The organism is Mucilaginibacter sp. (genome assembly GCF_028288225.1).
Classification (GTDB): domain Bacteria; phylum Bacteroidota; class Bacteroidia; order Sphingobacteriales; family Sphingobacteriaceae; genus Mucilaginibacter.
In genome coordinates this window covers 1-230686 of record NZ_JAQBOC010000003.1, presented here as the reverse complement: position 1 = coordinate 230686, position 230686 = coordinate 1, and the positions used below count along the sequence as shown (strand labels likewise).

The 230686-nt window shown below is 39.4% G+C and carries 190 protein-coding genes and 2 pseudogenes (1 of these 192 cut by a window edge); 87 read left to right on the top strand and 105 right to left on the bottom strand.

All coding sequences use genetic code 11. From position 1 onward, the window contains the following. Positions 1 to 660 carry the 3' portion of a glycosyltransferase family 2 protein gene (locus JWQ54_RS01140; RefSeq protein ID WP_299579009.1) on the top strand. Its footprint begins 138 nt before the window's first position, so only the last 660 of its 798 coding nucleotides appear in the window; its start codon lies beyond the left edge, outside the window; its stop codon occupies positions 658 to 660. A gap of 14 nt (positions 661 to 674) precedes the next feature. On the opposite strand, the gene JWQ54_RS01135 is transcribed toward JWQ54_RS01140, so the two are convergent. Further along, positions 675 to 1883, bottom strand: coding sequence for a glycosyltransferase family 4 protein (locus JWQ54_RS01135; RefSeq protein ID WP_299579007.1), 1209 nt, complete (start codon positions 1881 to 1883; stop codon positions 675 to 677). Further along, positions 1880 to 3325: an oligosaccharide flippase family protein gene (locus JWQ54_RS01130; RefSeq protein WP_299579049.1), complete on the bottom strand. Its 1446-nt coding sequence runs from the start codon at positions 3323 to 3325 to the stop codon at positions 1880 to 1882. The genes JWQ54_RS01135 and JWQ54_RS01130 overlap by 4 nt, the downstream gene beginning before the upstream one ends. 221 nt (positions 3326 to 3546) lie before the next feature. On the opposite strand from JWQ54_RS01130, the gene JWQ54_RS01125 reads away from it, so the two are divergent. From JWQ54_RS01125 to JWQ54_RS01100, 6 genes are all read left to right on the top strand, one after another. Beyond that, a complete protein-coding gene (locus tag JWQ54_RS01125; protein WP_299579005.1) occupies positions 3547 to 5187 on the top strand; it encodes a hypothetical protein in 1641 nt (546 codons plus the stop codon). Continuing rightward, positions 5177 to 6139, top strand: a complete 963-nt coding sequence (locus JWQ54_RS01120; protein ID WP_299579003.1) for a glycosyltransferase — start codon at positions 5177 to 5179, stop codon at positions 6137 to 6139. The genes JWQ54_RS01125 and JWQ54_RS01120 overlap by 11 nt, the downstream gene beginning before the upstream one ends. Before the next feature lie 13 nt (positions 6140 to 6152). Continuing rightward, positions 6153 to 7229: a glycosyltransferase family 4 protein gene (locus JWQ54_RS01115; protein WP_299579001.1), complete on the top strand. Its 1077-nt coding sequence runs from the start codon at positions 6153 to 6155 to the stop codon at positions 7227 to 7229. After that, positions 7226 to 8347, top strand: coding sequence for a DUF1972 domain-containing protein (locus JWQ54_RS01110; RefSeq protein ID WP_299578999.1), 1122 nt, complete (start codon positions 7226 to 7228; stop codon positions 8345 to 8347). The genes JWQ54_RS01115 and JWQ54_RS01110 overlap by 4 nt, the downstream gene beginning before the upstream one ends. Continuing rightward, on the top strand, positions 8331 to 9596 hold the full coding sequence (locus JWQ54_RS01105) for an O-antigen ligase family protein (protein ID WP_299578997.1): 1266 nt from the start codon (positions 8331 to 8333) through the stop codon (positions 9594 to 9596). Before JWQ54_RS01110 ends, JWQ54_RS01105 begins: the two co-directional genes overlap by 17 nt. A 112-nt stretch (positions 9597 to 9708) precedes the next feature. Continuing rightward, on the top strand, positions 9709 to 10629 hold the full coding sequence (locus JWQ54_RS01100; RefSeq protein WP_299578995.1) for a nucleotidyltransferase domain-containing protein: 921 nt from the start codon (positions 9709 to 9711) through the stop codon (positions 10627 to 10629). Positions 10630 to 10731: 102 nt separating this feature from the next. On the opposite strand, the gene JWQ54_RS01095 is transcribed toward JWQ54_RS01100, so the two are convergent. The 5 genes from JWQ54_RS01095 to JWQ54_RS01075 are packed head-to-tail and all read right to left on the bottom strand — an operon-like array spanning position 10732 to position 16333. Next, entirely contained in the window at positions 10732 to 11553 is an 822-nt protein-coding gene (locus JWQ54_RS01095) for a bifunctional 2-polyprenyl-6-hydroxyphenol methylase/3-demethylubiquinol 3-O-methyltransferase UbiG (RefSeq protein WP_299578993.1), read from the bottom strand. Beyond that, positions 11553 to 13013, bottom strand: a complete 1461-nt coding sequence (locus JWQ54_RS01090) for a radical SAM protein (protein WP_299578991.1) — start codon at positions 13011 to 13013, stop codon at positions 11553 to 11555. The genes JWQ54_RS01095 and JWQ54_RS01090 overlap by 1 nt, the downstream gene beginning before the upstream one ends. A 10-nt stretch (positions 13014 to 13023) precedes the next feature. Further along, on the bottom strand, positions 13024 to 14070 hold the full coding sequence (locus JWQ54_RS01085) for a radical SAM protein (protein WP_299578964.1): 1047 nt from the start codon (positions 14068 to 14070) through the stop codon (positions 13024 to 13026). A gap of 6 nt (positions 14071 to 14076) precedes the next feature. Next, the gene (locus JWQ54_RS01080; RefSeq protein WP_299578962.1) at positions 14077 to 14790 is read right to left on the bottom strand and encodes a bifunctional 2-polyprenyl-6-hydroxyphenol methylase/3-demethylubiquinol 3-O-methyltransferase UbiG; all 714 of its coding nucleotides are present in this window, start codon (positions 14788 to 14790) and stop codon (positions 14077 to 14079) included. A gap of 40 nt (positions 14791 to 14830) precedes the next feature. After that, a complete protein-coding gene (locus JWQ54_RS01075) occupies positions 14831 to 16333 on the bottom strand; it encodes a radical SAM protein (protein WP_299578961.1) in 1503 nt (500 codons plus the stop codon). 275 nt (positions 16334 to 16608) lie between these two features. Between JWQ54_RS01075 and JWQ54_RS01070 the strand changes: the two genes are divergently transcribed. The 6 genes from JWQ54_RS01070 to JWQ54_RS01045 are packed head-to-tail and all read left to right on the top strand — an operon-like array spanning position 16609 to position 22498. Further along, positions 16609 to 17349, top strand: a complete 741-nt coding sequence (locus JWQ54_RS01070; protein ID WP_299578959.1) for a class I SAM-dependent methyltransferase — start codon at positions 16609 to 16611, stop codon at positions 17347 to 17349. Then, on the top strand, positions 17349 to 18518 hold the full coding sequence (locus JWQ54_RS01065) for an amidohydrolase family protein (RefSeq protein ID WP_299578957.1): 1170 nt from the start codon (positions 17349 to 17351) through the stop codon (positions 18516 to 18518). The genes JWQ54_RS01070 and JWQ54_RS01065 overlap by 1 nt, the downstream gene beginning before the upstream one ends. Next, positions 18515 to 19522 (top strand): polysaccharide deacetylase family protein, encoded by a 1008-nt coding sequence (locus tag JWQ54_RS01060; protein WP_299578955.1) that lies wholly within the window; start codon positions 18515 to 18517, stop codon positions 19520 to 19522. Before JWQ54_RS01065 ends, JWQ54_RS01060 begins: the two co-directional genes overlap by 4 nt. Then, positions 19515 to 20465, top strand: coding sequence for a GNAT family N-acetyltransferase (locus JWQ54_RS01055; RefSeq protein ID WP_299578953.1), 951 nt, complete (start codon positions 19515 to 19517; stop codon positions 20463 to 20465). The genes JWQ54_RS01060 and JWQ54_RS01055 overlap by 8 nt, the downstream gene beginning before the upstream one ends. A 1-nt stretch (position 20466) precedes the next feature. Next, the gene (locus tag JWQ54_RS01050) at positions 20467 to 21384 is read left to right on the top strand and encodes a hypothetical protein (RefSeq protein WP_299578951.1); all 918 of its coding nucleotides are present in this window, start codon (positions 20467 to 20469) and stop codon (positions 21382 to 21384) included. Between the two features lie 16 nt (positions 21385 to 21400). Next, a complete protein-coding gene (locus JWQ54_RS01045) occupies positions 21401 to 22498 on the top strand; it encodes a glycosyltransferase family 4 protein (protein ID WP_299578949.1) in 1098 nt (365 codons plus the stop codon). Here the strand turns inward: JWQ54_RS01045 and JWQ54_RS01040 are convergent, their stop codons facing one another. The 30 genes from JWQ54_RS01040 to JWQ54_RS00895 form a co-directional block, all read right to left on the bottom strand. Further along, entirely contained in the window at positions 22499 to 23557 is a 1059-nt protein-coding gene (locus JWQ54_RS01040; RefSeq protein WP_299578947.1) for a glycosyltransferase family 4 protein, read from the bottom strand. Further along, positions 23547 to 25217, bottom strand: a complete 1671-nt coding sequence (locus JWQ54_RS01035) for an ABC transporter ATP-binding protein (RefSeq protein ID WP_299578945.1) — start codon at positions 25215 to 25217, stop codon at positions 23547 to 23549. The genes JWQ54_RS01040 and JWQ54_RS01035 overlap by 11 nt, the downstream gene beginning before the upstream one ends. A 182-nt stretch (positions 25218 to 25399) precedes the next feature. Beyond that, positions 25400 to 26173 carry an aquaporin Z gene (gene aqpZ, locus JWQ54_RS01030; RefSeq protein ID WP_299578943.1) on the bottom strand — a complete coding sequence of 258 codons (774 nt, stop codon included), beginning with the start codon at positions 26171 to 26173 and terminating at the stop codon, positions 25400 to 25402. Positions 26174 to 26257: 84 nt separating this feature from the next. Further along, positions 26258 to 27559 (bottom strand): ATP-binding protein, encoded by a 1302-nt coding sequence (locus tag JWQ54_RS01025; protein ID WP_299578941.1) that lies wholly within the window; start codon positions 27557 to 27559, stop codon positions 26258 to 26260. Next, positions 27543 to 28916, bottom strand: coding sequence for a sigma-54 dependent transcriptional regulator (locus JWQ54_RS01020; RefSeq protein ID WP_299578939.1), 1374 nt, complete (start codon positions 28914 to 28916; stop codon positions 27543 to 27545). The genes JWQ54_RS01025 and JWQ54_RS01020 overlap by 17 nt, the downstream gene beginning before the upstream one ends. A 250-nt stretch (positions 28917 to 29166) precedes the next feature. Beyond that, positions 29167 to 30363 (bottom strand): FtsX-like permease family protein, encoded by a 1197-nt coding sequence (locus tag JWQ54_RS01015; RefSeq protein ID WP_299578937.1) that lies wholly within the window; start codon positions 30361 to 30363, stop codon positions 29167 to 29169. 30 nt (positions 30364 to 30393) lie between these two features. After that, the gene (locus JWQ54_RS01010; protein ID WP_299578935.1) at positions 30394 to 31623 is read right to left on the bottom strand and encodes an ABC transporter permease; all 1230 of its coding nucleotides are present in this window, start codon (positions 31621 to 31623) and stop codon (positions 30394 to 30396) included. Between the two features lie 25 nt (positions 31624 to 31648). Further along, positions 31649 to 32314 carry an ABC transporter ATP-binding protein gene (locus tag JWQ54_RS01005; protein ID WP_299578933.1) on the bottom strand — a complete coding sequence of 222 codons (666 nt, stop codon included), beginning with the start codon at positions 32312 to 32314 and terminating at the stop codon, positions 31649 to 31651. Between the two features lie 165 nt (positions 32315 to 32479). Further along, positions 32480 to 33937 carry a TolC family protein gene (locus JWQ54_RS01000; protein ID WP_299578931.1) on the bottom strand — a complete coding sequence of 486 codons (1458 nt, stop codon included), beginning with the start codon at positions 33935 to 33937 and terminating at the stop codon, positions 32480 to 32482. A 74-nt stretch (positions 33938 to 34011) separates the two neighbouring features. Beyond that, positions 34012 to 35295 carry an HlyD family efflux transporter periplasmic adaptor subunit gene (locus JWQ54_RS00995; RefSeq protein ID WP_299578929.1) on the bottom strand — a complete coding sequence of 428 codons (1284 nt, stop codon included), beginning with the start codon at positions 35293 to 35295 and terminating at the stop codon, positions 34012 to 34014. 210 nt (positions 35296 to 35505) lie between these two features. Further along, positions 35506 to 36942, bottom strand: coding sequence for an NAD(P)/FAD-dependent oxidoreductase (locus JWQ54_RS00990; protein WP_299578927.1), 1437 nt, complete (start codon positions 36940 to 36942; stop codon positions 35506 to 35508). Continuing rightward, entirely contained in the window at positions 36943 to 37737 is a 795-nt protein-coding gene (locus tag JWQ54_RS00985) for an NIPSNAP family protein (RefSeq protein WP_299578925.1), read from the bottom strand. A gap of 100 nt (positions 37738 to 37837) precedes the next feature. Beyond that, on the bottom strand, positions 37838 to 41971 hold the full coding sequence (locus JWQ54_RS00980) for a hybrid sensor histidine kinase/response regulator (RefSeq protein ID WP_299578923.1): 4134 nt from the start codon (positions 41969 to 41971) through the stop codon (positions 37838 to 37840). Between the two features lie 251 nt (positions 41972 to 42222). Further along, a complete protein-coding gene (locus tag JWQ54_RS00975) occupies positions 42223 to 44679 on the bottom strand; it encodes a glutaminase family protein (RefSeq protein ID WP_299578921.1) in 2457 nt (818 codons plus the stop codon). Positions 44680 to 44773: 94 nt separating this feature from the next. Continuing rightward, complete coding sequence (locus tag JWQ54_RS00970) at positions 44774 to 45538, bottom strand: DUF1080 domain-containing protein (RefSeq protein ID WP_299578919.1); 765 nt, start codon at positions 45536 to 45538, stop codon at positions 44774 to 44776. A 152-nt stretch (positions 45539 to 45690) separates the two neighbouring features. Beyond that, positions 45691 to 46566, bottom strand: a complete 876-nt coding sequence (locus JWQ54_RS00965) for a sugar phosphate isomerase/epimerase (protein WP_299578917.1) — start codon at positions 46564 to 46566, stop codon at positions 45691 to 45693. A 53-nt stretch (positions 46567 to 46619) separates the two neighbouring features. After that, positions 46620 to 47510, bottom strand: coding sequence for a hydroxypyruvate isomerase family protein (locus JWQ54_RS00960; protein ID WP_299578915.1), 891 nt, complete (start codon positions 47508 to 47510; stop codon positions 46620 to 46622). A gap of 14 nt (positions 47511 to 47524) precedes the next feature. Continuing rightward, positions 47525 to 48784, bottom strand: a complete 1260-nt coding sequence (locus JWQ54_RS00955; RefSeq protein ID WP_299578913.1) for a nucleoside permease — start codon at positions 48782 to 48784, stop codon at positions 47525 to 47527. A 32-nt stretch (positions 48785 to 48816) separates the two neighbouring features. Beyond that, positions 48817 to 49257, bottom strand: a complete 441-nt coding sequence (locus JWQ54_RS00950) for a c-type cytochrome (RefSeq protein ID WP_299578911.1) — start codon at positions 49255 to 49257, stop codon at positions 48817 to 48819. Between the two features lie 65 nt (positions 49258 to 49322). Next, positions 49323 to 50534 carry a sugar MFS transporter gene (locus JWQ54_RS00945; protein ID WP_299578909.1) on the bottom strand — a complete coding sequence of 404 codons (1212 nt, stop codon included), beginning with the start codon at positions 50532 to 50534 and terminating at the stop codon, positions 49323 to 49325. A gap of 58 nt (positions 50535 to 50592) precedes the next feature. Further along, entirely contained in the window at positions 50593 to 51645 is a 1053-nt protein-coding gene (locus JWQ54_RS00940) for a sugar phosphate isomerase/epimerase (protein WP_299578907.1), read from the bottom strand. Positions 51646 to 51835: 190 nt separating this feature from the next. Further along, positions 51836 to 53005 carry a Gfo/Idh/MocA family oxidoreductase gene (locus tag JWQ54_RS00935; protein ID WP_299578905.1) on the bottom strand — a complete coding sequence of 390 codons (1170 nt, stop codon included), beginning with the start codon at positions 53003 to 53005 and terminating at the stop codon, positions 51836 to 51838. A 151-nt stretch (positions 53006 to 53156) separates the two neighbouring features. Then, positions 53157 to 53774 carry a gluconate 2-dehydrogenase subunit 3 family protein gene (locus tag JWQ54_RS00930; RefSeq protein ID WP_299578903.1) on the bottom strand — a complete coding sequence of 206 codons (618 nt, stop codon included), beginning with the start codon at positions 53772 to 53774 and terminating at the stop codon, positions 53157 to 53159. A 118-nt stretch (positions 53775 to 53892) separates the two neighbouring features. Beyond that, the gene (locus tag JWQ54_RS00925) at positions 53893 to 55320 is read right to left on the bottom strand and encodes a Gfo/Idh/MocA family oxidoreductase (RefSeq protein ID WP_299578901.1); all 1428 of its coding nucleotides are present in this window, start codon (positions 55318 to 55320) and stop codon (positions 53893 to 53895) included. 33 nt (positions 55321 to 55353) lie between these two features. Beyond that, positions 55354 to 57033: a GMC family oxidoreductase gene (locus tag JWQ54_RS00920; protein WP_299578899.1), complete on the bottom strand. Its 1680-nt coding sequence runs from the start codon at positions 57031 to 57033 to the stop codon at positions 55354 to 55356. 181 nt (positions 57034 to 57214) lie between these two features. Next, complete coding sequence (locus JWQ54_RS00915) at positions 57215 to 58927, bottom strand: GMC family oxidoreductase (protein ID WP_299578897.1); 1713 nt, start codon at positions 58925 to 58927, stop codon at positions 57215 to 57217. Positions 58928 to 58929: 2 nt separating this feature from the next. Further along, on the bottom strand, positions 58930 to 59529 hold the full coding sequence (locus tag JWQ54_RS00910) for a gluconate 2-dehydrogenase subunit 3 family protein (RefSeq protein ID WP_299578895.1): 600 nt from the start codon (positions 59527 to 59529) through the stop codon (positions 58930 to 58932). A 177-nt stretch (positions 59530 to 59706) separates the two neighbouring features. After that, positions 59707 to 60627, bottom strand: a complete 921-nt coding sequence (locus JWQ54_RS00905) for a TIM barrel protein (protein ID WP_299578893.1) — start codon at positions 60625 to 60627, stop codon at positions 59707 to 59709. Positions 60628 to 60640: 13 nt separating this feature from the next. Next, complete coding sequence (locus tag JWQ54_RS00900; RefSeq protein WP_299578891.1) at positions 60641 to 62176, bottom strand: hypothetical protein; 1536 nt, start codon at positions 62174 to 62176, stop codon at positions 60641 to 60643. Between the two features lie 199 nt (positions 62177 to 62375). Further along, positions 62376 to 63461, bottom strand: a complete 1086-nt coding sequence (locus JWQ54_RS00895; RefSeq protein ID WP_299578889.1) for a fatty acid desaturase — start codon at positions 63459 to 63461, stop codon at positions 62376 to 62378. A gap of 547 nt (positions 63462 to 64008) precedes the next feature. Here JWQ54_RS00895 and JWQ54_RS00890 point away from each other — a divergent pair. After that, positions 64009 to 66825, top strand: coding sequence for a TonB-dependent receptor (locus JWQ54_RS00890; RefSeq protein WP_299578887.1), 2817 nt, complete (start codon positions 64009 to 64011; stop codon positions 66823 to 66825). A 63-nt stretch (positions 66826 to 66888) separates the two neighbouring features. Next, on the top strand, positions 66889 to 67581 hold the full coding sequence (locus JWQ54_RS00885) for a hypothetical protein (protein WP_299578885.1): 693 nt from the start codon (positions 66889 to 66891) through the stop codon (positions 67579 to 67581). Between the two features lie 237 nt (positions 67582 to 67818). Here the strand turns inward: JWQ54_RS00885 and uxuA are convergent, their stop codons facing one another. From uxuA to JWQ54_RS00865, 4 genes are all read right to left on the bottom strand, one after another. Then, entirely contained in the window at positions 67819 to 69006 is a 1188-nt protein-coding gene (gene uxuA / locus JWQ54_RS00880; protein WP_299578883.1) for a mannonate dehydratase, read from the bottom strand. A gap of 188 nt (positions 69007 to 69194) precedes the next feature. Further along, on the bottom strand, positions 69195 to 70886 hold the full coding sequence (locus JWQ54_RS00875) for a sodium/solute symporter (RefSeq protein WP_299578881.1): 1692 nt from the start codon (positions 70884 to 70886) through the stop codon (positions 69195 to 69197). Between the two features lie 45 nt (positions 70887 to 70931). After that, the gene (xylA, locus tag JWQ54_RS00870; protein ID WP_299578879.1) at positions 70932 to 72260 is read right to left on the bottom strand and encodes a xylose isomerase; all 1329 of its coding nucleotides are present in this window, start codon (positions 72258 to 72260) and stop codon (positions 70932 to 70934) included. Positions 72261 to 72334: 74 nt separating this feature from the next. Beyond that, complete coding sequence (locus JWQ54_RS00865; protein ID WP_299578877.1) at positions 72335 to 73816, bottom strand: FGGY family carbohydrate kinase; 1482 nt, start codon at positions 73814 to 73816, stop codon at positions 72335 to 72337. An 81-nt stretch (positions 73817 to 73897) separates the two neighbouring features. Between JWQ54_RS00865 and JWQ54_RS00860 the strand changes: the two genes are divergently transcribed. Beyond that, positions 73898 to 74974 carry a LacI family DNA-binding transcriptional regulator gene (locus tag JWQ54_RS00860; protein ID WP_299578876.1) on the top strand — a complete coding sequence of 359 codons (1077 nt, stop codon included), beginning with the start codon at positions 73898 to 73900 and terminating at the stop codon, positions 74972 to 74974. Positions 74975 to 75163: 189 nt separating this feature from the next. Here JWQ54_RS00860 and JWQ54_RS00855 read toward each other — a convergent pair whose 3' ends face one another. The 4 genes from JWQ54_RS00855 to JWQ54_RS00840 all read right to left on the bottom strand — a co-directional run bounded on the left by JWQ54_RS00855 (position 75164) and on the right by JWQ54_RS00840 (position 78473). Further along, the gene (locus JWQ54_RS00855; protein ID WP_299578874.1) at positions 75164 to 75661 is read right to left on the bottom strand and encodes a peptidylprolyl isomerase; all 498 of its coding nucleotides are present in this window, start codon (positions 75659 to 75661) and stop codon (positions 75164 to 75166) included. A 202-nt stretch (positions 75662 to 75863) separates the two neighbouring features. Next, positions 75864 to 77876 carry a thioredoxin domain-containing protein gene (locus JWQ54_RS00850; protein ID WP_299578872.1) on the bottom strand — a complete coding sequence of 671 codons (2013 nt, stop codon included), beginning with the start codon at positions 77874 to 77876 and terminating at the stop codon, positions 75864 to 75866. Positions 77877 to 77976: 100 nt separating this feature from the next. Next, positions 77977 to 78267, bottom strand: a complete 291-nt coding sequence (locus JWQ54_RS00845; RefSeq protein ID WP_299578870.1) for a type II toxin-antitoxin system RelE/ParE family toxin — start codon at positions 78265 to 78267, stop codon at positions 77977 to 77979. Next, on the bottom strand, positions 78264 to 78473 hold the full coding sequence (locus JWQ54_RS00840; protein WP_299578868.1) for a DUF2683 family protein: 210 nt from the start codon (positions 78471 to 78473) through the stop codon (positions 78264 to 78266). Before JWQ54_RS00840 ends, JWQ54_RS00845 begins: the two co-directional genes overlap by 4 nt. Before the next feature lie 157 nt (positions 78474 to 78630). On the opposite strand from JWQ54_RS00840, the gene JWQ54_RS00835 reads away from it, so the two are divergent. The 3 genes from JWQ54_RS00835 (at position 78631) to JWQ54_RS00825 (ending at position 82380) form a co-directional block, all read left to right on the top strand. After that, on the top strand, positions 78631 to 80595 hold the full coding sequence (locus tag JWQ54_RS00835; protein ID WP_299578866.1) for a M1 family metallopeptidase: 1965 nt from the start codon (positions 78631 to 78633) through the stop codon (positions 80593 to 80595). Positions 80596 to 80956: 361 nt separating this feature from the next. Next, positions 80957 to 81619, top strand: coding sequence for a hypothetical protein (locus JWQ54_RS00830; protein ID WP_299578864.1), 663 nt, complete (start codon positions 80957 to 80959; stop codon positions 81617 to 81619). 224 nt (positions 81620 to 81843) lie between these two features. Continuing rightward, positions 81844 to 82380, top strand: a complete 537-nt coding sequence (locus JWQ54_RS00825; RefSeq protein WP_299578862.1) for a hypothetical protein — start codon at positions 81844 to 81846, stop codon at positions 82378 to 82380. A gap of 125 nt (positions 82381 to 82505) precedes the next feature. Here JWQ54_RS00825 and JWQ54_RS00820 read toward each other — a convergent pair whose 3' ends face one another. After that, positions 82506 to 82751: a hypothetical protein gene (locus JWQ54_RS00820; RefSeq protein ID WP_299578860.1), complete on the bottom strand. Its 246-nt coding sequence runs from the start codon at positions 82749 to 82751 to the stop codon at positions 82506 to 82508. A 156-nt stretch (positions 82752 to 82907) separates the two neighbouring features. Between JWQ54_RS00820 and JWQ54_RS00815 the strand changes: the two genes are divergently transcribed. From JWQ54_RS00815 to JWQ54_RS00805, 3 genes are all read left to right on the top strand, one after another. Further along, positions 82908 to 85187 (top strand): ATP-dependent helicase, encoded by a 2280-nt coding sequence (locus JWQ54_RS00815; protein WP_299578858.1) that lies wholly within the window; start codon positions 82908 to 82910, stop codon positions 85185 to 85187. Positions 85188 to 85348: 161 nt separating this feature from the next. Next, positions 85349 to 85717, top strand: coding sequence for a helix-turn-helix transcriptional regulator (locus JWQ54_RS00810; protein ID WP_299578856.1), 369 nt, complete (start codon positions 85349 to 85351; stop codon positions 85715 to 85717). A 174-nt stretch (positions 85718 to 85891) separates the two neighbouring features. Then, positions 85892 to 86203, top strand: a complete 312-nt coding sequence (locus JWQ54_RS00805; protein ID WP_299578854.1) for a hypothetical protein — start codon at positions 85892 to 85894, stop codon at positions 86201 to 86203. An 83-nt stretch (positions 86204 to 86286) separates the two neighbouring features. Here the strand turns inward: JWQ54_RS00805 and JWQ54_RS00800 are convergent, their stop codons facing one another. Next, positions 86287 to 87711 carry a tetratricopeptide repeat protein gene (locus JWQ54_RS00800; RefSeq protein WP_299578852.1) on the bottom strand — a complete coding sequence of 475 codons (1425 nt, stop codon included), beginning with the start codon at positions 87709 to 87711 and terminating at the stop codon, positions 86287 to 86289. A gap of 584 nt (positions 87712 to 88295) precedes the next feature. On the opposite strand from JWQ54_RS00800, the gene JWQ54_RS00795 reads away from it, so the two are divergent. From JWQ54_RS00795 to JWQ54_RS00770, 6 genes are all read left to right on the top strand, one after another. Next, positions 88296 to 88781, top strand: a complete 486-nt coding sequence (locus JWQ54_RS00795) for a hypothetical protein (protein ID WP_299578850.1) — start codon at positions 88296 to 88298, stop codon at positions 88779 to 88781. A 306-nt stretch (positions 88782 to 89087) separates the two neighbouring features. Next, the gene (locus JWQ54_RS00790) at positions 89088 to 90464 is read left to right on the top strand and encodes a dipeptidase (RefSeq protein ID WP_299578848.1); all 1377 of its coding nucleotides are present in this window, start codon (positions 89088 to 89090) and stop codon (positions 90462 to 90464) included. Positions 90465 to 90787: 323 nt separating this feature from the next. After that, positions 90788 to 91486 carry a DUF4290 domain-containing protein gene (locus JWQ54_RS00785; protein ID WP_299578846.1) on the top strand — a complete coding sequence of 233 codons (699 nt, stop codon included), beginning with the start codon at positions 90788 to 90790 and terminating at the stop codon, positions 91484 to 91486. A 109-nt stretch (positions 91487 to 91595) separates the two neighbouring features. Continuing rightward, a complete protein-coding gene (gene murA, locus JWQ54_RS00780; RefSeq protein ID WP_299578844.1) occupies positions 91596 to 92903 on the top strand; it encodes a UDP-N-acetylglucosamine 1-carboxyvinyltransferase in 1308 nt (435 codons plus the stop codon). 141 nt (positions 92904 to 93044) lie between these two features. Then, on the top strand, positions 93045 to 94604 hold the full coding sequence (locus JWQ54_RS00775; RefSeq protein ID WP_299578842.1) for a glycosyltransferase family 39 protein: 1560 nt from the start codon (positions 93045 to 93047) through the stop codon (positions 94602 to 94604). A gap of 108 nt (positions 94605 to 94712) precedes the next feature. Next, on the top strand, positions 94713 to 95084 hold the full coding sequence (locus JWQ54_RS00770; protein ID WP_299578840.1) for a DMT family protein: 372 nt from the start codon (positions 94713 to 94715) through the stop codon (positions 95082 to 95084). A gap of 38 nt (positions 95085 to 95122) precedes the next feature. Here JWQ54_RS00770 and JWQ54_RS00765 read toward each other — a convergent pair whose 3' ends face one another. Then, positions 95123 to 97054: an LTA synthase family protein gene (locus JWQ54_RS00765; RefSeq protein ID WP_299578838.1), complete on the bottom strand. Its 1932-nt coding sequence runs from the start codon at positions 97052 to 97054 to the stop codon at positions 95123 to 95125. A gap of 476 nt (positions 97055 to 97530) precedes the next feature. Next, complete coding sequence (locus JWQ54_RS00760; RefSeq protein ID WP_299578836.1) at positions 97531 to 98889, bottom strand: pyridoxal-phosphate dependent enzyme; 1359 nt, start codon at positions 98887 to 98889, stop codon at positions 97531 to 97533. A 418-nt stretch (positions 98890 to 99307) separates the two neighbouring features. Here JWQ54_RS00760 and JWQ54_RS00755 point away from each other — a divergent pair, with 418 nt between their 5' ends. The 3 genes and pseudogenes from JWQ54_RS00755 (at position 99308) to JWQ54_RS00745 (ending at position 105037) form a co-directional block, all read left to right on the top strand. Continuing rightward, positions 99308 to 102343 (top strand): TonB-dependent receptor, encoded by a 3036-nt coding sequence (locus JWQ54_RS00755; protein ID WP_299578834.1) that lies wholly within the window; start codon positions 99308 to 99310, stop codon positions 102341 to 102343. Between the two features lie 21 nt (positions 102344 to 102364). Further along, positions 102365 to 103957 (top strand): RagB/SusD family nutrient uptake outer membrane protein, encoded by a 1593-nt coding sequence (locus JWQ54_RS00750; RefSeq protein WP_299578832.1) that lies wholly within the window; start codon positions 102365 to 102367, stop codon positions 103955 to 103957. Positions 103958 to 103968: 11 nt separating this feature from the next. Further along, positions 103969 to 105037, top strand: a pseudogene (locus tag JWQ54_RS00745) (phosphatidylinositol-specific phospholipase C1-like protein). A 273-nt stretch (positions 105038 to 105310) separates the two neighbouring features. Here the strand turns inward: JWQ54_RS00745 and JWQ54_RS00740 are convergent. The 8 genes from JWQ54_RS00740 to JWQ54_RS00705 form a co-directional block, all read right to left on the bottom strand. Then, entirely contained in the window at positions 105311 to 106174 is an 864-nt protein-coding gene (locus JWQ54_RS00740) for an AMP nucleosidase (RefSeq protein ID WP_299578830.1), read from the bottom strand. A 108-nt stretch (positions 106175 to 106282) separates the two neighbouring features. Beyond that, on the bottom strand, positions 106283 to 107521 hold the full coding sequence (gene clpX / locus JWQ54_RS00735; protein ID WP_299578828.1) for an ATP-dependent Clp protease ATP-binding subunit ClpX: 1239 nt from the start codon (positions 107519 to 107521) through the stop codon (positions 106283 to 106285). 122 nt (positions 107522 to 107643) lie between these two features. Beyond that, a complete protein-coding gene (locus JWQ54_RS00730) occupies positions 107644 to 108360 on the bottom strand; it encodes an ATP-dependent Clp protease proteolytic subunit (RefSeq protein WP_299578826.1) in 717 nt (238 codons plus the stop codon). Positions 108361 to 108679: 319 nt separating this feature from the next. After that, a complete protein-coding gene (tig, locus tag JWQ54_RS00725) occupies positions 108680 to 110032 on the bottom strand; it encodes a trigger factor (protein WP_299578824.1) in 1353 nt (450 codons plus the stop codon). A gap of 255 nt (positions 110033 to 110287) precedes the next feature. Next, positions 110288 to 111004, bottom strand: coding sequence for a head GIN domain-containing protein (locus JWQ54_RS00720; RefSeq protein WP_299578822.1), 717 nt, complete (start codon positions 111002 to 111004; stop codon positions 110288 to 110290). A gap of 122 nt (positions 111005 to 111126) precedes the next feature. After that, positions 111127 to 112110, bottom strand: a complete 984-nt coding sequence (locus tag JWQ54_RS00715) for a c-type cytochrome (protein ID WP_299578820.1) — start codon at positions 112108 to 112110, stop codon at positions 111127 to 111129. Between the two features lie 142 nt (positions 112111 to 112252). Then, the gene (locus tag JWQ54_RS00710; RefSeq protein WP_299578818.1) at positions 112253 to 112972 is read right to left on the bottom strand and encodes a head GIN domain-containing protein; all 720 of its coding nucleotides are present in this window, start codon (positions 112970 to 112972) and stop codon (positions 112253 to 112255) included. 133 nt (positions 112973 to 113105) lie between these two features. Then, on the bottom strand, positions 113106 to 113714 hold the full coding sequence (locus JWQ54_RS00705) for a DUF2807 domain-containing protein (protein WP_299578816.1): 609 nt from the start codon (positions 113712 to 113714) through the stop codon (positions 113106 to 113108). Positions 113715 to 114096: 382 nt separating this feature from the next. Here JWQ54_RS00705 and JWQ54_RS00700 point away from each other — a divergent pair, with 382 nt between their 5' ends. After that, on the top strand, positions 114097 to 115596 hold the full coding sequence (locus JWQ54_RS00700; RefSeq protein ID WP_299578814.1) for a gluconokinase: 1500 nt from the start codon (positions 114097 to 114099) through the stop codon (positions 115594 to 115596). A gap of 64 nt (positions 115597 to 115660) precedes the next feature. Here JWQ54_RS00700 and JWQ54_RS00695 read toward each other — a convergent pair whose 3' ends face one another. Further along, the gene (locus JWQ54_RS00695; RefSeq protein WP_299578812.1) at positions 115661 to 116254 is read right to left on the bottom strand and encodes a DUF2807 domain-containing protein; all 594 of its coding nucleotides are present in this window, start codon (positions 116252 to 116254) and stop codon (positions 115661 to 115663) included. Between the two features lie 365 nt (positions 116255 to 116619). On the opposite strand from JWQ54_RS00695, the gene JWQ54_RS00690 reads away from it, so the two are divergent. Next, a complete protein-coding gene (locus JWQ54_RS00690; protein ID WP_299578810.1) occupies positions 116620 to 117138 on the top strand; it encodes a DUF892 family protein in 519 nt (172 codons plus the stop codon). 119 nt (positions 117139 to 117257) lie between these two features. Here the strand turns inward: JWQ54_RS00690 and JWQ54_RS00685 are convergent, their stop codons facing one another. After that, positions 117258 to 117857: a DUF2807 domain-containing protein gene (locus JWQ54_RS00685; RefSeq protein ID WP_299578807.1), complete on the bottom strand. Its 600-nt coding sequence runs from the start codon at positions 117855 to 117857 to the stop codon at positions 117258 to 117260. A 280-nt stretch (positions 117858 to 118137) separates the two neighbouring features. After that, positions 118138 to 120036, bottom strand: a complete 1899-nt coding sequence (locus JWQ54_RS00680; RefSeq protein ID WP_299578805.1) for an ATP-dependent DNA helicase RecQ — start codon at positions 120034 to 120036, stop codon at positions 118138 to 118140. Between the two features lie 201 nt (positions 120037 to 120237). Here JWQ54_RS00680 and JWQ54_RS00675 point away from each other — a divergent pair, with 201 nt between their 5' ends. Further along, complete coding sequence (locus JWQ54_RS00675) at positions 120238 to 123471, top strand: amidohydrolase family protein (RefSeq protein WP_299578803.1); 3234 nt, start codon at positions 120238 to 120240, stop codon at positions 123469 to 123471. A gap of 174 nt (positions 123472 to 123645) precedes the next feature. Here JWQ54_RS00675 and JWQ54_RS00670 read toward each other — a convergent pair whose 3' ends face one another. After that, positions 123646 to 124782, bottom strand: coding sequence for an alpha/beta hydrolase-fold protein (locus JWQ54_RS00670; RefSeq protein ID WP_299578801.1), 1137 nt, complete (start codon positions 124780 to 124782; stop codon positions 123646 to 123648). A gap of 345 nt (positions 124783 to 125127) precedes the next feature. Here JWQ54_RS00670 and JWQ54_RS00665 point away from each other — a divergent pair, with 345 nt between their 5' ends. From JWQ54_RS00665 to JWQ54_RS00655, 3 genes are all read left to right on the top strand, one after another. Further along, the gene (locus JWQ54_RS00665) at positions 125128 to 128109 is read left to right on the top strand and encodes a SusC/RagA family TonB-linked outer membrane protein (RefSeq protein WP_299578799.1); all 2982 of its coding nucleotides are present in this window, start codon (positions 125128 to 125130) and stop codon (positions 128107 to 128109) included. Positions 128110 to 128141: 32 nt separating this feature from the next. Next, a complete protein-coding gene (locus tag JWQ54_RS00660; protein WP_299578798.1) occupies positions 128142 to 129737 on the top strand; it encodes a RagB/SusD family nutrient uptake outer membrane protein in 1596 nt (531 codons plus the stop codon). Between the two features lie 71 nt (positions 129738 to 129808). Further along, on the top strand, positions 129809 to 130852 hold the full coding sequence (locus JWQ54_RS00655) for a SusE domain-containing protein (protein ID WP_299578795.1): 1044 nt from the start codon (positions 129809 to 129811) through the stop codon (positions 130850 to 130852). A gap of 169 nt (positions 130853 to 131021) precedes the next feature. On the opposite strand, the gene JWQ54_RS00650 is transcribed toward JWQ54_RS00655, so the two are convergent. Beyond that, positions 131022 to 132308, bottom strand: coding sequence for a citrate synthase (locus JWQ54_RS00650; RefSeq protein ID WP_299578793.1), 1287 nt, complete (start codon positions 132306 to 132308; stop codon positions 131022 to 131024). A 153-nt stretch (positions 132309 to 132461) separates the two neighbouring features. On the opposite strand from JWQ54_RS00650, the gene JWQ54_RS00645 reads away from it, so the two are divergent. Further along, entirely contained in the window at positions 132462 to 135722 is a 3261-nt protein-coding gene (locus tag JWQ54_RS00645) for a PAS domain S-box protein (protein ID WP_299578791.1), read from the top strand. 216 nt (positions 135723 to 135938) lie between these two features. Here JWQ54_RS00645 and JWQ54_RS00640 read toward each other — a convergent pair whose 3' ends face one another. Continuing rightward, complete coding sequence (locus tag JWQ54_RS00640) at positions 135939 to 137186, bottom strand: ABC transporter permease (protein WP_299578789.1); 1248 nt, start codon at positions 137184 to 137186, stop codon at positions 135939 to 135941. Between the two features lie 328 nt (positions 137187 to 137514). Between JWQ54_RS00640 and queA the strand changes: the two genes are divergently transcribed. After that, positions 137515 to 138564 (top strand): tRNA preQ1(34) S-adenosylmethionine ribosyltransferase-isomerase QueA, encoded by a 1050-nt coding sequence (gene queA, locus JWQ54_RS00635; protein WP_299578787.1) that lies wholly within the window; start codon positions 137515 to 137517, stop codon positions 138562 to 138564. A gap of 111 nt (positions 138565 to 138675) precedes the next feature. Continuing rightward, positions 138676 to 139386, top strand: coding sequence for a 2-C-methyl-D-erythritol 4-phosphate cytidylyltransferase (locus JWQ54_RS00630; RefSeq protein WP_299578785.1), 711 nt, complete (start codon positions 138676 to 138678; stop codon positions 139384 to 139386). 141 nt (positions 139387 to 139527) lie between these two features. Here JWQ54_RS00630 and JWQ54_RS00625 read toward each other — a convergent pair whose 3' ends face one another. From JWQ54_RS00625 to JWQ54_RS00615, 3 genes are all read right to left on the bottom strand, one after another. Continuing rightward, on the bottom strand, positions 139528 to 139677 hold the full coding sequence (locus tag JWQ54_RS00625; RefSeq protein WP_299578783.1) for a lmo0937 family membrane protein: 150 nt from the start codon (positions 139675 to 139677) through the stop codon (positions 139528 to 139530). Between the two features lie 113 nt (positions 139678 to 139790). Next, positions 139791 to 140012: a DUF2795 domain-containing protein gene (locus tag JWQ54_RS00620; RefSeq protein ID WP_002996718.1), complete on the bottom strand. Its 222-nt coding sequence runs from the start codon at positions 140010 to 140012 to the stop codon at positions 139791 to 139793. 192 nt (positions 140013 to 140204) lie between these two features. Next, a complete protein-coding gene (locus tag JWQ54_RS00615; protein ID WP_299578781.1) occupies positions 140205 to 140759 on the bottom strand; it encodes a cob(I)yrinic acid a,c-diamide adenosyltransferase in 555 nt (184 codons plus the stop codon). A 193-nt stretch (positions 140760 to 140952) separates the two neighbouring features. On the opposite strand from JWQ54_RS00615, the gene JWQ54_RS00610 reads away from it, so the two are divergent. Both JWQ54_RS00610 and JWQ54_RS00605 read left to right on the top strand, forming a co-directional pair. After that, on the top strand, positions 140953 to 141942 hold the full coding sequence (locus JWQ54_RS00610; protein WP_299578779.1) for a chitinase: 990 nt from the start codon (positions 140953 to 140955) through the stop codon (positions 141940 to 141942). Between the two features lie 57 nt (positions 141943 to 141999). Next, positions 142000 to 142743, top strand: a complete 744-nt coding sequence (locus JWQ54_RS00605) for a hypothetical protein (protein ID WP_299578777.1) — start codon at positions 142000 to 142002, stop codon at positions 142741 to 142743. Positions 142744 to 142828: 85 nt separating this feature from the next. Here the strand turns inward: JWQ54_RS00605 and JWQ54_RS00600 are convergent, their stop codons facing one another. Both JWQ54_RS00600 and JWQ54_RS00595 read right to left on the bottom strand, forming a co-directional pair. Then, positions 142829 to 144370 (bottom strand): DUF6770 family protein, encoded by a 1542-nt coding sequence (locus tag JWQ54_RS00600; RefSeq protein ID WP_299578775.1) that lies wholly within the window; start codon positions 144368 to 144370, stop codon positions 142829 to 142831. A 25-nt stretch (positions 144371 to 144395) separates the two neighbouring features. Next, positions 144396 to 145655: a M48 family metallopeptidase gene (locus JWQ54_RS00595; protein ID WP_299578774.1), complete on the bottom strand. Its 1260-nt coding sequence runs from the start codon at positions 145653 to 145655 to the stop codon at positions 144396 to 144398. 200 nt (positions 145656 to 145855) lie between these two features. On the opposite strand from JWQ54_RS00595, the gene JWQ54_RS00590 reads away from it, so the two are divergent. Then, positions 145856 to 146473 carry a hypothetical protein gene (locus JWQ54_RS00590; protein WP_299578772.1) on the top strand — a complete coding sequence of 206 codons (618 nt, stop codon included), beginning with the start codon at positions 145856 to 145858 and terminating at the stop codon, positions 146471 to 146473. A 158-nt stretch (positions 146474 to 146631) separates the two neighbouring features. Next, positions 146632 to 146826 carry a hypothetical protein gene (locus JWQ54_RS00585; RefSeq protein WP_299578770.1) on the top strand — a complete coding sequence of 65 codons (195 nt, stop codon included), beginning with the start codon at positions 146632 to 146634 and terminating at the stop codon, positions 146824 to 146826. Between the two features lie 119 nt (positions 146827 to 146945). Here the strand turns inward: JWQ54_RS00585 and JWQ54_RS00580 are convergent, their stop codons facing one another. The 4 genes from JWQ54_RS00580 to JWQ54_RS00565 all read right to left on the bottom strand — a co-directional run bounded on the left by JWQ54_RS00580 (position 146946) and on the right by JWQ54_RS00565 (position 149745). Further along, positions 146946 to 147710 (bottom strand): ABC transporter ATP-binding protein, encoded by a 765-nt coding sequence (locus JWQ54_RS00580; RefSeq protein ID WP_299578768.1) that lies wholly within the window; start codon positions 147708 to 147710, stop codon positions 146946 to 146948. A 171-nt stretch (positions 147711 to 147881) separates the two neighbouring features. Next, a complete protein-coding gene (gene gatC / locus JWQ54_RS00575; RefSeq protein ID WP_299578766.1) occupies positions 147882 to 148187 on the bottom strand; it encodes an Asp-tRNA(Asn)/Glu-tRNA(Gln) amidotransferase subunit GatC in 306 nt (101 codons plus the stop codon). Next, on the bottom strand, positions 148184 to 148915 hold the full coding sequence (locus JWQ54_RS00570) for a 1-acyl-sn-glycerol-3-phosphate acyltransferase (RefSeq protein ID WP_299578764.1): 732 nt from the start codon (positions 148913 to 148915) through the stop codon (positions 148184 to 148186). Before JWQ54_RS00570 ends, gatC begins: the two co-directional genes overlap by 4 nt. Before the next feature lie 104 nt (positions 148916 to 149019). Beyond that, a complete protein-coding gene (locus JWQ54_RS00565; RefSeq protein ID WP_299578762.1) occupies positions 149020 to 149745 on the bottom strand; it encodes a 1-acyl-sn-glycerol-3-phosphate acyltransferase in 726 nt (241 codons plus the stop codon). A gap of 37 nt (positions 149746 to 149782) precedes the next feature. On the opposite strand from JWQ54_RS00565, the gene trpS reads away from it, so the two are divergent. The 7 genes from trpS (at position 149783) to JWQ54_RS00530 (ending at position 158253) form a co-directional block, all read left to right on the top strand. Next, a complete protein-coding gene (gene trpS, locus JWQ54_RS00560; RefSeq protein WP_299578759.1) occupies positions 149783 to 150778 on the top strand; it encodes a tryptophan--tRNA ligase in 996 nt (331 codons plus the stop codon). A 209-nt stretch (positions 150779 to 150987) separates the two neighbouring features. After that, positions 150988 to 151602 (top strand): deoxynucleoside kinase, encoded by a 615-nt coding sequence (locus tag JWQ54_RS00555; RefSeq protein WP_299578757.1) that lies wholly within the window; start codon positions 150988 to 150990, stop codon positions 151600 to 151602. Between the two features lie 29 nt (positions 151603 to 151631). Then, on the top strand, positions 151632 to 152282 hold the full coding sequence (locus JWQ54_RS00550; RefSeq protein ID WP_299578755.1) for a hypothetical protein: 651 nt from the start codon (positions 151632 to 151634) through the stop codon (positions 152280 to 152282). Then, complete coding sequence (gene kdsB / locus JWQ54_RS00545) at positions 152279 to 153010, top strand: 3-deoxy-manno-octulosonate cytidylyltransferase (protein WP_299578753.1); 732 nt, start codon at positions 152279 to 152281, stop codon at positions 153008 to 153010. Before JWQ54_RS00550 ends, kdsB begins: the two co-directional genes overlap by 4 nt. Positions 153011 to 153191: 181 nt before the next feature. Then, entirely contained in the window at positions 153192 to 154802 is a 1611-nt protein-coding gene (locus JWQ54_RS00540; RefSeq protein WP_299578751.1) for a CTP synthase, read from the top strand. Between the two features lie 21 nt (positions 154803 to 154823). Then, positions 154824 to 156677 (top strand): membrane protein insertase YidC, encoded by a 1854-nt coding sequence (gene yidC / locus JWQ54_RS00535; protein ID WP_299578749.1) that lies wholly within the window; start codon positions 154824 to 154826, stop codon positions 156675 to 156677. Between the two features lie 208 nt (positions 156678 to 156885). Then, complete coding sequence (locus JWQ54_RS00530) at positions 156886 to 158253, top strand: exonuclease domain-containing protein (protein ID WP_299578747.1); 1368 nt, start codon at positions 156886 to 156888, stop codon at positions 158251 to 158253. On the opposite strand, the gene JWQ54_RS00525 is transcribed toward JWQ54_RS00530, so the two are convergent. Further along, the gene (locus tag JWQ54_RS00525; RefSeq protein WP_299578745.1) at positions 158254 to 159192 is read right to left on the bottom strand and encodes a hypothetical protein; all 939 of its coding nucleotides are present in this window, start codon (positions 159190 to 159192) and stop codon (positions 158254 to 158256) included. 306 nt (positions 159193 to 159498) lie between these two features. Between JWQ54_RS00525 and JWQ54_RS00520 the strand changes: the two genes are divergently transcribed. Then, positions 159499 to 160926, top strand: a complete 1428-nt coding sequence (locus tag JWQ54_RS00520) for a radical SAM protein (RefSeq protein ID WP_299578743.1) — start codon at positions 159499 to 159501, stop codon at positions 160924 to 160926. Between the two features lie 30 nt (positions 160927 to 160956). Here the strand turns inward: JWQ54_RS00520 and pyrF are convergent, their stop codons facing one another. After that, entirely contained in the window at positions 160957 to 161787 is an 831-nt protein-coding gene (pyrF, locus tag JWQ54_RS00515; protein ID WP_299579047.1) for an orotidine-5'-phosphate decarboxylase, read from the bottom strand. Between the two features lie 411 nt (positions 161788 to 162198). On the opposite strand from pyrF, the gene rho reads away from it, so the two are divergent. The 3 genes from rho to purS all read left to right on the top strand — a co-directional run bounded on the left by rho (position 162199) and on the right by purS (position 164949). Beyond that, entirely contained in the window at positions 162199 to 163827 is a 1629-nt protein-coding gene (rho, locus tag JWQ54_RS00510; protein WP_299578741.1) for a transcription termination factor Rho, read from the top strand. A gap of 89 nt (positions 163828 to 163916) precedes the next feature. Continuing rightward, the gene (pssA, locus tag JWQ54_RS00505) at positions 163917 to 164660 is read left to right on the top strand and encodes a CDP-diacylglycerol--serine O-phosphatidyltransferase (protein WP_299578739.1); all 744 of its coding nucleotides are present in this window, start codon (positions 163917 to 163919) and stop codon (positions 164658 to 164660) included. A 34-nt stretch (positions 164661 to 164694) separates the two neighbouring features. Then, complete coding sequence (gene purS, locus JWQ54_RS00500; protein ID WP_299578737.1) at positions 164695 to 164949, top strand: phosphoribosylformylglycinamidine synthase subunit PurS; 255 nt, start codon at positions 164695 to 164697, stop codon at positions 164947 to 164949. A gap of 105 nt (positions 164950 to 165054) precedes the next feature. On the opposite strand, the gene JWQ54_RS00495 is transcribed toward purS, so the two are convergent. Together JWQ54_RS00495 and folK are read right to left on the bottom strand one after the other, a co-directional pair. Further along, complete coding sequence (locus JWQ54_RS00495) at positions 165055 to 165432, bottom strand: Hpt domain-containing protein (RefSeq protein WP_299578735.1); 378 nt, start codon at positions 165430 to 165432, stop codon at positions 165055 to 165057. A gap of 21 nt (positions 165433 to 165453) precedes the next feature. Beyond that, positions 165454 to 165933, bottom strand: coding sequence for a 2-amino-4-hydroxy-6-hydroxymethyldihydropteridine diphosphokinase (gene folK / locus JWQ54_RS00490; RefSeq protein ID WP_299578733.1), 480 nt, complete (start codon positions 165931 to 165933; stop codon positions 165454 to 165456). 86 nt (positions 165934 to 166019) lie between these two features. Here folK and sppA point away from each other — a divergent pair, with 86 nt between their 5' ends. Further along, positions 166020 to 167798 carry a signal peptide peptidase SppA gene (sppA, locus tag JWQ54_RS00485; protein WP_299578731.1) on the top strand — a complete coding sequence of 593 codons (1779 nt, stop codon included), beginning with the start codon at positions 166020 to 166022 and terminating at the stop codon, positions 167796 to 167798. A gap of 54 nt (positions 167799 to 167852) precedes the next feature. On the opposite strand, the gene JWQ54_RS00480 is transcribed toward sppA, so the two are convergent. Then, the gene (locus JWQ54_RS00480) at positions 167853 to 168236 is read right to left on the bottom strand and encodes a helix-turn-helix transcriptional regulator (RefSeq protein WP_299578729.1); all 384 of its coding nucleotides are present in this window, start codon (positions 168234 to 168236) and stop codon (positions 167853 to 167855) included. 3 nt (positions 168237 to 168239) lie between these two features. After that, positions 168240 to 168467: pseudogene (locus JWQ54_RS00475) on the bottom strand (type II toxin-antitoxin system HigB family toxin); the annotation flags it as partial. Between the two features lie 207 nt (positions 168468 to 168674). On the opposite strand from JWQ54_RS00475, the gene JWQ54_RS00470 reads away from it, so the two are divergent. The 7 genes from JWQ54_RS00470 (at position 168675) to JWQ54_RS00440 (ending at position 174944) form a co-directional block, all read left to right on the top strand. Continuing rightward, entirely contained in the window at positions 168675 to 170351 is a 1677-nt protein-coding gene (locus tag JWQ54_RS00470) for a DNA polymerase/3'-5' exonuclease PolX (protein ID WP_299578727.1), read from the top strand. A 109-nt stretch (positions 170352 to 170460) separates the two neighbouring features. Further along, positions 170461 to 171438, top strand: a complete 978-nt coding sequence (rfaE1, locus tag JWQ54_RS00465) for a D-glycero-beta-D-manno-heptose-7-phosphate kinase (protein WP_299578725.1) — start codon at positions 170461 to 170463, stop codon at positions 171436 to 171438. Between the two features lie 129 nt (positions 171439 to 171567). Continuing rightward, entirely contained in the window at positions 171568 to 172122 is a 555-nt protein-coding gene (locus JWQ54_RS00460; RefSeq protein WP_299578723.1) for a D-sedoheptulose 7-phosphate isomerase, read from the top strand. Positions 172123 to 172128: 6 nt separating this feature from the next. After that, positions 172129 to 172632 (top strand): D-glycero-beta-D-manno-heptose 1-phosphate adenylyltransferase, encoded by a 504-nt coding sequence (gene rfaE2 / locus JWQ54_RS00455; RefSeq protein WP_299578721.1) that lies wholly within the window; start codon positions 172129 to 172131, stop codon positions 172630 to 172632. Position 172633: 1 nt separating this feature from the next. Further along, positions 172634 to 173239, top strand: a complete 606-nt coding sequence (locus tag JWQ54_RS00450) for a DUF4254 domain-containing protein (RefSeq protein ID WP_299578719.1) — start codon at positions 172634 to 172636, stop codon at positions 173237 to 173239. Then, complete coding sequence (locus tag JWQ54_RS00445) at positions 173240 to 174271, top strand: glycosyltransferase family 9 protein (RefSeq protein ID WP_299578718.1); 1032 nt, start codon at positions 173240 to 173242, stop codon at positions 174269 to 174271. Between the two features lie 196 nt (positions 174272 to 174467). After that, on the top strand, positions 174468 to 174944 hold the full coding sequence (locus tag JWQ54_RS00440) for a histidine phosphatase family protein (RefSeq protein ID WP_299578716.1): 477 nt from the start codon (positions 174468 to 174470) through the stop codon (positions 174942 to 174944). A 78-nt stretch (positions 174945 to 175022) separates the two neighbouring features. On the opposite strand, the gene dprA is transcribed toward JWQ54_RS00440, so the two are convergent. Continuing rightward, positions 175023 to 176123: a DNA-processing protein DprA gene (gene dprA, locus JWQ54_RS00435; protein WP_299578714.1), complete on the bottom strand. Its 1101-nt coding sequence runs from the start codon at positions 176121 to 176123 to the stop codon at positions 175023 to 175025. A 164-nt stretch (positions 176124 to 176287) separates the two neighbouring features. Between dprA and JWQ54_RS00430 the strand changes: the two genes are divergently transcribed. Beyond that, positions 176288 to 176665, top strand: a complete 378-nt coding sequence (locus JWQ54_RS00430) for a BlaI/MecI/CopY family transcriptional regulator (protein ID WP_299578712.1) — start codon at positions 176288 to 176290, stop codon at positions 176663 to 176665. After that, on the top strand, positions 176662 to 178329 hold the full coding sequence (locus JWQ54_RS00425) for a M56 family metallopeptidase (protein WP_299578711.1): 1668 nt from the start codon (positions 176662 to 176664) through the stop codon (positions 178327 to 178329). Before JWQ54_RS00430 ends, JWQ54_RS00425 begins: the two co-directional genes overlap by 4 nt. Positions 178330 to 178572: 243 nt before the next feature. Here JWQ54_RS00425 and rsmG read toward each other — a convergent pair whose 3' ends face one another. From rsmG to JWQ54_RS00410, 3 genes are read right to left on the bottom strand one after another with little or no spacing between them, the layout of a single operon-like run. After that, the gene (gene rsmG / locus JWQ54_RS00420; RefSeq protein ID WP_299578710.1) at positions 178573 to 179199 is read right to left on the bottom strand and encodes a 16S rRNA (guanine(527)-N(7))-methyltransferase RsmG; all 627 of its coding nucleotides are present in this window, start codon (positions 179197 to 179199) and stop codon (positions 178573 to 178575) included. Beyond that, positions 179189 to 179794 carry a sigma-70 family RNA polymerase sigma factor gene (locus tag JWQ54_RS00415; protein ID WP_299578709.1) on the bottom strand — a complete coding sequence of 202 codons (606 nt, stop codon included), beginning with the start codon at positions 179792 to 179794 and terminating at the stop codon, positions 179189 to 179191. The genes rsmG and JWQ54_RS00415 overlap by 11 nt, the downstream gene beginning before the upstream one ends. After that, positions 179785 to 180927 (bottom strand): glycosyltransferase, encoded by a 1143-nt coding sequence (locus JWQ54_RS00410; RefSeq protein ID WP_299578708.1) that lies wholly within the window; start codon positions 180925 to 180927, stop codon positions 179785 to 179787. Before JWQ54_RS00410 ends, JWQ54_RS00415 begins: the two co-directional genes overlap by 10 nt. Positions 180928 to 181074: 147 nt before the next feature. Here JWQ54_RS00410 and tgt point away from each other — a divergent pair, with 147 nt between their 5' ends. The 5 genes from tgt (at position 181075) to JWQ54_RS00385 (ending at position 186358) form a co-directional block, all read left to right on the top strand. Then, a complete protein-coding gene (gene tgt, locus JWQ54_RS00405) occupies positions 181075 to 182205 on the top strand; it encodes a tRNA guanosine(34) transglycosylase Tgt (protein WP_299578707.1) in 1131 nt (376 codons plus the stop codon). Further along, positions 182206 to 183312 (top strand): LptF/LptG family permease, encoded by a 1107-nt coding sequence (locus JWQ54_RS00400; RefSeq protein ID WP_299578706.1) that lies wholly within the window; start codon positions 182206 to 182208, stop codon positions 183310 to 183312. After that, positions 183312 to 184217 (top strand): EamA family transporter, encoded by a 906-nt coding sequence (locus tag JWQ54_RS00395; protein ID WP_299578705.1) that lies wholly within the window; start codon positions 183312 to 183314, stop codon positions 184215 to 184217. The genes JWQ54_RS00400 and JWQ54_RS00395 overlap by 1 nt, the downstream gene beginning before the upstream one ends. A gap of 969 nt (positions 184218 to 185186) precedes the next feature. Next, positions 185187 to 185465, top strand: coding sequence for a LapA family protein (locus JWQ54_RS00390; protein WP_299578704.1), 279 nt, complete (start codon positions 185187 to 185189; stop codon positions 185463 to 185465). Positions 185466 to 185470: 5 nt separating this feature from the next. Then, the gene (locus tag JWQ54_RS00385) at positions 185471 to 186358 is read left to right on the top strand and encodes an NAD(P)-dependent oxidoreductase (RefSeq protein ID WP_299578703.1); all 888 of its coding nucleotides are present in this window, start codon (positions 185471 to 185473) and stop codon (positions 186356 to 186358) included. 97 nt (positions 186359 to 186455) lie between these two features. Here JWQ54_RS00385 and JWQ54_RS00380 read toward each other — a convergent pair whose 3' ends face one another. Further along, positions 186456 to 186692 (bottom strand): hypothetical protein, encoded by a 237-nt coding sequence (locus JWQ54_RS00380; protein WP_299578702.1) that lies wholly within the window; start codon positions 186690 to 186692, stop codon positions 186456 to 186458. Positions 186693 to 186835: 143 nt separating this feature from the next. Further along, a complete protein-coding gene (gene ispE, locus JWQ54_RS00375) occupies positions 186836 to 187633 on the bottom strand; it encodes a 4-(cytidine 5'-diphospho)-2-C-methyl-D-erythritol kinase (RefSeq protein WP_299578701.1) in 798 nt (265 codons plus the stop codon). Between the two features lie 290 nt (positions 187634 to 187923). Between ispE and JWQ54_RS00370 the strand changes: the two genes are divergently transcribed. The 6 genes from JWQ54_RS00370 (at position 187924) to JWQ54_RS00345 (ending at position 195200) form a co-directional block, all read left to right on the top strand. Beyond that, on the top strand, positions 187924 to 188751 hold the full coding sequence (locus JWQ54_RS00370; protein ID WP_299578700.1) for a thymidylate synthase: 828 nt from the start codon (positions 187924 to 187926) through the stop codon (positions 188749 to 188751). 32 nt (positions 188752 to 188783) lie between these two features. Continuing rightward, positions 188784 to 189152: a four helix bundle protein gene (locus JWQ54_RS00365; RefSeq protein WP_299578699.1), complete on the top strand. Its 369-nt coding sequence runs from the start codon at positions 188784 to 188786 to the stop codon at positions 189150 to 189152. Between the two features lie 40 nt (positions 189153 to 189192). Continuing rightward, positions 189193 to 189675: a dihydrofolate reductase gene (locus tag JWQ54_RS00360; protein WP_299578698.1), complete on the top strand. Its 483-nt coding sequence runs from the start codon at positions 189193 to 189195 to the stop codon at positions 189673 to 189675. Between the two features lie 275 nt (positions 189676 to 189950). Then, positions 189951 to 192941 (top strand): protein translocase subunit SecDF, encoded by a 2991-nt coding sequence (secDF, locus tag JWQ54_RS00355; RefSeq protein ID WP_299578697.1) that lies wholly within the window; start codon positions 189951 to 189953, stop codon positions 192939 to 192941. A gap of 82 nt (positions 192942 to 193023) precedes the next feature. Next, complete coding sequence (locus tag JWQ54_RS00350; RefSeq protein ID WP_299578696.1) at positions 193024 to 194337, top strand: NAD(P)/FAD-dependent oxidoreductase; 1314 nt, start codon at positions 193024 to 193026, stop codon at positions 194335 to 194337. A 2-nt stretch (positions 194338 to 194339) separates the two neighbouring features. Beyond that, the gene (locus JWQ54_RS00345; RefSeq protein ID WP_299578695.1) at positions 194340 to 195200 is read left to right on the top strand and encodes a hydroxymethylglutaryl-CoA lyase; all 861 of its coding nucleotides are present in this window, start codon (positions 194340 to 194342) and stop codon (positions 195198 to 195200) included. A gap of 309 nt (positions 195201 to 195509) precedes the next feature. Here the strand turns inward: JWQ54_RS00345 and JWQ54_RS00340 are convergent, their stop codons facing one another. Beyond that, entirely contained in the window at positions 195510 to 195935 is a 426-nt protein-coding gene (locus tag JWQ54_RS00340; protein WP_299578694.1) for a GNAT family N-acetyltransferase, read from the bottom strand. Positions 195936 to 196223: 288 nt separating this feature from the next. Continuing rightward, complete coding sequence (fbaA, locus tag JWQ54_RS00335; RefSeq protein ID WP_299578693.1) at positions 196224 to 197303, bottom strand: class II fructose-bisphosphate aldolase; 1080 nt, start codon at positions 197301 to 197303, stop codon at positions 196224 to 196226. A 376-nt stretch (positions 197304 to 197679) separates the two neighbouring features. Here fbaA and accD point away from each other — a divergent pair, with 376 nt between their 5' ends. After that, a complete protein-coding gene (accD, locus tag JWQ54_RS00330) occupies positions 197680 to 198525 on the top strand; it encodes an acetyl-CoA carboxylase, carboxyltransferase subunit beta (protein WP_299578692.1) in 846 nt (281 codons plus the stop codon). Positions 198526 to 198604: 79 nt separating this feature from the next. On the opposite strand, the gene JWQ54_RS00325 is transcribed toward accD, so the two are convergent. The 4 genes from JWQ54_RS00325 to glmM all read right to left on the bottom strand — a co-directional run bounded on the left by JWQ54_RS00325 (position 198605) and on the right by glmM (position 201959). Next, positions 198605 to 198841, bottom strand: a complete 237-nt coding sequence (locus JWQ54_RS00325; RefSeq protein WP_299578691.1) for a hypothetical protein — start codon at positions 198839 to 198841, stop codon at positions 198605 to 198607. 93 nt (positions 198842 to 198934) lie between these two features. Beyond that, positions 198935 to 199234, bottom strand: coding sequence for a hypothetical protein (locus JWQ54_RS00320; RefSeq protein ID WP_299578690.1), 300 nt, complete (start codon positions 199232 to 199234; stop codon positions 198935 to 198937). A gap of 97 nt (positions 199235 to 199331) precedes the next feature. Further along, a complete protein-coding gene (locus JWQ54_RS00315) occupies positions 199332 to 200468 on the bottom strand; it encodes a cysteine desulfurase family protein (protein WP_299578689.1) in 1137 nt (378 codons plus the stop codon). 102 nt (positions 200469 to 200570) lie between these two features. Further along, positions 200571 to 201959 carry a phosphoglucosamine mutase gene (gene glmM, locus JWQ54_RS00310; RefSeq protein ID WP_299578688.1) on the bottom strand — a complete coding sequence of 463 codons (1389 nt, stop codon included), beginning with the start codon at positions 201957 to 201959 and terminating at the stop codon, positions 200571 to 200573. 126 nt (positions 201960 to 202085) lie between these two features. Here glmM and JWQ54_RS00305 point away from each other — a divergent pair, with 126 nt between their 5' ends. Then, on the top strand, positions 202086 to 202649 hold the full coding sequence (locus JWQ54_RS00305; RefSeq protein WP_299578687.1) for a phosphatase PAP2 family protein: 564 nt from the start codon (positions 202086 to 202088) through the stop codon (positions 202647 to 202649). A gap of 149 nt (positions 202650 to 202798) precedes the next feature. On the opposite strand, the gene JWQ54_RS00300 is transcribed toward JWQ54_RS00305, so the two are convergent. The 9 genes from JWQ54_RS00300 to JWQ54_RS00260 form a co-directional block, all read right to left on the bottom strand. Next, the gene (locus JWQ54_RS00300) at positions 202799 to 203248 is read right to left on the bottom strand and encodes a MarR family transcriptional regulator (RefSeq protein ID WP_299578685.1); all 450 of its coding nucleotides are present in this window, start codon (positions 203246 to 203248) and stop codon (positions 202799 to 202801) included. Positions 203249 to 203281: 33 nt separating this feature from the next. Next, positions 203282 to 203440 (bottom strand): DUF5522 domain-containing protein, encoded by a 159-nt coding sequence (locus JWQ54_RS00295; RefSeq protein WP_299578683.1) that lies wholly within the window; start codon positions 203438 to 203440, stop codon positions 203282 to 203284. Further along, positions 203441 to 204388, bottom strand: coding sequence for an exonuclease (locus JWQ54_RS00290; RefSeq protein WP_299578681.1), 948 nt, complete (start codon positions 204386 to 204388; stop codon positions 203441 to 203443). It lies immediately after the preceding gene. 75 nt (positions 204389 to 204463) lie between these two features. Beyond that, positions 204464 to 205066 (bottom strand): dephospho-CoA kinase, encoded by a 603-nt coding sequence (coaE, locus tag JWQ54_RS00285; RefSeq protein ID WP_367187072.1) that lies wholly within the window; start codon positions 205064 to 205066, stop codon positions 204464 to 204466. Further along, entirely contained in the window at positions 205063 to 206010 is a 948-nt protein-coding gene (locus JWQ54_RS00280; RefSeq protein WP_299578679.1) for a YbbR-like domain-containing protein, read from the bottom strand. Before JWQ54_RS00280 ends, coaE begins: the two co-directional genes overlap by 4 nt. 136 nt (positions 206011 to 206146) lie before the next feature. Next, positions 206147 to 206467 carry a preprotein translocase subunit YajC gene (yajC, locus tag JWQ54_RS00275; RefSeq protein ID WP_299578677.1) on the bottom strand — a complete coding sequence of 107 codons (321 nt, stop codon included), beginning with the start codon at positions 206465 to 206467 and terminating at the stop codon, positions 206147 to 206149. An 18-nt stretch (positions 206468 to 206485) separates the two neighbouring features. Beyond that, positions 206486 to 206914: a DUF1573 domain-containing protein gene (locus tag JWQ54_RS00270; RefSeq protein WP_299578675.1), complete on the bottom strand. Its 429-nt coding sequence runs from the start codon at positions 206912 to 206914 to the stop codon at positions 206486 to 206488. 82 nt (positions 206915 to 206996) lie between these two features. Continuing rightward, positions 206997 to 207944, bottom strand: coding sequence for a transcription antitermination factor NusB (nusB, locus tag JWQ54_RS00265; protein ID WP_299578673.1), 948 nt, complete (start codon positions 207942 to 207944; stop codon positions 206997 to 206999). Between the two features lie 48 nt (positions 207945 to 207992). Continuing rightward, complete coding sequence (locus JWQ54_RS00260) at positions 207993 to 209078, bottom strand: Glu/Leu/Phe/Val dehydrogenase (RefSeq protein ID WP_299578671.1); 1086 nt, start codon at positions 209076 to 209078, stop codon at positions 207993 to 207995. A gap of 220 nt (positions 209079 to 209298) precedes the next feature. Between JWQ54_RS00260 and JWQ54_RS00255 the strand changes: the two genes are divergently transcribed. Next, on the top strand, positions 209299 to 211089 hold the full coding sequence (locus JWQ54_RS00255) for an ABC transporter ATP-binding protein (protein WP_299578669.1): 1791 nt from the start codon (positions 209299 to 209301) through the stop codon (positions 211087 to 211089). A gap of 117 nt (positions 211090 to 211206) precedes the next feature. Next, entirely contained in the window at positions 211207 to 211536 is a 330-nt protein-coding gene (locus tag JWQ54_RS00250; protein WP_299578667.1) for a DUF3276 family protein, read from the top strand. 80 nt (positions 211537 to 211616) lie between these two features. On the opposite strand, the gene JWQ54_RS00245 is transcribed toward JWQ54_RS00250, so the two are convergent. Further along, positions 211617 to 212117 (bottom strand): DUF5362 family protein, encoded by a 501-nt coding sequence (locus JWQ54_RS00245; RefSeq protein ID WP_299578665.1) that lies wholly within the window; start codon positions 212115 to 212117, stop codon positions 211617 to 211619. Positions 212118 to 212205: 88 nt separating this feature from the next. Beyond that, positions 212206 to 213576, bottom strand: a complete 1371-nt coding sequence (mgtE, locus tag JWQ54_RS00240; RefSeq protein WP_299578664.1) for a magnesium transporter — start codon at positions 213574 to 213576, stop codon at positions 212206 to 212208. A 209-nt stretch (positions 213577 to 213785) separates the two neighbouring features. On the opposite strand from mgtE, the gene ychF reads away from it, so the two are divergent. Both ychF and JWQ54_RS00230 read left to right on the top strand, forming a co-directional pair. Beyond that, a complete protein-coding gene (gene ychF / locus JWQ54_RS00235) occupies positions 213786 to 214889 on the top strand; it encodes a redox-regulated ATPase YchF (protein WP_299578663.1) in 1104 nt (367 codons plus the stop codon). Positions 214890 to 215133: 244 nt separating this feature from the next. Continuing rightward, positions 215134 to 217791: a glycoside hydrolase family 2 TIM barrel-domain containing protein gene (locus JWQ54_RS00230; protein ID WP_299578662.1), complete on the top strand. Its 2658-nt coding sequence runs from the start codon at positions 215134 to 215136 to the stop codon at positions 217789 to 217791. Between the two features lie 18 nt (positions 217792 to 217809). Here the strand turns inward: JWQ54_RS00230 and JWQ54_RS00225 are convergent, their stop codons facing one another. Continuing rightward, the gene (locus JWQ54_RS00225; RefSeq protein WP_299578661.1) at positions 217810 to 218097 is read right to left on the bottom strand and encodes a HigA family addiction module antitoxin; all 288 of its coding nucleotides are present in this window, start codon (positions 218095 to 218097) and stop codon (positions 217810 to 217812) included. A gap of 321 nt (positions 218098 to 218418) precedes the next feature. Between JWQ54_RS00225 and JWQ54_RS00220 the strand changes: the two genes are divergently transcribed. Together JWQ54_RS00220 and JWQ54_RS00215 are read left to right on the top strand one after the other, a co-directional pair. After that, on the top strand, positions 218419 to 221079 hold the full coding sequence (locus JWQ54_RS00220; RefSeq protein ID WP_299578659.1) for a ThuA domain-containing protein: 2661 nt from the start codon (positions 218419 to 218421) through the stop codon (positions 221077 to 221079). Between the two features lie 116 nt (positions 221080 to 221195). Beyond that, positions 221196 to 223556, top strand: a complete 2361-nt coding sequence (locus JWQ54_RS00215; RefSeq protein WP_299578657.1) for a TonB-dependent receptor — start codon at positions 221196 to 221198, stop codon at positions 223554 to 223556. Positions 223557 to 223618: 62 nt separating this feature from the next. Here the strand turns inward: JWQ54_RS00215 and JWQ54_RS00210 are convergent, their stop codons facing one another. Further along, complete coding sequence (locus JWQ54_RS00210; RefSeq protein WP_299578655.1) at positions 223619 to 225796, bottom strand: catalase; 2178 nt, start codon at positions 225794 to 225796, stop codon at positions 223619 to 223621. A gap of 238 nt (positions 225797 to 226034) precedes the next feature. Between JWQ54_RS00210 and JWQ54_RS00205 the strand changes: the two genes are divergently transcribed. Genes JWQ54_RS00205 through JWQ54_RS00195 form a run of 3 tightly spaced genes read left to right on the top strand, consistent with a single transcriptional unit; the run spans position 226035 to position 228434 of the window. After that, positions 226035 to 226352, top strand: a complete 318-nt coding sequence (locus JWQ54_RS00205) for a hypothetical protein (protein WP_299578653.1) — start codon at positions 226035 to 226037, stop codon at positions 226350 to 226352. Between the two features lie 20 nt (positions 226353 to 226372). Beyond that, positions 226373 to 227947, top strand: coding sequence for an FAD-dependent oxidoreductase (locus JWQ54_RS00200; protein WP_299578651.1), 1575 nt, complete (start codon positions 226373 to 226375; stop codon positions 227945 to 227947). Then, positions 227940 to 228434 (top strand): hypothetical protein, encoded by a 495-nt coding sequence (locus JWQ54_RS00195; protein WP_299578649.1) that lies wholly within the window; start codon positions 227940 to 227942, stop codon positions 228432 to 228434. Before JWQ54_RS00200 ends, JWQ54_RS00195 begins: the two co-directional genes overlap by 8 nt. Positions 228435 to 228636: 202 nt before the next feature. Here the strand turns inward: JWQ54_RS00195 and JWQ54_RS00190 are convergent, their stop codons facing one another. Further along, positions 228637 to 228873, bottom strand: coding sequence for a type IX secretion system membrane protein PorP/SprF (locus JWQ54_RS00190; RefSeq protein WP_299578647.1), 237 nt, complete (start codon positions 228871 to 228873; stop codon positions 228637 to 228639). 118 nt (positions 228874 to 228991) lie between these two features. Beyond that, positions 228992 to 230686 (bottom strand): MBG domain-containing protein (locus JWQ54_RS00185; protein WP_299578645.1); only part of this gene is annotated, 1695 nt, incomplete at its 5' end.

Here is a 230686-nt window from a genome sequence, read left to right as displayed (position 1 = left end):
GTAAAAGATGGTTGCCGTGTTTATAAAAAAACATGGGATGGTTATGGCGCAAATAAAAACAAAGGTGTTGAACTGGCCTGCTATAATTGGATCTTAAGTATTGACGCTGATGAAATACTTGATGATGCGCTGATAGCCGCTATTCATAAGCTGAATTTTAAGGATACCAAGGCTGCATACGATGTTAAATTCAGATCGTATTTTGGGAAAAAGGCTATCCGGCATGGCAGTTGGGGAAGAGATCACCACATCCGCCTGTTTAACCGCGAATTTGTTAAATGGTCGGAAACATTGATCCATGAAAAATTAGTACTGCCCGCCTTTGTACAGAAGAAAGAAATTGACGGGCATATTCATCATTATTCGGCAAATGATATTTATGAATTTAACAGCAAATGCAGCTACTACGCAAAGTTGAGCGCTAAGAAGTATCTTCGCGATGGAAAAAAGGCAACTGCTATCAGGCTGTATCTGGCTCCTGCTTTTAGCTTTATTAAAAACTATGTTGCTTATTTAGGTTTTTTGGATGGACGCGAAGGCTGGCAAATAGCAAAAACTATTGCTAAAAACACAAGGCGTAAATATCATTTTTTAAGCCAGATGGAAACTTATGGCGAAAAACCGCACCCTGCTAAGGATAATTTGGTAGTAGAATATTGAAGAGCCCGATTATTTCAGCCTACACTTTTTAATACCTTATTGTAAAACTGAATCGTTTTGGCAGCGATATTACCAATTTCAAACTGCTCCTTAACTTTTTCATTACCTGCTTTTGCCAACCTTGCACAAACATCCGGGTTATTTAGCAGGTATATGATAGCTGTTGCTATTTGATCGATATTATCAGGGTCAATAAGCAACCCATTTATTTTATCGTCAATTAATTCAGAGCCCGATGTACGGTTTGAATTGATAACTGCAGTACCACAGGCCATTGCTTCTAAGGGCGCTAAAGCAAACGCTTCGGCATAAGATGGAAAGACGCTGATTGCCGAAGCTGATAAATGATCATATAACTCATCTGTTGATACATGTCCCTTAAAGTTTACCGAAGCTTTTGCTTTATCCGTTAGGTGACTAATAGCTTTTTGTTGTGAGCCTTTTCCTAAAACCAGCAGCCTTGCAGCAGGCATGCTTTTATTTACAATATTCCAGGCTTTGGCTAACTGGTAAATTCCTTTTTTTGCTACTAGTGTACCTGTAAAAATGACTTGTTTAGAGCTTTTGGAAATATTCCGGGCCGGCAGATCTGTTTTAATGCCGTTGTATAAAACTTCAATTTCCTTGTTATATGAAAGGTATTCTGAACTTTTATTGGCTGTGTATTTGCTTGCACTTAATACTGCCGATGCCTGCTTTAAAATAGCCTGTTCCATTTTAAGAAGATGTGCCGGTACTTGCTTGTTTGCTTCTTTGGTAAAATAGGTTATTGAGCCGTTCATTTTTACAACCACCGGGATGGATAACTGCGGGAATGGAATATAGGAACTGCAAAATCTGATATAATCGTTATAATCAGGCATTTCAATAATATCAATTTTATGCGCAATTATCAGTTGTTCAAGTTTGTTTTTATAGGCAGCGAGGCTTTTTTTAATATCCCTTTCCATCAATCCTGAATCTTTCAATAGCCGAATGCCAATGCGGGATATTAAAGATTGCTCGTCACTAAATATTTTATAATCAAAACCTCTTCTAAAACGATAAACCTTAACACCTTCATCACTAAACTCATCCGCTTCTCCGTACCCCGGGCCATATAAACCGGCAACTACAACATTATGCCCAAGTGTTACCATTTGCCGGGCTATCAGCCTTACATAGGTGCCTATGCCGCCATGTTTGCCGGGAGGATATTCATCGCAGAGATATAATATATTCATTTTGTAAGTAAATGTTTAAAATTATAAATATGCTGTTTGTTTATTTGCTTTGATAGCATGGTTATTACCAGGTATATAACAACAGCAATTACTAACTGAATAAGGAAATGAACATTAAGGCGGGTACTAATAAAATAAATAATTATTGCTTCGGAAGTAAACACAATGATAGGGCGTAAAGATATCACCATAATTTCCTTACAAACAAGCCTGTAATATAAACCTGCCTGCAGCAGGGTTGTACTAAAAAATGCAATAGACGCCCCTAATCCGCCGAACTTTGTAATTAGAATTAAATTTAGGATGACATTAGTTATTGCACACACTACTGTTATGTATGAAACCGATTTATACTTTTTAGCTCCAAAGCTTAGTGACCACAGCAGGTTTACAAAAAACTGCAATGGGATGCATAACGATAATATTAAAAACTGCCAGGAGTTTGATTCGCCGTATTTACCGTGCGTGATTAAAGTAAGCAATGGCACCCATAAAATATTAAGCATTAAGGGAATAGCTGCAGCAAAAAATATTTCAACAACATTAAAAGAATTGATATACTTTTGATATCCTATATCCACATTGCTACCTAATGATAAAAGGCGTGCGAACCTGGGTAAAATTAAAGGCGCAATAATTAACATTGGCAGCCTGGCCAGTTCATAGGCGCGGTAAGCAAAACTATAATCGGCCAAAACACTGCTGGTTGTCATCATCCCAAGCAAGATCCAATCCATCCGCGACAGGCTTATATCAAAAATAACGGAAATATATTGTGCCGATGATTCTTTAAGCAGCTTAGCGTATGCCTTAAAATGGAATTTAAAACTAAAATCAGTTTTAGCAACCAGGTATATAACTAAACCGAACAACTCAAATACAGCGGTACAGATCAATATAATTAATACTGTGTTTATATATAGCTTTCCTTCTGCCATTAAAAACCAGGCTGCAGCTATTTTGCATACATTACTTATAATTGCGATAATACCGTAAGGCGTAAATTGTTCTTTGGCATTTAAAAACTGCTTTAAGGGGACACCTATAAAAATTAATCCCTGCGCTAAAAAGAACCAGGGCAGCTGCTTATAAATTCCCGCCTGGCTTTTAACCATGCTATTCAGCAGCAACAAAAATAAAAAGGTAATTAAAAACCCAACTATTGAGTGTACAAAAAAAACCGCTGCTGCCCAGTCTGATCCTTTTGATGCTGCTATCCGGCGTACAACTACCTGCTCTAACCCAAAACCAAGTATTGTGGTTAGGAATATTGATACAGCATTTGTCCAGCTGATTGTGCCGAAATCATCCTTGGAGACATAGATCGAAATAAAATAAAAAAATACTCCACCGAGGATTTGAACAGAAATTGCCTGCAAACCCGAAGAGAAGATCTTTACCAATAACTTATTTTTAACCAATGCTGTTGATTTGAGGTACACCAAAATTAGTATTATCTTTTACTTTGACACACTAATGTCCATACGTGAAAAATCGCCATTTGGCTGCCTTTAACTTAAAATACTTTTCTGACTAAAATTAAATGATAAATAGCGCTCAACAGGAGCGCCACAGGCAACCATTTCAATTTTCAAGCCGTAATCTCTTATATAAATTAAACAACCAACTACATGGTTTTTAAGGCTTGATTAATTGATTACGGATGTTCAACAGTATTACTGATTTTAACTTTAGAAAGATCATAAACCGGGTCGACTGGAAACTATTGTTGTTTCTTATGCTTTTTTTAAACGTAAAATTAGGTGTAAAAATCCCTGCCATTATCCTGATTTATTTGCTCCGCTTCGATTTCAAATTTGGGTTCAGTTTCAAAAACTCAAGGCTTCCACTTTTCTATCTGTTAATACTTATAATACCTTTTATCGATCTGATAATTAACAGGGGATATAGTAATCCCGATTACCTGATTGTTTTTTTTACGGGAATAGGCTTTTGGCTGTTGTGCATTCTTGCCATTCACCAGGTTAAGCTGGCTGTTGAAAATAATGATACAGAAATTATTCACAGAACCATTCTGGTCTTTTTCATAATTAACGCCGTGTTTTCCTTCTCTAACTTTGCTGCTATTGCATGGGAAACAGGTGCAATAAACCCCTATCGGTACCAGGGGGAGCATCAAAAATATTTTATCGGCACAGGCGATTACATCAAAGGGTTAACCTTTGATACATCTACAACCAATGCTGCCTTAAATGCGTTTGCTGTTATTTACTTTTTAATAAGGAAAAACAACCTGATGCTATTTGTATGCATGGTGGTGCTGCTGCTTACCGGCAGCAACTTCCTGAACATGGCATTAATTTTCGCCCTTGCCCTGTTATTTATTTTCAAAAGCACTAAAGCTCAAAAAAGCCTCATTGTTGTTTGCCTGATGCTGCTGGTTGTTTTTATGGTGAAGATCTCGCCGCAAAATGATCGTTACATAGACGAAACCTTTAAAGATGCTATCCATCCGCCGGGTCCATTAGTAGCTAAAACCACCACGGCTGCTTCATTTACCAATATCCCTACCCTTGAAGAGGTACGGCAAAAATTTGCCAAACATTATTTGGATAGCATTCAAAAATTACCAGGAAAAAACCGGGCTGCATTAAAGCCTTCTTTAGCCGTTTTACCAAGAACAGGGCAGGGAAGGATAGTTGTTGACACGGTTAATATCAATTTGCTTCCCTACCAGAAATCGACAGATACTACTGCTGAACAATGGAAATTATTAAAGTTTATTGATGCCCACAAGGCAAGGCTTCCATTATCTGCACAGGTTTACAAACCGGGCAAGCCTGGAAAAATAGTTACTTTTTTTCAGACACTCTTATTTCTCAGGCAACATCCGGTTAAAATAATTACAGGGAGCGGGCCCGGCAATTTTTCATCCAAACTTGCCTTCCGGGCTACAAGCCTGGGGTTTGCAGGAGGGTATCCGGCAAAACACACCTATATCAGTAATGATTTTCTTACAAATCACCTGGATGTTTACCTGTATTTTTTTAGTAAAACTGCTGGGTTACGTTCATTAACCAATAGCCCTTATTCTGTTTATGACCAGTTACTGGCCGAATATGGGTTGCTGGGCTTGCTGATCTTCACTATTTACTATGCAGGCTTTTTTGCCAAACACTATAAAACGCTTACTTACGGCTTACCCCTGCTGCTACTATTAATGATGATATTTTTAACCGATTACTGGTTTGAGCAACTATCGGTAATTGTGTTTTTTGAATTGCTTTTGCTGCTCAACATCAAAGAAACTACTAACAACGCACAATTGAATTATGGATCTTAATAATCCAAAGGTTACTGTTTTAATGCCTGCATATAATGCGGACAAGTATATAGGTGAGGCAATAGCATCTGTACTGGAACAGTCATTTACTGATTTTGAACTTTTGATAATTAATGACGGATCAACAGACAAAACCGAAAAAATTATCCGGTCGTTCAAAGACCCAAGAATTGTACTGATCAGCCAGGAAAATAAGGGTGTTTCTGCTGCGCTAAACCTGGGCTTATCACATGCACGTGCCAATTATATAGCCAGGTTTGATGCTGATGATATTTGCCTGCCAAACAGGTTAAAGGTTCAGTACGATTTTATCACTACCTATCCTGAATATACCATAATAGGCTCGGCAGTTGAATACATGGATGCCGATGGGCACTATATTTTCACTCATCACCCGGAAGGGCACCTTAATGAAGAGATCCAGCAGCTAAAATATACCATATGCCCATTCATTCACTCCAGTGTATTTTATAAAAAAGATGCAGTTGTAAATAATGGTGGGTATAACGAGCATGCTTACACCTACGAAGATCATTTTTTGTGGGTAAATATTTTAAAAAATGAAAAGGCCTGCAATCTTTCGCAGGCGCTTATTAAGGTAAGGCTTAACCCGGAATCTATAACCATAGATGAAAGGTGGCGCACACGCAAGTTCCGTTCTATAAAATACGCAACATTAAAAAACAAAAACATTACTGAAGCCGAGGGGAACGAGCTGTACCAGATAGGCGGCAAACAGTATTCGCCTAAAATAAAACAGGGCGCCTATTATGCGCTGTGCGGTAAAAAATTCCTGCTTAATAATTATCAGCCCGAAAAAGCCCGGCTGAACATGATGAGGGCCATCAGCCTGCACCCTTTGCGTTTGGACAATTACCTAATCTATACGGTTAGTTATTTACCAGAAAGGTTTATTACCTGGCTGCACAACATCAGCATGGGTAAATTTTAAAATGGAAATAAAGATGAAAGTAGCATTTATAGCAAGATCAACATTATACACGGTACCGGGTGGCGATACTGTACAGGTTGTGCAAACAGCCCGGCAGCTAACCAATATGGGTATTGGGGTTGATATATTGTTATCAAAAGAAGTAATACCTTACGAGGAGTACGACGTGCTGCATTTTTTTAACCTGATCCGCCCGGCTGATATTCTTTACCACAGCAAAATGGCTAAAAAGCCTTTTGTTATTTCAACCATTTTATGCACTTACGGCGAATACTATAAATATAACCGTAAAGGTTTGGGCGCCATATTTACCCACCTGCCTGCCGATGGTGTAGAATACCTTAAAACCGTCGCCCGGTGGTTACTTGGGAAAGATCACCTGTCGAGCATTGATTATCTGTGGAAAGGCCAGCGGAAAAGCATTATTGAGATCCTGAAAAGGGCCGATATGGTACTGCCAAACTCCGAATCGGAGTACAGGCGGGTACAGGAAAGCTATCCCTGCAAGGATACGCACATGATCATCCCGAATGGTATCAATCCCGACAGGTTTCCATTTGATGCAACCATAAAAAAAGACGAAAGCCTGGTGATCTGTGTGGCAAGGATAGAAGGGCGTAAAAACCACCTCAACCTTATAAAAGCCTTAAATAACACCCGGTTTAAACTGGTAATTATTGGAGCACCAGCTCCCAACCAGGATGATTATTACCAGCAATGCCGCAGCATTGCAGCAGCCAATATTACCTTCCTCAATCGCATTCCGCAGCAGGAGTTACTGGAATATTATCAGCGGGCCAAAGTGCACATTTTACCCAGCTGGTTTGAAACTACAGGTTTAAGTTCTATCGAGGCAACCGTAATGCGGTGTAACATAGTAATAACTGATAAAGGTGATACAAGGGATTATTTTGGCGATGATGCTATCTACTGCGATCCGTCAAAGCCTGAAAGTTTACTGGCAGCCGTTGAGGAAGCAAGCACAGCGCCGTTCAACGAAAAATTACTGGATAGAATATTAAAGAATTACACCTGGAAACAGGCCGCGATACAAACATTAAAAGCATATCAATTAGCAGCCATAGCATGAAACTAAGAATAGCAATATTAGGCACCAGGGGCGTTCCGAATTATTACGGAGGGTTTGAGCATATCTCGGAATATGTTTCAGAAGGGTTGGTGAAAAGGGGCCATTCAGTTACGGTTTATAACTCTCATAATCATCCTTACAAAGAGGATAAATGGAACGGTGTAGAGATCAGGCATTGTTATGACCCTGAATACCTGATAGGTACAGCCGGACAATTTGTTTACGATTTAAACTGCCTGCTTGATGCACGAAAAAGAAAGTTCGATGCCATTTTAATAATGGGTTATACCAGCAGCTCGGTTTGGGGTAAATTGTATCCGCCAAAAAGCACTATTATTACCAATATGGACGGACTGGAATGGAAACGTTCAAAGTACTCACCAAAGGTGCAACAGTTCTTAAAATATGCCGAAAAGCTTGCTGTAAAATATAGCCAGTTCTATATCTCTGATTCACTGGTTATTAAATCATACCTGGGTGAAAAATACAATATTGACAGCAAATATATTCCTTACGGGGCTGATCTGTTTTCGGAAGCGGAGCGTGAACAAGTGGACAACGGGGAAGCCCTGAAAGAAGATTATTTCTTATTAATGGCCCGCATGGAGCCGGAGAACAATATTGAACCCATATTGGAAGGCTTTAATAATAGCAGCTCACACCGTAAATTCAAGGTTTTGGGCGATACCAGCAACCGGTTTGGCAAGTTCATCACCCATAAATTTAAAAACGATGAACGCATTGAATTTAAAGGGTCGATTTTTGATACCGGCAAAGTACGCGCACTGCAAAATAACTCATACCTGTACTTTCATGGGCATAGCGTTGGTGGCACCAATCCGTCCTTGCTTGAGGCCATGGCCAGCGAAGCGCTCATTGCAGCTCATAATAATCCCTTCAATAAATCAGTGCTGCATACAGATGCTTTCTATTTTTCAGATGCAAAAGAAGTGCGCAACATTGTGGAAACCGTGCAAAGAAAAGAGACCGAAAAGACCATGGTGAGCAATAACCTGTATAAAATTAAATACCAGTTTAACTGGGAAAAGATCATAGACCAGTATGAGCAGTTTATTATAGAATGCCACAATAATTCAAACTATGAGCGGATTATTTAGGATTGAAGATAGTTTGGTCAATAAAATAAGCTATTACCATATAATGCTGTTAATGGCATCACTGCCGTTTGACATGTTTTATAGTCACCTCATTTTAATAAGCTTCGCTTTACATACCTTAATCCATCTCGATAAAAAAAATATTAAGCCGGTATTTACTTTACGAACGCTGGCCTTACAATCCGTATTTTTTGTAACACTGCTTTGTATTATTTATACAACCAACACCAACCAGGCTTTTACAGAAATAGGCCGGCGGAGTATCATACTTATTATTCCTGCACTATTTTGCCTTAACCCGCTTGATATAAAGAAATACAGGTCACAACTATTACTGTTATTTGCCCTGGTTTGTACGCTCACAATCGTTTATCTGTACATTGATGCATTGATCACTATCAGGCATTTCCATTTGCCATTTTCAATGCTGTTTTCTAAGTTTTTTGCCAATCATAATTTTTCAGAGCCGATAAATATACATGCTACATTTTTCTCCATGCAGGTAGCAATATCCCTGGTTTACCTTTTATCAGTTTTAATAAAGGAGAAGATGTTTTATAATAAATTCTTTTATTTAGGATGCTGCCTTGTACTTACTGCCGGACTTATTCAGCTTAGTTCGAAATCAGTTTGTTTTTCCTTGTTTATTATCATAAATGTTGCCATTCCCTATTTTTTATTGCAGGGGGTAATGCGCCGTAAATTCATTTTGGTTACTGCATCTCTATCTGTTTTATTAATTACAGGTATTTTATTATCAGGTACTTTCAGGGAGCGTTATATAACTGAGTTAACTACCGATCTGTCTCCGGCAAAAGCTAACGAAATATTGGATTCGCGCCTCTCCAGATGGAAAGTTGTTTTGGGATTGATAGAAAAGAAACCGCTAACAGGTTATGGCACAGGTTCGGAAATGGCCCTTTTGCACGATGGGTTTTTTAACAATAAATTATACAATTCATTCTTAAATAACCTGAACGCGCACAATCAATATTTAAGCTTCCTGCTAAAATCGGGAATTATAGGACTACTCATTTATATAGCCACTTTAGCTTTTGGGTTTCGGATCGCCTTTCAACAAAAAGACCTGTTGTTCATCGCGTTTATGGCAATTATTACAACTGTTTCATTTTCAGAGAATTTCCTGGATGTTGACAAAGGGATCTTTTTCTATGCGTTTTTCTTCCCGTTTTTTATTTTTTCTAATAAACAGGCGAACGTAAAATTCAATCCATTAAAATCGCCATAAATATTTAACGCCAGTGGCAACCAAACAGTTAATTGCTCCGTCATTATTATAAAGTTACTTTCAAAACAACAGATAAATGCAACATAATCCATATCCATTAATCAGTAAAAGCTTGTCAGTAATTAAAGAAAATATATTAGAAACCCTGGCTTATTTTGATCTGTTTGACTACCCCTTATGCAGGGCGGAAATTTACCTGTTCCTGAAAAACAAGCACGATTATGACACATTTGATCAGGCATTAAAATCCCTGCTTGAAAGCGGCATAATTTATCAATTTGATAAGTTTTATACTTTAAAAAACGACCAATACCTGGTAGTGCGAAGAAACGAAGGCAACAAAAAGGCAGCCGGATTAATTAAAATAGCCGAAAAGGTGGGAAGCCTCCTGATCAGGTTCCCTTATGTACGCGGAATAGCCATATCGGGCTCACTATCAAAAAACTTCGCGGATGAAAATTCGGATGTTGACCTTTTTATTATTACCGCCAAAAACAAGCTGTGGATAGCGCGGACCATAATGCACTGCTTTAAAAAACTAACCTTTTTGGTTAATAAGGAGCATTTGTTTTGCATGAACTATTACATTGATGAGCAGCAACTGGAAATTGCAGAGAAGAATTTATACACCGCAATTGAAATAGGCACATTGATCCCGCTGCAGGGTGATACCGTGTTTGAACGGTTTTATACCGCAAATACCTGGACCAGGGAATATCTTCCAAACAAAAACATGCGGATAGCCTCGGCAAAGCCGGTTAAGGGTGGGTTTTTAAAAAACCTTTTAGAATGGCTATTTAACAACCGGGCAGGCGATACCATTGATGATATGCTGATGAAAATTACAGGCAACCGATGGCTAAAAAAAACGCAGCAAAAAAAGCTGAACAGTCATGGTATAATTATGGGAATGGATACCGGCAAACATTATGCAAAGCCCGACCCTAAGAATTTTCAAAGCAAATTATTGGCAAGATACCAGTTTAGGGTAGACCGGATCTTGCGGGCTTATGAAGACAGCCTTGCACATTAAAAACAGGCTTTTGTAGAGACGCAATACTTTGCGTCTCCGGATAATTAAGATCACGCAGGAGACACAAAGCAGAGACACAAAGTATTGTGTCTCTACAGGAGGTTATTTCTTTTTTAACGAGATGATATAATAATCACCGATGTATTTCCAGGGCCGGGAGCTTTTTAGCTTATCTTCCTTATTTTTCAAAAACCGGTAAACGGAAGGATGCTTTTCTGCAAAACCTTCAATATATGATGGCGGCACAATTGTGCACAGGCCTTCAATTCCCAGCAGGTTAAACTGATCTTTCAATTGGTTTACAATAAATGAAGGATTGTAATACCAGCATTTAAAATAAACGCCTTCAATATGGGCTTTGCTCCCATTCCTGCTAAAGAACCTTCTAAACGCTGTACGGAATCTGCCTTTAAATACCAGCAGTGTTTCCCACAGGCAAAATTTTGGTAAAATGACAAGTGTTACCGTTCCACCAGGTTTTAGCAGATCGTTGAATGATGCCAATACTTTATCCAGCTCATCTGTACAATTAAGGCCGGCAAAGTTGGAAAAGATATGATCATATAGCCCTTTGTTTTTTAACTGGTCAAGTTGCGTATAGGAACATATTTCAGTGCTTACCTGCTCTTCCATACCGTTCAGTGCAACCTTCCTTTTCAGTTCATTTTGCATCCCTGTTGACAGGTCTGTAGCATGTACCTTAAATCCTTTTTGTGCAAAAAACAAAGCATCTTCGCCGGTACCGCTGTTTACCTCAAGGATAGAACTGCCCGGTGCTAAGAGCTGTAAAACATGGTTGCGAACCCGTTCCCGCTTATATTTAATAATGGTATTGCCTGCATACAACTCATCAAAAATTATGGATTGCGTGGTAAACGCCGATTCTGCATGTTGCTCATTGATATTTGCCTGGACAGTTTCCATTATGCTTCCTCCAGTTTTCTTAGCTTCATCCCTTCAATAAGCGTTGCCGGTGCATGGTATAAAACTGAAACGGCTTTCCTGATGCTTTTAATATTAGCGCTCAGCGGGTTATTTATTAGTTTAACCAGGCTGTTTTTTGCCAGGTGTTTATGATAGTTTTGATGTACGTATTTATGCAATTGCTTGTAATACGATGGTGGAAAAGTATTGCTGAACATCAGGGCCATTTCATCTGAATCTGTCCAGTTTGTTTTTTTCTTCAGATCGGCTTTCACCCTTTCATAAAACAATGTACCAGGCAAGGGGTATGATACTGAAATGCCTATTTCAAAAGGCAAAAGCTCATTGATCATGTTGATGGTCAGCCGGATATCCTCCTTCAGCTCACCGGGGTAACCAAACTGGATAAAAAAGGATGGCTTTATGCCATTCTCTTTCATCAGGCGGGTAGCTTCGCGGATCTGTTCAACCATAATACCTTTATCCATGGCATCCAGAATTTTCTGCGAGCCACTTTCGGCGCCTATCCATACGTTTTCGCAGCCCGAGTCCGCAAGCGCTTTTACCGTACCTTCATCAGCGAGCAGATCAGCCCTGGATTGGATCTTAAACCGGATCTTAATATTTTCCTTGTGTAAAAGCAGCGCAAGCTCTTTAACCCAACCCGGCTTTAAACCAAAAATATCATCACAAAACCAAATGTGATCCATCCGGTAGCGTTCTTTAAGCAATTTAATTTCAGCAACAACATGTTCAGGGCTTCTTGAATTATAGCGGTTACCATAAATTGGCTTTGCGCACCAGTTACATTTAAAAGGGCAGCCACGGGTAGTGCTCATGTTAAGAGAGAAATACCCAGCGTGCTTTAACCATGTTTGCCGGTATGCATCCATATCAATCAAATCCCAGGCTGGTAACGGCAAGCTATCCAGATCTTTCAAAACAGGGCGACCCGGGGTTTTAACTATCTTTCCATCCTTAACATAAGCGAGCCCTTGTATGGTATCATGCTCACTCTGGCCATTTTCAATATGATTGGTTAGCTCCAGTAAAGTATGCTCCGCCTCTCCTATTATTACAAAATCGGCGCCTTCATTTAAATATTGCTCGTAGCGGTCGGTTGAGTCGGAGCTCGAAACGATTACAGTACATCCTGCCGCTTTGGCAATCTTACACATGCTGAAGGCCGCCTCGCGCATGTTGGTGAGGCACATTTTGGTGAGGTAATTAAACCCATCATCGTAGATCACAAAAAAATCAGGCTTGCTTTGCGTTAATGCAGCTTTAACTTCTTCCGGATCGCTTACAAACATGGTGTCAAAAAGCGATACTGCGTAATCATTTTCGCGCATATATGCTGCAGCATATATGGTGCCCAATGGCGGGTATGGTTGCCCTAAGGCCCATTGTTTTGGGTCAAAACGTAAAAAGTAAGAATGTGAAAACAATATACTTTTCATACTTTATAAATTATGCAAGTTTTGCAAAAGGCGAAAGATTTAACGAGCATACGCATTTTATGCAGGCTGCATTTTTACTCATATCCAGTGATCTTCTGAAATTAACGGCGCTTTCACTATTCAGGATAGTTTCCAAAGATGCATCCCTGATATTCCCTATCACGTCGTGAAAAAAGCATGGCCGCACATTTCCATCGGCTTCAATTACGGTTGATACCCAGGGGGCATTGCATTTTTTAAACGGGAACGGGTTCAAACCATAAAACGCAGCATAATACTGATAAATGTCCCTTATCTTTTCTTTCGATTCAGCAATAAACCTTGTTTTAAAGTTACCCTCATTATTAATTATGCGGGTTATTACATCCTGCAATTCGGGCAGCTCACGTTCTGAAATTAAGATCTCGTGCTGCTTTGGCTCTTCCCAGGCCATTTGCCTGTTAAAAGCATGGCTGCTTACATCCGCCGGCAAAAAGCTCACCTGGTCAATCCCCATCAATCTTGCTTCATTAATTATGGCTTCCCAGTTCCTGAAATTAAGGCGATGAATTACGGTGCGGGCAGTTATCCTGTAGTTTGGATTGATGGATTTGATATACTCAACCCCCTCCTTTAGCTTACTAAAAGCATTTGGAATATTCCGGATAGCATCATGCAAGGCTTCATCGCCATCTAAAGAAACAATCAGGTCATTAACCAATTCTAAGATCTGATCGGCATTCTTTTTAATGGTAAGCCCGGTTGTAAGCAGGGTGACCTTTATTTTATGCTGCTTAAGGATCTCGCAAAGTCTGAAAAAATTTACATTCAGTAAGGCTTCCCCTCCCGACATTGATACCTGCTGCGTTCCGAATTTTTTTAAGGCCGCCAGCAAACCGGTCAGATCATGCTCCGTAAGCTGTTTCAGGTTTTTGTTGTCCTTCCAGATATCGCACATAACACAACGGCAATTGCAGGCGCTGTGGGGCATTAATATAACAATAGGCAATGCAGATATGATACTTGTTTTTAAAGTACGATACCTGTTATATGAACGATATAAGGATTGCCCTACCATATAATTTTAGTGTTTTACTACGACCCAATAAAAAGGATCTTTTTTACTGATCTTATTAATTAAGCGCTTCGGATTAAACAATATCTTATAATTAAACGGCTGCAGGTCATTTATAGCATGATGAAAATAATGCGCCGCCATTTCCGGATACCCTAACATTTCATAATACTCTTCCGTCCGTTTCGCTGCATCGGCAACTTCATTGGGTGGGTAAAAATTGGTGTCCATTATGTGGACCTCCCCATTTTTATTCAAACACAAAAACGCGCTTTCCAGAATGCTTTTAACAGATGGGAAATATTGTATGGAAGCAGCGAATAGGATAACGTCAAACCTTTCATTCAAAAACATTCTGGATTCAAAACTTCCGCAGATAAACTCGAGATTATCTTTTTGAAAAACCCTTTTAGCCTGCATGATTTCCGGCTCATTAATATCAAGCCCTGTTACTCTTGAATTTTTAATAGTTAACAGCTTTGACGACAGCCAGCCATTGCCACAGCCTATTTCTAAAATATTAAGCGGTTTGTTTTTTTCTTTGAGATAATCGATCAGTCTTTGAGCCGACCGCTTCCTGGTCTGCCATTCTTTAAAATGAATATGCGTGGCTTCAATATCAGGCAAAAACATTACCTGCCCGTCTGACAAAACACGTTTCTCTTTATATCTTACATCAATATAAAGTTCACCAAAATCTGAACCTTGGGCTTCTACTTCCATAATCTCCCTGTTTAATTCAGTCATGTTCACAGCGTATTAATTAAAATCCCTGGGTCTCCGGCTGACGATATCTCCAAACTTTTTGCAGCAGCTTTATCTCATACGGATATTTGTAAAGGTTTACCCTATAGCGTAACCCGGCTACCAATTGTATCGCTTTTCTCTTGATCAGGTTAAGGCGGATATCAGTAACCGTAGGATAAACGCCATTCAGCACCGTTTCAAAGTTTCTGATCTTGTCTATCATCTCGGGAGTGAGCCATGGTGTAAGCGGATTCTTCCGCAGATCAAAGCTCTCCCATGCCGGGCTGATCCAATCTTCCAATGTCTGCGGGAACCTAAAACCGCTGGCTAAAACCTGTTTATACATTTCCGATCCCTCTGTGGGCACCGGACTGTAAGTATAAATAATGATCTCGGTACGGGGATTTACATGCTTAACCTTTTTTATAAAATCAATCTCGAAATCAATCTGAGCCTGTACTTTTTCGGGTGTTGGGGCTGGGGTACCCAGTACAAACGAGTATTCAGGGATGATATCAAATTTTTTAAGCCGTTCTGCAAATTCAATGATCTGGTTCCCGGTTTGAGTACCACCCTTATCCATCTGCGCCAGCACTTCATTATTGCCGCTTTCTGCACCAAAAAAGATGATTTTACAGCCTGATTCACGAATGGCAGTTAATGATGCATCCTTAAATTTGCTCATGGTATCTATCCTTGCCATTCCCCACCAGGTCATGTTTTCATCTTTCATCAGCCTTGAAAACTCAACCGCCCGTTTTTCTGAAACGAAGAAATTGTTGTCATGAAATTCAATGGCATCAGCGCCCCACTTATCCTTTATGTATTTTACGTCCTTATAAACAGCTTGTGCCGATTTACCTTTCCACCGGGCCTCGTAAATTGGCACAACCGCGCAAAATGAACAGGTGAACGGGCAACCAATACTGGAATGGTAGGCAAGTGTTTTTTGGCCCAGGTATGTTTTCCCTAAAAATTTAGGAATAGGGTAAAATGTATTCAGCTTATCATATGGCAATGGCGGTAACAAATCCTGGTCTATCAGGTCTTCTTTTGCCGTTTTTGAGATGCTGCCGTCAGGCGCTTTATAGATCAGGTTTTTTATAAACTCAAACGGCTGATCGTGCTCCAAAGCATCGATCAAATTTGGGAAAGCATGATCTCCGGGACCGTTGATAATAAAATCAACATAACCCGAGTAAAGCACCGAATTTGGCTGATTTGATGGAAAATACCCACCCCATATCATCGTTGTATAGGAAAATTTTTCTTTTATAGCTTTTGCAGCCAAAATTGCCTGTCGTAATTGCGGGCCGGGCATTACAGAAAAACCGAGGTATTTGAATTCTCCCGTGTTTAAATATGATTCTATTTTTTTTATGGGGTCTGCTTCACAATTACCATCAACTATTACCCAATCATATTTTCCATCAACCGATGCGGCAATGTTTAAAATAGAATTCGGGATCCGGTATTTATTAATAGCGCTTTTGGGGTTAAACAGTAGTATCTTACTCATCTTATACTTCACAATATATTCGCCAATGGGGTTAATCTCCGTAATACCGGTGGTTTATATCCCACCGGTATTTCCCTAACGGAGACATCGTTCACACAAATCACACAAATCCAATTTAACCCCAATTAAACAATTACTCAGTAGTAATTACGCCTCGCTTAAAACTTAGGTTGCCTGCTTTAACAAATAAAATTGCATAGGGCAACCATCATAAATAATCGCACGTAATCCTTATATTCAAACTATTGGTTTCACATTAAAAATTACACCCTGTTTTGCTAGCAACGCTAAAAAAATATATTAATAAAAATATCTTTCCGTCATCGATAAAAGAGAAGGACGTTGTGGAAGCCTATGATATTTGGGCCGATAACTACGACGCGCAACCCGGTAACCTGATGCTTGATCTGGATGAATTGGTTTTTGGTGAATTGCTGGATACTATTGATATAAAAGATAAGCAAATTGCTGATATAGGCTGCGGCACAGGCAGGCACTGGCCTAAAATTTTAGAAAAGGATATTGCAGGATTAACCGGCTTTGATGTTTCGCCCGGAATGCTTCACAAATTGAAAGAAAAATTCCCCCAAGCCAATACCCATACCATTACAGATAACCATTTTTCTGCGATTGCTGATAACACTTATGATGTGATATTATCTACATTAACCGTTGCCCATATTGAAAATATAGAGGAAGCTCTACAGGCATGGAGCAGGATCTTAAAAACTACCGGAGATATTATTATTACCGATTTTCATCCCGATGCATTAGCTTCAGGCGGTCAGCGGACCTTCAAACACAATAACGTCCATATTGCAGTACGTAATTTTGTGCATTCAACTGATACCGTTAGGGAAATACTTTTGAAAAACAATTTCAAAATAGTCAATGAGGTTGTAAAGCAAATTGATGAAACGGTAAGAGATTATTACCTGGAGCAACGTGCATTGCATGTTTACAATAAATTTAAAGGCTTTCCGATAATTTACGGAATTCATTTCAGGAGAGAATAATGATTCTGGGCAATGTAAATATAATTGGCAATAACGAGCCTGTAAATGTCAGGGTTTGTAATGGGAAGCTAGCGGATATTACGCCTGCTGATTCCAAAAGCCAGGCAAGCCATTTACAGCTAACTTTTAATGATGCCATTATTTTTCCGGGACTTATAAACTCTCATGATCATTTAGATTTTAACCTATTCCCTCAATTAGGCAATAAAAAATATAGCAACTACACTGAGTGGGGCAACTATATCCACAAAGCTTATAAAAATGAAATAGCTGAAATACTGCAAATCCCTGCCCCGTTACGATCTGAATGGGGCATGTATAAAAACCTGCTTTGTGGTATTACCACTGTAGTTAACCATGGCGAAAAGCCGGGATTGAAAAATGCGTTGATTACTGTTTTTGAAGAAAGTCATTGTTTACACTCTGTACAATTTGAAAAGAACTGGAAAATCAAGCTAAATAACCCTTTAAAAAAAAACCTGCCGGTAAACATTCATGTTGGTGAAGGCGATGACTTGCTATCAATTAATGAAATTGATGAGTTAATAAAATATAACCTGCTTAAAAGAAAACTTGTCGGTATTCATGGAGTATCCATGTCGGCAAAGCAGGCGGAAAAATTTGAGGCGCTGGTTTGGTGCCCCGGGTCTAATTATTTTTTGTTAGATAAAACAGCACAGGTTAACCGGCTTGAAAAGCATACCAAAATATTATTTGGTACAGATTCAACATTAACCGGTAGTTGGGATATATGGGAGCATTTACGTTTAGCCCGAAAGACGGGGCTGCTTAGCGATGAAGCCTTATATTGTACTTTAAACCAAAACGCAGCAACTATCTGGCAATTAAATTCAGGCAGTATAGATGAAGGAAAGGATGCCGACTTAGTTGTGGCTAAAAACCCTGTTGGCAAAAAAGATCTTGATGCTTTTTTTGAACTAAGGCCTGCCGATATATTGTTGGTTATTCACAAAGGTGAGATCCGGTTGTTTGATGAATCAATTTTAACCCGATTGTATGGTATTGATATGTATGGCTTTAGCAAAGTTTTTATAGCCGGCGCATGCAAATATGTAAAAGGTGATTTGCCAGCATTAATAAAAAAGATAAAAGCATACCGGCCGGATATTAATTTCCCCGTAACTATTAAGGAGCCTGTACAAGTATGACCCTATCTCAAAAAATACGTTCAAAACTAACCAGGACGGCTAAAAACCTTTTGATGGATTTGCGGCATACATTAGGAATGTATGAAGGCTTTTATCGCTCAGCGCGGGGAAGCAGGATATTGGTGTATCATGGCATTTGCGAGCGCGATCATTTAAAATTCAACACCCTTTTCCTTACCAGGAAAACTTTTGAATTACACCTTAAATTTTATAAAAAGTATTTCAATGTTATTTCGCTGGATGACTATTATCAGAAAAAATTCAGCAATGATAAATTCAATATCTGTTTAACATTTGATGATGGTTTTGCAAACAACCACAAATATGTATGGCCTCTGTTAGAAAAATATCAAATGCCTGCAACCTTTTTCATTACTGCCATACAGGCGGCAGGTTATGATATTTTGTGGAATGATTTTTTAACCATTGCCAGTAAATACGGCCCTAACAAATTGCATTTTAAAGGCGAGTTTTATACAAAAGATCGCCATAACAAATATATTTCAACTTTTAATGGTTTAAGCCTTGCCGATAGGTTAGGAGGTTATGGGTTTGATGAAAAAGCAGAGATGATGAAGGAACTATATCCTTTAGCTCCTTTTAAAACTAAACAATCTGACAAGGATTACTGGCTGCAAATGACAACCGAACAGATCAAAGAGCTATCCGCCTCCACTTTTGTAACTATTGGCGCCCATAGCTATTATCACAATGACCTGGCCAGGATTGATATCCATGATGCTGCTGAAGAGCTAAGTCTTTCAAAAGGATACCTTGAACATATCATTAAAAAACCAATAACCAGCTTCGCATTTCCATACGGATCTTACAATAATGAGGTTATTGAAACAGCAAAAAGTGCAGGGTATGAGCAACTGCTGGCAACAGAATTTAATAGCGCGGAAGATTATAAAGATCCCAGCATGCGCAAACGTTTAACGGTGAATCCGTTTATATCTGTTAATAACCAAATGCGCGCAACAATTACCGGCAGTTATGAATAGTAATCATTCAAGTATTCATTATATTGTAGAACGGCTAAATACTGAAAATTTAACCGATATAGAACAATTATATGCTGCAGTTTACGGCAAACAGGCCATTCCCGGTTTTTTTGCAAAAAAATATGATACTGCGTTTACAGGTGTTAAATATACGGGCTTTATTGCTTACAATAGTCAGCGGCAACCAATGGCTTTTTATGCAGTTATCCCGTGTTTTGTAAAGTCGGACAATAAAATCATTCTTGCTGCACAATCAGCAGATACTATGACGCACCCTGATCACCGCAATAAAGGCTTGTTTGTTGAGCTCGCGTTAACTACTTTCCAGCTGTGCCGCGATTTGAAGATCCAATTGCTTTTTGGGTTCCCAAATCAAAATTCGTTGCCAGGTTTCGTAAATAAGCTGGGCTGGCGGATAACCGATACAATGGATTGCTTTATTATTCACACAGATAATTTTTCGTGGAAGGGAATCATAGGTAAATTTCCCGTCTTGAAAAATTTATATACCAGCTATCAGGAAGGTATTTTAAACAAATACGTGGCAAAACAAAACAGGCTTGATAATTCGGTATTAAATGATGGATGCGGCGGGGTTTACCGCGATGAATATTATTTCAACTACAAAACTTACAGCAATACAAAGTTTATAAAAGCAGGAACATCAACTTTATGGGTAAAAATTAACAGCATACTTTTAATAGGTGATATTGCGGTACAGCCAGATGATTTTGATGATATGATATACGAATTAAAAAAACTGGCCGGTAAACTGGGCATAAAGCAGATCCATTTTCATGCATCACCCGGCACCTCTTTGCATAGCTTGTTTGCTATGCGTTTTAATTCCATCCCTTCGTTCCCTGTAATATTTAAAGTTTTGGGTGAAGATTTACGGATAGATAAAATTAAATTCACTTCTGCGGATATAGATACTTTTTGATATGGGTTCATTGATAAATAAAATATTTTTTGACAATAAAAGAATAAGAACCTTTTATATAACAAGGCTGCACGCTAATGAAATAGAGGAAAAAGTTTATTTAAAAAATAGCACCTGCCAGGCCGATATAACATCTACCAACAGCATGATCTGTCTTGATCCTTTCTGCATGGCAGCATGGCTGCCTTCTGGTCAGGCTGCATTAACCAATAACAAAGGAACTGAGATCCAATTTTTTAAAGGCAATAAATTGAATGCAGCTATTACTGTATCAATAATTGAAGCAGTTCCTACCGCTAAAGGGATTCTATTTTTATATAAAGTTGAAAAAGTAAAAAATCATCAGTTAAGCGCCTTGCACAGGCTGGTGTTGTTCGCGTACTTTTTGCGCTCCAAAGCCAATACTTATCACAGCCGTAAAGTTATAAGCGCACTTTATTCCTATCCCCGCAGCATTATAATTGTATCCTATAAAGATGATAGTTACTGTAATATATTCCCCATGGATATCCATGGATATATACAGGAAGAAGACATGTACCTATTAGGTTTAAGAACAACCAATGTTACCCTTGATAGAATTCTTGAAGCAAAAAAAGTTGTAGTGTGCGATACCAATGATGTTGATATAAATACGGTTTATGATTTGGGTAAACATTCCAGTAAGTCGCCTGCATCACACGATCATTTACCGTTTAAAACCACAGAAAGCGAGTTGTTTAAATTCCCCGTGCCTGATTTTGTTGGCTCCTATAAAGAAATAGAGATCATTTCCAATAAAAAAATGGGCTATCACATGTTAATGGTTGGCAAAGTTTTAAATAAAAAACAGGTTAAAAATAACCCTTCGTCCCTTTACCATGTTGGCTTTTTACAGTTTCAGAATAGCAACTATAAAAGTATAGACGGGTTATTTTAAATTAAGGGAAGCTTTTATGCTGTATGTATCAATAAGTTATAGTTATTCCCCCGATTTTAAATCACCCGAAAGCTGGTTTAAAAGAACCGCAGGCTATGCGGGGATCTTTGAATGTTTAGCTAAGGAAAATAGGGTTATCAGCGTAAAACAAATTAATTACGAGGGAGAGGCTTCACATAACGGTGTTGAATACCAGTTTGTAAACTTAAACAGGGGAAAAACGCATTTTCCATTCAAGTTAAACAGGTTTATAAAGAGTTTAAAACCGGATGTCGTGATAGTGCAGGGGTTACATAACCCTATTCAGTTGATCCTCCTTCGTTCCGTCTTAAATAAAAACGCAAAGATCATTGTCCATCATCACGCCGAAAAGCCACTGCCCGGTATCAAAAAATATGCTCAAAAACTGGCCGACCGTTACACAGATGCCTACTTGTTTGCCTCGATGGATATGGGGTTGGACTGGGTAAAAAAAGGCAATATTTCATCCGCCCGAAAAATTCACGAAGTAATGGAAGTTTCTTCTAATTTTCATCCGGTTGAAGGAGCGTTGGCTGAACAGAAAACCGGCGTATCAGGCAATCCCGCTTTTTTATGGGTGGGTAGGCTTAATGCTAACAAAGATCCGTTAAATGTGGTAAGGGCTTTTTTGAAATATTTAAAAGCTCACCCGGACGCCCGCTTATACATGATCTATCATACAGATGAACTGCTTGCCGATATAAAAGCCCTGCTTGAAGCTAACCCACAAGGAAACGCAATTAAATTGATTGGCAAGGTTCTTCACAATGACCTGCTGTATTGGTTTAACAGCGCCGACTTTTTGATATCAGGTTCGCACTATGAAGGAAGCGGCACAGCAGTTTGTGAGGCCATGTCATGCGGTTGTATCCCTATTGTAACTGATATATTTTCATTCAGGATGATAACAGATAATGGCAAATGTGGCATATTATATGAAGCGGGGAATGAACCTACGTTATTGGATGTATTGAATCAAATTGGTGAATTAGATTTAGAGGAAAAACGGGAATTATGTTTAAGATATTTTAGGGAGAAACTGTCATTTCCGGCAATTGCAAAGCATATTCAAGAAATTGCAAAATCATTGTAGTCAATCAACAAACAAGCTGACCATATTCTTAGCTATTTGCTGTATAGTACACATTAAAACCGGCTCGTGATCTATCTTTTTATCTTTAAGAATAGATAAAAGTTTGGCATTCATTTCTTCTGAAGTATTTACAACCTGATGGTGGCGGTAACTCTTATCCATCGGTTTACAAAACGAAACCACTTGTGCCCCGCTATACAAAGCTTCGGATAAAACGGCACCAAAACCTTCATAATTTGACGGGTGTAAAAATATTTTTGAACGCTGCATTAATCTTAACACTTCTTTATGGGGCAGCTCGCCTTTAAAAATTATGTTATCACTTAAATTTTTTGTCCGGGCTAATGATTGCAGGCCCTCCATATCGGGCCCTTTGCCACAAATAATGGCTTTAATATGCGGGTAAAATTCCTTTAAATAACCTACAGACTCAATAAAAACATCATACTGTTTTAACGGTATTAATGCCCCCGCTCCCAAAATATCAATATCTCTTCTGTGATGTCCGGCGCTAAACAATGAAGTATCAATCCCTACGGGAATCACCTGCATAGGTGTTATTTTATAGTTTCTTTTTACTTCCTTTACAATAAAATCTGATAACGCAATCAGTTCATCTCCTCCGGGTTTTATCCACCTGAAATATTTATTCCATTTTTTAGCGTCCTGGCCAAGCATCCAGGTATAATGGGGTAACTTGTATTTTTTTGCAAACCTGCTGCCTACAAATGCACATTCGCCAAGCCAAAAGCTTAATAAACCTATTATGTGATATTCTTTGCGGAGTCTTTTTAGTATCAACCACGCTTTTAGCCAGGTGATAAGCCGGAAGATCCGGCCTTTATCTTTACCTCCAACGGAAATTACTTTTACACCGTGCCATTCATATTCGGCTGCAAAAAATGGGTATTGAAAAGTTAAAACCACAACGTTAAGACCGGGACAAACCTCCCTTAATGCTTTCACAAAGATTTGCTGGGGAGGCAAACAGGAGGTATCGGCCTTATCTTTCGGAAAGCCGGGACTAAGAATAACCAGTGTTTGCTTCTTATGCTTCATCAAGCGATACTATTTTATTACAAAAAGATAAGCTGGCTTTATTGTGGGTTATAAACAAGATCATTTTACCCTGTTTTGCAAAAGCTTGTAATTGCTGAAGGATCTCAATCTCAGAAACACCGTCCATTTCGCTGAATGGTTCATCAAGAATAAGCAGGTCAAAATCATGATATAGCGCTCTTGCCAGCATTATTCGCTGCCGTTGCCCCCCGCTGATATTCTTACCATTTTCGTTAATGACCTTTTCAAGTCCTTCAGGGTATTTTTCCAATAGCTTATCAACCCCGCTTAAAGAGATCGCTTCCCTCATCCTGTTGGGATAATGGTCGTATTCTGATAGTGTGATGTTTTTAAGGATGGTGTCATTAATAAAAAATGGCTGTTGTTTAACATAAGAGATCCTGCTGCGATAAAGCGCTATTTCGTCTGCATCACAGATCTTCTCATTTATGCAGATGTTGCCACAATCAGGTTTTACAAAGCCTAATAGTATATTAATGATTGTTGTTTTTCCTTTGCCCGAATTACCCGAGATCCCAACCAGGTCGCCTTGCGCTACTCCAAAGCTCAGATCTTTTAAAATAACATGATCTTTATATTTAAAATGGACATTCTCCAGGTTTACAGAATTAATAGGGTAATGAGCCTTTTCATTCCTTACTGCCGGCGTTTTTATATCATTCAGCAAAAGATCATTTAAGGTGAACTGGTAAGTTTTTATTTGACCGGTAGCGTTTAATATTTTCACAATACCGGGTATTATTTTGTAAGCAGCCGCCATAAAAACACCTATGGTTAGCACGTTTATGACAGGTGCATCAGCAGATAATTTATTGATAACAACCAATATTAAAAAACCCATTACAGCAAAGATCTCCACCAATCGCGATGGCAGGCTTTGCAGGGTTTGCTGTGCTGCAATATTTTCATTCAATTGATCCTGGTAACCGGCATACCGGTCAGAAAAAAAGTCTTCTTTGTGATAGATGTTACTTTCAACATAACCGGCTAACGATTCGTGCAGGTGCTGCAGTGTTTTCTGACTGGTAGTTTTTATATGGCTGCGTACGTCTTTTAGCTTTTTACGAATATACCACCCTAACAAAACTACAGGCGGTAGTAAAAATACAAACAGCAATAAAAAAAGTGTAGGGTGATAAAAAAGAATAGCACAAATGGTAAAAAAAATTAAAATGCTCTGCGAAACAATTTGCTGAAAATTGGTGAGGATGTAATGGCTAAATTCTATCGGTTGCTGGCTTATGCGCCTTATTTGTACAGAAGAATCAATAGATACGAACCTACTGTAATCATCTGAAAGGTAGTTGAGTATATTCCTTCTTGACAATCGCGAAGCTATATTGTAAAAAAAATGATGCTGCGATTTTAAACCAATATAGCCAAACAGGTTTTTAATACTAAAAAGGATAAAAAAAATGCCGATAAGCAGTAACGAATTGGGATTTAATAGCGCCTTGGGGAGAAAAGACAGGCTGGCCGGAGCTGCGTTTTTTGTATAAAGGTTTAGTACAAACAGCAGAATCCCCAAAAATGCTATATCAAGCAAGCCAATAACCAGGTCAAAGACAATTAGCTTATATAGCTTTATCTTTTCCCTGCCATTTAAAATAGCTGAAATACCTGATAAAATTTGCTTCAATGGCTTAAGGATATACTATGGTTACCAGGTAAAATACCTTTAATCACAGTACGGGGAGATGTTGTAATTGGTTGCCTTAAGCTTTTGCAAATGTCTGAGCCATTATTAAAGGATTTAAAGACTACATGATATAAGCATCAAGGCAGTCCATAAATCCTTTAATTATTGTTCAAATTATATAATTATACCCTGTTAATAGATATATCTTCGTGAACTTCAACGGTTTTGCTAACGATAGTTTCTTTTTGCTCCATAACAGCTTTCCAGAAACCGGCAGCTAAAAGCCCGCCAAGTATTGGTGCAACGATAAACAGCCACAGTTGACTAAGAGCCTTCCCTCCTGATAATAATGCCGGACCAAGGCTGCGGGCAGGGTTTACAGATGTACCTGTAATAGGAATAACTACCAAGTGGATTAAAGTAAGCGATAAACCAATTGCAAGACCGGCCATTGCAGGATTTGCACGTTTGGCCGTGGTGCCGTAGATAACGATAAGGAACAGGAAAGTAAATACTGTTTCAGCTATGAAGGCTGATTGGGTTGAGTATTTACCAAGATAAGTTTCGCCCCAGCCGTTTGCGCCAAGCGCATATTCGCCCATCGAAAACCCTGGTTTACCGGATAATAATAAATACAATACTCCTGATGCACAAATTGCACCAACACATTGTGAAATTATATAGCCTATACAATCTTTAAAGCTTAGTTTGCCTGCAGCCAGCATTGAAATTGAAATAGCAGGGTTAATATGGCAACCAGAGATTGGCCCGATCGTATAAGCCATAACTACAACGCTAATTCCAAATGCCAGTGCAATACCTAACAAGCCTATACCCGATGGCGGAATTCCTTCGGCATTGGCGCCTGCAATAACGGCAGCGCCGCATCCAAATAATACCAGGCAAAATGTACCGATAAGCTCGGCTACATACTTAGTAATCGGTTTAGTTTCCATAATTTATTAAAGATTAAGGTTTGATAATCTATTAAATATAGATAACTAATTTTCAATTATGAAAGCCCGGCGTTAAATAAAATATTAAGTAAACAATATAATAAAATTGGTTTTCTTAAAAGTTATTGTTTTTAATGAGAAATCAAAACCGTGGTTCACCAATATTTCCCTTACCAGGGTAAGGCCTATCCCCTGCCCGTCTTTTTTGGTGCTGAAGAACGGGGAAAAAAGATTTGCGGTTTGCTCGGCGCTAATGCCTGATCCGGTATCAGATATCACCAGACTTTTTTTATCAGGTGTTGTTTTGAACGTTATAGTTCCATTTTTATCAATTGCCTCAATAGCATTTTTAACAATATTAATTAGTACCTGCTCTATTTGCTGTTCATCCGCCATAATTTTAAATGAGCCATCGGCAAATTGAAAATCAAACTTAATTTCTCTGTCTTTGGCTTTAATACCCATTAATTTTGAAACGGAACTAACTAACTGGTGCAAATCAACCGGTTGTTTATTTGCCGCGGGAAGCTTTACCAATTCAGCAAAGTTCCGCATAAAGAAATTCAGGTTTTGGTTGCGATCTACAGCTACCTGTAAAGCATCTTTAAGGGTATTAAACTGATGACCTTCCCAAAGCTGGTCTGTTTTTAATGCAGACTGTATAATAGAGTTAACCGGGCCAACCGTATTATTAACCTCGTGAGCCATCATCCTAATAACTTTACCATAAACATTTTTTTCGGCTGCTACAATTTCGGCAGTCAGATCTTCTATCATAATAAAGTGACGGGAAAAACCCCTGTCAATAAAGTGTGACTTTTGCAATTTGTAGGTATTAATACCGTCCGGTTTTATAACAACCGTTTCGCCGGATCTTAAGCGTTTTACCTGCTTAAATAACGGATGTGTAAGTTTATCAATAGGATAATTAAGTACCTGTACAGCTTCTGATCCTATAATTTGTAATGCTTTAGGATTGATCTGTTGCACGTTATCATCATAGTCTAAAATAATTATGCCGGTTGGCGATGTAAATATCAACTTCTCCAAAAAAAAATGCTGCTGTTCCTGCCGGGTACGCTCAGTTCTTAATTCGTCCATCATCTGATTATAAACATCGGTCAACTGATCAATTTCATGTTTGCCCGTCGACAAGAACTTTACATTGAAATCCCGGTCCTTAATAGCCTCCACTCCCTGCATCAGGGTTTTTAAGGGCTGGATAAGCTGCCGGTATAATTGTATGGCTATAACTATTGAAATAATTACAAAAACTTCCGATACTATAAACCAGATCTTATCCTTATTAAAAATAAAATAAGTAAGCACTAATGCTACCAGGTGCAGTATTACAACAAATAAAATATATTTAGTCCTCAGCCTCATCGTAAGGGATTTGATATTTATCCAGGCGGCGGTATAAAGCGCTGCGGGTAAGGCCCAAAGATACAGCTGCTTTTGCAATTTTATTTTTATGATACTCCATTGCCCGTTTTATCATCTCAACCTCTACTTCTTCCAATGTTAATGTACCAATACCAGGTAACTGAATATTTCCCTTTTTAACAGGTGAGAGCTCCAATTGTGAGCGAAAATCATCAATATCCAATTCATCGTTTTTACTCACCAAAATGGTTCGTTCAACTATATTCTTCAACTGCCTTATGTTACCGGGTAAAGGTAATTGCTGCAGCCATTTCATAGCGGTGGCCGCAACTGAGAGTGATGGGCGACCGTAAATTTCTTTTAAATTATTGATAAAGTAATCAACCAGCAATGGAATGTCTTTTGGCCTTTCGCGCAAGGCAGGCAAATAAACGGTGATCAGATTTATACGGTACAATAAGTCTTCTCTAAAGGTTGTTTTGCTTACCATTTCATTCAAATTCTTATTGGTAGCACAAACTATCCGTACATCAACGGTTTTGGTGCGGCTACTGCCTAACACTTCATAGGTGCGGTCCTGTAATACCCGTAACAGCTTAACCTGGCTGCTTGCATCAAGATCACCTATTTCATCTAAAAATATTGTCCCTTTATTGGCCATTTCAAAACGGCCAACCCTGTCAAAACGCGCATCGGTAAAGGCACCGCGCATATGGCCAAACATTTCGCTTTCAAATAACGAGGTGGAGATTCCGCCAAGATTAACCTTTATAAACGGCTTATTTTTACGTAAGCTATTTTGATGGATAGCCTCGGCAATAAGCTCTTTACCAGTACCGCTTTCGCCCATTATCAATATTGATGCGTCAGTACCGGCAACCCGGCCAATGGTTTCTAAAATATTCAGCATTTTAGGGTCTTCCCCAATTATGTGCTGAAAGTTATAGGTTTTATCAAGCTGCTTGCGGGTGTGGTGTTCCGTTTTCTTTTCTTTCAGGTCAAGCAGTGTTTTCACCGATTGCAGCAAATACTCGTTATTCCATGGTTTATTGATAAAATCATTGGCACCCGCTTTCATGCCCTGTACTGCCAGTTCAATGCTTGCCCAACCGGTTATTAAAATAACAGGAATTAAAGCATTGATCTGCTTTATCTTACCTAATAGCTCCAATCCTTCCCTGCCCGAGGTATCATTGGAGAAATTAAGGTCAAGAATAATTAATTCCGGCTCGTTCTTCTTTATACTTTTTATAGCCGCATTAGGTTCAGCACTGTCTGCTACCTCATAACCCTCGTCTTTTAACAACAGGAGCAACGAAGTTCTTACAGCAATATCATCATCAATTACTAATATCATATTTATATACAAGTATAAGCAAATCCGGACCGGGATTTAGGGATTAAAGGATTTTGCCGGATGTTGGTTAGTTCGATATTTTGAACCGGGATTAAGCGGATTAGGAGATTCTTTCGGATTTTGGCCAATGGCTATAGTTGGCTAAATTCTTTTACTAAACCTAACATTTTATCCTATTAAATCTCTTCATCCGCTTAATCCCGGTCCCGCTATTCCATCCGATAAAATCCCTTAATCCCCTTAATCCTGGTCACTCCTCATGTAACGCCACTGCCGGGTAAATTGCGGCAGCCTGTTTTCCCGGATAGAGCGAGCATAAAAACACCAGCAGGTAAATAAACCCGATAGAACAAAAAATGGCTACGATGTAGATGCTTGCCGGCAGGTCAAATACATTTAATAAAGGGAACTGGATAGCAAAAAATGTCCCTAAAATTAAGGATAGTGTTGCCAGGATCATTGATTCCGTTATCAGCTGTGATGAAACAGAATTGCCCGTGGCGCCTACAGCCCTGCGCAAGCCAATTTCGCCGCGCCTTTTGTTGATATTATACCAAAGCACGCCAAACAGCCCCAATGCTACATTTATAACTAAAAAGCCGCCAACAATTAATAACACAATCATGGGCACCAGGGTAAAGTAGTTGGCGTCTTTACGTTTATTAGTTAAATGTTCAATTTCAACATTCGAGTCCTTCATATAATTGGCCAGAGTTTTGTACAGCCGGGCCTCGAAAGCTGCGGAAGCCCCCGGAATAACCTGCACCATAATTTTTCCAAGCCAATGGAAAGAGCCGGTATCAGTGCGGTGATAAACACCATAGCCGGCTGGTGCATAGTCTCCTTTTGCTTTAATTCCCTGGATTACTCCAATTATTCTCATTGAATTTTTATCGTGGCCGGGCTGGTCGCCATCGCCAACTAATTTCCCCACGGCCTGGCCATTCCCAAAAAGTTTTTCTTTTAAATCAGAACTAATTATAATGGGCCTGTTTTTTGCAGCCACATCTCCTTTATTAAACCACCTTCCCTCAAGCAGTTCCGGGGTCATTGTATTTTTATAGCTATCCTCAACGGTATATTGATTTACTCCACCAACTGGATTTTTATTATAAGTTACAGAACCTGTCCATGTATTTTGGGAGAAAGGTACATTATCACTACAAAAACTTATTTCCTTAACACCTGGCAGGGCTTTTAAATTTTGGCGCAGGGTTTCGTAAAATTGGGTAAGCGAATCGGTATTGGTTGTTTTATAAGCGTTATTATAGCTCACTACCCACACATTTTTATATTCAAAGCCCATAGGCTTTTTATAGTTGTTATAATAATATACCAGCAGTGTAAACACGGCAAATAAGACCAGGAACGAGAACAACATCTCGGACATTAATAAAAAGTTTTGCTTCTTTTTATTCCAGATCAGTTTAAATAAATGCTTGAACATAATATTTTAGTTTAAATGATTTGACAATTGTTATTGCGCCTTTAGCGCGGTTACTACGTTCAGCTTTGACATGCGCCATGCAGGGTAAACTCCTGATAGCAGGCCAAAGAAAAAACAGATGAGCAGGCCAATACCCAGCACCGTAAAGTTTAGGGTTAATACCAGGTTAGGGATCAGGTTAGCGCTGTTTAGCACTTGCAGTGCTATTAATGACAGTATTACACCTATAAGCCCCCCTAATAACGTGAGTATGATATTCTCCACAATAAACTGGTAAACCAATGTGCGCGATGATGCGCCAAATGCTTTCCTGACGCCTATCTCAGATGACCGTTCCATTATCCGGGTTATGTTAATGTTGACCAGGTTAAGTGTAGGTAACAGCATTACCAGCAAAGCAAATATGCTGATTGCCGTAAGCGCTATGGTTAAACCGGAATGCTCTTCATCGCCGGCATCAACATAACTGCGGATATAGGGGTCGGCATGGCTGTATATTTTAATCACCTCCTTGCGTGGCAGCGGCAGCCTATTTATCATGTCCTCATACTCTGCGTGCATTTTGGATACATCAGCACTTGAATTTGCCAGAAAAACTCCAAAAAAACCGCCCTGGTAACTTTTATCTTTTCTAAAATCGGTTTTTGCTACCGTATAGGGCAGGTAAATATCGCTGTAGACCATATAGCTTGTTATAGGTACATTTTTTACCACCCCGGTTATCCTGTATTTAACATTGTCGGCTTCAATATATTTGCCAACTACCGAAGGCACATCGCCAAAATATTCCCTTTTCATATCTTCGGATATTACAGCCACTTTATCGGCATTATCAATTTGCTGCTTGTTAAATGCTTTACCTTCTGTAAATTCATATTCCATTATATCCCAATAATCTTCATTGGTGTATTTATAGTTTACTGCAATTTTTTTGTTATTTACATAGGTATTGGTACCGCTAAAACCCGATGAAATGCCTACTTTAACAGGGGTTTTCAAAGAGCGTCCGTAGTGATCTAAAAGGTAAAACGACACGGGGCCCGAGCTTCTCCCATCCTTCATGCTTAGCTGAATCCGGGACACATATAATGATCGGTCGCGTTTCCTATCGGGATAGCTGTCGCCTACAACCTTATCAATAAAGGCGGTTAGTACCAGCAGGATGGTGAGCGTAAAGCTGATCCCAAACAAGCTGATAAATGTGAAGAATTTCCTCCTTCGTAATACAGCTATGGCTATTTTAAAATAATTTTTAAGCATGTCTTTAATTTTTTAGGCTGATTAATTACTGAACCTGTGAACCGTCAAATAAGCGAACCAGGCGATGGGTCTTGTGCGCCATATTTTCATCGTGCGTAACCATTACTATCGTAGTGCCATCGTTCCGGTTAAGCTGCATCAGGATCTCCATAATTTCGTTTCCCATGGCGCTGTCAAGATTACCGGTTGGCTCATCAGCCAAAATAATCTCAGGCCTGCCTACAATTGCTCTTGCAATAGCTACACGTTGTTTTTGTCCTCCCGAGAGCTGGTTAGGGAAATGTTTTATGCGATTTGCAAGTCCAACTTTTTCCAAAGCCTCGGTTGCAAGCCTCCTTCTTTCTTTTGCAGAACCTGAGCGGTACAATAAGGGTAATTCCACGTTATCCAGTACCTGCAAATCGTTGATCAAATGATAGCTCTGAAAAATAAAGCCCAGCTTCTGGTTCCTGAAATGCGCCAGTTGTTTATCTGATAAATGTTCAGTTGTTTGATCAGCTATTTTAATAGCTCCCTTCGATGGTGCGTCAAGCAGGCCGATAATGTTCAGCAGCGTACTTTTACCGCAACCTGACGGCCCCATTATAGACAGGAACTCCCCTTTGGCTATGTTAAGGCTGATGCTATTTAGCGCCAGTGTTTCTACTGTATTTGTCCGGTATACTTTTTCGATGTTTTGTAAGTTTATCATGATATATTTAATTAGTGATTTATTGAGTTAGTGAATTAGCGAGTTGTAAAATTTTAATGGTGAATTTTATTGTTGATTGTTTGATTGTTGGCGGATATATTGATTCTTTTTTTTTGCTTCTCCTTTTCTGTTTTTGCTTTTACCTTTCAGCTTTTACCTTTCACCTCATTTATAAGTTATTTTTTCGTTCTTTTCAAAGTCGTATAATGATAAATAACGCAGTTGGTAATAGGCACTCCAAAAATCGCGGAGTGATTGTACATAATCCCTTTTGGCCTGGTCGTTTTCCTGGAAAGCAATACTGAGATCTGTAATGCTCAGATCGCCCAAAACATACCTTTCCCTTGCTATTTTATATTTCTCTGATGCAATGCTATCGGCTTCGGCAGTAAGCGTTAATTGATCTTTCATTACATTAAAAAGGGAAACCTGGGTTACTATCTGCTGCTTAAAGGTTTGCTTATCCTGCTCAACCGAATATTCAGTGAATTTCTGATTGGCTTCTGCTGTCTTTATCTTGGCTTTTGACCGGCCCCAGTCCAACACAGGGATAGAGAATTGCAGCTCGAGCAGTTGCTGATTTTGTGGTGACCTGTAAACTCCCGTAATACTTTTGGCAGAATTTGAGGTACCGATATTGGCTGTTAAAGTAGCTGTTAACCCTGTTTGACCATGCGCCAGTGCAACGTCACGCTTTGCTTCGGCAATGCGCCGCATAAATGCAATGGCATCTGAACGATTTGAAAATGCTTCAGCCAAAACCCTGTCGGCTGTTACAGTCATCTGACTGATGGTTTCCGGTACCTGCAATACAATTTTTTCGTCACCCTCCTGCCCTATGTAGCTTCGCAGGTTAAGGGTAGCTATTTCCATATCCCGCTTAGATGTACCTACCGCTTTTTTTGCATTAAGCTGCTCCAGCTGCAATTGCAGGATCTCATTTTTTGATACTTTACCCAGGTCGAATTTTAAATTGGCAATTTTTAAGATCTTTTGGGTATTTATAAGATTGGTCTCTGCCGTTTCTAAATTAACCTGGGCAAGCAGCAGGTCAAAAAAATAACCGGTAACTGTGATTGAAATCTTTTCCTGTTCTTCAATGTAGGCCTGCTTGCTTTCGTTATACAGCAAAGGCTGGATCTTTTTATCCCACCTCAGGCTATTAAACTGACCCAGCGGCTGACTAAAACCTATTGCATAAGGTACCCCATTGTACAAAACACTATTTCGGTCAAAGTCGTCAAAGCGTTGTAATTGTGTTTGACCATAAATGGTTGCCCCGGTAGCGGTTATGCTTTGGCTAAAATTTAAGGTAAGGGATGAATTATCATAATGGATTGGCTGAAATACGATCGTTCCATCGGGCTGTACAACCGGTGTGCTGGTTTTACTGTAGCCGGGCAAATTGCCATTTAATGATAATTGCGGCTGATAATTTGACTTAAAGGTACGCCATTGCCAATATTTGGTTTCGCGTGTGGTGATGGCTTGTTTGGCCGCGATTGAATTATCTTTGGCCATAGCCACCACCTCCTTTAAAGTTAGCAGGGTTGAATCAACCCCACCGCCGCAAAATGCGTTGAAGCTGATGGTTAAAAGTAATATTGTATATAATAGTTTCATAAACACGATTTAAAGATTTAATGGATTTTCAGGATTCAACTTAATCAACCTAATCCAACCCAATCAACCACTCACTAATTAATAGTGATCTCCTTTGAATTTTTATACCCGCTCATATCTGAATTGATCACCACATCGCCGGGTTTTACGCCGTCTTTAATCTCCACAAAATCAAAATTTGTAAGGCCAATGTGTACAGTGCGTCTTTCAGCTTTGCCGTTGTTTACCACAAAAATATCCTGCACCTCCGGGCCCTTAAAAGCAGGGCCGTTTGCAACGCGCATAATGTGGTTGTGGGTGGCCGTTACCAGGTAAACATCTACTTTCATATTAGGGCGAAGCTGCTTATTATTACGTTCATCAAGCTGGATGTCAAAAGAGATAATGCTGTTTTGAATGGATGGCGAAACATTTATCACGTGCCCGCGCAACTGAACGTCGTTTATCAAAACAATAACCGGCAGTCCGGCATGCAGCTGATCCAGCGAATTATCAGAAATACTACCCTGCACTTTAAAGCTTCCTAAATCTGCAATCCGGGCCAGTGACTCTCCCTCCTTTATATTTGCACCGATATTCCTGTTTACATAGGTTACCACTCCTGCACGGGTCGCCACAATGTTTGCAAGATTGAGCTTGCGCTGCAACGCATTTAAATCGCTGCTTAAAATATCAGAAGCTATTTCGGCCTCCTTTATTTCTATCTGCATGGTTTGCTGCTTGTTCTTTACCTCGTTTTCCAGCTGTTTCTTTTCAAGCTGCGCAACTTTTAAATTCAGCTCGGCCTGCTCAATACCTTCACGGGTTCCGCCACCAGCCTTAAATAAGCGCCTGGCATTTTCAACCGCATCGGCAAGGTTGTCAATACGAAGCTTTTTGATGTCGTTATTCGACTGGATATCATAGAAGCTTTTATTCAGGTCAAGCTTCAGCTTTTTGATCTCATTCTGTTTTGATTCAAGCTGAAACTTTAACTTTTCAAAATCTGTTTGGGTAACTGATTTATCAAGTGTAAGTATTGACTGGCCCGCCTTTACCTTATTGCCGGCATCCATAATTACATTTTTTATTGATGCATTTATCGGGCTGGTCAGGATCTCTTCAAACTCAGGTAAAACCTCGCCGGTGGCGTTCAGCGTATTTTCAATATTGCCGGTTTCAACTATGGCTGTTGTTATCTCTAATTTTTTTATGGACGATTTGAACGTTGTTCTGATGATCCATATTAAAACAATAAGCACAGCTATAGCTGTTAATACAATAACAATTGTTTTTTTTCTTCGTTGTAAAGTAACTTCCAGTGTAATTTCTTTATCCATTATAGTACCTTGTATAGCATAGTTACTTGCAATAGCCATACCAAAGTGTAAATATTGATAATCAGATATTTATATGATTAAAAAAGTGAAAAAGTGATCGATATCGGACAAAAAGTTTGAAAACGGAACAGGAAGATGTCTGAATCAGAATTTACAGGATTATAAAATTTGCAGAATATCGACGACTCATTTCCAAAGCAGATCCATTCGATAGAATTTTGTTCATTCTTAAATTCTTAAAATTCTGATTCAGACAATTCTGAAGATGTCTTTCAATGCCCGCCTGGCAGCGTGATACCCGCACATGCCATGAACTCCTCCGCCTGGCGGCGTTGATGATGAACAAATGTAAATCCCCTTGGCAGATGTTTTATAAGGCGACCATCTTAATACGGGACGGGTAAAAAGCTGGCCCAGATCTATTACACCGCCATTGATATCGCCACCTATATAGTTTGGATTGTAGTCTTCCATCTGGGTTGTATTCATGGTATGCCTGGCCAATATGGTATCTTTAAAACCCGGGGCAAAACGTTCAACCTGGTTTTCAATTATGGCTGTCATATCTTTTTCAGATCCGTTTGGCACATGGCAATAGGCCCAGGCCGTATGCTTGCCTTGCGGTGCGCGTGTTGGATCAAATATGCTGGGCTGGGCAAGTAATACAAATGGCTTTTCGGAGTGCTTTCCATGCCAGATCTGTTGTTCGGCATCGGCTATTTCTTCAAATGTATTGCCTATATGAATAGTACCGGCCTTGTGGCAACCAGCGGCTTTAAATGGAATTGGTGTTGCCAGCGCCCAATCAATCTTAAAAACACCCATGCCATACCTGTAGCGTTCCAGTTGCCATTTGTAAAGTGCTGAAAAGCGGTGCCCTGCAATTTTAAGCAGCTGCCTTGGTGTTATATCAAACAAAACAGCATGTGCTGAAGGCAGTTGTCGCAATGAAGTTATAGGGGTATCAGTTTCTATCTTACCACCTATTGACACAAAGTATGATGCCAAAGCATTTGCTATGTGGCTTGAACCACCTTTAGGGATTGGCCACCCCTTTAAGTGCCCGTTAACCATCAAAACCAACGCAATTGCCGAAGTTGCTAAATTGCTTAATGGCTGTATGGAGTGCGCCGCCATGCCGCCAAATAACCCCCTTGCCTCAATTGTATTAAAACGCTTTACCAGGTAGCCTGCAGATGTCAGGGCAGACAGGCCAAACCGTGCCATGGCAAGCGGATGTTTCGGATAATGTAAAGGAGCCAAAATATCCGTAACTATGGAGGGCCAGTCTTTAACTACAGGCCCTATAAGTTTGGTATAAGCATCAGCATCTGCGCCTAACAGGCGCGCAGTTTCTTCAACAGAACCCGTTAAGATAGCCGCATTCCCATCATCAAATGGATGAGCTGCAGCTACTTCCGGATAAATATATTCAAGCCCGTGAATGTTTAAGGGCAGTGTTTCAAAAAAGGGAGATGCTGCGGCAAGCGGATGTACAGCCGAGCAGATATCATGCATGTAACCAGGCAATGTAAGCTCTGCCGATCGCAGCCCGCCCCCAACAGTTGATTTTCCTTCTACTAATAAAACCGACAATCCATTTTGCTGCATTAAAATAGCGGCTGCCAAACCATTAGGCCCGGAGCCAACTACAACAGCATCATAATCGCGTTTTTCAAGCTGCATTTAAAAATCTGAATATGCAGTTGGGTGCAGGAACAAAATATCTGCCTTAGAAACATTGTTTTGAAACTCTTTTTTGGCTACCAATACTTTCCATTCCGGGTCATTTGAAAAAGCATCCCAATGTTTGTCCCTATCTGCCTTGTTATTAAAAGTGGTCATATACATAAGGTTTGGCATGTGACTGCCGGCTAAAACTTCGGCATAAAACACGGCATTAAAGCCTAGCCTTTTAAATAATGCGACCTCGTTGCCATCATTAAACATTTTCACCTTGTTAACATTGTACTTTTCCGTTGCGCTTTCGTAGCTGCGAAGTTCATAAACCCTGTCAATTTTATTAGCTGTAAGCTGCGGAACATCCGGAGAAAGCATTTTTGGGAAAGCGCTTAGTAAAATGGTTTCCATGCGGGTATATGGCGCTTCATTATGTGCTGCATCAATATAATCCGCTCCATCAGTTAAGTATTGTTGATCGGCACCTAATTGCTGGTCGGTCTTTTTTATTTGCTCCCATGTTTTAAAGGGGATTAAAACATAAACTCTTTTGCCTGACGTATCTGCCTCAACCGGCTTAAAAACACCAACGTTTTTAATACCTAACCTATGCAATGCAGGTAAATAAGCGTTTTGTAAATAATGATCAATGCGGTCTTCCTGTGCCTGGGTTTTAAGATGATAGATCTTTAACTGGTAATAATAACCATCAGCTGCTTTAGCAGATGAATTGTAAACAGAAAATAAAAGCACGAAAAGAACAAATAAATAAGGATACCGGAAGATGTGATTTGAACGCATAAAATTTAGTTTTAATTTAGGTGAATTTACCTAATTTTATTATTAGATAAGGCTCAAATTTAACTAAAGGGATTACAAACCGGTAACTGTTGACTACTAATTATTTACTTAGTATCTGTTTACCCCATTTTTCTAAAACGTCCATAATATCCCCTATTTTCATAGGCTTGCTTAAATAATCATTCATACCGGCGTTTAGGCAATTCTCCTTGTCTTCGGGCATTGCATTAGCTGTCATAGCCACAATCACCGGCTGATGTTCAAGATTCTCCCTTATAAAACGCGTAGCTTCCAATCCATCCATTTCGGGCATTTGAACATCCATTAACACCATGTCGTACTTTTTAACAATTAATGCGTTTAATGCTTCGTGCCCGTTAGCAACCACTTGCGGATCGTAACCCATTTTTGTTAAAATACGTATGGCCAGCTTTTGGTTAATTAAGTTATCTTCCGCAATCAAAATTTCCATAGGATATAATGCAGCAAAGTCTTCTGAAAACGTTGAGACAACCTGGGGTTTTTTAATTATTTCGCCTGTTGCTTTTAGTTGCTCGGCAATATGTTTATATAAAACATGGTGCCTGGTAGGTTTTGTTAATATGGCATTAAACAAGTACGCTTCACTTTTGCTTTGCTCATTACCCATAGAACTCAATAAGATTATGGGGATCTCCGGCGATTTCTTTCGTATTTTTTTAGCCAATTGCACCCCATCCATGTCAGGCATGTTCATGTCGGATACGATCAAATCTATTGTTTGTTTTGATGCAAGTAGTTTTAATGCCTCTGCGCCTGATTCAGTTATTACAGGTAAAAATTTCCATTGTTCGAGCTGGTTCTTTAGGATCTCCCTGTTTGTGGCATTATCATCAATAACCAAAACAGCTTTCCCTTCCAACTCTTGGTGATTGAGGTAAACATAATTACGCGGCGCGTTGACGCCGGCTTTTGATTTAATGAAGAATGAAAATGTAGTGCCTACTCCCACTTCGCTCTCAACGTGTATTTCGCCGTCCATCAGGTTAACCAGCTTTTCGCTTATGGCTAAACCCAGGCCTGTGCCGCCATACTTACGTGTGGTGCTTGAATCTACCTGCGAAAAGGCTTTAAACAATTTGTTTAATTTATCGGCCGGAATGCCTATTCCTGTATCACGGACGCTAAAGTGGATCAACAAATCATCCGCTTTATCATCATCTACCTTAACACTTACAAATACCTCGCCCTTATTGGTAAATTTCATGGCGTTACTTACCAGGTTTATCAGTACCTGTCTTAACCTCAGCTGGTCGGCAATAATTTGTGATGGTACATTATGGTCTATCTGGTAAACCAAATCAATCTGCGATGCCTTTTCGGCAAATACATCCAGCACGCTTTCTACACAATCCCGCAGGTCAAAGTCCTGATCTTCCAATTCCATACTGCCCGATTCAATCTTTGAAAAATCAAGCACATCATTTATAATCGTTAATAATGATTCCCCGCAACTCTTGATAGTTTCTGCATATTCGTCCTGTTCGGGTGTGAGTGATGTGCTTGATAATAGCCCGGCCATACCAATAACCCCGTTCATAGGTGTACGGATCTCGTGGCTCATCATAGCCAGGAAACTACTTTTGGCCTTGTTGGCGTTTTCGGCTTCTTCACGGGCTTTTTCAGCGGCCTCACGCGATTCTCGCTCATCAATGGTCATTTTTGCAAGGCTTTCCGTACGTTCCTGTACCTGTTTTTCAAGGATCTCTTTTTGTTTTTTAATAGATTGAACGCGCAACTTAAACACGGTATAGATTGCGGCAACAATTAATACCACAACTAATATTCTAAACCACCAGGTTAACCAAAACGGAGGAACAATTGTAATGGTAAGCCCGGAAGTAACCGGCGACCATAAGCCCGAGCTATTTTGGTACTTTAATTTAAAAGTATAGGTACCCGGAGATAAGTTGGTGTACGAAGCAGTGTTTCTGTTGCCCACATAATTCCAGTCTTTATCAAAATTGGTTAATATATAGGCGTAATTCTTTTTATTTGCCAAAGTAAAATCAAGAGCAGCAAATTCAAGTGAAATTACCGATTGCTTGTATGATAAAGTAATGTCTTTTGTATCAGAAATATCCTGTTTTAAAGGGGATGGATCGCTGTTGTTTTTTGCTATAGCAACTGTTTTGTTAAAAATCTGGAATGATGTTATAAGGGTTGGTGAAAAGCCTGAGGGCCTTAAGATCTGTTCGGGGGTAAAGGCGTTAAACCCGTTTATGCCGCCAAAATATAATTTGCCTTCCTTACTTTTAAAAGCTGAATGCGATTTAAATTCATCGGCCTGCAAACCGTCCTCAACTGTATAATTAGTAAATTTATTGGTTTCCGGATTATATTGAGAAAGCCCGTTATTGGTGCCGATCCAAATCTTCCCGTTGTTATCTTCCCGTACGGCATAAATGATATCACTTGGTAAGCCGTCCTTTTTAGTAAAGATTTTAAAATGCCTTGTTTTAGGATCGAACAGGTTAAGTCCTGCAAGCGTGCTTACCCATATATTCCCTTTATGATCTTCAAAAAGGTCGGGGATCGAGTTGTTACTTAAACTATTGGCATTTTCCTCATGCTGGAACCGGATAAATGTGCTGGTCGCACGGTCAAACAGATTTAATCCCCCATCGAAAGTGCCAACCCACAAATTGCCTTGCTTATCCTCTAACAGCGAATAAATCCGGTCGCTGCTTAAACTCCGCGGATCATTGACATCAAATTTAAACGCCTTAAAAGTATTGGTTTGTTTATCATATACATCAAGCCCGTCATTATAAGTGCCTATCCAGGTTTTTTTATCGCGTGTGTGAATAAGCGCATATATATTATTGCCGCTTAAGCTTTTGGGGTTAGCCGGATCGTGTTTAAAATTTTTGAACACATTGGTTTCAGGGTTAAAAATACTTACGCCATCGGCCCATGTGCCAAACCAAAAATTACCATCGTCATCCTGGTTAACTTTTAATACATAATTACCGCAAATCCCATTTTTACCTGCAGGCTGTTGTTTGTAATGTTTTATAGTGCCATTTTCGTGGCTAAACATATCCAACCCTCCACCATCTGTACCTACCCAAAGATTTTTATTTGCATCCTCATACAGATCGAGCACAAAGTTATTTGATAGGCTATTGGGTGATAAACTGTGCCTGTAATACGTAAAGCTCTTCGTGCTTCTTTTTAAAAGGTTAATTCCACCGCTAAAGGCGCCTAACCACATATTGTTCATCTTATCTCTGCAAATGCTGTAAATGGTATTTCCGTCAATACTGTTTTTATCAATATCATCATGTTCAAAGTTGGCAAAGCGGTCTTTCTCAATATCAAGAATACTAACCCCTCCGTTTTCGGTACCTACCCATAATTTACCGGTTTCGTCCATATTTATGGAATAAACGGCATTACTTGAGAGACTGTTCAAATCCTTGTTATTATGCTGATAATGGCGAAATGTCCCCTTTAAAGGATCAAATAAATTAAAACCTAAATCCGGGGTACCTATCCAGATCCGGTGATCCTTATCCTCAAAAATACAGGTAATGTTATCACTTGATATAGCGTTAACCGCAGCGCTATACCTGTACTTAGAAAAAGAACCGCTTTTTCTGTTAAACAAGTTGAGCCCGCCGCCAGATGTTCCGACCCATAAATTATGCCGTGAATCTTCAAATACTGTACTTACCCTACTATCACTTAAACTGTTTGTATCGTAGTCTGAATGAATAAAGTGTCTGAAAGTATTCCTTTTCAGATCCAGGCAATCTACTCCTCCTTTTTGGGTACCAATCCATAGGTTGCCATATGAATCAAGCGCCAGTTTATTTGTGGCATTGCTCGAAATGCTGTTAGTGTTATTGCTATTGTGAAGATACCTTACAAAGCGCCCGGTTTTTCGCTCAAACTTATTAAGGCCTGACAGGGTGGCAACCCAAATGTTTCCGCTATTATCCTCTATAATATCGGCAATTTGATTATTGCTGATTGTATTATCATCCTGAAAACTATGGTTATATACAATAAATTTATAGCCATCATAACGGTTTAAGCCATCGCGGGTGCCAATCCACATAAAACCGCGGCTATCCTGCATTATACAAAAAACATTTATCTGTGATAAACCATCTGCTGTGCTTATGTGCTCAAATTTAAGACTCTGATTTTGTGAAAAGACGTTTGTCGTAACAAACAAAAAAAACATTAAAATAAAAAGTCTAAAAATATTCGGCATAGGTTACTGGTATTCAATCCTTAACAAATTACAATATAAAAATATAAAAAAAAAAAAACGGGGCAGGTACAGTTATACTATTGGTTATAATAATCTACTTATACGCAGTTTAGCAGCTATATGTTTAAAAAAGAAAATATAAAAAACAGGGATGATAAATCAATAAATTTATCATCCCTGTTAATGTGCAATAAGGACTATCGCAAAAAGAAACTACGCAATTATTTTACCCAGTTGGTTTCCAATAGCTTCATAAAATATCCACCTACAACACTGCGCGCCTGAAAACCAACCATTTTCCCATCTTTTGTTTCATGCCAATCGCTAAGCGGAACACGGGAAAGGGTTTCAGTTGCATATTTAAAAACAGGATCGGTTAACGCTTTAAAATCTTTTTGATTATCTGCTAATGATGCGGTCCACAGGATCCAGTCGGATTTTGTATAGGTTTTACGGCTATCCAATGGTAAACCGAATTCATTCTGTTTGGTTAAATAATAATCGATCTCTTTTTTATAAACCTGTGCCGGGAATAAATGCAAGCCTAGTACCTTATCCCAAATCAAATTATATTTTTGGCTCCAGGTATCTTTCTTTTCAAATACTAACGAATAATGGTCACCTGCATCGGCAAGTTTTTGCCACCTATTGGCCATGTCAATTGCAATAGCCTTGTATTTTTGCGCCACAGCCTTCTGGCCTAATTTATCTGCCAGATCGGCATAGGCACCTAAGGCAACAATGGCCTTAACTGATAAGTTTGCATTACGCGCTAAATGCCCGGCAAAATCATCGGTGCATAGTTGGTTACCGGGGTCAAAACCATTTTCGCTTAAATAATTAGCCCAGGTGCTTAATGTTTTCCAATGCTTTTGTGCATATGCGGCATTTCCTTCGGCTTTGGCAATAGCAGCTGTAAGAATTATCATATTGCCGGATTCTTCTACCGGCATATTCTCGCCATAGGTTTGTCCGTTTGCCAGCGGGTAAGTACCCAGATCATGCGCTGCAAAATCATGGCCCCAATCTTTACCTTCACAATAAAAAAAGATTCCGTTCAGCATACCCTCCAACAAGGCAGGGTTGTAGATGAGGTATAATGGCGCCGATGGATAAGTAACATCAACCGTGTTAATTGATCCATTACTAAAATTCTCTTTCGATAAAAACAGAACAGTTCCTTGCGAGCTTTTTAACAGCTGGTGTGCTGCAATACTTTGGCGATAGCCCAATACACACAGATCAGCATAGTTTTTACCTCCAGCTTTAACGGCAGCATTGTACATGCTTTTATTAAAGGCATCACATTTCTGCATTACCGATGCATAATCTGTAGCAGCAGTGGTCAGCTCCTTTTCAATGGTAGCACCCGTTGTTTTCCACCATGGCTTCAAGTTTTGTTTGAAGTATTGAACCGAATACAGATCATCATAACCCAACTCAACAAATTTTTCTTTAGCAGCAGCTCCAATGCTTCCAAAATCAAACACGGTATTTAAAGCTAACTGGTGTCCTTTGATTATCGTGCTGTTTGTTTCCTGACCTATAAATGAATTTACCGCTTCACTTTGCGGCGTTATATACTGAACCGCACCTACTGAATTTGGTACAGCCACATACATATAGCCCCAGTCAATTCGCAAGTCATCGCCTTTTTTCTGCAAAACGGGTTGTGCAACTGTGCCTGCTTTTAATATAGATAAGCTTTGTGTAAGGTATTTTTGTGTAGTTACAGCCTGCGTTGGCGTATTAACCGCAACTGATGTTGATGCGCCGAAAAACACTTTTACTTTATGGTTTTTACCGTCGTTTGATTTTACTTTATAGCTTATGTATGAAACAGGCCTGGAGAAAATATTAAGGTCATTCATTAACAATGGCGAAGTAAATGTAACCTTAAGATCAACACCCACGCATTCAAAATCATAAATGGTTTGAGTAGCATTTACTGTAACATCTTTTTGTTTGGCGAGCAAGATACCTGTAGATTTTGCTTTGGGCTCGTTAACCAGGCCGGCATCAAGCCATGCCCCACCAGCAGTATTTGCGCAATGGATAGCCAGTACATTTTTTCCTTTAACCAGCAGATCTTTAAACTTATCCTTTAGCGGGATCATTTTAAAATCACTTGTCCATCCAACTGTATTATAGATCTTTTCGCCATTCAAATATACGTCCACATTATCATCGTGATAAAGCTTTAAAAACAGCCTGTCAATGTTCAGGTCGTTAAGTGTAAAAGTCCGTCTTACCCAAATATTTTTGCTTGTCCACAAGGTTTTGGCCTGTGTTTTATCATCAGAGAACGGGGCCGAACCTGTTTTCCATTTACTATCATCAAATTTCACATCCTGCCAGTCCTTTGCGGGTTCAACTTCAGTGTACTGGCATTGGTAAGCCACTTCATCCGACGCCGATAAAACTGTATTGTAGGCAGGCACATCTTTTCCTAAAAAACGGTATATCGTATTATCAACCTTTATCATACCAATTAATGACTGATCTTTACCTGTCCAATGTCTTGTTGGATGAGCGTTTAAGCTGTCAGTCATTGACCAGATGCTGAAATAAGTATTATGCGTAATTAGAGGATAAGCCGGGGCTTTTTTAACCTGGGCATCAACTAAATTACAGGCAAGAGCCAACAGCAATAATGCTATGGAAATTTTTTTATTCATGATATGCAGATAATGTTTATGCAGGATATAATAAAAAAAACATAGCCAACAGCTCACAAATATAAACTGTGAACCGTTAACTATGTATTCATTATTACAATTCTCTAACCCAGATATTGCGGTAGCTAAGGGGTTCGCTTTTATCGCCATGTGCCTGCAACTTAATAGGTGCCGGGCCATGTTTCTGGTATTCAGGCTTTCCTATATATAATGTCGGGCCTTTTAATTCGAAGTTATTTTCAACCAGTACACCGTTAAAAAACACAGTTACTTTTGCAGTTGTTTTTACAGAGCCGTCTTCGTTAAATGTTGGGGCGGTCCATATTATATCATAAGTTTGCCATTCGCCGGGTTTTCTGCCGGGGTTGGCTAAAGGAATAGCCTGTTTGTAGATACTTCCGGCCATTCCGTTAACGTAGGTTTTATTATTATATGAGTCCAAAACCTGTAGCTCATACCCGGCATCGCCCTTACCCAGTGACGCTAAAAAAACACCACTATTACCCCTTGCCTGGCCGGATCCTTCGATATTTGCAGGCACCTTCCATTCAAGGTGTAGTTGATAATTGGTAAATTTTTGTTTGGTTTCGATATTGCCGTATTTTTTGTTTACGGTAAGCACATCGCCTTTAACATCCCACTTAGCGTCAGATTGATCGTCAGCCTGTACCCATTTATCAAGGCCTTTGCCATCAAACAATATTATAGCATCAGATGGTGCATCTTTAAAAGAAGTACCAGGTGTTACAACTTTGGGAATTGGCTCCCATGTTTCCGTATCTTCTGGTTTTGCCTGCTGTGCATTTGCCATAAAAAAGCTTCCGGTTAATACTGCAGTAAATAGAAGTGAATATTTCATTTGTTTAGTTAATTAAAGTAGAAGTTGATTAAGTTGGATTGAGTTGATTAGGTTGATTAAGTTTAACTATGGAGATTAAGCGAACGATAAGTATATACCTTTCATTCCTAACTTAATCAACTCAATCCAACTTAATCAACCCAATTAACTACTTACACGTGTAACGTGTTCTTCACATAAGCTGCGCTTTCTGCGATGCTTACAAAAGGGTCGATATTTATATAGTTTTCCTGCTCAACAATAAAATGTTTTAAGCCCGCCAGTTTAGCATGGCTCAAAATTGTTTTAAAGTCGATGCTGCCTTTACCTATTTCGGTGTTAAGGTCAGTCTGTTTTTTATCCCTGTCTTTTATATGACATAGCGCAAACCTGCCCGGGTGCTGCTGAAATAATTTAACAGGATCCTGTCCTGCACGGACTACCCAAAAAATATCCATTTCCATATGAACCAGCTTTGGATCGGTTTCTTTTAAAATGGTATCGTAAAATGTAGTGCCGTCAATTGGTTTCCACTCAAAGTTGTGGTTGTGATAGCCCAATTGCAAACCTGACTTTTTACATATTTCTGCCGCTTTATTTAACTTCTCAGCTACCTGTTTAAACTGATCGGCGCTTTTTAATACCTCGCCATTAATTGATGGCACAACTACGTATTTCATGCCTGTAGCGTTTGCAGCTTCAATATAGCTTTCCAGGTCGGTAGTTTTACCATGAACAAAGTACTCATCCATCCCAAAATGCCCGCTTGGGGTTGTAAGCCCGTTTGCTTTTAGCAAGCCGCTGAAAGCTTTGGCATCAAGTCCCCAAAAACCATTTTGCTTTGAATAGCCAAATGTTTCCACTTCTTTGTAACCGGCAGCTGCTACTTTAGCAATAACGCCTTTTACATCCTTTGGCAGTTGGTCCCGTAAGCTATAAAGCTGCAAACCCACTACATTTGTTCCTTTTGCCGATAATAACCCCGGCGCTATCATTAAGCCGGCTGAAATAAGCCCTGCCTGTGTTAAAAATTCTCTCCTCGTAGTCATTGGTAGTTTTATTTAGTATAGAGTGTTTTTTTTGTAATTAGTTTAATATCCAATTATACATCGCAAATCAGGATCGCTTTTTTTAATGATCCTATCTTATCAGCCTGTTTAGGAACAAACTCCTGCCCTACATATCCTTTAAAGCCGGTGGCGACAATTGCTTTCATTACAGCAGGGTAATAAAGCTCTTGTGTATCGTCAATCTCATGACGGCCCGGTATCCCCCCGGTATGATAATGAGCAATGTATTGATGATGATCGGTTATGTTCCTGATAATATCTCCCTCATCAATCTGCATGTGGTAGATATCATAAAGTAGTTTAAAATTTTCAGATCCTAATCTTTTAGCCAGCTCAGCGCCCCACGACGACTTGTTGCATTGATAGTCTCTATGATCGATCTTGCTGTTTAGCAATTCCATACATAATACAACCTTATGCTTTTCTGCAAGCGGGAGCAATTTCTTTAGGCCTTCTTCGCAATTTTTCCAGCCGGTTTCATCATCCTTTCCCCTGCGGCTGCCGCTGAAACATATTAAGTTGGTGTAACCATTTTTGGCTACCAGCGGGATCATATCAGTATATTGTTTTATTAATCTTTCGTGAAATTGTGTATCGCCAAACCCATCGGTTAAGTTAATTTCGGCGCCATTGCACATTGGCGAATACATGCCATGCTTTTGGAGTGTAGGCCAGTCTTTTGGTCCGCAAAGATCAACGCCGGTTATGCCTATTTCTTTTGATATAACACAAAGCTGATCGAGAGTATAACCGCTATAGCACCATGGCGAAACTGAATGGTTTATATTTCCTTTAAGTTTGTCAGATACCTGTTCCTGCATTTCCTCTTTTTTAAATGATGATAGCATACCCGTTGCCGTGATAGCTGCGGTTCCGGCAACAATGTTCTTTATTGCCGATCTCCTGTTTTGTTTAAATGCCATATAATTGGTTCAGTTTATATTTGTACTTGTGGTGAAGGCTCTTCTATATCCAAACCGGGCTTTGTTTCCATATGGTTTTTATCTGTGAAGAATATAATAAATAATATTAAAACCACAACAGCTATTCCTGCAGGTATAAGCCAAATTGATTGCCAGTTATGAGATGTTTCAGAAATCTTGTATTTATCTGCAATTTTTCCAGCAATAATTGAACCTATGAGCATACCTACGCCATAAGTGGCTAATGTGATAAATCCTTGTGCGGCGCTTTTAAATTGTTCGCCAGCCAGGTTATCTGTATATATCTGTCCGGTTACAAAGAAAAAATCATAGCAAACCCCATGTAATAAAATACCTGCTATAAGCATCCAATAATTGTTGCCGGCATCTCCATAGGCAAAAAATATATATCGTAAAGCCCAGGCTATCATACCTATCGCCAGCATTTTTTTCACACCTAGCCTTACAAAAAAGAAAGGTATCAATATCATAAACAATGTTTCAGAAACTTGTCCCAATGATTGTGTTACCGTTGTAGCCTTCATACCAATTTCGCCAAAAAACGGGTTTGCAAAACCATAATAAAACGCTAGTGGTATACAAATAGCAATTGAGGCCAAAAAGAATACCAGATATGAGGGATTTTTTAGTAAACGGATCGCATCCAAGCCTAATATATCGCCTATTGAAGATTTTTGCCCTTGTTTAACTGGTGGAGTTTTAGGAAGAGTAAAACTAAATAAACCCAATAATATAGAAGCAATTCCGGCCATCTTAAAAGTATTGACTAGTGCTGCCGCATTGCCCTGCTTATCCCAATTAAGCCAACTTACAAATGCGCCTGCTACAATCCATCCAATGGTGCCCAGTACCCGAATAGGTGCAAATTCTTTACTTGGGTTTTGCATTTGTCTGAATGATATAGAATTCACCAATGCCAACGTTGGCATATATAGTATCATGTAAATTAAGATCACCGGATAAAATGCTCCAAAATCTTTTGAAGTTGACGCCCACCAAAGTAACGCGCCACCTGCCAAGTGCAGAACACCTAATATTTTTTGCGCCGAAAAATAACGATCGGCAATTAGCCCAATTATAAATGGTGCAACTATTGCGCCTATGGATTGCGTGGTAAACGCGGTTCCAACCTCTACCCCCGATGTTTTAAGATAAGTGAGTAGATAAGTACCTAAAGTTACAAACCATGCTCCCCAGATAAAAAACTCAAGGAACATCATTGTAGAAAGCTTGACTCTGATAGTGGAGGTCATGGTCTATAGTTTAGCTGGTGCGTTTTAAATATTTATTTATGGAGCGACAAAATATATTTAACTATTGTTTTAGCATCATTAACAGAAAGCGAGGCATGCGCAGTCATCGGGATATCGCCCCAGTTACCCTTACCACCTTTGATAACTTTATCTGCTAAAGTATTGATATTTTTATCCGTAGGCGGATACTTGGCTGCGATGTCTTTAAAAGCGGGTCCTACCACTTTCACATCCTCTTTATGGCATGTACCGCAATCAGATGCAGCAATAAGCTTTATTGCCGGAGCTGCCGCGCCTGCATCCTTACTGGCACCGGTATTATTAGCATTGGTATCTACATTCGGTTCCTTGGTCTTGGCGGTTTGATCAGCGGTAGTTGTTGTTGCGCTATCAGCGCCGCTACCTGATTTTGAACCTCCGCCGCAGGCGGTTATAGCTGCACATATAATCAGCATTGCAAAAACTTTTTTCATCGTGGACGTATTTGTTTGTTAGAAAATGGGGTTTATTAAATTACAATTATACTATTTTATTGTTTCTAAACTACTGCTGTTTTTAACGGTGCTGTTTTATTTCTTGATCGCATATAAATTACCAGGCCAGCAAAGGCTACAATCAACACTAATGGGATCACTAACGTTGTTTGCAATACCTTTATACCGGCAGTGGTATTATCACCGTTTGCCGCTTTAACAATGTTGTCGTAATATTTACCCATAACTATTGTGTATAGTGACACAGCAAACATTCCAGCTCCACCCATAAGATTTAAACCCAGTGCGCCTGTTTTAGGTATATTTTCGTTAACAAAACCTAACATGGTTGGCCAAAAGAAACATACTCCCATTCCGAATATAATGGCAGCAAAAAATACAGCATTCCCGGTTAAAGTTGTAAATAAGAATAAGCCCAAAGCACCAAGTATTGTAGATATCAGCAATACCACCTGTGGTGAAAAACGTTTAAGTACAGGTTTGGCGAATCCCCGCCCAACAACCATTACCCCGGTTTCTAAGGTTAATAGCAGCAAAGCATTATCGTTTACCTTTTTCAATAATACATCTATCCATTGCCCAGTAAATAATTCTGTAATGGCTGTTCCAAACATGCAGATAAACATAAATATGAATAATGGGTTCCAGAGCGCCTTATACATGCCAGCAGTTGATACCCCTGAAGCAACACGCTCAGTAACAGGAAAATCAAGGCGTGAAAACAGGTAACCATAGATTAATGTTGGTATAAGCATTAACCCTACCTGAATTTGCCAGCCTAATCCTAATTTATTTAGGAAGATAACTATTAAAGTGCCTATAAATATTCCGCCAGGAAACCATAAATGGAAATGGCTGAGCTTTGTTGTTTTACTATCAGGATAAAGTGTTGTTACCAACGGGTTACAAGCCGCTTCCACAGTACCGTTTGCTAACCCTATTAATAAGGTTGAAATATAAAGTGTCCAGAATCCCTGTGCGAATATAGTGAGCAGGATACCGGCAAGGTGAAAAATAAATGCCATTACCAGCAACCTTTTCATGCCTATCAGATCTACTATAAATCCGCCAATCACTACGGCAATTGGAAAACCATAAAAAGCTGTAGCGGTTATAGATGCCAGCTGTGCTTTATCAAGTTGAAAATCAACACCAAGTTTGTTAAGGATTCCGGCACGAATACCGAATGATAATGAGGTAACTAACAGCGACAAGCAGCTTGCCCTGAACAGTTGAGTACGGTTAATGGATTGCATTTTAATAATTTAAGGTTATAATAGTTTAATAATTGGTTTACAGGGTGTAATATATCAATTAAATACCAAGTGTTTTCCTGTTAAATGCATCGTCAGATCCTGACGCTGCAAAATCATCAAAAGCTTTTTCTGTAACACGTATAATATGGTTCTTAATAAATTCCGCTCCTTCACGGGCCCCATCTTCAGGATGTTTAAGGGCGCACTCCCATTCCAGCACTGCCCAGCCTTTAAAATCATATTGTGTAAGTTTACTAAAAATACCTTTAAAATCAACCTGCCCGTCACCTAACGAACGGAAACGGCCCGCGCGGTCAATCCAATTTTGGTAGCCGCCGTAAACACCTTGTTTGCCTGTTGGGTTAAATTCCGCATCCTTAACATGGAACATTTTTATCCGTTCGTGGTAATTATCAATATATTCCAGGTAATTAAGGCATTGCAGTACAAAATGAGATGGATCATACAGCAAGCAGGCACGCGCATGGTTATTTACCTTATCCAAAAACATTTCATAGGTAATACCATCATGCAGGTCTTCGCCTGGATGGATTTCATAGCACAGATCAATGCCGCAATCCTCGTAAACATTTAATATAGGTTCCCAACGTTTGGCCAGCTCTGTAAAAGCTGTTTCAACTATGCCGGCAGGTCTTTGCGGCCAGGGATAAACCATAGGCCAAAGCAAGGCACCGCTAAATGTAACTGATGCATTTAGTCCCAAATTTTGTGATGCCTTTGCTGCATATTTTAATTGCTGTACGGCCCAATCCTGGCGCGATTTAGGATTCTTACGATATGCCTCAGGGGCAAAGCCATCAAAAAGATCATCATAAACAGGGTTTACCGCTACCAGCTGCCCTTGCAGGTGGGTTGAAAGCTCGGTAATTTCCAGTCCGTATGATTTGATCTCGTCCTTCAGATCTTCTGCATAAGTTTTGCTTTCTGCAGCTTTTTGCAAGTCGATAAAGCGGGGATCAAGCGTTGGCATCTGGATGCCTTTATATCCAAGGCCTGCAGCCCATTTACAAATACCCTCAAGGCTGTTAAACGGCGCAGTATCGCCTATAAATTGTGCTAAAAATATTGCCGGTCCTTTTATTGTAGTCATCTTTTGTTAGTCATTGGTAGAATTGTCATTGGGTCATTGGTGGGATGTCATTAATTCATTGGTGAATGGTGATAGTATTTAATAAGTATCTCCATTTTCAAATCGGCACATCTTCAAATCATCGGCACATCTTCAAATCATCCGCACATCTGCACATCATCCTCTCATCCGCACATCCGAAATCCGCACATTAAATCACATAATCTGTCCACTTTTCATTGCTTTGGTTTGACGCAACAACATTTTCAATAAATGCCATGCCTCTTATACCATCTTCAATGCCGGGAAAATCAAGCCATTCCGGCTTGGGTTCTTCATTATTTAATTTCGCTTGTAATGATAATGCAAAATTGCGGTACAGGTTACCGAATGCTTCCAGGTATCCTTCTGGGTGACCACCCGGTGTACGTGTGTTATGTACAGCGTAGATTGATTCCCTGTCGCCATAATTACCACCTGCCCTTAAAGTTTGCGCAGGCTTGTCAGTCCATCTTAAAGTAAGGGTGTTTGGCTCTTGCTGGGCCCATTCAAGGCTGCCATTTTCACCATAAACACGAATTTTCAGTGCGTTTTCTTCCCCGGCTGCAATTTGCGATGCAGTTAGCACGCCGGTAGCATTATCTTCAAAACGCAGTAAAATAGCCCCATCATCATCCAGCATCCTGCCTTCAACAACTACATTTAATGAAGCGTTCATCTGGATTATTTTTAATCCTGAAATGTATTCGGCCAGGTGTGCAGCGTGCGTTCCAATATCGCCCATGCAACCGCTTTTACCTGATTTTGAAGGGTCTGTACGCCAGGCGGCCTGTGCATTGCCTTCCCTTTCAGAAAGTTTGCTCAGCCAGCCCTGGATATATTCAACATAAATTTTTCTGACTTTACCTAAAGAGCCCCCTTTAACAATCTGTTTTGCTTCTTTAACCATTGGGTAGCCCGAATAGGTATGGGTAAGCAATAACATCAGGCCGGTTTCTTCCAGTTTTTCTCTCAACTGTTTAGCCTCATCCAGCGTAAATGTTATAGGTTTTTCTATAACTACATTAAAGCCGTTATCAAGCGCTAACATAGCCGGGGCAAAATGTGCAAAATTGGGTGTAACAATAGTTACAAAATCCATGCGTTTATCAGCAGGCATTTTACTTTCTGCACTGATCATTTCTTCGTAACTGGTATAGATCCTGTCTTCGGGTAAAAACAGGATATGGCCACTTTCAATAGCCACTTCTTTATGTACGCTTAAAGCACCGCATACCAGTTCAATTAAGCCGTCCATATTTGCGGCAATCCTGTGAATAGCACCTATAAATGCGTCTTTACCCCCGCCAATCATCCCCATGCGGAGTTTTCTATGAGCCATGTTGTTTAGTTAGTGATTTGTTGAATTAGTGATTTAGTGATTTGAAAATTTGAAGATAAGATGATTTGAAAATTTTCCAAAAAGAAAAAGAGATCTTTTAAATCACCTTTAACATTTCCAAATCTTCAAATCAACACATCATCAAATCATCCTAGGTCGCCCAGGCTTTATCGCCTTTTTTGTATGGTACGTTTCCGTCGTAATGTCCCGGAACAGCAATGTAGCGCAAGGCTTTGGTTGCACCAATTTCTGATGTAAAGTAACCCAATAAAGTTAGTTCCTTCATCATCCTGAAATAATGATTTTCTAATACAGGGCCTTTATAATCAGGATCGTTTCTGTGTTTATTTTTCTCCGCTTCAGCTTCAGCATTCTTTTTAGTATATTCTTTCTGTTCCTTATCCAGGTCAACAAGCAGGTCAGTGCGTTGCTGCGGATTAAGGGCCATAAACTTATTGCTGAATTTCTTCTGGCTTGCGTCGTTTAGTTTTGAAATACCTTCCAAAAATACTTTTTGATCATCAGGGGTATAGCAATCCTGTACCATTACAGCCATAAAATGGCCAACATTGGCAGCTTTTGCACCTGGTGAGCTTGTTGTTGGAAGAATAGTATCTGCCACTTCATTTAAAAAAGCAACATTATCCGCAACAAACAGGTCCTCAACTTTTCCGGCACCTGATTTACATCCCGAAATAAAGAATTCGGCACCTATTACAGCACCCCCCATCAACAGGGCAACTCTTCCTATGGCGTCTCTTCTATTCATTTTAATTAGTGATTTATTGAATTAGTGAATTAGTGAGTTGTTTTAATGGGTGAATTGGCGAATTAGAAATTTTTATTCCATCACTAATTCACTAATTCACTAATTCACCCATTCATAATTAAATACTCCAGCCTTCGCGGTACTGGCGTTTAACATATTGGTTAACAGCATCAAAATTTGTAACCTTCATGGCATTGTTATCCCAAACCAGTTTTATCCTTCCGCCCTGAAGCTCATGACCGCGTACAGCAAGGTTAGCCATTAACAGTGCTTCGGTAAGCGGGCCAGCCTTATCAAACGATGAGCTTAGCTCGGTTTTACCATAGCCTGCGATACAACCTTCAACCCACTGGCCATAGTGTCCATTAGCACCACCCGGTACCCTTGCCCATTTTTGAGGGGCCTTTGCATCTTTGGTAAGTGCGGTTGGCAGTAGTGTAGCTGCATCAGAGTACGTACTGGCATACATTTTTCCTTTTGTACCTATAAACAGCGTACCATTTCCCTGCTCTCCGCCAAAGTTTTCACTTGGCAATAATTCGTCAGGCCTTTCAGGCTGAATGCCGCCGTCCATCCAGTGCAGGGTAACATCACCTTGTGTTTTATCGGTTTTAGGGAACGTTAACGTAATATGGCTCGATGGAGGGCAGCTTTCAGGGAAATGCCCTTCTTTAAACTCATCAACATAAACGCTGCCTACGCTTGCCTGTACATCCTTGGCATATTGGATTCCTAATACCCTGAAAGGGGCTTCAACAAGGTGGCAGCCCATATCGCCAAGGGCTCCGGTGCCATAATCCCACCAGCCGCGCCAGTTGAATGGTACTAATTTATCAACGTAATCTTTTTTAGGCGCTGTTCCCAGCCAAAGATCCCAATCCAATTCTTTCGGGATATTGGGCTGTGGCGGCGGCCATGCAATACCCTGCGGCCAAACAGGTCGGTTTGTCCAGCAGTAAACGGTATGCACATCACCTATCAGGCCGGCATCATACCACTCAGACATCTGGCGGGTACCATCATTTGATGCACCCTGGTTACCCATTTGGGTAACTACCTTATATTTTTTCGCGGCATCCGTTAACATACGGGCTTCCCAAATATCGTGGGTTAAAGGTTTTTGTACATAAACGTGCTTGCCTAACGACATTGCATGGTAAGCTATAATGGCGTGGTTATGATCGGGAGTTGAAACAGAAACCGCATCAAAATGCTTGGAATCCTTTTCAAGCAATTCGCGCCAATCTTTATAGTATTTTGCCTTTGGAAAATCTGCCCGTGATTTAGCTGATCTTCTGTCGTCCACATCGCACAAAAAAGCTATCTCGGCTTTACCGCTTTTATAAAAATTGGCAATATCGCTCTGGCCCTTACCACCAGCGCCTATGCCGGCAATAAGCAATTTATCACTTGGCGCTGTATAGCCTTTTCCGCCTAATACAAAGCGGGGCACTATCATAAAGCTTGCAGCAGCTATGGTACCGGTTTTCAGAAACTCTCTCCTGGTGGGGTTTGTTTTTTGTTCCGTTTGTTTTTCTTCAGCCATTGTTTTTAGTTTTATTGTTTTTTTTTATAGGTTTTAGATGTTGTTCTTTTTCAATTCTTCAACTGCATAGTTAGCAGCGCGGGCGGTCATTGCCATGTAAGTAAGCGACGGATTTTGACAGGCTGATGAAGCCATTGCAGCACCATCAGTAACAAACACATTCTTAGCATCCCATACCTGGTTCCATTCATTCAATACCGAAGTTTTAGGATCACGACCCATCCGGGCAGTTCCCATTTCATGGATCCCTCTGCCCAAAACACCATTGCTGGTAAACGTATGAACATTTTTCACACCAGCGGCTTCAAGCATTTCTTTAGCATCGTTAGCCATATCAACGCGCATCTTCTTTTCGTTATCTTTAACCTCAACATCAAATGACAGGATATTTAATCCCCATTTGTCTTTTTTAGTTTTATCAAGTGTGATCTTGTTTTCGTGATATGGCAATGTTTCACCAAAACCACCTATACCCATGCTCCAGGCACCTGGTTCGGTTAATGCATCCTTAAATGCACCGCCAATATTCATTTCGGCAATATCCCTGCTCCAGTTTTCACGACCTGCACTACCCTGATAGCCAAAGCCGCGAATGTAATCGCGTTTTTCGCCATTCAGGTTCCTGTAACGCGGAATATAGATGCCGTTAGCCCTGCGGCCAAAGTAATATTTATCCTCATAACCTTCAACAGTACCTGATGCGCCCACACCCAGGTGATGATCCATTACGTTATGACCTAACTCGCCGCTGCTGCTTCCTAAACCATCTGGCCAGATATCAGTTGCTGAATTCATCAGGACCCACGCACTATTTAAAGTAGATGCATTAAGGAAAATAACCTTTGCAAAGTATTCGTAAGTTTGATTTGTTTCCGCATCAAGCACCTCAACCCCTTTTGCCTTTTTGGTGTCCTTATCATAAAGGATCTTGGTTACAATTGACCATGGACGAACGGTTAAGTTTTTAGTGGCCATAGCAGCAGGCAAAGTAGATGATTGGGTACTGAAATATGCACCAAACGGACATCCTAACCAGCATTTATTGCGATATTGACAATTTGTACGTGCTTGCAATGGCTGGGTGATATTTGCCGTACGGCCTATAACCATTGCACGCTGATTTTTATAATGTTCCATTAAGCGTTTAGAAACATCCTTCTCCACAACATTCATTTCCATTGGCGGCATAAAATCGCCATCAGGAAGGATAGCAAGGTGATCTTTATTACCTGAGATGCCTGCAAATTGCTCAACATAGCTATACCATGGAGCAAGATCTTTATAACGGATAGGCCAGTCGACACCTATACCGTCTTTGGCATTGGCTTCAAAATCGAGATCGGCCCAGCGGTATGATTGCCGGCCCCACATTAATGATCGCCCGCCAACATGGTATCCCCTGAACCAATCAAAACGCTTAACCTCAGTATAAGGGCTGTCTTTATCGCTTGCCCAATAGTCGAGATTAGTTTCATTTAATGGGTAATCACGCTTAAGAACGGGATAGTCCTTAACCATTTGTTGCGTACGGCCGCCCCTGTGAGGAAACTCCCAGGGATCTTTATTAGCGTTCACGTAATCTTTAATGTGCTCAATGTTCCGGCCACGCTCCAGCATGATGGTTTTTAAACCCTTTTCGGTTAGCTCTTTAGCAGCCCATCCGCCCGAGATCCCTGAACCAATGACAATGGCGTCATAAGTATTTGCAGACATATATTAATAAATAAAGGTTAATAAATTTTATAAATTGGTTAATTGTTAAATGTATGAACAAAAAATTATTGAACAAATATTCCATTGTGTTTTTTTAACACAATAATGGGTTTACAGCGTAATAAAGGCGATTTTAGGTAAATTTGTATAAATGTTTTTTACCCGTAAACTACCAATTGTCTTATATTTCACCCTTTTTCATTGCACTTACCGCATAATCGGCTGCACGGGCTGTTATAGCCATGTAAGTTAGTGATGGGTTTTGGCATGATGTTGATGTCATGCAGGCGCCATCGGTAACAAAAACATTTTTACAGGCATGCACCTGGTTCCATTTATTCAGGACTGACGTTTTAGGGTCATTTCCCATGCGGGCGCCTCCCATTTCGTGGATATCTAATCCTGGTGCGCGGTGGTCTGTTGACGGGCGGATATTTTTAAAACCGGCTGATGTAAGCATCTCCGTAAGCTGCTCTATAAAATCCTTCTTCATCTTCTCGTCATTATCATCATAATCAACCGAAACATTTAACAACGGCACACCCCAGTCGTCTTTCAATTTTGCATCAAGACTTACATGGTTGGTATCCTTCGGTATAGTTTCGCCCATAAATTGTGCGCCAACATGCCAGGGGCTAAGGTCACCTTTTACCAGGCCCTCTTTCAGGCTTGCGCCAACACCTTCATATTTATGCTGCTGGTACCTGTAGCCGCCAAATGTGCAGGCATAGCCACGCAGAAAGTCAGTTTCCTGTTTATAAACGTTCCTGAAACGGGGAATATAACCACTGGTTGGCGAGCGGCCGTCAACTGTCCATTCTTTCAGTCCATCATATTCGGCACCAATATTGGCAGAATAATTATGGAACGCAACATACTTGCCCAAAATGCCGCTATCATTACCAAAACCATTAGGAAAACGGCTTGAAGTGGAGTTTAGCAACAGGAGGTTTGTATTTAAAGCTGCAGCGTTTACAAAAATTACGCGTGCATAGTATTCGATAGTTTCTTTTGTATTTGTATCAACAATCCGTACGCCTGTAGCCTTACCCTTTTTTTCATCATAAATGATAGATTGCACTACCGAAAACGGGCGTAAAGTCATATTACCCGACTTTTGTGCCCAGGGGATAGTTGAAGCATTACTGCTGAAATAACCACCGAACGGACAGCCACGCTGGCAAAGGTCGCGGTTTTGGCATTGGGTGCGCCCCTGGTCAATATGAATCTGATTAGGTTTTGACAGATGTGCGCAACGGGCGCTTATTACATGCCTGTTTTTATAATTTGCTTTAACATGGTCGCTAAAATATTGCTCCACATCATTTAACGGGAAGCCCGGTAAAAATTCACCATCCGGTAATTCGGGAATTCCATCTTTATTTCCTGCTATGCCCGCAAATTTCTCAACATAGCTATACCATGGCGCTATATCTTTATATCTTATTGGCCAATCAACCGCAAAACCATCCCTGGCGGGGCCTTCAAAATCAAAATCGCTCCAGCGCTGGGTTTGCCTAGCCCATAATAATGATTTACCGCCCACCTGGTATCCGCGGATCCAGTCGAACGGCTTTTGCTGTACATAGGGATGCTCCTTATCCTTTACAAAAAAATGAGCCGAATCTTCACCAAAAGCATAACAGCGGCCAACTATAGGATTAGCTTCCATTACTACAGAGGGTAACTGGCCGTGATGCTCAAATTCCCACGGGTATTTATTAGTTGTAGGATAATCTTTTATATGTTTTACATCCCTGCCGCGCTCAAGCACTAAAGTTTTTAAGCCGTTGCCGGTTAGTTCTTTTGCTGCCCAGCCCCCGCTAATGCCCGATCCGATCACTATGGCATCAAAGGTGCGTTCTTTAACGCTATCAACATTTAAATTGGCCATAGTTATGCAGACTTAAGATTAAGTTTTTTAACCGGGTAGTGAACAGTGTATCTTCCGGGTACCAGTTCGTAAACAATTTGCTTGGTCATGAAGTATTGAGATGTTGTATAGCCGAATACGGTTTGCCCTTTTACACCCCAGTAAAAACCCATTATAGGATCCGGGCCTGCAGGTTTTGATGCTTTGGGCTTACGGCCACGTCCTTTGGGTGCATTACCCGCATTGGCATTTTTCTCTATATCGGTAAGTATAGCTTCACGTTGTTTAGCATCAAGGTCGCTAAAATCTTTGCCGTATTTAGCTTTAACCATACTGGTAAATGCTTTCATACCGGCAACGAACGCTTCCTGCCCTTTTTTGTCGTAACAATCATCAATCATTTTTAAAACAAATGCAGGCAGGTTCAGATCTTTTGCACCCGGTGTATTTGTTTTTGGGATGATAGTTTCAGCAATATCGGCAATAAGCTTTTGCTGCTCCGCATCAATATTTACATGCTTTAGCTGAACGTATGACGTTCCGTCCTGATGCACGCATGATGGCAACAATACTGCACCACCAATTATCAAAGCCAGATTTTTTATTACGGTACGCCTGTTCATTTATGCTTAAATTGGTTGAGCAGATAAATCATGTATAATTAACATTTATTAATCTAAAATGCAAATAACATTGATCAAAATTATAGGGTCTATTACACTGCGTATTTATAACGGTACTTTTCCTACCACCTTTTTAACTAAAAGTTTAAAAAGAAGCTGTAAGTTAAAATAATACTATTAATATCCCCACTTTTTCATGATTTGTAAGTCAATTTTTACACAATCAATCGGATCTTTGCCCTGGTATGATTCCTGTTCTATAATAAATTGGGAAGTTCCGCCCTTTTTCCTGGCTGCTTTTACAATATCTTTAACAGGCATTACTCCCTGCCCAAGGATGGTACTTTCATAACCATGCCCCATTTCGCCCTTATCTGTGCTTTTAATTTCATCTTTTACATGCATCAATTCAAACCTGCCGGGATATTTATTAATAATTTCAAGTGCGTCGCCTCCCGGCACGCCATACATATTGCCAATATCCAATTGCTGCAGCACCAGCGTGGGGTCAGTATTTTTAAGGATAAATTCAAATAAGTTGCCGTCCCCAACCTTTGTACTAAATTCAAAATCGTGATTATGATAGCCAAAACTCATTCCCTGGGTCTTACACAGTTCACCGCATTTGTTAAACTGTTCCATAAAACGTTTCAATCCATCCAGATCTGTACGCAGGCTTTCATCCAGCCAGGGGCTTATTACATATCTTTGGCCGACCTCAGCAGCATCATCAATGGTATACTTCCATTTATCTGTAAAACCTTTTTTGTCATTGTCCCAGTCTTGCGCCGTCATTACGGTATGGCCGCTCGGCATCTGCATATTAAGATCGTTTAATATTTTTTTAAACTCTTTGGCTGTGTATCCATAAAACTTACGGTTTATATAATTGGCGTGCTCAACGTGCCTGATCTCGCCTTCGCTAAGTTTTTTTAGCGTACCCATCGGGTCTTTCCCCATTGCATCCCTTACACTATAAAGCTGCACCCCTACCCTTACCAGTTTTTTGGGTTCAGCTAATAAAGCATCGGGTAACAATGCTGCACCGGCAACAACCAGTGCGCTGTTTTTTATAAAATCTCTGCGTGATGAATTCATTTTTTTTAGGTTTTTAATTAGTTGCGGTTGGAAATACAGGAAATAATAAATTGGTATTACTTACAAATGCTAAGTGCTTACTATCAGGAGACCATGATGGGGTATTGATGGTTCCCTGCCCTCCATAAAGGTAGGCAATAACTTTAGACGGGCCTCCGCCTACTGGCATTACCCTAAGGTAAACATGTTTGTAAAAGGGATGATCGCCAGGGGCTACCTCGCTTTTAAGGAAGGTAATATATTCTATCCATTTTCCATCAGGCGAAACATGAGGGAACCAGTTGTTATAATCATCGTTTGTTAATTGGGTCTGCTCGCTCCCGTCGGCCTTCATGCGCCATACCTGCATTAAGCCGCTGCGCACAGAGTTAAAGTAAATATACTTCCCATCCGGTGAGTATTCCGGGCCATCGTCCAAACCGGGAGAATTTGTTAATCGTTCTTCGGCACCACCGGCAGAAGGAATGCGGTAAACGTCATATTCCTTATTTCTTGATCCGCAAAAAACAATATACTTTCCATCTGGCGACCAGCCATGCATGTATGATGGACCGATTTCATTCACCCTGCGCGGCTCCCCACCTTTCGTTGAAACAACCCAACCAATAGAGTTACCCGTTTTGTCGGCGCTGCTGATGGCCAGCCATTTTCCATCAAATGATAATACGTGATCGTTATTGTTATTTTTTGCTGTTCCGGTATTAAATACAGTTGGTGTATTTGTTTTCAGATCGAATGTATAAAGCAAACCCTCGCTATTGTAAAGTAAATTCTTCCCATCAAGCATCCAATTTGGCGCCTGTAATGATTTTGGCGACTGGTAAACAATCCGACTGTTTTGTGTTTCAAGATCAAGGATCTCTATATCGCTTCCCAGGTATTGCTTGTAGGCTACAAGACTGGCTGGTGCAGGCACAACTATCCTTGTATTATTAAATGTTGCCTTTTCAGTAACATTTGCATTGTGCGAGCAAATAAATATGCCAACATATACATCGTCCCCCAAATCAATATCACTTACCTCTTCCTCAATAAAAAGATCACCCTTTCGTGCTACTGACATAATATATTTACTGCCATGCCTTTCAAGTTGGATAACGTCGGCATGAGTAATAGTTGATTTTTTCTCCTCGGTTTCGCCGCCAACTGTTTTACGGAATTGTAATGAAGTTAACCCATCGCCATGCACAACTGCGTTTACATGTTTTGAATTTGAGTCTAACGAGGTGCGCACCATCAACCCGATCTTACGGTGGTCTTCAACACCTTTACCAATAAAAGCTGCATTGGTACGTAATATAAAATCGCCTTTTATACGTTTCCACACAAAATGAAAGCCATCAGCTTTAGCCCATATATTGGTGCCGGAGCCTGATAAACCGTATACCTGCAGCTTAGGATCATAGGTGCCGCTGCCTTTGTGTTTCACAATCCCAACATCACTTTGATCATCAAAAATACCTAAACCTGTACTTTGAGCATGTGCCTGCTGATGAAAAAAAGCCGAGACTGCAAGGGAAAGAAAAAAATAAAATATTTTTTGTTTCATTTTAAATTTAGTGTTTAACGATTAGTAATTGGTTTACTAAGTTAAAAATCCATTTGTAAATGGTATAATACTTTTTAACATTAATCCATTTTTCCTATAAAATCAAATAATATTGTTACACACTATGCTATAAAACAACAAAAGCCCCTCATTTTGGGGCTTTTGTTGTTTTACGTAAATCTTTAAATTATGAGTTGCACTATTCTGTCACCAGCACACTCTCTTCAGACGTTACAAAATCTTTTTCATTATCAACAATCACTTTATCAACAATCACTTTGCAATGATCAGCATAAAACTCTTTTTTTGAATCGCGATAAGAACTAACAGCCCCAATAAGGCTTAAAAGTTTAATATAATAAAATGCAAGATCAACCTGGTAGGGTTTAAAACCTGAACGGGCACTTTTAGGATATAAATGGTGATTGTTATGCCATTCGCCGGCAACAAAGCCCGGCCAAATCTGGTTTATCGACATATCATTACGATTATAATCTACACCATCCCTGCGTTTGTCCTCGCCCTTGCCATGCCCTTCGTAATTAAATGTACGCACCCCAACGGCCCAAAAGCCTGCAGCTCCAAAAACAGCACAGGCCAAAGCCGGGCCGCCTATTAAATAGAAAGCGGTAAACCAAAAACCCCAGTTTAATATTATACCAATAATGGTCCGTAAAGGGCTTACCAACGTGCCCCATTTTTTATACTGTGTATAGGTGTTGGTGGTAACACCTGTGTGCTGCATTAAATTAACACACTTTGCATAATCCTTTTCATTCATATTACGGTTTATTGGCTGATGATTTACATCGGCCAGGAAACAGTAGAGAAAGCCGCCCTGGGCATTATATGGATCACCCGGTTGATCAGACAGTGCATGGTGTACGTGATGTGAAACCGCATAAATCTCTTCGGGAATTATTTTCAGGGTAAGGTTTTGAGTAAAAAACCGCCAGAATTTATTGCTGAATTTATAAGCTCCGTGAGTGCAATACCTGTGATGCCATATTGTACCATGTGTGCCCATGATTATCATACTGTAAACAAAGGCAACTATTAGTCCGGTTATTGAAAAATATTTAAATATGAACAAGCCTAAAAAGGGCGTCAAAAACACTATCAGCATCCAACTTAGGAAAGACAGCCAATTTTTTTTGCATTTAAACACGTTCAGCCTCGAAAAAAATTCTTTTACTATTTGACCCTGGGTAGGTTTTACAAGGTCGCCAAATTCATCTTTCCACCCGTACGCCGGTGGTTCTAGCACTGTGTTTAAAAAAGCCATTAGTTAATTAGGGAAAGAATTTAATTTATAATTATATATATAGTAAGAACACCGTAAAGTAGTTATTATTTCATTAACCAAAGTAATTAAAACACAATCACAATGAATAATTAACATTTAGTCATTCTGTGATTGTCATGGTAATGTCTGCATAAATGGCCTTTCGGAACTGCAGAGCAGGATTTGAAGGGTTAAAAAACATGTAACCGGAACGAAAAAAACCAGCAAAAAAATTGGAATTACTTTATGATTATTAAACATAAGCTTTCAACCTCCCTGGCATTATACGATTGTAGCTATCGAAAAGTTGTAACTATTGGAGATATTGAAAGAGTTAAAGTTGTTGTAAAGATTTCAGATTGCAGGAAACAGGGCTTTTACTCTGAAAATACTCAATTACTAATTCACTAAATCGATAATTTAAAATTCATTAGCTGCAACATTTGCATGACACTGGGCCAATAATGCAACATTTGTATGACAGGAGAATAACTATTAAACCATAGGCTTATCTTCATAGTCGATGCAGTTAATAAATGCTTTTGATATGAAAACACCCCTATTTTCGTTTCTTTTTTTATGCCTGCTTTGCACTGCAGCCTTTGCCCAGCAATCATCCAAACCACCATCACGAGAGGTGTTCGGGACTATTGTTGACAGCACAGGAACTGTGCCTGCTGTTAATGTTAAGCTTACATCAGTTAATGACAGTGTTACTGTAACCACTAATTTAAAAGGCATTTATGATTTCCCGATAGTTACTTCAAAAAACTTTAAAATAACAGTCACCGGCATTGGCTATGAGCCTTTTACACGCCGTTACGTTATGGACAATGGCACAAAACCAATTAAGCTTGACCCCATTAAGCTAAAAGTACAAACTAATATGCTTAATATGGTTACAGTAAATGCTGTAATACCAATAACTATTAAAGAGGACACTATTGAATATAAGGCAAGCGCTTACAAAGTACGGGAAGGGTCACCGGTGGAAGACCTGCTGAAAAAGCTTCCGGGGGTTAGTGTTGATGCTAACGGCAATGTTACGGCACATGGCAAGCAGGTAACAAAGGTAAGGGTTGATGGAAAGGATTATTTTACCGGTGATGTACAAACAGCTACACAAAACCTGCCTGCAGATATAGTTGAAAGCATCCAGGTTATTGACGACTATGGCGATCAGGCAAATTTAACAGGTATTAAAACCGGCGATCCGGATAAAATTTTAAACATCACCATACAAAAAGGCAAAAAGAAGGGCCAGTTTGGGCAAGGTACCATAGGCGCCGGGAATGACGGGCGTTACCAGACCAAGCTATCTGCTAATGAATTTAATAATGACCAGCAAATATCATTACTTGGAACAGTTAATAATAACAACACTAATGCATTTAACCTGAACCAGGCAGGAGGAAGCGGCGGAAGATCGGGGCGTTCTGGTGGAGGAGGTGGCAGCGGCGGAAGTGGGGTTAGTACGGCTAATGGTATAACAGATAATAAATCATTGGGGCTAAACTACCGGGATGCCTGGGGTAAAAAAATAACCGTTTACGGAAGCTATAGCTATGCAGATAAAAACACCAAAACAACCAGTACGTCGCTGCAGCAGGATGTTTTTCAATCGGGCTCGCTAATAAATAATGATAACACTACCGATCAGAACCACAGCATCAATCATCGTTTTGATTTTAATATGGAGTATAAGCCAGATACTTTAAACTATTTAAAATTCAATCCCAATTTTTCATACGGCACATCAAATGATAACAATACCGATATATTCAATAATATGCGGAACGGAGCAACAGTTAACGGTACCGAGTATTCATTAACCAATTCATCAGCACCCAGCGGCGGCGCTTCTATTCTTTTCAATCATAAGTTTAAGAAAAAGGGGCGTAATTTTAGTATAAATGCCAGTTACACCTATACCAATAACGGCCAGGATTTTAATGATAAATACACTACTGTTCAGGATAGTATAGTAGACGCTTTATACCAGCAAATAAATACCAACAGCAATTCAAACAGGTTTAACGTTCACCTTTCTTATCTTGAACCACTGGGTAAAACCACCTATCTTGAAGCTAACTATACCTACAGCTATACCAATACCGATAATAACCGGTATAACTACCGGATAGATCCGCAAACCGGCGCACAAACTTATGTTGATTCATTGAGCACCCTATATAATTATCAGTTTATTACCAATCGCTTTGGCGTTAATCTGCGGGGTGTAAAGGCTAAATATAACTATACGGTGGGGATCTCTGCACAACCGGCAACGTTAACCGGCGAATCACACGATTTTCATACATCAACCAATACCTTTAATTTTGTGCCGACAGCAAGGTTTGTTTATAATTTTGAAAGAAACCATTCGCTTACTATTAATTATAGCGGTAACAGCAGTCAGCCAAGTTTTTCACAGTTGCAGATCCAGCCTGACTATTCGAACCCGCAAAATGTAGTTTATGGAAATCCTGATCTGAAGCCATCCTTCAGCAATAGTATTAATTTAAGGTATAACCAGTTCGATATAGCCAGCGGAAATTCATTATTCACCAATCTGAGCTTTAACACCATTGAAGATCAAATTGTTGCTAACACTGCGCCGGTAGTTTCAAATACAGCAACCGGTGGCACGGGTGGCACCATTTCAACAAGTACCAAACAAGAAACCCATTATTTAAACACCAATGGCTATTACTCCATGAATGGTAATTATGCCTTTTCAAAACCTTTTGATAACCGCAAATTCACAGTAACGCTAAACGGAGGCGCCTCTTATAACAACAACATATCATACATTGAAGATCAGCGGAACCTCGGTAAAAACTGGGTTTTAAACCAGGGTGCAAAACTGCGGGTTGATATTGACAGTGTGATGGATACCGAAATAAGCGGCAATTACAGCATTAATAACACCAAATACAGCCTGCCATCGTCAATAAATACCAATGCCAAAACATGGACAGTTGGCTTAGACGGACGTAACTATTTTTTTTATAACTGGATATTAGGTTATAACCTTACCCAAACTATAAACCAGGGTTTCAGCAGTACGGTAAAAGCCAATCCCACCCTTTTAAGCTCATATGTTGAATACCAGTTTTTGAAAAAGAACATTGCCTCGTTCCGTTTCCAGGCGTTCGACCTTTTTAATGAAAACACTGGGGTGAGCCGTACGGTAAGCGGCAACCAGATAATTGATACCCGTACAAACCGGCTTGGCAGGTATTTTATGCTGTCGTTTACCCTGCGCCTGCAAAAATTTGCCGGTTCGCAAAAGGGAGGCCGTGGCGGTGGCGGCCGCAGAGGCGGAGGCTTTGGTGGCGGCGGCGGAAGAGGTAATGGATAAGCTTCTTCATTTTATTTTTTGAATTTAATTTCACATGTTTTATATTGGCTGAAACCAATTGATGTGAAATACTGCTCATTTTTAATTATAAGCCTGTTATATATAAGTAATTGTTTTGCCCAGGATACTGTCGACAAAAAAAACTGGCTATCCAATTCGGTTATTGAACGGTATAAGGTACTTAAAACCGATGAAAAAACAAGGGTTGGAGCTTACAAGGCATTTTATAAACGCAGGACATTAATAGCCCGGGGCGATTATAATAAAGGTGAAAGAGTCGGGATCTGGACCTTTTATGACGAAGAAGGCAAACTGAATGAGAAATACGATTTTGATAAAAACGAGTTTCTATATGAGGCGCCATTAGACACATCGACAGATATTCAATTCAAGTTTGATGGCAACATAACACCAACCGACAGACTTACCAGGCCGCTTAAAATTGGGGGTACATATTATGGACTTATCCCCTATATAAATATATTTAAAGTGCCATTTGATACCTACGGTATTAATATGGATTATTTTGACGCAGTGGTTGAGCTATTGATAAGTCCGGGCGGAAGGCTGGCCGATTATAAGGTTCATTTATTTTCAAAAGCATACCAGTATACCCAAACAATTAACCTTTCAGTCGGCTTATTTAGTGAAAGCGATAAACAATTTATCCCCGCAACCCTAAATCGCCAGCCTATATTGGCCCGGATCTTTATACGATGCTCGGTTAATGACGACGGGAGTTTGGATTTTTATTGAGTGGGTGTTTGTTTATGATTGATATATCATAGTTCATGGTAGCTGCAACCCGAGTCGGATAACAAAAACAAAGTGAACCGGATAGAAGTCACCAGCTGCATATTGAAAAAAATGTGATATCCTGTTAGTGGAGCGTTTGAAGGAAACGTCCTATCCGGATCGTAGAGACACAATACTTTGTGTCTCCAGCGTAAAAATAGTATTCAGAGACACAAAGTATTGTGTCTCTACAAGAATCTATAAACTTCTTTTTATGCCCATTTCCAACCCCCTCAACTCTGCCAAACCCTTCAATCTTCCGATTGCTGAATAGCCGGGGAAGGTGTTATACCTAAAATCGTCCAGCAGCTTATGGCCATGGTCGGGGCGCATAGGGATGGCTACATCTTCCCTCCCGCTATCGGCACGCCGCTTTTGTTCAAGGATCACGCTTTTCATAACCGCATACATATCTGAACTGCCGCCCAAATGGTTGGCTTCATAAAAGCTGCCGTCGGCTTCGCGCTGTACATTACGCAAATGCAGGAAATGGATATGTTTACCCAAGCGGTCAATTATCCCGGGCAGATCATTATCTGCTCTTGCCCCCAGTGAGCCGGTACAAAAAGTGAGCCCATTGCTATCAGATGGAGCTGCGTTTACAACAAACTCCAAATCAGCTTCTGTTGATATAACGCGAGGCAAACCAAAGATCGGGAATGGCGGATCATCAGGGTGGATGCACATTTTTATGCCGAGTTCTTCAGCCCAAGGGATTATTGCTCGTAAAAAATAAGCCAGGTTTTGTTTAAGTGTTGCAGCATCAACATCCTTATATTTTTCAAGGTGGCTTTTAAATTCATCAATTGTTAAAACTTTATCGGTGCCCGGCAAACCGGCCATCACATTTTTAACCAATGCTTTTTTGGCATCGTCATCAATACTATCTAAATAGTTTTTTGCTGCTTTTTGCTGATTCTCATTAAACTCATCAAATGCTGCTTCACGTTCAAGGATATAAAGATCAAACGCAGCCAGGGCCGGGGCATGAAAGCGTAAGGCTGATGCACCGTTTGGCAGGCGGTAATCAATATCGGTCCGGGTCCAGTCCAACACCGGCATAAAGTTATAGCACACAGTTTTAATGTTTGCTTTATACAGGTTTTTAAGCGTGGTTATATATTTCTCAATGTATTCATCACGCCGGGCCGAAGCTGTTTTTATGCTTTCGTGAATGTTTACACTTTCTACTACTGACCACGTAAGGCCGGCAGCAAGAATAATATTTTTACGTGTCTCTATCTCATCCAAACTCCACACCTCACCACTTGGGATGTGGTGAAGTGCATTTACCACCCCTGTTGCACCGGTTTGACTTATGGCTGTTAACGTAACAGGATCAGACGGACCATACCAGCGAAAAGTTTGTTCTAAATTACTGAACATTATATTTAATTATTTGCGATAAAAATAGGATTATCTTGGCGTACATGATCAAAAAATGAAGAAGATTTTACTGTTAACCTTTGGTGTCAACCCCTCTGCATGATTATTGGCTGCGAGCCAGAGGGATTGATTCATAAAAAAAAGCGATGAGTTTGGAACCCATCGCTTTTTTTACGAATTTTTGCTTCTTACCAGAAAACTGTATATAAGAACGTAAGAATAACAGCGATTACTATGGCTCCAATTGCGAAGCCTCTGTCCGTTTTAAACATTTTCACGTCTACTTCTAAACCGTTTGTCCGTAAGCCTTTAGCATTTTCAATCATTGATATGATATACATACCTACTATACAGATGACAAAAACAAAGCCCATCCTATCCAAAAAAGGAATTTCATATACACCATCGCCATTCAGTTTTGAAAAGCCAAATGGCTGTAAGAAGGAAAGGTTAGTCCAGTAGGGCAAAAACTTAAATACTATAGCGAACCCTAAACCGCCAATGGTGGCGAACAATGCAGCGTTTGAAGTTGCCTTTTTCCAGAAGAAACCTAAAATAAACATGGCAAAGATGCCTGGCGAAACAAAGCCTGTGTACTCCTGTATGTATTGGAAGCCCTGTTTTCCTTCGCCCATCAGCATATCTCCAATTACAAAAGATAGTAAAACGCCTAATACCATTGCAACCACTACAGCTATTTTACCTGTATTGACCATATTCTTCTCCGATGCCTTAGTATTTATCGCCTTTTTGTATATGTCTAATGTAAATATAGTAGCTATGCTATTAGCTTTACCTGCTAAAGATGCCACAATAGCTGCTGTCAGCGCTGCAAATGAAAGCCCTTTCAGGTAGTTCGGCAGCAAATTAAGAATCGATGGATAAGCTTTATTAACATCTAAAACACCTTTTGAACTTAACATTTCCTGGTGAAACATACCCTTCTGATAAAGCACATAAGCTGCTATCCCCGGCAATACAACAATCACCGGCATAAGCAACTTCAGGAAAGCTGCGAAAAGAATACCTGCCCGGGCTGTTTTAAGATCTGCACCAAGCGCCCTTTGTGTTATGTATTGATTACAACCCCAGTAATTTAAATTGGTGATCCACATACCGCCAATAAGTACCGAAAGGCCAGGCAAGTCGAGATAATTTGCATTATCCTTCTTAAAGATCATTTGGAAGTGATCACTGGCCTCTGTACGCAGCAATTTAAACCCATTCCAAAGACCTGTTGTGCCAGATTTTTCACTTATTAAATGAAGTGCGATATAAGTAGCTGCCAGCCCCCCCAATACAAGGAAAAACACTTGTATAACATCGGTATAGCCAATAACCTTCATACCGCCCAACGTGATAAATATTGAAAAAACGGCTAATAAAAAAATTACCAGTTTCAGATCTAATCCCGATATACCTGCTATTGCCACCCCGCCCAAATAAAGTATCGACATAAGGTTCACAACGATATACAACATCAGCCAGAATATAGCCATGATCATGGCTACTGTACCATTATACCGCTGGTGAAGAAACTGCGGCATAGTGGCTATTTTATTTTTAAGATAAACAGGTATAAAAAATATAGCTACAATAACCAATGTAGCAGCGGCCATCCACTCGTAGGTACTAATGGCCAGCCCCATCTTAAAACCCGAACCGCTCATCCCCACCATCTGCTCGGCCGAGATATTCGAAGCGATCAACGATGCACCTATCGCCCACCATGTTAATGAACCTTCAGCTAAAAAATAACCTTTGGAAGTACCATCACTTTTGTTTTTACGCTTGTAGACCCACCAGCCATAAAGAGATACGATTACAAAGTAGACAAGAAACACAGCGTAATCGCCATAAGAAAGGGTTTTCAAGTTCATTATTTAATTTAGTTAGGTTTAATATGTTGGTTTGACAATTATAAACTATAAATATCTATTTATCAAGTTTTCAAGATATTCTTGTTTACCACTGATGGTTTTTGGCGCGCCATTGTCAATTGCATATGCCCTAAGGTCTTCAAGAGATAATTTACCTTCTTCAAATTCTTTACCTTTTCCCGTATCAAATGAAGCATACCTGTCTTTTCTTAATTTTAAATATTCTGATTTTTGGAGGATATTATCAGCGGTTATCAAAGCTCTTGCAAAAACATCCATACCACCAATATGTGCGTAGAAAAGATCAGCAGGATCGGTTGAGTTACGGCGGATCTTGGCGTCAAAGTTGATGCCCCCGCCCTGGAAACCGCCTGCTTCCAGTATGATCATCATTATTTCGGTAACCTCGTTTATATCATTCGGGAATTGATCTGTATCCCAGCCGTTCTGGTTGTCGCCACGGTTAGCATCTATTGAGCCCAGCAAACCTGAATCTGCAGCTACCCGCAACTCATGCTGAAAAGTATGGCCGGCAAGCGTAGCGTGGTTAACTTCAAGGTTTAGTTTAAAATCGTTGAGCAGGTCATACTTCTGCAAAAAGCCCAGTACCGTTGCAGCATCATAATCATACTGGTGTTTGGTTGGCTCGCAGGGTTTTGGCTCAATAAAAAAAGTGCCTTTAAAACCTTGCTTACGGGCATAATCTTTGGCTGTATGTAAAAATTTTGCCAAGTGCTCCTGTTCGCGTTTCATATCGGTATTCAGCAAGGTCATGTAGCCTTCTCTCCCGCCCCAAAAAACATAATTCTCGCCGCCAAGGGCTATGGTTGCATCCAACGCCGCTTTTACCTGTGCAGCCGCATGACTAAGCACATGAAAATCAGGATTGGTAGCTGCACCATTCATATACCGGCGGTTACTGAACAAATTTGACGTTCCCCAAAGCAATTTCACACCGCTGGCAGCTTGTTTTTGTTTGGCGTACTCAACTAGTGCCTGTAACCGGCGGTCGTTCTCGTTAATATCATTGCCATAATCAACCACATCAACATCATGAAAACAATAATAATTCATTCCCATTTTGGTGATGAACTCAAATGCAGCGTCCATTTTATCTTTTGCTCTTTCAACCGCATCGGTCTTTTCGTTCCATGCGAATATATGCGTAGGCTCGCCAAAGGGATCGGCACCGTTGCCCACAAATGAATGCCAGTAAGCACAGGCAAAACGTAAATGGTCTTTCATCGTTTTACCTGCAACTACCTTATTTTCATCGTACCACCTGAATGCAAGCGGATTATCTGATTGCAGCCCTTCGTATTTTACCTGGCCTATTCCTTTAAAAAACTCTTTTTCGCCTGTTATAATGCTCATGATTTCACTGATTTTATTGATTGATTACACCGATTATTCCGGGATTACACCGATTTTTTATCGATTTCACCAATCTATTTGTTTATTAATTGTTTTTCAAGTAATGCTTTCCATTCCTGGTAGGCGGGTTCAAGTTGTTTGGTTGCTGGTTGTACCAATTGCACCGGGTGCATGTGTTCAAATGCCTGTTTAGGTGATGAAAAGATCTGTGCGCCTATCCCCGCACCTAATGCAGCGCCTACACTGCCATCATTTTTATAAAGCTCAACCGGTACACCTGTTATGTTTACAAAGCTTTCGGTAAATAATTCGCTTAAAAACAGGTTATTCTTTCCTGCCCGGATAATGGTTGGGTTCATCCCATTTTCGCGCATTATGTCAAGTCCGTAACGGAACGAAAAGGCGATGCCCTCCTGCACGGCCCTGATCACATGGGCCTGCGAATGAATATTCAAGTCGATATTATGAAAATGAGCACCGACTATTTTATTGTTCAGCATCCGTTCGGCGCCATTGCCAAAAGGCAATATACGCAAGCCCTCGCTGCCTAAAGGCGCTTCACTTGCTTTGGTATTCAGTTGCAAATAGCTTTCTGATGAACCAAAAGCTTGTTTAAGCCAGCGGTACATACTTCCCACTCCGTTTATACATAAAAGTACACCAAGTCGTTTTTGCTGTTCGGTATAATTTACGTGGGCAAATGTGTTTACCCGTGATTGCTTGTCGTAGCCCAGTTGGTCAGTAACCCCATATATTACACCGGAAGTCCCTGCCGTTGCGGCAACCTCACCGGGATCTAATACATTTAGTGAGAGGGCATTGTTAGGCTGATCGCCTGATTTATAAGTAATCGGGATGCCCGGTTTTAAATTTAGTTTTTGTGCGATAGAAGCCTGCAGGTTTCCATGTGGTGAAAACACTTCCTTAACTGTTGGAAACAAAGCCTCATCAAAGCCAAAGTATTCAATAATATCTTTTGATAAACTGTTGGTTTTAAAATCAAAAAACACCCCTTCGGACAAAGCCGATATGGATGTGGTGACTTCGCCGGTAAGCTTCATGGCAATAAAATCACCGGGGAGCATGGCTTTATCTATCTTATTATAGATCTCCGGTTCATTCTTTTTTACCCAGGCTAATTTGGATGCGGTAAAATTTCCCGGGGAGTTTAACAAATGCGAAAGGCATTGCTCCTGCCCTATTGCATCAAAAGCTTTATCGCCAATTTCAACGGCGCGGCTATCGCACCAGATAATGCTGTTGCGCAGCACCTTCTGATCTTTATCAACCAAAACCAAACCATGCATCTGGTATGCAATGCCTATCGCTGCAATATCTGCAGGGTCATAGGCCACCGTTTTATTACAAAGCTGGATAGCGTGTTGCGCATGTTCCCACCACAGATCAGGTGATTGTTCGGCCCAACCTGGCTGTAAGGCTATTATGGGCGATTCCTGATCAGGGTATTGGGCCGATGCCATTACTTTTTGCGATGCAGCATCAACAACAGAAACTTTTACAGAAGATGTACCTATATCAATCCCTAACAATAACATGATCTATTCTATATGCTTAGCCCGAAGATTGGACTGTTTATAATTTGTTTTAAAGCAACGAATTTAAATTAATTTTTTAATATGCAATCGATTGCAGAAAAATATTTCAGCATATTTACAAAAGTTATGAAGCAAAAGAAACGTGTTACTATTTATGATATAGCTGAAAGGCTTAATTTAACTGCATCCACAGTTTCAAGAGCCCTTAGTAATAATAGATATGTAAATGACGCTACAAGGGAGTTGGTTTTAAAAACCGCTGCCGAACTTAACTATAAAAGGAACACCCTTGCATCAAATTTAAGGAAGGGCCAAACTAAAACCATTGGCGTGGTAGTTCCACGCATTAATCAAAACTTTTTCGCGAATATTATTGCGGGGATTGAACACTCTACGTATCAAAAAGGTTATAATTTGATCATTTGCCAGTCTGATGAGTTGCATGAAAAAGAAATAAAATGTATTAATACGTTGATTAACCAACATGTTGATTGTATTGTGATCTCGGTTTCGGCAGATAGCTACAACTATGATCATTTACAAAATGTGATAGATCAGGGGATCCCATTGATCCAGTTTGACCGGGTAGCCGAAGAACTTGAGACTTTAAAGGTTATAAATGATAATGAACAGGCCTCATTTGAAGCCGTGTGCCATTTAATTGGGCAGGGATATAAAAAGATTGCTTTGCTGGAAGGGCCGCAAAACCTGAACATCTTCCGTCAGCGAAAAAACGGCTACCTTAAGGCGTTAAAAAAATTCAACATTCAGGTTAATGATACCTATGTAGTAGAAAATGCATGGACAAGGGAGTTAGGCGCTGCAGCTACAAAAAAACTACTAAGGCTTCCTGATGCACCTGATGCCATATTTGCCTCAACATCTGATTTTTCGGCATTAGGAGTGCTTGAAGTAGCTAATGACATGCGAATAAAAGTTCCATCACAATTAGGGATCTGCGGTTACTCCAACGAGGCATTCACAGAAATAACAAGTCCGTCAATAACCACTATTGACCAATTCAGCGTTGATATGGGCAAGGCTGTAGCGAATTTATATTTTGATGAGATGGAGAACGCAGAAGCATCGGTAATACCTAAAATTATCAGTATTAAACCAAAACTTATTGTGAGGGGATCGACTTCTAAGAAGGGATAATAGAAATGATTTTATGAGAAGTTCGTAGAGACGCGATGCATCGCGTCTAAAATCATGCATAAAAGAATTGCATTTCGGATACCGTCATTCGGTTAAGACGCGAAGCATCGCGTCTCTACGAAAGGCCAATAATATTTATCAAAAAAAGCAAAAATGCCCCGACAGATCAGGGCATTTTGCAATTAAATATTAGTGTGCGTGATGACCATCGGCGCCATGCGCGTGGCCATGTGATAATTCTTCGGGTGTTGCCGGGCGTACATTCAAAATATTTCCTTTAAAATGAAGTTCCTGCCCTGCCATTGGGTGGTTAAGGTCGACTATAACCGAATCTTCGGCAACAGATACTACCTGTCCCTGGAAATGGTTGCCATTGTTATCCTGCAAAGGAAGAATGCTGCCAATTTCAGGCGTTTCGGTTTCCTTAAACATTTCTAAAGGTAGTGTTGCTACGGCTTCTTCATCGTATTCGCCATAAGCATCTTCAGCTTTTAAACGGAAGTCATAAGTATCACCCGTTGAAAGGGCACTTAAGTTTTCTTCAAACCTTGGAAGCATTTGTCCTGCTCCATATAAAAAAGTAAGCGGTTGCTCTTCTGTTGCGCTTTCCTGCAATACTTCAGCACCGTCCTGGTCAACATACAGATCGTAAGTTAATGACACTACGTGTTGGGGGTTGATCTTCATTGTAAATGTGTTTTGGACCGGGATTCAGCAGATTTAACGGATTAAATCAGGATACTTCCGGTTTATTATGATGTTATTTTATTGATTACTTATTTTGAATCGGAATTTAGCAGATTTATCAAATTATACCTAAATTCTCCCGATTTATTTTAACTCTATTTTGTTTATTTATTTTCCAATTTGAATTTATCTCCTTAAATCCTTAAAATCCATTAATCCCGGTTCCGGTCAGTGCACTCTTTACGTCCGTGGCTGGCAACCCGCAGGTTTTGTCTTTACAAACAAATATTTGTGTTACGGCGCCAAACCTGTTCTGCAGCAAAGGTAAACTTCCTTTTTTACCACCCAACATAATTTTGTTCGGGATGTAATTATTCTCTATTTCTCTTCGCCTGCTTTCAAAATCCTCGCCGGTTATAGCAATTTCATAAATCCCAAATACTTCTTCCATCAATAACATTATCCAGTTTGAGTAGGAAGAACCATACCTGGCAAGGTGTGGTACAATGTTTCGCAACAATTGCGCCGAGATCTCCTGGTACAGTTGATTGTCAAATAACAGGCCAAGTTTTTTAAGGTTTCGCGCCATCACAGAGTTTGACGCAGGGATAACGCCATCCATAATTTCTGATTTGCGGGCTATTAACTGCTCATCATCATCGGCAGTGTAATAGAAAATGCCTTTTTCTGCATCGTAATAATATTTTATAGCCTGGTCGGCCAATTTTTGCGACAAGGTTAACCATTGTTCATCAAAGGTAACCTCATATAAGGCTATCAGCCCATCAATTACGTTGGCATAGTCATCAAGGAAAGCAACCTGGCTTTTATCTTCTGCTTTAAAGATCCGTGACAACCTGTCAGCCTTATTTATCAAATTATTTAAAATAAAGCCGGCATTTTTTAGGGCGAAATTAAGGTATTCCGGTTTGTTAAATGCACGGTACGCATCACACAGCCCTTTTAACATTAAGCCGTTCCACGATGCAAGAATTTTGTTATCCAGCCCCGGCCTTATGCGGTAGCTGCGGGCATTAAACACTTTTTGTTTTGATGGATTTATTTTACTGAGAAGCTCATCAACGGATAACCCTAATTTTTTAGCCAGTTCATCATCACTTTCTTTTCTGAACAACACATTTGAGCTTTCTTCTTCCCAATTGCCGTCTTCGGTTATATTATAATAAATGCAGAATATTTCAGCATCCTGCCCTAAGATCTCCTCAATTTCGATTTTTGTAAAAATATAGAATTTGCCTTCCTTACCATCGCTATCTGCATCCAGCGCCGAATAAAAGCCATAATCGGGCGACATTAATTCCCTTTGCGAAAATTCAATGATCTCGTTTACTATTTGCGTGTAAAGCGGATCAGGATTCCATACAAATGCTTCCGCATACAAGCTAATGAGTTGTGCATTATCATAAAGCATCTTTTCAAAATGTGGCACATGCCACCTGCCATCAACCGAATAACGTGCAAAGCCACCGCCTACATGATCATAGATCCCGCCGAAGGCCATTTTGTGCAGGGTTAGCTTCACAGCCTTAGCCACCTCATCATCCTGCATTAAATGAGCGTACCGCATCAGGCACTGCCAGTTATTTGGCATAGGGAATTTGGGCGATGAACCCATACCGCCTTCAGTTTTATCAAAATAGCTTTTCCAGCTTTTGATGATCGTTTCCAGGTCGGCTTTGGTATATTCTTTCTGTTCCTTTACAAAGGGTACTGATTCATATTGCTGGATGCCTTCTGTCAACCGCGTAGCATAGTCTTCAGCTTCTTCCGGCTTTTGTTTATAAAAATCGGCAAGGTTAAACAGCAGGCTTGTCCATTCGTTTTTGCGAAAATAGGTGCCGCCATAAATAGGCCGCTGATCGGGCAGGCAGATACAGTTTAAGGGCCAGCCTCCCCTGCCGCTCATTAATTGTATTGCGCTCATGTACACCTGGTCAACATCGGGGCGTTCTTCCCTGTCGACCTTAATACAAACAAAATATTGGTTCATTACCTCAGCCACACCTTCATCCTCAAAGCTTTCGTGCTCCATTACGTGGCACCAGTGGCAGGCGGAGTAGCCTATACTTACCAGGATCAGCTTGTTTTCGGCTTTGGCTTTTTGTAAAGCTTCCGGTCCCCAGGGGTACCAGTTAACCGGGTTATTAGCATGCTGCAGCAGGTATGGCGAAGTGGAATTGGCAAGATGATTCATAGCTGTTTTATTAGCCGCCTAAATTGCGAATATTAAATGCACTTAATTTAATATCAATTAGATTTTATAAAAGTTTTAAAAAAGGGAAGAAAGATTGAAGTTAGGAAAATATTGGATCCTGGCGATTATCCCAAAAACATATAATTACTATATTTTCCTCGTTTATTTTATAGAATAACGAACAGTTTTTGTGGAGAATACATTTTCTGATTCCAGTATTTTCTTCGGCTACAGGATAAAGGAATGGTGTAATTGTTATTGTTTTAAGCGCTTTTAAAACTCTGGTTTCAAACTTGGCTACAAAATGATCTCCCCATTTTTGTTGCAATTGAATAACCAGTGCATCGAATGTTTCTTCTGCTTCCGTAGTGAACCTTAATTCAAAGTTCATTTTTTAGAAAAGTGCTTTTCAGTAAATTCCTGAAGAGAGATTGTTTGCCCATCTTCATATTGTTTAATACCTTTTTCAATGCTTTTTAAAACATGAGGGGGTAAAACATTAGACTGAGGCTCGAATTGAACTTTTAAAGCTTTTAAAACCGCTTTAACAGTTTTCAATTGTTCTGCATTTTCAGGATGTATCAGAATAGATTCCATATCAACAAAAATATGAATTTTATAACTAATTATTCAAGGCTGCATAATGCGAATAAAATAATTCCCAATTGTATTCCCCCTCTGTATCATCCCTCTTACAAATTATCAAATTCATAATTTATTTAACTATTTTCGCCCCGAAATTATCAAATACGAAATGCGCTTTACAAAACTAACTAATTACCTGGCTGCACTTGGGTTGCTCCTTGTTGCAAGCTCAGCATCGGCACAAACCGATTCTATAAAATATAACCACCTGGATGCCTTTGGCCCTATTACCTGGCCGGTAACCGGTGATGGTACCCGCTCGGCAAGCGGACAGCCCGGCGAACATTACTGGCAAAACCGTGCCGATTACTTAATAAAGGCATCGCTAAATGAAACCCCGCAGGATACAACCGTTACCGGCGAAGTAACCATTTCATATACCAACAACAGCCCTGATAACCTCGACCATCTATGGCTGCAGCTTGATCAGAATTTATTTAAGCCCGATTCCCGCGGTGGTGCTACCACTCCTATAGGCGGCGATCGTTTCGACGTTAAAGGCTTTAGTCGCGGTGGTTATCATATCGAATCGGTATCGGTAACTTATAAAGGCCAAACCTATAAAACTGAGCCTGTTATAACTGATGCCCGCATGCAGATCAGGCTAAATACGCCGATGGGCCCTAAAGGCGAAAAGATCCAGGTGAAGGTTAACTACAGCTTTTCAGTTCCCTTTTACGGTGCAGACCGCATGGGCCGCAAAAAATTCAAAGCAGGTTATGTGTACGAGATAGCTGAATGGTATCCGCGCATGTGTGTTTATGATGATGTGGAAGGCTGGAACACCCTACCCTACATGGGCTTAGGTGAATTTTATTGCGAATACGGCGATTTTGATTATTACATAACCGCCCCGGCAAACATGACCGTTGTAGGATCTGGCGATTTGCTAAATGCATCGCAGGTTTTAAGTGACATCCAGCAAAAAAGGATGGAGGAGATGCGCAAAAGCGATAAAACTGTTATGATAATTAAACCTGAGGAGGTTGGTCAGGCAGCTACACACCCTTTTAAAGGCACATTAACCTGGCACTATAAAATGCAGAACACACGCGATATTGCATGGGCAGCTTCAACCGCTTTTATTTGGGATGGGGCAAAAGTTAACCTGCCGTCCGGTCGTAAATGTATTGCTATGAGCGCCTACCCTGCCGAAAGCTCCGGTAATGATTCATGGGGGCGCTCAACCGAATATCTTAAAAACAGCATCGAGATCTATTCAGGCAAATATTTTGAGTATCCATGGACCTCTGCTGTAAACGTATCAGGTGTTGCATTAGGTATGGAATACCCTGGTGCTATTTTTTGTTTAAGCGATCTTAAAAATGGTGGGCTTTGGGGCGATGTAACGCATGAGATCGGCCACAACTGGTTCCCGATGATTGTAGGCTCAAACGAGCGTAAATACATGTGGATGGATGAAGGCTTTAATACTTTTATTAACCAATACTCCACCGAGAAATTCAATAACGGCGAATATTTTAACAGCAAAACCCGGCCTTCAAATGGTATTGCCCGCTTTATGGCAAAGGCAACAGACCCGCTTATGGCTGCTCCTGAAGCCATGGGGCTAAATGATTACGGCCAGTATTATAACAAAACATCATTAGGGCTGGATATCCTGCGTAATGTGGTATTAGGTCCTGACCGTTTTGATTATGCCTTTAACGAATACATTAAGCACTGGGCATTTAAACACCCGCTGCCTTATGATTTTTTCCGCGCTATGAACGATGCATCAGGTGAAGACTTGAACTGGTTCTTTAAGCCTTGGTTTTTTACTACCGACAAGGTTGACCAGGCCATCCAATCAGTTACTTATGTAAAGGACAATGCCGCCAATGGCGCCCTGATCACCCTCATTAATAAAGAAAAGATGCCGATGCCGGTAGATCTGAAGATCACCCAAACAAACGGCAAAACCGAAATCCTGCACCTGCCGGTAAACGTATGGCAGCGCGGTGGTGTTTGGAAATTCGTTTATCCTTCAATTGTAACAATTCAATCTATTGAAATAGATCCTGACAGGCAGCTGCCTGATGTTGACAGGAAGAATAACGTTTGGGGAAAGTAAGGTAATTTCGGAAGTCGGATGTTCGATTTCGGATTTATAAACTTGATATTTAATGAAAGACCCGTTTTGAGAAAGGCGGGTCTTTTTTATTTGTTTGTCTTGCTGATTGCTAAGTAACAAACAATACGGTAGTTTTAGCTGTAAATGAGGCTCCAATATAAATTAGCTAAACAGCACAGGCTTTACTTTACATCCGGGGTCAGTAGCCATTCCGCATAGGCGGTCCGTCATACTCGTGCCAGAATGTGCTATACATCGCAGGGTCCTCTATGAAGTTTGCGGGGACAAAAAGTTTCCTTTTAATAATTAATTTTAGTTCGAAGTCACAATAATTGAACAGCGGTACTATATTTATCATATTATGATGTATTATTTTTTATCAGTATCTACAAAAGAAGACGAAATAGGTTGTTATCATCAAACTACAGGATTGCCTGAAGGTTACACTTCAAAATGGTACGATGAACCCAATTCGATGACAAATTTAACAGATAGTTCTTTACCTGATTTTGTCCCGGATTTGATATGGGAGCTTAAAGATGATGCTATATTAACTGATATAATTAGTGCAGGTAATATTACAGCTACGGGTTTTTTAATGAGTGAAAAGGCTAAAGCGATTTTCGAAAGGTTTAATTTAATTGAGCATAAATTTCATAAAGCCTCGCTTATTGTAAAGGATCAGACACTGGCTTATTATTATTTGCAATTAGTTAATATGGATTTTACAGAAATAAATTTTAACAAATCTTCTTTTTGTATCGGTAACGTTTTTCGAATGAAAGAAAATGATATTAACATACTTTCTTCTCATGATTTGATCGAAAAACAAAAAAAATTAGAATTAGGACATATAATTTACGCTGAAAAACTATCAGTTAATGAGACTTTTAAAGCTCTTGATTTATTTTTTTTTTCAATAATTCATGATGATATTTTTGTTTCGCAAAATCTGTTAAATGAATTAATTGAGAATAACATAACAGGGTATGACGTAACCATACAAAATATATTTGAAATTTAAAACCCTTGCATTCTGGCGAGGGGTACTGAAACACCAACCCCTAACTGGCCGAAGTTTATAACTTCGTCCTAAAATATATTGAGCTTGCCGTTTAAATTAATACCAGCCTGGGCAAGTCTGACTGGACGGCGGGTTATTATGCACCATTGGCGCTATACATCACAGGGTCCTCTATGAAAGACCAGGCGAAGACAAAAAACTTCATAAGTATAATTTATCAAAAGATGATTACACCATTGCACCACATTTTTACAACTTGTAAAAATCCATTCAAAAAAAAGGGAATCTGCTGGTTTAATAAAAAGAAAATAGCTTTACTTGTTTGTTTATTTATTCAAATAAGTTGTTATAAAATGACAACTTATAGTTATTTATTTATAGATTTTAAAGAAAGTAGGATAAGCGGCAGTTTTTTGAAAATGTATATTGATAGCGTCTTAAATAAAAATTTGATTGTTCCGGATTCGGTGAATTACATATTCTTATCAGGAAATATTTTAAACGACCAGGAACGCATAATTCATTTCAAAAATGAACCTGATGAATGGTATATGATTAACTTTACTACTGAACCATGTTGGATAGGAACGATTTATAACAAAAAGCTAGCAGATACTTTAATTAATAACAGAACTTTGCTAGGGAAAAATGAAATCCAACGTGTAGAAAAAAGATTTCAAACAGAAGTTTTAAAACAAGCAGAGCTTTATGGAAAAAAGAAATGTTTGCCAGATTCAGTAATTTACAAGAATTTACATTAAATCAGCAGCATGCTAAGTACAGCAAATGCCTCACCACAACCTTGCGTTTTGTTGGAAGGCGTGGAAATCCATAAAGTTGTTTGTTTGTATGCGCCCCCCTCCCGGATAAACAAACAAACAAAACCTTATCCCTTTTTATTGGCTGCCTTTAAAAGCCAGTCTACTTTGCCAAGGGTTATGCCCAGCTTGTCGGCTATTTCGCGCAGGGTAAGGCCTTGCAGGCGCAGGTTAACCACGTCGTCCATGTGCTCACTTTTTACAGGCGCCTTTAATTTGCGAAGGTGATCAAGCTCGTTACCATAGTTTACAAATTCGTACTGCAAAAAGTCAAAAGGCTTATTAATCTGGCACAGGCAAATAATGAACATCATAAAGATAAATTTTTAATATCAAAGAATATTTTGTAAATACAATTTCAATAAATTTTAGTCTAATAAATCCAAAATCGAACATCCGAATTCCGAAATTGATTTCCTCCTTTCGCCTCAAAATCTTAATTTCGCATTTGCAGAAAAGAGGAACAGAATTTGGATTATTTACAAGGATTAAACCCCGAACAAAAGGCGGCAGTACAACAAATAAACGGACCGGTAATGATAGTTGCCGGCGCAGGATCGGGCAAAACGCGGGTTATTACCTTCAGGGTAGCGCATTTGATCCGCAATGGGGTTGATGCTTTTAATATACTTGTGCTTACGTTTACCAACAAAGCGGCCCGCGAAATGCGCGACCGGATCACCAAAATTGTGGGCCCCGATGCCAAAAATATTTGGATGGGTACCTTCCACTCTGTTTTTGCAAAGCTGCTGCGCATTGAGGCCGATAAAATTGGCTACCCCAGCAACTTCACCATTTATGATACTGACGACAGCAAGAGCGTGCTCCGGGCCATTTTAAAAGAAATGAACCTCGATGATAAGCTGTATAATGTGAATTTTGTACTTAACCGCGTTTCGGCTGCTAAAAACAATCTGGTATCGTGGATGGAATATCAGAAGAACGAGCAGATCCAGGCGGATGATCTTTCGAGCGGAAGAGGTATGTTAGGGACTATCTATCAAAACTACGCTACCCGCTGCTACAGGGCGGGCGCAATGGATTTTGACGATTTGCTTTACAAAACCAACGAACTGCTTAAACTGCACCCTGAGGTGCTGAACAAGTACCAGCATAAGTTTAAATACCTGATGGTTGATGAGTACCAGGATACTAATTTTTCGCAATACCTTATTGTAAAAAAACTGGCTGCCGTTAATGAGAACATCTGTGTGGTTGGTGACGATGCACAAAGTATCTATGCCTTCCGTGGGGCCAACATCCAGAATATCCTCAATTTTGAAAAAGACTACCCTGATCTGAAGGTATTTAAGCTGGAGCAAAACTACCGGTCGACCCAAAACATTGTAAATGTCGCCAACAGCATTATTGCCAATAACAAGGAGCAGCTCAAAAAACGGGTGTTCAGCGAAAAAGAAACCGGCGATAAAATAAAGGTGATGCGTGCCTTCAGCGATAACGAGGAGGGCAAAATGGTAGCTGAAGCTATTATGCAGGAACGCAGCACCAAGGGGCTAAACTGGCACGACTTCGCCATACTTTACCGTACCAATGCTCAGTCGCGCTCAATGGAAGAGGCCTTGCGTAAGCTGGGCACACCTTATAAAATATACGGGGGCTTATCTTTTTATCAGCGTAAAGAAATAAAGGACCTGATAGCCTATTTCAGGCTCACCTTTAACCCTAATGACGAGGAAGCTTTAAAGCGTGTGATCAATTACCCGCGCCGGGGCATTGGCGATACCACCGTTGACCATATTATTGTTAGTGCAGATAAAAATCAGGTCACACCTTTCGAAGTGATCATCAATGCGTCTCAATATCTGGACGGGCGAACAGCAGGCAAGGTTAGCATGTTTGCTACCTTGATCCAAAGCTTCCAGGTCATCACTAAGAACCTGTCGGCGTATGAGGCTGCACTGCACATTGCCCAGCATTCGGGTTTATTGAAGGATCTTTATGAGGATAAATCTGTAGAGGGGCTTAACCGCTATGAGAATATCCAGGAGCTGCTGAACGGGATAAAGGAATTTTCTGAAAGGGAGGATATCGAAGAAAGAGGGCTGGATGTTTTTATGCAGGATGTGGCGTTGTTAACAAATGACGATAATGACAAGGATAAAAATGCCGATACCGTATCGTTAATGACCATCCACTCATCAAAGGGACTGGAGTTTCCGCAGGTTTATGTTGTGGGACTGGAGGAGAATTTATTTCCCTCGCAAATGTCGCTAAACTCACGGAGTGATCTTGAAGAGGAACGCCGTTTATTTTATGTGGCAACCACCCGTGCCGAAAATAAATTAACCATTAGCTATGCTACCAGCCGCTTTAAATTTGGCACTTTAATAAGCTGTGAGCCAAGCCGCTTTTTAGATGAGATTGATGCACAATACCTGGAGCTTGATTTTACAGCAAAACCGGTTAGCAGCAATAACCCCTTTTTTGATGATGAACGCAGTGCATGGAGCAGCAAAAGTGGTGGCGATACCTTTTCAAAGCCTAAGGCGCCGGTAGTAAAAACCACTTCGATATTAGCAAAAGCACATGTACCATCTGCCGGCTTTGCTCCTTCTGATACCTCGAACCTGCAGGTTGGTATGGAAGTTGAACATGAAAGATTTGGATTTGGCAAGGTGCTAAGCCTGGAAGGGAATAAACCCGATATTAAAGCTACCATATTTTTTAAAGAGATTGGTCAAAAACAATTGCTTTTAAAGTTCGCAAAGCTCCGGATAGTTAATAATTAAGAAAATCTTTTCCTATTCCTGTAGAAAACATTCCACACATTTCCCGATAATACATTTATTAATTCTACAGCAAATGCGTTTTGCCCATTAATTAACATGGCATAAAGTTTGTCTATAGTATTAAATCCCTTATTATAATTTAAAACTATTAGTAAACCATTATGACAGACCATCTTAAAAAGAAGACCAACAAATCAGTTGGAAAAAACATCAGGACTATACGCCATCAACGTGGCTGGAGCCAGGAAGATGTTGCAAACCGCCTTGGAATTTCAATTCCTGCTTTTTCCAAAATTGAAACCGGCGTTACTGATATTAACTTATCCCGTTTGGAACAAATTGCAAACATTTATGAGGTTAATGTTGTTAACCTGTTAGCATTGGATGCTGAGGAAATTGAACCACAGGTTTCAAATTTAACTATTGCTCAAAAGAAGATCCTGGATCGCGAAGCAGAAATTGCAAGCTTGCAGCGTAAAGTTATCCTGCTTTATGAAGAACTGAGAAACAGTTCACACGCAATGGTTTAATTTTATAATTATTGTTCAATAAATATGACACTATTGTCTGAACATTGGGATGTTTGGCAATAGTGATATTTATCTTTTTTTCAGAAATCAATCATAATCCCCGTATAGCACACTTAAAAACCAACCGGAGTTAACGCTTTGGTTTGTTTTGGAGTAAAAATTGCGTTATAGCAAGTGAACAACTCATTTGCCATGCCAAATTATTTATTATCAATTTCAGAAACTGAGGCTTTACAGGATGAAATTATCCATGATCCAAAAAGCAAATTAAAGATTAAGGTATTTGATCTTTTAAGGTCGCGCTTTACCCCAAGCTCAGGAGAGAAAAGATTTTTTGTAACCGCCGGTGATGAAACGCTTGCCTTTGAAACAAAAGGATACAAACAACACCGCGAATTACTGATCCTTCAAATGATAGCATGGTATTGTTTATACCTGGGGTTAATTGAAGCTCAAATTCACACCAGCTGGCCATTAGCCATGTAGGTGAGGAAGTCGATAGACCATAGTCCATGGACGATAGTGGAAAGTAAGTCGGCGCGCTCTGCTCAAAAACCATGGACTATCGACTATAGACTAGTCTTCACAGGATCGTGCAGCATGTCGCTCATCTCAATTATTTTATTATCAATTTCCCCCACACACTTGTTCATCATTTTAATACACTCCTGCTGATCAACCAAACCTTCTTTTTCAAGGTTCATTAACCCTTTGAGTGTAGCAATAGGGCCGCGGATCTGGTGTGAAAGATAAGATGAGTACTCAGAAAGCTTTTTATTTTTTATCTGCAGATCCTTTGTTCTTTCATCAATTATTTCTTCCAGGTGATGATTTATCCTGTCCAGGTTATCTTTTTGTCGTGAAACTTCGGCATTAAGATTTGTAAGCTGGTCATTAGTTTTTGCTTTACGTTTTACGTTACTAACTAACAAGCCTACTAATACCATAAGTAAACCCGCAACTATTGCCACTCCCCAAAACTTTACACGATCATATTGCTGGCGCGCCAATAAAAATTCATTTTCTTTTTGACGGGCCTGCTGCTTAATTTGCTCCAGTTTTACATTTAATTGTGTTGATGAGTTGTTCTTATATACAACGCTGTCATTTTTACTGATATCCTGCAGGTAATGCAATGCGGCTTCGTAATTTTTGCGCCTTAGCTCCATCTGGTAGCTTGTATATTTAAAATCTGATTCAATTACATCGTTTTTAACCATCCTCGCAAATGCCACTCCTTCATCAATTATTTTTTCTGCCTGAGCATACTTTTTTTGAGAAATATACAGATCAGCAAAAGTAAGATCGATACTTGCAACAGTTACGATCAGATCCATTTTTTTTGCCGCTTTATTTGCTTGTAATAATAAGCTTTCAGCCCGGTCATACTGGTGAAGATTAAAATACATAACACCTTTATTTTGCAAACACTGGATCTGGTTCACCGTATCTTTTAAATCACCATAAAGCACGTCACTCCTATCATAATAAGTTAACGCCTGATTAAATTTATTTTTCCGGTAATAAACGTTACCAATATTCAAATAGCTGGTAGCAATCAGTTTTTTATCAGATAACTTTTGAGCAATTACAAGTGCCTTTTGAAAATACTCTAATGATAAGTCATAATCATTATCGATGTATAAATTCCCAATATTATTATTTACCTTCCCCACACTCCGCAAATCATTAAGCTTTTGGAAGCAATCAATGGCATTTAAAAAATTGTCAATTGCTTTTATTTTTTGGTTTAAATAATAATAACCAATCCCTTTTACCCTGTACGACTCTCCGATACCTTCTTTATAGTTCAGCCTTTGTGCAATAACCATTGCTTTAGCAGCATTGGCAACGGTTTGGTCAGGATTGTTCATACGGTTATCAAAACCAAGTTTATTTAGTTTTATAACCATGCTGGTGTCCTGGCCGTAACCATTTGTTAAAGCACAAATTGCAACTAAGGAAAACAATATAAGTATGAAGTATTTTTTCATTAATACATTATTACGATTAAACGTACGGTAAGGTTATACAAAATTCAGCATAATTTGATTTATTAAATATGATATTATTAACTAACTTAATAATTTATTTTGTTTATTGAAATTTATTTATTAGGTTTGAGCCTGATAAATTATTGGAAGACCAATAAGTTAATTTGACGTATGATTTTTTGATGAGCTAATTGCTCGTTTGGTGTGTTTTAACGCTTTAAACTTTATCATCAGTATTTTTATATCAATTTTTAACTTTCTGACAATAAGCAATTTAAGTATTACTGTAAAAAAGATTAAGATAATTTAACCTAATCTTATTTTTCGTTGAATTTTTTTAAAAATATAAGGAAATAGAAATCCCCCACAGCTTTAGCAGTTAACCTGCAGCTGTTGTTTCACTTGGCTCAAAACAAGCTGAAATGAAACTTAAAGCGGTATTTAAAGGCACTTATACGTAATGTTTAAAAAAAGGATACATACGGCACTAATTAATTGCAAAATTCAATTGAATAATTAATTCAACTATTTTTTATATACGTAAATCATTAACACTCAACATGAAAAAATTACTATTTTGCACAGTGATCGTTTTAAGTTCGGTAGCGCTCTCAAGTTCCGCCCAAACTATAAACGGTAATTCAATAACATCTTTGGCTGACAAGAGAACTGTAGGCACAGGTGACTTGAATGACAAAAGAACTGTAGGCACTGGCGACTTGAATGACAAAAGAACTGTTGGCACTGGCGACTTGAATGACAAAAGAACTGTAGGCACAGGTGACTTGAATGACAAGAGAACTGTAGGCACTGGTGACTTGAATGACAAAAGAACTGTAGGCACAGGTGACTTGTATGACAAGAGAACTGTAGGCACAGGTGACTTGAATGACAAAAGAACTGTAGGCACTGGCGACTTGAATGACAAAAGAACTGTAGGCACTGGTGACTTGAATGACAAGAGAACTGTGGGCACTGGCGACTTGAATGACAAGAGAACTGTAGGCACTGGTGACTTGAATGACAAGAGAACTGTAGGCACTGGTGACTTTGCTGATAACACACTGTAATTATTATTAGTAATTCACATATTCAGCTGAGCAAAGTTTTCAGCTGAGTATGCGAATTTATTTTACAATCCCTTTCCCTGTTTATTCGAGCAGATTGGTTCAGCAATTCCCCCAGGTGAATCATTTATATTGTTTTTTCCTTTACCGCTAATTTATTAGCGGTCCCATTTGGGAATATTGTTAAATATACTTTATATAGCTTTTTTAAAACCCTCCATAATTATTAAGATCAGCTAATTTTAAACTTATAGCTTTCCTTATTTTTTCTCGTTTAACAAACCCTATATTTGCTTCAAATTGATAATTATGCAGCTTATAAAAGACTATGTTGAACAGCACAAAGAACGTTTATTGAGCGAGCTGTTTGCCCTTCTTCGTTTTCCTTCCGTTAGTGCCGATCCCAAATATAAAACCGAAGTATTAAAAACAGCTGAGTTTGTAGCTGATAAACTGCGGGATTCAGGAGCAGACAATGTTGAAGTTTGCCAAACTGCAGGTTACCCTATTATATACGGTGAAAAAACAATCGATTCATCAAAACCTACGGTACTGGTATACGGTCACTATGATGTACAGCCACCAGACCCGCTTGAGCTTTGGAAAACCCCTCCTTTTGAACCTACAATTCGCGATGGTAAGATCTATGCCCGCGGCGCTTGTGATGATAAAGGCCAATTTTATATGCACGTAAAAGCGTTTGAATTAATGATGCAAACCAATACCTTACCCTGCAATATCAAATTTATGATTGAGGGCGAAGAGGAAGTAGGATCATCAAACCTTGGCATATTTGTAAAGCAAAATAAAAACAGGCTAAAGGCCGATGTTGTATTAATTTCAGATACTTCGATGATCAGCATGGAAAACCCATCGCTGGAGACAGGCTTACGCGGCTTATCATACCTTGAAGTTGAAGTAACAGGTCCGAACCGTGATCTTCATTCAGGTGTTTATGGCGGCGCTGTAGCAAATCCTGCAACTACATTGGCTAAAATGATTGCCTCATTGCATGATGAAAACAACCATATTACCATTCCGGGCTTTTATGATAAGGTAATTGAATTAACTAATGCCGAGCGTAAAGCATTAAATGATGCGCCATACGACGAGGATGAGTATAAAAAAGACCTTGAAGTTGATGAGCTGTGGGGAGAAACGGGATTTAGCACACTTGAGCGTACCGGCACCCGCCCTACCCTTGAAGTAAATGGTATTTGGGGTGGTTATATTGGTGAAGGCGCTAAAACTGTACTGCCTTCAAAGGCCTTTGCAAAAATTTCTATGAGATTGGTACCAAACCAGGTTTCTGACGAGATAACACAATTATTTACTACCCATTTTGAAAAAATAGCTCCGCGATCTGTAAAAGTTAAGGTTACCCCGCACCATGGCGGCGAGCCGGTTGTAACACCAACTGACAGTATAGCCTACAAAGCGGCACAAAAAGCAATAAAAGAATCGTTTGGAAAAGACCCGATCCCAACCCGAGGCGGCGGTAGTATCCCTATTGTTGCACTATTTGAGGCAGAGCTCGGGCTTAAAACTGTGCTAATGGGCTTTGGGCTGGATAGCGATGCGCTCCACTCACCCAACGAAAAATATGATATTTATAATTACTATAAAGGCATTGAGACTATCCCGCTTTTCCATAAATATTTTGCGGAATTGAGTGCGGGGCAGTGATCAGAGATTAGAGGCCAGAGATTAGTTGGTAATAAAGATTAGAGAACATAGGTTACAGATCAGTTAACTTATGCTACTCGTCAAGGTATTTAAGCCAATCTATTCCGCAATTGGCATTTCGACTTTCGCATTACTGATCTCTGATCCTCCAGTTTCTGATCTTTGAAACAAATATTTGCAAATCCACACAATTGCATTATATTTGCGTTTCTACATTATAGTAAAAATTCAACTTTAGCCTCATGTTCCTGTTCTATCCGGGGAATATGTCTGTGCTAATTTAAAGATCTTCATAAAAAATTAATTACTTGGCTTAATAAATCATGCCCGAACAATTTGATTATAACTCAACCAGGAATAAGTTAATCCTGTCTGAATATGGCCGCAACGTGCAAAATATGGTAAAATATATTGTTGCGCTGCCTACTAAAGAAGAACGTAACCGCTATGCACAGGTTGTAATTGACCTGATGGGTTTTTTAAACCCCCACTTGCGCGATGTTGCCGATTTTAAACACAAACTATGGGATCACCTGCACATTATCTCTGATTTCCAGATCGATGTGGATTCACCATATCCCAAACCGTCGCCGGAGGCTATTCATTTAAAGCCCGAGCCATTAAAATATCCGCATCAGCGTATAAAATACAAGCACTATGGTAAAACCATTGAGCTAATGATTGAAAAAGCCAAAAGCATTGATGATCCCGATCGTAAACGGCACATGGTTCAGGCTGTTGCCAATTTTATGAAGATGGCTTATGTACAATGGAACAAAGATTCGGTTACGGACGAAAGTATATTAAATGATCTTTATAAATTATCAGGCGGCGAATTAAAGCTGGAAGAAAATATTAACCTAAACAGGGTTGAATACCGTGCAAACCCACATAGCAGCAGCAGCAGCAGTAACCGCGGACGTACCAATAACAATCAAAATAATCGCGGCCGTACCAACAACAATCCGCGTAATAACAATAATCAAAACCGCAACCGTAACAACGGCCCTAAAAAGTACTAATTGGGGTTAGTTCATGGTTCATTGTTGATAGTTCATGGAATTAAACAACAATTAATGATTCCATTATTGCAGCTAACCATGAACTATGAACCCATAACCATGAACTACTATGACTAACGCATTTGAAATAATCGGCGGCACACCATTAAAAGGCGAAATAACACCACAGGGAGCAAAGAATGAGGCATTACAAATTCTTTCGGCTGTACTTTTAACAAGCCAAAAAATAACTATCAGCAATATTCCGGATATTAAAGATGTTAATAAACTGATAGAATTACTTGGTGATATGGGGGTGATTGTTGAACAACTGGCACCCGATACCTATAGCTTTGAAGCAAAAAACATTGACCTGGATTTTTTCCTGTCGGATGCTTTTAAAGAAAAAGGAGGTGGCCTTCGCGGTTCAATTATGATCGTAGGTCCGCTTTTGGCCCGTTTTGGCAAGGCTTCAATACCTAAACCAGGTGGCGATAAAATTGGTCGCAGGCGCCTTGATACCCACTTCCTTGGCTTTGAAAAACTCGGTGCGCGGTTTGATTATGATCCTTCCAATGGTTTTTTTAATGTAGATGCCTCTAATTTAAAAGGCACTTACATATTGCTTGACGAAGCATCGGTAACGGGAACGGCTAATATTGTAATGGCAGCTGTTCTTGCAAAAGGTGTTACAACAATATATAACGCAGCCTGCGAACCATATTTACAGCAATTGTGCAAAATGCTTAATCGCATGGGCGCAAAAATCAGCGGCATAGGTTCCAATTTACTTACAATTGAAGGTGTTATTGAGCTTGGCGGAACCGAACATCGTTTATTACCTGATATGATTGAAATAGGTTCATTTATCGGGCTGGCAGCAATGACAGAATCGGAGATAACCATTAAAGATGTATGTTACCAGGAGTTAGGCATGATCCCGGATGTGTTCAGGAGATTAGGCATCAAGCTTGAACTTAGGGGCGATGATATTTATATCCCGGCTCAAAAGCACTATGAAATAGAGACATTTATCGATGGTTCTATAATGACGATTGCAGATTCACCATGGCCAGGTTTTACCCCCGATTTATTGAGTATTTGCCTTGTAGTGGCCATTCAGGCTAAAGGCTCAGTGCTGATCCACCAAAAAATGTTTGAAAGCCGCCTGTTCTTTGTAGATAAACTGCTGGACATGGGTGCACAAATAATATTATGCGATCCGCACCGTGCTACAGTTATCGGTCTTGATAAACAGGTACAGTTGCGCGGCATCTCCATGACTTCGCCGGATATACGTGCCGGAGTGTCCCTGCTTATTGCAGCATTATCAGCACAAGGTAAATCAACAATTTATAATATTGAGCAAATAGAACGCGGCTATCAGCATATTGATAAACGCCTGATAGCTTTGGGAGCAAATATTCAGAGGATCTGAGGAAGTCCGAAAGACCGGAAGTCGGTAAAGTCCGAAAGATAGAATATTTAAGCTATCTGCGAAAAATCATCTTTCGGACTTCCGGACTTTACCGACTTTCGGACTAAATTTCTACCTTTATCATAAACCCAATTATAAGATATGTCTTACCAAAACCGGAGATCAACCTATGCCGCTTTTATATTGATCTTTGTTGCTGTTAAAATTGGGTTAAATTTATTAGCAATAGGGCACTTTGGTTTTCACCGTGACGAACTGCTGCACCTTGTTTTAGCCGACCATTTGGATTGGGGCTATAAAGAAGTCCCCCCATTTATAGCATTGCTTGCTAAAGTAAGCTCGGTTGCTTTTGGTAATTCGGTTTTTGCAGCACGTGTTTTTCCAACTATTTGCAGCGGACTGATCATTTGGTTTACCGGTTTAATTACCGTTGAATTGGGCGGGCGCAGATTTGCTATTGCACTCACCTGCCTGGCCCTCATATTTTCTCCTGCTTTTGCAGCCAGCGGTTACCTTTTTCAGCCCGTAGTTTTTGATCAGCTATGGTGGGTATTGGCTGTTTGGCTGCTTACCAAATATTGCAACACCTCATCTGCCAAATATTTATATATGCTGGGCGCGGTGGTAGGCTTTGGCTTGCTAACCAAATATACCATGGTATTTTTCACTTTTGCTTTAATTGCAGGCCTTTTGTTTAGCAAAAATCGCAAATTACTATTAAACAGGCATATGATAGGTGCGGCACTAGTAGCCTTGCTTATATTTTTACCAAATTTGATCTGGCAGCTGCAACATCATTTACCCGTAGTAACACACATGAAAGCTTTGCGGGAAGAACAGCTGGACTTTATTAAACCATCAGACTTTATTAAGCAGGAACTTTTGGTAAACGGAATAGCGCTATTTGTTTGGCTAACAGGTTTTGTGTTTCTCCTATTTTCATTCAGACTCCATAAGTTTCAATTCCTGGCTGTTGCATTTGTTTTAATATTTTCTTTTTTACTAATAATGAATGGTAAAAGCTATTACCTATTTGGCGCCTATCCCATGTTATTTGCGGCGGGTGGTTTTGGTTTTGAGCGATGGTTGAAAACATCAGGTTACACCTTGCGTAGTTTGGTAATTGCTTTATTTACCATTCCAAATCTATTATTATTTCCGTTGGTGCTGCCTGTTTTACCATTAAATCAAACGCTGACAGTATTTAACTTTGCAAACAACAGCCTCCATTTTTTAAGCTTTGCAACAACCTGGGAGGATCATAAACACCATGCGACAACGCAGGATTATGGTGATATGTTTGGCTGGGATGAAATGACAGTCAGCGTAGTCAAAGCATGGAACAGCCTTACGCCCGATCAACAAAAGCACACTCAAATTTATGCCGACAACTACGGCGAAGCCGGGGCCATTCATCATTTTGGCAAGCAATATAATTTACCCGAAGTGGTTTCCCTTAACAGCAGCTTTACCCTTTGGGCTCCGGACAACCTTGATGGCCAGTACATTATTTATATTGATGACCGGGGCGGAAAGAATGTTGAAAAATTCAGGTCGATTTTTGAGAGCTGTCAAAAATTTGGCGAAGTTAAAAATCCGTTAGCAGTTGAAAAAGGAACCGGGATCTTTCTGATCGTTCGCCCTAAACCTGGTTTAAACGAGGTATACAAAAAGGAACTGACTAAAAAAAGGCTGGAGTGAGGATTTGCGGATTAGAAAAAATTTAAAGATGAAAACCATCCCCGTAAAGGATTTTTTATCCAAACAAAATACTTCAATTACAGTATAGATAAATTAAGACATTCATTTATGCGCGGTTTAAAAACCATTATCTTTCTTATTATTTCAAACACCTTTATGACCTTTGCCTGGTATGGCCATTTAAAATTTAAAGATTACGACTGGGGTAAAAACCTGGGCTTAATAGCTGTAATACTCATCAGCTGGGGCCTGGCGTTTTTTGAATACCTGTTCCAGGTACCCGCCAATCGTGCCGGTTACAAAGGAGATGGAGGGCCATTTACGCTGGTTCAGCTAAAAACCATACAGGAAGCAATTACCCTAACTGTTTTTATGTTATTCAGCATAGTATTTTTTAAATCAGAAAAACTAGGTTGGAACCACCTTGTTGGCTTCGGATTGATAGTTTTGGCGGTATTTGTGATATTTAAAAAGTGGTAGGTGGACGTGCGGATTGAGGATGTGCGAATTAGCTGTATTTAGGGGTTCAACGTCTTGTTCACTATCCGGCTCGTATAATCCTGGATCAAGGCCTTACAATCAGCAACCCCTTTATTCATTTCGGGATTAAGGTTTCCGCCCATCAGGTTTTTATCCAAGCCTTTATCTGCAATTGAAAATATTCCAGTAATTCTTTTTCCATCAAACAAATAAATATAATTACCCTGCATAAACTGGTATATATTACCTGTTGAATTTATTACCCTTGGTGTTTCAGCAGGCAAATTTCTGATCAGGCTCCTGCCCCATGATCTGAAGGGTTTGTTATAGCCTGTAAGATCAACCAGCGATGGGTAGATATCCATTTGGGAAGCAAGGTCTGTTCTTACACCTTTTAAAGCATAAGCCTCATTAGCACTGTAAAACAATATTGGAACGGCAAAGCGGTTAATATTCTTACTATATTCAGGATAGTAAGTTTGATTGGTATGATCGGCAGTGATCACAAAAATCGTATTGTTATACCAGGGCTGTGTTTTTGCATAGTTAAAAAAGACTCGTAACGCATTGTCTGAGTATTGCACGCATTTATCAATGGCAAGCGGGCCGCCCTTAAACCTTGTTTTATATTTTTCAGGGATCTGAAAAGGATCATGTGAGGATAAGGTAAACAAAGTAGCCATAAATGGTTGTTTTTGAGTTCCAAGCGTTTTACCCATAAACTGAAAAAATGGTTCATCCCAAATGCCCCAGATACCATCAAAATCTCTATCGTTATTATATTCTGTCCTTCCGTAATAATTTTTTATTCCCAAAATACTGCCGAACCCCTGGAAACCCATTGAGCCATTTGCAGCGCCATGAAAAAATGACGTTTGATACCCTAAACTATCACAAACAGACACGATAGATTGGATTTTTTGCTTTGCATAAGGTGATGAAGTAAATGCCGTTTGAAATGAGGGAATCCCCGCTAATATTGATGACATTGCATGAATAGATTGCCGGCCATTGGCATATGCATTTGTAAATATCAGGCTGCTACCAGATAACGAATCTAAAAACGGTGTGTACGATTTAAAATCAGGTATGGCAACGCTCTTGTTCATACTTCCCCAAAACTCCCTTGCCATACTCTCACATATAAAAATTACAACATTCGGTTTAACCGCGGGGTTACCGTTATATTGCTTTATGGGCTTAATGTTTGCATTAATATAGTTTTCGTTTGTCCAGTGTTCAATCCTGAAATTATTGCTGGTAAGGGTTCTGATAATTGCAAATGGTGTATTTAATATTATATCGCCCTGGTTTGGGATTGTAACATGTTTGTAAGCATCAACCATGTTAATGGGCCTGGTACTGTGTTTAAAATCACCTCTTATTCCCCCGATGACTAAGGCAATAATAATCAGGAATGAAAGCACCGAATAGGAAAAATAGGCTCTTAAATTTTTTATTGGATTATGTTTAACCCTCACACGGTAATATAGCCAGATCCAGCAAAGGCAGCATAGAACATATACGATAATTATATACCAATAAACCCAGGTAAAATGGGCAAATAATAGCTTCTTGTTATTTTCATCAGTAAGCAAGTTAAGCGTAGCTTTAGTTGAGCGAACCTGGCTAAAACGATAATAAATTATGTCGATAAAATTTGTAGCGTAAGCCAGGAAATTTGTAATGAAATATAAAATGGTTAAGCCTTTTTGATAATTGCTTTGCGTATTAATTTTTAACGGTAGGATACTTAATATAATGAATAGGCTGTTAATATATAGTAAAGCAGTAGTATCAAAGGCCAGCCCATAATAACAAAGCTTCAATAAAGTATAAAGATGATCAACAGCAAAAAGATTAGTATTAAATACAAAGAACAATAATCTGCTTATAAGATAGAATATATAGCCAAGTAAAATTCTGTATAACAGCACTTTATATTCAACTAGCCTAAATGTATCCCCCATTAAAAATATCGCTTTTATTTATCCGTAAATTGAATTATACAAATGGTAATTAAGCTCTTACTATGAAAGAACTATATTAATCAATTATAAATACAATGTTAATTTTAAATACTAAATACGTGATTTTTTTACGGATTACATATGGCGTATGCAAACACCTTGAAATATGACATGAAGACAACTATTATACACTTGTAAGAAAAAACAGGATGGAATGATTTGGCTGGCTTTGGGCTACTTGCTTTGGCGGTATTTGTGATATTAAAAAAACGGGGAGCAGGTGTTTTGAGATTTGAAACATGGTATTCCTGATATTTTATCGTAGACGCAATGCTTCGCGTCTTAAATACGCAAATCAATTCTACACCTTTACAGCGGGAGACGCAAAGCATTGCGTCTCTACGATCTTTTTGAATAACTAAAAAGGTGCCATGCCAATGCAAAACACCTTTTACCTTTCGCCTTTCACCTCTTCCCTATCCTGATATCGCATTTATAATATCGTACTGTGTTATGATCTCTATCTGCCCGTTATCCTCAACCAATACAGCAATATTATCCCTATTTATCATTGCCGAGATCTTTTCTATCGAAGTATTCAGATCAACAAAAGGGAATGGACTGGTGGTAATATTTTTTATTGGCTGAGACTTGATGGATGGGTTTTCTATTAGTGAATTCAATATATCACTTTCAGTAATTTTGCCAATTACCATGCCTTTTTGAGTTACCGGGATCTGTGATATATTAAGCGATTTGATAGTGTTGATGGCTTCTAAAACGGATTTTTCACAGTCAATTGTAACTATCTGCTGATTTTCCTTTTTCTGAATGATATTGCGTGCAGTTAGTTTTTCATCTTTTAAGAATCCACGATCACGCAGCCAGTCATCGTTGTACATTTTGCCCAGGTAGCGTGTGCCATGGTCGGGGAAAATAACCACCACAACATCACCTTCTTTAAATTTATCTTTCATCTGCAATACACCTGCAACTGCAGATCCGGTTGAATTTCCTGCGAAAATGCCTTCCTTCCTGGCAATTTCACGGGTCATCAACGCAGCGTCCTTATCGGTTACTTTTTCAAAATGATCTATCAGGCTAAAATCGACGTTCTGCGGCAAAAAATCTTCGCCGATCCCTTCGGTTATGTATGGATAGATCTCATTTTTATCCATAATCCCGGTTTCCTTGTATTTTTTAAATACCGAACCATAAGTATCAATACCTAATATTTGTATTGCCGGATTTTTCTCTTTTAAATATTTGGCTATGCCCGATATGGTACCACCTGTACCTACTCCTGCTACCAGGTGCGTTATTTTGCCTTCAGTCTGCTCCCAGATCTCAGGCGCGGTGGTCTCATAATGCGCCTGTGAGTTTGATAAATTATCATACTGGTTAGGCTTCCATGAGTTAGGTACCTCGCGCTCCAGTCGCGATGAAACAGAATAATAAGAACGTGAATCTTCCGGGTCAACATTTGTTGGGCACACAATTACCTCGGCACCAAAAGCACGCAAGGCATCAAATTTCTCTTTCGACTGCTTATCCGTGCTAGTGAAAATACATTTATATCCTTTTATTACGGCTGCAATAGCCAAACCCATACCCGTATTGCCTGACGTGCCTTCAATTATTGTTCCGCCTGGTTTAAGCAACCCGTTCTTTTCAGCATCTTCAATCATTTTAAGCGCCATCCGGTCCTTAATTGAATTACCGGGATTGGTGGTTTCAATCTTAGCCAAAACGGTCGCCGGAATCTCCTTTGTTACTTTGTTTAATCTAACCATTGGCGTATTGCCCACGGTTTCTAATATATTATTGTACCACATAATTTAAATGTCTACCAATCCAGTATACAATCGGGATTGTATTTCAAAATTACCTTTCTATTCTGATATATTCTTCTGAAACTATTTAAAAATGGCAATTTATTTTAGCCTCATGCTACTTTTAAAGGCGTATTCATTTCGGGTAATAGTACTTAGTATTTACGATAGACAGATTGTTCTTTTAAAAGTTTATGTGCCATTTTACAATTTAACAATTAATCGTTCACCTGTATTTAATATACACTCAATACATTAATATTAGATAACTTAATAAAACATTGATTATTAGTAATTTATTCTCATTGTTATAGTTAATGCCTAATTTCTTTCGTTTCAATTCATAACATCCAGTTTATTTTTTCTTAATAGTTATACTGTTGCTTTGACATTAAATATCAGTTCAACTTAACACATAACTATGGAAAAAACGTACAACCTGATTTTATGGGCATTTATCAAATTAAAATATAAAGCCCGTTTTTTGCTGCTAATTATGCTGTTTGCAATAAATGCATCAGCGCAGCAATCGCTGAGAGTTATCAGCGGAGTTATCACCGATGACAAGAATTTGCCGCTACCTGGCGTTGCCATATCTGCAAAGGGTTCTGGCAAAAGCACATCAAGTGATGTAAATGGAAAATTCTCCATCCAGATCAACGGAAATGATGATGTGATCCGTTTTACTTTTTTAGGATTTGTAACAAAAGAGATGTCCGCCGGCACAAGCGATTTCCTGAATGTTAATTTAGTACCCGATGTAAGGCAATTAAAGGACGTAGTGGTAATTGGTTACGGCACATCAAGCCGGAAAGATGTTACGGGTGCCATCACTTCATTAAAATCCGAAGATTTTAACCTGGGTGTAATAACAACCCCGGCAGAATTACTACAAGGTAAGGTGGCCGGCCTGAATGTCACAAAAAGCGGCGACCCTAATAAACAGCCGGCTACTATTTTAAGAGGGCCATCAACCCTGCGCGAAGGCGGGGCACAGGAGCCTTTTTATGTTATTGATGGTGTGCCCGGTGCTTCTATTGATCTGCTTGCACCGGATGACATTGAGAGCATTGATGTATTAAAGGATGCCTCTTCAACTGCTATATATGGTTCAAGGGCTGCAAACGGTGTAATTATAGTTACTACTAAAAAAGCGAAACCCGGGCAAACCAGGTTAAACTATAGCACTTATGTGGCGATGGAAAAGGTATCAAAAAAAATTGATATGCTAAGCGCTGATGAACTGCGCAAGTATTTAAGCGACAACGGCGTAAAGCCTCTTGCAAAGCCGATTGACGATGACGGGTCAAACACTAACTGGCAAAACCTGGTTGAACGTACAGGTTACTCACAAAATCATAATTTATCTTATAGCGGGGCATCTAAAAGCGCCGAATACGGTGCAAGCGTTAACTATTTAAAAAATAATGGGGTTTTAATAAACACCGATTTAGAACGCACTATTTTCAGGGGATATATTAACCAGCGGTTTTTTAATGATAAATTAAAACTGGGCATCACCTTAACAAATAGTGTTACCAATAGCAATGACATTCCACAAGGGAATAATATGCCATATGGTATGCCGCAGGGAAATGTATTATCAGGTATGTTATTCTATTTGCCAACGGTAAGCCCTTTTAACCCTGACGGCAGTTACAAGGAAAACTATACCAGGACTGGAAGCGGGCCGTTAAACCCGCTGTCGCTGGCAAATAACAACAGTATTAAAACCAACGATACTAAAACTTTAATTAATGGGATTGCGCAGCTTGATATTTTACCTGGCTTAAGGTTTACACTTACAGGGTCAACCCAAAAAGATCAGAATAATATTAATGCATACGAGAATAGTGCTTCGGGACTGGCAGTTAATGCTCATGGAGTAGCCAACCGAAGTGCATTTTTAAATACCAGCCAGGTATTTGAATCGTATTTTAATTACGACAAGGATTTTGGCCAGCATACCATTAAGCTATTAGCCGGGTACTCTTATCAGCAGGATAGAACCAATGACGGTTTTGGTTTGCAGACTCAAAATTTTTCAAATGACAATTTAACCTATAATAACTTGTCTTTGTCAAATCCGTCCTCACTTGCGCAAGTAATTTTTAATCCTAATGTAATATCAACATTGAGGTTAATATCTTACTATGGCCGTGTTCAGTACCAGTTTAGCGATAAGTATTTGTTCCAGGCGTCCTTAAGGGACGATGGCTCATCGGCATTTGGTATAAATAAACGTTACGGATTGTTCCCTGCAGTATCAGCAGGATGGCGGATCATCAACGAAAAATTCATGGAAACCATCCCGGTAATCAGCGATTTAAAGTTAAGAGCTGGTTATGGGGTATCGGGTAATAGTTTAGGGTTTAATGCATTCTCTGCATTATTAATTTACGGAACTCCACCGGGGAACAGTAAATTCTTATATAACGGCAACATAACCAATGCCCTGGGGCCGGTAAGAAACGATAATCCGAATTTGAAATGGGAAAGCACCGCTACAACTAATATTGGTTTAGACTTTGGTATATTAAAAAACCGGATTACAGGTTCTGTTGATTACTACGTCAAAAAGACTTCCGATTTGATCTATGATCAATACCTGGTATCAACAACCCAATATTTTGTGCCTACAATTACTGCAAATGTTGGTAAAATAAAAAACAGCGGTATTGAAGTGGCAATAAATGCGGTACCGGTAAAAACTTCAGCATTTACCTGGAAAACGTCATTTAATATCTCGCACAATAAAAACGTTGTAGAAACCTTGTCTAACACATTATTTGCAACTCCGTATATCCAAACAGCACAATTAGGCGGTAAAGGGCAATCAGGAAATTATAGCCAGATAGTTCAACCCGGGGATGCTTTGGGAACTTTTTATTTATGGCATTACTTAGGCAAAAATGCGGCCGGAGTAAGTACTTATCAAAATGCAGCAGGGCAAACAATTGCCACCCAGCCTTTAACTACCGATCAAAGAATAGCAGGCAATGCCCAGCCAAACTTTATATATGGCTGGACCAATAGTTTCTTCTATAAAAACTTCGATCTTAACTTTTTAGTTAGAGGTGTATGGGGTAACAAAATTTTGAATGCAACACTTGCTTCACTTAATAACCCTGCCGACTCCAAAATACAAAATATCCCAAGGTTTACCCTTGGCGAATCATTTAATGATATTAACGGCTATTTAATATCCGATCGCTTTTTAGAAAGCGGGTCATATTTACGCCTTGATAATGCAACACTTGGCTATACCATTAAACCAAAGATCCAGGCTATCAAAAGCATCCGCCTGTATTTATCAGCCAATAATGTTTTTATAATCACCAAATACAGAGGCATAGATCCTGAAGTTAATATCGGTGGTTTAACGCCCGGTATTGATAACCAAAACTATTACCCTCGTACACGTACGTTCATTTTTGGTTTAAATACATCATTTTAATAAAACTTTAACGCAACAGAGATGAAAAGAATAATAATATATTTAGCAGTGATTGCGGTGACAATCACCATAAACTCCTGTAAAAAATTAGATGTACCTGTTGAATCACAATATGTAAAATCTAATTTCCCGGTAACCCAGGCAGATTATATTGCCTTATTAGGAACCATGTACTCTAACTTGTCTTCAAATTACGCAGTTCCCTACTGGCGGATGCAGGAACTGTCAACTGATGAGGCGATCATTCCGGCAAGGGATGGCAACTTTGATGATGGCGGCCAATACAGGCAGCTTCACTATCACACCTGGACCATTGACCATCCAAACGTTTCAGGAGTATGGCAATGGGGCTTTGGTGGTATTAATAACTGCAACCGCTTAATTAACCTTGTTAAAGCATCCGGATCAAGCACAGCTTTAAAAACGTCGGGCGTTGCTGAAATTACGGCAATGCGCGACTTGTATTACTTCTTTATGATGGATCTGTATGGTAATGTACCTATTATCAACACTTTTCCTGTAAGTGATCTGCCACCAACACAATCCAGGGCAAATGTCTTTAAATTTATAGAAACAGATCTGTTAAGTGTTATACAACAGCTGCCGTCAAAAACAAGTGTAGCTGCAACCAATACTTTACAATATGGGCGGCCAACTAAAGAAATGGCATTTGCCCTTTTGGAAAAAATGTACTTGAATGCAGAAGTATATACCGGCACCCAGCGTTATAATGATGCTGTAAAAATGGCTGATAGCATTATGAAGAACCAGAATTACAGCCTTGACGCAAGATACAGGGATATGTTTTTGCCGAATAACGGGCCACAGATAAAGGAGACCGTATTTGCAGTTCCCTATGATCAGCAAATCCCGGGCAACCAGTTTACCAGGTTTGGATTTTTCTATTATTTAGCACCATATTATGGATTCAATGTGGGCTTGAGTATTGCCATGAGCACCACACATGAGTTTTATAACAGGTTTAATTTACCGGGCGACGCGCGAACAAATACCTGGCTGCTTGGGCCACAGTTTGTACCTGATGGTAACGGTGGTTTTACTTCGCAACCTGCTTATTACCCTAATACTACTACCCAAATAGTTATTACCCCCGACCTTATACTGGTACAACCAAAACCAATGGATGTAGGTAATACTATAGCAAGCCAATCTGAAGGGATCCGTTCAATAAAATATTATCCTGATCCAAATATTATCCAGGCCACACGTTTAAATAGCAATGATGTACCCGTGTTCCGATTGGCGGATGTGATGTTAATGAAAGCCGAAGCCATACTAAGGGGAGCTACTGCTACAACTGTAAATGGACAGCTGCAAACCCCGCTATATTTAGTTAACCAAATCAGGGCACGTGCAGGAGCTGCATTAGCAGGTTCAATAGATCTGCCCTCATTGCTTGATGAACGGGCAAGGGAATTTTCATGGGAAGCCTGGCGCAGAAATGACCTGATCCGTTTCGGACAGTTTGAAGTAGATTATCCTTTTGCCAATGATCCGCTTTCAATGAATAAAGATGCCAGCAGAAGGCTTTACCCGATTCCGGCAACTGAAATTAAGCTTAATCCTAAATTAGTTCAAAACCCGGGCTATTAATTTATTTTTATATGATCAGGTTATTTTTAAGCACTTTAGTTATAGTATCTCTGTCGTTTATGGCAGGGATACCTAACGTTGATGATCTGCCTATCAACCGAATCCAGGTAATAGGCTCACATAACAGCTATAAGCAATCTATTGATCCGGTTCTGTTTAAATTTATAAAGCAAAAGGACTCCGTTGGTTCAAAAAATAGATTATAGCCATATCAGTTTATCGCAACAATTAGATCTTGGGCTACGGGATTTGGAAATTGATATTTACGCCGATACCAAAGGCGGTAAATATGCGCATCCTAAAGGCCTTGCCTGGGCGCCCGGACAGGAACCATTTGACAAGGATGGGGTGATGAATGAACCAGGATTTAAAGTTCTGCATATCCAGGATATTGATTTCAGGAGTAATTGCTTAACCTTTAAACAATGTTTACAGGAATTGAGGCAATGGTCTAATAAGCATAAAGATCATGACGTGGTTTTCGTTACGATGAATGCGAAAGATGAACGCATGAAAAAACCGTACTACACGGTTCCGGAAAAATTTACCAGTGCAATTTTTGATCAGTTAGACCAGGAACTTGTAGAAAACCTGGGCAAAGAAAACCTCATCGTTCCGGACGATGTAAGGGGGAAGTATAAAACCCTGCAAAATGCAGTTTTACATGGTAACTGGCCAAAGGTAAAGCAGGCTAAAGGTAAATTTATATTTGTGTTGGATGAAGTGGGTAAAAAAAGAGCAGCGTATATAGCAGGCCATCCATCATTAAAAAACCGCATCCTTTTTACCGATTCAGAACCTGGTACACCGGAATCTGCAATACACATCATGAATAATCCCAAAAAGGATCTTTATAAAATACGGGCGCTGGTTAAAAAAGGATATATTATCCGTACCCGTGCTGACAGTGATACAGAAGAGGCAAGGGATAATGATAAATCAACATTTGAAGCAGCAATAGCGTCTGATGCACAGATCATCACTACTGATTATTATCAAAAAAGCACACATTTTAAATCAGACTATGTGGTAAGTTTCGCTGATGGAACCTATTTTCGTCCGAACCCTTTGTTTAAGTAAACTGTAAAAACAAGTAACAATAAACAAAGCCTGTGCTCTATCAAGGAGGGCACTGAAAAAGTAGCTATTTATCAAAAGAGGCTGTTTCCATCATAGAAAACAGCCTCTTTTTCTTTAGCGTATCCGGATAGGTTGGTGGAGAGCACTTTCGTATAGACGATTCTCAGAGCCTCTATTTTACTTGTACGACAACCTCTTTAACTCTAAAGGACTTTTTCAGTGCCCTCCTATCAAGGGTACGGGCTTTGTAATAATCAAGGTTATATTTAAAATTTAAAAAATCAAATGCTTAACTGTTAACCCGTTATTTATCAATTGCTTTAATGATTCAATACCTATATGTAAATGTGTTTCAACATATTGCTCAGTAACGCTCGAGTCGCTTTCCGCAGTTTTAACACCTTCCGGGATCATGGGCTGGTCTGAAACTAACAACAATGCACCTGTCGGAATTTTGTTGGCAAAGCCGGTTGTAAATATGGTTGCGGTTTCCATATCAACAGCCATTGCCCTTAATTTCTTCAAATACTTTTTAAATTCCTTATCATGTTCCCAAACACGGCGGTTAGTAGTGTAACATGTCCCGGTAAAATAATCGCGGCCATAGTCGCGTATGGTAGTTGATATGGCTTTTTGCAGCGCGAACGCAGGGAGCGCCGGTACCTCCGCAGGTAAATAATCATTGGATGTACCCTCTCCTCTTATACCTGCAATGGGCAATATAAGGTCGCCTACTTTATTTTTCTTTTTAAGCCCGCCGCATTTACCTAAAAAGATAACAGCTTTTGGGTGCACTGCAGAAAGCAGGTCCATAATAGTAGCCGCTACCGAGCTTCCCATGCCAAAGTTAATTATTGTTATCCCGTTAGCTGTGACGCTCTGCATAGGCTTGTCAATCCCCAATATGGGTGCATTATCATTCCATTGCGAAAACAGCTGAATGTATTTTGAAAAATTGGTAAGAATAATATACTTGCCAAAATCTGCCAATGGGCGACCGGTATAGCGCGGGAGCCAGTTGGTAACAATTGCTTCTTTAGTTTTTAAACCCGGAGTTATGGCACTGTGGATCTCTTTTATTTTCTTTTCATTCTTTAAGGACTCTTGATCCTTCTTAACATCTAGTTCTTCATTCATAATTTTAATATATAATTAGTCTCTCCTTCAGGGGTTTATACAACAAACCCCGGCATTAACCAGGGTTTATTGTATTTTTAAATATAAGTGCCGGTTATATGCTTATTGTTAAGCCACTTTTAATTTTTTAAGATCGGATTTCTCAAATTTTTCATGTGCATAATCCAACGTCACATTTAAGCGCTTTATGTCTTTTTTTGATGGAAATTCAAACATGGCATCTATCATTATGGCTTCACAAATTGAACGCAGGCCACGGGCACCCAATTTAAACTCAACCGCCTTGTCAACAATAAAATCAAGCACTTCTGTTTCAAATTCAAGTTTTACACCTTCGTATTCAAACAATTTTTTATACTGTTTAAGCAGTGAATTTTTGGGCTCGGTTAAAATATTGTGTAAAGCCTCACGGTCTAACGGGTTTAAATAAGTAAGTACCGGTAAACGGCCAATTAGCTCTGGTATCAGGCCAAATGATTTTAAATCCTGCGGGGTTATATATTTATACAGGTTTTTAAGGTCGATTTCGTTGTCATCACGTTTCATTTTATAACCAACAGTTTGCGTGCGTAAGCGATTGGCTATCTTTCTGTCAATACCATCAAAAGCACCACCGCATATAAAAAGAATGTTGTTGGTGTTAACAGTTATCATTTTCTGATCAGGATGCTTACGGCCTCCTTGCGGCGGCACATTAACATTCGTACCTTCCAGTATTTTTAATAATGCCTGTTGTACACCCTCGCCGGATACGTCACGGGTAATTGAAGCATTATCGCTTTTGCGGGCAATTTTATCAACCTCATCAATGTAAACAATACCCCTTTCGGCAGTAGCTACGTCATAATCGGCAGATTGAAGTAAACGGGTAAGAATACTTTCAACATCCTCTCCTACATAACCGGCCTCAGTTAATACGGTAGCATCGCATATGCAAAAAGGAACGTTTAAAATTTTGGCAAGCGTTTTTGCAAGCAGGGTTTTACCGGTACCTGTTTCGCCCACCATAATGATGTTTGATTTTTCAATCTCCACATCATCTTTTTCAATCCTCTGGTTTAAACGTTTATAGTGGTTATAAACTGCAACGGCTAAGATCTTTTTTGCATCATCCTGGCCAATAACGTACTGATCAAGATGACTTTTTATTTCAGCAGGCTTTAACATAGCCGGGGTACTTGGCGATGTTTTTACCTTTCGCACTTTAAGCTCTTCAGCCAATATTTCATTAGCCTGGTTAACGCATTTATCACAGATGTGTGCGTCAAGCCCTGCTATCAGCATCAGGGAGTCCTGTTTACCTGCACCACAAAACGAACACCTGATCTCCTTGCTGTTTTTATTCATCTGATTTACTTTTCTTAGTCAAATTTAATCAAAAAAGTCGGAATTAGTTAATTAGAGATTAGAGACCAGAGGTTAGGAGAAAAATTTAAAAAACTAACCTCTGGTCTCTAATCTCTAATCACTTATTTTTTAGGGTTATTTCCCCTTAAAATTTCATCAACCATACCAAATTCTTTGGCCTCTTCGGCTATCATCCAGTGGTCGCGATCTGATGCATCCCAAACTTTCTCATAAGTTGCACCGCTGTGATCTGCAATTATCTGGTACAATTCCTTTTTCAATTTGGTGATCTCGTGATACGTAATTTCTATATCAGATTGTTGCCCTTGAGCACCGCCTGATGGCTGGTGGATCATTACCCTTGCATGTGGTAACGCGGCCCTTTTACCTGCGGCGCCTGCACATAACAGCACCGCTCCCATTGAAGCTGCCATACCTGTACAAATTGTTGCCACATCATTTGATATAAATTGCATGGTATCATAGATCCCTAAACCAGCGTAAACCGAACCTCCAGGTGAGTTAATATAGATCTGGATATCACGTTTAGCATCAGCCGATTGAAGGAAAAGCAATTGAGCCTGAATAATGTTTGCAATATTTTCATAAATCGCATCACCAAGGAAGATGATACGGTCCATCATTAATCGCGAGAACACGTCCATCTGTGCTACGTTAAGCTGGCGTTCCTCAATAATATAAGGCGTCATGCCACTTATCCCGGTTGGGATCCGGGTTGCGTCAACGCGCGAAATAAATTTATCTACATAAATACTGTTAATACGATGGTGCTTAACAGCATATTTCCGGAATTCATTTTTATCAATGTTACTGCTCATGATTTTTTTGTTAAGATGCGGGTTTTAATCGCTATAAATATAGTTGTTACTTAAATACAAATTATACCAGAAAGTTTGTTAAAAGTAAATTTATTTGGGAGAAGTCGGGAAGTTTAAGCTGACACCAACTCACATGTCATGCTGTCCGCCAACTGGTCGGATCACCACTTCACTTGCTAAGTCTGCATCATGCTGGCGACATGTCCCGTGGGGTGCCGAATAAATTCGGCATGACGTGGAGGGGCTGTAGAATATAAAAGTCCGAAAGTAAAAGCTATTCTTCCACTTTCGGACTTTCCGTCTTTACTGACTTTCGGACTTACTGCGCAAACAGCTTTGCAAACTCAGTATACAAAATCTCTTTTTTATCTAAAGTAGCAACACTCTTTACAAAATCAAATACCTTTAAAGCTTTTACCTCTTCAAAAATTTTGTTTGCGTTTTCCCTATTTTGCAGGTATTGAACAGTGTATTGGCCTAATTGCTCCTCATCTATTCCCTGCGGACTGTACATCCTGAACTGCTGTTCCAAACGTGCTTTAGCTAATGCGAAAACCTCATCGTAATTTACGTCGATGTTGTTTTCTTTGATGATCTTGTTTTCAATCAGCGTCCATTTAAGGTTCTTAGCAAAATCGCTGTAACCGCCAGCCAATTCTTCCGGAGTAAGCTTTTCATTGGTTGCCTTTAACCAGCGTTTTAAAAACTCATCAGGTAATTCAAACTGAACTTTATTTAAACCATATTGATAAATATCATCCTGCAATTTGCGGTCAGCATCCTGCACCATCATGGTTTCAATTTCTTCAGTTATTTTAGCCCTGAACTCCTCTTCGGTAGTTACCGTACCTTCACCAAATAATTTGTCAAAGAACTCCTGGTTCAGATCACTCTCTTCTAAACGGTTAACATTTTTTACAGTTAAGCGAAAGTTCGATTTCAGATCTGCTGCTGTTTCTTCTTCAATTTTTAACAACCCCGCAACCTTGGCTGCATCGTTGTCAAAAGCTTTTTGAATATCCAGCACTACCTCGTCCCCTTTTTTCAATCCAATCAATGATGCTTTTATGGCTTCATCTTTTATCTGATCTAAACGAACGGATGCGGTATTGGTAATTCCATCCTCAAAAACAGAACCATCCGGCGAAAGTTGCACTAAATCTGAATAAAGCACATCTTCATCTGCCGATACGTCAGGATTTGTCATTTTGCCATAGCTGCGGCGGATACTTTTGATGCGCGATGCCAGTGTTTCGTCATCAACCTTAATAATATATTGGGTTAATTTATCCTTTGATGAAAATTCAATATTAAATTCAGGGGCCAGGCCAACTTCATAGTTAAACTCAAAGTTATCGGCAAAATCCCAGTTATATTCTTTTTGATCGTCAGCTTTTGGAAGTGGCTGCCCTAAAACTTCCAGCTTCTCATCCGTCAAATATTTGTTTAAAGTATCAGACAGCATATTGTTGATCTCATCAACCAAAATACTTTTACCATACATCCTTTTAATATGTGATGCAGGCACCATACCCGGGCGAAATCCTGGCATTTTAGCTTTTTTTGCCTGATCTTTAATTGCTTTATCAACGCGTGGCTGATAATCTTCGGGATTGATATTGATCTTTACAACTGCATTCAGGTTATCAATCTTTTCCTGTGAAATATTCATTTTTACCGGTATTTAAGCGTAAACTTTAAAAAGCAGGCAAACGGAATATATACTCCAGTAAAAGCCTCTGCTTTTGGAGGGGCAAATGTATAAAAAAAGTCGGGAAGTCCGAAAAGTGCGTAAGGTGAGGGAAATAAATTTATTTGCGCCGTTAAAACAATTTATACCATTGTTAAAAAGGATATTAAAAAGGAAGCCCGGAAGTGAAGAATTTTCTTATCCTCTTCCTCCGGACTTACAGTCTAAAAACTAAGATCAACCTACTTTGGTAATTTTTGATGAGCCTTTATTATCGTCAACAATTGTAGGGTTACCGCTATATTCAACAACGGACGAGCCTGTTGTGTGCAAAGTCATAGTATCAGCTACGCTTACCTGGTATTTACCGGCTCCCGAGGTGTTTGTGGTAAAGTTATTTACTGCAAATCCAAGGGCGCTAAGCATACCGTTTCCACTAACGTTAATACTATGCGATGTGGCTGATCCGGTTAAGTTAATAGTGGCCTGGCCGTTAACACTTGTAGTAAGGCCGGTTGCAGTAAGATCAAGCGTAAGGGTATCGGCGCCTGAAAATTGAAGCGACAGATTTTGTGCAGTGATTGTTCCGCTGGCGGTTATCTGATCTTTCCCCGCTGCTGTAAGACCCGATAATGTACCTATACCAATACTAATAGCTACTACACTGGAGCTGCAAATATTTTCTGTAGTGGAAATAACCAGGGTACCGTCCGTTATAGTTGTTGTAATATACTGCAACAGGTTATTATCGGCAGTAATTGCTACCATCATAGAGCTGTCCTGCGTTAAGATTACAGTATAATCTCCTTCAAGGTTAATCTGGGTAAAATTGGCCATTTGACGCTTTTCGGTTGTTGAGTTGCCCGAACCTTCTATGCAACCAAGCTGACTTTGTGATGCGCCACCATAGCTTGATGCGCCTGCTGATAATACGGCTAAACAGATACTTTTCATAATTTATGTTTTTAAAGTTTAAGTAGTATAAAACTAAAAAAAGCTACCAAAACATGGTAGCTTTTAATCATAATATATACCAAACTATACCCGTCGGTTTAGTTTTTTGTTTTTAACCGTGTTTATTTAACAAAACTGTTTGCCTGGAACTTAATCACTTTATTACGAACAGGCTTAATGGTTTTTAAATAGGCATACATCGCCTTAAGATCGGTTCCGGTAATCCCGCTGTAATCATACCAGGGCATAATGGTCTGGTAATCGCCTGCCGATACACCGGCAGCCCTGGAGGGGTCTGAAAATGCTTTAAATCTTTGCACAAAAGCGGCGCTTGTCCAGCTGCCTATTCCCGTGGCAGCATCAGCCGTGATGTTGGCAGAGCGGATGGTATTGTTACCTACCCTGAAATCCCGGCCGCCTGCAAATTCCATTCCGGGTACCATTGTGCCATTGTTGTTTTGTGTGTGGCAATCCATACAGCCAGCTGCATTTACAAGGTATGCGCCATATTTAACCGTGTCGGCCGGATTTGGGATTGTACCTAAACTTGCTTTTTTAGGAAATGTATGTACTAAAATATTAAGCGGAAAGTTATACGATGCTTTTGCATAGGTGGTATGCTCGGGTTTTAATGTACGCAAGTAGGCAATAATAGCATACACATCTTCCCTGCTCATTTTTGAATAGGATGGCCAGGGCATTAACGGAAATATAGCAGAACCATCTTTACGCACCCCACTGGTAATGGCCCTGAAAAGTTCTCCGTCTGTCCAGCCTTTTAAATTATAGGGTGTAATGTTGGGTACGTGAACACTGCCAGGAAAATTTACTTTTCCATCAAAAACCTCCCCTCCTTCGCCTAACCTGCCATCAAGTATTGGGCCTGCAAATTTTGACCAATCCCGTTGCGAATGGCAATCGGTACAAAGGGATACATGATTTGCAAGGTATTCGCCCCTGGCAATTGTTTTTGCACTAACCGTTACATGAATATCTTCCGGTTCGCCAACATTGGGCAGGGCCAAAGTTATGTAGGATATACCTATAACAACTATTAGAACTATTGCTATTACAGCGTATAATACTACTTTTTTAAGTCTTTTCATTTGTTGGTTGATTGAGTTAGATTAAGTTTGATTGAGTTGATTAGGTTTATTTAAAATAGGTTGGGTAATTAAGTTAGATTATAGCAACCTTACAACAACTTAATCAACCATTCACCTAATCAACTCAATCAACCCAAAACAATCAATCCGCTTTCTCAATTGATGAAGCTCCGGATTTATCGTTCCTGATAGTGGGGTTACCGCGATATTTTACTTCGGAGGCACCGCTGGACCGAACATTTAACGTATTTAATACATTAACCTCGCTATGCCCTACACCTGATGTTTCAATATTGCAGGTATTCACTACAAAATCAAAAGCATGTACCTTACCACTGCCGCTCAGGTCAATATTATGTGAAGACGCCTGTCCCCTTAAATTTAATTCGGTAACGCCGCTTCCGTTTGTTGTTACATTAGCTGCATTAAGCTCCATGTTGATCTTGGTAGCGCCTGATAACCGGAAGTGCAGGTCATGTACGGTTAGTTTCCCTGCAGATTCTACCTCAACTGCTCCTGATGCTTTTAATTCTTCTAAATCACGAACCCCGATATTTACGGTCATTTCCCCGGTATTACACATGTTTTTCCTGGTAAAAACCTTCAGCCTGTTGCCGTCTGTTTCTGTTCTGATATATTTAAGCAGGTTATCGTCAGCAGTAATTCTTACTGAAAAAGAGCTATCCTGTTTTAAAATCACTTTAAACCCACCAGAAATACTGATCGCTTTAAAATCACCCACCTTACGCTCCTCTGATTTTTGATGACCTGAGCCATGTACACAACTAAACCTGCATGATGATAAACCGGCAAGTGCAATTCCTGCAACTAATGCCAATATGGTTAAATGGATCTTTTTCATTTTTGTTGATTTGTGATTGTTTTTTATGGCTTTTATTTTGGACTATAAAAAGGTTGGTTAAGTTACATCAAAAATAAAAAAAGCTACCATTTTGTTGATAGCTTTTAAATATATGTATTTGTGTGGGTGAAGATTAAAGATCGGCCAGGTTAAACTCTTTGGCGGCAACTAATTTTATTGTTTGTTTTTTTGAAGTGTGTATAGCTACCAAATCTTTGTGGTTAACGTTTTCTTCGCGGTTGTAATTTAAAGCATATTCAGTTACAGTACCGCTTAAATTTGCTTTCGCATCGTCATTTACAGTTACGCTGGCGCTGTAAGCATCTAAATTTAACTTAGCTGAAGCGCTGTTGTGCAAATCAACTTCAAATTCGATCTTTGAGATATCACCGAATGATTTTACTTCGGCGTTATCAAAAGCTGAGATTGCACGTAAATCGTTTGCAGTAACCCAAACTACTAATTTGTCTAATTTGTATGATGAGATCCTTAGCACACCGTTTTTGCTTTGAACCAAAGCGCTTTCGCTGTAGTATTTGTTATAAACCTTTACCTGGTCGGTTGCGCCATCAGAAATGTATACTTCAACATTTCCGTATACTTCAATTTTGTTGATGGCGCTGATGTCTGTTAAAATTGTATAGCTGTTATCAGCATTTTTTGCAGTGGCTGCATAAGTTGAATTTGTTACTCCTAATGCTACAACTAGCACTGCGAAGATGGTTATGATTTGAGTTTTCATGATGGTTATATTTTGATTGTTAAGTAATTATATTTTCTAAATTTTAAATACACCTATATGACGAACTCAAATAGAGAACGTTACAGCGAATGTGCCCCTATTAGGTGTAGAGGGGGTTTTTTCCGGTAAATAGCGAAAAATAGTCGGTGAAAATGCCGGAAAAAGTTCATGGTTGATGGTTCATGGAAAAAACGATATTTGCTCTAACTAGCGCAGGGCGGTGCCCTGCGTTGATATGTGGTAAACCTAGAATACAGGGTCAGGTAAACTTTCAACTCCAAGCCGGAAGGGGCGACATCCATCAGCGCAGGGCAACGCCCTGCGTTATGTTGCGGAATAGGATTTGTTAAAAACCCGTATCTTGCTGCCACAAATAATAGCTATGGAATATGTTTCAGGGGTGGATATTGGCACAGGTAGCGTAAAGGCTGTGGCTGTAAATTTGCAATGCCAATCATTCGATGACCACCAGGTATATTATTCTTTCAGTTCACCAAAACCAGGCTATCATGAGCAAGATCCTGAACAGATTTGGAATGCATTTATAGTTAGCATACAAGGCATTATTGAAAAAGTCGGCAACCCTCCTCTTGCTATTGGCCTTAGCAGTGCCATGCACAGTTTAATACCTGTAGACCAAAATTGCCGACCCTTAGCTCCAATGATAACCTGGGCCGATAGCCGCAGCGCCGGAATAGCTAAAAGCTTAAGAGCGACACAAAAAGGCCTGTCAATTTATAAAGCTACAGGTACACCACTGCATGCCATGTCGCCTCTATGCAAGATCATTTGGTTAAGGGAAAATGATCCGGAATTATTTAACAGGACACATAAGTTTATCTCCATAAAAGAATACATCTGGCACAAGCTGTTTAACGAGTTCACGCTTGACCAATCAAATGCCTCCTGTACTGGTTTGTTTAACATTGAGCAGCTTAAATGGCACCCCGATGCACTTGAACAGGCGGGAATAACAGACCAGTCCTTATCAAACGTGGTAACTACCGATCATGTAAAAAAATATAATGGGCAAGACTTAGATTTTCTAACCTCAAATACCCCATTCATTATCGGTGCAAGCGACGGCTGCCTCGCCAATTTGGGCAGTATGGCCGATAAGCCGGGCATTGCAGCAATAACAATCGGCACAAGCGGTGCAGTCAGGGTAGCCAGTGACAGGCCCCTGCCTAACGAAAGCTCAATGACCTTTAGTTATATATTAAATAAAGAAACCTATATCTGCGGCGGCCCGATAAACAATGGCGGCATAGCCCTGCAATGGTGGCTAAAAAATATTAAACCTGAACCTGCCGAGGGTGATTACGAACAGCTTTTTCGGCAAATAGCAATTGTACCTGCGGGTGGTAATGGTTTGCTATTTTTGCCTTATTTAACCGGTGAGCGTGCCCCCATCTGGGACAGCGAAAGCTGCGGTACATTTTTTGGTGTGAAGTTACAGCATACCCAGGCACATTTTTCAAGAGCAGTTTTAGAAGGGATCTGCTATGCCCTGAAAGATGTTTTGGATGCTGTGCAGCAAAACTCTGTGCCTATAACTCAAATAAATGTAAGCGGCGGTATTGTACGTTCAGATCTATGGGTGCAAACTTTAGCTGATATAACCGGCAAAAAACTGGTAATTGTACAAAGCGATGATGCCTCGGCAATTGGCGCGGCTTTTATGGCTTTAAAAAGTATTGGTACAATCAATGAATACCCAACTTCGAATTTTTGGGGATTGAAAACATTTGAGCCAGAGCCGGCTAATGTTGCTGCTTATGCAGCGAGCTTTATTATTTATAAACAGCTGTATGAGGATTTGAAGGAAACTATGCATAAGATTTATAGTATTACTGAGGCCTCAAAAACTCAAACCAACTAAAAAAGGCCATCTGTTTAAAACAGGTGGCCCCAGTAATATATGTTGAACTTTTGCAAAAGTTGAATTATAGATCAGCAAGATCATTGTCGAAAGCGATTTTGTTTTCGCTGTAATGAACTGCTGTGAAGTTTTTGCTTTGTACGTTTGATTCAAAATCCCTGTTAAGGTTTAATTCTGTTGCAGAACCATTTAAGTCGGCTTTGGCATTATCCTTTACGGTAACGTTTGCACTGTAAGCATCTAAGTTTAGCCTTGCTGAAGCATTGTCGTGCAGGTCAACATCGAATTCAATTTTTGAGATGTTCCCAAATGACTTTACTACGGCATTATCATAAGCTGAGATTGAACGAAGGTCGTTAGCGCTTACCCAAACTACTAATTTTTCGGCTTTGTATGATGAGATGCGGAGCACGCCATTTTTGCTTTGTACCAAAGCGCTTTCTGAATAATATTTGTTGTAAACTTTTACCTGGTCAGACGATGCATCAGAAACATACAGCTCAACATTTCCGTGTACTTCTATTTTGTTGATGGCGCTGATGTCGGTTAAAACGGTATAGGTATCTTTATCGTTTTTTGCAGTGGCTGCATAAGTTGAATTTACTATTCCTGATACTAAAACTAAGGCAGTGAATATGGTTAAAAATGCGGTTTTCATGATCTTTATATTTTGATTGTCAATTAATTATATTTTCTAAATTTTAAATACACCTATATGACGATCACAGGATAGAAACGTTACAGTAATATGCCCTGTATTAGGTATGGAGGCGGTTTTGTTCGGTGAATGCGGGACTTTTGTCGGTGAAAATACGACAGAAGTTTATGGTTGGATGTTTCATAAAAACGTCCATGGTTTTATAGTTGAATATTTATGAAAAACAAGGCGGTGGATTAAAATATAATAAATAGTGTTATGGTAGAATTTGTACTGAATAAAGCACAGCCTTCATTCATACTTTACTGTAAAATTAACGGAGCGATTTTTGATGTATACTATGAATCTAATCATCATATCACGTTATGGAAAAGCAACTTGAACGTTCCCGCATAATTCATTTAGGAGATGCCCGGTTACTCAAATTTTTCACTGATAACCTGGATAGGATCTACTGTGCCAAACAGCACATGATTGCCCGTTTTCCTGAAATTGCCAACCAGGCACATTTTAAAGACCTGAATCTTGCCATAATGGAGACGGTGGGTGACGTAAAAAAACAGATCATCCGGATGGATGAGATCTATGCGCGATTAGGTGTACAAAATTTAGAGGCCAGCTGTTCCGGTTTGGCAGGAATGATAGAGGAAGCTTTTATAGCTATAAGCGAGCAGAAAGATGACACAGCATTAAGAGATATGTCGATCCTGTTTTATCTTCAAAATATGGAGAGTGTTGAAGTAGCTTCGTTTCAGGTGTTGCAAATGATGGCGGTAAAAATGAAAAATCCTGAAGTACTTCAATTGCTAAAAGAAAACCTGGATGAGGCTAAGGATGACCGGATGCTGCTATTACTGATCACTGCTAAATATGTTACCAGTTAAACATAAAGCTTTGTCAACTTTTGAAAAGTTGACAAAGCTAAACTGTGTATAATAAAAAAGCTACCTGCTTAAAACAGATAGCTCCCGTAATATATGTTGAACTTTTGCAAAAGTCGGGTTTACATACCGATTAATTCATTATTGATCTCGGCAGCGAACGACACTTTATTTTCGTTGTAGTGAGTTGCTGCAAAGTTGTTGCTTCTCACATTCGACTCAATATCCCTGTTAAGGTTTAATTCAGTAGCTGAACCTTTTAAATCAGCTTTAGCGTTATCTTTTACGGTTACGCTGGCACTGTAAGCGTCAAGGTTTAACCTTGCTTCAGCATTATCATGCAGATCAACATTAAATTCAATTTTTGAGATCGTACCGAAAGTTTTTACTTCAGCATTGTCATAAGCAGAAATTGAACGAAGATCATTTGCGCTTACCCAAACTACTAATTTTTCGTTTTTGTATGATGAGATACGCAATACGCCATTTTTATTTTGAATAAGGGCGCTTTCTGAATAATATTTATTGTAAACTTTTACCTGGTCAGATGAAGCATCAGAAACATAAAGTTCAACATTTCCGTGAACTTCTATTTTGTTGATAGCGCTGATGTCATTTAAAACTGTGTAGGCATCGATATTAGCAGCGTTTGCATAAGTTGAATTGGTTAATCCTAATACAACAACTAACATTGTAATTACGGATAAAATTTTGGTTTTCATTTTTTTATTTATTATTATTGTGACTCTAAATGTGTTGTACTCTTTTATTTTTGAAATACAACCATAAGACGGCATCCATTTTAAAACGTTACAGTAAAACTTTACTTAATAGACGAACGCCTTATTTTCGTCTGCAAAAGTGCACTTTTTATCCACGAAATTTCTCATCTTAGTGTAATTATTACACCTACTAAACTCATAGACATTACAGGATTAAATACAGCAACAAAATACTGATTACCAGTAATTTAACACATATTTAAACACTGACCATCCGTTTCTAATCACTGATGATCAGTTTTTCACCTGCAAATTTGATTTTTCCGGCGTCGAGTAATTGCCTGATGGTCGCAATTTTTTCTTTCTCAGTTCCGCTTTTTGCAGCTGTTACAAGGGATGCAAGATCATATGTGGAAGTGCTCAGCAATCCAATAAGCTCATTGGTTATATCATCAAAAATTTCAGCTGCGTTATTTTGGCGTTTTTCTTCCAGGCAAATATCACACACGCCGCATTTATCAGCATTCTGTTCGTCAAAATAAGTAAGCAACTGCTGGCTACGGCATTGTTTCTGTTCTGCATAGGCAAATACCGCCTCCATTTTTTTTCGGTAAGTGGCCTTGCGCTCATCAATTATTTTTTTGTTGATGTATAGCGCATCATTATGCTGGCGGGGTTTTAACCAGGTAACCTGCGGCATATCGGTTTGCTGCTGATAGCTTAATATCTTATATTCATGCAATTGCTTTAAGCCCTCAATTACCTGCTGCACGTTCATGCTGGCGCGCCGCGCAAGATCGAACTCCCTGATACGGACGTAGTTATCAAACGAGCCCCCGTATGAGCGCAATATGGTTTTAATAAATGGATCCCAGCCGGGGTTTTGGATCTGGAAGTTATATAACTCCTCGTTCATCACCTCAAACTTAAATCGCGATGGCAAAAACACACTTTCATTAAATGACAGATATTCGTCAAGTTCTAAAAACTTCAGAGCATTTATGGTTTTTATACTATCCAGCTTAAAGCGACCGCAAAAATCGCCAAGGTCAAGATCAAGACTTATCCCCTCGCCTGCCTCGTAGGCCAAATGGTAATAATTGGCCAGGTAATGGTAAACCTGCTTAATTTCAGGTATTGTTGGGAAGCTTAGCTCAAATTTCTTTTCCTGCTTCAGCCTGTCGGCATAGTTATATAATAATACACCATAGGCTTTTTGTTCGTCACGCCCGGCCCTTCCGGCTTCCTGGTAATAGGCCTCCAGGCTTTCAGGCAGATCCTTATGGATCACAAACCGCACATCCGGTTTATCAATCCCCATCCCGAATGCATTGGTTGCTACAATTATCTGTGTGCGGTTAGTTTTCCAGCTTTCCTGCTTTTTTGATCGCAGGCCTGATTCCAACCCTGCATGATAATAATCGGCCTTTATGCCATTATTTGCATAAAATTTGGCTATTTCAGCAGTTTCCTTGCGGGTTCGCACATAAACAATCCCGCTGCCCTTTACACCTTTTGCAATATCTAACAGCTTGCGGAATTTATCTTCGGTATTTTGAACTACGTAACTAATGTTTTTACGCTCGAAACTTTTTTGGAAAACAACCGGGTTTTTAAATAACAGCTTTTGCTGAATATCTTCACGTACCTCGGCAGTTGCGGTTGCGGTAAGCGCCAAAACCGGGACATCCGGGTGCAATTCCCTTAAGTCAGCAATATGAAGATATGGCGGCCGGAAATCATAGCCCCATTGTGAAATACAATGCGCTTCATCAACAGCTATCAAATTCACCTTCATATATTTGATCCGTTCGCGCACCAGCTCAGATAACAAACGCTCTGGCGACAGGTACAAAAACTTCACCTCTCCATAAATACAATTATCCAGTGCAATATCAATTTCACGCTTGCCCATTCCTGATACTATGGATACAGCCTCAATGCCTTTGGCCTTCAGGTTTTCAACCTGGTCTTTCATTAATGCTATCAGCGGGGACACAACAATACAGAGGCCCTCTTTAGCCAAAGCCGGCACCTGGAAACATACTGACTTACCGCCACCTGTTGGCAATAGTGCAAGTGTGTCACTACCCAATAAAACAGATTTGATGATCTCCTCCTGCATCGGCCGGAAGCTATCGTGGTTCCAATACTGTTTTAATATTTCCTGTAATATCATGTCGGATTTTTCACTTATTGTTTATTTTCAATGGTGTTCAAGAATGCTTCGCAGTTTCGGATGTTCGATTTCGGATTTAATATAATTTATTAATAGTCGAATTTATGGGTTGTAAAGATAATCCTGAATTTGTTTAATAAATCATGATAATCCTTAAAATCCCATAAATCGTGTAAATTCGCGGCATAATATCCCGCACACATGAAAGTTATTTATACTGCTCTTATATTCTTATCGCTCTCCTTTAATTTATCAGCTCAAAAATGGAACGTGGAAAATCCTCCCGGCCCGTCAAAAAAAGTAACGATAACAACCGACGAAGGTACCTGGATGGACCTTGATGTGAGCCCGGATGGTAAAACAATAGCATTCGATTTGCTGGGCGATATTTACAGTATGCCAGTTACCGGTGGAAAGGCCACCCTGCTTGCAGGCGGTAAAGCCTGGGAGGTACAGCCGCGCTTTAGTCCGGATGGTAAAACCCTGTCATACACCAGCGATAAAGAAGGTGGCGATAATATTTGGATAATGAATAGCGATGGCAGTGGCAAGCATTCCATCACCAAAGAAAACTTTCGCTTATTAAACAATGCATCGTGGTCGCCAGATGGACAATATTTGGTAGCGCGTAAACATTTTACCGGCACACGGTCATTAGGTGCAGGCGAAATATGGCTGTATCATAAAACTGGTGGTGATGGCATCCAGCTAACCAAGCGCAAAAATGATCAGCAGGATGCGGGCGAACCAATAGTTTCGCCAGACGGTAAATTCATTTACTGGAGCGAGGATGTTACTCCAGGCCCTGATTTTGAATATAATAAAGACCCTAACAAAGGCATTTATGCCATACAAAGATTAAACCGGCAAACGGGCGATATTGAAACGATCACGGGGGGCTCCGGTGGTGCATGCAGGCCCCAGATCTCGCCTGATGGTAAACTGATGGCCTTTGTTAAGCGGGTAAGGTTAAAGTCTGTATTGTTTATCCATAATTTAAATACCGGCGAAGAATGGCCGGTTTATGATGGCCTTTCACATGACCAGCAGGAAACATGGGCTGTATTTGGTGTATATCCAAATTTTAATTGGACCCCCGACAGCAATAACCTTATATTTTATGCAAAGGGAAAGATCTGGAACCTTGACATTAACTCGCTTAATGCAACCCAAATTCCTTTTGAAGTTACCTCAACACAATCTATTACCGATGCGCTTCATTTTCAGCAAAAGGTTTTCCAGGATGAATTTGCAGTAAAAATGATCCGCCAGCTAACTACTTCTCCGGATGGTAAAGTCGTAGCCTTCAATGCAGCCGGCTACATTTATACCAAAGGCCTGCCTGATGGAAAGCCTACCAGGATAACTGCTACTATCGATTTTGAATACGAACCAGCCTTTAGCCCCGATGGTAAATCACTGGTGTATGTTGACTGGACAGATGAGTTAAAAGCATCAATAAATAAAATAGACCTTACAACCTGTTTGGTGACCAGGCTTACTGCCGAAAAAGGTTATTATTATTCGCCCAAATTTTCAAATAAAGGCGATAAGATAGTTTTCAGAAAAGGCGAAGGGAATGGAACTTCAGGATATTCTTTTGGTAAAAACCCGGGTATATATGTTATACCGGCCAATGGCGGCACACCTAAAATGATCATTGATCATGGAATTAAACCGCAATATTCTGCTGATGATTCCAGGATTTATTACCAAAGTTATGAGGGCGATAAAAAAGCTTATAAAGTAATGGATACAACGGGTGCTAATCAGCAAACGCTTTACACCTCTAAATACGCAACACAGTTTAACCCAAGTCCTGACGGTAAATGGATGGCATTTACTGAGCTATTTAACTGCTACATAACCCCTATGATATATACCGGCAGCGCACAGGATCTGTCGGCAACAAATAAAGCTATCCCGCTTAATAAGCTCACCCGAGATGCGGGAACGTACCTTCACTGGAGCAAAGACAGTCAGAAATTAATGTGGACGCTCGGGCCTAAATACTTTGTGCGGGATATTCATAGCGCGTTCCCTTTTGCTGACGGCGGCACTGATAAAACACCGCCAATTGATACAGCAGGAACCGATATTAATCTTAAATTAAAAACCGATGCTCCGGACGGAATTATAGCATTTAAAAATGTACGGATAATTACCATGAAGGGCGATGAAGTAATTGAGCACGGATCAATAATTATCAATCACAATAAAATTTCCGCAATTGGAAAATCAACAGACATAGCTATACCTGATAGTGCTACGGTTTATGACCTAAGCGGTAAAACCATTATGCCGGGTATAGTTGATGTGCACGGACATTTGGGCACCAGCCCTGATGGCATCTCCCCTCAGCAGGATTGGCGCTACTATGCTAACCTTGCTTTTGGTGTAACCACCACTCATGATCCGTCAAGCAATACGGAAATGGTTTTTAGCCAGGGCGAGATGTTAAAAGCGGGCAATATGGTTGGCCCACGGGTTTATTCAACCGGCACTATATTATATGGCGCTGATGGTGACTTTAAAGCAGTAATAAACAACTTTGACGATGCGCTTTCAAATATCCGCAGGTTAAAAGCGGTAGGTGCATTTTCAGTAAAAAGCTATAACCAGCCCCGCCGTGAACAGCGCCAGCAGGTTATAGAAGCCGCACGCCAGCTGCAAATGGAAGTTGTGCCGGAAGGTGGATCAACATATTTCACCAATATGAGTATGATATTGGACGGCCATACCGGCATTGAGCATAACATACCTGTATGGCCGGTTTATAAAGACGTAAAAACACTATGGAACGCCAGTAAAACAGGTTATACCCCTACGCTTATTGTAAGTTACGGAACCCAATTTGGCGAAAATTTTTGGTATGACCGTACAGAGGTATGGAAAAATGAGCATTTATTAAATTTCACGCCTCAAGCTATTGTTGATGCCCGCGCCAGGCGAAGAAGCACATCTGAATATGGCGATTATGGCCATATTGAGGTATCAAAATACGTAAAGCAAATTGCAGATGGCGGCACAAAGGTCAATTTAGGATCTCATGGGCAGTTACAGGGCCTTGGTGCACACTGGGAGCTTTGGATGCTTACACAAGGGGGGATGACGCCTATGCAGGCTATCCGGTGCGCTACAATTAATGGAGCATCATACCTGGGGATGGATAAAGAGATCGGCTCCTTAGAACTGGGCAAACTGGCAGATTTGATCGTATTAAATGATAATCCGCTGAATGATATCCATAACAGCGAAAAAATAAAATATGTAATGGTTAACGGCCGTTTATACGACGCCGACTCCATGAATGAAATTGGCAACCGCGAAAAACCACGCCTGCGTTTTTGGTGGCAGCTAAACCGCGGGGCAATATCCGACCTGCCTGTTGGCAATACAGAAACTTACCAGTTTACAACACAGGATGGGGATTGATGTGCGAATTTTGAATGTGCGGATGTGCGAATTTAATGCGGAGTGCGGAATGTTGAATTCGGATTGATTGATCAAGTCCGAAAGATAAAAAGCGTGTTGATATCTAACGCAGAAGTCAGGTATCCTTTCTTTTTCTTTCGGACTTTCCGACTTCCGGACTTTCCGACTTTCCGACTACTTTAGAAGCCATTCATAAAACCCCGGAAAATCGCCGTTCCATTGTTTTTCGTTATGGCTGGCGCCTTTTATAATTACAACGGGTGTGTTTTTTTCACCGGGTATTTTGTTCCGGATTATAGCTGCCATTTTTTGCATATCGGCCACCATGCTCTCGCTTTCAGCATCGCCGCAAACAAAATAGAACCTTGATTTGGCTGATAGCTTTTGTCGCTGTGCATATTGATAAATATCAGGCGCTATCCAAAACGCAGGCGAAAATATGCCTGCATTACCAAATATAGCCGGATACTTCAATGCGGCATACATGGAGATCAACCCACCCATTGAGCTGCCGGCAATGGTTGTATTGGCAGGATCAGTTTTTGTGCGATAATGCTTATCAATATATGGCTTAAGATTTTTCACCATAAAATCAACGTAATCATTACCCCTGCCCTTTCCATATTTTGAATCATACGGATCATATTCAGTTATCCGGTAATCGCCTCCGTGGTCCACACCTACCACAATACATTCTTTTTGGCCTGGTAGCTTGTCGAGCATTTCGTCAATACCCCATTCGCCATAGCCAGAAGTATAGCTATCAAATAAGTTTTGCCCGTCGTGCATATATATCACCGGGAATTTCTTTTTTGAGGACTGATAGTCTGCAGGTAAATAGATCCATACCCTTCGTTGCCTGCCAAGTTGGGGCATTTCAAATTTTTCGTTAATAATATATACCTGCGGGCTTGCGGTATGTGCCTTTGGCTCTGCGGCAAAATTATCCTGCCAGCCCTCAATGTTCATCATCAGCGCAGTATCATTTACAACGGTAAAATTGCGGTTATCAACAGGTTTGCCAAGCTTGGTACATTCAACTGTTTGCCAGCTTCCGCGGGTTACTTTAAAGTTGTAAATGCCCTTTGGTAAGTTCTTTAAAAGCTGGTATGAGCCAGCACCATCCGGGGCTAATTGCCAGGCTTTATCGGCAGGGTTCCAACTGTTAAAATCGCCTGCTAAAAAAAGGTGTTCACCAGCCCCTTTCAAAGGGCTTAAACCGCCTGTTTTAAAAGCTATTTTTTGCTGCCCCAGTAACAAAAAACTCTGTCCAAAAAGCAAAAACGCGCAGAAAATATTTTTTTTATTCATTATTAACTGTATAAACAACGGTTATTTTCCGGGAACGTTCCCGGAAATCAATTACATATTAGGAAAATTGCCAATTGTGTAATTTTTACACTTAACAAAATTCAAATCTTCGTTTTTTAGGTAAATTATAGGTAAAAATTTAAATATTCTCAAATAAATACCCATATTTTCATATTTCATTAAAGTTAATTTAGCCCTAATAAAACTCATTAAAATTATCTTTTATATAATATTTGCATTTATTACTTCTAAGTGTAAATTAGTGACATGCTGTTTCAGCAAAAATAACAAACCAATTGTATCCGGCATATAATGCCCTATTTTAATTTAAAAACCAAGATGTATATGAGAAAAAATTACTCAAAAAAGTATGTACTCCTATGCGCATTTCTGATGATTTCAGTTATTGCATTTGCGCAAACAGGCGGCATCAAAGGTAAGGTTGTCGACGAAACCAACCTCGCCCTGCCAGGAGCATCTGTTACTGTTGCCGGCACCAGCACAGGAGCCACCACAGACCCTAATGGCAATTATACCATTACCGGCTTAAAACCCGGAAACTATACAGTTACTGCCAAATTTTTAGGCTATTTTTCTATTGAAAAAACTGTAACCGTAGGCAATTCAATAGTTGCTGTTGATTTTGCATTAAAGCCCCAAAACACAAACCTGAATGAAGTAGTTGTTGTTGGATATGGTACCCAAAGGAAAAAGGATCTTACCGGTTCTATTGTATCTGTTAATGCAAAAGATTTTAACCAGGGACCAATAACCACTCCCGAAGCTTTAATTGCCGGTAAAGTTTCAGGTGTTCAAATAACTTCAAACAGCGGTGCACCGGGTGCAGGAAGTACTATCCGCATCCGCGGCGGTGCATCAATAACTGCAAGTAATGATCCTTTGATAGTTATCGATAACGTGCCTGTTAGTAATTCGGGCATTGCAGGCATTGACAATGCGCTGGCCACTATCAATCCAAATGATATTGAATCATTCAATATCTTAAAAGATGCTTCTGCAACAGCCATTTACGGTTCACGTGCATCAAACGGTGTAATTATAATAACTACCAAAAAAGGCAGAGGCGGTAAATTTGCTGTTGATTTTAGCACATTAAATTCCTTATCAAAAATAACTAAGGAAGCACCTGTATTAACTTCGGCTGAGTTCCGTAGTGTAACAAGCAGCCCCCAAGCCGGCTTAACAACCGCTCAAAAAGCGGAGGTAGGAACTGCGAATACCGATTGGCAAAGCCTAATTTATCGCCAGGCCTTCAGTACTGATAATAACATAACCTTTACCGGTGGCATTAAGGGTTTACCATACCGTTTATCAATCGGTTATTTAGATCAGGATGGGATCTTAAAAAGGGATAATTTAAAAAGAACTACAGTAGCCTTAAATTTAAACCACAATTTTTTAGGTGAAAGCTTAAAGGTTGATTTCAATATTAAAGGAACTTACACCGACAGGGAATTTGCAAACCAGGGGGCTATAGGCGCTGCAGTCGGTTTTGATCCAACTCAACCTGTTTACTCGGGGAACAGTAATTATGGCGGATATTTTGAGTGGCTTGACCCAAGCGGTAATGGCAATCCAAACCCATTAGCGCCGCGCAACCCGCTTGGTTTGTTAAATCAGTACCAAGCTAACGGCTACACTAAAAGAACATTGGGAAGCTTAACAGCTAATTATATATTTCCTTTCTTAAAAGAATTACAATTCAATGCAACTTTTGGCGGCGATATTACAGACGGAATGGGCAATACCTACATCCCTCCTACCGCAGCATCAAACTTTATCCAAACCTATAAAGGGCTTTATAGCCAGTATTTTAGTAAAAACTATACTTACAATAACGATTATTACCTGAAATACACCAAGGACTTTAAAGACATTAAGAGCCATTTGGATGTTCAGGCCGGTTATTCATACCAATATTTTCATTTTTATACAAAACCAGAGAATACTTATGCTGCCGATAAAACAAACATAACTACAGCGGCTGCAAATTCTTTTCCAGGTCAATATTATATTGAATCACCTTTCGGGCGTTTAAATTTCACTTTTGATGATAAGTACCTGTTAACCGCTACTATTCGTGATGACCGTTCTTCCAGGTTCTCTGAATTACGCCGCAACGGATATTTCCCTTCAGTGGCACTGGCATGGAGATTAAAGGAAGAGCCATTCTTTAAAGCCATGACCTCGCTGTCTGATCTTAAATTCAGAATAGGTTATGGTATAACTGGTCAGCAGGATCTTGGCTTAGCATACTTTCCATACTTAGCGGTATACGATCCAAGTAATATAAGTGCAGGATATCAATTTGGCAACCCAGGTACATTCATCAATACGCTGCGGGCCGACGCTTATAACACACTTATAAAATGGGAGCAAACAGCAACATCAAACATTGGTTTTGACTATGGCTTTCTTAATGGCAGGATAAACGGAAGCATTGATTATTACTATAAAAAAACCAAGGACTTGTTGTTTGACACCCCTGTTCCGGATGGTACAAATTTAACTAATCACGTGCTGGCAAATATAGGTAATTTACACTCACAGGGTATTGAGTTAAATATCAATGTAAATGCCATCAACACACAGGATATTAACTGGAATATTGGCTACAACGTTTCATTCAACAAGATTGTTGTTGACAATTTATCTGCAACAAAAGATCCCAACCAAATTATTGCTACAGGTGGAATCCCTGGTGGGGTAGGTAATACCATACAATTGTTAAAAGCAGGTTACAGCCCATATGAATTTTATGTTTATCAGCAGGTATATGGCCAAAACGGTATGCCGCTTAACGGAGTGTATGTTGATAGAAACGGCGATGGCAATACAATTAATGATAAATATTTATACAAGCATCCAAACCCTACTGTATTTATGGGCTTTAACTCAAATTTAAGCTATAAAAAATGGAATGTTGGTTTTACAATGCGCGCAAATCTTGATAATTATGTTTACAACGCGGTGCAGGCAAGTAATGGTGCTTATGCAGGTTTAAAATTCCAGGGATATTTAAACAATCTGCCAAACAGCATTTTGAAAACCAATTTCACGCAATACCAGCTTTACTCTGATTATTACGTTGAAAATGCATCATTCCTGCGTATGGATAATGCAAATCTCTCTTATAACTTCGGTAAGATTGCCGGCCTTAACAGCTTCAGGGTAACAGCTAATGTTCAGAATGTTTTTGTAATAACCAATTATACAGGGCTTGATCCGGAAGTATCCAGCGGGATAGATAATAACATATATCCACGTCCCCGTGTGTACTCACTTGGTGTAAATGCATCATTTTAAGAAATTAACATATTATGATAAATAATATAAACATGAAATTAAGAACATTAAAAAAACTGCCATTCGTTATAGTAATGTGTGCAGCAGTTACGATAACTTCCTGTAAAAAGAACCTTACACCCGAGGGTCAGTTAACAACAGCGAACGTTTACAAAGACTTTAATAATTACAAGCAAGTTTTAGCTAAGTTATATACCGCATTTGCCTTGAGCGGACAACAGGGGCCTGCTGGCAATGCGGACGTAGTCGGTATTGATGAAGGTTTCTCAAACTACCTGCGCGAGCTTTTTAACATGCAGGAGCTAACTACCGATGAAGCGCAGATTGTTTGGAACGATGGAACAGTGCATAACCTGCATGATATGACATGGAATTCACAAAATGAGTTTATCAGGGCTATGTATGATCGTATTTTTTACGAAATAGCCTTAGATAATGAGTTTATCCGTCAAACTACTGATGCCCAATTGTCAAAAAACGGGATAACCGGGGATAATCTTGCATTAGCCAAACAATACAGGGCAGAAGCACGCTTTTTAAGAGCATTAGCTTACTATCATGCAATTGATTTATACGGTAGTGTGCCTTTCGTAACTGAAAACGACAATGTTGGCGTGTTTTTCCCTAAACAAAAATCACGTGCTGAATTGTATGCGTATGTTGAAAGTGAGCTAAAAGCAATTGATGGCGATCTTGGCGCACCACGTTTTGAATATGGCCGTGCAGATAAAGCAACAGCCTGGACCCTACTGGCAAAACTATATCTAAATGCACAGGTATATACCGGCACCGGTCACTATACCGAAGCAGTAACTTATGCTAATAAAGTTATAGCTGCAGGTTATACACTTGAGCCAAACTTTAAAAATTTGTTCCTTGCAGATAATAATACATCAAACGAGATCATTTTCCCGATTGAATCTGATGGTACCCATACCCAGGGCTACGGCGGAATGACCTATTTGATCCATGCATCAGTAGGAGGTGCCATGGATCCCGCTGCATTTGGAATTGGCGGCGGCTGGTCCGGTTTACGTACTACACCTCAATATGTATCCTTATTTAGCGATGTAACCGGAAATACAGATAAAAGGGCTTTGTTTTTCACCAACGGCCAAAATTTAGATATTAATGATGAGTATACATTTACTGATGGGTACGCCATTCAAAAATTCAGGAATGTAACATCGGCAGGTGTAAAGGGTTCTGACCCAACCGGTAATTTTCCGGATACTGATTTCCCAATGTTCCGTTTGGCTGACGTTTACCTTATCTACGCCGAGGCAGTTTTGCGTGGCGGAACAGGTGGCGATGCTGGTACTGCACTTAGCTATGTAAATAAAGTACGCACAAGGGCCTATGCTGGAAGTACAACTGGCAATATTACCCAGGGCCAGTTAACCTTGCAATTTATGCTGGATGAACGTGGCAGAGAATTGCTTTTTGAAATGCAAAGAAGAACCGACCTGATCCGTTTCGGTAAATTTACAGGCGATTCATATTTATGGCAATGGAAAGGCGGAGTAAAAGGAGGCACTAGTGTTTCAGCAGATCTGAATATAATGCCTATCCCATCTACAGATATTGTTAACAATCCTACACTGGTACAAAATCCGGGGTATAAATAGCATTTGATTAAGTAAGGTGTTGCAAAACACCTTACTTGTGTTTTGTTTAAAAACTAATTAGAAAAAGAATTATGAAATTGATTTTTACCAAAATTTTTGCATTCAGCAGTATTGCGCTGCTAATGCTCGCATCCTGTAAAAAGGATGAAACCAAGGTGGTAGCCGGTAAAGGCACTAAGGTGGCGTTAACCGCCACGGCAAGTACTATTGTTTTAAGCAGTGCTAATGCCGGGGATAACGCAATATCATTTAAATATACCCCAAGTGATTACGGATTTAAAGCAGCTGTAAGCTATACACTGCAAATTGATGTTAAGGGGAATAATTTTGCAAATAGTAAAGATGTCAGTATATCAGGGTTATCAAAAATATATACCGGTGGCGGGTTGAATACATTGTTGCTTTCAATGGGATTAATTGCCGGTAACCCTGCTCAGTTGGAAACCCGCGTAAAATCAGAGTTGGCAGCTAATGTTGAAACAACCTACTCCAATGTGCTTACTATAACAGTTACGCCATATTTTGATATCCCTGTATATCCATCACTTTATGTTCCGGGTGCTTACCAGGGGTGGTCACCGGCTACTGCGGAAAAGATCGCTTCACCGGCTGACAACAAAATTTATGAAGGCTATGTAAATTTCTCTGATGCTGGTTCACTAGAGTTTAAATACACCAGTGACCCCGACTGGACTCATACCAATTATGGAGATGGTGGCGGCGGTGTATTAAATACAACCGGTGGAAATCTAAAAGTTCCTTCAACAGGCTATTTCCTGTTAAAAGGCAACTTAAATGATAACACGTGGTCAGCTACAAAAACCCAATGGGGTATTATTGGTGATGCTACACCTAAAGGTTGGGATGCCAGCACGGCGCTTACTTACGATGCAACAAGTAAAGTATGGGCAGGTGTTGTGCATTTAACTGCTGGCGGCGCTTGTAAATTCAGGGCTAACGATGCCTGGGATCTAAATCTTGGAGATAATAAGCCAGCTAACGGCGTTTTAAAATACGGTGGCGAAAACATCCCGGTTACTGTAGCCGGCGATTATAAAGTAACGCTTAATTTAAGCCATGCAGGGTATTATTATTATAATTTATTAAAGCAATAAAACAGGATTGATTGAAAGTCCCGCTTGGTTAAAACCAGCGGGACTTTTTATTAGCAATCATCCTAATATAGCGTAATCACCCAAACAATCAGTGTGATCATCCCCAAAAAAAATGGTTCACAATTCACTCCCATGAACTATGAACCATCATTTATAAGCTAAAGAAGAACTACCTGCTCTTTATGTCAACATACTCCCTGTTAACGGCGCCCACATAGATCTGGCGCGGGCGGCCAATAGGCTCTTTGTTTTCTTTCATTTCCTTCCACTGCGCAATCCAGCCCGGTAAACGGCCCAATGCAAACAATACGGTGAACATATCGGTAGGGAAGCCAAGCGCACGGTAAATAATACCCGAATAAAAATCAACATTAGGATACAGCTTACGCTCAACAAAATATGGATCTTTCAACGCTACTTCTTCCAGCTTTTTAGCTATCTCAAGCACTTCATCATCCATACCAAGTTTTTCTAAAATATCATCACATGCCTTTTTAATGATCTTTGCACGCGGATCAAAGTTTTTATATACGCGGTGTCCAAATCCCATTAAACGGAAAGGATCGTTTTTATCCTTAGCTTTTGCTATCCATTTATCGGTATCTCCCCCATCCTCTTTTATCTTCTCAAGCATTTCAATCACCGCCTGGTTTGCACCGCCATGCAGCGGGCCCCATAATGCCGAGATCCCCGCCGAAACTGATGCATAAATATTTGATTCGGACGAGCCTACAATACGCACAGTTGAGGTAGAGCAGTTTTGCTCGTGATCTGCATGTAATATCAGCAGCGTGTTCATTGCGCTAACTATTACCGGGTCTATCTCAATTTGCTCTGTACGCTGCCCGAAGGTCATATACAGGAAATTGGTTACATAATCGTATTTATTCTGAGGGTAAATAAGCGGATGTCCCAGTGATTTTTTATAGATCCATGAAACAACGGTAGCCATTTTAGCAAGCATTTTAATAATGCTTAAATGAAGCTCCTCCCGGGTTTGCAGAGATTTTAATGATTCAGGGTAAAATGCTGACAATGCACAAACCAACGATGACAGCTGCCCCATGGGATGAGCCTTTGAGGGGAAACCATCAAAAAACTTTTTCATATCCTCATGTACCAGCGTATGCCTGCTTATTTCGTACTGAAAATTGCTCAAATCCTTTTCTGTAGGCAGCTCGCCATGGATAAGCAGGTAGGCAACTTCAATAAAACTTGATTTTTCGGCAAGTTGTTCTATCGGGTAGCCGCGGTATTTTAATATCCCTTGTTCACCATCTAAAAATGTAATTGCGCTTTTTGTTGCGCCTGTGTTTTTGTAGCCGGTATCAAATGTTACATAACCGGATTGGTCCCTTAATTTTGAAATATCAATAGCTTTTTCACCTTCGGTACCTTCAATTACAGGAAGATCATAAGTTTTATCGCCAATTTTTAATTGTGCTGTCTCCGACATAGGAAAATATTTTATTTGCAACAAATGTAGCGAAATCTACGTACTAATAGCCCTTAAGATGATTGACAATTTGTAAAATTTTCATGCCATATCATTCTTAATTGATAATATTTTTTGAACAACTACCTATAGCCGATCTAAAAAAACATTAGTATGTCCCTAAGAAGCAGATTGCTTTTAATTATACAAAGTGATAATACCATTAATCAATTATTACTCATTGGGCTGTTTATTGCAAGCCCCGCGCTTCATTACCTGTGTTTTTATAATTCGTTCGATCCTTTGTGGCTGCGTTTAATTAGCAGCGCACTTTGTTTAATAGCCCTGGGCTTTTCATTTTACCAATCTAAATTTCTCAGCGCAGCAAGCCAATATTTAACTATTATATCTTTTTTAGTAATCAATAATGGCCTTTTATTAAATAAAAATGGATTTGAACATGTTTACCTGTTTAGTTCAATAACCATTTTTATAGCTCTTACCTTGTTTTGTAAAAAAAGATGGGAATTTGCAGCAATATGCTCACTTAATTTAATAGCTACAGTTATAGCCTATATTGCTGCACCCAGGCTATACATATCATTAACTGTACTGGTAGTTTTATTGCTAACATTTACATTTATTGCTCATGTATCGTTTTTAGTTATGACGGCTTATAAGCTAAGGTTTAAAAAAGCTTTGCGCAATGTTATTGATTTGAATAAAAGCCTGGTAAATAATGATGAAGAATTGCGCCGGAGTGGTAAAAAACTTGATGCCCTTATCAATTCATTAAATGATGTAATTTTTGAATTTGATGAAAATAAAATCTGTTTGAATACCTGGTTCAGCAGAATAGAGGGACGGGTAATTGACCCGGAAACGTGTATAGGTAAAAGGCTGAGCGAGGTTTTGGGAGATGAAAAGGCCAAAAAGTTTGATGATGCAATGGATCATGTCCTAAAGCATCGCGAGCCAGTTTCAATAACCTATCCTTCTGATTTTGGAACCGGGCGTTGGTTTGTGGCCAAATTAGCGCCGGTATATGACCAGAGCGGTAATTATACCTCGCGGATCTCCGCATCGGTTACTGATATATCTGAACAGAAAAAATATGCTGATGCTTTGAAAGAAAGTGAGAGCTTGCTACTTGAAGCCCAGTCAATTGCTAAAACAGGCAACTGGTATTTTGACCTTACAACCAGGGAAACATTTTTGTCTGAAAGCTTATATAAAATTTTGGAAGTTGAAGGTATACCTGAGAATATAGAAAAGTTTGAATATTATTTAAACCTGGTCCATCCGGACGACCGTGAGGGAGCTCATGCTTATTTTACCAATATTTATGAATTAGGCAAAGATGAATTTGAGCATAAATTAATCACACCGGGCGGTAAATTAAAGTATATAAAAATATTAAAAGGCGAACTGTTAAAAGACAGCGAAGGCAGCGTAAAACGTATTATTGGTATTTTACAGGATATTACTGAAACCAAACTATCAGAAAAGAGAATAAAAGTTAGTCAGACAGAGCTATTAGAAGCCCAGGTTATAGCCAAAATAGGAAACTGGAAATGGGATATCCTCTTAAATAAGTTGACGTGGAGTGACGAGATAAATAACATTTTCGAAATTGATCGAAAAACTACTGACGAAAATAGTTTCATCAAATTGTTAGTGAAATATGCCCACTCCAATGACAGGCCCATCCTTAAAAAGCATTTAAAAGATATCTCAAACATTACCAATACATCATATGAATACAGGATAGTTACAACAAGCGGAAATGTTAAGTACCTGAGTGTTATTGTCGGCAAATTATTACGGCGTGATGATGGCTCTGTGCGTAAAGTTATTGGCACTATACAGGATATAACCGATCGTAAGCAAGCTGAAATAGATTACAAGAGAACTGAAAATAAATATAAGCTGGTATTAGAAACCATTAAACTGCCGGCTATATCTGTTGACAAATATGGAAATCTGATTTTTTGCAATAAGTTTATGTCTCATATTCTTGGTTATGATCAAAACGAAATATTGGGGTTAAACTGGTTAGAAAATTTTTTACCGGAGGATCAAAAGAACGGCTTGTCAAAATGGTTTATTAATGGGAGTTTTGAAGCCCAGTATATTAGTTCTGTAATATGCCGTAATGGAGAACTGCGTAATATTAGCTGGCAAAACACGGTAAGCTATGATGAAAATGGAAATATAAAGGAAGTTACCAGTATTGGAGAGGATATAACCTTAAGGCAAAGGGCTACCCAGGCTTTAATTTCGGCAAAAGAAGAAGCCGAGAAATCATCGCATTTTAAATCGGAGTTTTTATCCATCATGAGCCATGAGATCAGGACACCAATGAACGCGGTAATTGGCACTACCAACCTGTTGCTGAGCGAGAATCCCTCGCCCGAACAGTTGGAATACTTAAACATACTCAAATTTTCCGGCGAGAATCTGTTAGCTATTATAAATGATATTTTAGATTATAATAAAATTGAGGCAGGGAAACTGGAGCTTAATTTATTACCGTTTAATATACTAAATCTGACCCAAAAAATAAAGCAGTCGTTTTATGCCAGGGCAGCTGAAAAAGATCTCGAAATAGATCTATTTGTAGACCCTGCCATTCCTGAATATCTAATTGGTGACCAAATAAGACTTGGCCAGGTAATAAATAACCTGTTAAGCAATGCCGTCAAATTTACACACGAAGGGAGAGTTAGTATTCATCTTAATAAAGAAACAATTAATAACCAACAGGTTAAGGTTAAATTTACCATTGCCGATACCGGGATAGGCATAGCAGCAGAAAATCTTGCTCTTATATTTGATCCGTTTATGCAGGAGTCGCAAAACCATGATAACGATTATGGAGGCACGGGTTTAGGGCTGGCTATTACAAAACGTTTAATTGAGCTGCATCAAAGTAATATTTCGGCGCTAAGTGAGCCCGGCAGAGGTACACAGTTCTCATTTTCCATCGCATTTAACATAGGCAGCCAAATACAAAATAATGAGTTGATATCGCTTGCTAACATTAACCTGGAGCGCAGCTTACAGGGAATGCGGATACTTGTTGTTGATGATAACAAAATGAATTTGATGATAGCATCCAAATTCCTTAAAAAATGGCAGGTAGAAGTTGACGAAGCTATTAGCGGCGAGATTGCAATAGAGATGGTTAAAAACAATAGCTACGATCTGATTATAATGGACTTGCAAATGCCTGTAATGGATGGGTTTCAAGCAACACGGATAATAAGAAAAACAAACCCGGATATCCCTGTTATAGCCCTAACTGCTGATGCCATGCCAGAAACACATAATAAGGCCCTGGCAGCCGGCATGTGCGGCTATTTAACCAAGCCTTTTGTTCCTGATACATTGTATGAGAAAGTTGCAGGGCACTATGTAACTGTAGTTGATTAAGTTGATTGGGGTGAAATTAGTTGATTGAGTTGAATAGGTTGGATTGAGTGATTAAGTTAAACTATTTAATAACGTTACAACATTATAATTTTCTAAACTTTCAATTAACCTATTCAACTCAATTAATCTAACTTAATCTAACTTAATTAACCTATTCAACTTAATCTAACTCAATCCAACTTAATCTAACTCAGTCAACTTAATCAACCAATCAACTCAATTAGACCTTATCGCTTCAACAGGATCAAGCCGGGCAGCAAAATAAGCCGGAATAATACCTGATATTATACCAATTCCGATTGACAGGCTAACGCCAAAAATTATATTTGAAATATCAAGTACAACCTGTATATCTGCCGCTGCTTTAACAGCTGCTGTTGCTCCAAAAACCATACTAAGCCCAATTATCCCACCCATTAAACATAAGACTACAGATTCGATCAAAAACTGCAGCAATATGAAATAGTTTTTGGCCCCCAATGATTTTTGGATCCCTATTATATTGGTGCGTTCCTTAACCGAAACAAACATAATATTAGCAATACCAAAACCACCAACTAAAATTGAAAAAAGGCCTATAACAAAACCTACCTTTTTTAATACGCCAAAAACTATATCCAATTGATTAGAGAGTATGGTAGTTTTATTTAAAGCAAAATTATCTTCTATTCCGGGCCCTAAACGGCGGATAGAACGCATTAACCCTCTTACTTCGCTTTCAACTTCCAAATCACTTATGCCGTTCTTTCCGCGTACAACTATCTGGGGATTGTAATTTGCATTTTGTACATCAATAACGTTTTTGGCAAAGTTTAAAGGCAATAAAATTTCTTTATCATCAGAAATTCCTAAAATGTCCTTCCCTTCCTTTTTAAAAACACCAATTACGGTAATATTGCGGCCCATTATTTTTAATTGCTTACCAACGGCTCCCCCATTGGGGAAAAGATCAGTAGCAATATCATGCCCAATTACAGTAACCGGGCTGCCCGCGCGTGATTCCATTTCGGTAAAATACCGCCCATCTTCAAAATCAAAGTTCCATGTTTTATCATGATCATGCGATGTTGCATCAATTTGGGCGCCATCAACCGTATTACTTTGGTACTTTACAATACGGTTATCAATATTTATTTCATATGAAACAGCAAGGGCTGTTTGGCTGCGCTTCTGCAGCTCATCATATTCCCGTAATTTAGGGGTAGGTCGTTGCAGGTATTTCCACCAGGGTGAGTCTTCATTATTTACCCAGGGCCATTTTTGTATGTAAATACTGTTGCTGCCCAGTTTATTTACACTTTTTTGCAGGTTATTTTTCAAAGTATCAACAGCCGAAAAAACGGAAATGATAGTAAATATCCCGATGGTAACACCAAGCAATGACAGAAAAGTACGCAGCTTATTTTGCCTTAACGCGTCGTAAGCAAACAGAAAGCTTTCCCTGAAAAGTTTTAAAAATATCATTTGAGTTTTTTTGAATTCACCGATTTTACTTTTTTGAATTCACCGATTATTGAGTGATTTCACAGATACCTGCTTGGATTTCACTAATGATAACGTGTGATAACCAAGGTTTGATAATTTTAGACTGCCAGAATTCAGTTAAGTTACATTATTTCAAACTTATATTAAAAATTGGTGTAATAAATAAGCAAACTATACAATCATTAAAACAATCACAACCAATTGGTGCGATCATTAATTAATCGGTATAATCATTGCTAACAAAAAATCAGGAAAAATAGTAAAAAAAAGCTTACATTTGCGCCCTTGAAAATTCATATCATTTAACATGAAATTATCTCAATTTAAATTCAATCTGCCCGAATCATTAGTTGCCCACACCCCCGCCGGCATTCGCGATGAATCAAAATTAATGGTTTTACATCGTGATTCAGGCAAAATTGAGCACAAAATATTCAAAGATGTATTGGATTATTTTGATGATAAGGACGTAATGATCCTTAACAACACCAAAGTATTTCCGGCACGCATGTACGGTAATAAAGAAAAAACCGGTGCAACAATTGAAGTTTTTTTATTACGCGAATTAAATAAAGAACTTAGGTTATGGGATGTTTTGGTTGACCCGGCCCGTAAGATCCGCGTAGGTAACAAATTATATTTTGGTGATGATGACCTTTTAATTGCCGAAGTAGTTGATAATACAACATCACGCGGTCGCACTATCCGCTTTTTATTTGATGGTACCGACGAAGAATTCCGCAAAAATGTGGAGATCTTAGGTGAAACACCTCTGCCAAAATATATAAAACGCAAAGCAACCTCCGAAGATAAGGAGCGTTACCAAACCATTTTTGCAAAACATGAAGGTGCGGTTGCAGCACCTACAGCTGGTTTACACTTTAGCCGCGAGCTGATGAAACGCCTTGAACTTAAAGGTATTGAATTTGCCGAAGTTACCCTTCACGTAGGTTTAGGTACTTTTCGCCCGGTAGAGGTTGAAGATCTTACCAAGCATAAGATGGACTCTGAACAGTTTATTATTGAAGAGAAGCAGGCAAATATTGTAAACAAGGGCATTGAACGTAAAAGCCGGATCTGTGCGGTTGGTACAACATCTATGCGCGCCATTGAATCTGCAGTATCTGCAAATAAAACACTGAAACCAGCAAATGACTGGACCAGCAAGTTTATTTTCCCGCCTTATGATTTTAGCATTGCCAATTCAATGATCACCAATTTCCATATGCCTGAATCAACCTTATTGATGATGGTTTCTGCTTTTGGAGGCTTTGAAAACGTGATGAATGCCTATGAAGTTGCAGTAAAAGAAAAATATCGTTTTTACAGCTATGGCGATGCCATGCTGATCATTTAATTTCGGAAGCCGGAAGTTCGATTTCGGAATTATAGAAGAAAAGGCCTCTTTAAATTTAAGGGGCTTTTTCATTTTTGCTTATTTAAGATTGATTTATAGCTTTGACTAAGAATGACTTCAGAAAATCTCAAATCTCAAATCTCAAATCTCAAATCTTTCGCAATCATAGTTGCCGGCGGTTCAGGCACCCGGATGCAATCAGTAGTCCCAAAACAATTTTTGTTGTTGTGCGGAAGGCCGGTCTTAATGCATACCATTGAAGCTTTTCATTTCTCAACTGTTAAACCAACCATTATTTTAGTACTTCCGGCTGAGTACCATGCCTATTGGTCGCAACTTTGTACCGACTACAACTTTAAGATCCCTCACCAATTGGTAACAGGGGGCGAAACGCGCTTCCACTCGGTAAAAAACGGGCTTGATGCAATAGATAATGATGTTAATTCGCTGATAGCAGTGCATGACGCTGTCAGACCTTTGATCAGCAGCAAAATTATAGAAAAGGCATACTTATATGCCGCCGAAAGCGGCAACGCCGTTACGGCCGTTAAAAGCCGCGATTCGGTGAGGTTAATGAGAAACGGGATTTCGAAAAGTTTAAGGCGTGAGGATGTTTACCTGGTGCAAACGCCGCAAACATTCCAATCGGCACAAATAAAAAACGCGTACCTGCAATCATATAATACAAAATTTACTGATGATGCCAGTGTTGTTGAAGAAACAGGCGTAGAAATTCACCTTGTGGAAGGAAGTTATCAAAATATAAAGATCACTTTCCCGGAAGATATTCTAATTGCAGAGATAATTTTGAAGAGTCAATAGTCCATGGTCCATAGTCGATAGCAGAATAATTCAAACTATGGACTATGGACCATTTTGAAGAGTCGATAGTCCATGGACCATGGTCGATAACAGAATAATTCAAACTATGGACTATGGACCATTGTCTATGGACTTAAAGAACTATGCCCTCCTGATAATTCCTAAAAGCAATGCAATTACTGCAATTACTAAAAGAACGTGAATAATGCCACCGCCAACAGGGTAAATGAAAAAACCAAAGATCCATCCTATTACCAGGATAACTGCGATTAAATAAAGTAGACTTCTCATATTTGTAAAGTTTTAGTTGATTATGTTGTTTACATCTTAACCAAAACCATTCCAAAAAGGGGACGGAACAAAAAAACCCTGCTTAGCAAGGTTTTTCATTGATTACAAGTACTTTAATATTCGTCCTCGTTAAAAAAGAAGTCATCCTTTGTAGGGTAATCAGGCCATATCTCTTCAATATTTTCGTAAGGCTCACCATCATCCTCCAATGCTTGTAAGTTTTCAATAACCTCAACAGGTGCTCCCGAACGGATAGCATAGTCAATCAATTCGTCTTTTGTTGCAGGCCAGGGTGCATCTTCCAGGTGCGATGCCAGTTCAAGTGTCCAATACATATTCTCTTATTTATTTTTATTCGGTAAATTTAATTTTTCGCAAAAGTATAATATTTTTTATTCGATTATCAATATTTTTTCGCATTTAATTGAAAATGGTTGATTAGGTTGGTAAAGTTAGATTGAGTTGATTAAGTTACCCGGCTTATACACGTTCATTAACTCAATCAACCACCCTTCTAATCAACTTAATCAACTCCCCATCCTCGGGATCCATTGATTTTCAGGTATTTTATTTTCGTTGCCAATTTTCCGGGCTAAAGTGAACAGATAATCGCTCAGCCTGTTCAAATAAATATTAACTTTTTCATCTACGGCACTTTCTTCGGCCAGGTGCACCGTTATTCTCTCGGCCCTGCGGCATACGCAACGTGCAATGTGGCAATAAGAAATAGTGCTGCTTCCTCCAGGCAAAATAAAATGCCTTAACTCGGGCAATTGCTCATTCATACTATCCATTTCCTGCTCAAGCAATTCAATATCGGCTAAGTAGAGGTCGGGTATTATCATTCTTGATTTTTCAGGGTCGGCAGCAAGTGACGATCCGATGGTAAAAAGCCTGTCCTGTATTTGTTTCAATATTTCTTTATCATGTAACGCAATATCCTGGTCACTTATTAGTCCAATATATGAATTGAGCTCATCAACTGTTCCATAACTTTCAATACGAATATGGTGCTTTGCAACACGCGTACCGCCAATTAATGATGTAAGGCCTTTATCGCCTGTTTTTGTGTAAATCTTCATTTTAATTTCGGATGTTCGTTTTCGAATTTAGGATTTTGATTTTGGATGTTCGTGTTTTAAACGTAAAAGTTTACAAAGTTTCCATAATAGAAACACTACCCGGTTTTAAACGTTATACAAAATTAATCACCAAATTTGGTGCTGATTTCCGAATATCTCTATTTGATCATAATCTTTGAAAAAACAAATCATCGTGAAAAAGCCCCTGTTCATAATATCCCTCTTTTTACTTGCTGCTATAACATTATTAAGCTTAAAATGTGTTGGCACAAATGATAAAGCTGCGGCAAATAACAATCAGCCCCATAAAATGGCCGTAACAAGTTTTTTAAATGAGTCGCAATTTAATGCCCTATTCCCTCAACGCGATAAATTTTACACTTATGCAGCATTTATAAAAGCATTAAAAGAAATGGGCCTGGTGTCAGTTAAAATAACCAGGCGCGGGGTTTCAATTTACCAGTTTATCCGCACAGATAAAAGTACCGGCAAAGCAGATGTTATACGCCAGGATGAAGATTGGAATGAGGACTGGGCCAAAAAGAAACCGGATAGCAGCTATGTTATTGATTATGGGAATTTTTGCGTGGAAAAAGATCTGCAAACCAATAAAAAAGAACTGGCTGCCTTTTTTGCAAACATAGCGCATGAAACCCGCCATGGAGAAAACGGCAAATACGATGATGGTTTAATGTTTATACATGAAAGTAATACGTCATTACCCTACTTAGCTGATAATGACACTTACCCTGCCGTGCCGGGTAAAAAATATTATGGCCGCGGGCCATTGCAATTAAGCTATAATGGCAACTATGGCTATGCGTCTGATTGTATTTTTGGCGATAAAAAAATATTGCTCAACAATCCCGACCTGGTTGAGACCAACCCGGTAGTTGCTTTTAAAACTGCTATTTATTTTTGGATGACCCCGCAAACAGCCAAACCATCAGCACATGATGTTATGATAGGCAAATGGCAGCCAAATACTGCTGATAAAGCTGCAAACCGCATACCCGGCTTTGGTATGACCATTAATATTATAAACGGCGGGGTTGAATGTAATAAAGGTGAAAACATATTCAGCATGAATGATAGAATTGGCTTTTACCAACATTTTCTAAAGAGTTTTGGTATTAGCGATGATAATTGCGCCTGCTCATGCGGCAAGATGAAAGCGTATTGATTTCAGATGTTCGATGTCGGATTTTTATGCATTGCTTTAATTAGCTATCATTATAAAATGAAATACCTCCTTTTTTTCTGCTTTATAGTTTCGTGTTCATTTTCGGTATCCGGTCAAACCAAGGCTCAAAATTTCAAAAGCATACAACTGCAAAACCCTGATTTGTCGGGCAAGGAATTAAAGAGCCAATTGATCCATTATAATTTCTCAGGGCTGTTTACTCAAACGGATAATTCAGTGGTTTATGGGTTTATCGGGAGGGACTATCAGCGCATCCGTATTAAGCTTATTAATGTAACCAAAGATAAGGTTGCAAACACTTATAAAATTTATGGTAAATCAATGGTGAAGGATAACATTTGCGATTTCTATGGTACAATAACAATCTCAAACATTAGAAAATTTAAAGTTACCTCAAACGGTGTTGATGATGTGTACAAAAACGCTGGCATAAAAGGCCAGTTTGTTATTTTTGGCGATTATATTTTTTCAGAAAACAAAAATCAAAAGCACGCGGGAACCTTTAAAGGTGTTGTGGCGTCAAGGTTTTATATAGATAGATACAACAATATAAAATACGATGATATAGATTCCGTTTCCGATAGCTTTACAAACAACCAGTTTGTTGGTGAATGGACCGCCTATAAAGGCACGTTAACCGAAAGGTGCAATTGGGGCGATTTTAGAATTCCTGACTCTGGCGATTTGGATATTGGAACCGGCGAGTTTTCGCCGAATGAAAAATACTTAAAGAATGGATGGAAAAATATTGGCTCAATTCCACCTAAAGCTAAATGGTAAATCAAACTGCGAGCTTTAATTAAAGCTCAATACTTCATACTGTAAAAGAACAGTTTAGTTGTATTGAGCTTTATCTGTATTACGGTTAGTTATTTAGTTTGATCATATCCATGGTTAGCTTCTTTTCTTTCTTAAAGTAGTTTACCTGCAGTACATGATTTGTTTTGGCCCTAAGTAAACGCGAAAAGGTTGCTTTTTCATTTTTAACAGGGATCTTATCAATAGATAGCTTTCCATTATTGTACTTTATTTGCCCAAAGTTTTGAGTTTTTTTGGCATCGGCATCAAGTCTGTCATAGTCAACAAAGCTAAAGGTAATGTTAGCATTATCTTCACTTTTTATAGTGTACATGTAATCCATCCAGCCCAATGAACTTGCAACAGTAGCTAAAAGATAAGGAGATAAGAGGCCCAGGTAAGAAGGGAATACAGGAGTGGTGCCCTTAGCTTTAGGTATTTCTTTGGCTTGTAATATATTTCCATCCAAATCATATTCCAAAACCAACATATTTTCTAATTGTAATTTTACAGTGCCGCTCCCCCTGGCACCAAATAATGACATTGCCAGCCCACCGGCATCCACAGCTTTTTTAAATTTCTCGGATATTACCAGGTTTGAGTTTTTGTTGGTTCTAACAATATCATGTATATATAGATAATATCCATCTTTTAACTGATGGTCTTCAATCGGTAAATATTTACCTAAAGTTTCCTCAAAAGTTTTGAAATTACTTTTCAAAAGCTTTCCGGTTTTATCAAATTCTAAAAAGGCCATGCCATCCGGGGCCTTGGTAAATGTTTTTGTAGTTTTATAATTCAATCCTATAACTATAACTTTTCCGTCTTCAAAAATAGCATTAATGGGCACCACATGATTGTCATCAAACTCTGTTGATACATCAAATAACTGACTACCGTTTTTTGTATTGTTTGCTAATATCGTATGCTGGGTTTTGGTATTATACATTCCTTTTTCAACACGGGCAACAGCTGTTAAGATCATATCTTCATTCCCGTTTAAAAATGTTGGTATCATGAATTTCGACTTACCTTCCGGCTCGTAAGTTTGCTGCCATGTTTTTTGAGAACTTCCGTTAGCATAGCTTACAATAAAAGCATCATTAGGGTCATTAAAAGTATAATCAACAAAGCCGTTATTATTTAAAATGTTTATATCGGGATTTACCATTTGCCGATAAATTTGATATTTAGAATTACTGTTTGGCTTATAATTAATTTTCAAAGGGTTTGATGCTACTTCCTTAGCTTCCTGGTTGTAAACCTTTAATTCAAATGTCCGGTTTTTATCATCATAAAATTTAAAGCAATAGTTATTTCCATCGTACCCGCTGCTTACCAATTCCCAATCTTTGGGCCCTGTAATTTCTTTTGTACCCAGGTCATTTAAATTTTCGTCCAATAAATTTAGCCTGTAAATGATGTTTTTTTTATCTGCCTTGTCAAATTCATAAAAACTGAAGTAGCCTTTTACAACATTGTTTTGGGTGATGGCTCCAATGTTGCGGACAGTTACATTTTTCACCTCATTAAAGGCTTTTGTAACGTTTTGCGTAAACCCCTTTAAACTTAAAAGGGCGAAAAAAATAATTAGTAGTTTAAATTTCATAATTGATTAGGGTATAAGGATTTTGTTAGTTTTTAGAAATTGTGATTAAAAGCTTATTGTTTTGATAATAGGTGTTTGTAATCTCATTCAAATTTTCCAGGCTTAAGTTATCAAGCAATTTAAGCAGTACGGCATATTGATCATTATCATAGCTTGAAACATACTGATTATTAACCACTTCGTACAGGGTATGAGCTTTGAAATGCTTGCCTAAAGATAGCATTGTGTTATAGGTTGCTGTTTTTATATAGGTATTTGATGGAAAAACGCTATTATTTTGAATAAGCTGGTACAAATACAAGCCCAGGTTATCCAAATCTTTTGAATATTCAGCTTCATCAAAAAGGGCTACCTTTTTTACTTGAGTTAATTTTTGCGTATTCCCAACCAAAAAGTCGATCCCTGGTTTAGGCCTGCTCCAAAAAAAAGATTCCATAGCAATTTTTCTTTTCGCACAATCAGGGTGAGTTTTTAAAGAGTCTGTTATTTCTTTTTTCTCTGCTGCTCCGAAACTCATTTTCTTTTCAGGTTTTAGCCAGTTTTCATCTAAACCTATGTTCTCCTGTTCAAAAAAAGCGTGAATGGTACAAGCAGTTGTTTTGGTTACTGCTGAGTCTAAAAAGTTAAAAATCGCGGGGATTGCTTGAGCGCTATAACTTGTATTACTAAACAAAAGCATACCTAAGGAGTCTGCTGCACTTTCTTGTGAGCGGCTATGCTTTCTGCGGTCAAAAACATCGTTTACAAGCAAATTTTCCAATTGCTTTTTAGTGTTATATTTCTGCTTTTCTATATGCTTAAGCTGCTCCAAAAATTCAGGAGAATTATATTTTTCTAACTGCCTTACCAATGCGGTGTTTACATGCTTAAGTAAAACATGCCCCAGTTCATGACAAAAAACCATTGCTAACTGGCTCTCATTTTCCATAAGCCCAACCAACCCTAAGTTGCAAACAATGGTACCATCCTCATAACTGTAAGCATTAACGATTGAGGTACGATCTACAAAAAAATGAAACCTGTTTTTATCCAATGAATTTTTCTCAAGGATATGATTGAAGATCGAGTTCAAATAAGGATAGGCTATCGTATCAAACAAAAAACCTTTTTCATTTAACCTTTTTATTAATTCGGTATTTTTTTCGTTGATGAATTCCTGATATGTTTTTTGTGTTTTCTTGTTTAAAAAGAGTGCGTTTTCTTCGCTTATCTTTTGTAAAAAAGCTGTATAACCTTTAATATTTTTATAGGCATAGGTAACATTTTGCGCAGAGGCTTGAAACATTAAGCTTAGCAGCAATAAAAAGGAAAGAAAAATGTGAAAGCAGTTAAGGTATCTTGTCAATGTATAGCAATGAAACATACGATTGATCATATATTTCATTTGCCAACAAAAATATCATATTATTTGAAATTCCGGCAGTAAATTTTATACTTGTAATGGCAACGCATAACCAGCGGCTTTTAACTTTAAACTATAATACCTTGAACTATCCATTTGATACCACCGGGCTCTGTTCAGAAGAAATAGACAGGTTTCATGATGCCTACCAGGCTCTTAAATCAAAATTTCATATAGAATTTACCGGTGAAATTGATTTTCATCTGGAGCAATTTGAAGTGTTTAAACACTATATTGACGTTAAAGTAAGAGACTCATACGTAATAAAACATGAGAATAATGATAGCTACGTTCTTTTTGTAGAGAATCAATTAAGAAATTTGGGCAGGGGCCATATCAGTGAAACCTGTGAATACCAAACCTGGGCGCTGGCTTATTTAAAGCATGACTTTGGTCGCATATTAATAAGGCGTGAAACTCTTGCAGATAAAATAATTGAGCTGATCCATCCTGTTGAGCTGGATTTTGCGGAGGATAAAGCCTTTAGTGACACTTTTTATGTATTGGTTAATGACCATGAAAAAGCTATTACCGGGATAAACCGCAATTTTCGCAATGTTGTAATGGATATAAGGGAAGATGATTTTGTAATAGAGATAGTTGAGCATACGCTTATTATAGGTAATTGCAAACCTGTATCGCCTGAAAAAGTTATTTATATGGCCGAATTTATATCAAGGTTATGTGCAATCTGCGATTAACGTTATTAAAGCTTAGTAAATGAAACTTTCAAACAAATTTATTTGATTGAAAATAAATAATATATCAGATCATATATTCCTGATATATTATAATTAATTTAGAAAACCAAACCTTATACTTTAATAATACCTAATCCAAACACATAATTACTACGCAAATGAAAAAGTTAACCAGAAACGAACTAAAAAATGTAAAAGGCGGTTTACAGGACCCGCCACCAGGATGCTTTTGTTTTATCCCGGAAGGTGGCCCGGACCCTGGGTCTCCGGCAGGTGGTTTAGATCCGGATTGTAATTTAGGCTCCAATCCCGGATTGTATTGCCCTACCGACCAGCTTTTAGGATGCTGCTGAGGTGAACCAACATAAGCTTTGTCAGCTTTTTAAAAAAAATGACAAAGTTTAAATTACTCCCGCTGAATTAATTTATATTATGTATTATGGTTATTATACGCCGTGAGCCAAATATGAATCTATTTAGCCTGGCTCTCTTTTGTAGGTACTTCAGCTATTTCTTTAAGTGCTGGGTTATCCCTGTCAACAGTTTTTATGTTAGGATTTGCGTAATCATTTTCAATCAGGCCGTCACGCATCCGTACAATCCGGTGGGCATGCAATGCAATATCCTCTTCATGAGTTACTAATATAATGGTATTGCCTTTGGCATGAATGTCTTCCACCAATCCCATTATTTCAATTGATGTTTTGGTATCAAGATTACCTGTAGGCTCATCAGCCAATATAATTGAGGGGTCATTAATTAATGCACGGGCCACTGCCACACGCTGGCGTTGCCCTCCCGAAAGCTCATTAGGCTTATGATCCATACGATTGCCTAAGCCTACATTCTCTAAACTTTTTTTCGCACGCGCCCGCCTGTTTTCTTTATTAATACCGGCATAAACAAGCGGAAGGGCTACATTGTCTAAAGCGGTATTACGTGGCAGCAGGTTAAACGTTTGAAACACAAAGCCTATCTCCGTATTTCTAACTTCAGCCAGCTCATTATCCGTCATGTGGCTAACACCAATCCCATTTAAAATATATTCGCCTTTGGTTGGTGTATCCAGGCATCCCAGGATATTCATCAGGGTTGATTTGCCTGAGCCTGAAGGCCCCATCAGCGCAACAAACTCTCCCTTATTAATAGTTAACGAAACAGATTTAAGGGCATGAATTATTTCAGTACCAATAACATATTTACGTCCGATATCTTTAAGGGTGATAAGTGGTTCCATATTTTTTCTTGATTTGACTGTAGCAGGGTATGTTTTGTTACACTTTTTTTAGTCCGAAAGTCGGAAAAGTCCGAAAGTTCGTAAGATTTTTCCTGTTTGAATATCTAATCGCTTCATTTTGACCCAAAAAGCTTAATGCCCAGCTTCATGCCAAACCGCTTTTTTCTGTCTTTACTGACTTTCGGACTTCAAATCTATCACTTTCGCCACTAAAAAATAATCATCATCATGTTTAGGGGCATTTTGCAGGGCTTCCTGGTGCGTTATCTGCTGTTTTACAACATCTTCTCTTAAAACATTTACCTCATTGGTCATGTAAATAAGCGGTTCAATTCCCGACGTATCAATTTCATTAAGCTTGGCCATAAAATCCAGGATCTTGCTCATATCCTTTATCATCTCTTGCTTTTCATCGCCGCTAAGCTCCAGCCTGGCAAGATGTGCTATTTTATCAACTGTTTCCTGATCAATGGTCATGCTGCTCCCAATTTTTGATTAATAATTTCGTAAACCTCGTCTCTTAATGTGTCGGCATCATCTACCGTTAAATGGGCCGTTTCAATGGGTTTGTGTACAAATATATCACAAATGCCCGGTCTGCTGCCATATTCATTCCCGGTATCCCATAAAATTTTCCAGGTATTAAGCGATGTTATGGGAACAACAGGCACTTTTAATTCAATTGCAAGGCGAAAGGCCCCGTTTTTAAAGGGGTACAATACAGGCGGATACTCTTCAGGAATAGTGGCTTCGGGGAAAATAACTACGCTCACACCATCCTTTAACCTTTCTGCTGCTGTTTTAAAAGCCCTGAATGATGACATTTTACTATCCCTGTTAACAGTAATATCTATTGTTCTGAAAAAGAAACCAAGCACCATATTGCTTAATAACTCCTCCTTACCAATAAAGCAATGATTATTTTTTGCCGCCAGGTTAATAGCCGAAACATCAAGATTTGATGTATGATTACCACAGATAATATAAGTACGCTTCCAATCAACAGCAACCTCATAATCAATGTTAAAAAATATGCCCGAAACAACGGTGCTGTAAAAAATAATAAATCGCCTGAATCCGTTGATATACTTAAACCGTGATTGTTTTTGAGAAAGAAAATACAAAATTGGCCGAACCAATAGAAAAAAGAAAGCTACACTATACCTGTAAAAATGGGTATGCATTCTTTTTAAAATGATTTTCATAGGCATCAAAAATAAAAAAGTTAGAATAAGTTAATTGGGTTGGATTAAGTTGATTAGGTTTTAATTGTCCCGCTCATTCAACTTAATAAACCTAATAAACTTAATCAACTAATTCTATTATTAATTATATCATAAACTTCATCCTTCAATTTATCAGCGTCATCTTCTGTTAAATGCGCTGTTTCTATTGGTTTATGTACATGAAATTTACAGATCCCCGGCCTTGTGCCATATTTTGTCCCATCGTCCCAAAGCTTTTTCCATGTGTTTGATGATGAAACAGGTATAATAGGAATTTTATAATCGATAGCCAGTTTGAACGGGCCATTTTTAAACTCGTGCAAGGTTGGCGGATAATCATCACTTATCCCCCCCTCCGGGAAAATAATAAGTGTAGTGCCTTGCTTAAGTTTTTCTGAGGCCTTTTTAAAAGCCCTGTATGATGACATTTTACTATCACGGTTTACCGGGATATCCACCGAACGGAAAAATAAGCCAGTTACCAGTTCGTCTTTTAGCTCTTCTTTCCCCATAAAGCTGTAATCGCTCTTTACCAATATGCACATGGCCGAAATATCAAGACTTGAGGTATGATTGGGGCATACAATGTAAGTTTTGCTCCAATCTATAGCCTGTTCATATTCAAAGCGATAAAAAAAACCAACAAGAGCTGAGCTGATAATGGCCCAAATGCGCCTGAACCGGTTTATGTTCCGGTAGCGGGATGGTTTACGTGAGAAGTAATAAAATAGTGGCCAGAATAAAAAGTAAGATAAAGCAACGCTTAATACATATATATAAACGTGTACCTTCTTTAAGATCAATTTCATCACCATCAAAAATATAAAAATTACTTACTTTCGCGCTATGGAAACTGTTGTTAGTGGTATTCGTTCGACCGGGAACTTACACTTAGGAAATTATTACGGGGCAATACAAAACTTTGTAAAAATGCAGCATCAATATAACTGCTATTTTTTTATTGCCGATCTGCATTCGTTAACTACGCACCCCACTCCTGCAGATCTGCATGGGAATGTAAAGCAGGTGCTGGTTGAATATTTAGCCGCGGGTATTGATCCTGAAAGAGCTACCATATACGTTCAATCTGATGTGCCTGAAACTTCGGAGTTATACCTTTACCTGAATATGAATGCCTACCTGGGCGAACTTGAACGCGCTACATCTTTTAAAGACAAGATACGTGCAAACCCCGACAATGTGAACGCCGGACTTTTGACCTACCCGGTGCTTATGGCTGCCGACATTATTCTTCACAGGGCTACCAAGGTACCTGTGGGTAAAGACCAGGAGCAGCACTTAGAAATGTCACGTACTTTTGCTAATCGCTTTAACAGGCTTTATAATAAAGATTATTTTCCTGAGCCTTATGCTTTTAACTTTAGTGATAACCTGGTTAAAATACCGGGACTTGACGGCAAAGGAAAAATGGGTAAATCGGAAGGTGAAGGTAATGCTGTTTACCTTTCGGATTCTCCCGAAATAATCCGCAAAAAAGTTATGCGTGCAGTTACTGATGCCGGCCCAACAGCCGAGAACCAGGAAAAGCCTGTAGAGATCCAAAATTTATTTGACATTATAAAAGTTGTTTCTTCTGCAGATACGTACGAACACTTTGACAACTTGTATAATACCTGCCAGATCCGTTACGGTGACTTAAAAAAGCAGCTTGCAGAAGACATAATTATAGCTACGGCTCCAATCCGGGAGAAGATTAATGATATATCGCAGGATGCCTCATACCTACGCCAGGTTGCCCGCCATGGAGCTATTAAAGCCCGTGAAAGCGCATCGAAAACGATTAAAGACGTACGGGAAATTATTGGATTCAAGAGTTTTTGATTAGTTGATGGGTTCATGGTTGATAATTCATGACTAGAAAAAAAGCAATTCATTGTTGATAGTTCATGGCGCATGCTGTATATTAGTCGGAGTTTCATTTCAGCACAAATAGCAAATGCATATTAAAATTTAGCTTAAAACCATTAACTATCATCTATCAACCACGAACTTTCTGCTATGAACTATGAACCATTAACCATGAACTAAAGATGCACATTGCTATAGTAGGAAATATAGGCGCCGGTAAAACCACCCTTACCGAATTGCTGGCAAAAAATTACGGCTGGGATCCATTATTTGAAGCTGTTGATAACAACCCGTACCTGGAAGATTTTTACAGCGACATGAAACGCTGGAGCTTTAACCTGCAGATCTACTTTTTAAATACCCGCTACAGGCAGATCATAGATATTCAGAAAAATGGTCATAATATTATACAGGACAGGACCATTTATGAGGATGCTTATATTTTTGCAGAGAACCTGCATGATATGGGTTTGATGACCACCCGCGATTACGAAAACTATGCTGCAATTTTTGATAACATTACCGAATTTATAAAACCACCCGATCTGCTCATTTATCTGAAAGCATCGGTGCCTACCCTGGTAAATAATATCCAGCGCCGCGGCCGTGAATATGAAAGTGGCATCAGGCTTGATTATTTATCAAAGTTGAATGATAAATATGATAAATGGATAAAGAGTTACAAACTGGGCAAGCTGCTGATAATTGACAAAGACAACATTGATTTCGCCAATAATACTGAAGATTTAGCAACTATTGTACAGTTGGTTGAAAGGGAATTGAACGGGTTGTTTTAGATTTGAGAATGGGGATTATTAATTCAATTATGAAAAAATATTATCTCGTCTTAGTAATTCTCTTGATTCTGATTGAATGTGAATCAGCACCGGCTATCCTTAAACAACAAAATAACTGGCAGCAACTGAATTTAGGGTCATTTAAAATTTCTGTTCCACAGAATTGGAAATATGAAGATCCTGGAGAACAGGAAGATTCATTTGTTGGACAAATCACTGGGCTGCAATTACAATTATCCTTTGATTATAGTGGAATGGGCTATGCTAATCATTTGCTAAAAACAGAAAAAGAGTACCTGGATAGTCGGGAGTGGTGGGATGATCGTCTCACTTTACCTTACTGGGGAACTAAAACAAAAGTTCATCTTCCGGATCAGTTACAAAAAAATAAATTCCCAAAGGCTAATTACATTGCTGACCTAACTTATAAGGGAAAGACGGTGTATCTACCCATTGAAATTCCGACTATCATCAAAGAGAATAACATCCAGGTAGATAGTGATAAAATGTATGTTACAAAAACTATTTGGCCAAAAATTCCGGGAAAAGGCATGACTGGTATTTATATTCACAGCAGATCATCGAGTTTGAATTTTCAAATGAGTGGATCTAATCTATCAGCAGAAAATCAAAAATTAGCATTAAAGGCCTTTAAAACAATCCAGCTTAAAAACAAATGAACATCCTCGGCATTATTCCTGCGCGCTTCGCCTCTACCCGTTTTCCGGGCAAGCCATTGGTGGATATTGCCGGTAAAAGCATGATCCAAAGGGTTTATGAGCAGGCTAAAAAATGTAATCATTTAACAGAAGTAATTGTTGCCACAGACGATATCCGCATTTATGACCATGTGTTAAATTTTGGCGGCGCAGCCATAATGACCTCTGTCGACCACCAAAGCGGTACAGATCGTTGTGCGGAAGTAGCGCTGGAGCATCCTCAATATAATGTGATCATAAATATCCAGGGCGATGAACCTTATATCGACCCCGAACAGATCAGCAAAGTAGCTTCCTGCTTTAACAATGCCGATACCCAGCTCGCTACATTAATTAAAAAAGTACAAACCGAACAGGAATTGTTTAATATAAACTCTCCTAAAGTTGTTGTTAATAAACTATCCGAAGCTGTTTATTTCTCGCGCTCGCCGCTCCCCCATATCCGCGGGCATGAACAGAAAGACTGGCTCAATCATTTTACTTACTTTAAACATATTGGTATTTACGGCTACCGCGCTGATGTTTTGCAGGAGATAACCAAACTTCCGGTATCATCTCTTGAAAAAGCTGAAAGCCTGGAACAGCTTCGCTGGATAGAAAATGGCTATCACATTAAAGTTGCAGAAACAAAATTGGAGACACGTGCAATTGATACGCCGGAGGATCTGGCTAATTTGAAGATGGGTTGATTTGATGATTTGAAAATTCTTTTCACAATTGTTTGATTTTCATCTTCAAATTTTCAAATCATAAAATTTTCAAATCAATTCACCAACTTCCCCCTCTTAACTCCAATAATTTTCTTACTTTTGTATCCCGTACACAAACAATTTGTTCCGGCCTTAAAACCGGGCCAAGCACACAAAAATCATGACTAAATATATCTTTGTTACGGGTGGCGTTACCTCATCGTTGGGGAAAGGAATTATCTCTGCTTCCTTAGCTAAACTTCTTCAATCGCGGGGTTACCGTGTAACTATTCAAAAATTCGATCCTTATATCAACATTGACCCCGGAACATTAAACCCTTATGAACATGGGGAATGTTATGTTACCGAAGACGGAGCCGAAACTGACCTGGACCTTGGTCATTATGAGCGTTTTTTAAATACACCAACATCAAAAGCAAATAATATTACCACCGGCCGTATTTACCAGAATGTTATAAATATGGAGCGCGAAGGCAAATTTTTGGGCAAAACCGTACAAGTTGTACCACACATTACCGACGAAATAAAAAGAAACATCCGCATACTGGGCGAAAGCGGCGATTATGATATAGTAATAACTGAACTTGGCGGAACTGTGGGCGATATTGAGTCATTACCTTATATTGAAGCTGTAAGACAGTTCAGGTGGGAGATTGGCTCGGGTAATTCGCTGGTTATCCATTTAACATTGATCCCTTTCCTTGCTGCTGCAGGCGAATTGAAGACCAAGCCTACCCAACACTCGGTTAAAATGCTGCTTGAATATGGGATCCAGCCGGATATTTTAGTTTGCCGTACCGAACATCATTTAAATACCGACATCCGCAAAAAAATAGCTTTGTTCTGTAACGTTAACGTTAATGCGGTTGTTGAATCTATTGACGCATCAACGATATATGATGTCCCCCTGCTGATGCTGAAAGAACAGCTTGATAAAACAGTATTGGCCAAATTAAAATTACCTCATAAAAACGAGCCTAATCTTGAGAACTGGAAAGACTTTTTGGGCAGATTAAAAAACCCGACCTTTGAAGTACGCATTGGTCTTGTTGGTAAATATGTTGAATTGCCGGATGCTTATAAATCTATTGTCGAGTCGTTTATACATGCCGGTGCTAAAAATGAATCAAAAGTTAAGGTTGAATATATTCCATCAGAACAGCTTACGCCAGGCAATGCTATTGAAAGGCTAAAAGGTTTGCACGGTGTGTTAGTTGCGCCTGGTTTTGGCGAGCGCGGTTTTGAGGGTAAAATTGAGGCGATCCGTTACGTACGCGAAAACAATATTCCATTTTTTGGGATCTGTTTAGGCATGCAATGCGCTGTGGTTGAATTTGCGCGTAATGTATTAGGATTAAAAGATGCCAGCAGTACTGAGATGAACCCAGATACACCTTTCCCGGTTATCAGCATGATGGAGGAGCAAAAGAAAGTTATTAATAAGGGCGGCACCATGCGCCTTGGAGCTTATGCCTGCGATTTGAAAAAAGGCAGCAAGGCCGAGAAATTTTACGGCAAAACACGCATCAGCGAGCGCCACAGGCACCGTTATGAGTTTAATAATGAGTACTTAAAGGATTATGAAAATGCCGGTTTAGCGCCATCTGGCTTTAATCCGGAAAACAACCTGGTTGAAATAGTTGAGCTTAAAAACCATCCGTTTTTTGTTGGAGCACAATTTCATCCCGAATTAAAATCAACAGTTGCAAATCCGCACCCACTTTTTATTAACTTTGTCGCCGCTTCAATGGCGTATGCACGTAAGCAATAGATATTTGTACGATAATTAGAAATGGATAAAAATACGTTTACAGGATTATTCCTGATCATGATCATAATGGGTGCTTCATTTTTCTTTATGAAGCCCAATGAAGCTGACCTTAAGAAAGAGAGAATTCAGGCACATGCTGATTCTATTAAAAGAGGGCAAATTAAATCACCGGCAATTACTACTGCTAAATATGTTGATACATCAAAAGTAAAGGCAGCAGCAGTAAATAAACCCGTTGATTCTGCGCTTTTAAAAACCCCTTTTGGCGCAACAACAATTGGTACCGAAAAATTTGTTACGCTCGAAAATAAAGATATCAGCGTAAAACTTAGCACACAAGGCGGCAAGGTATATGCTGTTGAATTAAAAGAGTTTAAAACTTTCGACAAAAAACCACTTGTTTTATTTGACGGTCCTAAAAACCATTTTGGGCTAACCTTTACTGCCGGCAATAACAGCATTAATACCGATAAGCTTTATTTTACCCCAACCGCCGGTGATCTGCATGTTGCTGAAAAAGACTCGGGCAGTGTTACCATGCGTTTAAGCTATAGCGCAACACAATATATTGATTATATATATTCACTAAAAGGCACAGGCTATAAAGTCGGCTTAACTGTAAAATCAACCGGGCTAGACCAGGTGATTGCCAACAACAGTACTATTAACATCAACTGGGCGTCAGTTGCCCGTAAACAGGAAAAGGATTTAGAGCAAGAGCGCAGGTATTCAACCATATCATATAACAACACAGATAATGATAATGATTACCTGAGCGAAACAAAAGATGATCAGAAGGAGATTAGTGATAAAAAAATTCAGTGGGTTTCATTCAAAGCCCATTTTTTCTCCAGCGGATTGATTGCTAAACAAGGTTTCAATAAATCAAGCCTGGCCGTAAGCACTGATGTTACTGATACAACTATCGTGAAGCAAATGAGCGCTAACCTTGTGTTGGCTAAAAATGCTGATGGAAGTTTCCCTATGGAGTTTTATTTTGGCCCTAACCGTTTTCAAACATTAAAAGAACAAGGTTATGGTTTGGAAAAGCAAATTGACCTGGGCTGGGGACCGTTAAAATATATTAACCGTTTTGCGGTATTACCCGTATTTAATTTCCTTAATCAGTTTAATTGGAACTATGGCTTAATTATTTTGGCCTTAACCATTATACTTAAGTTGGTTTTATCGCCACTTACGTACAAATCATACCTTTCAATGGCTAAAATGCGTGTTTTAAAGCCGGAGATGGATGAAATTAAAGGAAAGATCGGTGAGGATAACCCTACCCTGCTGCAACAGGAATATTTAAAGCTTTACAAAAAAGCCGGCGTAAATCCACTTGGCGGATGTTTGCCGTTGCTGATCCAAATGCCTATAGTAATTGCATTCTTCCGCTTTTTCCCAAGCTTGTTTGAACTGCGCGGACAGGGCTTTTTATGGATGCATGATCTTTCTACTTACGATTCAATAGTTAATTTCCCAAATATTCCATTCATTGGCAATCACCTTAGTTTAATGTGCGTGCTAATGACCATATCAACCCTGATCTATACTTATTTCAATAACCAGATCTCGGGTGCTACGGGGCAGATGAAATATATAGGCTATATCACACCGGTCATATTTCTCGGTGCATTGAATAGCTATCCTGCAGGTTTAAATTATTATTACTTTTTGGCCAACATGATGACTTTCTTACAGCAGTACATCATACGCTTAATGGTTGATGATAAAAAGATCCATGCGCAGATCCAGGAAAACAAAAACAAGCCTGTTGATCCGAAAAAGAAAACAGGGGGCTTCCAGGCCCGTATGGAAGAAATGATGCGCCAGAAACAACAGGCTACAATTGCTCCTCCTAAGAAGAAATAGTTGTAGTCCGAAAGTCGGAAAAGTCAGTAAAGTCCGAAAGTAAAAAATTGAAAGGTAAAGCCCGATAGATTAAAGCCTATCGGGCTTTATCTTTGCAATTATTTCAAACATGCTAAATTCCGTCTTTCGGACTTCCGGACTTTTCCGACTTTCGGACTTTTTTTGTTTCAACTAAAAAAATTAGCAAAAACTTATTACATTTACATCCATGTATGCAATTGTTGATATTGAAACTACAGGCGGACATGCCAGCGCAAATGGCATTACCGAGATAGCTATTTGCATACACAATGGTAAAAAAGTAATTGAACGCTATTCAACCTTAGTTAACCCGCGCAGGGATATTCCCATTTATATCAGCGCTTTAACCGGCATCACTAATGATATGGTGCAGAATGCACCACCTTTTGAAGATGTTGCACACGATGTTTATCACCTGCTTAACAATAAAATCTTTGTAGCGCATAATGTGAATTTCGATCATTCCTTTGTCCGTTACCATTTGGCTGCAGCAGGTTATGAGCTGCAATGCAATAAACTATGTACCGTAAGGCTTGGCCGTAAAATAATACCCGGCCTTCCCTCCTACAGTCTTGGTAAATTGTGCCGCCATTTAGGGATTGAAAATGAAAGCAGGCACCGGGCGGCCGGCGATGCTGAAGCTACCGCGCAATTATTCTCATTGCTGTTGCAAAGCGACAAAAGCAACCATATTCCCCTGGCTTTAAAGCAAAACTCGAAGGAGCAGGTGTTGCCGGCCAATTTATCAAAGCAGGATGTGGAAGCCCTGCCGCAATCACCCGGGGTATATTACTTTCACGATCAAAAAGGAAAAGTTATTTATGTTGGCAAAGCAAAGAATCTTAAAAAAAGAGTTTGCAGCCATTTTACAGGTAATAACCCCGGTCCGCAACGACAAGAGTTTTTACGTAATATTTGCAATATAACTTTCCAGCTCTGCGGCACGGAACTGGTTGCTTTTGTATTAGAAGCGGTAGAGATAAAACGTTTGTGGCCAAAATACAACCGCTCACTAAAACGATTTGAGCATGCCTATAGTTTGTATAGTTTTGAAGACCAGCGCGGTTATATGCGTTTAGCCATTGATAAACACCGTAAAATGACCGGCGCTATTTACAGTTGTAATACCCTGTTTGAAAGCCGCAGTATTTTAATGAAGCTGATTGATACCTTTGGACTTTGCCCCAAATTGTGCTTTATCCAAAACAACAACTCAGAATGCAGTGGAGCAAATACAGGTAATTGCGCCTGTGAAGGCCATGAATCTGTAACAGATTACAACCAAAAAGTGAATTCCGCCATAAATGAGCTAAATAAAGCGCTCCCCACATTTGCTATCCGCGATGCCGGGCGAACCGATGATGAGCACAGCTGTCTTTTAATTGAAAAAGGAAAGTTTTATGGCATGGGCTATATTTCTCATTATTTTAATGCAGATACACTTGACCAACTAAAAAACCATCTTACACCATATCCCGGAAATGATTATATCAGAAATATGGTGGATAGCTATGCTGTGAGATATCCGGACAGAAAGATGGTGTTTGGTGCATAGCTATTTAATTGCCTTTGATAAGCTTTTTAAGTCACCTGATTTCAGTATAAACGCCATCAGGCTTTTATACCTGTTATAAATTATCTCGCCGGTACGCGAGTTAACAACCGCAACCATTTTGCTTGAACTGTTTCTTAAAAATAAAAGGTAAAAAAATTGCACTTCGTCGGCCAGAATTTTATCTTCCAATTCATCTTTCTTCAATATTTTATATTTGTATTTGTAAGCTTCAAACACCTCATTAGGATCAACATTTTTATTGCCCCGCATAAATACTCCTATTTTATGAAAATTATCTTCGCTGCAATACAACGTTTGGCTGCTTAGGTTATGTAATTGATCTTTATTGGCTAGATCGTCTCTAAAATCAGATTTTTTCCCTTTCTGGAGCAATGTACTAAGTTGCTGCAGGTAATTCTTCAATATTCCTGGGTTCCAGTTAAAAATATGACCACCTCCATCAAAATCAAAACCATAATTCTTGTGTGACATATAACCGTCTAAAGTGGCCTTGGCATCCACCGAAATTTGAATATGAGCGATCGAAATTTCATTCGTAATTTTAAATTCCCTGCCTTTTTTTAAAACTTTTTCATCAGGCATCCATAAGTTCAGATAAAAATAAGAGTTACCACCATATTTATCACTTGTTATCAATAGATTTTCGAGACTAAAATAAGTGTCGCCGGCAACTAAATTATTTTGCAAATCGTCAGCCTTTAAAAATTCAACACTTTTTGTAACAGTCCAATACTTTTTAAATATTGTATAAAATTCACTTGAGCGGTTAAAACTAAGGTCATTCACAATAACATGTGTATTGCCCCCCTTAATCTTCTCAAGAGAATTTTTTGAAAAAATTTCTACTTGTGCATTAACTGTACTGCAAAAAGATGCCGCAAGAATTAAAAACGAAACAATTCTGATTTTATGTAACATGATAAGGGATTTGTTGTGTTTGCTAAAATACCAAAAATCCGAACCCATAAAACACATATTATTGAGATAACAAGCCAGCAACGCTATAGCATTAGCAAAGATGTCCGTAGGCACCGCGATTGGGCAAACTTTAGATGATTCGATAGAAGGAAAGCTGGGTGTAACTACAGATTAGAAGCCAATGTTCAAAGGTTAGTTAATTTAGGTTTAAGTTTTCTTTTGGCAATAAAGAAGTTGCAACAGTAAAATATTATCATTTACTTTGTAATACAAAGTACTTTTAAATAATTCCACTACTCTTTTCTCATGAAAGTAAAAATGATATTGCCCGCCTTGACAGAAGCTGAAAGCCCATTCTGGAGGCCAATTAAATATTCGTTATTCCCGCCTTTAGGGCTGGCTACCCTTGCGGCTTATCTGTCAGAGGATGATGAAATAGACTTGCAGGATCAGCATGTAGAAAAATTAAATCTTGATGATGACCCCGACCTGGTGATTATACAGGTATATATTACCAATGCATACAGGGCTTACAAAATTGCTGACCATTACCGGGCTAAGGGAGCTTATGTAATTTTAGGTGGTTTACACGTAACTTCATTGCCACTTGAAGCTGCTCCTCATGCTGATAGTATTTTTATAGGCCCGGGGGAAGATACATTTCCAAAATTTTTAACAGACTTTAAAAACCGTGCTCCTCAAAAAACATATCGGTCAACTGATAGAACGCTTGAAAAAATTCCACCCATCCGCCGGGATCTGATCAAACGGAATTTATATCTTGTACCTAACTCTATTGTGGTCACCAGGGGTTGTCCTCACCATTGCAGCTTTTGTTATAAGGATGCCTTTTTTGAAGGTGGCAGAACATTTTATACCCAGGAAGTAGATGACGCACTTGCAGAGATTGACAGGCTGCCGGGAAGGCATTTATATTTTTTAGACGATCATCTGCTGGGTAATGCAAAGTTTGCAGGCTGTCTTTTTGAGGGAATGAAGGGAATGAACCGGGTATTCCAGGGCGCTGCCACTGTTGATTCTATCTTAAGAGGCAATTTGATCGAAAAAGCAGCAGACGCAGGCTTGCGAAGCCTATTTGTAGGTTTTGAAACATTTTCATCTTTAAATCTTAAACAAAGCAATAAAAAGCAGAACCTTGAAAAAGACTATATAAAAGCAGTGAACCGCCTGCATAGTCTGGGCATTATGATAAACGGAAGCTTTGTATTTGGCCTCGATGACGATGATAAAGATGTGTTTAAAAGAACGGTTGACTGGGGTGTAAAACATTCCATAACCACTTCCACTTATCATGTTTTAACGCCATATCCCGGAACCGCGCTTTTCCAAAACATGGAGCGACAGGGACGAATAATCACTAAAAACTGGGACTTATACGATACACGAAAGGTGGTTTACCAAACTATTGGGTTAACTGCCGAAGAGCTGGAAAACGGTTACTGGTGGGCTTACGAGGAATTTTACCGCTGGAATAATATTTTTAAGGCCAGCATGCAGCATAGCTCATACTCCCACAAATTAAAACATTTATTTTATGCAGGAGGATGGAAAAAGTTTGAAGCAGTATGGAATTTCCTGATCAAAACAAAGAACCTGAACAATACACTCCCGGCTTTAGAAACCGTATTGTCAAAAATAAAATGCACTAACAAGCAAAATTCAGCTTCTGTTACTAATAGTTTAGAAGAATCATCAATTAGCACCATTTATTAAATTAGCCTTAAAGAATGGTAGGATCGCAAATCAAATAACTCCGGCTTTCTCTAACTCAACCTGCATCTGCTGCTGAATATTTAATGCTTCGGCCCTTGCAGCTTCGGCAAAATCTTCACCATTTGATGCATATATTATGGAGCGTGATGCGTTGACTATCAGTCCGCAATCTTTATTCATTCCGTAATGACAAACTTCGGCAAGGTTACCGCCCTGCGCCCCTACTCCGGGCACCAGCAAAAAATTATCCGGTGCAAATTTACGAATATTGGTAAACTCAGTGCTTTTGGTAGCACCCACAACATACATTATCCGGTCGGCATTGGCCCAGGTATTGGCTTTTTGTATCACAGCTTCGTATAAAAAACCCTGCTCTGTTGTTAAATATTGAAAATCCTTGCTGCCCGCTGATGAAGTGAGCGCCAGGATGATCACCCATTTATCCTTATATTCAAGGTATGGTGATACAGCATCATGCCCCATGTATGGCGATAAGGTTATGGCATCAAAGCTCATCCCTGCTGCCGATTCATCAAAAAAAGCCTTGGCATACATACCTGACGTGTTGCCCATATCGCCGCGTTTTGCGTCGATTATATTCAAACATTCCTGAGGCAGATATTTCCAGGTGGCTATTAAACTTTGTAACCCGCTTACGCCATGCTTTTCATAAAATGCAGCATTAGGCTTGTATGATATGCACAGGTCATGCGTTGCATCAATTATTCTTTTGTTAAACTCAAATATCGGGTCTGGATATTCTTTTAAAAATGCCGGGATCTTTTCTACATCGGTATCAAGCCCTACGCATAAAAATGATTTTTTGTGTTTGATCTGGTCAATCAGGTATTGGCGGGATATCATGTGCAACTATTTATATTTTTTGAATGCCCAAAAAAACTAAAATTTAGTTGAAGTGTTAGCCCAATGAAAGATATTTTTTTAAATAGTTTGATATTTTAAATTAATTGAGTAAAATTGCAGTGTTTTCCGTTGAATTTTTCTTGCACTAAAGAAACAATTTAAAACTCCACGTTATTTTATTAATTATTTACATGGGTTTAGATGTTGCATAACAAAGTTGCATAATAAATTTATTTCATATTAAAACATCTCCATTTATAAAATATAAATAGAATTTGCTAATACATTAAAGTCCTCTAACGCAGGTAACTTAATAGCCGGGTAAAAAAGCCGCGGTTCCTAAGTGTTATTGAAAAATATATACAACTACAAAAAATATTAAAATCCTTTTGAACTATAATTCATAATATGTTTGATACAAACGAATTGAACGACAAACTCGTTTCAGAGTTACGCGAAATTGCCAAAAACTTAGGTATTGCTGAAGCTGATGAACTTAGAAAAGCTGCGCTTATTACAAAAATTGTTGAACAGGAACAATTAATTGAAGCAGCCCGCGCACAGCAGGATACTGTAAACAGCAATTATGCCGCAGTTGAGCCCCCACCGGCGCCAGAAGCTGGTGAAAAAACCCGTAAAAGAATCCGTACTATAAAAAATAGCAATACACCACGCGTTGAGGTGCCATTGGATGATACTAACCTTTTTGATATGCCCGATGACGAAACTGTTGTTGATGAATCAGAGAGTATGGAGCAGCCGGTAGCAGAGGAAACAAGCGCTGAACAGTCTGCTGAAAATGATGGCGAAGTTAAAAATGAAGAGATGGTAACTGAAGGTGTCCGTCCTCAAAAATTTGAACGCCGGGTTAATAACCAAACCAGCCAGCAAAAAAGCCAGGAGCCTGCTATAAATCTTGATTTTGATAACGTTATTGTAAACGAAGGCGTACTTGAAATTATGCCTGATGGTTATGGTTTTTTACGCTCATCAGATTATAATTATTTAACATCGCCTGATGATATATACGTATCACAATCGCAGATAAAGCTATTTGGCCTTAAAACAGGTGATACCGTGCGCGGAAGTATAAGGCCTCCAAAAGAAGGTGAGAAATATTTCCCGTTAGTGCGTGTTGAAGCCATTAATGGCCGCATCCCTGCCGAAGTGCGCGACCGTGTTCCTTTTGACCACTTAACCCCGTTATTCCCGTCAGAAAAATTAAGCCTGTTTACTGATGCCGGTAATTATTCTACCCGTATTATGGACTTGTTTTCGCCAATAGGTAAGGGACAACGCGGTTTAATTGTGGCCCAGCCTAAAACAGGTAAAACCATGCTATTAAAGGACGTAGCTAACGCCATTGCAAAAAATCATCCGGAAGTTTATCTGATCATATTGCTAATTGACGAACGTCCGGAAGAAGTAACAGACATGGCCCGCAGTGTACGAGCCGAGGTAGTATCGTCAACTTTTGATGAGCCTGCTGAGCGTCACGTTAAAATTGCCAATATTGTTTTGGAAAAAGCAAAACGTATGGTTGAGTGCGGTCATGATGTGGTTATTTTATTAGATTCAATTACGCGGCTTGCACGTGCCTATAATACAGTTGCTCCTGCATCAGGTAAAATATTGTCCGGTGGTGTTGATGCAAATGCATTACACAAGCCTAAACGTTTCTTCGGAGCGGCACGTAATATTGAGGATGGTGGTTCATTAACTATTATTGCTACAGCATTAACAGAAACCGGATCGAAAATGGACGAGGTTATTTTTGAAGAATTTAAAGGTACCGGTAACATGGAGTTGCAATTGGATCGTAAATTATCTAATAAACGCATCTTCCCGGCAATTGATATAACAGCTTCAAGTACCCGCCGTGATGATTTGCTGCTTGACCGTGAAACATTACAACGGATCTGGATTCTGCGTAATCACCTGGCTGACATGAACTCACAGGAATCAATGGAATTTTTACAGGGCCAGATTAAAGGCACCCGAACCAACGAAGAGTTTTTGATTTCTATGAATTCGTAATAAATTAATATTTGTGAAGTTATAATTAGCAAAAAGTTAACAGGTAACTTCATTCATATTTAATAAAATCTTGATACCTTCATACCGGAATGAAGAATCGTCTGAAAAAACACTTGCCAAATGCTATTACCTGTGCAAACCTCTTTAGTGGTTGCATAGGTATAGTTTTAGCCTTCAAAGGTGAGCTTATAGCTGCTTCGTATGCAATCTTTTTGTCAGCTATTTTTGATTTTTTTGATGGGCTCGCATCCCGGGTGCTTAAATCATTTTCAGGTATCGGGAAAGACCTTGATTCACTGGCAGATATGGTAAGCTTTGGCGTATTGCCAGCAGTAATAATGTATCAGCTGCTTTTGCAGGCCCGCCAGATAGACAACATAAGCCCCTATTTAAACTTTATTGCATTCCTGATCCCCGTATTCTCGGCTTTAAGGCTGGCTAAGTTTAATGTTGATACCCGGCAAGCGGAAAACTTTATTGGTTTACCTACCCCCGCAAACGCAATTCTTATTGCCTCGTTCCCGCTTATTCTTGATCATCACAACCGGTATTTTACCCCATACCTGCTAAATCCCTACGTGCTCTCGGTATTTATTATCATAATGTGTTCATTATTGGTAGTAGAAATGCCGATGATGTCGTTAAAGTTCAAAAACCGGGATTTTAATAAAAATATTTTCCGCTATTTATTGTTACTATTTTCGGCAATACTGATACTATTTTTTAAATTTGCAGCGGTTCCGGTGGTTATATTAATCTATATCACCTTATCAGTAATCCAGTTCAAATTTTCAAGTGGCAATATCCTGAGCACTCCGCAAAAAGAAAGCTAACGCTCAGGAAAGATCCATATTTAAACAAATACTAATGAAAAAATTCCAGGCTGAAATAGATGTAATGCCAAAAAAAGAAATACTTGACCCACAAGGTAAAGCGGTAACAGGAAGTATGAAAAACCTGGGTTTATCCGAAATTCATAATGTGCGGATTGGCAAACATATTTCGCTGGAGATTGATGCAGAAAATGAAGAAATTGCACATATTAAAGTAGACACGGCCTGCAGAAACCTGTTGGCAAACCTTATTATGGAAAGCTATAGCTTTAGTGTGAAAGCTGTTTAAGGAAATTAGTTAATTAGAGGTTAGAGATTTGTTTTTAAACTAAAGAAGGAATTATCAGAAAAGATTTTTCTTCCTAACCTCTAATCTCCGGTTTCTGGTCTCTATCTACAACCCTGCTTCCCTATCCGCCTTTATTTTTACCAGTCTATCTAAATTAGGGGTAATAATAGCACGTACCTCATTAAATTTCGACACTAATAATTCAGGAGACGGTGCACCTTCTTTAGCCATTATTTCAACTTCCTGTATGGTAGCCTGGCTAACGGGCATTCCAAAAAAACCAAGGTTGGGTTTTAATTTATGTGCTGCTGAAGCTGTAAGAGGCCAATCTTTATTTTCTATAGCAGTAGCAATGGTTTGCAGCAATTCGGGGGTTTGCTGTAGAAACATCTCAATAGATTCTACGATAAACTCGTCACTGCCATCGGCAATCTCAAATAAAAAAGACAGATCGAGGTCGTGTTCGGGGAATATATGTGACATAGCGGTTTATATTTTTTAAAATTATAACTTTTTTACGATCAAGCTGTCTTTTAGTTCGCTTTTGATCAGTAAAATTGATTTATTTAAAACAGGGTGCACAAAATCAGGGGCAATTTCGGCAAGTGGCTCTAATGTAAACCTTCTCTTATGCAATTCCGGGTGCGGAACATGCAGCCCATCTTCATTAATAATTTCTGTTCCATAAAACAATATATCAATATCAATAGTGCGCGAGCCCCACTTTTCTTCGCGTCTTCTTCCCAAAACAAGTTCAATATTTAATATTTTCCGGAGTATTTCCCTGGCCGGAATATCAGTTTCCAAAACTACTACCTGGTTTAAATAATCGGGCGCATCCGTTTTACCCCACGATTGGGTTTCGTATACGGATGAAATTTTTATAACCGGTGCAATATGCTGCTCTATAAGCCTGATAGCCTCTTGCAGATAGTTCTGCCTGTTGCCAAGGTTGCTGCCAAGTAATAAAAAAATACTATTCATGTTGTAACAAATATTATAGACAATGCTCTTAATATTATACGTATCGAATTGCTAAGTTTGCATAGATAATAGATTTATAACATTTAATGAAACAATTCTTCAAATTTGTCTTCGCCAGCATGCTGGGTTTTATTTTAGCAAGTGCCATAGTGGTAATTGTTTTTATCATATTTATTGTAGGTATAGTTGATGCGAGCAGTGATAAAACAGTTTTGGTTGAGTCTAATTCAGTTTTACAAATAAAATTGACTTATCCAATTAGTGAGCGCACGCCCAACAACCCATTATCCGGACTAGGGTTTTTAGGAATTGACGGAGAGAAATCTCTGGGCCTTAATGATATACTTGCAAACATTAAGAAAGCAAAAACCGACTCAAAGATTAAAGGGATCTTCCTTGATGAAAGCTTTATGTCGGCAGGCGAGGCAACTACTGAAGAGATCCGCAATGCTCTTATCGATTTTAAAAAATCAGGGAAATTTATCATAGCTTATTCAGAAATTTACACACAGGGATTCTACTACCTGGCATCGGTTGCCGATAAAGTATATATTAACCCCAAAGGCATTTTCGATTTCAAAGGCTTTAGCTCACAGATCACTTTTTTAAAGGGTGCACTGGATAAATTAGGAATTGAAGCACAAATAATAAAGGTTGGTACTTATAAAAGTGCTGTTGAACCTTATTTCCTCACTAAAATGAGTGCTGCGAACCGTTTACAGGTTAATTCCTACCTGGGCTCGTTATATGATCATTTCTTAACCGAAATCAGCAAAAGCCGTAAAATTAACAAGGATTCCCTGTTTAATATTGCCAACGAGCTTAAGGTGCGCTTACCCGGGGATGCGCTTAAATACAAATTAATTGATGGTTTAAAATACAAGGATGAAATTTTAGATGAGCTTAAAAAGCGTGCAGGCGTTGACACAAAAGATGATTTAAAAAGCGTTGAATTGAGTGACTATGGCTCAAGTGAGATTGCGTCTGGTGATAAAAAAGAAAATTCAAAAAACAGGATAGCCATTGTATATGCTTCGGGCGATATTGTTGGCGGTGAAGGTGATGACAATACTATAGGTTCTGAAAGAATTTCAAAAGCATTACGAAAAGTAAGGCTGGATAATAAGGTAAAGGCTGTGGTTCTCAGGATCAATTCGCCGGGTGGTAGTTCGCTAGCCAGTGATGTGATATGGCGCGAGGTAATGCTGACTAAAAAAGTTAAACCTATTATTGTATCCATGGGCGACCTGGCAGCATCCGGGGGTTATTATATTGCATGCGCTGCTGATTCAATTATTGCTGAGCCTAATACCATAACTGGTTCTATAGGTATTTTTGCCGTGCTGCCCAATATGCAAAAGTTTTTTAATAATAAACTGGGGATAACTTTCGACGGTGTAAAAACCGGTAAATATTCTGACCTTGGCGATCTGTCAAGACCTTTAACTCCCGAAGAAAAGGCTATCCTGCAAAACCAGGTTAACCAGGGTTATGATTCCTTTACCAAAGCAGTAGCTGCAGGCCGCAACAAAACACAAGCTTATGTTAACAGTATTGGCCAGGGTCGGGTTTGGACTGGTACACAAGCTGTGAAAATTGGACTGGTTGATCGTTTAGGGAATATTAATGATGCTATAGCATCAGCTGCAAAGAAAGCCAACATTAAAAAATATAAACTGGTAGCATACCCCGAGCAAAAGAGTTTTTTAAATAAGTTCGGCCTGGGCATGAGCGCCGAAATAAAGGCACATTTTATAAAATCGGAGCTGGGCGAAAACTTTAAATATTACGAACAGATAAAAGGCGTAACTCAATTGATGCGTACTCCGCAGGCACGCATGCCTTATGATATTGAGATCAATTAGTTTTAAATATATTTTGATTGGAAAGCCGCTCAGGATTGGGCGGCTTTTATTGTTTTAAACGTAATCCAGGATAGTTTTTGGATCAAGATTTAATTTGCGATACAGTGCTTTTAAAAACGAAACGTCTGGTTTCCTTTTACCGGTAAGTATTTGAGATAATTTGGGTTTACCAACACCAAGTCTATCGGCAAGCTTTGATTGCGAAAGTTTATTCTCAAACATAAATAATTCTATTACATCCGGCAAAGATTTTGGTTGCATTGTTGGTTTAAGATGTAATACTTCGTCTTCATATTTCTCAGCAGCAACAGTCATAATCTTTAGCAAATCAATTTCTTCATCTTTTAAATTGGCCTCTCCTTTATTCATCAATTCAAAAATAGCTATCATTGTTTCATGATAGCTTTTGTCTGTCGATATTAAAAATTTCTCTTCCATATTTTATTTCTTAAATAATACTGATGGTGCGTCAATTTTATTATATTCACCATGCGTACCTATAAAAACTATAAAAACCGTTCTTACCTTAAATATAATCAATGCTATTAAGCGGTAATTATTGCCTTTTATGTTAAATACATATCTGTCATTTCCAACGGCATCTACACTATTAAAAGTATTTTTCATTTCACTAAAATTCTTCCAATCAGTATTAGTTACAAGTTCATACCAATTATATAAACCACTTCAGCATCATTATGAATTTTAACAAAATCCCTTAGCTGCTTTTGATATGATTACCATTATTACAAATTTAATGTTTTATATTCTGAAATTTTATTTTAGTAATTGAAATTACCGCATTAATCAATAAAAAGACTTGATAACCGCTTCTCATTCCCTCCCTCTTTCGTATTTTTACACCTTCAATCAATTATGGAAAACAAACCTATAGCCCGTAAGCTTCGCCTGTTATCGCAACTAATGGAGCTGCATGAGGAAAATCCGTTTAAGATAAAGTCAATTGCCAATGCAGCTTTTAAAGTGGATAAGCTGCCTTACCCTATTGCAGGTAAAACCTTTGCCGAGCTCGAAAAAATTGATGGCATAGGTAAAAGCACTGCCGGTAAAATTACGGAACTGTTTGAAAAAGGCACCATAACCGAACTTGACGATCTGCTTGCCAAAACCCCTGGGGGCATTGTTGAAATGATGGGCATTAAAGGTATTGGCCCTAAAAAAATTGCTGTTATATGGCGAGACCTTGGCATTGAAAACATCGGCGAACTATTTTATGCCTGTAACGAGAACCGCCTGGTTGAGGCCAAGGGTTTTGGGCTAAAAATACAGGAAGAAATCCGCAAGGTTATTGAGTTTAACATGGCAAGTCATGGTAAATTTTTATATGCAAAGATTGAGAAGGAAGCCAAAGACTATTTAGAACTATTAAAAGGCATATTCCCTAATGCACTGATAGAATTCGCAGGCAAATTTCGCCGGTATTGCGAAATCATCAATACGCTCAGCATTGTACTGGGCACCCGCGATCCGGAGATTACTTTTAATACATTGTTGCATTCGGATACCATGCACAATGTAAAGGCGGATAAAAATCATATCACCGGACACCTGGAAAACGGGCTGACAATTGAGATAATATGCGTGGAAAAACGTTACTATTACAGGGAACTATTTATACAAACCGGTGATGATGAACATGTAAAAAATGTTTTAGATAGAGCATCTGATACTATTGATCAGCCAACGAGCGAGGAGCTGATCTATAAAAAAGCTGGCCTGGAATTTATATTACCCGAGCTTAGGGAAGGAATAACCTTTATTGAAAAGGCAGAAAAAAATGCTTTGCCGCGGTTAATTAGTCACCACGATCTCAAGGGGACTTTACATAATCATAGCACGTGGAGCGATGGTATTAATACTGTTGAAGAAATGGCGTTATACTGCCGTGATGAATTAAAGCTGGAATATTTGGGCATGTGCGACCATAGCAAAAGTGCGTTTTATGCAAAAGGCCTTAGTATTGAACGTGTATTGCAGCAGCAGGAAGAAATAGATCATTTGAATAAAAAACTGAATAACTTCCACATATTTAAGGGCATTGAATCAGACATTTTGTATGATGGCTCGCTTGATTATCCGGATGAGATCCTGAAACGCTTTGATTTTATAGTGGCTTCAGTACATTCTATCCTTAAAATGGACGAGGAAAAAGCAACTTCGCGCTTGATAAAAGCGATTGAAAATCAATACACAACTATTTTGGGTCATCCAACCGGAAGATTGTTATTAAGCCGTAATGGTTATCCTATCAACTATAAAAAAGTAATTGATGCATGTGCGGCAAATAAAGTGGTGATTGAAATTAATGCCAATCCACTTAGGCTCGATTTGGATTGGCGCTGGCACCAATATGCATTGGAAAAAGGTGTTTGGCTATCTATTAACCCGGATGCACACCGCCGTGAAGGCTTTTTAGATACCTATTATGGCTTATTAGTTGCACGAAAAGGTGGGTTATATAAAGAAAGATGTTTAAATGCATTATCATTGCAGGAAATTGAGATGTTTTTTGATAAGAAGAAACTTCAGTGATTAGAGGTTAGAAATCAGTCCGGAAGTCGGAAAGTCCGGAAAGTCCGAAAGAAAAAAAGGTCTGGAATGCCTTATAATTATGCACCAATGACCTAATGACAAATGACCAATGACAATAATAGATAAAGTACTATCCCTTCAATCAGCACAAAAACAACCTTCGATATTAGTTATTGGCGACCTGATGATCGACCATTATATTTGGGGCAATGCCACACGATTATCTCCGGAGGCTCCCGTTCCTATAGTAAATGTAAAAAATGAGTCAACAACGCTTGGTGGTGCAGGCAATGTTGTTCAAAACCTGGTGTCGTTTGGCGCTAACGTTATTGTTGCCGGTGTGATAGGCAATGATGCCATGGGCAATCAGTTAATTGAAATACTGGAGGCAGAGGGCGTTAAAACCAATATCATTATTAAAGATAATTCGAGGCCTACTACAGTTAAAACCCGTGTTTTAGCCGAAAGACACCAGCTGGTAAGGATAGATAAAGAAGTAACTAATGCCATATCAGAAGCTTTAGCCAATGAACTGACCGAAAAACTTACTGCAATTATTGACAGTGCCGATATCATCATATTCTCAGATTATAATAAAGGATTATTTTCACCCACGCTTACACAACAGCTTATAAAAATTGCAAATGATCATCAAAAGAAAGTGATCATTGACCCTAAAGGACTGAATTACGAGAAGTATAATGGTGCTTTTTTAATAAAACCAAACCGTAAGGAACTTGCCGAAGCAGCAAAGACCGAATCGTTAAAAAATATAGATGAGTTGCAGAAAGCAGCACAAACTATTTTTGCACAAACTAAAACATCATATTTAATTGTAACGCTTTCAGAAGATGGTATTGCAATTATTACTGAGCAAGCCAGTAAATTACTACCTGTAAAGGCAACAGAAGTTTTTGATGTGACCGGTGCAGGCGATACAGTTATAGCTGCTATTGCTTATTTTATAGCAACAGGCTTTACAGTTGAGGAAGCTTGTGAGCTGGCAAACCATGCTGCTGCTATTGTGGTAAGGCAGGTTGGAAGTGCAACTACTACAATTGATGAAATTATAAAGGATATGGAATAGTTCGCGGTTTATACTTTATTTGCATAATTAGTGTAAATAAAAGAAATCCGAAATCGAACATCCGAAACTGCGAAGCACTCTTGAACACCATTGAAAACAAACGATAAGTGAAAAATCTGAAATTAAAAAATGGTTATTGAAGAATTAAACGATCATTATCAACTTATAAAAAAGGTTATTGAACAACTCACAGGTAATATTGAAAAAGCGTGCGAAATGATCGTGTCAGCCATACAAAATGGGAATAAGGTGTTAATAGCCGGTAATGGCGGCAGCGCGGCTGATGCCCAGCACATTGCAGCTGAACTAAGCGGGCGTTTTGTTAAACGCCGTAAAGCTTTGCCCGGCATTGCCTTAACAACTGATACATCCGCCTTAACTGCAATTGCTAATGATTATGGCTACGATCATGTTTTTTCAAGACAACTTGAGGCCCTTGCACAACCAGGCGATCTGTTTATTGGTATTTCTACCAGTGGTAACAGCCAGGGAATATTGAACGCTTTTGAAACCGCCGGAAAATTTGGCTGTAAAACATTGGGGCTATCTGGCTGGGCCGGTGGTAAAATGAACGGCTTGTGCGATCTAAATATTATTGTGCCATCGGAGGTTACAGCACGGATCCAGGAAATGCACATTTTGATAGGACATATACTTTGCAAAGCTGTTGACGATTTATTTTAATAAACCATGAGAAACGATTTAGAAAAAGAGTTATTAAATAAAATACAACCTTTGTCTTCACTTAAGGGCATGGTTTCAGCATGGCAAAAGGAAGGCAAAAAGGTAGTGTTTACCAATGGAGTTTTTGATTTACTGCATATTGGCCATGTTACTTACCTGGCAAAAGCTGCCGAATTGGGTGATAAATTGATCATTGGCTTAAATACAGATAGCTCTGTAAAGCGAATTAAAGGCGAAAATCGCCCTATAAATGATCAAAACAGTCGGGCAGCCATATTAGCATCGCTATTTTTTGTTGATGGTGTTGTTATGTTTGATGAAGACATACCCCTTAACGTGATTAATTTTTTGATGCCGGACATATTAGTGAAAGGCGCGGATTATTCAATTGAAAATATTGTTGGGGCTAAAGAAGTTATAGCTAACGGAGGCGAAGTAAAAACCATTACTTTTGTTGAAGGATATTCATCAACCTCAATTATTAAAAAAATAAAAGAAAGAGAACTATAAAATGATAAGCGAGCTTTGCAACAAGGTTTTTATAAAGGCAATATATGATTATCATTTATATAATGATATAAATAAAACATACGAAAACCCCTATGAAACAGGCTCTTTTGAAAATTTGCTTTACGCCAAATGCTGGATAGATACTGCTCAATGGCATATGGAGGATGAGATCCGTAACCCGGCTATCGATCCTGTTGTGGCATTGAAATGGAAACGCAAAATTGACAGGTCAAACCAGGACCGTACGGACCTTGTGGAAGAAATTGACAGCTATTTTTTGGATAAGTATAAAAATGTCCGGCCGCTAAGCAATGCCCGTATAAATACAGAAAGCCCGGCATGGGCAATTGACAGGCTTTCAATTCTTGCATTGAAGATTTATCACATGCATGAAGAAAGCATCCGGACAAATGTTAATGAAGCCGATTTAAACCAGCGCAAAGCAAAACTGGGTGTTCTTTTGCAACAACAAACAGACCTGTCGCTGGCAATTAATGAATTGATTGATGATATACAAAAGGGAGAAAAATACATGAAAGTTTATCGCCAGATGAAGATGTATAACGACCCTGATTTGAACCCTGTTTTGTATAATAACAAAAAATAAATGCCCGCACCAAAGCATATATTGGCTGTTCGTTTTTCGGCAATGGGCGATGTGGCCATGACGGTTCCGGTTATAAAAGCTGTGCTAAATCAAAATCCTGAACTAACTATTACTTTTGTTTCCCGGCCCGAATTTGCGGAATTTTTTAAGGATATTCCCCGGCTTGCCTATTTCCCGGCAGATCTTAACCTTCATTATAAAGGGTTTGCAGGAATAATAAAGTTATTCAGGGTGCTCAAAAAAAATGCACAATACGCTGCTCTTGCAGACCTGCACGATAATTTAAGAACAAAAGTATTAAGAAAGCTCTTCCGGTTTTCTGGATTAACTTATGCTCATATTGATAAGGGTCGGGAAGACAAAAAACTATTAACCCGTTTCCCTAATAAAATTCTAAAACCGCTTAAATTAACTACTGAGCGTTATGCTGATGTATTTAAGGAGTTAGGCTTTCAGGTAAAACTCGATCATCAACTGATAAAAAAACCACAACAGCTAACTGATGAAATACTTGCCGTAACCGGTAAAAAAACAAACACATGGATAGGCATAGCCCCTTTTGCAAAGCACAAAGGCAAAATTTATCCATTGGATAGAACAGAAGAAGTTATTAAATCACTAAATAATAAAAATGTGAGCCTGTTCCTTTTTGGTGGTTCTTTGTTGGAAGAGGAGATTTGCTTGCAATGGCAGCAAAAGTACAATACTGTAACCTCATTGGTTAGGCGCATTACCATGGAGCAGGAGCTCGCAGTTATAAGCCAGCTTGATGTAATGATGAGCATGGATTCGGCAGGAATGCATCTGGCATCATTGGAAGGTATTCCGGTGGTTTCTGTTTGGGGGGCTACGCATCATTTTGCGGGCTTTTTAGGTTACGGACAATCAGAAAACAATATAATTGCTGATGATATAGAATGCAGGCCTTGTTCAATTTATGGCAATAAACCCTGTTTTCGTAAGGATTATGCTTGTTTGTACAATATCAGTCCTGAAACAATTGTTGACAGCCTGAGTAAATTTATCAGATAAAGAAACAAGGCTCAATAATCAAAAACAAACTACATTATTTAAAACAATTTATATGAAAATTACCTTCATTTAAATATCAATTAATTGTACTTTGTAATGTTTTTATTTGAAGCACAAATTGCCCGGATTTATTCGAATTTTACGAATTAGTGATTTGTGAAATTCGTTCAAATTCATGATCATTAATTAATATCCCATGAAAAAGTTACTGCTGATACGACATGCCAAAGCGGAGAAAGATACAGCCGCAAAGGATATTGACAGGCCGTTAAAATATATCGGTATGCAGGATGCCGGCTTTATGGCCGACCGGATAAAGGAGCGTTCAATAATTCCTCAACTAATAATAACCAGCCCGGCATTAAGGGCCAAAACTACGGCCGAAATATTTACTGATCATTTGGGTTTACCACAACCTGGAACAAATAAAGCGATATATGCGGCTAGTGAAAAAGCCTTATTAAAGGTTATTAATGAATTCCCTAATCAGCAGGACTTCATTGCGCTTGTAGGGCACAATCCCGGCATAGCTCAAATACTCTATTATTTAACCGGCGAAGTAAGAGATGTGCATACAAGCACTGTAGCGCTGATTGATTTTGAAATAGATAGCTGGGCCTCGGCCAGCCGGGATCTAGGCACATTAGTTTACTACAGTTCGCCCAATGAATAGCCCAAAGTCATGAGTTGGTAGTCATTAGTCAAACCCGACAAGTCCAAGACACTAATGAACCTTTGAACTAATAAATCATCAGGAGATACAATAGGTTTTCCCCGGTAGCGATCTGATGTACCCTTGCATTTCCATATTGAGCAAATTCATAGCCAGCTTACTGGTTGGCATGCTGGTTTTTATTGAAAGATCATCAATAGCTAATGGCCCATTGTTTTCTTTTATAAAATTAAATATCAGGCTTTCATCTGATGACAGATCAAGCGGTAAAACATATTGCTCAATAACCCGTTTCACACTATCTTTCTTTTCCCAGCCTAAGCTGTAAGCTAAGTCGGCAACACAAGTAAGCAGTTGGGCCTTATTATTACGGATCAAAAAATTACAGCCTTCAGAAAACTCATCCCCAAGCCTTCCCGGAAAAGCAAACACGTCCCTGTTGTAGGAGTTTGCTATCTCGGCAGTTATCAATGCGCCGCCTTTTATACTTGCCTCAACTACGATAGTAGCATCTGCAATACCGGCAACTATACGGTTACGTTGCGGAAAGTTCTCTCTGTCGGGGATTGTTCCGGATGGATATTCGGATAATAGTCCACCGTTCTCCAGCATTTTCTCGGCGGTGGCCCGGTTTTGGCTTGGATACATCCTATCCAGCCCATGCCCTATTACACCTACTGTCGGTACGTTTTGTTTTAAGCATTCTTTGTGTATGGCAACATCAATACCCAATGCAAGCCCGCTTACTACTAAAACATTGTGTTGTTGCAGCTCCTCAATCAATTGGCGGCATAGCTGTTTGCCATATTCAGTAGCATTACGGGTGCCAACAATGCTAACTATATGCTGTGTATTTAAATCAGCATCGCCTTTGGCATATAATAAAACAGGCGAATCGTTACAGCTTTTTAAGCGTTTGGGATATTTGGCATCAGTATAAAATATAACCTCTACCCCATTCTTTTCAATAAATTTCAACTCGTTTTCAGCCTTTTTAAGGGCAACATCAAAATCAAGCTGTCCAACCGTCTTCTCTCCTATCCCCGGTACTTTTAACAGTTTAACCGCCGAAGCGCTGAATACCTTTTCAGCATCGCCAAAATGCGCTACCAATGATTTGGCTAAGGTTGGACCAATGTTTTTTACGAAGGTTAAGGCAACACGATGAAGTAGTGACATATTTAAGTTACAAGCGACTATTTCTGAATTAATTTACAGCGCCGCTATTATCCCCCTAAAATATAAAAATCCTAACAATTTTAGCAAAAAATAAAAAACTACAAAAATAGTTTGCAAACTATAAAAATAGTTTTATCTTTATCTAACTATAAAAATAGTTTGCTATGAACATTAAAGAATTAACCAAAGCCGAAGAACAGGTAATGCAGATCTTGTGGCAGCTAAAGGAAGCCATTGTAAAAGATATTATTGAAGAAATGCCCGATCCTAAACCAGCATATAACACTGTTTCAACAGTTGTAAGGGTGCTTGAAGGTAAGGGATTTATTGACCATAAAGCTTATGGTAACTCGCATGTTTACTTCCCTGCCATTAGTGATGACGAGTATAAGAAGTTCACCTTTGATAAAATGATGAAGAACTATTTTAGTAATTCTTACAAAAGCTTGGTATCATTTATTGTAGATGAAAAGGACCTTGGTGTAAAGGAACTGGATGAGTTATCCTCATTAATTAATAACCTTAAAAACAAAAAATCATGAGCTGGCTGCATTATCTTTTGGAGGCAAATATTTACCTGGCGGTGTTTTACCTATTGTATTTTATTTTGTTAGATAAGGAAACACACTATAAATTAAACAGGATCTACCTGTTAATTACCTGCGTTTTATCATACCTGATACCACTGATTCAAATCGGAGCACTGAGATCATATATGGACGGCGGCCAGGTTATAACCGTTATTACCAACCCTAATTTTAAGTCAATTGGCACAACTGAGGTATCTCATTTTACTTTGCAGGGTAGCCTTTTATATGCCTATATCCTGGGCACTGCTGCTATGCTGGCAGTATTTATATTGAAGGTCTTCCAGCTGATAAAGCTAACCCGTGCTCAAAAAGATGTGCTTGATGATAAGTATAAACTGGTAAGGGTTAAAGATTCAAATACAGCTTTTTCCTTTTTTAATTACGTTTTTATAGGTACAAAGGTGTCAGGCGCGGAAACCATTATCAGGCATGAGCTGGTACACATCAACCAAAAGCATTCATTTGATATTATTTTTTTAGAGTTGATTAAGATCGTCAGTTGGTTTAACCCCTTTATATATCTGTTGCAAAGAAGCCTTAAAACAGTGCATGAATATATTGCCGACGAACAAACGGCCGCCTTTGAAAACGATGCCCTCACCTATTCGTCTTTCCTGGTAAGCAATGCTTATGGCATAAGCGGCTCCTCCATAACGCATTCATTTTTTAATTATAATTTACTAAAAAAGAGGATCATTATGTTAAACCAAAAACGCTCGGGTAATTTAGCAAGGCTAAAGTACCTGACAGTAATTCCCGTTTGCGGGGCATTACTATGTATGTCGACACTGGCATTTTCAAAAAGTTATGGCTGGGTCAATATTTTGCCGGCAAATAAATTATTTAGTTTACAAACACCTGTAACCAAAAACCCGGATGTTTTAAAAAACAAAAATGCGGATACTGTTATCCAGGTAAAGTTGTCTGCTGACAAAAAAATTCCGCCGCCACCACCACCTGCGCCGCCCAAAAGTGCAAAATCGGATGACATGGTAACGGTGAAAGATGTTAAACTTCCTCGGGTACCATCAAAAAATAAAAAATCAGGTGATGTAATAACTCTTAAGCTTTTGCCTGCGTCAAAATCATCAATTAATTCAAAATCGGAGGGTCCTATAGCTATTGCTGATGTAAAATTGGCACAGGCATCGTCTCCTTCCTCTGATATAAAAAGCGAGATTAACAACGCGAGGGCTACTGTTATAAAAAACATACAGCAAAAAACGCCAGCACCACCACCGCCGCCACCTGCTATGCCTCCTTTAAGCCCTTTTGAAGCGTTAAGTAAATACATGGCAAAAAACACACACTACCCGACGCGCGCTTTCGAAAACAATTTAATTGGTAGCGTTATTGTTCAGTTTACGGTAACAAATGATCATAAATTAGCTGATATTTCGATTTTAAAAGGAATTGGCAGCGGTTGCGATGAGGAAGTGAAAAGAGTAGTAAATGCCTTTTCCGGCACAGTTAATACAGATCCGGGGAGCTATAAACTTGCCGTTACTTATTATTTAAAAGGGATACAGCCACCAAAAACAGCCAGTACTGATCTATTTAAAAAAGATCCGTCATTTGCAGGAGAAATTGTTATTATGGGATATCCTATTAAATAAATTAATCCTCTTTTACATGAGGAACGATTGCTAAACGTCTAAAACCGCTTTGGCAATTTGTTATTATAAGTGATTACAAAGATTATTTAAAATGATTTCACCGATTGCGATTGAATTATCAAAACATCAACGATCCTCTTTAAACCGATATTAATATTCCTAAAAATCGGTGCAATCACTCTTAAATCAGAGAAATCATTCAAAATAAAATCCGTAAAATCGCCCTGAATCACTTAATCCCGGTCACCCTTTAATATAGATGACCTGCTTGGTTTCAAAAAACTCCTCTTCAAAATAGTCTTTCAGGTAATATTGAGTAACCTTTAAGCCTGATTCTTTAATTTCCTGTTCGAGATCTCCGCCCTTAAGATAAAGTATCCCATTTGGAAGCGCATTTTTTGACTCCTTATTAAACTTGCCGCTCACCCAGGGATAAAAATCCTTTAGTTGTGTTACCGCCCGGGATACTACAAAATCAGACTTTTCATCAATCTGCTCGGCGCGCTGATGCGTGGCTTTTACATTCTTTAGGCTCAAAGCTGCTGCAATTTCCTGCACTACTTTTATCTTTTTACCTATAGAATCGACCAAATGGAATTGTGTTTCGGGAAATAAGATAGCTAATGGAATGCCGGGGAAGCCGCCACCAGTACCCACATCAAGCACATTTTCGCCTGGTAAAAATGTAAGGATTTTAGCTATACCTAATGAGTGCAAAACATGGCGTTCGCCAAGCAGATCGATATCCTTGCGGGATATTACATTGATTTGGCTATTCCAGAAGGTATATAGTTCAGGCAAACGGTTAAATTGCGCTGTTTGTTGAGCAGTAAGATCGGGGAAATAGTTTAGCAGGTCGTTAGATATCATCCCGGTTAAAACGATTTATGATATTTCCAAGCAGGTATCTTGCTCTGAATAACTGTGCTTTAACTGTACCTAAAGGCAGATCAAGCTGCTGGGCAATTTCTTCGTATGACAGTTCATCAAAATAGCGCAGCGTGATCAGGTTACGATAGCGTGGGGGTAAACTCTCTATAAGTAATTTAAGTTCCTGGGTTTGTTGTTTTTTTATAGAAGTCTCTTCCGGGTTAAGCACATCAGCTTTAATTTGAAGCTGTTTTTCCTCTCCATCCTCATCCATCATCCCGTGGATCGACATTGTATTCAATTTTTTTTTCCTGATGAAATCTATACAGTTATTGGTGGCTACGCGGAAAAGCCAGGTACTAAAGGCATAATCGGGCTGGTATTTCTCAAGCTTTTCAAACGCTTTGGCAAAGGTTTCAACAGTAAGATCCATTGCATCCTCCTTGTTATTTACCATTTTTAGCACCATAAAATAAATGGAATCCTTATACCTGTGCATCAGATCAGCGTATGCTTTTTGGTCACCCTTGCGTGCCTTAACCACAAGGTGAAAATCATTTTTTGCGTTCTCGGTAAAATTCGAATTTATTTCCATTGAGTGGTTTTTATAAAAGTTCCAATTAATCCAAAAGTGTTTAAATAAATATAATAAACCGCATCAAAAAAAGGCAGATACCATAAAAGATCCTTACTATCTAATCGCTTAAATAACTTACTATATATAACCAATTGAAAAATCAACCTAAACATAAACAAACCTAATGCTAACAGCGGTTCAAAGTTGAAAACTATGCCTAATGTTAATAAAATATAGAAAAGGAAGCCACTTACCGCATCAATACTAAGCATCCGGCGATGCCTTTTCTTATATAATTTACCAACACCAAAGTGTCGCTTTTTTTGGCGGAACAAAGATACTAATGTCGTTTTTGCGTCGGAATAAGTAAATGCTCCGGCATTAATTTCAATGGCGGTATTATCAGGCGTGGCATTTTGATTTACAAAAAGGTCATCATCGCCAGATAAAATGTGCATATGTGCTGCAAACCCTTTAGCGTTAAAAAATAGTGTTTTAGTATAGGCCAGGTTACGTCCAATTCCCATATATGCATCGCCATTTACCGCAGCCGATAAATAGTTAATAGCTGTTTTTATAGTTTCAAAACGGATAAAAGGATTTAAAAAATTACGCGTCTTTTTATAAGGCGAATACCCCAATACAATTTGAATAGAGCCATTAAAATTTGCAGCCATATAAGTTATCCAGTTATATGAAGCCGGCATACAATCAGCATCCGTAAATAACAAATGTTCGTTTTTTGCCGCCTTTATGCCGAGTGTTAAAGCAAACTTTTTGCCGGTTTTAAACCGATCATGTTCTGTAATTGTTACAACTTTTAAGCGGGGATAAATTTTACTTAACTCTTCTAAAACCTCGTCAGACGAATCGTAAGAACAATCATTTATAACAACAACTTCAAAATCGGGATAGTTTTGTTCTAAAATTGCAGGCAGGTTTTCGCGTAGATTATTAGCTTCATTACGTGCGCTTATAATTACAGATATAGGTACCGTGGCTTCCGGCAATGTTTCAGAAGGCTTATAGCGTGTTAACCTGCTTTGATTAGTAACCAAAAAGTATAGCTGAATTAGCAAGCAAAACTGAAATAAAATGAATAAAGCCTCGTGTATGTATGTTTCCAAACCCTGGTTAAAATAGTCGTGCAAAGTTGTTAAAAATTGTTGGAAAGTTGTAAGGTTGAGGGCTGTAATGTTAAATAAATCAAAAGATTCGCGTGAATATTCATAACATTTCAACTTTACAACATTCCAGCGTTACAACATAATTATTATGTTAATTTTGCATTCGTAATAATGAAATTTAACTTAACAGCACAAGACCCGCTTTCGAAGGCAAGGGCGGGTGAGATCACAACCGATCACGGCACTATTCAAACACCTATATTTATGCCGGTTGGCACGGCAGGGACTGTAAAAGCAGTACATCAGCGCGAGCTTAAAAACGATATACAGGCGCAAATAATTCTTGGTAATACTTATCACTTATACTTGAGGCCCGGGTTAGATACGCTTGAAAGCGCCGGCGGGCTGCATAAATTTAATGGATGGGATGGCCCTATATTAACTGATAGTGGCGGCTACCAGGTTTATTCGCTAACCGAAGTTCGAAAAATAAAGGAGGAAGGTGTTACTTTCCGCTCGCATATTGATGGGTCAAAACATCTTTTTACGCCCGAAAATGTAATGGATATTCAGCGGATAATTGGCGCTGATATTATTATGGCATTTGATGAATGCACTCCTTATCCCTGTGAGTATAACTATGCCCGGCGATCGATAGAAATGACGCACCGTTGGCTTAAACGCTGCTGCGACCGCTTTGACAGCACAGAGCCAAAGTACGGCTATAGCCAAACCTTATTCCCTATAGTACAAGGTTCGGTATATAAAGATCTGCGGGTAAAATCTGCAGAAGCTATAGCTTCGTTTGAGCGTGAAGGAAATGCAATTGGCGGCCTTTCTGTTGGTGAACTGGCAGAGGAAATGTATGCCATGACAGAAATTGTTTGTAATATATTACCAGAGCAAAAACCGCGTTATCTAATGGGTGTAGGAACACCTGTTAACATATTGGAAAATATTGCTTTAGGAATTGATATGTTTGATTGCGTAATGCCAACGCGCAATGCCCGTAACGGCATGCTTTTTACAAAAAATGGCATAATTAATATTAAGAATGAGAAGTGGAAAAACGACTTTTCGGCTATTGAGCCGGATAGTGAGCTGTTTGCCGATACTATTTATTCAAAAGCCTATTTACGCCATTTAATACATTCAGGCGAGATGTTAGGTGCGCAGATAGCTACTTTGCATAACTTACATTTTTATTTATGGCTGGTTAAAGAGGCCCGCAAAAAGATCATTGCAGGCGAATTTTATAACTGGAAAAATGTAATGGTTAACCGTTTAGGACAAAGATTGTAAATGAAGGCTATTTTAAACAGGTATTTAAAAACTATCGACTGGTATATTATTAAAAAATACCTGGGCACTTTTGTGTTTACACTTGGAATTTTTGTGGTGATAACGGTAGTTTTTGACATATCAGAACACCTGGATAATTTCCTGAAAAACCACTCAACTATAGATGAGATAGTATTTAAATACTATGCCGGGTTTATACCTTTTTATATGAACCTGTTGTCGCCACTGATTAATTTTTTGGCGGTGATTTACTTTACGGCAAAGATGGCCAACCAAACCGAAATAGTGCCCATACTAAGCGGAAAGTCTAGCTTTAACAGGTTTTTAAGGCCATATTTTGTTTGTGCTACGCTGATATTTATTGTATCGCTTTTTGCAAATATTTACCTTATTCCCTTTACCAATAACCTTAAAATAACCTTTGAAAACTCACACCAGTTTAATGGTGATGACCCTACAAAAAGCGAAGTACACATACAATTGGATAAGCATACATTTGTATATGTACAGTCATTTGATAATACAATACATACAGGCTACCAATTTATAATGGAGAAATTTGATGGCGATGAGCTCAGGGAAAAGCTTATTGCCAATAACATTGTTTATGATTCGCTTAAAAGGGTATGGACAATAAAAAACTATACTGTTAAGTATGTAAATGGCCTTAAAGAGAGATTTGTAGATAGTTCAGGCAGATCAAAGGATACTGTTTTGGATATGCGGCCTGTGGACTTTATAGTTTATGACAATGTTTACACGGCCATGTCTACCAAAGATTTGAACAGGAACATTGAAAAAGAAAAAATAAGAGGTACAGGCGCGTTAAAAGAAATGCTGTACGAAAAATACCGGCGTTTTATATACCCTTTATCATCATATGTACTCACCTTGATAGGAGTTTCTATATCGTCGCGTAAGGTTAGAGGAGGAATAGGATTGCCCCTTGGGATAGGTATATTCCTATGTTTTGCCTACATTGTTGTTGACCGTTTTGCATTGGTATTTGCTGTAAAAGGCAGTATGGCCCCTTTGATAGCTGTATGCATGCCTAACGGAATATTTGCTGCAGTTGGGCTATATTTACTTTCAAAAGCACCTAAATAATGACCCATGAAAATGCCCCTGCAAGCGTAAATAAAAACTTACTTATTCTTCATTTTACCGTTTTTATCTGGGGCTTTACCGGCATACTCGGAGCGCTGATTTCTATCTCAGCAGTAAGCCTGGTTTGGTACCGGGTACTCATTGCATCGGTATCATTATTCCTGTATTTCAAGGTAAATAAAACAGCACTAAAAATAAGTGGCAGTACCTTTTTAAAACTGGTATTTACAGGCGCTTTGGTAGGCGGCCACTGGATCTTATTCTTTGCTTCCATCAAATTATCAACCGTGCCGGTTACGCTTGTTTGCCTTTCATCCATCACATTATTTACAGCAATTTTTGAGCCGTTGATCAATAAAAAAAAGATCTCAAAACTAGAAATATTTGCCGGTGCATTGATCATAGCGGGCATTATTTTGATCTTTAAATTTGAAACAAAATACACTAAGGGCATAATAGCCGGCTTAACAAGCGCAGTGTTTGCAAGTCTTTTTGCTATCATAAATTCAAGGCAGGTTAAAAAATATGAAGCACCGGTAATTGCATTTTATGAGCTATCAGGTGCCTTGGTATGGATCACCATCTACCTTTTATTTACCAATGGGTTTAACCAATCAATGGCCCTTAAAGGTGCGGATATTGGCTACTTATTTATCCTGGGAACCATTTGTACATCCCTTGCATACGTTGCAGGGGTATCCGTAATGCGTGAGCTCTCAGCTTTCCGCGTGGCACTTATTACCAACCTCGAGCCGGTGTACGGCATCATAATGTCGTTTGTTTTTTTCAAGGATATGAACAAAATGACTATAGGCTTTTGGGTGGGTGCTGTAATAATTTTGTCTACAATCTTCCTGTTCCCTGTCGCAAAAAAACAAATAGCAAGGCGGAAAAGTCGCTCTTAGTATTGTCAATTACTCCCGTCTAAATTCTTCCATAACTATCAGGCAGCCTTTTGCACCATCCCTTTCATACAGCATTATTGCCTTAACCCGGGCCTACCTGTAGAGTGGGGGATAAAAACAATCTCTTGTCAAACGTCCATTTAAGCCCCTGCAAACAATTATCTTTTTTTACCACTGCAGGATACCATCTTATACTTTTTGTTGCAACAGGCGTCAAATTTAAAAATTGACTAAGTGTATTTAATTTTTCCTATAACAACTGCTATAGGATATAAATTCATCTATAAATTGTAGATTATTTTACTCAAAAAAATTAATATTTATAACTATGTAAATATTTTAATCAACTTATAATCTATTATTTATATAGATCATTAAAATAAACAGTTTTAACTTTTTGATTTTAAAAAAAATCAAATTGCTAATTTTTTTAGCTATAGGTAAAAACACTGAAAAAATACAGTACAAACTCCATGTAAATCAATTAATTAAACAATGTTAAGTAAAGTAATTATTTGAGAAAGGTCAAAATTCGCATATTGATAGATAGTGTATCCAAATAAAAAATTAGAAATTTTTGAAATGTGCAACTTTGTATCTTATGTATGCCAAAAGAAAAACCGGAGGAAAATAAATTCGATTTTTTTTTCTGGATTTGGCCAGATTTGATTTATAAATCAATGAAATAAAATTCAACCCAAAATAAAAAAGCATAGATAAACACTTTTTGAATTTCTCAGGATCGGCCCTGAATCCTAAATATTGCCTGGTTAAATTTTGATAGATTTTTCAGATGGCATCTTCCTATCCGGGAGGATAAAATTACAACCTGAAAAAATCAGTATTCATTGATCCTGGTCTTTGGCTGCCCACCTCCATCCTGCTAAAAATTTATTCACTGAAAATTTTACAAATTTTTATTCCACATTAAAAAACCGGATATTGTATTAAATGTTAAACTAAATCATCATGAGAATAAAAACAATCGTTATCATCGTCATCACTATACTGCTCACCATTGTGCTGATGCAAAATACCGGACGGGTTAATTTTGATTTTTTGTGGGCCACGTTCTGGATGTCGAAATTAGTGATGCTCTTTTTTGTTGCGGTAATATCGTTTGTATTGGGAGTGCTGGTGGGTCGCCCCAAAAGAGTTAAGCGCCTGGGCGGCGACTTTAGTGACGGCAATTATGATAAAGGCAATCCCAATACACTAAGCGACGAGGATAAAGAATACATCAATTAATTAACATGAATAAGAAAATTGGATTTATCGGGCTTGGACAGATGGGCATCCCGATGGCAAAAAATTTGATTAGCGCGGGCTATCAATTACAGGTTTATAACCGTACAATTTCAAAAGCTGATGAGCTTGATAGTGCATCTATTGTGGTATGCCAAACTCCGGCAGAAGCTGCCGGTGGTGTGGATATAATCATCACCATGCTATCGGAAGATGAGATCGTAAAAGAGACGGTTTTGGGAGACCAGGGAATCCTCAAAACACTGGCAAAAAACGGCCTTCATATTTCCATGAGCACCATCTCTCCTGACATTGCGCGGCTGCTTTCAAACGAGCATAAAAATGCCGGGAGCCGATACCTTGCTGCGCCCGTGTTTGGACGGCCTGAAGCTGCTGCTGCTAAAAAATTATGGATCTGTACCTCGGGCGATCAGCAGTCTAAAGAAATTGCAAAACCGGTGCTGGAAAATTTGGGCCAGGGCATATTTGATTTTGGTGAAGATGCCGGCGGAGCGAACGTTGTAAAGGTTGCCGGAAACTTCATGATCATGGCGTCACTGGAGATGATGGCCGAGGCTTATACCCTTGCCGAAAAGAGCGGGCTCGACAGATTAAAGGTTGCCGAGTTTTTCGGGTCTACCCTGTTCAATACGCCGCTGTTTCAAAATTATGGAAAGCTTATTGCAGGCAAACAGTACCAACCGGTAGGCTTTAAATCGAAATTAGGCTATAAGGACGCCCGTATTGCATTTAAACTGTCTCAGCAAGCTGAGAGTCCAATGCCTATCGTTTCGGTCGTTCACAACCGCTTATTAAGCGCCGTTGCAAAAGGCTGGGGAGATACCGACTGGGTTGAAGGCTTTGGGCGGGGAGTTAGTGAAGATGCAGGGGTTTGATTTCGGATTTCGGATGTTCGATTTCGGATTTTTTGTTTGGACCAGATTTCACACCTCTAAAGCAGGGGTGTGAAATCTGGTCTTACAATAGCGGCATCTATAACTTGTTTGCTTTGTTACCAAGGCTCTCACAAAACAGTATAAACCGTATGATGCGAGTAACCCAGAAAACATTAATAATATCAACAACATTATACTTGCGGGCGGTTCGGGAATATCTTCTTCTTTTAAATTGAGCAGTAGTACCCAGTAAGGTACTGCAATAACGGCGCACAAGGCCGACTTCAAAAAATACCTGCGCCTGCTTCTGATCTTTATATTCCTGCTTTTGCATTCCGGACATTTTTTTGATGGCGCTACAGGTTTGTTCGGATCAACCGGAGGTTTTAGGTTATAACGTTTAGGTGTTGCAGCTTTTTCCATTTATTTAAAAACAATTACAAAAAATCCGAAATCGAACATCCGAAATCCGACATCCTAATAAAACACCTGGTTATCCTCTTCCAGCCCGCTTAGGTCAGGCGTTTTATCAAAGATGCCAAAAACGGAAGCTCCGCTCCCACTCATACTGGCGTATAGGGCACCGGCTTCGTAGAGTGCGGCCTTAACACCGCGGATCTCGGGGTGGTCTTTAAATATCGAAATCTCAAAATCGTTTTTTATATATTTTTTCCATTCGCTAACCGGTTCATAGATCAGGTCCATTAATGATTCTTTTACCGGTGATGGTTTTACCCCGCGAAAAGCCTCCGCAGATGAAATATGTACAGGCGGCATTACCAGGATTATTTGGTATTTTGAAAGATCAAGTTTTACAGGTTCAAACTCATCTCCTATCTCAAAAGCAAACACAGGTTTGTTTTGAATGAAAAAGGCACAGTCGGCTCCAAGCTTCCGGGCGTAGCCGATCATTTGCATATCAGTCATCCCCAAATTAAAATTCTGATTAATGAGACGGATAAAAAAAGCGGCATCGGATGATCCCCCTCCAAGCCCCGCGCCAATGGGAATATGTTTATGCAAATGGATTTTAACAGGCGGCAGGTCGAAATCTTTTTTTAACAGGTGGTAGCCCTTAAGGCAAAGATTGTCTTCTATTCTTCCCGGGATCTCCAAACCTGATGACTGAAAACTTAATTCATCAGCTACAACTATTTCCAGGGCATCCTTTATGTTAACCGGGTAAAAAATAGTTTCCAGGTTATGGTAGCCGTCATCCCGGCGGTTAATTATATTAAGGCCAATATTAATTTTTGCGTTTGGAAATGTTATCATTTGTTAGAATTAGTTGATTGGGTTGATTGAGTTAGATTAGGTTGATTAAGTTAATTCGCTCAACGCAGACTGGATTCTCGCAGCCTTCATCTGTTACCGCAAAGTTATTATGTTCTTTGTGATTAGGAATGATTAACAAACCTGTATTTTTGCACATCCGTAGGTTTCACAAATTAGATTATTTTAATTTGTGTTTATTTAGGCGGAATCTGTTGTGTGACTTTAATGAGTTATTAATAACCATTACAACTTCTACAACAACTACAACTTTTACAACATCAACTAACAACATGAAACAGTATCTCGACCTGATGAGCCATGTAATGGAAACCGGCGCTCAAAAACATGACCGCACCGGAACCGGCACTTTAAGCGTATTTGGCTACCAGATGCGTTTTAACCTGCAGGATGGCTTCCCGATGATCACCACTAAAAAACTGCACTTAAAATCCATCATTCATGAGTTGATCTGGTTTTTAAGTGGTGACACCAATATTAAATATTTAAAAGATAACGGTGTGCGCATTTGGGACGAGTGGGCCGATGCTGAAGGCAATCTCGGGCCAGTGTATGGCTACCAATGGCGATCATGGCCAAAACCTGATGGCGGACATATTGACCAGATAACCCAGGTTGTAAATCAAATTAAAACAAACCCTGATTCGCGCCGGATGATGGTATCGGCATGGAACGTTGCCGATGTTAATCAAATGGCACTACCTCCGTGTCACAGTTTGTTCCAGTTTTATGTGGAACCCCCGCCCCCTGGCCCCCTAAAGGGGGAGTCGAGAGGCAAATTGTCTTGTCAATTATATCAGCGTAGTGCGGATATATTTTTGGGTGTGCCATTCAATATCGCTTCATACGCCTTACTTACCATGATGATGGCCCAGGTGTGTGACCTCGACTATGGCGACTTTGTACACACATTTGGCGATGCCCACATTTATAACAACCACCTGGAACAAGCCCAACTGCAATTAAGCCGCGAACCGCGACCGTTGCCAACCATGAAGATCAATCCGGAGGTAAAGGATATTTTTGCATTTAAGTTTGAAGATTTTGAATTGGATAATTATGATCCGTGGCCGCATATAAAGGCGACAGTGGCAGTTTAATCATTGAGTCATTGTTGTCATTAAGTCATTGAATGAGTAATAGAATAGAGGAAATTGAGGTTTATAATTTATCAGAAGCTTTTGCTGATAAAATTTGGTTTGTAGTTTTAAAATGGGACTTCTTTGCAAAAGATACTGTTGGTAAACAAATAGCACGATCAGCAGATTCGATAGGAGCTAACATTGCAGAAGGCTTTGGGAGATTCCATTATAAAGAAAACAAAAACTTCTGTTACTTTAGCAGAGGATCAATTATTGAAACAAAAGGCTGGCTAAAAAAAGCAAAAACCAGAAGTTTAATAGATGATGAAACTTATCAATTATTGCTTCAACAATTAGAGACGATACACTTAAAACTGAACATTTACATAAAATTCATTGGCAAAGGCAAAAATGATTAGCCATCATAACAGCCCAATGACCCAATGACCCAATGACCCAATGACGATAACAATAGTAGTTGCCATTTCCGAAAACCACGCCATAGGCAAAGACAATAAATTATTGTGGTACCTGCCTAAAGATCTTAAACACTTTAAAGAGATCACTACAGGGCATACGGTTATAATGGGCCGTAAAACTTATGACTCAGTTGGCAAACCATTGCCTAACCGCCGCAACATCATAATTACCAGGCAGGCTATAACTATTGAAGGTTGCGAAGTGGTGAATTCAATTGAGGCAGCTATAGCTTTGTGCAAGGATGAGCAGGAGGTATTTATTGTTGGCGGCGCCGAGATCTATAAACAAGCCATAAAACTTACTGACCGCATCTACCTAACCATTGTTCATAAACAATTTGAAGGCGACAGCTTTTTCCCTGAAATTGATCTGCATGAATGGAAAGAAGTTTTTCGCGAAGATCATGAGCCCGATGAGAAAAATTTATTGCCCTACTCATTCATTACCTACGAACGGGGTTAGAGGGTATTGATTAGTGACCGGAGATTAGTATCTATCACTTAAAGTGCCTGTAAACATAATTTTAAGTCCTCAGTTTTAAATATTTTTCAACTTTCTAATCTACATAAATAACTCATTATCAATCAATAAAAAAAATAACCTCTAATCTCCAACCTCTAATCTCTCTTCCCCCGGCATTGTTTTAAATTAAAAATTTCATGCTTACGAATTTTTATTAGATTTGCCGTCTTATTTAAAATGCTTATAAACTAATTAATTACATATTTTAATTCACAATGCAAGGTAAAGGGGTTGTTAAATTTTTCGCCATATTGATGGCTGTTGTATGTATATACCAGCTTTCATTTACTTGGGTCGCCCATAAAGTTAAAAATGATGCGCAGGTGTACGCAAAAGGTGATACCGCAAAAGTAACGGCGTACCTGGATTCAGTTTCAACTCAACCGGTGTACCCGCTTTTAAAGCACAATTATCAATACGTTAGTCAAAGAGCGCTTGCCCTTGGTTTGGACCTTGAGGGTGGTATGAGTGTAACCATGCAGATCTCATTGAACGAACTGGTAAAAAAACTATCGAATAATAACCAGGATCCTGCATTTAACCAGGCATTGGCTGCTGCTACTGTTGATGGTGTAACCAGTCAGCAGGATTATATTACCTTGTTTGTTGATGAGTACGAAAAGATCAATCCTAACGGAAAGCTGGCTGCTATCTTCTCAACCAAGGATAATCAGGACCACATTAAGTTTAATGCAACAAACAGCCAGGTTGAAAGTTACCTTAAAGATCAGGCAAGCACGGCTGTACAACAATCATACACCATTTTAAATACCCGTATTGACCAGTTTGGCGTTGCTAATGCTAACATCCAATTGCAAAAAGGAAATGACAGGATCTTAATTGAGCTGCCGGGTGTAAAAGAACCTGAACGTGTTCGTAAACTCTTATCAGGTACTGCAAAACTGGAATTTTATCAAACTTATGATAATAGCCAGGTTTACCAGTTGCTGACTAATATGAACGGCTTAATTGCTGCGAAAATAAAGGCATCTAAAAAAGATACTACAAAAACTGCGGTAAAAACAACCGATGCTAAAACTACAGCTGCGGTAAAAGCCGATACAGCTAAAAATAAAGGCGCTTTATCATTGTTGAATAAAGTTCAGAAAAGCGGAAGTAAAGATACATCAGCTTTAGGCGCAAAATCACAATTTGCCGATCAGTACCCATTGTTTAACGTTTTAAAGCCAATGATGTACCAGGGGCAAAACGGGCAGGGTGAACTAGCACATGGCCCAGTTGTTGGCCGTGCCGAAGCGAAAGATACTGCACAGGTTAACAAATACCTGCGCAGCGCTGAAGTAAGAACTGTAATTCCGCAAAGCATGAAATTCCTTTGGTCAGTAAAACCACAGGATAAAACAAAAATATTTGAACTATACGCTATAAAATTAGTTGGTGCCGAAAACGGACCGGTACTTGCAGGCGATGTGATCACTGAGGCCCATAATGATGTTGATCAAAAAGGCAGCCCCGAGGTTGTTATGGTGATGAACTCAGACGGTGCTCAAAAATGGCGTACCGTAACTGCCGAAGCCGCTGCTGATGTTAACAACAAACAATATATAGCTATCGTACTTGATAATAACGTTTATTCGGCCCCAGTGGTTCAAAACGAAATTTCAGGAGGTGTATCATCAATTTCAGGTAACTTTACTGTTGAAGAAGCAAAGGATTTGGCCAACGTATTAAAAGCCGGCCGCTTGCCTGCTCCTGCCCATATTGTTACTGAATCAGTTGTAGGCCCATCCTTAGGCCAGCAATCTATCAATGCCGGTTTATTATCAAGCCTTGTAGGTTTGCTGGTAGTACTGGTATTCATGATAGCTTACTACAACCGTGCAGGTACTGTAGCTGTGGTAGCGGTTATCATTAACATCTTCTTCCTGTTGGGTGTTTTGACCAGCCTTGGCGCTGTGTTAACCATGCCGGGTGTTGCGGGTATAGTGCTTACTTTAGGTATCTCGGTTGATGCTAACGTATTGATCTATGAACGCGTGCGGGAGGAGCTGGCTTTGGGTAAATCGTTAAGGATTGCCGTTGCCGACGGTTTTAAACATGCATTATCTTCCATCCTTGATTCAAACATAAGTACTTTCTTAACCGGTTTAATCCTGTTCACTTTCGGTACAGGGCCAATCCAGGGTTTTGCAATCACTTTAATGATAGGTATTGCTACTTCGCTGTTCTGCTCATTATTGATCTCAAGGCTGATATTTGAATACATGCTTGAAAAAGGATGGGATATTAAATTCTCAAACCCGTGGAGCTCACATACCTTCAAAAATGCTAATTACGCCTTCGTAAAAAACCGTTTCAAATTCTACATATTCTCAACCGCTTTTATTATTGCCGGTTTAATTTCAATGGCAACCCAAGGCTTTAACTACGGGGTTGACTTTGTGGGTGGCCGTACTTATGTAATGAGGTTTGCAACTAAGGATGTAAGTACTGAAACTGTTCGTAAGATTGTTGATAAGAACCTGGGGGAAGGCAACGAGGTTAAAACCTTTGGTACTGATATAAAAATTACAACTAAATACCTGCTTGATAAAGATTCGCCAACAAGTGATGCACAAGTACGGGCTGCGTTGATAAAAGCATTAAATACAAACCCGGCAACGCACGTTACCGAGAAAAGTATAATAGACTATGAAAAAGTTTTACCTACCATAGCAAACGGACTTAAAAGATCGGCAGCTTTAACAGTAATTTTCGCCATCATTATTATTTCAGCTTATATCCTGATCCGTTTCCGTAAATGGCAGTTTAGTTTGGGTGCGATGGTTGCAACCCTACATGATGCTTTAATGGTGTTATCATTCTTCTCCATATTTAAGGATGTGCTTCCGTTCTCACTTGATATTGATCAATCATTTATAGCGGCGATATTAACGGTTATAGGTTACTCAATTAACGATACGGTGGTTGTGTTTGACCGTATCCGTGAGTTCCTAAACTTACACCATGCTAAAACTGATGATCCAAAAACAGTAATTAACGATGCGATCAATAATACATTGAGCCGTACCATTATCACTGCTTTAACAGTGGTATTAATATTGCTTGTATTGTTCATATTCGGTGGCGATACTATCCGCGGGTTCTCGTTCGCATTATTGATCGGTGTATGTTTCGGAACATACTCGTCAATCTGCGTGGCAACCCCGGTAATCATCGACTTTGGAAAAAAAGACCTTAGGTAAATAATAAACAATTTATTAAAAGGCTCCAAAGAACATTTGGGGCCTTTTTTGTTTCATATATATTTGTACATACAATACCAACATGAACACAAAAGATAAAGCTAAATTTCCGCGGGTAGTAATTGTTGGCGGTGGTTTTGGCGGCCTGCAGGTTGCCGGTAACCTTAAAGATAAGCCTGTAGATGTATTAATGCTGGATAAGCATAATTACCACACCTTTCAGCCGTTACTTTACCAGGTAGCCACGGGCAGCCTTGAGGCCGAATCGATTGCCTTCTCCCTTCGCAAGAATTTTGCAGGACAAAAAAACTTTCGGTTTAACATTGCTGAAGTTACAAATGTAAACACTGAAAAAAACACTATTGATACGTCCATCGGTGAAATTGCCTATGATTACCTGGTAATTGCAACCGGTTCAACAACCAATTTTTTTGGTAACAAAGACATTGAGAAGTTTGCTATGCCAATGAAGTCAATACCGGAAGCATTAAACCTTCGCTACCTGGTTTTACAAAATTTAGAAGAAGCCACGCTAAAAGCAACAAGGGAAGAAAAAGCGCCGCTTTTAACATTCGTATTGGTTGGCGCCGGGCCTACCGGCGTTGAGCTGGCCGGAGCGCTTGCCGAGATTAGGAACCATATTCTTTGCAAAGATTATCCAGAACTAAAAAAAGAGGATATGAAAGTTTACCTGGTTGATTTTTTGCCAAAAGTGCTGGGCCCATTCTCAGACGAAGCATCAAAAAAAGCTTATGAGTTTTTGACAGATATGGGTGTTGACGTAATGTTAAACGTTAAAGTAGATAGCTTTGATGGCAGCGAAATAAAATTTGAGGGCGGAAAAACCATTCGTACCAAAAATGTAATATGGTCTGCGGGGGTTATGGGCGAAGTTCCTGAAGGTTTAAATAAAGATCTTATTGTTAGAGGAAATAGAATTAAGGTTGATAATAATTGCCGGGTTGAGGGTACTCAGAATATTTTTGCCATAGGCGATGTGGCCGCCATGATAACAAACGAAACTCCAAAAGGCCATCCTGGGGTAGCGCAGGTGGCTATACAAATGGGAAAATATGTTGCACAAACTATCATTCAAAACATTAACGGCGAGCCTACCAGGCCTTTTAAATATTTTGATAAAGGCTCACTGGCTACTATCGGACGCAATAAGGCGGTTGCTGATCTGGGTAAAGTAAAATTCCAGGGATTTTTTGCCTGGCTGGTTTGGATGTTTGTACATTTGATCTCGCTTTTAGGCTTCCGAAACAAGGTACACGTATTTATAAACTGGATTGGTAGTTATATTAGCTTTAACGGCGGCAGCAGGCTGATCATCCGGCAATTTAAACAGGAAACTTTGGCTGACAAAACCGTACAAATATCAAAACCAGATTAAACTTGACAACATCGCCTATAAAAATAACCGAATGCCCGCGTGATGCCATGCAGGGACTTCATCAATTTGTACCTGCAGACCTGAAAGCAGCCTATATTAATTTGCTTTTGCAGGTTGGTTTTGATACCATTGATTTTGGAAGCTTTGTATCTGCAAAAGCTATTCCCCAAATGCAGGATACTGCAGAGGTTTTAAGTAAGCTTGATTTAAGCAATACCAAATCAAAGCTGCTTGCCATTATAGCTAATTATCGCGGGGCTGAAGATGCGGCGAAACACCCTGAGATTACTTACCTGGGGTATCCATTTTCCATCTCAGAAACTTTTCAGCAGCGGAATATTAATTCTGGTATTGATGAGTCTTTTGATACCGTAAAAAAAATAAACGAGTTATGCGGCAAAAGCAATAAGCAATTATTGGTTTATTTATCCATGGGTTTTGGAAATCCGTACGGAGATGAATGGAATACAGAAATAGTACAGCAATGGGCTGAAAAACTTGTTAATGAAGGGATCAACCTTATCGCCTTAGCAGATACTATTGGTATAGCTGCTCCTGAACAAATCAACAGCATTTATCCTTTATTATGCAGCCAGTTCCCGGATACGGAATTTGGCATCCACTTGCATTCAACGCCTGATACCTGGCAGGAAAAAATTGAAGCGGCTTACAAAAGTGGATGCAGGCGTTTTGACACTACCATTAAAGGATATGGTGGCTGCCCTATGGCAAAAGATGAGCTTACAGGCAATATTGCCACTGAAAACTTAATTGGATACCTGCAATCACAAAATGAGCGTGTCGGCCTTGATATGCAGGGATTTAGAGAAGCGATGGAATATTCTGACAGGATATTTATTTAATTTATCCAGTTTTCATATATATAAAATAATAATTCAGAAGAGACAAAAAGCTGGATTTCTTAAATAACGTGAGTTCTCGATATAAAGAATGGTGGAACATAATGATTATCAGCTACTTATAGCTATTTAACCTTTGATAAAATACTAATCGCCTAATAATCAGCATGTTCCACTTTGTACCAGGTGTTCCGCTGTAAAAATGGAACGCTTTGCCCGCGTGGATACACAAACTTGCACTTCGCCTCATATAAAGCTACAGTTGCACGCGGTTATTCTTAAAATTCGAAATCGAACATCCGAAATCCGAAATTATCTTCTCACCATTTTATAATGCCTTATCCCGGCTTCTTCAAATTCCGGCCCGGTCTTTTCAAAGCCAAATTTCTCATATAAACTTACCGCCTGGATCTGCGCATGCATGTAAACATACTTAGCATCGGCAGGCAAGTCATCTAACACTGTTTTAACTAATTCCTGCCCTACTCCCATCCCCCGGAATTTTTGCAGCACAGCAAAGCGTTCCAGCTTATAACCTTTATCAGTTTTACGCCAGCGGGATGCTCCGGCAGGTTCACCATCTACTGTAGCCAAAAAGTGGGTTGATTCATCTTCAAACTCCCATTCCAATTCGGGAGGGCAATTTTGTTCGTCTACAAATACTTCACGACGGATGGCAAATACTTTTTCAAGATCAGCAGGCTCGGTTACCTTGGCTGCTTTTATTGTTACAGGCATTTTTATATGAATTTCGTTGTATTAAGTTAGTTAGCTTATTTATATTTCTTCACAGCATCAATTGAATGCGTGCAGATCAGATTTTCTTCTTTTTCCGCTAATTTAGCGAATTGCACATAAAATTTATGCAAAGATTCAAGTTAAGTACAGAACCTAAAAAAGCGCCAATGTTTAACATTAGCGCTTTTTATATTAGTTGAATGGGTTGATTAAGTTAGATTGAGTTGATTAAGTTAAGTCTACAAATTTTCAACTTAATCAACCACTCACTAAATCAACCTGATCAACTTATAATTTACTATTTACATCTATGCAATTTAAATCGCCAAATGCAACTGTAAGCCTTTTAACAAAGCTTTCTTCTCCTTTACGTAACCAAACGCGCGGGTCATAATATTTTTTATTTGGAGAGTCTTCGCCTTCCGGATTGCCTATCTGACTTTGCAGGTATCCTTCTTTTGATTTATAGTAATCTTTTATGCCTTCCCAGTATGCCCATTGCATATCGGTATCAATATTCATTTTTATAGCGCCGTATGAGATCGCTTCCCTTATCTCCTCCTGGCTTGAGCCAGAGCCACCATGGAATACAAAGTTGATAGGTTTTTCAGCAGTTAGATTAAAGTGTTTTTTCACATACTCCTGCGAGTTATGTAAAATTACAGGCTGAAGTTTAACATTGCCTGGTTTGTAAACACCGTGCACGTTACCAAAGGCAGCTGCAACAGTAAACCGGGGACTAACTTTTGAAAGTTCTTCGTATGAATAAGCAACATCCTCAGGCTGTGTATATAAGCGTGAGCTATCAACATCAGAGTTATCTACACCGTCTTCTTCACCACCGGTAACACCTAATTCAATTTCGAGTGTCATACCCATTTTTGCCATACGGGCAAGGTATTTGGCTGAGATCTCTATATTTTCATGCAATGACTCTTCAGAAAGATCAAGCATGTGTGACGAAAATAATGGCTTTCCTGTTTCAGCAAAAAACTTTTCACCATGATCTAACAAACCGTCAATCCATGGAAGAAATTTCATGGCAGCGTGATCTGTATGTAATATTACAGCTATACCATAGTGTTCAGCTAATAAATGTACATGCTTTGCAGCAGAAACGCCACCTAATATACAGGCCTGCAGTTTTGAGTTATCTAATGATTTACCTGCATAAAACTGTGCTCCGCCATTTGATAACTGGATAATTACCGGGGAGTTTACCGCTTTTGCTGTTTCCATAACAGCGTTAATGGTATTAGTACCTATTACATTTACAGCCGGTAAAGCAAACTGGTGCTTTTTTGCGGCTTCAAATAGCTCCTGCACTTGATCGCCGTGCAAAACGCCTTTATAATTTTTTAAATCCATGCTACTTTTAATTGGGCCTCGAAGTTAAAAAATTTTATGGTTTTAGCCATTAGTCTACCCAACAAATAGAACATTTTGCAACTTTTTGATTAAACAACTGTTAATTATGTTTATAATAAAAACGAGTATGTAAACTGCTGTAAAATTTTCATTATTATAACGATGACTCAATTATGAGGTGTGAGATTTGAGATATGAGATTTAAAACACTAACCAGATTAGGAGGATTATAGGGGTTTGTATCACTAAAAGCTGTAACAACCAACCTATTCTGCTCCTAAAGCAGATAACCCTAATTTCATATCTGATATCTAAAATCTCATATCTATAAAAAATTTCGTTTCTTTGTAGTCAATTGAAAGAGTTAGATATAGATATGGCTTGGTTTAAAAGGGAAATCAAAGGGATAATTACGACCACGGAGGAAAAGAAGGAAACCCCCGACGGGATCTGGAATAAATGCCCTGAATGTAAGAAACCTCTTCATTATTCTGAACAGGTTGAAAATCAATACGTTTGTCATTACTGCGGTTACCATCTGCGCATAGGTTCAAAAGAATACTTCTCTATACTTTTTGACAATAACGAGTTTACAGAATTGTTCCCGAATTTGATCTCAGGAGACCCGTTGCATTTTGAAGACACCAAAAAATATACCGACAGGCTGAAAGAAACCATGAGCAAAACTGGTTTGAAAGATGCCATAAGAGCGGGATCAGGCGGTATGGGCGGTCAGCCCTTGGTTATTGCCTGTATGGATTTTAACTTTATTGGCGGCTCGATGGGATCTGTTGTAGGCGAAAAAATTGCCCGTTCCATTGATTATTGCATTGAGCATAAGGTCCCTTTCCTGATGATCTCAAAATCAGGCGGCGCCCGTATGATGGAAGCTGCATTTTCTTTAATGCAGATGGCCAAGACATCGGCTAAACTCGCTTTACTTTCACAAGCTAAAATACCTTATATATCATTGTTAACTGATCCTACTACGGGTGGCGTTACAGCTTCATATGCTATGCTGGGCGATATTAATATTGCTGAACCGGGCTCACTGATAGGTTTTGCAGGACCAAGGGTTATAAAGGAAACGATAAAAAAGGATCTTCCGAAAGGCTTCCAAACTGCTGAGTTTGTGCAGGAACACGGATTTTTGGATTTTATAGTAGACCGCCGTGAAATGAAAGAAAGGTTATCTTCATTTTTGAAGATGATGGTAAATTAAAAACATTAAACACCCAAATATAAAAAAGAGGTTGTCTATACCAGGGCAGCCTCTTTTCGTTTGTGGGCACATTTGTTCACTATTTAAAAGTACCGGCATTTTGACTGGTAGGGCCGTCAACACCTTTACTCATTTTATCCCACCTTGGGCCTTCAATTTCATCAACGTCCCTACACATATAATTCCTTAAATTATGAGCACCGCCATGATTAACTTCAGCAGCACTTTCTTTTTCGCAATTTGCAAAGGGTTTAGTTGGGTTGTCCCTGTCTTTCTCCCGCTTTCTGCTGGCGGGATCGTCATTAAAGCTTTTCATAATTTTGTTATTTAAATTTATAATTGCAAACGGGGGAGATTATTAATAACCTCCCTTCATAATACTAATTTACGTTAAATAACTTAAATAAAATTATATTCCTTCGGTGCCTGGCTCATGGCCAACCATTCTGCCGGTTGTACGCCCATGATCGCTGGGCTTAAAATCAGTTTTAGCATTTCCAACTGAAGGGAATTCTTTCTGCTTTGGTGGGCTAACATCAGTTTGCTCGCTGTAGGATGCGTCATTGCCACCCTCCTGCTGATGCTGTTCCGTTTCGCGCGGATACCCTGATTTTTCCTTTTCAGATTCTTTTTTCTCAGGAATTTCGTTGGGGCGTCCCTGGCCCGGGCGTTCCTGATTTTTTCCTGTTTTTTGATTATTTGATTTCATGGTAGTTTAATTTATAATTAAATAAAACCACCAATTTTAGGATTTTGTTTTATAAATTATAAAAAAATACTACTACAAAGAAATATAAACTATAAATTTATGCGCTTACAAGGCACAGTTCACGCACTTTTGCAACTGTAAAATCAACTTCTTCTTTAGTGTTGTATTTTGAAAAGGAAAATCTTACCGATGGCCTGGATGAACTTGCTCCAATAGCCGTTAACACATGCGAGCCTATATCACTTCCCGAGCTGCATGCACTGCCACCTGATGCTGAAATACCGGCTATATCAAGGTTGAATAATAGCATATCCGCCATTTCCATTTCAGGGAACTGAACATTTAATACAGTATATAAGCTTTTAGCAGGGTCAGTTTCGCCATTAAAATCTATACCGGGGATACTTTCAACCAGTTGATCGATCATATAGGTCTTTAAGCTTTGTATATGCTTTTGGTGCTGCTCCATTTCGCTATAAGCTATCTCTAAAGCTTTGGCAAGACCAACAATTCCATAAATATTCTCGGTACCGCCGCGCATGTTACGCTCTTGCGCACCGCCATATATTAAGGGTTTAATTTTTATACGGTGATTTATGTGTAAAAAGCCTACTCCCTTTGGACCATGCAATTTATGCCCGGCGCAAACCAAAAAATGAGCTTTTAGCTTACTCAGGTCGTGCTGGTAATGCCCCATGGTTTGTACAGTATCACAATGATAAATTGCGTTGTATGCCTCACAAATATCGCCTATCCGGTCCATATCTGATAAAGTGCCGATCTCGTTATTGGCATGCATCAGTGATACAAAGCTGCGTTCGTTATTTTTTAGCAAGGTTTCCAGGTGATCATAATCAACGCTGCCTTTGCTATCCACATCAACAAAACTCAATTTTATTACACCTGACTTTTCAAGCGCCTCCATGGTATGCAGCACCGCATGGTGCTCCAGTTTGCTGGTTACTGCATGTTTAATATTATGATCAACAATACCACACCTTATGGCCATATTATCCGCCTCGGTACCACTTGATGTAAAAAAGATCTCGGAAGGTGAAGTGTGAAGCAGGCTAGCTATGGTTTTACGCGATCTTTCGATCAGTGTTCTTGCTTCACGGCCATGCGAATGAATAGATGAAGGATTGCCATAAGTGCTTTCCATAACCATATACATTTGTTTCATCACTTCAGGGTCAAGTGGCGTTGTGGCAGCATTATCTAAATAAACACGCATATTGTAATTAGTGATTTAGTGAATTAGCGATTTTAATTATTGAATTAGTAAGTGCTTTTTCAATCACTAATTCAATCATTCACTAATTCACTAATTAATTTATTAACTCAATTTTAAAATCTCTTTTATATCGGCAATTATCTTATTAGCTAAATTATTCGCCACAGTTTCTGAATTGCCTTCCGAGTAAATACGAATGATGGGTTCGGTATTAGACTTACGCAAATGTACCCATTCTTTATCAAATTCTATTTTCAGCCCGTCAATTGTAGAATGGGGTTGTTTGCTATATTTCTCTTCAACCTTTAACAACAATGCATCAATATCCATTTCGGGTGTTAGTGTAATTTTATTTTTTGAGATAAAATAACCGGGATAAGTACTTCGCAAATTAGATACTGATTTACCGTATTTCGCAAGATGGGTTAAAAATAAGGCAATCCCTACTAAAGCATCCCTGCCATAATGCAGTTCAGGGTAAATCACTCCACCATTGCCTTCGCCGCCTATTACTGCAGTTACTTCCTTCATTTTGTTTACCACATTTACCTCTCCTACTGCTGCTGCATGGTATTCTCCACCGGCATTTTCAGTTACATCACGCAGTGCACGGGTTGATGAAAGATTTGATACCGTATTGCCTTTGGTATGCTTCAAAATATAATCGGCTACAGCAACAAGCGTATATTCTTCTCCAAAAACATTCCCGTCTTCACAAACAAAGCAAAGGCGGTCAACGTCAGGGTCAACAGCTATGCCAAGGTCAGCTCTTTTATTTACTACTTCTTTTGAAAGTGCAACAAGGTTTTCCGGCAGCGGTTCAGGGTTATGCGGAAAATTACCATCAGGTTTACAATATAGTTCATGAACAGTTTTTACACCCAGCGCTTTTAGCAAAGCCGGTACAAATATGCCACCGGTTGAGTTAACGCAATCAATAACTATTTTAAAATCAGCTTTGGTAATTGCTGCCACATCAACCAATGGTAAGGCCAGTATTTTATCTATATGTTTTTGCAGATAATTATCGCTATTATCCACCTTACCCAGGTCATTAACTTCAGCAAACTTAAAATCATTATTTTCGGCAATTTCAAGCACTTCCTTACCATCGGCATCGCTGATAAATTCGCCATCAGCATTTAATAATTTTAGCGCATTCCATTGTTTCGGGTTATGGCTGGCAGTCAATATTATGCCCCCGGCAGCCTTTTTATCCGGAACCGCTATTTCAACTGTAGGGGTAGTTGAAAGCCCAAGGTCTATCACATCAATACCAAGTCCCTGCAGGGTGCCGATAACAAGGCTATTTACCATATTACCCGAGATGCGCGCATCACGACCAAGCACAATTTTTTTGATCCCGCTTTTATTAACAGCCCAGGTACCATATGCGGCAGTAAATTTCACAATATCCAAAGGGGTTAAACCTTCTCCAACTGTGCCTCCTATGGTGCCTCTTATTCCCGAAATTGATTTTATTAATGTCAAAGTATGAATGTTTGTTGTGGCGCAAAAATAAGATATTTAACCGAGCAATAATAAAAATCGTATTGTTTTAAGCCTGGCATAATTAGCTATATTTACCGCTTTGTTAATTTAGCTATTAGTAAAGCAATGCCTGATTATTTTTTACAACTCGACCGGCATTTATTTTATTTCATTAATCATAACCTGGCTAACCCGTTTTTCGACTGGATAATGCCCTGGCTGCGGAACCCTAAATTTTGGATCCCGCTCTACCTGTTTATAATCGGCTTTTGCATTTATAAATTTAAAAAACAAGGCTTAATAATCATATTATTATTAGCGTTATCGGCAGGTTTTGCAGATTTTACAAGCGCAAGTATTATAAAAAAACTGGTTAAAAGAGATCGCCCCTGCAGGGACATTGTTGTTTCAAAAACAGATCTTGTTCGTGTCGCTTGCGGAACGGGGTATAGTTTTCCGTCTACTCATGCAACAGATCATTTTGCAATGGCCTTTTTCCTGATTATGTTATTTTACAAAAAATGGCGATGGATCTGGCTTTGGGCGATCTTATGGGCAGGTATCATCAGCTTTGCACAGGTATATGTAGGCGTACACTTCCCGATCGATGTTTTTTGCGGTGCACTTTATGGAATTTTTGTTGGATGGATGTTTTCCGTCCTGTTTAAGAAGATAAGTCCGGGATTTTGATCTGAAACAGATTTACGAAGTTTTGAAAACTTCGTAAATCTATGAAACATTTGAGCTCATTTTCTAAATCCGAAATCGAACATCCGAAACTGCGAAGCACTCTTGAACACCATTGAAAACAAACAATGAGTGAAAAATCCGAAATCATACTACCCTCTTAACTTATCCAGCAAATCGCTTAACTGGCCGGCCTCCTCTTCAGTTAAATTATTTTGAAGCAGATCTTTAATTTTAAAATCCTCGTCCATCTTGGCCAGTATTGCAAGGCCCTGATCGCTGATCCTTATATCAACCGCACGACGGTCCTTAGTATTTGTACAGCGGGATACCATGCCTTTTTGAACAAGACGATCCACAATACGTGAGGCGTCCGACATTTTATCAACCATCCTGTCTTTCAGTAAATTTACAGTAGCCGGTTTCGGATATTGGCCTCTCAAAATTCTTAATATATTAAATTGCTGCAGCGTGATATTATTTTTTTCGAAAAGAGAACGTGATTGGTTATTTACCCAGCTGTAGGTATATGAAATATTAATAACCACCTTGTGATAATTGTTTTCAAATTTGCTGCTTTGTATTTCTTCGTCTATCCGCATAATATTAATTTGCCTTATCACAAATATCCTTAATTATTTCTTAACATCCTTAGCCTGTTTGGGTTTTCCAAAATCCCAGGGGCAATTAAGACATTTATTTTTACAGCAATATCCGCGTTTTAAATGGTATTCTTTTGTAAAAACCACATTACCATCCCCGTTAATATAATAATCAATACCTTCTACAAGCATTCAATTCAAAATTTTTACAAAAATATCATCACCAAAATACTTTTTCAAATGCATTCCGTTGCCATGCAAGGTCCAAATTTGTGTGGGCTTTATGTGACTGATGGCTTGCAAAATATCGTTCCAATCTACATGGTCAGATATAAACAGTGTATCCTGCAGGTTTACCTGCAAATTTTTCCAGCCCGAAGCAAATAACCGCTTAACACCAGTAGCTTTAATATAACTATCAAAGGTAAAAGGCGGCACAATGTAAACAAACTCCTCCTGGTTTTTCATCAGCTTGCGTCCATAAATCTGGCACTTACCCGGTGCAAACCCCATTTTTTCATAGATAGCATTTATAGGCATTATGCGGTGATGTACTAATATTTTCTTTTGAGGGGCGTGCTCATTTATCATATTTATAAGGCGCTGACTTTTGCCTAATCCGTATGCACCAAGCAGGATATTGCTCTTAATATCATTAAGTTTTTTTATTTCGGCAACCGGGTCAGGATGTAAAATTGCAGGATCGGCAAAAGTGCTTTCGGTTATCAATATATCAGCATTTCCCCATTCAATAGGTTCGCAGGTTGCATCAGGCTGCAATTTGTAATCACCGGTGTATAAATATTTAACGCCGCTATATTCCATTAAAACCTGGGCCGATCCTAACATGTGCCCGGCAGAAATAAATGTTATTGCAACCCCACGGATATTAAAATTTGAGTTATAAGCGGCAATGTTGAATGCCTTACCTGCATTTTTACCATATCGCAGCTTCATAAAAGCGTGAGTAGCTTCGGTACAATAAATATTTGTGTTACCCGGTATGGCATGGTCGGCATGTGCATGAGAGATCACTGCATTTGCCACAGGCTGCACAGGGTCAATATAAAAATCACCGTATTTACAATAAAGGCCGTTGGGGTTAAAACTTAGAAAATCTTCTATTATATCATTGGTCATTGTGTCATTAGTAGTAGTTGGATTAAATTGGATATAATTAATTGACTAATAAACAATTGTTCATTACAAAAATGACTAATGACTAATGACCAATGACAAAAACTCCTGATGCAATTCCAAAACCTGGGGTATTACCAATTGCACATCATCATTCTTAATTATATAATCAGCCAGTTGTGTTTTCTTGTCTTCCGAAAACTGTTTGGAGTCGCGGCTTTCAACTTCCTCCCTTGTTAGACCATCCCTTTGCACAACCCGTTTTATCCGGATTTCAACGGGTGCCTGTATCATAATGGAGTAGTCGCACATTTTGTACGAGTCACTTTCAAACAATAATGCCGCTTCTTTTAAAATATAAGGCACATTATTAATTTCCTTAATCCATTCATCAAAAGCCCTGAATGTTGCCGGATGCACCAGCGAATTTAATTTTGCCAACTGTTCAACATTATTAAAAACAATGCCGGCTATATGCTTACGGTTTAAGGTTCCGTCATCAAAATAAGAAAGTTCACCAAAGGTTGATTTGATGCTATCAATTAGTATTTGATCAGTTACCATCACCTTTTTTGCAGCATCATCGGCATAAAAAACAGGGATGCCCAATAGTTCAAATATTTTGCTAACGGTAGTTTTGCCGCTGCCTATATTGCCGGTTAATCCTATTTTTAACATCATTTTTTTACGATAAAGTCAAGATTCTGCGGTTCTATCTTTACTATTTTACTGTAAGTGGGCGATTTAAAAATCACCACCGGCAGTACTTTATAGCCATGCCTTCGCCAAAGATCAAGATCTACAGTCGCCTCAAAAAAATCCTCATCAGTTTGGACATACCTGCTTAATGAAGTGGTAAATGTTACTTTAACCTTTTGGGGGAAGATCTTGACATCTGCATAATCATGATTGTTGATCAATTTAACGGGGATTTCAAGCGTTTTTTCGGTATATTCATCAACAGGGATAGCAACCTCAACATTTTTAGGAAACACGCTCACATTCCCCTCCTTAACGGGCTGAACGGCTAAACGGGTATTAATAGTTTCGCCAACACTATCCAGCTTTAGTGTGTCTGATTTCCAGGTTTGTATTTTATCAATAATACTTGCAGGTCCATTTACTATTACGTAGGCAGGGTTAAGCGTAATAGCACCTGATTGCGAAAACTGGTGTTTATACTTTATCGAGGTTACTAACTGGATGGGCACCCTTTTTACCTTCCTGTTCGAAAAATCAAAATAAAGCGTATCAGGGTTGAAACTTGTTATTTGCTGATCAATTTCTTTTTTATTGTTGATCTGGCTTAACTGCGAACTAAGCACAACATAACTTTTGTACTCAAGCGACCGGAGGTCAATTGAAATAGGATTTACCTCGTTATGCATTTTTGAAAACACCATTTGCCAACCGGTGCCATTTATGGTAGCATTTACCGTATCAGACTGTAAGGAATGGAAGGCGCGCTTTTGTGGGGTATTCTTAAAATTTAATACCTCTTTAACAGTATAGCTATAAGTATTTGACAATACAGTAAATATCCACGCAAGAACGGCAAGAACCAGGCATGTAAAAAATGCGGATACCCGTCTTCGTTCTGTTGTTGATAATTTTATTATTGCCATATTAAAAAGGTAAAAGCCTTAAAAAGCTATAAGCTGAAAGATAAAAGCCAAAAGCCTTTGATGCTTTTACTCATACTTTCAGCTTATAGCTTTAATTTTCGTCCTGCTTTTGGCTTTCTGCTTTAAGCCTTTCAGCTTACTTAGTGACCGCCGGCGGCGTGTTCAACGCCTTTGAAGCCTCTAAAGATATTGCCGATTTATCGAAACGGATTTTACCGTTATCAACTTCAACCAAAAAAGTAGTTTCGTTAACATCAATTATTCTGCCGTGTATACCTGCAGTTGTTACTACCTTGTCACCTTTTTTTAACTCGTTAACATATTTCTTCTGGTCTTTTTGTTTTTTAACCTGTGGCCTTATCATAAAGAAGTAAAAAACCACTGCAATTAAACCGAAAGTTATAATTTGCTGTATTCCGAATCCTGAACCAGCCTGTAATAAAATAGTTGCTATCATTTTAAATTTATATAATTTTTATTTTGTGGTTACCTCGCCAATTAAATGCACCCTGTTTTGGGCGGGATTAGTATTGGCTGTAATTGTGATCTGTTTATCCTGCAGGCCCATTTTTGCGGCACTGTCAAAAGTGACGTGGATAGCGCCGCTTTCGCCTGGTTTAACAGGTGTTTTAGGCCATTCCGGCTTTGTACATCCGCAGGTTGCAATAGCATCAGTAATAATTAATGGTGTTTTGCCTGTATTGGTAAATTTAAAATCATAGGTAACCTTATCGCCGGTTTTGATCTTACCAAAATCATGCGTTTCTTTTTCAAACTTCATTACCGGCACATTTGCAGCATCAGCTGTAGTGGTGTTATCAGCTGTAGCACTACCTGTTTGTTTTGAATTGCAGGCTGTTAGTAACATTCCTGCCGCTATTAAGCTTAAAAAAAGGTTTTTCATTGTTATTACTTGTCTTTTAGAGGCTATAAAGTTATCATAAGTTTTGTTGTTTTAAGGCCACCAATGATGTATTCAATTGCTATTATTCTATTAATCCTCTGCCTACTTTCTTTATTTTGTTCTCAGTCTTTAACTCGCCCAAAATCTTGTCTAATATACCGTTAATAAATGAATTACTTTTTGGTGTGCTAAACTCCTTTGAAATTTCAAGGTATTCATTAATGGTAACTTTAACCGGTATCGAGGAAAAGTTAATAAATTCGGCAATAGCCATTTTCATTAATAATGTATCCATCATGGCAATACGGTCAGGCTCCCAATTTTGGGTTTTACTGGTTATTAACAGCTGATAAGCGTCGTTATGGCGAATACTTTCTTCAAACAGGTTAACTATAAACTCCCTGTCTTCTTCCCAATTTCCGGTTACTTCAGCCAGGTTATTCAGTTCAGGCTCGTCATGTGCAAAGTTTTTAAATGTTTTTGCAATTAAGGCCTGTAAAACATCCTTATCTACCGGCCAGTATAAAAACTTATCCTCAAAAACCTGCTCGGCTATTGATGATTTTAAGATCACCTTTTTGAAAATAAATTTGATAATGTCTTTATCTGTTTGGATAGTATCGCCTGTTTTTTTCAGGTATTCTTTATACTCTTCAGAATTTTTCAGGATAATAAATAATGATTTCACAAGCTCGGGCTCAAAGTCCCATGCTATTTTATACTTTTTAAGGCCTGCCAAATACTCTTTATTTTGATGCAGCGAAAGTATAAACCGGTTACTTAGTATTTTAACATTGGCATTCAGGTCATCAGCTGTGGGTAAATGCTTGTTGGCCCTTTCTTCGGCGTCATTTTCTGCATAGCTTGTAACTTCTGAAATTAACGACAGCATCCAGATATACATTTCGTATACCTTATCAATTGTTTGCAATAAATTTTTTTCATGCTGTTTAATGTCGCCGCTGTTTGATTGGTGATAAGCGTATAACGACTGAAGAACTTTTACCCTTAGGTGTCTGCGGTTTAACATTTTGTAAGAACGATTTTAGCCCACAAAGTTAGCGGGTTATTTTGTATTTTAATAGGTTGATTTCACTTTTTTTATGTCAGCAATTCTTTTTTCGGCTATTTTGTTTGCAGCCACAATTGTAGAAATGCTTTCGGCCTTTGAAAGTTTTAAAACATTGCGGGTTGCTTCGTAAATATTCTCGGTTAGCTGCATGGTTCTTTTTTTACTAAAGCCCATTAATTCAGAGTAACAGTTAATGATCCCGCCTGCATTTATCACATAATCCGGGGCGAATATTATGCCCTTATCAAGCAGCATTTGCCCATGAATGCTTTCGTCTTCTAACTGATTATTAGCCGATCCTGCAATAATAGCGCATTTAAGTTTGTTAATTGTTTGTGTATTGATGGTAGCGCCTAAGGCGCATGGTGCATAAATATCGGCATCAATATCAAAAATAGTATTGTTTGATACCGCTTCGGCGCCATATTTTTTTGCTATCTGCCCTAAACTGTCTTCGTTGATGTCACTGGCATAAACTTTAGCGTTTTCATCACGCAGCAGTTTTACAAGATTTTCGCCTACGTGCCCTATCCCTTGTACAATTACCGATTTACCGGTTAAGTTATCATTGCCATACAATTCTTTTACACATGCTTTTATTCCCATAAAAACACCCAAAGCTGTAATAGGCGAAGGATCGCCACTACCTCCTATAGTTTCAGGCACGCCGGTAACATACTGGGTTTCCATCCTGATGTATTCCATATCCCGGGGATTGGTGCCTACATCTTCGGCTGTAATAAATTCACCATTCAGATTTTTAATAAAGCGACCGAATTTACGTAGCAGCGCTTCAGATTTATCTTTGTGCGAGTCGCCTATGATAACAGCTTTGCCCCCACCAAGGTTAAGGCCTGCTATGGCCGATTTATAGGTCATGCTTTTTGAAAGCCTGAGCACATCATACAAAGCATCAGCTTCCGTTTTATAAGCCCACATGCGCGTGCCGCCTAATGCGGGGCCAAGCGTAGTATCATGAATGGCTATGATTGCTTTTAAACCTGTGTCGGGATCGCTGCAAAATACAACTTTCTTATGTCCGTAAGCCTCAAGTTGGCTAAATATTGATTCACTGGAGTTTGAATTTGGCATCAGAGGTGACAAAGTAAATTATTCTATTCGGCTCGGACAAAAGTAGGTGTTTTTTTTATTGAAGCAAATTTTTTGTTTAGTTCGAAAACTGAAAAAGCCAGGAACGAAAGAAATTGACGGTAGTGACAACCTCTTTTACTACTTTGCCCCACACATTAACTTGAATTATTAGCTACATTATCCTATTTTTGAACTTTCGGACTTCCGAACTTTCTACTTTATGAAAGATCTCGCATACCTCAATAAATTTTTCTATAAATACCGTTGGCGACTTATACCGGGCGTTTTGTTCGTTATAATTTCCAATATTTTTGGCGTGCTGCCAGCACAGGTTATCAGGGTGGCGTTTGACCTGGTTACTGAAAACATAGCCCTTTACCGCCTTTTCTCAGGTTTTAACAGGCAGGATCTTATCTACCAGATCTTTGGCTCGAGCCTGTTTTTGTTTGGGATCTTGGTGCTGGTATTAGCCCTGCTGCGTGGTTTGTTCCTGTTTTTTATGCGGCAAACCATTATTTTGATGTCGCGGCATATTGAATATGATCTTAAGAACGAGATCTATGATCACTATCAAAAACTATCCCTCGCCTTTTATCGCCGCCACAATACCGGCGACCTTATGAACCGCGTAACTGAGGATGTTAGCCGTGTGCGCATGTACCTTGGGCCGGGTATTATGTATACCATAAATACGGTAGTGCTGTTTGTAATGGTTATTTATGCCATGCTTACTGTAAATGTTAGGTTAGCCATATTTTCTGTATTGCCCCTACCTATTTTAGCTGTAATCATCTACTACGTAAATAATATTATAAACTTTCGCAGCGAAAAAATCCAGCAGCGTTTATCGGCGCTTTCCAGCTTCGTGCAGGAAAATTTTTCGGGTATCAGGGTTATTAAATCATACGTACGCGAAGGGCATGTAACAGGCAAGTTTGCTGCGGAAAGCGATAATTATAAAATGCACTCCATGGAACTGGCTAAAGTGCAGGCCTTATTTTATCCTTTAATGCTGCTGCTGGTTGGTTTAAGCAATGTTATAACCATGTATATAGGTGGTGTTGAAGTAATGAAGGGTAATATTACATCCGGCAATATTGCTGAGTTTATAGTTTACCTTAACATGCTTACTTTCCCTGTTATATCATTGGGATGGGTAACATCACTTATTCAGCGGGCAGCAGCATCCCAAAAACGGATCAATGAATTTTTGCATCAACAGCCGGAGATCATATCACCAAATGTCGCCAAAATACCGCTAAGCGGGTATATCGAATTTAAGGATGTATCATTTATCTACCCGGATACCGGGATCCAGGCATTAAAAAATGTATCATTTACGGCTAAACCCGGCGAAATGATTGCCATTATTGGCCGCACAGGTTCTGGAAAATCAACTATTGCCAATTTAATTATGCGGATGTATGATACAACAGGCGGCGAGATTGTGATAGACCAGGTACCTATCAATAAACATAACCTGGAAGGCTACCGGGCGCAAATAGGCTTTGTGCCGCAGGAGGTTTTCCTTTTTTCGGATACAATAGCCAATAACATTGCATTCAGCGCTGATGTTCTGGAAATGGATAAAGTATCGCAAGCCGCAAAAGATGCCGCCGTTTATACAAACATTATGGAGCTTGAGCGAGGTTTTGAAACCCTGATAGGTGAGCGGGGTATAACACTTTCGGGCGGGCAAAAGCAACGCGTATCAATAGCAAGGGCAATAGTTAAACACCCGCAGATCCTTATTTTTGATGATTGCCTGTCGGCAGTTGATACCCGTACGGAGGAAGAAATATTAAACAACCTGGGACGCAATATGCAGGGCAAAACCAGCCTGATCATTGCTCATCGGATCTCGACCATAAAGAACGCCGACAAAATTTTGGTGATGGATAATGGTGAAATTATTGAACAGGGAAACCATTCAGATTTAATGCAGCAAAAAGGCACTTATTTCGAATTGTATGAAAAGCAACTGCTGGAAGAAGAAGAGGAAAGTGCCTAAAAAGAGGGAAAAATAGAATAATTACAACAAAAGTTCAATATTATTAGAATAAATACTTGTACTTTGAAAAATTATTTATATTTATGCCAACCAAAACTAGTTACGATAAAATATATTATGGGAGATTTTGAAAACAGAGAGCGTGAAGAGGTTTATTCAAAGAAGGTAAGAGCCGGGAAGAGAACTTATTTTTTTGATGTAAAGGCAACCCGTTCAAACGATTACTACGTTACTATTACCGAAAGCAAAAAGCGTTTGGAGGATGGTGTTTTTATTAAACACAAGATCTTTTTATATAAAGAAGATTTTGAGAAATTTGCCGATGGCTTAAAAGATACAATTGAGTACATTAAGGCAAACCAGGAAGTTGTAGAAAAGCGTTATGAATATAGCGAAACCCAGGAAGTTACTAAGACAGCTGATGAGGATTTTTCTTTTGAAATATAAACAGAACTAAACAAACAAACTAAACTACTATTAAACCCTGCTTAATTAAGCAGGGTTTTTTTGTTGTGTGCATTAATATTTTATTTGTTCAGCATTGATGATGCAGCTGCTCCGAATATAACAGCAACTACAATTATTAAAGCATATAAACACAATACAACAATAGTAAGTATGCCCCATAGTTTAAAAAACGATTTCAATTTACCTAATGCAATTGTTACATGACCAGTATCTGTAAACATAAGCCCTTTCTTTATCTGGCTTCCAAACTGATATAAATAAAGAGAAAAGAAAAAATAAACCAAGGCAACCAGCAGATAAACAACAGTAATCAAACCGCTCATTCCGGCCAGCATACCGCCTGCCATCGGGTCGGGTGAAAATTTAGATATCATAGACATCATAGCACCGGCAAATAATGCTATTATTGCTATAAACCCGCATAAAACAAATCCGACTATTCCTAAAAAATTGGCCCATTTGCCGGCTTCACGCAAATAGGATTGTGCTTCTAAAGTTAAAATCAACCCCGGTTCGGCGCTGGGTTGTGCATAATTTTCAGTTGTTTCTGTTGTTTCCATTGTTTTTAAATGATTTAATTGTTTTAGAGATTTAGTTAGCTAAAGTTATAAACTAAAACCTTTTTAACAACAGAATTTATAATTATGATTAATGATTGATGCCGGGCATAAATAATACGGCTATGGTAAAGTAAATAATCAGGCCGGTAACATCAACAAGGGTAGCTACAAAAGGTGCGGATGAAGTTGCAGGGTCGGCCCCAAGTTTCTTTAATATTAACGGCAGCATTGATCCTGCTAATGACCCCCACAACACTACACCGACCAGCGCCAAGCCCACAATAAAGCCAACCAGCATCCAGTCGTGTCCATATATATTACTAAAAAGAGTCCACACATAAATACGCATAAAGCCAATAACGCCAAGGGTTGTACCCAGCATAAGGCCTGATAATATTTCCCGGCGCATAACCCGCCACCAATCCGCCAGGGTTACTTCCCCCAATGCCATGGCCTGTATTATTAAAGTGGATGCCTGCGACCCGCTGTTGCCCCCGCTTGATATAATTAATGGAACAAACAAAGCCAGTACAACCGCCTTGGCAATTGCATGTTCAAAATGCCCCATAGCGGTGGCAGTAAGCATTTCGCCCAAAAACAATACAATAAGCCAGCTTACCCGTTTTTTTACCAGGCGGAATAAATTAATGTCCAGGTAAGGCTCGTCTAACGCCTCGGTACCACCAATCTTTTGGATGTCTTCGGTGTATTCTTCGTTGGCTATCCATAATATATCATCAACAGTAACAATCCCAAGCAGTATATTTTCGCTGTCAACTACCGGCAGGGCGGTACGGTTATTCATCCTGAAGGTATTAATAGCATCCTGCTGTGGATCACTAGCATCTAATGAAATAAGCCGGCCATCCATCAGCTCGCTCACCTTTGTTTCGGGCTTAACCAATAGTATTTCGCGGATCCGGATATCATCCAGCAAAACACCGCCTTTATCTATCACATAGATAACATCAATGGTTTCTGAATTTTTACCGTAACGCCTTATATGGTTGAGCACCCGCTCCACATCCCATTCTTTTTTAACGGCTATATAATCTGGGGTCATCAGCCTTCCAACAGAATCTTCTTCGTATCCTAAAAGTGATAACGCTTCCTTCCGGTCTGCCGGGGATAAGTGCTGAATAAGTTTTTGAACAGCATCGCCATGCAGCTCGCTAAAAAGTGCGGTACGATCATCCGGTGGAAGCTCATTGATGAGGCCTGATATTCTTGGCCCCGAAAGTTTTTTTATAATGCGCTCCTGGGTAGGGAAATCAAGGATGCGGAATGCATTTACGGCGCGGTTAAGAGACAGTGTTTCAATAAACAAAGGGCCATATTCCGGAAGCTCATCTATCAACTCTTCTACATCCGAAATATTTAAGCTGTTCAAATATTCCTGTAACTGGGTCTTATCTTCATTTTCCAGTAATACACTTATCTGCTCAACCATTTCTTCCATAAAAATCCTCCGTTTACATATTTAAATCTGCCTGTTTTTTGTATTGCCGCAAAAGTCGTTTATTTTTTCAAATCGCAGGCAATTTTTTCTGTTATCTTTGCAGCTTTTTAGAGAGTGGTTGATTGAGTTGATAGGTTGATTAAATTTTATGCGGTCATCTTATTTTCAACTTAATCAACCACTCTCTTAATCAACTTAATCAACTAATAATGGGTTTACAATGTGGTATAGTAGGTTTGCCGAATGTGGGCAAATCAACACTTTTTAATTGCTTATCAAATGCAAAGGCGCAGGCGGCAAACTTTCCGTTCTGCACCATTGAGCCAAATGTGGGTGTGATAACCGTTCCTGACGAGCGCTTAACAAAGCTTACAGAAATAGTTAATCCTAAAAATGTTGTTCCAAATGTTATAGAAATAGTTGATATAGCCGGCCTTGTTAAAGGCGCCAGTAAAGGCGAAGGCCTGGGTAACCAGTTTTTAGCCAATATCCGTTCTACAAATGCTATTATTCACGTTTTACGTTGCTTTGATAACGACAATGTGATCCATGTGGATGGTTCAGTCGACCCTATCCGTGATAAAGAGATCATTGATACCGAGCTTCAGCTTAAGGACCTTGATTCCATTGAAAAGAAGATCCAGAAGGTTGAAAAAGCAGCAAAAACCGGCGGCGATAAGGAAGCTAAAAAAACTTTTGATGTATTAACTGTTTACAAAAACCATTTGCTGGCTGGTAAATCGGCCCGTACGGCTCCTGTTGCTGAAGAAGATCAGGAACATATTGCCGATATCTGGCTGCTGACCGCTAAACCGGTAATGTACGTTTGTAATGTTGATGAAGTATCGGTTAACACCGGGAATGCTTATGTTGAAAAAGTTAAAGCTGCTGTAAAAGAAGAAAACGCTGAAGTGCTAATCATATCGGCACAAATTGAATCAGAAATTTCACAGCTGGAGACTTACGAAGAACGCCAGATGTTCCTGGATGACCTGGGCTTAACTGAATCAGGGGTAAATAAACTGATCAAGGCGGCCTATAAACTGCTTAATTTGGCCACTTACTTCACTGCTGGTGTACAGGAAGTGCGCGCATGGACCATTACCAAAGGCTTTACTGCTCCACAGGCGGCTGGCGTAATTCATACTGACTTTGAAAAAGGCTTTATCCGGGCCGAGGTAATAAAATATGACGACTTTGTAAAGTACAACGGCTCTGAAGCTGCTATTAAAGAAAATGGCAAATTAGGCGTTGAAGGCAAAACTTATATTGTACAGGATGGCGATGTTATGCATTTCAGGTTTAATGTGTAATTCTCTATATTAGGGATGGGTAAAACCCATCCCTACAAAATATACAGGGCCTATGACTCTCAAAAAGGGCCATAAAGATTATAAAATTCGTCATTCTCCCATACCTTATTTCTTATTATTCAAATAAACAGGAGGCATAGCCACGGCCATTATTGTAACACCAGTTTTAACCTGTCACTTTTCTGACACTCCAAATTTTAAACACATCACTATAATTTTTATCTTTAGGCCATTAATATTATCAATGGCAATTTTCAAATTCCTTACAAAGGATCTTTCTTTTTTTACTATCATTCTTCTGCTGTCGTTTGCACATGCTTCGGCGCAAAATAAATACGAGCTCAATGATGGCTGGAAATGCCAAAAGATAGCTGACATGCATGCCGATGGCGCCAGTATCTCAAAAACTGAGTTTTCGATTAATAGCTGGCTAAACGCCACAGTACCCGGAACTGTTTTAACTACCCTGTTAAATAACAAGCAGATCCCCGACCCTTTTTGGGGAATGAACAATGCGCATATAAAAGACATCTATAATACCGGGCGTGATTATTATACCTACTGGTTTGTTAAAGATTTTAACCAGGCTATACCTGTTGGTAACAGCCAGGTCTATTTGAATTTGAGGGGCGTGAATTATAGCTGCGAGGTTTATTTAAATGGAAAAAAAGTAAATAAGCAAACGCATTTCGGGATGTTTTTGCGGCAATCATACAACATTACTGCGTTGATAAATAAAAATGGGAAGAACCGTTTGGCTGTGTTGGTGTACCCACCTGATCCGGTTGGAAACCCTAATGGCGGACAAGGCGGTGATGGTCAAATTGCCAAGAACGTAGGCCTGCAATACACCGCCGGTTGGGACTGGATCCAGCCGATGCGCGACAGGAACACTGGTATTTGGGATAAAGTGACAATTGAAACAACCGGAGCCATAAGAATTATTGATCCGCATATAATAACGTTGGTTCCGGGCGTAAGACAGGTTGAAGGAAAACAGCAGCCTGCTATTATTAAATCATCCGCAACATTACTTAACCCCACAAACAAGACTGTTAGCGGTGTGCTGCAATTCATTATTGTTGGGCAGCGAATTATTAAAAACGTAGCTATTAAGCCAAACTCATCCCTGGAAGTTAACCTGAACGACCTTGTGTTAAAAGACCCTAAGCTATGGTGGCCAAATGGTTATGGTACCCCCTATTTATATAAATCCTCTATTCAGTTTTCTGAAGCAAATAAACTGTCGGATAAAGCAGATATTAATGTTGGGGTAAGGGAAATTCAAACAAGCTGGAATGAACAAACACACAGCAGGCAGGTTGCGGTTAACGGGCAAAAGATCTTTATTAAAGGCGGAAACTGGATCATTTCAGATGCTATGCTGCGTTTTTCGGATACAAGGTATAATGCTGAGGTGCGTTTTCACAGGGACATGAATTTGAACCTGATCCGCGTTTGGGGTGGGGCATTGGTTGAACGGCCTGAATTTTATAATGCCTGTGACGAATATGGCTTGTTGGTTTTCCAGGATTTCTGGATCTCAGGCGATGCTAACGGCAGGTGGTTTGATCCGAAGAAAAAAGATGACCAATGGACCAGGCGTAAATACCCTGATGATCATAAACTTTACCTGCAATCACTTGCAGACCAGGTAAAACTGGTGCGAAACCATCCCTCGCTGGCTATTTGGTGCGGCGGTAATGAGATCACTCCTCCGGAGGATATTTTACTGCCTGTACGCGATTCCATTTTGCCAAAGCTTGACGGTACACGCTGGTTTGTTGAATATTCAAACTCCGATAAAATGTCGCTCAACACGCTGGGCGGCAATGGCGACGGGCCTTATGGTATTCAGCCGGATTCTGCTTTTTGGAAAGTGCATACGTTTCCATTTAACTCCGAGATCGGCTCAGTGGGGATAAATGATTTTGAGAGTTTAAAGCGCTTTATCCCCACTGAAAATTTGGTTGCACCGGAGTTTTCTGAGGATAAGAAAAAGAATAAAGTTGATTCTGTTTGGGATTATCATAAATATATCGGCTATGATGCCTCTATTGAACCTTACGGAAAAATTACCGATGCAAAAGATTTTGCTGCCAAGGCACAGTTGGTTAATTATAACCAATACAGGGCATTAATGGAAGGCTTTAGCGCGCATATGTGGGATTGGTACACCGGGGTAATTATCTGGAAAACCCAAAATCCATGGACAGCAATGCGCGGACAGATGTATGATTATTATCTTGATCCTAACGCTTGCTTATATGGCCTGCACAGCGGCAGCGAACCGCTGCATGTAATGTATAATCCGCTAAATGGCATGGTAACTATAGTAAATAACACATTTACCGCCAAACGTGATTTGATGCTGTCCATAAAAACTTATGACATGCAGGGAAAAGAAAAGCTGCTGACACAAGTTTTTGAAGAGATCCAGCCGCAATCAGTGAAGGGCTTCGTTCCGCTGAAAGATGAGGTTGATGGCCTTGCTAAAAAAGAAGGGGTATTTCTATCTCTTAGATTAACCGATATTAAACAAAACATAGTAAGTGATAACCTGTACTGGCTGCCTGATGAAAAGGGCAATTACTCAGGTTTGAAAAAGATAGCTCCATCAAAAGTTGAAACCGTTGCGAAACAAATTGCACCCGGTAAAATTGAGGTTACTTTGTCTGATCCTTTGAACGCACCGGTAGCATTTTTCAACCGCATTTCATTGGTTGATGCAGCAAGCGGTAACCGCTTGCTGCCTGTATTTTACAGCGATAATTATGTATCTATTTTGCCTGGTGAGCATAAAACTATTACGCTTAATTATGATGCAGGTAAAATTAAAAATGCAGTAATGGTTAGTATTGACGGATGGAATTTGAAGGAGCAGGTGATTTCGATAAAGTAAACATAATTCTTAATCTCATTAAGCAGAATGCTGATAATGATATGGTTTTAAATCAAGCCCTTTCATTTTGATAGATGCCAAATGCAGGTTAAATTTAGTTTGCATATTAGCCCATATATCAGCTGTTCCGCCAAATACCTTCGCAATTCTGAAAGACATTTCAGGTGTAATATCTGATTTTTCATGGATGATATTATTGAGACTCTGACGGGAAATGCCCAACATTTTGGCGGCTGCTGTCACAGTCAGTTCATTTGCAGCAATTACTTCCTCGTGTAAAATTTCACCCGGATGTATATGTCTCATTTGCCTTTTCATGGTGTTCTTAAATTTACACTTGTCATGAATTAAATACAAATTAATTTAATTGTTTATTTTTTTGCCTGGGCTATTAGCTCTTATCGCCCAAAAAAAGGTACTTTTTATTTTTCAAAATCTCTATTTTATCCATTTTGCAACTCTCAACCATCTCTGTCAAAGCCACATAAATATCCTCCTTAAGTGTATAAGTAACAATTAAGTGTCATTTCCATTTCCTCACGTTAATTTAACCGTTTTTTATTAAATTGAGCCCCTGTTAAACCAATAATAAATACCGACATATTTTTATCATTAAAAAACAAGCCAATGCGCCTAAAATTTACGTTCCTTGTATTCGTTCCCTTTTTATTTTTGGGATTCGCTCCTGTTAAACCAAAGGTTTTGGTTTTTACCAAAACGGCGGGCTATCACCACGCATCCATTCCATTAGGTGTTGATGCAATTATAAAGCTTGGTAAAGAGAATAATTTTGATGTGGATACCACATCTGACGACAAAAAATTTATTGAAAGCAACCTGAAAAAATACAGCGCAGTTGTGTTTTTAAGCACTACCGGCCCTTTACTTACCGCTAACGAACGGAATGATTTCGAAAGGTATATACAAGCCGGCGGGGGCTATGTTGGCATTCACGCTGCTGCCGACGCCGAGTACGACTGGCATTGGTATGGACGCCTGGTTGGAGGATACTTTGTTAGTCACCCGGCGCAACAGGAAGCTGTATTGCATGTTGTTGATAAAACCCATATCTCAACAAAGCATCTGCCTGATACGTGGAAAAGAAAAGATGAGTGGTATAATTACAAAGAGTTGAACAAAGATATTCATGTACTTATTACCATTGATGAAACTAGCTATACAGGCGGCATTAACGGCGCAGTACACCCTATGGCCTGGTATCATAATTTTGATGGCGGCAGGGCATGGTACACTGAGCTTGGCCATACTGATGAATCATACAGCGATCCGCTTTATTTAAAACACATTCTTGGCGGCATTAAATGGGCCATTGGCGACCATCAAAAATTAAATTATGCAAAAGTAACTACAGAGCGTGTTCCGGAAGAAAACCGTTTTGTAAAGACCCAGCTAATAACGGGCACCTTTTTTGAGCCGACTGAGCTAACTGTATTACCAAATCTTGATGTGCTGATAAGCCAGCGCCGCGGCGAGATCCTGCTTTATAAAAATGATACAAAGACCATTAAGCAGGCAGGATTTTTAAATGCCTATTGGAAAACACATACCAAGGGTGTAAATGCCGAGGAAGGTGTTTTAGGCATCCAGGCTGACCCTGATTTTAAAAACAACCATTATGTTTACATTTACTACAGCCCGGTTGATACCAGTGTTAACCGCCTGTCGCGCTTTACATTTGTAAATGATACCATTGATAATAAAACAGAGAAAATAGTACTGCAGCTTTATTCGCAGCGCGAGATCTGCTGCCATACCGGCGGCTCTATCGCTTTTGGGCAGGATAATATGCTATTTGTTTCAACAGGTGATAACTCAACTCCGTTTGATGAGCCGGGAAAACAGCCATATAACACCCACGCATTTGCCCCGCTGGATGACCGTCCGGATCATACCCAGTTCGATTCAAGGCGCTCGGCAGGTAATACTAATGATTTACGCGGTAAAATATTGAGAATAAAAATAAAACCCGATGGTACTTATGATATCCCGGAAGGTAACTTGTTTAAACCCGGGCAACCAGGTACCAGGCCCGAAATTTTTGTAATGGGTGATAGAAACCCTTACCGGATAGCCGTGGACAAGAAGAACAACTATTTATATTGGGGCGAGGTTGGCCCGGATGCAAATAAAGACAGCCTGGAAACAAGGGGTCCGCGTGGATATGATGAATTTAACCAGGCCCGGAAAGCAGGATTTTTTGGCTGGCCGCTCTTTATAGGACCCAATATTCCTTATCATGCTTTTGATTATTCAACAGGTGTTTCGGGGCCTGCCTTTGACCCTGAAAAACCTATAAACGATTCAAAAAACAACACAGGTTTAAAAGAATTGCCACCGGCACAACCTGCATTTATCTGGTATCCTTACGGGCCGTCTACAGATTTCCCTGAAGTAGGTTCGGGCGGGCGTACCACAATGGCGGGGCCAATTTATTATACCGATATGTATCCTAAAGCAACCCGCTTCCCTGATTATTATAACAAAAAAGTGATTTTTTACGATTGGATCCGTGGCTGGATAAAAGCCATTACCTTGCAGCCTAACGGCGATTTTGACAAAATGGAGCCATTTATGCCAACCACAAAGTTTAATTCGCCCATTGATATGGAAACAGGTCCGGATGGAAGGATCTATGTGTTGGAATACGGCAGCGGCTGGTTCAGCAAAAACGCTGATGCAGGTTTGGCAAGAATAGATTATAACAGGGGTAACCGTGCACCTGAAATTACAAAAATTAATGCCAGCAAAACTTTTGGCAAGCTGCCATTGCCTGTGCTGTTCACTGTTGCAGCAAAAGATCCTGAAGGAGATAAGTTGAGCTATACCTGGAACCTGGGCAACGGAGTAACCCGGAAAACCTTAGTGCCAAGGCTTAACTATACTTACACCAAAAAAGGAAATTATAACGCAACGGTTGATGTTAAAGACGACCAGGATGCTACTGTAAAAAGTAAACAGGTTAACATACTCGCCGGCAGCATGATTTCAAACTTAGCTAATATTAATGCAAACAGCCCGGGCAAAGCTTTAATGTTATCACTTGATTGCAAAACCTGCCATAAAATAGCAGAAAAATCAATAGGCCCTGCGTTTACCGAGGTGGCTAAAAAATATCCCAACAATAAAGCTTCAATGGCTCACTTAACAGAAAAAGTAAAGGAAGGTGGAAGCGGGATTTGGGGAGATGTTGCTATGCCGGCGCATCCGGCGCTTAAACCTGCGGAAGCGAAACAAATAATAAGCTGGATACTTTCGCTTAAACAATAATATTTTTATAAACAACAAGCAGGGTAGTTGATGATAATTATCCTGCTTGTTTATTATACCAATCAATTGCGTTAGTAAATTTGACGGCACATTTGAACCATTTGTACTTATACTTAATGAAAAAATTAATACCATTATTTTTAATGCTGATCATTTACTGCTCAGCATATTCACAAAATCTTACTGATATTTCGGGTGTTATTGTTAATCAAAAATCGCAGCCGGTTAGCGGTGCAATCATAACATTACTGAACACAAACTTTAACGCGACAAGCAACAGCAAAGGTGAATTCAGGATTAGCCATATCCCCGAAGGAAGCTACACCATGCACATCAGCAATGGAGCTTACGCAGAACGCAACCAGCTTATTACCCTGAACGGTAAAGGCATGTTATTTAATATTAAGCTTAATGATGCAAGCACCCAGCTTGATGAAGTAGTTGTAACTGCGCAAAAAAGGGAAGAAGAAGTGCAGCAGGTACCTGTCAGCATTTCAACACTTTCGGCAAAGCAGGTGCAGGTTTACCATTTGCAAAACCTTAAAGACATTACAGGTATAGTACCAAATTTATACTCGGCCGGGCCTGGTGATAATCGTAATGTTACAGGTATCAGGGGTATTGTGACTACATCGTATGATCCTGCTGTGACAACTTATATTGATGGTGTAAACCAGTTTAGCCTGGATACTTACATCCCACAACTTTTTGATGTGGAACGAATAGAAGTTTTACGCGGACCACAAGGCACTTTATATGGCAGAAATGCCATGGGCGGTGTAATTAATGTAATAACCAAACAACCATCAAACCAAACCAGTGGTTTTGCTGAGCTGGAGTTTGGCAATTACGGAGAACAACGGTACAGCCTTGGTTTACGCGCCCCATTGATAAAAGATAAGCTATTTTTAGGCGTAGCCGGCATTTATTCGGGATTTAATGGTTTTTATACTAATGAATTTAACAATACTAAATTTGATAAGCAGCACTTTTTTTTAGGCAACTATTACCTTAAATTTTTAGCCAGTCAGAAGCTTACACTTACCCTGAACGTTAAAAATTATGCTAACCGCAATAACGGGCCATTCCAATTAGTGGGCAGTCCTGCTGAGGCATTGAGCAATCCGTTTAAGGTTAACCAGAATGCCACTACAAAAATGATTGATAACATATTTAATGCTGCCTTATCTGCAAACTATACTGGCCACAGCTTCAACTTTACCTCGGTAAGCTCATACCAGGAGAACAACAGGTATTATACAAGCCCTATTGATGGCGACTTCTCTCCTTTCGACGCTGTATCACTGATCAATAATTATGGCGGTAGCTGGAACAAAGTAAAAGTTGGCACCCAGGAGTTCAGGTTCAGTTCGCCTGCATCGTCACAATCACCTCTAAAGTGGACTGCAGGCCTCTACGGATTTTATCGTTACAGCCCCACAAAGACAGGCACGCACTTTGGAGACTCCGCAGCCATGGTAGGCTCACCTATAAATAATTTTACAAGCATCAATACCAATATTGAGCGCAATTACGGCGCAGCAGCGTTTGGGCAGGTAGTTTATACTATCAATCCACAGTGGGACATTACAGCGGGTTTACGCTATGATATAGAGCATAAAAAAGAAGAAGTGAAAGGCGAATTTCAGCCCGATGGCGGAGATGCGATGGTAACCCAGGCTGACACCTCATCAAAAGCAAATTTCAGGGCATTTACACCAAAGCTTACAGTAGCTTATCATCTAACAGATAATAATAACCTGTTTGCCACCTACAGCAGGGGCTTCCGTGCGGGCGGAATCAGCCAGTTAGGTTCTGATCCTTCACAACCGCCGCTTTATGCTTATAAACCGGAGTACAGCGACAACTACGAGATTGGCTCAAAAAATTCATTCCTGAATAAAAGGCTGCGCTTAAATATTTCGGCATTTTACACATTGGTTAATAATGCACAGGTGCCAACTCTGGTATTACCAGATGCTATTACCGTTACCAAAAACGCCGGTAAACTAAACAGCAAAGGTATTGAGGCCGAACTTGCCGCCACCTTGTTAAAAGGGTTAGATATTGATTATAGTTTTGGTTATACCCATGCCCGGTATACTGATTTGGTAGTAGCCAGCAATGGTGATGCAGTAAACTTAAAAGGCAACCACCAGGTATATACGCCTGAAGTAACTTCTATGCTGGCCCTCCAATATGCTTATGAAATTGGCGGACCACAAAATGTTCAATTAATAGCCCGTGGCGAGTGGCGTTACCTTGGCAATCAATATTTTGACCTGGCCAACCAGATTGAGCAAAAGGCTTACAGCTTATTTAACGCCCGCATTGGCGTTAGCACCAAAAGGGTTGATGTGTTTTTATGGGGCCGCAACCTTGCTAACAAAAAATATATTGATTATGCTTATGACTTTGGTGCATCGCACCTTGGTAACCCAAAAACTTATGGGGTTAGCTTAAGGACTAATTTTTAGGGCGATGTTATAGTAAAAGCCGGCTTGTTATCCAGATAAGCCGGCTTTTTTATTGCCTATTTTTACGCAGGAACCTTATCCTTCTTTTCACGTTCCCAAAAACGGTGCTGTTTTATAGCATCTATAAAATCAGCGGCCAGTTTGGAATTTCCTCCATCGTCAATAATAATACCCGCTGATGCATCACTTCCCGCTTGTTCATTAAGCTTTGAGCCAACATAAGTTGCTTTAATTAATTCAGCACCTTCTCCATCAGCAGCTATGGCTTTGCAATGGCGGTAGGCCTCATTAATAAAATGGATGGCATCAGGCTCGTTCAAAAGTGCGGCAACACTTTTTTGCCCGGCCGGGATATAAACGGCATCAACCAAAACTGAAGATGCAGTTAAAAAGCTTTTATCAACTTTAATTTGCGCACCGGCAGAATCTGCAATAAAACCATTATGGGGCGCAACTACCCTAACTACCGCGCCTTCGGCCTCCAAAGCTTCTTTAACAGCAGCCAGGGAATCAGCATCAACCCCATCTGCCGCAAGGAAAGCTATTTGCCGGGTTTTGATAGAGTTTTTAGCTGTATTAGCCATGCTTAGCGCTGCAGATTTTTCTACAGCAGGCTTTTTAAATACGGGTTCATAATGTTTTGGATCAGCATCAGCTCCCAGCTGGTGGTTCACCGGTTGTTGTGGTTCCGGTACATCCATGCCTAAACCTTCGGCAACACGTTTGGCAAGGGTTTTATCTACAAAAGTTAATAAGCCGACCATGCGATTGCGGATATCCTGTATATCCACCTTTCCTAATTCAAAACGCAAAGCATCTGATAAATGGGTTTGTTCAGGCTCGCTCATGCTATTATAAAATAAAGTGGCCTGGCTAAAAAAGTCCATAAAACTTTTACTCCGTGCTCTAATTTTATTCCCTTCAACGCGTTCTTCAAAATGTTTGAAGCCGCCATCACTGATCATAGCCTGGAACGGACAGCCACCACCGATAGTATTAGGATGGTAGCTGGTTTTGCCCTTATTTATTTGCTGTCGCATGTGCCCGTCGCGCTGGTTATTATGCACGGTATTCAACGGCCGGTTTATTGGGATCTCCTGGAAATTAGGACCGCCAAGACGGGTTAGCTGAGTGTCGGTATAAGAAAACAGACGCCCCTGTAATAATGGGTCATTTGTAAAATCAATTCCCGGTACCACATGGCCGGGGTGAAATGCAACCTGTTCGGTTTCGGCAAAATAGTTATCAGGGTTACGATCAAGCACCAGCTTACCAACTGGCTGAACAGGCACCAGTTCTTCCGGGATCAGCTTGGTGGGATCGAGCAGGTCAAAATCAAACTTATGCTCATCTTCCTGTGCCACTAATTGCACGCCGAATTCCCATTCGGGATAAGCGCCTGCTTCAATAGCCTCGTGCAGATCACGACGATGGAAATCAGGATCTTTACCAGAGATCTTTAGCGCTTCATCCCAGGCAACAGAATGCACCCCCAGGGTTGGTTTAAAATGAAACTTTACAAATGTTGCTTTGCCCTCTTCATTAACAAAACGATAGGTGTTCACACCAAAGCCTTCCATCATGCGCAAACTACGCGGGATGGCCCTGTCAGACATAACCCACATTATCATGTGCATAGCTTCGGGTGTTAGTGATATAAAATCCCAAAAGGTATCATGTGCCGACGCAGCCTGCGGAATTTCATTATGCGGTTCAGGTTTAACAGCGTGGATCAGGTCCGGAAATTTAATAGCATCCTGGATAAAAAATACAGGCATATTATTGCCAACCAGATCAAAATTACCTTCATCGGTATAAAACTTTACAGCAAACCCACGTACATCCCTGGCGAGATCACTTGAACCGCGGAAACCTGCAACAGTAGAGAAACGCAGAAATACCGGCGTTTTTCGCGAAGGATCAGTTAAGAACTTTGCTTTGGTGTATTTATTCAATGAATTATTATACGCCTGGAAGTAGCCGTGCGCGGCAACCCCGCGCGCATGTACTACCCGTTCAGGGATCCGTTCATGGTCAAAATGGGTGATCTTTTCCCGAAGGTAAAAATCTTCCAATAAGGATGGCCCTCTTTCGCCGGCTTTGAGGCTGCTGGTATCATCATTTAACAATAATCCGGTGTTGGTGGTCATCAATTGCCCGGTACTATCTTCAGTATGCGGTGCAAGATTTTCCATTTTTTTGTCGTTGTTTTCAGGCAGGTCTGATTCGGTACTTTTCATGCTCTTTAGATTTATATAAACAAAAGCAGTAAAAGTGAAATTTGTTTAGAGATTTTATAATTAATTTAACCAATAAGAACTATTATATATTACAATTAAATAAATTGTTAGCACAATTGCATATAGCGCTAAATGTTTCTTTTATTTAGGAATTTTTCTAAGATTAGATAAATATATTAACTTGTATATAAAACATTTGATTTAATATCCGTGTTCATTAGATACACACACTTAGCAAATGAAAAAATTCAATGAACATGATACCGTAATTTATACGGATGCAGAAGGAAGACAGATAAACACTTTTGTTATCTATGATACAGATCCGTTAACCGGGCTAACCCATATTAATTATAAAAACCGTAAAGTATCTGCGGATGCTTTAATTGTACATCCAAAAACTGTTGAAAGACACCATTTACCAATGAATGATGCGTTCAGTTTCGAGATCTTTAAAAAGCTTAAAGAAAAATACGATGAGTTTGAAAACCAGGCTATACGCCGCAATCTGAAAGTTGCACCTGCTTATAATGACCAATTAGCCCAAGCGTCATAAAACTGTTAGATCTTTTAGCTATGAAGGTGAATTCAAGCATTGATAATACAGCGCACCGAACTGTCAAAGCTGCCCGTGATGGAAACAACGAAAGTCCGTGGCAGGCAGCTTTGGAAATTGATTTTTTAAAGTCAGGGTCGCTCATTGCAGATATTCATGATATATTGATTATTGGAGGTGGAATAACAGGGCTTACCGCCGCCTTATTATTGAAAAAATCAGGTAAAAATATTGTGCTTGCCGATGCCGCCTCACCCGGTTTTGGTACAACTGGAGGCACCAGCGCACACATAAATACTTTTGCTGATACCACTTATAAAGAAGCGGAAGAAGCTTTTGGTGAAAAGGGAGCCCAATTGTTTGCTGACGCAATAAACGAGGGCTTTCAGATCATCAATGACAATATTAACACCTATAAAATAAACTGTGATTACGAAAGCAAAACAGGCTATTTGTATGCCGAAGATACAGACCAGGCCAAACAGCTGGAGGATGTTTTTCACGGTGCCAAACAAGTTGGGATTAAAGTAAGATACACGGATGATGTGCCTACCCCTATAAGCTATGTTAAAGCCTTACAGTTTGACGGACAGGCGCAATTTCATCCTTTAAAGTATATGCAGGGGATTGCTGATGCTTATCTGAAGGCAGGCGGCCTAATATTAACAGATACTAAGATTGAGGATTTGCTTACCGCTGATGGCGTGCACACAGCTAAGGCTGGAAGTATAAAAATTAAAGCCAGAAATGTAATTTATGCCACACACATACCTCCCGGAGTTACTTCTTTTAATTTCCGCTGTGCGCCTTACCGCAGTTATGTGCTTGGGGTTAAACTTAAGAATGATAAATATCCTGATGCGTTGATCTATGATATGCAAGAGCCTTATCATTATTTTAGAACGCATGAAATTGAAGGACAAAAACTACTAATTGCCGGTGGCAATGATCATAAAACCGGGCATAAGGACCCTGAAAAAGCATTCGAAGATCTGGAGATGTATATTAGGAAACATTACCAGGTATCTTCAGTAAAATACAAATGGTCATCGCAATACTATATTCCCGTTGATGGGTTTCCTTATATTGGACAGATGCCTGGGACTGCACATGGAATTTACTGTGCCACCGGCTACAATGGCAACGGGATGATGTTAGGTACAATAGCAGGTAAAATAATAAGTGACCTGATAACAGGCAAAGTCAGCAAATATGAAAAAGTATTTAGCCCAGCCCGCATCAAACCTATTGCCGGGTTTACTGAATTTGTAAAAGAAAATGCGGATGTAGCCTATCACTTTGTGGCCGACAGGCTTTCTGTACATGAAACAGATTCATTAAAACGGATCCAAAAAGATAGTGGGAAAGTAGTTGAATTTGAAGGTAAAAAAGTTGCTGCGTACCGCGATGCAGAAGGTACCATCCATGCATTAAACCCGGTTTGTACCCATGCTAAATGTATTGTTAACTGGAACCAGGAAGAAAAAAGCTGGGATTGCCCCTGCCATGGCGCACGTTATGATATAGACGGAAAAGTATTGAACGGGCCAGCAGAAAAGGATCTGCAAAAAATAGATCAGTCAGCCGATGAATAAAGTAGAAAAAATCGCCATTGCGGGTATTACCGGCACAACCTTTATGACCTTATTCAGTTACCTGGTTTCAATGTTAAAAAATGAAAACTACAGTGAGCCGGAGCACCTGGCTACTATGCTTCACCGTTTTATTCCATCTACCTCAAAAAAATTTAATCAAGTAGCCGGTTGGAACGCGCATTATGCTGTCGGGCTGGCATTTGCAGCTGTATATGTTAAATTGTGGGAAGCGCGGAAGATAAAACCTACCATCGTAAATGGTTTGGCGCTTGGTGCTATTAGCGGGGCGTTTGCAGTTGCTGTTTGGAAGCTAACCTTTAAAATACATCCCCTTCCACCATGGATCAATTTTAATAAATTTTATATGCAGTTGGTTCCGGCCCATGTTGTTTTTGGCCTTTTTGCTACGATTGCTTACCGGATAATGAAACAAAATGAAGAAATAATTAAAGGAAAACAAGTCGGTATGGATCTTTCAACTGTTTAAAAATGAACAATAAAACAGCAAAGCCTGCTAATAATTTGCAGGCTTTGTTGTTTTAGTACAACACCCCAAATCCAATATTGGGCCGGGTTTGCCTTACATCATACCTGAATTGAGCATCCGACTCGTCAAGGCTGGAGACGTTGGCCACATAGTTTTTTAAACCGGCCCTCATAGACACTCCAAGGTACTCTGAGCCGCTTAGCTATATCCCCTTAGAAAAGAATGCACTGAATTGCGTATTGTGTTCAACACCGAACTGATCATTCATGACCAATATCCACGCAGAACCGCCTAAAGATTCAACTGGCACGTTGGCATTTAGTATCAATGTGCTCGGTGCGCCCTGTATCCCCACAAACTGATCTCTTACCTGGGCGTTTACCGAGCCCTTTTTATCCGGCAAAGAATAAGCCTGGTTAAATGGAGTCAGGTTATTCATATATTGGGTTTAACTAAATTATTGCTGTGCCCCGGGCCCAGTTGCAAACCCCATTAATATAAGGGCAAAGCAATAATTTAGTTAAATCTATTCATTTTACACTTCCTCACTGAGCTCATTAAGATTTAATAATAAAGTAACCTGTTTTGCGCTTTAATACCCCTTTCACCTTGTATTCAAGCACATAGAAATAAGTGCCTGGCTGCTGCTTTGCCTTGTTGATATTTGAATGTCCGTCAAATACTTTGTTGACATTGTCATAACCTGACACATTAAATATTTCGGCGCCGTTTCTATTCATCAGTACTACCCTGTTATCAGGATAGTTTTCAATATTATTGATAAAAAGAAAGTCGTTGATACCATCACCGTTAGGTGACACAGCCTGCTTTACCACAGGTTCGTCCTGCGAGAATAAACTATCGATATCAGTGTTATTAGTAGATAATACTAACATTGTTAATGGGCCAGTTGAAATGCAAGTTGGCGCAGGTGTATTTGCATCTGAATGCACTTGCAGGTTGCCTCCTCCAAGAGGTTGCTTAACCGTTTTATTGGTTGCCGCATTCCAATTATTGGAATAAAGCAGATTACCCTTGCTGTCCGTTAACGTTATTGCAATTAAATCGCCCGACCTATTGCTGCCTGGTCCCGGCTCACAGGAGTCGGTCATTTCAACTGTAAGGTTATTGTTTCCGACTGTGCTTATAAGTACCCCGGTTGCAGCATTGATAATGTTCACAGACGCGTTACCAGATGTGAACGCTGCAGTAGCAGGGGTATTCGACGACATAGGTATAACGGTAAGAGTTAACACTTTAGGCGCGCTTATTTGGTATATAAAGTTTCCATTACGTATTATGCCATTAAATCCTCCGCCCTGAATATTGGTCAGCGACTTGTTCCATTTAGCGTTAAAACCAAAATTAGTCTTGGTATTTGGCGCCCCGGCGTAGGTGCCCGCGCTTGGATACCCGCCAGCGCCCATCACTACAAATCCACCACCGGTCAGGAAGTCTGATGTTCTGCTCGACACCGTAACCTCTGTGTTTGTCTCACTGCAAGCAGTTGAGTTTATAAAGTTTCCGGCTATTGTCCAGGTTACAAGCGTGGTCTTGGACATACTGGTGCCAATATCGTCCAGCATACTATAGCTGTATATCGCCTGGGTAGCGGTTGAACTCGGATCCAAAACGGTTGTGTAAGGCCCTGCGTTATTATCAGTCGTAAACGTGACTGTTGCAGTCCTTGCATCTGCGCCACCTGTCGTATTGATTACTATACTCAGATTGACGCGGGTCGAGGTCAATGAAACATCAGCATTGGCAAACATCACGCCATTGTAAGCAGCACATACGGCAAGCTTATTGATGGTTAAAGTACCCGCCACATAGCTGATTGTATAGTTGGCACCCACCGCCCCGGATGCTGTAATTGGATAATTTCCCACAGGTGAGGATAATGTACCTGTTGTACTAATGGTAGGTTGTGTGGTTAAACTGGATGAATTATCCCCGTTGACAAAGCCTGCATAGCTTACCATCAGCGGTGGATTGACCTCACCATAGTTCTTGCTCTTGTTATCTGCCGTAATGGTCAGTCCTACTTTATTCACCGTTAATGTACCGGCCACGTAGCTGATTGTATAGTTGGGATTCACCGCACCTGCAGCTGTGATCGGGTAGGTGTTCACCAGCGACGACGCTGTGCATGAAGTACTGATCGTTGGCTGGGTGGTCAAACTGGCGGCGGCATCACCATTCACAAAACCTGCATAACTCACTGTTAGCGCAGGAAGAGCCGCACCATAGTT

Excerpts from the sequence above, each read along its gene's own strand:
- JWQ54_RS01135 (WP_299579007.1), bottom strand. The coding sequence starts at position 1,883 with ATGAATATATTATATCTCTGCGATGAATATCCTCCCGGCAAACATGGC.
- JWQ54_RS01125 (WP_299579005.1), top strand. The coding sequence starts at position 3,547 with ATGTTCAACAGTATTACTGATTTTAACTTTAGAAAGATCATAAACCGG.
- JWQ54_RS01120 (WP_299579003.1), top strand. The coding sequence starts at position 5,177 with ATGGATCTTAATAATCCAAAGGTTACTGTTTTAATGCCTGCATATAAT.
- JWQ54_RS01115 (WP_299579001.1), top strand. The coding sequence starts at position 6,153 with ATGAAAGTAGCATTTATAGCAAGATCAACATTATACACGGTACCGGGT.
- JWQ54_RS01110 (WP_299578999.1), top strand. The coding sequence starts at position 7,226 with ATGAAACTAAGAATAGCAATATTAGGCACCAGGGGCGTTCCGAATTAT.
- JWQ54_RS01105 (WP_299578997.1), top strand. The coding sequence starts at position 8,331 with ATGAGCGGATTATTTAGGATTGAAGATAGTTTGGTCAATAAAATAAGC.
- JWQ54_RS01095 (WP_299578993.1), bottom strand. The coding sequence starts at position 11,553 with ATGGAAACTGTCCAGGCAAATATCAATGAGCAACATGCAGAATCGGCG.
- JWQ54_RS01090 (WP_299578991.1), bottom strand. The coding sequence starts at position 13,013 with ATGAAAAGTATATTGTTTTCACATTCTTACTTTTTACGTTTTGACCCA.
- JWQ54_RS01085 (WP_299578964.1), bottom strand. The coding sequence starts at position 14,070 with ATGGTAGGGCAATCCTTATATCGTTCATATAACAGGTATCGTACTTTA.
- JWQ54_RS01080 (WP_299578962.1), bottom strand. The coding sequence starts at position 14,790 with ATGGAAGTAGAAGCCCAAGGTTCAGATTTTGGTGAACTTTATATTGAT.
- JWQ54_RS01075 (WP_299578961.1), bottom strand. The coding sequence starts at position 16,333 with ATGAGTAAGATACTACTGTTTAACCCCAAAAGCGCTATTAATAAATAC.
- JWQ54_RS01065 (WP_299578957.1), top strand. The coding sequence starts at position 17,349 with ATGATTCTGGGCAATGTAAATATAATTGGCAATAACGAGCCTGTAAAT.
- JWQ54_RS01060 (WP_299578955.1), top strand. The coding sequence starts at position 18,515 with ATGACCCTATCTCAAAAAATACGTTCAAAACTAACCAGGACGGCTAAA.
- JWQ54_RS01055 (WP_299578953.1), top strand. The coding sequence starts at position 19,515 with ATGAATAGTAATCATTCAAGTATTCATTATATTGTAGAACGGCTAAAT.
- JWQ54_RS01050 (WP_299578951.1), top strand. The coding sequence starts at position 20,467 with ATGGGTTCATTGATAAATAAAATATTTTTTGACAATAAAAGAATAAGA.
- JWQ54_RS01045 (WP_299578949.1), top strand. The coding sequence starts at position 21,401 with ATGCTGTATGTATCAATAAGTTATAGTTATTCCCCCGATTTTAAATCA.
- JWQ54_RS01040 (WP_299578947.1), bottom strand. The coding sequence starts at position 23,557 with ATGAAGCATAAGAAGCAAACACTGGTTATTCTTAGTCCCGGCTTTCCG.
- aqpZ (WP_299578943.1), bottom strand. The coding sequence starts at position 26,173 with ATGGAAACTAAACCGATTACTAAGTATGTAGCCGAGCTTATCGGTACA.
- JWQ54_RS01025 (WP_299578941.1), bottom strand. The coding sequence starts at position 27,559 with ATGAGGCTGAGGACTAAATATATTTTATTTGTTGTAATACTGCACCTG.
- JWQ54_RS01020 (WP_299578939.1), bottom strand. The coding sequence starts at position 28,916 with ATGATATTAGTAATTGATGATGATATTGCTGTAAGAACTTCGTTGCTC.
- JWQ54_RS01015 (WP_299578937.1), bottom strand. The coding sequence starts at position 30,363 with ATGTTCAAGCATTTATTTAAACTGATCTGGAATAAAAAGAAGCAAAAC.
- JWQ54_RS01010 (WP_299578935.1), bottom strand. The coding sequence starts at position 31,623 with ATGCTTAAAAATTATTTTAAAATAGCCATAGCTGTATTACGAAGGAGG.
- JWQ54_RS01005 (WP_299578933.1), bottom strand. The coding sequence starts at position 32,314 with ATGATAAACTTACAAAACATCGAAAAAGTATACCGGACAAATACAGTA.
- JWQ54_RS01000 (WP_299578931.1), bottom strand. The coding sequence starts at position 33,937 with ATGAAACTATTATATACAATATTACTTTTAACCATCAGCTTCAACGCA.
- JWQ54_RS00995 (WP_299578929.1), bottom strand. The coding sequence starts at position 35,295 with ATGGCTATTGCAAGTAACTATGCTATACAAGGTACTATAATGGATAAA.
- JWQ54_RS00990 (WP_299578927.1), bottom strand. The coding sequence starts at position 36,942 with ATGCAGCTTGAAAAACGCGATTATGATGCTGTTGTAGTTGGCTCCGGG.
- JWQ54_RS00985 (WP_299578925.1), bottom strand. The coding sequence starts at position 37,737 with ATGCGTTCAAATCACATCTTCCGGTATCCTTATTTATTTGTTCTTTTC.
- JWQ54_RS00980 (WP_299578923.1), bottom strand. The coding sequence starts at position 41,971 with ATGTTTTTTTTGTTTGTTACGACAAACGTCTTTTCACAAAATCAGAGT.
- JWQ54_RS00975 (WP_299578921.1), bottom strand. The coding sequence starts at position 44,679 with ATGAATAAAAAAATTTCCATAGCATTATTGCTGTTGGCTCTTGCCTGT.
- JWQ54_RS00970 (WP_299578919.1), bottom strand. The coding sequence starts at position 45,538 with ATGAAATATTCACTTCTATTTACTGCAGTATTAACCGGAAGCTTTTTT.
- JWQ54_RS00965 (WP_299578917.1), bottom strand. The coding sequence starts at position 46,566 with ATGACTACGAGGAGAGAATTTTTAACACAGGCAGGGCTTATTTCAGCC.
- JWQ54_RS00960 (WP_299578915.1), bottom strand. The coding sequence starts at position 47,510 with ATGGCATTTAAACAAAACAGGAGATCGGCAATAAAGAACATTGTTGCC.
- JWQ54_RS00955 (WP_299578913.1), bottom strand. The coding sequence starts at position 48,784 with ATGACCTCCACTATCAGAGTCAAGCTTTCTACAATGATGTTCCTTGAG.
- JWQ54_RS00950 (WP_299578911.1), bottom strand. The coding sequence starts at position 49,257 with ATGAAAAAAGTTTTTGCAATGCTGATTATATGTGCAGCTATAACCGCC.
- JWQ54_RS00945 (WP_299578909.1), bottom strand. The coding sequence starts at position 50,534 with ATGCAATCCATTAACCGTACTCAACTGTTCAGGGCAAGCTGCTTGTCG.
- JWQ54_RS00940 (WP_299578907.1), bottom strand. The coding sequence starts at position 51,645 with ATGACTACAATAAAAGGACCGGCAATATTTTTAGCACAATTTATAGGC.
- JWQ54_RS00935 (WP_299578905.1), bottom strand. The coding sequence starts at position 53,005 with ATGGCTCATAGAAAACTCCGCATGGGGATGATTGGCGGGGGTAAAGAC.
- JWQ54_RS00930 (WP_299578903.1), bottom strand. The coding sequence starts at position 53,774 with ATGAATAGAAGAGACGCCATAGGAAGAGTTGCCCTGTTGATGGGGGGT.
- JWQ54_RS00925 (WP_299578901.1), bottom strand. The coding sequence starts at position 55,320 with ATGGCTGAAGAAAAACAAACGGAACAAAAAACAAACCCCACCAGGAGA.
- JWQ54_RS00920 (WP_299578899.1), bottom strand. The coding sequence starts at position 57,033 with ATGTCTGCAAATACTTATGACGCCATTGTCATTGGTTCAGGGATCTCG.
- JWQ54_RS00915 (WP_299578897.1), bottom strand. The coding sequence starts at position 58,927 with ATGGCCAATTTAAATGTTGATAGCGTTAAAGAACGCACCTTTGATGCC.
- JWQ54_RS00910 (WP_299578895.1), bottom strand. The coding sequence starts at position 59,529 with ATGAACAGGCGTACCGTAATAAAAAATCTGGCTTTGATAATTGGTGGT.
- JWQ54_RS00905 (WP_299578893.1), bottom strand. The coding sequence starts at position 60,627 with ATGAATTCATCACGCAGAGATTTTATAAAAAACAGCGCACTGGTTGTT.
- JWQ54_RS00900 (WP_299578891.1), bottom strand. The coding sequence starts at position 62,176 with ATGAAACAAAAAATATTTTATTTTTTTCTTTCCCTTGCAGTCTCGGCT.
- JWQ54_RS00895 (WP_299578889.1), bottom strand. The coding sequence starts at position 63,461 with ATGGCTTTTTTAAACACAGTGCTAGAACCACCGGCGTACGGGTGGAAA.
- JWQ54_RS00890 (WP_299578887.1), top strand. The coding sequence starts at position 64,009 with ATGAAAACACCCCTATTTTCGTTTCTTTTTTTATGCCTGCTTTGCACT.
- uxuA (WP_299578883.1), bottom strand. The coding sequence starts at position 69,006 with ATGTTCAGTAATTTAGAACAAACTTTTCGCTGGTATGGTCCGTCTGAT.
- JWQ54_RS00875 (WP_299578881.1), bottom strand. The coding sequence starts at position 70,886 with ATGAACTTGAAAACCCTTTCTTATGGCGATTACGCTGTGTTTCTTGTC.
- xylA (WP_299578879.1), bottom strand. The coding sequence starts at position 72,260 with ATGAGCATTATAACAGGCGAAAAAGAGTTTTTTAAAGGAATAGGCCAG.
- JWQ54_RS00865 (WP_299578877.1), bottom strand. The coding sequence starts at position 73,816 with ATGTTATTGTTAGGGATTGATATAGGTACATCTTCTGTAAAAGTTTCT.
- JWQ54_RS00860 (WP_299578876.1), top strand. The coding sequence starts at position 73,898 with ATGCAATCGATTGCAGAAAAATATTTCAGCATATTTACAAAAGTTATG.
- JWQ54_RS00855 (WP_299578874.1), bottom strand. The coding sequence starts at position 75,661 with ATGAAGATCAACCCCCAACACGTAGTGTCATTAACTTACGATCTGTAT.
- JWQ54_RS00850 (WP_299578872.1), bottom strand. The coding sequence starts at position 77,876 with ATGAATCATCTTGCCAATTCCACTTCGCCATACCTGCTGCAGCATGCT.
- JWQ54_RS00845 (WP_299578870.1), bottom strand. The coding sequence starts at position 78,267 with ATGAACTTTGAATTAAGGTTCACTACGGAAGCAGAAGAAACATTCGAT.
- JWQ54_RS00840 (WP_299578868.1), bottom strand. The coding sequence starts at position 78,473 with ATGGAATCTATTCTGATACATCCTGAAAATGCAGAACAATTGAAAACT.
- JWQ54_RS00835 (WP_299578866.1), top strand. The coding sequence starts at position 78,631 with ATGCGCTTTACAAAACTAACTAATTACCTGGCTGCACTTGGGTTGCTC.
- JWQ54_RS00830 (WP_299578864.1), top strand. The coding sequence starts at position 80,957 with ATGATGTATTATTTTTTATCAGTATCTACAAAAGAAGACGAAATAGGT.
- JWQ54_RS00825 (WP_299578862.1), top strand. The coding sequence starts at position 81,844 with ATGATTACACCATTGCACCACATTTTTACAACTTGTAAAAATCCATTC.
- JWQ54_RS00820 (WP_299578860.1), bottom strand. The coding sequence starts at position 82,751 with ATGATGTTCATTATTTGCCTGTGCCAGATTAATAAGCCTTTTGACTTT.
- JWQ54_RS00810 (WP_299578856.1), top strand. The coding sequence starts at position 85,349 with ATGACAGACCATCTTAAAAAGAAGACCAACAAATCAGTTGGAAAAAAC.
- JWQ54_RS00800 (WP_299578852.1), bottom strand. The coding sequence starts at position 87,711 with ATGAAAAAATACTTCATACTTATATTGTTTTCCTTAGTTGCAATTTGT.
- JWQ54_RS00790 (WP_299578848.1), top strand. The coding sequence starts at position 89,088 with ATGCAGCTTATAAAAGACTATGTTGAACAGCACAAAGAACGTTTATTG.
- JWQ54_RS00785 (WP_299578846.1), top strand. The coding sequence starts at position 90,788 with ATGCCCGAACAATTTGATTATAACTCAACCAGGAATAAGTTAATCCTG.
- murA (WP_299578844.1), top strand. The coding sequence starts at position 91,596 with ATGACTAACGCATTTGAAATAATCGGCGGCACACCATTAAAAGGCGAA.
- JWQ54_RS00775 (WP_299578842.1), top strand. The coding sequence starts at position 93,045 with ATGTCTTACCAAAACCGGAGATCAACCTATGCCGCTTTTATATTGATC.
- JWQ54_RS00770 (WP_299578840.1), top strand. The coding sequence starts at position 94,713 with ATGCGCGGTTTAAAAACCATTATCTTTCTTATTATTTCAAACACCTTT.
- JWQ54_RS00765 (WP_299578838.1), bottom strand. The coding sequence starts at position 97,054 with ATGGGGGATACATTTAGGCTAGTTGAATATAAAGTGCTGTTATACAGA.
- JWQ54_RS00760 (WP_299578836.1), bottom strand. The coding sequence starts at position 98,889 with ATGTGGTACAATAATATATTAGAAACCGTGGGCAATACGCCAATGGTT.
- JWQ54_RS00755 (WP_299578834.1), top strand. The coding sequence starts at position 99,308 with ATGGAAAAAACGTACAACCTGATTTTATGGGCATTTATCAAATTAAAA.
- JWQ54_RS00750 (WP_299578832.1), top strand. The coding sequence starts at position 102,365 with ATGAAAAGAATAATAATATATTTAGCAGTGATTGCGGTGACAATCACC.
- JWQ54_RS00740 (WP_299578830.1), bottom strand. The coding sequence starts at position 106,174 with ATGAATGAAGAACTAGATGTTAAGAAGGATCAAGAGTCCTTAAAGAAT.
- clpX (WP_299578828.1), bottom strand. The coding sequence starts at position 107,521 with ATGAATAAAAACAGCAAGGAGATCAGGTGTTCGTTTTGTGGTGCAGGT.
- JWQ54_RS00730 (WP_299578826.1), bottom strand. The coding sequence starts at position 108,360 with ATGAGCAGTAACATTGATAAAAATGAATTCCGGAAATATGCTGTTAAG.
- tig (WP_299578824.1), bottom strand. The coding sequence starts at position 110,032 with ATGAATATTTCACAGGAAAAGATTGATAACCTGAATGCAGTTGTAAAG.
- JWQ54_RS00720 (WP_299578822.1), bottom strand. The coding sequence starts at position 111,004 with ATGAAAAGTATCTGTTTAGCCGTATTATCAGCAGGCGCATCAAGCTAT.
- JWQ54_RS00715 (WP_299578820.1), bottom strand. The coding sequence starts at position 112,110 with ATGAAAAGACTTAAAAAAGTAGTATTATACGCTGTAATAGCAATAGTT.
- JWQ54_RS00710 (WP_299578818.1), bottom strand. The coding sequence starts at position 112,972 with ATGAAAAAGATCCATTTAACCATATTGGCATTAGTTGCAGGAATTGCA.
- JWQ54_RS00705 (WP_299578816.1), bottom strand. The coding sequence starts at position 113,714 with ATGAAAACTCAAATCATAACCATCTTCGCAGTGCTAGTTGTAGCATTA.
- JWQ54_RS00700 (WP_299578814.1), top strand. The coding sequence starts at position 114,097 with ATGGAATATGTTTCAGGGGTGGATATTGGCACAGGTAGCGTAAAGGCT.
- JWQ54_RS00695 (WP_299578812.1), bottom strand. The coding sequence starts at position 116,254 with ATGAAAACCGCATTTTTAACCATATTCACTGCCTTAGTTTTAGTATCA.
- JWQ54_RS00690 (WP_299578810.1), top strand. The coding sequence starts at position 116,620 with ATGGAAAAGCAACTTGAACGTTCCCGCATAATTCATTTAGGAGATGCC.
- JWQ54_RS00685 (WP_299578807.1), bottom strand. The coding sequence starts at position 117,857 with ATGAAAACCAAAATTTTATCCGTAATTACAATGTTAGTTGTTGTATTA.
- JWQ54_RS00680 (WP_299578805.1), bottom strand. The coding sequence starts at position 120,036 with ATGATATTACAGGAAATATTAAAACAGTATTGGAACCACGATAGCTTC.
- JWQ54_RS00675 (WP_299578803.1), top strand. The coding sequence starts at position 120,238 with ATGAAAGTTATTTATACTGCTCTTATATTCTTATCGCTCTCCTTTAAT.
- JWQ54_RS00670 (WP_299578801.1), bottom strand. The coding sequence starts at position 124,782 with ATGAATAAAAAAAATATTTTCTGCGCGTTTTTGCTTTTTGGACAGAGT.
- JWQ54_RS00665 (WP_299578799.1), top strand. The coding sequence starts at position 125,128 with ATGAGAAAAAATTACTCAAAAAAGTATGTACTCCTATGCGCATTTCTG.
- JWQ54_RS00660 (WP_299578798.1), top strand. The coding sequence starts at position 128,142 with ATGAAATTAAGAACATTAAAAAAACTGCCATTCGTTATAGTAATGTGT.
- JWQ54_RS00655 (WP_299578795.1), top strand. The coding sequence starts at position 129,809 with ATGAAATTGATTTTTACCAAAATTTTTGCATTCAGCAGTATTGCGCTG.
- JWQ54_RS00650 (WP_299578793.1), bottom strand. The coding sequence starts at position 132,308 with ATGTCGGAGACAGCACAATTAAAAATTGGCGATAAAACTTATGATCTT.
- JWQ54_RS00645 (WP_299578791.1), top strand. The coding sequence starts at position 132,462 with ATGTCCCTAAGAAGCAGATTGCTTTTAATTATACAAAGTGATAATACC.
- JWQ54_RS00640 (WP_299578789.1), bottom strand. The coding sequence starts at position 137,186 with ATGATATTTTTAAAACTTTTCAGGGAAAGCTTTCTGTTTGCTTACGAC.
- queA (WP_299578787.1), top strand. The coding sequence starts at position 137,515 with ATGAAATTATCTCAATTTAAATTCAATCTGCCCGAATCATTAGTTGCC.
- JWQ54_RS00630 (WP_299578785.1), top strand. The coding sequence starts at position 138,676 with ATGACTTCAGAAAATCTCAAATCTCAAATCTCAAATCTCAAATCTTTC.
- JWQ54_RS00625 (WP_299578783.1), bottom strand. The coding sequence starts at position 139,677 with ATGAGAAGTCTACTTTATTTAATCGCAGTTATCCTGGTAATAGGATGG.
- JWQ54_RS00620 (WP_002996718.1), bottom strand. The coding sequence starts at position 140,012 with ATGTATTGGACACTTGAACTGGCATCGCACCTGGAAGATGCACCCTGG.
- JWQ54_RS00615 (WP_299578781.1), bottom strand. The coding sequence starts at position 140,759 with ATGAAGATTTACACAAAAACAGGCGATAAAGGCCTTACATCATTAATT.
- JWQ54_RS00605 (WP_299578777.1), top strand. The coding sequence starts at position 142,000 with ATGAAATACCTCCTTTTTTTCTGCTTTATAGTTTCGTGTTCATTTTCG.
- JWQ54_RS00600 (WP_299578775.1), bottom strand. The coding sequence starts at position 144,370 with ATGAAATTTAAACTACTAATTATTTTTTTCGCCCTTTTAAGTTTAAAG.
- JWQ54_RS00595 (WP_299578774.1), bottom strand. The coding sequence starts at position 145,655 with ATGTTTCAAGCCTCTGCGCAAAATGTTACCTATGCCTATAAAAATATT.
- JWQ54_RS00585 (WP_299578770.1), top strand. The coding sequence starts at position 146,632 with ATGAAAAAGTTAACCAGAAACGAACTAAAAAATGTAAAAGGCGGTTTA.
- JWQ54_RS00580 (WP_299578768.1), bottom strand. The coding sequence starts at position 147,710 with ATGGAACCACTTATCACCCTTAAAGATATCGGACGTAAATATGTTATT.
- gatC (WP_299578766.1), bottom strand. The coding sequence starts at position 148,187 with ATGACCATTGATCAGGAAACAGTTGATAAAATAGCACATCTTGCCAGG.
- JWQ54_RS00570 (WP_299578764.1), bottom strand. The coding sequence starts at position 148,915 with ATGAAAATCATTTTAAAAAGAATGCATACCCATTTTTACAGGTATAGT.
- JWQ54_RS00565 (WP_299578762.1), bottom strand. The coding sequence starts at position 149,745 with ATGAAATTGATCTTAAAGAAGGTACACGTTTATATATATGTATTAAGC.
- trpS (WP_299578759.1), top strand. The coding sequence starts at position 149,783 with ATGGAAACTGTTGTTAGTGGTATTCGTTCGACCGGGAACTTACACTTA.
- JWQ54_RS00555 (WP_299578757.1), top strand. The coding sequence starts at position 150,988 with ATGCACATTGCTATAGTAGGAAATATAGGCGCCGGTAAAACCACCCTT.
- JWQ54_RS00550 (WP_299578755.1), top strand. The coding sequence starts at position 151,632 with ATGAAAAAATATTATCTCGTCTTAGTAATTCTCTTGATTCTGATTGAA.
- kdsB (WP_299578753.1), top strand. The coding sequence starts at position 152,279 with ATGAACATCCTCGGCATTATTCCTGCGCGCTTCGCCTCTACCCGTTTT.
- JWQ54_RS00540 (WP_299578751.1), top strand. The coding sequence starts at position 153,192 with ATGACTAAATATATCTTTGTTACGGGTGGCGTTACCTCATCGTTGGGG.
- yidC (WP_299578749.1), top strand. The coding sequence starts at position 154,824 with ATGGATAAAAATACGTTTACAGGATTATTCCTGATCATGATCATAATG.
- JWQ54_RS00530 (WP_299578747.1), top strand. The coding sequence starts at position 156,886 with ATGTATGCAATTGTTGATATTGAAACTACAGGCGGACATGCCAGCGCA.
- JWQ54_RS00525 (WP_299578745.1), bottom strand. The coding sequence starts at position 159,192 with ATGTTACATAAAATCAGAATTGTTTCGTTTTTAATTCTTGCGGCATCT.
- JWQ54_RS00520 (WP_299578743.1), top strand. The coding sequence starts at position 159,499 with ATGAAAGTAAAAATGATATTGCCCGCCTTGACAGAAGCTGAAAGCCCA.
- rho (WP_299578741.1), top strand. The coding sequence starts at position 162,199 with ATGTTTGATACAAACGAATTGAACGACAAACTCGTTTCAGAGTTACGC.
- pssA (WP_299578739.1), top strand. The coding sequence starts at position 163,917 with ATGAAGAATCGTCTGAAAAAACACTTGCCAAATGCTATTACCTGTGCA.
- purS (WP_299578737.1), top strand. The coding sequence starts at position 164,695 with ATGAAAAAATTCCAGGCTGAAATAGATGTAATGCCAAAAAAAGAAATA.
- JWQ54_RS00495 (WP_299578735.1), bottom strand. The coding sequence starts at position 165,432 with ATGTCACATATATTCCCCGAACACGACCTCGATCTGTCTTTTTTATTT.
- folK (WP_299578733.1), bottom strand. The coding sequence starts at position 165,933 with ATGAATAGTATTTTTTTATTACTTGGCAGCAACCTTGGCAACAGGCAG.
- sppA (WP_299578731.1), top strand. The coding sequence starts at position 166,020 with ATGAAACAATTCTTCAAATTTGTCTTCGCCAGCATGCTGGGTTTTATT.
- JWQ54_RS00480 (WP_299578729.1), bottom strand. The coding sequence starts at position 168,236 with ATGGAAGAGAAATTTTTAATATCGACAGACAAAAGCTATCATGAAACA.
- JWQ54_RS00470 (WP_299578727.1), top strand. The coding sequence starts at position 168,675 with ATGGAAAACAAACCTATAGCCCGTAAGCTTCGCCTGTTATCGCAACTA.
- rfaE1 (WP_299578725.1), top strand. The coding sequence starts at position 170,461 with ATGACAATAATAGATAAAGTACTATCCCTTCAATCAGCACAAAAACAA.
- JWQ54_RS00460 (WP_299578723.1), top strand. The coding sequence starts at position 171,568 with ATGGTTATTGAAGAATTAAACGATCATTATCAACTTATAAAAAAGGTT.
- rfaE2 (WP_299578721.1), top strand. The coding sequence starts at position 172,129 with ATGAGAAACGATTTAGAAAAAGAGTTATTAAATAAAATACAACCTTTG.
- JWQ54_RS00450 (WP_299578719.1), top strand. The coding sequence starts at position 172,634 with ATGATAAGCGAGCTTTGCAACAAGGTTTTTATAAAGGCAATATATGAT.
- JWQ54_RS00445 (WP_299578718.1), top strand. The coding sequence starts at position 173,240 with ATGCCCGCACCAAAGCATATATTGGCTGTTCGTTTTTCGGCAATGGGC.
- JWQ54_RS00440 (WP_299578716.1), top strand. The coding sequence starts at position 174,468 with ATGAAAAAGTTACTGCTGATACGACATGCCAAAGCGGAGAAAGATACA.
- dprA (WP_299578714.1), bottom strand. The coding sequence starts at position 176,123 with ATGTCACTACTTCATCGTGTTGCCTTAACCTTCGTAAAAAACATTGGT.
- JWQ54_RS00430 (WP_299578712.1), top strand. The coding sequence starts at position 176,288 with ATGAACATTAAAGAATTAACCAAAGCCGAAGAACAGGTAATGCAGATC.
- JWQ54_RS00425 (WP_299578711.1), top strand. The coding sequence starts at position 176,662 with ATGAGCTGGCTGCATTATCTTTTGGAGGCAAATATTTACCTGGCGGTG.
- rsmG (WP_299578710.1), bottom strand. The coding sequence starts at position 179,199 with ATGATATCTAACGACCTGCTAAACTATTTCCCCGATCTTACTGCTCAA.
- JWQ54_RS00415 (WP_299578709.1), bottom strand. The coding sequence starts at position 179,794 with ATGGAAATAAATTCGAATTTTACCGAGAACGCAAAAAATGATTTTCAC.
- tgt (WP_299578707.1), top strand. The coding sequence starts at position 181,075 with ATGAAATTTAACTTAACAGCACAAGACCCGCTTTCGAAGGCAAGGGCG.
- JWQ54_RS00400 (WP_299578706.1), top strand. The coding sequence starts at position 182,206 with ATGAAGGCTATTTTAAACAGGTATTTAAAAACTATCGACTGGTATATT.
- JWQ54_RS00395 (WP_299578705.1), top strand. The coding sequence starts at position 183,312 with ATGACCCATGAAAATGCCCCTGCAAGCGTAAATAAAAACTTACTTATT.
- JWQ54_RS00390 (WP_299578704.1), top strand. The coding sequence starts at position 185,187 with ATGAGAATAAAAACAATCGTTATCATCGTCATCACTATACTGCTCACC.
- JWQ54_RS00385 (WP_299578703.1), top strand. The coding sequence starts at position 185,471 with ATGAATAAGAAAATTGGATTTATCGGGCTTGGACAGATGGGCATCCCG.
- JWQ54_RS00380 (WP_299578702.1), bottom strand. The coding sequence starts at position 186,692 with ATGCAAAAGCAGGAATATAAAGATCAGAAGCAGGCGCAGGTATTTTTT.
- ispE (WP_299578701.1), bottom strand. The coding sequence starts at position 187,633 with ATGATAACATTTCCAAACGCAAAAATTAATATTGGCCTTAATATAATT.
- JWQ54_RS00370 (WP_299578700.1), top strand. The coding sequence starts at position 187,924 with ATGAAACAGTATCTCGACCTGATGAGCCATGTAATGGAAACCGGCGCT.
- JWQ54_RS00365 (WP_299578699.1), top strand. The coding sequence starts at position 188,784 with ATGAGTAATAGAATAGAGGAAATTGAGGTTTATAATTTATCAGAAGCT.
- JWQ54_RS00360 (WP_299578698.1), top strand. The coding sequence starts at position 189,193 with ATGACGATAACAATAGTAGTTGCCATTTCCGAAAACCACGCCATAGGC.
- secDF (WP_299578697.1), top strand. The coding sequence starts at position 189,951 with ATGCAAGGTAAAGGGGTTGTTAAATTTTTCGCCATATTGATGGCTGTT.
- JWQ54_RS00350 (WP_299578696.1), top strand. The coding sequence starts at position 193,024 with ATGAACACAAAAGATAAAGCTAAATTTCCGCGGGTAGTAATTGTTGGC.
- JWQ54_RS00340 (WP_299578694.1), bottom strand. The coding sequence starts at position 195,935 with ATGCCTGTAACAATAAAAGCAGCCAAGGTAACCGAGCCTGCTGATCTT.
- fbaA (WP_299578693.1), bottom strand. The coding sequence starts at position 197,303 with ATGGATTTAAAAAATTATAAAGGCGTTTTGCACGGCGATCAAGTGCAG.
- accD (WP_299578692.1), top strand. The coding sequence starts at position 197,680 with ATGGCTTGGTTTAAAAGGGAAATCAAAGGGATAATTACGACCACGGAG.
- JWQ54_RS00325 (WP_299578691.1), bottom strand. The coding sequence starts at position 198,841 with ATGAAAAGCTTTAATGACGATCCCGCCAGCAGAAAGCGGGAGAAAGAC.
- JWQ54_RS00320 (WP_299578690.1), bottom strand. The coding sequence starts at position 199,234 with ATGAAATCAAATAATCAAAAAACAGGAAAAAATCAGGAACGCCCGGGC.
- JWQ54_RS00315 (WP_299578689.1), bottom strand. The coding sequence starts at position 200,468 with ATGCGTGTTTATTTAGATAATGCTGCCACAACGCCACTTGACCCTGAA.
- JWQ54_RS00305 (WP_299578687.1), top strand. The coding sequence starts at position 202,086 with ATGCCTGATTATTTTTTACAACTCGACCGGCATTTATTTTATTTCATT.
- JWQ54_RS00300 (WP_299578685.1), bottom strand. The coding sequence starts at position 203,248 with ATGCGGATAGACGAAGAAATACAAAGCAGCAAATTTGAAAACAATTAT.
- JWQ54_RS00295 (WP_299578683.1), bottom strand. The coding sequence starts at position 203,440 with ATGCTTGTAGAAGGTATTGATTATTATATTAACGGGGATGGTAATGTG.
- JWQ54_RS00290 (WP_299578681.1), bottom strand. The coding sequence starts at position 204,388 with ATGACCAATGATATAATAGAAGATTTTCTAAGTTTTAACCCCAACGGC.
- coaE (WP_367187072.1), bottom strand. The coding sequence starts at position 205,066 with ATGATGTTAAAAATAGGATTAACCGGCAATATAGGCAGCGGCAAAACT.
- JWQ54_RS00280 (WP_299578679.1), bottom strand. The coding sequence starts at position 206,010 with ATGGCAATAATAAAATTATCAACAACAGAACGAAGACGGGTATCCGCA.
- yajC (WP_299578677.1), bottom strand. The coding sequence starts at position 206,467 with ATGATAGCAACTATTTTATTACAGGCTGGTTCAGGATTCGGAATACAG.
- JWQ54_RS00270 (WP_299578675.1), bottom strand. The coding sequence starts at position 206,914 with ATGAAAAACCTTTTTTTAAGCTTAATAGCGGCAGGAATGTTACTAACA.
- nusB (WP_299578673.1), bottom strand. The coding sequence starts at position 207,944 with ATGTTAAACCGCAGACACCTAAGGGTAAAAGTTCTTCAGTCGTTATAC.
- JWQ54_RS00260 (WP_299578671.1), bottom strand. The coding sequence starts at position 209,078 with ATGCCAAATTCAAACTCCAGTGAATCAATATTTAGCCAACTTGAGGCT.
- JWQ54_RS00255 (WP_299578669.1), top strand. The coding sequence starts at position 209,299 with ATGAAAGATCTCGCATACCTCAATAAATTTTTCTATAAATACCGTTGG.
- JWQ54_RS00250 (WP_299578667.1), top strand. The coding sequence starts at position 211,207 with ATGGGAGATTTTGAAAACAGAGAGCGTGAAGAGGTTTATTCAAAGAAG.
- JWQ54_RS00245 (WP_299578665.1), bottom strand. The coding sequence starts at position 212,117 with ATGGAAACAACAGAAACAACTGAAAATTATGCACAACCCAGCGCCGAA.
- mgtE (WP_299578664.1), bottom strand. The coding sequence starts at position 213,576 with ATGGAAGAAATGGTTGAGCAGATAAGTGTATTACTGGAAAATGAAGAT.
- ychF (WP_299578663.1), top strand. The coding sequence starts at position 213,786 with ATGGGTTTACAATGTGGTATAGTAGGTTTGCCGAATGTGGGCAAATCA.
- JWQ54_RS00230 (WP_299578662.1), top strand. The coding sequence starts at position 215,134 with ATGGCAATTTTCAAATTCCTTACAAAGGATCTTTCTTTTTTTACTATC.
- JWQ54_RS00225 (WP_299578661.1), bottom strand. The coding sequence starts at position 218,097 with ATGAGACATATACATCCGGGTGAAATTTTACACGAGGAAGTAATTGCT.
- JWQ54_RS00220 (WP_299578659.1), top strand. The coding sequence starts at position 218,419 with ATGCGCCTAAAATTTACGTTCCTTGTATTCGTTCCCTTTTTATTTTTG.
- JWQ54_RS00215 (WP_299578657.1), top strand. The coding sequence starts at position 221,196 with ATGAAAAAATTAATACCATTATTTTTAATGCTGATCATTTACTGCTCA.
- JWQ54_RS00210 (WP_299578655.1), bottom strand. The coding sequence starts at position 225,796 with ATGAAAAGTACCGAATCAGACCTGCCTGAAAACAACGACAAAAAAATG.
- JWQ54_RS00205 (WP_299578653.1), top strand. The coding sequence starts at position 226,035 with ATGAAAAAATTCAATGAACATGATACCGTAATTTATACGGATGCAGAA.
- JWQ54_RS00200 (WP_299578651.1), top strand. The coding sequence starts at position 226,373 with ATGAAGGTGAATTCAAGCATTGATAATACAGCGCACCGAACTGTCAAA.
- JWQ54_RS00195 (WP_299578649.1), top strand. The coding sequence starts at position 227,940 with ATGAATAAAGTAGAAAAAATCGCCATTGCGGGTATTACCGGCACAACC.
- JWQ54_RS00190 (WP_299578647.1), bottom strand. The coding sequence starts at position 228,873 with ATGAATAACCTGACTCCATTTAACCAGGCTTATTCTTTGCCGGATAAA.